Raw genomic sequence first — 226,365 nt, 5'->3', positions numbered from 1 at the left:
GGGTAGCGAAAGGGGGCGGGCGAGGAAAGGGTGCCGGGAAGGGGCTTTGGTAAAAGACTCGGTGGAAGGTCTCGTGGAAGGTCTCGGGGAAAGGGCGCCTTCGACGTTTGCCGCGATTGTGCCGTGACGTCTGGGGTGGTTAGATTCGAAAGCGTTTCAAACAGGCGTTTTTCAGCTGATTCGACAGGCGTTGGCCGACAGATTCGATGTCAGTGAAAAGCCGCCGATATCGACAGTAAAGAGGTAGTCCATGGCCCAGTCCGACACTGTGACCCGCATTCTCGACACCGCCGAGGTGCTGTTCGCCGAGAAAGGGTTCGCCGAGACGTCGCTGCGCAACATCACCACCCGGGCCAAGGTCAACCTGGCGGCGGTCAATTATCACTTCGGTTCCAAAAAGGCGCTGATCCAGGCGGTCTTCGCGCGTTATCTCGATCCCTTCGCCGAGCGCCTCAATCACGCGCTAGACGGGCTCGAGCGCCACTATGGCGGGCAGACCATTCCGCTCGAGGTGCTGCTCGAGCGCCTTGCCGAGAGCGTGCTCGAGGTTCCGGCGGAGCGTCACAGTCTCAAGATATTCATGAAGCTTCTGGGGCTCGCCTATACCCAGGCCCAGGGGCATCTGCGGCGCTACATTCAGGCGCACTACGGCGAAACCTTTCACCGTTTCGTCGCCTGCCTGCGGCTGGCCACGCCGGAATTGCCGGAGGCGGAGCGTTTCTGGCGGCTCCACTTCATGCTCGGTACCGTGGTATTCACGCTATCCGGACTGGATGCGCTGCGCGATATCGCCGACACCGAGTATCACGAGCATGTCACCGTGCGCGACCTGATCCGGCGGCTCAAGCCGGTGGTGGCGGCCGCCATGCTGGCACCGCTGGAGCCGGCGGAGACCGCGGTGAGCTGATGCGGCGGCGCCGACCTCTGTCATGACGCTGGCGGGTCGTCTAGAATCGGGCGCTTCACGGTTTCAGGTAACGGCTATGACACAACCGCTGGGTCCGGTAATGCTGGACGTCGAGGGCACTCGACTGCGTGAGGAAGAGCGGCGGCTGCTGTCGCGCCCCGAGGTCGGGGGCGTCATTCTGTTTGCGCGCAACACCCCGGATGCGGGAACCACCCAGACGCTGATCGGCGAGATTCGCGCCTGCCGGCCGGACCTGCTGGTGGCCATCGACCAGGAGGGCGGGCGCGTGCAGCGGCTCAAGCAGGGTGTGACCCGGCTACCGCCGATGGCGACCCTGGGGCGGCAGTTCGCCGAGTCGCCGGAAGCCGCGCTGGCCCTGGCCCTGGATACCGGTTGGCTGCTGGGCATGGAGATGGCCGCGTGCGGTTTCGACCTGACTTTCGCCCCGGTGCTCGACCTCGACGACGACCAGTCGCCGGCGATCGGTTCGCGCAGCTTCTCGCCCGACCCGGAGGTGGTCGCGGCGCTGGCCGGCGCCTTCATCGATGGCCTGCACGATGCTGGGATGGTCGCCATCGGCAAGCACTTTCCCGGCCATGGCGGGGCGCGGCAGGATTCCCACCACTCGGTGGCCCGTGATCCACGCTCGCTGGAGGCGCTGCGCGCGCACGATTTGGTGCCTTTCGCGCGGCTGGCGAGCAAGCTCGATGCGGTGATGCCGGCGCATGTGATCTTTCCCGCCTTCGACGAGCGCCCCGCGGGCTTCTCGCCCAGCTGGCTGGGGCTGCTGCGCGAAGAGCTCGGCTTCAAGGGCGCGATCTTCTCCGACGACCTGACCATGGCGGCTGCCCACGCCGCCGGAACGCCGGCGGCGCGCGCCGAGGCGGCCTGGGCCGCCGGCTGCGATATGGCGGTGATCTGCAACGACCCCGCGGCGGCGCGGGAGGTGGTGGATGCCTGCAGCGGACGCCAGGCGCCGCGGATCGCCAAGCTGCGTTACGCCCGCGCCCGGCCGAGCCTCGAGTCGCTGGCGGTGATCTCGCGCTGGCGGCGTACCCACGCCCGTTTGGAAGCCCTCAACGAGGCGGAGTGATCCGCCCTCTATCCCCAGGCGGCGCCGGCCCTGCCGGTTGCCGCCGACTGCTATTGATACGGTATACGATGACTCAATCTACGCTCCCCGACGCGCTGAACTCGATGCAGGAGGTCATGGATAACGCCGACTGTCTGATCGACCAGGCCCAGGTAGAGCAGGCCCTCGACCGGATGGCCGCGGCGATCACCCGCGATCTCGGCGACAAGCTGCCGGTGTTCTACTGCGTGATGAACGGCGGCCTGATCACCACCGGGCACCTGTTGACCCGGCTGGGGTTCCCGCTCGAGGTCGACTATCTCCATGCTACGCGCTATCGCGGCGGGCTCCGTGGCGGTGAGCTGTTCTGGCGGGTCTCGCCGGAAATCCCCATGGCCGGGCGCCATGTGGTGATCGTCGACGACATTCTCGATGAGGGCGCGACCCTGGCGGCGATTCTCGACTACTGCCGTGAGGCGGGCGCGGCGAGCCTCTCCACCGCGGTGCTGGTCGACAAGCAGCACGACCGCAAGGCCTCCCCGGATCTCAAGGCGACCTACTGCGGTCTGGAAGTGGTCGATCGCTACGTGTTCGGTTTCGGCATGGACTACAAGGGCTACTGGCGCAACGCCCCCGGCATCTTCGCGCCCAAGAACCTGTAAGCCTGGAGGCAGTGCGTCCGCCGCTGAGGCTTTCCATCGCGGCCCGCCGCCTCTCCCGCCTGTGTCCCGCGCTCTGCTCCGCGTCCCGCCGTTGCCGCTAGCGCGGGCTGAAGCGCCGCTGTAAGCCCGTCTCGTTCATCATGCGCGTGGAGATCTCTTCGATCGAGAAGCGCGTGGTATCGATGAACGGGATGTTCTGACGTCGGTAGAGCGCTTCGGCCTGCTCGATCTCCTGCATGCACTGGTCCATTGAACAGTAGCGGCTGTTGGGGCGGCGTTCGGTACGGATCGCGGCCAGGCGCCTGACATCGATGGTCAGCCCGAACAGCTTGTGGCGGTGCTTGGCCAGCGATGCCGGCAGCGCCAGAATGCCGTTCTCGTCGAGGTCGTCCTCGGTCAGCGGATAGTTGGCGGCGCGGATACCGAACTGCAGCGCCAGATAGAGCGACGTGGGCGTCTTGCCGCAGCGCGACACCCCGACCAGGATGATGTCCGCCTCCTCGTACTGATGGGTACGTGCCCCGTCGTCGTTATCGAGGGCGAAGTTCACCGCGTCGATACGGTGCATGTAGACATCGTCGCGTCCCATGGCATGGGCGCGGCCGACGGTATAGGTGGAGTGGGTCGCCAGCTCCTCCTCCAGCGGGGCGAGAAAGGTCGAGAAGATATCGACCATGAACGCCGGCGCCTCGGCAACGATCGCGCGCACCGACTGGTCGACGATGGTGTCGATGACGATCGGGCGCACGCCGTCGCGCTCGGCGGTGAGCTCGATCATGCCGACCAGCGAGCGCGCCTTGTCCAGGGTGTCGATGTACGGCTTGGTGACCAGGTGGAAATCGGTATTCTCGAACTGCGACAGCAGGCTGCGTCCCAGTGTCTCGGCGGTGATCCCGGTGCCATCCGAAATGAAGAAGGCGGTGCGTGTCATGGTGGGCATTCCTCGGCGTGGATAGGCCATTGTCGACCCGGATTTCCTGTTCAGGCAACCACTTGTGACCACGTCGGCGCGAATCCCCCGGCTGACTACAAGAACCGTGGAAAAGGCCGGATTCTTGTAGAAATACTCCAAACCCTACGCCCTTAAACTGCTGGCGCCGCCCGGGGGCGACTGTTAGCTTCTGGCTCCAGCGAGGCGCAGAGGACGTGCCGCAACGTCAGCCGAAACGAGCAGGAGAGGACCTTGGAACCCTTCATCATCACTTTCGATCAGCTGGGTATGGGCGATGTCGAACGGGTGGGCGGCAAGAACGCCTCCCTCGGCGAGATGATTTCGAATCTGGCCGATGCCGGCGTCACCGTGCCGGGCGGCTTTGCCACCACGGCACATGCCTACCGCGAATTCCTCAAGCACGAAGGGCTCAACGACCGTATCAATGCCGAACTCGCCACGCTGGACGTCGACGACACCGAGACACTGGCCAAGGTGGGCGAAAAGATTCGCGGCTGGGTGATCGATACGCCGTTGCCGCCGGCTTTCGAAGCGGCGCTGGCGGATGCCTACCAGACTCTGCAGGCGCGCTACCCGCAGCTCAAGGTGGCGGTGCGCTCCTCGGCCACCGCCGAGGATCTGCCCGATGCCTCCTTCGCCGGGCAGCAGGAGACCTTCCTCAACATCGACGGCTTCGACAACGTCAAGCGCGCGGTGCACGAAGTGTTCGCCTCGCTGTTCAACGATCGTGCCATCTCCTACCGCGTGCACCGGGGCTACGCCCACGAGAACGTGGCGCTCTCCGCCGGGGTGCAGAAGATGGTGCGCTCCGAGACCGCCGCCAGCGGTGTGATGTTCACCCTGGATACCGAGTCCGGCTATCGCGACGCGGTTTTCGTGACCGGCGCCTGGGGGCTGGGCGAAACCGTGGTGCAGGGCGCGGTCAACCCCGACGAATTCTATGTGCACAAGCCGACCCTGGCCGCCGGCCGGCCGGCGGTGCTGCGGCGTACTCTGGGTTCCAAGCGGATCAAGATGGTCTACACCGAGGATGCCGCCGCCGGGCGCTCGGTCAAGACCGTGGATGTCGCGCATGCCGACCGCCAGCGCTTCTGTCTGAGTGATGACGACGTCATGGCGCTGGCACGCCAGGCGGTGACCATCGAGCAGCATTACGGCCGCCCGATGGACATCGAGTGGGCGCGCGACGGCGACGATGGCCGGCTCTATATCGTCCAGGCGCGGCCCGAGACCGTGGTCTCCAATCAGGATGCCGGCACCCTCGAGCGCTTCACCCTCAAGGAGAAGGGTCGCGTGCTGGTCGACGGCCGCGCCATCGGTCAGCGTATCGGCCAGGGTAAGGTCCGGCTGGTGGCATCGCCGGAGGAGATGCACAAGGTGCAGAACGGCGATGTGCTGGTGACCGACATGACCGATCCCGACTGGGAGCCGATCATGAAGCGCGCCTCGGCGATCGTCACCAACCGTGGCGGACGCACCTGCCATGCGGCGATCATCGCCCGCGAGCTGGGCATCCCCGCGGTGGTGGGCTGCGGCGACGCCACCGAGCTGCTCGAAGACGGTCTCGAGGTCACCGTCTCCTGTGCCGAGGGCGATACCGGGCATGTCTACAACGGCAAGCTCGAGTTCGAGTGCCGCGCCACCAGCGTCGACAGCATGCCCGATATCCCGTTCAAGATCATGATGAACGTGGGCAACCCCGATCGCGCCTTCGCCTTCGCCGGGCTGCCCAATGCGGGCGTGGGGCTGGCGCGGCTGGAGTTCATCATCAATCGCATGATCGGGGTGCACCCGCGGGCGCTGATGGATTACGACAAGCTCTCCAGCGACCTCAAGCAGACCATCGATCTGCGTACCGCCGGCTACACCGATCCGGTCAGCTTCTACGTCGACCGTCTGGTCGAGGGCATCTCGACCCTGGCGGCGTCGTTCTACCCCAAGCGGGTGATCGTGCGGCTGTCGGACTTCAAGTCCAACGAGTACGAGAACCTGATCGGCGGCAAGCTCTACGAGCCGGGCGAAGAGAACCCGATGCTCGGCTTCCGCGGCGCTTCACGCTATCTCTCCGACGACTTCCGCCCCTGTTTCGAGCTGGAGTGTCAGGCACTCAAGCGCGTGCGCGACGAGATGGGCATGGACAACGTCGAGATCATGGTGCCTTTCGTGCGTACCCCGGCGGAGGCCAAGGGGGTGGTCGAGCTGCTCGAGGCCAACGGGCTCAAGCGCGGCGAGAATCATCTCAAAGTGATCATGATGTGCGAGCTGCCGGCCAATGCGCTGCTGGCGGATGAGTTCCTCGAATACTTCGACGGCTTCTCGATCGGCTCCAACGACCTGACCCAGCTCACCCTCGGGCTCGACCGCGATTCGGGTATCATCGCTCACCTCTTCGACGAGCGTGACCCGGCAGTGAAGAAGCTGCTGTCGATGGCGATCCAGGCGTGCAAGGCCCAGGGCAAGTACGTCGGTATCTGCGGCCAGGGCCCCTCGGATCATCCCGAACTGGCCAAGTGGCTGATGGAGCAGGGTATCGACTCCGTCTCCCTCAACCCGGACGCGGTGCTCGAGACCTGGTTCATGCTGGCCGGCGAAACCCTCGGCTGATTGCCAGCCAGGCCTCGCCGCGCGAGGCAGCGTCATCCAAGCCGGTGCGAGCGATCGCACCGGCTTTTTATGTTCTCGGGTGCTCCGTTTGCATGGGTGTCGTGGTGTCATGAGCGGGTGTCATGAGCGTAGCCAATTGCGCAGCTTGACCAGCAGCAGCTCGCCGTCGGACATGTCGCGGCGCTCGGCGAGCAGGGCACTGAGCGCTTCGGGACGGTCGGTGATGATGTTGTCGACGCCCATGTCGATATAGCGCGACATGGCGCCGGGACTGTTCACCGTCCACACCGCCACCCCACGGCCGCTGCCGTGCAGTGTGCGCAGCAGGCTCGGGTTGGCCTGGGTATGGCGCAGGCCGATGATGTCGGCGGGTGTCTCCGCCAGCGCCCCGGGCAGGATGAACTGCATGAACAGGGTGGTGCGAATGTCCGGCGCCAGCTGCTTGACCCGCGCCACCACTGACGGCGAGAGCGACGCGATCACGACGTGGTCGGCCATGCCGCTGGCGCGTATCTGGGCGATTACCTGGCGGGCCAGGCGGTCGGCGCTCAGCGGCGCCGGCTTGAGTTCGACGTACAGATCGATCCGCCCGCGGGCGCGCGCCAGCAGCGCGGCAAAGGTGGGGATGCGCTCGCCGACGAAGGCATCGCCGAACCAGGCCCCGGCGTCGACCTGGGCGATCTCGTCCAGGGTCATCTCGCTCAAGCGGCGATCGATACCGGTGAGCCGGCGCAGGTTGTCGTCATGGGCGACGATCACTTGGCCATCACCGCTCAGGCGCACGTCCAGCTCCATGTAGTCGGCCCCGGCGTCGATGGCGCCTTCCAGCGCCGCCAGGGTGTTCTCCGGCGCCTGGTGCGAGGCGCCGCGGTGGGCGGTGATGGTGACCGTGTCGTTGATCTCGAACCCTTGGAGAATCCAGCCCGCCTGGAGCAGCGCGAACGCCAGCACTAGAATCTCCGCACCCCAGGCGATCACCCCCGAGCGGCGCGGTGCGGGCTCGCTGTCGAGCACCGGCGCGCGTCCGCTGGCGCGCTGGAACAGGGTAGTGACCAGCAGGCTGTTAGCGCTGACGCCGAGGAAGGTCAGCGCGATGGTGGCCAGGATATAGAGTGCCAGATACGCGAGCATGGCCGGAATCAGCACGCTCGCGCGCTCGGGTAGATGCCCCAGCAGCGGCCCGCCGAGGGCGTTGAAGAGCAGGCTGAAGAGGATCGGGATCGCCGCCACCGACAGCGCCGTGCCCAGCACCAGCAGGGCCATGCGCCAGCGTCGCCGGCGGGTCAATCGATGGCTGCGGGCCAGCGCCGCGAGCGGCCCCAGTCCCTCCAGCACCAGCGCCGGCAGGGCGAGAAACCAGCGCAGATAGAGCGTGCCGGCGAGCACCGCCCAGACCAGCAGCAGCGGCAGTGCCAAGGCGAGAAACTGCCACAGCGCCGCAGGTAGTACGCGAATCAGTACATAGGGTTCGGTGTCTCCCAGCAGCCAGGCATAGAGATGGGCTACGCCGAGGGCGAAGGGCGCCGCCAGCAGCAGATGCGCGCCGACCTGGAGAAAGGCCAGCGCGGCCAGCGCCGGAAAGCGCCGCAGCACATGCCACAGGGCGCCCATGGCGATCCGATAGCGCCCGCCATCGCGGCTGGAGACCACGCGCATCATGCCCGCCTGCTGCAGAAAGATCACCAGGAAGCTCAGCCCCAAGGCCGCCAGTAGCCACAGTAGCCCCCAGGCGGATAGGGCGACATCGACGATCTGGCCGTTGCTGAGCACCGGCTGGCCGATACGCTGCAGCAGCCCGGCCAGGGTGCCTGCGGAGAGTGGCACCCAGATTGCTGTGGCCAGTAGGGTGAAGAAGAGATGAAAGGCGATGAGCGCGCGCCAGTGTACGGCGATCTGGCGCGTGATGTCCTTGATCAGCGGGCGTGGGGCAAGCATGTAGCGGTCGTCGACGTCCTGGTCAGTGTGGGGTCATCTTCCGTGTGACCCTGTCAGTCTTGTCTTCAAAGTGTCATCGGCGCAAGTCGCACAGGTGATCCCCCTGTTCGAGAGGCATTCTCGTCCGCTGCAAACGCCAAGGCCGCCCGCAGGCGGCCTGGGTCGCGCGATGACCGAATATCAGAACTGCCAGCCCACCGACGCGGTGTAGGCATCGACCTTGTAGTCGCTGTCGAAGTCGTAGCGCTCGTACTCGGTGCGCAGCAGCAGATGCTGGTAGCGGTACTGAACGCCGGCGCCGTAGACCGGGTCGATGCCGTCGTTGTCGTCGAGGTTCGAGCCCGCGCCGAGATCGCCCCGGGCGTCGACGTCCCACTTCGCCATACCGGCCTTGGCGAACACCTCGAAGCCGGCGACCAGCGGATACTTGCCGATCAGGTTGAGGCCATAGGCGCGGGTCTTCAAATCGACCACGTTGCCGCCGCGGATGATATTGGGCTTGCCCAGGTCGGCGTAGAACGCCTCGGTGGCGAAGTAGGGGTTGTACTCGTAGCCCACGAAGGCCTTGTAGACGCTGTCGTCGTCATCCACGTGGTAGCCGCCGCCACTGGCACCGGCGAAGCGGCCGACATCACTGTCGCTGCTGGTGACCTTGCCGTAGCCGCCGCCGAGGCCGACATACAGGCCATCGGCGTTGGCCGCCTGGGCGGCGGGTGCCAGCAGCAGCGGCGACAGCGCCAGCGGGAGTGCCAGCCAGGTGTTGATCTTCATATTTTCCATCTCCATCCCGTTGATGAACGCTGTTCTTTTATCTAAAAACTCTAATTTGCTAACCGCCCCGGCGCAACCCTGGCCTGGCCAGGCTTGGCGTCGACACGGGGGCGCGCGACAATGGGCCAACCCACTATCCCGCCACGAGGCGCTGCCGTTATCGACTTCTTTCGCCCCCTCGACGCGCTGCGACGCCTGACTGCTGGCCGTCCCATGGGCCGCCGCCGTTCACCACGTGTCGTGCTTTGCGGCTGCGACGCGCGCCACTACGGTTGGTTGCGTGACCTCAGCGCGACCCACGAGGTGATCGCCATGGTCACCGAAGCGCCTTGGCAGCACGCCACCCGGGTCGAGAACGTGCGGCTCTACTACCCCAGCGAGGTGTTCTCGCTGTGCCGCCGCTTCGAGGTCGACTACCTCGTCTACGCCACGCCGGCGGAGCGCGATGCGATCGAGCGCGCGGCACCCGCCGGGGCGGTCTTCGCGGCGCACTGGTGCCTCGGCATCAAGGGGCTGGCGGCACGCTGACGCAGCCTCTAGCGCCATTGGTCCGGCGGCCCTCGTGCATAAAAAACGCCCCGCGCGGTGCGGGGCGTTTCGGTAGCCTCTTCATGAAGCTGCGAGCATCGGAAGAGTCGTATCAGGCTTCCTGGGCGACCGGAATGACGGTGGAGGCCGCTTTCTGGAAGTCCTCGATCTCATGGAAGTTCAGATAGCGGTAGATCTCGCCCGCCATCGCATCGAACTCGCCCATGGTCGCTTTGTACTCCTCGACCGTCGGCAGGCGGCCCTCTACGGCAGCGATGGCCGCGAGCTCTGCCGATGCCAGATAGACATCGGCGCCGTCACCGAGACGGTTGGGGAAGTTACGGGTCGAGGTGGATACCACGGTCGACTTCGGTGCCACACGTGCCTGGTTACCCATGCACAGCGAACAGCCCGGCATCTCCATACGAGCACCGGCCTTGCCGTAGATGCCGTAGTAGCCCTCCTCGGTCAACTGATGTTGGTCCATCTTGGTGGGCGGCGCAAGCCACAGGCGCGTCTTCAGGCTGCCCGCGGGCTGCTTCTCGAGCAGCTTGCCGGCGGCACGGAAGTGGCCGATGTTGGTCATGCACGAGCCGATGAAGACCTCGTCGATCTTCTCGCCGGCGACCTCGGAGAGCAGGCGCGCATCGTCCGGATCGTTGGGGGCGCAGAGTACCGGCTGGTCGAGTTCGCTCATGTCGATCTCGATCACCGCGGCGTACTCGGCGTCGGCGTCGGCGCGCATCAGGCTGGGGTTGGCCAGCCACGCTTCCATGCCCTGAATGCGACGCTCCAGGGTGCGGGCGTCGCCGTAGCCTGCGCTGATCATCCACTTGAGCAGGGTGACGTTGGAGGTCAGGTACTCGGTCACGCTCTCCTCGGAGAGGGTGATGGTGCAGCCCGCGGCGCTGCGCTCGGCGGAGGCGTCGGAGAGTTCGAACGCCTGCTCGGCGGTGAGATCCTCGAGACCTTCGATCTCCAGGATGCGCCCGGAGAAGATGTTCTTCTTGCCTGACTTGGCGACCGTCAGGTGCCCCTGCTGGATGGCGTAGTAGGGGATCGCATGGACCAGATCGCGCAGGGTGATTCCCGGCTGGCGCTTGCCCTTGAAGCGCACCAGTACCGATTCCGGCATATCCAGCGGCATGACGCCGGTGGCGGCGGCGAAGGCGACCAGACCGGAGCCCGCCGGGAAGGAGACGCCCAGCGGGAAGCGGGTGTGCGAGTCGCCACCGGTGCCCACGGTGTCGGGCAGCAGCATGCGGTTGAGCCAGGAGTGGATGATGCCATCACCCGGACGCAGCGAGACGCCGCCGCGGTTCTGGATGAAGTCCGGCAGCGTGTGGTGGGTCTCGACGTCGACCGGCTTGGGATAGGCGGCGGTGTGGCAGAAGGACTGCATCACCAGGTCGGCCTGGAAGCCGAGGCACGCCAGGTCCTTGAGCTCGTCGCGGGTCATCGGGCCAGTGGTATCCTGGGAGCCGACCGTGGTCATCTTCGGCTCGCAGTACATGCCCGGGCGCACGCCCTCGAGGTTGCACGCCTTGCCGACCATCTTCTGTGCCAGGGTGAAGCCCTTGCCGGTATCGGCTGGCTGCTCCGGCTTGCGGAACACGTCGGAGGCGGGCAGGCCGAGCTCGTCGCGGGCCTTCTCGGTGAGGCCACGACCGATGATCAGCGGAATACGGCCACCGGCGCGCACTTCGTCGAGAATCACCTGGGTCTTGAGCGCGAAGGTGGAGATCACCTCGTCACTGTCGTGACGGGTCACCTTGCCCTCGTAGGGGTAGACATCGATGACGTCGCCCATCTCGAGCTTGTCGACATCCATCTCGATCGGCAGGGCGCCAGCATCTTCCATAGTGTTGAAGAAGATCGGTGCGATCTTGCCGCCGAAGCAGAAGCCGCCGGCGCGCTTGTTGGGGACGTGGGGGATGTCGTCACCGAAGAACCACAGCACCGAGTTGGTCGCTGATTTACGCGAGGAGCCCGTGCCTACCACATCGCCCACGTAGGCGACCGGAAAGCCCTTGGCCTTGACTGCCTCGATCTGCGCCAGCGGGCCCTTGCTGCCCGGCACTTCCGGCTCGATGCCGTCGCGCGGGTTCTTGAGCATGGCGTTGGCGTGCAGCGGGATGTCGGGGCGCGACCAGGCATCCGGCGCCGGCGACAGGTCGTCGGTGTTGGTCTCACCGGGCACCTTGAACACCGCGATGCTGATCTTGTCGGCCAGCGCCGGCTTGGCCAGGAACCACTCGGCCTCGGCCCACGACTCGAGTACGCCCTGGGCCACGGCGTTGCCGTTCTTGGCCCGCTCGGCGACATCGTGGAAGGCGTCGAACATCAGCAGGGTGTGCTTGAGCTGTTCGCCGACCTCCTGAGCCAGCTCGCTGTCGTCGAGCAGCTCGACCAGGGTGGCGATGTTGTAGCCGCCCTGCATGGTGCCCAGCAGCTTGACCGCGTGGATCTTGTCGATCAGCGGCGAGGTCGCCTCGCCCTTGGCGATGGCAGTGAGGAAACCGGCCTTGACGTAGGCGGCTTCGTCGACACCGGGCGGCACGCGATCGGTGATCAGTTCGAGGAGAAAGGCCTCTTCACCAGCGGGCGGCTGCTTGAGCAGTTCGACCAGCTGGGCGGTCATTTCGGCGGTCAACGGTTTCGGCGGCACGCCTTCCTGGGCGCGCTCCTCGACGTGTTGGCGGTAAGCTTCGAGCACGGTTGAACCCTCATCTAATGTCAGAGCCCGCAGCGAGAGCGGCGGCGCCGGCGCGCGATGACTCCGCCGTGAACGGCGGGGTGAAGCGGCGGCAGACGACCGGCTGCGGTGGGTGCTGCGCAGTCTACGTGAAACTGTCGACAATGTTAAGGCGAGGCGTGCAGGCCCCATCATGAAGGCGTTCGATGGGTGTCGTGGGGCCTCCTTACGGGGCTCGCCGCGTCGCCTGAGGTGCGCGTGGAGACATTTGCACGGGCTTTCCCTAACATGAGGCCGCCCGAGATCGACCACGGACGACATCGCCATGACCGCTTATACCGCTACCGAGACCGACGCCACGCTGCCACGGGAGTTGCTCGAGTTCCTGCCCTGCGCGACCCCCGAGAGCTGGATCGAGGCGGCGCTCGCCAATCCGGCGCTGCTGCTGATCGACCACGCCCAGTGCGAGAAGAAGGCGGCCTCCACCGCCATGAGCCTGATGTTCCGCTATGTCGACCGCCCGGAACTGCTGGCCAAGATGTCGCAGCTGGCGCGGGAGGAGCTTCTGCACTTTGAACAGGTGGTGGAGATCATGCAGGAGCGCGGGGTCGACTACAGCCATTTGCAGGCGTCGCGCTACGCGGAAGGGTTGCGACGCCATGTGGCGCGTGACGAGCCGCAGCGCCTGATCGACATCCTGATCGTCGGTGCCTTCATCGAGGCGCGTTCGTGCGAGCGCTTCGCGCGGCTGATCCCGCGGCTCGATGCGCAGCTGGCCAAGTTCTACCGCTCGCTGGTGCGCTCGGAAGGGCGCCATTTCGAAGACTATATCGGTCTCGCCCAGCGCTATGCCGGTGCCGCCGCGGTCGACGAGCGGATCGCCTTCTTCGCCGCCCACGAGCGGGCCCTGATCGAGGAGACGGACACTCACTTTCGCTTCCACAGTGGGGTGCCGGCCGCGGTATGACGGCGGCTGACGCCGCTGTAGGCGCTTCTGGGCGTATTCGAGGAGACGCATGACGCAGCCATCCGCTAGCGCGACCCTGATCCTGTTCGGGCAGTTCGGCCTGCACCGGGGTGCTACCACGCTGACCCAGTTCAGCTACGACAAGGTCAAGGCACTGCTGGTCTATCTACTGCTGCAGCGCGAGCCGGTCAGCCGGGCCCAACTGGCGGCGCTGCTATGGCCGGAGCAGCGCCTCGACGCCGCGCGCACCAATCTGCGCCATGCGCTGCATTCACTGCGTCACGCCCTGGGCGCGTGCGCCGAGGATGCGCTGACGGTCACCCGCCAGACCATCGCCTGCCTGCCGCCGGCATCGGTGACATGGGACCTGCGCGAGATCGAGCGCGAGCTCGCGCTGACGCCGGACCTGGCAGGGCTCGAGAGGCTGCTCAGCCACTATCACGGTGCGCTGGTGGCGGAGCTGGCGCTGCCCCACTGCGAGGCCTTTAGCCACTGGCTTGTGCAAGCGCGTGGTCACTGGCGCCGCCGGGTGACCGACTACGCCGAACGAGCCCTGAGCCAGGCGCAGACGCTGCCCGAGGCGCTATTGCGGACGCTGGTGACACGCTTCCCCGAGCATGCGGCGTTCCAGGAACAGTTGATCCGCTGTCTCGCCGGCCACGGCCAGTTGGCCGCCGCGCGCGAGCGCTTTCATGCCCTGCTGCGTCAACTGGCGCTTTCCGGTGAGCAGCCCAGCGCGGATTTCCTGCAGTTCGCCGGTGACTGGCCGGATACTATCCCGGCGGCGGAGGTCGCGCTGCCGGCACCGGCATCTCCCGCCCCGGCCGAGGGCTACTCGGCGGCGGAGATCGACTTTCGCCAGGTGGCGATCATGGCGATCGCGCTCAAACCGCCGGAAAGCGGCAACGATATCGGTCAGGCGCTGGCCTGTCTGAATCTGCAGGAGCGGCTGTTCCGCTGGCTGGAAACCCAGTGCCATCAGCTCGGCGGCTTCTGGCAGGCAGCGGTGGGCAGCGGGGTAGGGATGGCCTGCTTCGCCACTCACGGCCCGACGCATCAACTGGCTGAGCTGGTGGCGCTCTACGACCACTGCCAGCAGGGGCTGTCGGCCCAGGTGGCTGCGTGCTGGCAAGAGCCCACGCCGCCACCCGCCTTTAGGCTCTGCGCGGGATTGGACAGTGGCCGGGTGATCTGGCTGCCGGAGCGCCGCACCATCGACCCGCTCGGCGATGTCACCCAGGTGGCGCTGGGGATGCTGGCCATGGCTGAGCCGGGTGAGCTGATGATTTCGCTCAATGCCAGCCAGCATCTGCCCCCGGCCTTCGATTTGCAGGCGCGGCTGACACCGCGGCTGTTGAGCTCCGAGGGGCGGGTCGCGCGGCGCGCCCTGGCGCTGGCATCTGGCGACGGCAATCGGGTGGCTCGGGTGCCAAGTCTGCTGGGTCGGGATGCCGAGCTGCGTCAGCTGCGCGACGCCCTGGCTCGGGCTGCGCTGGGGCTGAGGCAGAGCCTTCTGGTGCTGGGCGATACCGGCATCGGCAAGTCGGCGCTGATGATTCGGTTTCGCGAGTGCCTGCAGCACGAGGATGTCGCGCTGTTCTGGCGCCAGACCACGCGGCTGTCGAGTCAGACGCCTTATGCATTGGTGCAGTCGCTGCTGCGCTGGCATCTCGGCGCGGAGCCGGCGCTCGCCAGTCTTGAGGCGCTGATCGACGCCACGCCGACACTGGCCAAGGTCGGCGTCGAACGGCGCCGCCTGCTGCTCGACGTGCTGATGCGTGAAGTCACCAACCGCGAGGCGGCCGAGGAGGCGGTAGAGCTGGTCAGCCATCTGACCCAGTCGTTGATCCTGCAACTGACCGCGATGCGCCGGCCGCTGGTGATGATCATCGACGATCTACAGTGGCTCGACGAGCCTTCGCTCAAGGTGTTGCACAACTTGCAGGTGCGTCTGCCGATCCACTCCTCGCTGCTGCTGCTGGCCTCGCACCAGAACCGCGAGATGCCCTCGATCCGGCTCAACTGGGACCAGCAGATCGCGCTCGGGCGTCTGGGGTCCGAGCAGTCGGCGGAGATGCTCGACGTGCTCGCCCGGCGTCACTGTCTGACGCTGGACCCGGGCCTGCGCGAGCAGCTGATCGCACGCTGTGAGGGCGTGCCGCTCTATTTGCAGGAGATTTGCCGCTGGCTCGAGATCGACCGCCGGGAGGGGCGCACCCTCGATGCCGCCGCCTTGCCGCGTGGGCTGCTGGGTCTGCTCGCCAGCCGCATCGATCAGCTGCACCAGGATCGCAGCGTGGCGCACATGGCGGCGGTGTGCGGGCGCCAGTTCGAGACCGCACTGCTCAGGGCGTGTCTCGATACCACCGATGCGGCGCTGCGGGGGGCGCTCGAACAGATGCGCCGACTCGAGATCATCGAGCCGTGCGAGAGCGCGCCGTTCGATTTCCAGTTCACTCATCCGCTGCTGCACGAGGCCGCCTATCTCTCCTGCCCCCAGGATGTGCGCGTGACCCTGCACGGCCGTCTGGTCGGGCTGATCGAGTCCCAGCGCCCAGCCTGGATCAGCCGGCATCCCGGCGATTTCGCCGAGCATCTGCAGCGCAGCGGTGACCCGGGGCGCGGCGCCCGCTACTTCGAGATGGCGGCGCGTGGCGCCCTGCGCGCCAGCGCCAATCGCACCGCACTGCGTCTGGCCGAGGCTGGTCTTGCCTGTCTGGCGCGCGTACCGGGCGGGGCGGTGGAACGGCGAATCAGCCTGCTGACGGTACAGGGGCAGGCCTACTACGCCCTGGAAGGGCACGGCTCGCGCCCGGCCCAGGCGTGCTTTATCGAGGCGCAGCAGCTGTGGCGTGACGGCCCCGCCCAGGAAGAGGACGCCGAGGATCAGGCCTTCCTGGTCACCTGGGGGCTATGGGTCGGCGCCAGCCAGCGCTATGCCAACCGCGATGCCGATGCCCTGGCCGAGCACCTGCGCGAGCTGGCACAGCGCATCGACGACCCGCGCTACCGTCGCCTGGCGCTCTATGCCCGCGCCTACGGCGAGTACTGGAGCGGTGAGGTGGGGCGGGCCTTCGAGCATCTGGAGCAGATCGATCCCCTGCGTCAGCCGATGGTGCTCGAGTGGCTACCTTATTCGGATCATCCGCAGGTGGCGGCCAGCTGCTATCAGAGCTGGGCGCTGTGCCTGCGCGGCGACTATCGGCGCGCCGAGCAGCAGATGGAGGCGGCGATCCGGCTGGCGGAGGGCATCGGCCATCCGGCATCACTGGCCATGGCGCTGATCTTTGCCGCCTCGCTCTACCGTCAGCTGGGGCATGTCCACCTGGCCCTGGAGCGCGGCCAGCGTGCCTTCGAGATGACCCGTTCACAGGATCTGCAGCGCTGGCATCTGGAAGCGCTCTGCGTGCTCGGCTGGGGGCAGGCGCTGGCTGGCGATACGGCCGGTCTGGATCAGGTCGAGTCGGGGGTCGAGCAGTTGATCGAGCTCACCGGTCGGGCCCGCCACCAGCGCGCCTCGCTCTGGTACGGCGATGCCTGTCTGGCGCTCGATCAGCTCGAGCGCGCGGCGCACTACCTGATGCCGTGTCTGGCGCAGGCGCGTGACAATCGCTCGACCATGCTGCCGCAGCTACTGCTGCAGATGGCCCGGATCCAGCATCGTCAGGGCCGGCCAATGGCCGAGATCGAAACGCTGATCGCCGAGGCGCGGGCGTGGGCGGAGGAGGCCGGCTGTGCCCATCTCGAGCTTCACAGCCTGGCGCTGTGGCTGACCCTGGTGGATCCCGCCGATGCCGAGAGCCAGCGCGCGCTGCGCTACCGCCTGGGCGAGGTCGCACTCTCCGATGCGCCGGTGCTGACTCGCTGGCGTACGCTGCTCGACAACCTCAGCGGCGAGGCGCGCCCGCCGCAGCGCCCTCGGCGGACCGCCACGACTCGGGCGCGGCATGGCTGACTAAAGGCACGCCACCCGTCACGGATGGGGCGACGAGCGTTGGGCAGTGACATCAGTGGATGGGTGGTAGCACCGCCGGCCACGCCGTTGTGCGTAGACTCAGGCGGGGCCGGCGGCGGAAAAGGCCGGTTCAGGCGAGGGCGAAAGACTCCAGCGTAATGTCGTCGCCTTCGACTCTCAGCTGCCAGCCCTGGTTGGGCCGCCAGTCGCCGATGACATAGCGCTCGGCGCGCTCGCCGTCGACCGCCAGCTCGTGCACCGCCGGGCGGTGGGTATGGCCATGGATCAGCAGGCGTGATTCATGCGCGCGCAGCGTATCGACCACCGCCGCCGGTGTCACATCCATGATGTCCTCGGCCTTGTTGGAGTTGGCCTCGCCGGACTGCTGGCGCAGCTTGCGCGCCAGCGCCAGGCGCTCCTCCACCGGCAGCGCCAGGATCTGTGCCTGCCATGCCGGATCGCGAGCCTGACGGCGGAACGCCATATAGGCGGTGTCACCGGTGCACAGGCTGTCGCCGTGCATCAGCAGGGCGCGCCGTCCGCCCAGCTCGACCACGGTGGGGTCCTCGAGCAGGGCGCAGCCGCTGTCGGCGGCGAAGGCCTCGCCGATCAGGAAGTCACGATTGCCGTGCATGAAGGCGAGCCGCGTGCCGGCGTCATGGCAGGCGCGCAGCTCGGCGATGATGCGCTGCTCGAACTCGCCGCGGTAGTCATCGCCGATCCAGGCTTCGAACAGGTCGCCGAGAATGGTCAGTGCCGAGGCCTCGCGGGCGGGTCCGCGCAGGTAGTCGATGAAACCCTGGGCGATCTCGGGCTGGTCGGGTTGTAGATGCAGGTCGGCGATCAGCAGTTGCATGGCGGACTCGATGGCAGTGGCGGTCGGTGGGAGAGGCGAAGGGGGCCGTTCAGACGACTTCGGCGCGTTCGATGATCACATCCTCGACCGGCACGTCGCTGTGCATGCCGCGGCGCCCGGTGGCGACCTGGCGGATACGGTCGACCACGTCCATGCCCTCGACGACGTTGCCGAACACGCAGTAGCCCCAGCCCGGCAGGCTCTTGTCGCGGTGGTTGAGGAAGTCGTTGTCGGAGACGTTGATGAAGAACTGCGCGCTGGCCGAATGCGGGTCCTGGGTGCGCGCCATGGCGACGCTGCCCTTCTGGTTGGTGAGACCGTTGTCGGCTTCGTTCTCGATCGGCGCCCGCGTCGCTCTCTGCTCGAAGTCGGTGTCGAAGCCGCCGCCCTGCACCATGAAGCCGTCGATCACGCGGTGGAACAGGGTGCCGTCATAGTGGCCGTCGCGGACGTACTGCTCGAAATTGGCGGCCGTCTTGGGTGCCTTGTCGGCGTTCAGCTCGAGTTTGATGATGCCGTAATTGGTGTGCAGAACGATCATGGGATTTCCTGAGCGAAAGGGCGTGTTCCGGGCCGGCGCCGGCTTGGCGCCGAGACCGCGCGTCGCGCTATAATAGCCGCTTTGCGCGGGTGGGAGAAACCGCCCGGCACGCGTGTTAACCTGCCTTCACCAGCGCCGTCATTGCACGGTCCGACGAATTACAGAGGTTGTCTGCATTCCATGAGCGTCGAGAGTCGCGTCGAGAACGACGATACCCAGCACGGAGCCCCGAATTTCCTGCGCAATCAGATTCGTGACGAGATCGAATCGGGGCAGACCCAGACGATCGTGACCCGTTTCCCGCCGGAGCCCAACGGCTTTCTGCACATCGGTCACGCCAAGTCTATCTGGGTCAATTTCGGTCTGGCGGAACAGTTCGGCGGTCGCTGTCATCTGCGCTTCGACGACACCAATCCAGCCAAGGAAGAGCAGGCCTATATCGATGCCATTCGCGAGGATATCGAGTGGCTCGGCTATCGCTGGAGCGGTGAGGTGCGCTACGCCTCGAGCTACTTCGATCAGCTCTACGCCTGGGCCCAGCATCTGGTGCGCGAAGGTCTGGCCTATGTCGATGACCTTTCGCCGGAAGAGATTCGTGAATACCGCGGCACCCTGACCGAGCCGGGCCGGCCGAGCCCCTACCGCGAGCGCGGCGTGGAGGAGAACCTCGACCTGCTGGAGCGCATGCGCGTGGGTGAGTTCGCCGAGGGGGCCAAGGTGCTGCGGGCCAAGATCGACATGGCCGCGCCGAACATCAATCTGCGCGACCCGATCCTCTATCGGATTCGCCACGCCCATCACCATCAGACCGGCGATGCCTGGAAGATCTATCCCTCCTATGACTTCGCGCATGGCCAGTCGGATGCGATCGAGGGCATCACCCATTCGCTGTGCACGCTCGAGTTCGAGGATCACCGCCCGCTCTACGAGTGGTTCCTTGCGCATCTGCCGGTGCCGTCGCAGCCGCGTCAGACCGAGTTCGCGCGGATGAACGTCAACTACACCGTGACCTCCAAGCGCAAGCTCAAGCTGCTGGTCGACGAGCAGGTGGTGGACGGCTGGGACGATCCGCGCATGCCCACCATCTCGGGGCTGCGCCGGCGCGGTTACACCCCAGCCTCGCTGCGCAAGTTCTGCGACATGACCGGGGTCAGCCGGGCGGCCAACGTGGTCGATATCGCCATGCTGCACTTTGCGATTCGCTCCGATCTGGAAGACAACGCGCCGCGCGCGATGTGCGTGCTCAATCCGCTCAAGGTGGTGCTGACCAATGTCACCGCCGACCACGGCGAAGTGTTCGAGGTACCGGGGCACCCGGCGCGTGAAGACATGGGTACCCGACGCCTGCCGCTGACCCGCGAAATCTGGATCGATCGCGACGACTTCATGGAGGAGCCGCCGAAGAAGTTCTTCCGTCTGGCGCCGGGCAAGGAGGTGCGCCTGCGCAACGGCTACGTGATCCGCTGCGACGAGGTGATCAAGGATGCCAGCGGCGAGATCACGGCGCTGCACTGCTCGGTCGACTTCGAGACCCTGGGCAAGAACCCCGAAGGGCGCAAGGTGAAGGGGGTGATCCACTGGGTCAGCGCCGAGCACGGCGTGCCGGTGGAAGTGCGCCTCTATGACAACCTGTTCCTCGATGAGGCGCCGGATCGCGACAAGGACGCCGACTTCCTCGATCATCTCAACCCCGAGTCGCTGGTCACCGTGCACGGCATCGCCGAGCCGGCGCTGGCGGATGTGGCGCCCGAGGCGCGCTATCAGTTCGAGCGGGTGGGCTACTTCTGCGCCGACCGCCATGCCTGTCGCGAGGGCAAGCTGGTGTTCAATCGCACGGTCGGGCTCAAGGACTCCTGGGCCAAGATTCAGCAGAAGCAGCAGGGGACGGCATGAGCGAGCTGCAGGTCTATAACACGCTGACGCGGCGCAAGGCGCCGCTGCAACCGATCGAGCCCGGCAAGCTGCGCATGTACGTCTGCGGCATGACGGTCTACGACTACTGTCACCTGGGGCATGCCCGGGTGATGGTGGCGTTCGACGTGATCACCCGCTGGCTGCGCCAGACCGGTCTCGACGTCACCTATGTGCGCAATATCACCGATATCGATGACAAGATCCTCAGGCGTGCCGAGGAGAACGGTGAGCCGATCTCGGCGCTGACCGAGCGCATGATCGCGGCAATGCACGAAGACGAGGCGCGCCTGGGTGTACTGCGCCCGGATCAGGAGCCGCGTGCCACTGGGCATATCCGCGAGATCGTGGCGATGATCCAGCGCCTGATCGACAACGGCTACGCCTATGCCGCGGACAACGGTGACGTCTACTATCGCGTGCGCCGGTTCGCCGCCTACGGCAAGCTCAACAATCGCAATCTGGACGAGATGCGAGCCGGGGCACGGGTCGAGGTCGACTCCCATAAGGAGGACCCGCTCGACTTCGTGCTGTGGAAGGCGGCTAAGCCGAATGAGGCGAGTTGGCCTTCGCCCTGGAGTGAGGGGCGTCCGGGCTGGCATATCGAGTGCTCGGCGATGTCGACCTGCTGCCTGGGCGAGACGTTCGATATTCACGGTGGCGGGCCGGATCTGACCTTTCCCCACCACGAGAACGAAATCGCCCAGAGCGAGGCTGCCACCGGCAAGCCCTACGTCAATGTGTGGATGCACGCTGGGGCGGTGCGCGTCGATCAGGAGAAGATGTCCAAGTCGCTGGGCAACTTCTTCACCATTCGTGAAGTGCTCGAGAGTCATGATCCGGAGGTGGTGCGCTATCTGCTGGTGGCCAGCCACTACCGCAGCCCGATCAACTATGCGCCGGCCTCCCTCGGTGAGGCGCGGCGCTCGCTGGAGCGCTTCTATCACGCGCTGGATGGCGTCAAGCCGTGTCAGGGCGAGGTCGAGCCGGACTACGCGGCCCGTTTCAGTGCGGCAATGAACGACGACTTCAATACACCCGAAGCGCTGTCGGTACTGTTCGAGCTGGTGCGTGAGGTCAATCGCTTGCGCGATACCGATGCCCCGAGGGCCGCGGCGCTGGCGTTCGAGCTCAAGCGCCTGGCCGGGGTGTTGGGTCTGCTCGAGCGCGAGCCGGCGGACTTTCTCAAAGCCGGCGCCCAGGCGCTGCCGCTGGCGGAAGCCGAGATCGAAGCGCGCATCGAGGCGCGCGCTCAGGCCAAGCGCGAGCGCGATTTTGCCGCCGCCGACCGGATTCGCGACGAGCTGGCGGCGCTGGGTATCGTGCTCAAGGATTCCCGCGAGGGTACCCGTTGGAGCCTGGAGGCGGCTGGCGACTGATCTGAAGGCGGCCGCGATCGAGCGCGAAAGCTGCGTCGGTGACTGTCGCCGTGTCTTTACCTGTGACGAATACCCGGCCAGTGACGAATAGGCCCCGCCGATCCGGCGGGGCCTATTCGTTTTCAGAGGCGGTCGTTTGCAGAACCGTCGCTTCCGGGCACCTGAGGTTGGATGGGTTAGCGCTCGGCCAGGCGCGCGACGATGGCGTCGACCATGCGTGCCGAGTGGGTGGCTGCACGCTCCAGGAAGGCGTCGAAGGAGAGGTGCGATGACTTGCCGGCGATATCCGACAGCGCGCGAATGACCACGAACGGGCAGTCGAAGAGGTGGCAGGTCTGAGCGATCGCCGCCGCTTCCATCTCGATCGCCAGCATCTCGGGGAAGTGTGCCCGCAGCCCCTCGACCCTGGTCGGATCGGACATGAAGCTGTCGCCGGTGCAGATCAGGCCCTCGAACACGCGCAGCTCGCCGAGACTCTCGATGCTCGCGCGTGCGGCGCTGACCAGCTCGGGTGCGGGGGTGAACGCCGCCGGCATGCCCGGCACCTGGCCCAGGGCGTAGCCGAAGGCGGTGACGTCGACGTCGTGGTGGCGCACTTCGCTGGAGATGACCACGTCGCCGACCTCGAGCTCGGCGCCGAAACCGCCCGCCGAGCCGGTGTTGATCACCGCATCGGGGCGGAAGCGATTCATCATCTGGGTGGTGCCGACGGCGGCATTGACCTTGCCGATGCCCGACTGCAGCAGCACGATCTCGACGCCGTGGCGACGACCGCAGTGGAAGGTGGCGCCGGCGTGGCGCTCGACGCGGGCGTCTTCCAGCTGCGAGGCGAGCAGGGTGACTTCCTGCTCCATGGCACCGATGAGGCCGATGGTTTGCATCACGAAGTTCCTTGAGTGGCAGCGAGGGTCAATGGGCGTCGTGGAGTTCGGCGGCCTGCAGGGTGTTCTGCAACAGGGTCGCGACCGTCATCGGGCCGACCCCGCCGGGTACTGGGGTGATGAAGCTGGCACGCTCGGCGGCACTGGCGAAGTCGACATCGCCGACCAGGGTGCCGTCATCGTTACGGTTCATGCCGACATCGATCACCACGGCGCCCGGCTTGATCCAGTTGCCATCGATGAGGCCCGGCTTGCCCACGGCCACTACCAGTAGATCGGCCTGGCGCACCTTCTCCTCCAGGCTGCGGGTAAAGCGATGGCACACGGTGGTGGTGCAGCCCGCCAGTAGTAGCTCCAGTGACATGGGTCGACCGACGATATTGGAGGCGCCGACCACCGTCGCCTCAAGGCCACGCAGCTCGATACCGCTGTGTTCGAGCAGGGTCATGATGCCCTTGGGCGTGCACGGGCGCAGCAGCGGCATGCGCTGGGCCAGGCGCCCCAGGTTGTAGGGGTGGAAGCCGTCGACGTCCTTGTCCGGGCGGATGCGTTCGAGCAGCGGGTTGGCGTCGAGATGCTCGGGTAGCGGCAGCTGTAGCAGGATGCCGTCGACCGTGTCGTCTGCATTCAGTTCGTCGATGACCGCCTCTAACTCCTGCTGGCTGATGGTGGCATCGAGCCGATGGCTGAACGAGAGAATGCCGGCCTGTTCGCAGGCACGGTGCTTGTGGCTCACGTAGATCTCGGAGGCGGGGTCATGGCCCACCAGAATCACCGCCAGGCCCGGGCGTCGGCGTCCCAGCTGGAGGCGCTCGGCCACCTCGGTGGTCACCTGTTCGCGGATGGCGCCGGCAATGCGTTTGCCGTCGATCAACTGAGCGGTCATCGACTGTCCTTTCTGAGTAGCGGAAATAGCGGCCGGTCTCGCTGGGCGAAGCAGGGCTTCGACCAGGCCGGCGAAGGCGGCAATTTTCGCACGCCAGTCGATCCAGTCAACGCAGGCGTTGAGGATGGCTGTCACTGAGGCGACAGTGGGGCAGGGCAGATGCGACCCGGGGTAGCCTGAAATTCACGTAAGGGCTTGACCTGACAGAAATGATCCGTAGAATACGCAGCGCATCGAGGGGCTCGTAGCGTCATCGATCGCATCGCCCGGCGACGGGGTATAGCGCAGTCTGGTAGCGCGCCTGCTTTGGGAGCAGGATGTCGGGGGTTCAAATCCCTCTACCCCGACCAGTTTGGGTCGGCGATCGATGAACAGGCAGCCGGTATTGGAATGCGCCTATAGCTCAACCGGATAGAGCAACGGCCTTCTAAGCCGTAGGTTGCAGGTTCGAGTCCTGCTGGGCGCGCCAAACTCCCAATGGCTTTGCATCGTCAAGCGTTGGATGGGTTGCGGTGGTCCCAAGCGATGCCAGTGTCGAGATGGTGGATGTAGCTCAGTGGTAGAGCCCCGGATTGTGGCTCCGGTGGTCGTGGGTTCGATCCCCATCATCCACCCCACTTTCGACGCGCACTCAGAAATGGTGGATGTAGCTCAGTGGTAGAGCCCCGGATTGTGGCTCCGGTGGTCGTGGGTTCGATCCCCATCATCCACCCCATTTCTGTCCCTTCGGATGTCCTTCTGGTCCTTCCCCCTATTTCTGTTCGCGCTGCCTCTTGGCTCGTACTGGCACGGGTTCGCACCGAGCTCGGCTCCAGCTGCGTGAGTCTGCCTGGTCGGGTGGCCGATGGCGTGGTCGACGCAGGCTGTGTCGTCTGGTTGGTGGTTGCCCGAGGCGCCGCTTGCCTGTCGATGACGAGCAGTCATCCTTTTATTCTGCCGATTTTTGTCGCTGCCCCTTGGTTTTCGGGCGCTTCAGCCCAATGTAGGCGGCAAGTCTGCTTGCCAGTAGGCATGGGGATTCATAGAATCTCTCCCTTATTTTTTGAAGTTGCAATCACAGAACGCTCCCGTCGGTAGAGGATCATCTATGCAAGTTTCCGTTGAGACGACATCCCAGATCGAACGTCGCATCACCGTCCAGGTGCCGGCGAGCGAGGTCGATCAGGCCGTCGCCGCTCGTCTGCAAGACACCGCCAAGCGCGTTCGTCTGAATGGCTTTCGTCAAGGCAAGATCCCGATGGCCGTCGTGCGTCAGCGTTTCGGTCAGGACGTGCGCAACGAGGTGGTCAGCGAGCTGATGCGTCAGCACTACGTGCGTGCCATCACCGAAGAGAGCCTCAACCCGGCCGGCTACCCCTCGATCGAACCCACCGTCAATCAGGACGGCAAGGATCTCGAGTTCGTGGCCACGCTGGAGGTCTACCCGGAGATCGAGCTTCAGAGCATCGCCGGTACCGAGGTCGAGCGTCCGCAGACCGAGATCACCGAAGCCGACATCGATCAGATGATCGAGACCCTGCGCACCCAGCGCGCCGAGTTCCAGCCGGTCGAGCGTGGCGCCGAGATGGGCGATCAGGTCAAGATCGACTTCCAGGGCTTCCTCGGTGACGAGCCGTTCGAGGGCGGTGCTGCCGAAGGGCACGAGCTGGAGCTGGGCTCCAATCGCTTCATCCCGGGCTTCGAAGAGCAGCTCGTGGGCGCCAGCGCCGGCGACGAGAAGCGTATTCAGGTGACCTTCCCGGAAGATTACCAGGCCGAGCATCTGGCCGGTCAGGAAGCCACCTTCGCGGTCAAGGTGCACGAGGTGTCGGCCAAGACGATGCCGGAAGTGGATGCCGAGTTCATCAAGGCGTTCGGCGTCGATGACGGTGATTTCGACAAGTTCCGCGCCGAGGTTAAGAGCAACATGGAGCGCGAGGTCAAGCAGGCCACGCAGAACCGTGTCAAGCAGCAGGTGCTCGAGGCGCTGCAGGCGGCTAACGAAGTCAGCGTGCCGCAGTCGCTGATCGACCAGGAGACCGATGGTCTCAAGCGTCAGGCAGCGCAGCAGTTCGGCCTGGGCGACGACTTCGACGTCAGCCAGCTGCCCAACGAGCTGTTCGCCGATCAGGCGCGCAACCGGGTCAAGGTCGGCCTGCTGCTGGCCGAAGTGATCAAGCAGAACGAACTCGAAGCGAGCGACGACGAGATCCGTGCCCGCGCCGAGGAGCTGGCGACCCAGTACCAGCAGCCGGAGCAGGTGGTCGAGCAGTACCTCAAGAATGACGAGCTCAAGAACCAGATCAAGTCCGCGGTGCTCGAAGACAAGGCCGTTGACAAGCTGCTGGCGCAGGCCCAGGTTAAAGACGTCAGCATGAGCTACGAAGACGTGCTGCAGGCCGCTCAACAATCGGACGACGCGGCCGATGAAGATGAGAGCGAAGAGAGCGATTCCAAAGCATAAGCGCTGCTTGGTAAGCGACGGACCCCGGCGAGATGCCGGGGTTCGGCGGTGGTCGGTGACGGCAATGTGGGGTCGCGGCCACCGTCTAGAGGAGTGTGACACTCACCAGATGCAAGGAAATCGCGATGCGTAACGAGTTCGACATCAGTAATGCCGGCGGCCTGGTTCCGATGGTCGTGGAGCAGAGTGCGCGCGGCGAGCGGTCTTACGACATCTACTCCCGGCTGCTCAAGGAGCGTGTCATCTTTCTGGTCGGCCAAGTCGAAGACTACATGGCCAATCTGGTGGTGGCGCAGCTGCTCTTCCTGGAGTCGGAGAATCCGGACAAGGATATCCACCTCTACATCAACTCGCCCGGTGGCTCGGTCACCGCGGGCATGTCGATCTACGACACCATGCAGTTCATCAAGCCGGACGTGTCGACCGTGTGTATCGGTCAGGCTGCGAGCATGGGGGCACTCCTGTTGACCGGGGGCGCCAAGGGCAAGCGCTACTGCCTGCCGCACTCGCGCATGATGATCCATCAGCCGCTGGGCGGCTATCAGGGGCAAGCTTCCGACATCGAGATCCACACCCGGGAGATTCTGACGATTCGTCACAAGCTCAACCGGATCCTGGCCGATCACACCGGACAGGACATCGACAAGGTGGCCCAAGACACCGACCGTGACAATTTCATGGATGGCGACCAGGCCGTGGAGTACGGGCTGATCGATGCCAAACTGGATAAGCGCCCGGTATCCTGATAGCGTTTTGAGTCAAGGTTTCACACGGCGATGTTCGGCATCGCCGTCCTGACGAGGTACACGAATGGCCGACGGTAAAGGCAAAGACGACAACGGCAAGCTGCTCTACTGCTCGTTCTGTGGCAAGAATCAGAACGAGGTGCGCAAGCTCATCGCAGGGCCGTCCGTCTACATCTGTGACGAGTGTGTCGATCTGTGCAACGACATCATCCGCGAAGAGGTGCTGGAAGCCGACGCCGAGAGCGATGAGGATCGCCTGCCGGTACCCCGTGAGATCCGTAACACGCTGGATGACTACGTCATCGGCCAGGATCGCGCCAAGATGGTGCTGTCGGTGGCGGTCTACAACCACTACAAGCGGCTGCGTGGCGGCGGCAAGAGTGGTGGCAAGAACGATGACATCGAGCTGGGCAAGTCGAATATCCTGCTGATCGGCCCGACCGGTAGCGGCAAGACGCTGCTGGCGGAGACGCTGGCGCGGCTGCTCAACGTGCCGTTCACCATCGCCGATGCGACCACGCTGACCGAAGCAGGCTATGTCGGTGAGGATGTCGAGAACATCATCCAGAAGCTGCTTCAGAAGTGCGACTACGACGTCGAGAAGGCGCAGCGTGGCATCGTCTACATCGACGAGATCGACAAGATTTCGCGCAAATCGGACAACCCGTCGATCACCCGTGACGTCTCGGGTGAAGGGGTCCAGCAGGCGCTGCTCAAGCTGATCGAGGGCACCACTGCCTCGGTGCCTCCCCAGGGCGGGCGCAAGCACCCGCAGCAGGAGTTCCTGCAGGTCGATACCGGCAATATCCTGTTCATCGTCGGCGGTGCCTTTGCCGGTTTGGACAAGGTGATCCGCGATCGCGCCGAGAAGGGCGGCATCGGGTTCAACGCCACGGTCAAGAGTAAAGAGAGCGACAAGGGCGTCGGTGACGTGCTGGCCAATGTCGAACCCGAAGATCTGGTCAAGTTCGGCCTGATCCCCGAGTTCGTCGGTCGTCTTCCGGTGATCGCTACGCTCACGGAGCTGACTGAAGAGGCGCTGATCCAGATTCTCGTCGAGCCCAAGAACTCGCTGGTCAAGCAGTACTCACGCCTGTTCGAGATGGAAAACGTCGAGCTCGACTTCCGTGAGGACGCGCTGCGCGCCGTGGCGCACAAGGCGATGGAGCGCAAGACCGGTGCTCGTGGTCTGCGCTCGATTCTGGAATCGGTGCTGCTGGAGACGATGTACGACGTGCCGTCTCTCGAAGGTGTGACCAAGGTGGTAATCGATGGGTCCGTCATTTCGGGTGATAGCGAGCCGCTGCTGATCTACTCCAAGCAGGAAGAGAGCCGGGTCGCCAACAAGGACGGCTGACGCCTCCGCGTTGACGTCTCGACTCAGGGAAGGGGCCCTCAGGGGCCCCTTTTTGCATGTCGGGACCGCTTGCCTGCCGGGACCGCGATGCCCTCGGCCGTGCAGCGGCGTTGACGTGTCCCTTTGATGTCGGGGGCATGACATCATCGTGTCAGGTCAAGGTCGCTTCCCCCTTGGAACCCGGCGGACTCGCCCCCACGTACCCCGCTATTGCCGCTCTGGTGGCTCACCCATCCGAACGTTTGTCGAGGAAATGCTGTAATGGCGCAGAGCTCAGACCAGACACTCAAACTTCCGCTGCTGCCGCTGCGCGACGTGGTGGTGTATCCGCAGATGGTCATCCCGCTGTTCGTCGGACGCGAGAAGTCGATCCGTGCGCTCGAGACGGCCATGGAGAGCGACAAGCGCGTCCTGCTGGTCGCCCAGCGTGAAGCGGCGCATGACGACCCGGGTGCCGATGACCTGTTCGGCGTCGGTACCGTCGCCGATATCAAACAGCTGCTGAAGCTGCCCGATGGTACGGTGAAGGTGCTGATCGAAGGCGCCTTCCGCGTCGACGTGCAGCGCGTGGTCGAGGAAGAGGGTGGCTATATCGCTGCCGATGCCACGCCGCGCGACAGCGAGCCGCTCAGCGAGCGCGAGCAGGAGTCGCTGGTTCGGGTGCTGCTCAATCAGTTCGAGCAGTATGTGAAGCTGTCCAAGAAGGTGCCCAGCGAGGTGCTCTCCTCACTGCAGGAGATCGAGGATCCCAGCCGTCTCGTCGACACCATCTGCGCACATCTGTCATTGAAGATCGATGACAAGCAGGAGCTGTTGGAGATGGATCGCGTGCGCGATCGCATCGAGCACCTGATGGCACTGATCGAGTCCGAAATCGACCTGCTGCAGGTCGAGAAGCGGATCCGGTCGCGGGTCAAGGACCAGATGGAGAAGTCCCAGCGCGAGTACTATCTCAACGAGCAGATGAAGGCCATCCAGAAGGAGATGGGCGAGCTCGAGAACGTGCCTAACGAGGCCGAGAAGTACGAGCAGCGCATCCAGGAAGCGGGCATGCCGCAGGAGGCCGTGGACAAGGCGACTCAGGAGCTCAACAAGCTCAAGATGATGTCGCCGACCTCTGCCGAGGCCACGGTGGTGCGCTCCTATCTCGACTGGGTGCTCTCGGTACCGTGGAAGAAGCGCACCCGGGTCAAGCATGATCTGCCGTTGGCGGCCAAGGTGCTCGACGAGGATCATCATGGCCTCGAAGAGGTCAAGGAGCGCATCCTCGAGTATCTCGCCGTGCAGAAGCGGGTCAAGAAGCTCAAGGGCCCGGTGCTGTGTCTGGTCGGTCCGCCGGGCGTGGGCAAGACGTCGTTGGGGCAGTCGATTGCGCGTGCGACCAATCGTCGCTACGTGCGTCTGGCCTTGGGCGGCGTGCGTGACGAATCCGAGATTCGCGGCCATCGGCGTACCTATATCGGGTCGCTTCCGGGCAAGCTGATTCAGCGCATGAGCAAGGCCGGGGTGCGCAATCCGCTGTTCCTGCTCGATGAGGTCGACAAGATCGGTATGGATCACCGTGGCGACCCTGCCTCGGCGCTGCTCGAGGTGCTCGATCCGGAGCAGAACGACAAGTTCAACGATCACTATCTGGAGCTCGACTACGATCTCTCCGATGTGATGTTCATCTGCACTGCCAACTCGATGAATATCCCTGGGCCGCTGCTCGATCGCATGGAGGTGATCCGGCTGCCGGGCTACACCGAAGACGAGAAGCTGGCCATCGCCAAGCGCTACCTGATTCCCAAGCAGCTCAAGGCCAACGGGCTCAAGGACCAGGAGCTGACTTTCGGTGACGAGGCGGTACTCGAGCTGATTCGCTACTACACTCGTGAAGCGGGCGTGCGTGAACTCGAGCGCCAGATCGCCAAGGTGTGCCGCAAGGTGCTGCGCGAACGCCTGGAGGCCGAGAAGGGCCAGGGTGCCCAGGCGGGTCAGACTCTGGCAGCAGCAGATATTGATCGCTACGCCGGCGTGCGCCGCTACAGCTACGGTCTGGCCGACCAGGACGATCAGGTGGGGCGCGTCACCGGCCTGGCATGGACCTCGGTGGGCGGCGAACTCCTCTATATCGAGTCCGTGGTGACCCCGGGCAAGGGCCGTCTCAACAAGACCGGCTCGCTGGGTGATGTAATGAAAGAGTCGGTCAGCGCTGCCCATACGGTGGTGCGCGCGCGGGCTCCGCAGCTAGGTATCGACCCAGAGCGCTTCGAGAAGGAAGACCTGCATATCCACGTGCCTGAGGGCGCCACCCCCAAGGATGGCCCCAGTGCCGGTATCGGCATGGTCACCGCGATGATCTCGGCTTACAGCGGGCGCGCCGTTCGCTGCGATGTCGCCATGACCGGCGAAGTCAATTTGCGCGGCGAAGTGATGCCGATCGGTGGCCTGAAGGAGAAATTGCTGGCTGCACGGCGCGGTGGTATAAAGACCGTGCTCATTCCCGAAGAGAATCGTCGGGACCTCAAAGAGGTGCCTGACAACATCAAGAGCGCTTTGGATATCCGCCCCGTGAAATGGATCGATGAAGTGCTGGCCGTGGCCTTGACGAACCCGCTGGAAGCCGATGAAAAGCGTGCCGACGATGCCGCTTCATCGCAGGCCAATGTCAGCACACATTGATCGAATTCCGGCGAGAATTCGAGGCGTGAAGTCAGACGTGACGCGGTTTTTCTCAAGATCTTGATTGACAGCATAATTGGAGCATTGCTATAAAATGCCCACTTGTTGTGATCGCTATCGCAGTTAGAGATTGCGCGTCGATTTCCTCTCAATTTTGTACACAGTCAAGGGGTGAAGTGTGAATAAATCCGAGCTGATCGAAGCCATTGCCGCGTCTGCCGACATTCCCAAGGCAGCTGCGACGCGTGCACTCGACGCCATGATCGAGTCCGTGTCCGACAGCCTGAAGAACGGCGACTCCGTGGCACTGGTTGGGTTCGGGACTTTCTCGGTCAAGGAGCGTGCTGCACGCACCGGCCGTAACCCGCAGACTGGCAAGCCGATCAACATCAGTGCTGCCAAGGTGCCCAGCTTCAAGGCGGGCAAGGCGCTCAAGGACGCTGTCAACTAAGTTTGCCGCGTGATACGGGCCCTGTTCCCGCGGGTGACTTAGCTGCGGCTGTTACGCACGGTCAGGTCCGTAACCATGTAAGCGCATCGCCTCAGCGATGCGCTTTTTTTATGACCGCCTTTCAGGGCGTGACGGCGTACGACGACCACGGACGCTGCCCTTGCCATAGCGGCTTGAGGCTCGCGCGATAGGGATGCATTGGTCGTGTGCGGCGGTGTACGATTCGCCCCGAAGATAGGGTTACCGACATGCGAGGACAGCATGCTGCAGAAAATTCGTGAAGGCTCCCAAGGCTGGGTGGCGAAGGTCATCGTGGGGGCCATCATCGTGACCTTTGCGCTGTTTGGCGCTGAGTCACTGGTCAGTTATTTCCAGTCGGGCAGCAACGACGTGGCCAAGGTCAACGGCGAGGCGATCAGTCGCCAGGCGGTGGAGACCCAGGTGCAGCGGGGCATTCGCTCGGGCCAGGTGCCGCCGGAGCAGGAGCGCCAGTATCGTGCCCAGGTGCTCGACCAGCTGATTAGTCAGAAGACGCTGGACCAGTACGCCGAGGCGGGTGGTCTGTTCGTCTCCGATACCCAGCTCGACCAGATCATCGTGTCGCTGCCCGAGTTCCAGGATCAACAGGGTCGCTTCTCTGACCAGCTGTTCACCACTCGCTTGGCCCAGGCTGGCTATACGCCGGCGGCGTTTCGTCGCGAGCTGCGCGCTGACACCCTGCGGCGCCAGATCCAGCAGGGCCTGGCGGTGTCGGCCTTCGTGCTGCCCGGCGAGCAGCAGCGTCTCGCCGCGCTGCAGCAGCAGCAGCGTAGCTTCCGCTATGCGCGGCTGACGCCTGACGCTCTGGCCGAGCCGGTGACGCCGAGCGACGCCGAGATCCAGCAGTATTATCAAGCGCACCAGGACGATTTCCGGCGGCCGGAGCAGGTCAAGGTCAACTATCTGGTGCTCAATCAGCAGGACTTGGCGCACAACGTCGAGGTGACCGATGCCGAGCTGCGCCAGGCCTACGAGCAGGATCGCAAGGCTGCGCCGCGTCGGGTTTCGCACATCCTGGTCACCTACGGTGATGGCGACCGCACCGAGCAGCAGGCACGCGCGCGGCTCGAGGAGGTAAAGGCCAAGCTGGACAAAGGCGAAGATTTCGCCAAGCTGGCCAAGACCTACTCGGATGACAGCTCCTCCGCGGCCAAGGGCGGTGACATTGGTGTCATTCAAAAGGGCTTTTTCGGTGAGGCCTTCGACGACGCTGCCTTCGCGCTGGATCAAGGGCAGGTCTCTCAGATCGTCAAGTCGGACTACGGTCTGCACCTGATCAAGGTGACCGACATCGAGATCCCCAGCTTCGAGCAGGACCGGGCGGCGCTGGTCAAGGAGGTTCAGTTGGCGCAGTCGCAGGATGCCTTCAACGAGGCGGTCCAGAAACTGACCAATGATGCCTATGAAGCCGACGATCTCGCCAGCGTGGCCAAGCAGATGGGGCTGACGCTCAAGAGCAGTGACTGGTTCTCGCGCGATGGCGGCGGTGAAGGCGTGCTCTCCAACCCCGACGTGATCGCCGCCGCGTTCTCGCCGGACGTGCTCGAGGATGGCTACAACAGCGAGGCCATCGAGACCGACGCCCAGCAGCGCGTGGTACTGCGGGTGGTCGACCATCGCGATGCCAGCGTGCTGCCGCTCGACCAGGTGCGCGACAGAGTCACCGCAGCGGTCAAGGCTGAGATGACGCGCCAGCGCTTGAAGGCCCAGGCCGAGCAGGCGGTGGCCAGCCTGAAGCAAGGCGAGACGGTGTCCGGCCTCGACTGGCAGCGTGTCGAGGCGGTCACTCGCGATGGCGCCGACGGCGTGCCCCAGCCGGTACTGGAAGCGGCCTTCGGCCTGCCGCGCCCGGCGGCCGAGGGGGCCAGCTACACCAGCGTCGAGCTGCCCGACGCCGTCGCCGTCGTCGCACTCGACAAGGTAGCGGCCGGCAAGCCCGATGCCCAGAGCGCCGACTTCACCCGGCGTCTGGCCCAGCGCATCAAGGCGCAGAATGCCATTCAGGGTTTGAGCGAGTCACTGCAGAGCGAGGCGAAGATCGAGAAGCAATGAGCTGTGTCTGCGAGCGCCGGGTGCCCGCACCCGACGCTCGCTTTCCGGCAAGCGCATGGCTTGCCGGAAAGCGTATGCCCTCCTAGGCTAGATCGATGTATCTATCTGCCAGGAGGGCTTTTTCGTTTATGGCTACCAGTCGTTATATCGCACTCACCGAGATCCCCCAGGGCCTGCCGCGTGAAGATCAGTTCGCGCTGCGTGAACAGCCGTTGGCGCCCCTGGCCGAAGGCGAGGTGAGGGTGCGCAATCTGTGGCTGTCGGTCGACCCCTACATGCGCGGGCGCATGAGTGGCGTCACCACCTACGTCGAGCCCTACGCCCTCGATGCGCCAATGGACGGCGGGGCCGTCGGTGAGGTCGTGGCATCCAAGGATTCGCGCTATGCGACGGGCGATCTCGTGCGCCATATGGCGGGGTGGCGCGATGTGGCCCAGCTGTCGGGCGATCAGGTCGAACCGCTGCCCGAGCACGATGTGCCGCCTCAGGCCTATCTCGGGGTGCTCGGCATGCCCGGCATGACCGCCTGGACCGGGCTCAATCGGATTGCGCAGATGCAGCCGGGAGAGCGGGTGCTGGTCAGCGCGGCTTCCGGCGCGGTGGGCTCGCTGGCGGTGCAGCTGGCGCTCGCCGCAGGGTGCCAGGTGGTCGGCGTCGCCGGCAGCGATGCCAAGTGCGAATGGCTCGAGGGGCTTGGCGCGCGGGCGGTGAACTACCGCGGCAAGGATGTCGAGGCGCTGACCCAGGCACTGGCCGAGGCGGCGCCGGAGGGTATCGACGTCTACTACGAGAACGTCGGCGGGCCGCTCTTGGACGCGGCGCTGGCCAATCTGCGTGACCACGCGCGGATTGCGGTTTGCGGGCTGATCGACCGCTACAACGACGCTCAGGCGGGCGACGGGCCGCGCAATCTCAACCGGTTGCTGTTCCGCAAGGCGCGCATGGAGGGCTTCATTGTCGCCGAGCATTGGGCCCACTACCCGACGTTCCTGGCCGAGGTGGCACCGCAGGTTGCCGCCGGCAAGATGCGCTATCGCGAGACTGTGGTCGAGGGACTCGAACGGACGCCGGAAGCGTTTCTGAAGCTCTTCTCCGGTGACAACGAGGGCAAGATGCTGGTACGACTCGACGCCAGTGCCGCTGACGTCTGAAGTTATACCGTTATCTTTCAGTTACCACCATGCGGTGAAAGTCCTCGGCTGCTATCTGCGGCCGAGGTCTTTTGCATGGCAAAGGTCTTTTGCATGGCAAAGGTCTCTCACGGCGTGCGTGCACGTATTACGACTGCTGGCGCCGTGCGGATCGCCGGCGCCATACGGCGCGCCGGGCTCTCTGCCATACCTGGCTACTGCGTGGCGTGCTCCCACCGTGCGATCAGCTGCAGCGCCTGCTCGCGACTGTCACCGCACAGCTCGATGTCGAAGTCGAAGCGGGCGCAGACCTCAGGACGGCTGGGGTCGCCAAACAGTCGGCAGAGATTGTCGTCATCGAGCTGGACGCAGCGCACTCCCGCCGGCTTGCCCTGTGGCATACCGGGGATGGGCGAGGTGATCGACGGGGCGATGCAGCAGGCGCCGCAGCCGGGACGACAGGCGCTCATGCCGGGCTCGGCTCGCCGCGGTGCTGGGCCAGAGCGCCCTTATCGATACCTTCGAATGCCTGCACCCGGATATGCGCGCCGCTGGCCTGGGCGATCTGCCGGGCGAGCCAGGCGGCAATATGCTCCACCGTGGTGGGTGCGGGCAGGATATGACAGCGCTCCCGCGGCAAGCGCAGCTGGAACTGCCCCTGGGCACTGCGATAGCGCACCTTGAGCGGCCCGCTTTCGCGTGGATTGAGCGCGTCCTCTTCGTCGACCAGGTAGCTGTGGTCGAGCTGTCGCGACCAGTGAGCCTCGAGCTCCGGGTCGCGCTGGCCGTCACGCCAGATGCGCAGATGCGAGCGGTGGCCGTGGGCGATGCGCTGGCAATTCCCGGCGTGGTGCTTCAGGCCATGGCTGTAGGTATAGATGGCGCCGTCGGGAAGCTCCTCGCGCAGGCGTACGCGGATCGCTTCCACCCGCGGCGGCGGGCGCTTGCTCAGTTCCTGGCTGAGATAGGCGCCGAGACGTTCGGCGTTGATCTCGCCCCAGGGCAGTATGGTGAAGGCTTGGCGCGGTGCGCGCACTTCGAACGAGTACGGGAGTTCGGCACTCACATGCAGCCCTTCCAGGCACTCCTCGACCTTGACGCCGGTAGCCTGGGCGGGCACCAGCAGGGTATGGTCGAGGCCGGCGTCCAGACGCGACTTGATCCACGGCTTGACCTCGCCGAAGTCGAACAGCATGCCATCCTCGCCGAGCTCGCCATCGAGTTCGACGTCGACGTGCCAGCTCGCCCCCATCAGGCCGAGCTGCGGTGACCAGATCGAGGCGTCGATATTGGTCAGGTTGTTCACGAACAGGGTCATCAATCGATTCCAGCGATTTTGTGCGTCTGCAGCGACAGGCGCCACTGGGGGTGGCGCAGGCAGTAGTCGACCACGCTGGCCATGGGAGCGCGGTCTGTCGCGATGCGCCCGGGTTCAGGGTCGATCGGCTGCAGGAAGAAGTGAGTGAAGTCGAGTCCGCTGAAGCGCTCGGGGTCGACGCCCGGCTGGGGGTGGACCAGTTTGAGCTCGTCGCCGCGGATCTGGACCAACGCATTGTCGCCCTTGGGGCTGACGCAGATCCAGTCGACGCCAGGCGGTACTGGCAGGGTGCCGTTGGTCTCCACGGCGATCTCGAAGCCGTGCGCGTGCATCGCCTCGAGCAGCGCCGGGTCGAGCTGCAGCAGCGGTTCGCCGCCGGTGAACACGACGTAGCGGCGTGCTCCGGGGCTATTCGAGGAGCTGTTCGAAGAGCTGTCCGGACGGCTATCCGCAGGGCCGCCTTGCCAGAGTGCCGCGAGGTGGGTGGCCAGCGCCTCGGCATCGGCGAAGCGGCCGCCGTTCTGGCCGTCGGTGCCGATGAAGTCGGTATCGCAGAACGTGCACTGGGCGCGGGCGCGATCGGTCTCGCGCCCGGACCACAGATTGCAGCCGGTGAAACGGCAGAAAACGCTGGCGCGTCCCGATTGGGCGCCTTCGCCCTGGAGCGTATAGAAGGCTTCCTTGACGCTATACATGAGGCGGGTGTCTCGATCTGGCGATGGTCAGGAGGTGGCGTAGGGCAGCGGGTCCGTCATCCCTAGGCTCTCGAACGCGCCCAGACGTTCGCGGCAGCTACCGCACTCGCCGCAGGCCTGAGCCTGGCCCAGATAGCAGGTCCAGGTGTCGGCATAGTCAAGGCCCATGGCGAGTCCGTCGGCGAGGATGCGCGTCTTGTCGGCGTGCAGATAGGGGGCGACGATCTCGACCGCTTCGAAGTTGGCAATCGCGGCGACATCATTCATGCGCTCGACGAATGCCGGACGGCAGTCCGGATAGAGCACGTGATCGCCACCATGGGCACCGTAGAAGCACTTGCTAGCACCGATGTTGACGGCGTGCCCGATCGCCAGCGAGAGCAGGATCATGTTGCGGTTGGGCACCACCGTGGCGGTGAGGTTCTCCTCGCCGTAATCACCCTTGGGCAGCTCACGGCTGGTGTCGGTCAGCGCCGAGTTGCCGATCAGCTGGTGGATGGCGCGGATGTCGACCACGCGGTGGGGTACGTCGAGCGATTGGCAGACATGGCGTGCGACTTCCAGCTCACGGGCGTGGCGCTGGCCATAGTCGAACGACAGCGCGTGGACCGCGTAGCCTTCGCGCAGCGCGCGATGCAGCACGGTGAACGAGTCCATGCCGCCGGAGTAGATCACCACGGCGGGTTCGGCCGAGGCGGGCGTCGAAGGAGGCGTCATGCGTTATCAACCTGTGGCGTGAATGCGCCGCGCTCGCCGGCCAGCGGGGTGAGGAAGCGGCGTCTGAGCTCTTCCTGGGGCAGGCCCTGGGCGAGCAGGTGCGTCAGTTTGCTGCAGGCGGCCTCGACGGTCATGTCATCACCCGACATGACGCCGATGTCGTTGAGAATCTGGCCGCTGGCGTAGGTGCCGGGAGCGGCGCCGCCGACCGGGCACTGGCTGAGGGCGACCAGCGGCTTGCCCTCGGCGACGGCGCGCGCGAGCACGCCGATCAGCGCGGGGTCGTCAGGCAGGTTGCCGCTACCCCAGCACTCCAGTACCGCACCGTCTACTTGAGGTGCCTCGAGCCAACGTTCGACCAGTGTGGCATCGATACCGGGCCACAGCGTCACGCGAACCACCTGGGGCGCCGGGTCCCGTGCCGATAGTTCGAAGCGTGGCGCGCCTTCGTCGCGCCAGGCGCGCGCGGGATAGAGGGCAGCGATACCATCCACCAGCTCTCCAAGCAGCGGCCAGTTGGGGCTTTCGAAGCCGGTGTCGTCACGCGTATACCACTTGCGCGCACGGCAGCCGCGCAGCAGCCGGTCATGAAAGCACAGGCCGACTTCGCGCCATCCCGGAGCGGCGGCGAAAGCCAGTGACGCTTCGAGATTGTCCAGCGCATCGCTGTCGGGCTGGCCCAGCGGGCGCTGCGAGCCTGTCACCACCACCGGTTTGGTCAGCCCTTGCAAGTGAAAGGCCAGCGCCGAGGCGCACCAGGCGAGGGTGTCGGTGCCGTGGAGGATGACGAAACCGGCATAGTCTTCGTACTGCGCCGCGATCAGCGCAGCGAGCGCCGACCAGTCGGCAAAGGTCGCGCTGCTGGAGTCGATCGGCTCGGGCGATTCCCATAGCGCGTAGGCTGGCAGCGCACGCCGCCGCAGCGGCGGCAGCGTCGCCAGCGCCGCCTCCAGCCGTGCCGCCATGTCGCCGGCGGGGACCAGCCCGCGGCTAGACGCCTGCATGCCGATGGTGCCGCCTGCGTAGATGACGAGCAGCGGCCGCGACGCTGTGTCAGAGGTCGTAACCACGGATCACCTTGCAGATCGAGGCGAAGGTGCGCGCTTCCGGCGGATGGTTGAGATCGACACTCAGCGCCCGACTGATATCGGAGGCGGAGATCATGCCGCGAATGCGCTCACCGCCCTGGCCGTCCGGTTCGGTGACCAGAACGTGCTGATCGCCGGAGGATTTCAGCGTCTCGACCAGGTCACCGACACTGGCGTGGGAGACCCGGCTGTAGGAGAGAGCGTGCAGCTCGCTGCGCGGTGTCTGGATCATTTCCGCCGTTACCTCGTCGCGGCCGATCTGATGCTGCTGCATGGCCAGCGTGACGCGACGGCCGCCGATCAGCTCGCGCGCATTGACCACGCCGGTGAAACGGCCTTCGGGATTGATCAGCATCAGCAGCCGCACACCGGCTTGCTTCATGGTCTCCAGCGCCTGATCGACGGAGCTCGAAGTCGGCAGCGTGTGCGGTCGGCTGATACTGAAGTCGGTAACCAGCAGCACTGCCGGGCTCTCCAGCGTGACGCTGTGCGTTGGCGCTTCGGGCTGTACGATACCACTGACACCATCGAGGCTAGCCAGCGGTAGCGCGGTGAAGTGGACCTTGGAGGGGTGGGGTGTCTTGTCCATCGAAAATCTCCCGGCAAGTGTTTGAATCGAGAAGTATCTAAGTGTCTGAATCGAGATGTATCTTAATAAAGGAAGAGCGCTGCCGGCCTGCCGCGGTGACGTCGCTCACACGGCGGCAGATCGGTCGATAAGGGAGCGGCGTGATATCAGCCGCGCTGCTGTAGGTCGCCACGTACGCTATCCAGGAAGGTGATGAAGCGCGTATCGCGTGCGTCGTCGTGGCGATCGGTACGACAGCCGAGCTTGAGGCTGTTCTGCATCAGCAGTTCGTCATAGATGTCCAGCGTGATCTTGACGCCCGTATCTGGGGAGGGCGTCAGCGTCCCTTGCTCGAGCGTGAACCCCTCGAACAGGGTGGCGCGGATACGTGTGGTGCCGCCTTCTGTGAGTACTCGGCGCACGAAAAGCCAGCCCTCGCAGGCCAGATTGTCGCCATTCTCACGCTGGCGCTGGAACAGGGTGCGATAGCTTGCGCCCTCCTTGGCGCCGCGGTCCGCCATGCTGCGGTAAGCCTCGGTGACACGAGACGCCATGGCTCCGGTCTCTGCCAGCTTGCGCACAGCTGCCTGATGCTCGCGCGACAGCTGATCCTGGCGCTGGAAGCGCTGCCACAGGCGGTAGTCGGCGTAGAGGGAGTTCGCGTCCATGTCTTCTCCATTAATGACGAATCGTCAGCCGCCTATGATCGCCTATTCGGCCATCCTCTGGCCACCCGCGCGTTACGCAAAGGCGCCACCGCGCCTTTCGCTCGTGACGGTATCGTCTCCTGCCGGCGAGACCTCGTGGTGACATGAAGACGTTGCAGTAAATGCTAAAGTTTTGTGTGTCGTCGGCCGATCATGTGATAAGACGACCCGAATCGCGCCTGTTCAGCCGCTGTAAGCGAGCCCGGCGTGGTAGAAATGGCATCCAGAACGAGAGAGGCATCATGGCTAGCATAGCGTCCCTGGGTATCGGCTCCGGCCTGGATCTGAACGGGCTGCTGAGCGATCTCGAGAAGGCCGAAAACAAGCGGCTCGAACCGATCGCTGCGCAGCAGAGCAGCTACAAGACCAAGCTGTCGGCTTTCGGCAAGCTGGAAAGCTCGCTCAGTGCGCTGCGCGACGCCGCCAGCAAGCTCGGCGATCCTGCCACCTTCACCGCCGTCGGCAGCGAGGTCACCGGTAGTGCAGTGAGCGTTTCCACCAGTGAGGGGGCAGAGGCTGGGCGCTACAAGATCGAGGTGTCGCAGCTGGCCCAGGCGCAGTCCTCTGCCACGAAGGGCTTCGATAGCAAGTCCGACAATCTTGGCCTTAGCGGCACCCTGAGCTTCACCGTCGGCAGTGGCGACCAGGTCGATGTCGACTACGCCGACGGCGATTCGCTCAGCGATATCCGTGATGCCATCAATGCCAAGGATGCCGGTGCGCGTGCTTCCATCATCAATGATGGTAACGGCTATCGCCTGGTGATGACCTCCGACGAGACCGGCACTGATTCGAGCATCTCCTTTTCCAGCGACGATGATTTCAGCTTCGAGACCAAGGTGGATGCGCAGAACGCCAAGCTCACGGTCAACGGCATCGACATCGAGAGTCAGACGAATACCGTCGAGGAGGCCGTTCAGGGGGTGACGCTCAAGCTCGACGCTACCACTGACAGTCCGGCGACGCTGACAGTGTCCAAGGATACCGAGGCGATGAACGCGTCGGTGAAGGCGTTCGTCGATGCTTACAACGCGGTGCAGAAGACCGCCGATACGCTCACCGCTTACAACGCGGATACCGATACGGCAGGCCTGCTGCTGGGCGACTCCACCATGCGCACGATCGAGTCGCGGCTGCGTGGTGCCCTGAGTACGCCGAACGATGACGGAGGCAGCTATAGCCTGCTGTCCAATCTGGGCATCGAACGCCAGCTCGACGGCACGCTCAAGATCGATAGCGACAAGCTCGACCAGGCGCTGACTGATAACACCGATGGCGTCAGCCAGTTCTTTGCCGGGGCCGACGGTGAGAGCGGCTTCGCCGCCAGCTTCGACAAGACCATGGGGACGATTCTCGACAGCGGCGGCTCGCTGGAGGCGGCGACCGATGGTATCGACTCGACGCTGGAGAGTCTCAGCGACCGCTATTCGCGCATGCAGGATTCGATCTCCAGCACCATCGATCGCTATCGCAAGCAGTTCAGCCAGCTTGATTCTCTGGTATCGCAGATGAACTCCATGAGCAGCTACCTGACCCAACAGTTCAGCGCGCTCAGTGCACAAACCCAGTAGTGATAGGTGCCTAGCATGATGATGACCAATCGACGGGGCGCAGGTGCCTACGCGAGAGTAGGAGTGGAGTCGGCGGTGATGTCTGCCGATCCGCATCAGCTCATCGTGATGTTGTTCGATGGTGCCCAGGCGGCCATCAGCAGTGCCCAGTTGCACCTGCAGGATGGTAATCGTGCGGCCAAGGGCGCGGCGATCTCCAAGGCGATCGACATCGTCAACAACGGCCTGTCCGCAGCCCTTGACCATGAGAAGGGCGGCGAGATCGCGACCAATCTGGCGCGTCTTTACGATTACGTATCGCGTCTACTGCTGCAGGCGAACCTGCGGGACGACGCTGCGCCGTTGGTTCAGGCTGCGGCTATCCTCGATGATCTCGGTTCGGGCTGGCGCGAACTGCGCGCTGCCGGAGCTACCTCGTGAGCGTAGGAGGTCGAATGGCGGAGCATGAGTCCGTGGTGGTGCGTTACCGCGAGCTGTTGGAAGTCTCCAGCGTCATGTTGGGCTATGCCCGGTCTCAGGATTGGGAAGCGTTGATCCAGCAGGAGGCCCGCTATGCGGTGGAGCTGGATCGGGTGCGCGTGATTGGCGCCTCGGGCTCTCTGAGCGAGAGTGAGCGCCAGGATCAGCTTCAATTGCTCGAGCAGATCCTGACCCAGGACGCCGAAACGCGGCGTCTGCTCGACGCCCGCCGTGAGGAGTTGTCGCAGATGATCGGTAACTCGCGACGCCAGCAAGCGCTGGGGCAGGCTTATCAAGGCGGGCGTGGCAGTGTATCCACGCGCCTTCGCTTCAACGCGCCCGACGGCAGCATGTGAGCGGTATTACCCCGATTCTGGACACCCTGCTGCACCAGGTGCTGGGCAAGCGGGTGGATATTCCCGTGCTCCGGGATCAGCCGGCGCCGGTCTCGCCCAAGGCCTCTTCCGATGCGATACAACCTGCCCGCAGCGACTCGCGCCTGCATGGCCAGAGTCAGCCGAGGCTGATCGCGCCCGAGGGTGACCTGGCGCGCTCGGCCACGGGCCGTCAGGCGCCACTCACATCGGAAAGAGCGGCGCCGCTGGCCTCGGCGCAAACCTCATTGAGCCGCGCCGCGGTGGAGATATCTCAACTGCTGGCACGCCACCCGGTGGCACAAAGCTCGACCATCACTGCTGCCTCTGCGCTGTTGTCGGCGCGTAACCCAAGTGTGGAGTCAGTAGCCAGTACTCTGGCCAACAGTATCAGCGGGAGCGGGGTCTTCTATGAGTCCCATCTCTCGCGCTGGCTGCAGGGTAGTTACCCGATGGCCAAGCTCTGGCAAGAGCCTCAGGCTTGGATGGGGCTCAGTTTTCGTCCCACGCCGCAGCCCCAGGCTGCCTTTTCGCCACTGCTGGCGGCATGGCGCTCCCTGCTGCTGGAGCGCCCGGGGGCGTCGTCTTCCGGGTCTGCTCCTCGCGGTGATGGACACGCAGGTGGCCCCTCTTCAATGGCCTCCGCGGCAGCGCGCGGTGGTGTGAGCACGACTCCAGCAAGTGCTTCTCCGGCCGGTACTTCGCCCAGTGGTGGGATTGGGGCGTACCGGGCAGATGGCACTCAGGTCGCAGCGCGGCCGGCTGCCGGCGTTACGGCTTCGTCGCCGCTGGGCGGCGGCACACAAGTCGCCGCGGGTGACGACTCTGTGTTGCCGAGGCATCTGCATCAGTTGTCGCAGCAGCCGCCCGAGCATCTACAGTCGTTGGTGCGTCATCAGCTCGAGCTGATGGCGTCGCCGACACTGCGCTGGGAAGGGCAACTGCTGCCGGGCATGCCGATGTTCTTCATGCTCACGGAGATGCCCTACCATGAATCGCATGAGCAATCGGAGGGCTCCGGCGAACGTGAACAGTCTCAGCGTCAATGGCGTGGCGAGATCCGTCTGACGCTGCCGCGGTTGGGCGAGATCGAGGTCGAGCTGGAGAGCGTTGCCGCAGATCACTGGCGCATCGTGATTGCCGCGGGCGATGCGCAGGCGCAGCAGCGCATCGTCGAGGCGTTGCCGGCGCTACGCGAGCAGCTCAACGCAAGGCAGCTGCGCGTCGATCTCGACATGGCCGAGGAGAAGCGGGCATGAGCGACAGCGATGCGCGTAAACGTGCCGTAGCCCTGGCCTACTCTGGCGAGCGTCACGATGCGCCGAGGGTGGTCGCCAAGGGGTATGGCGACGTGGCCGAACGCATCATCGCCTCGGCCAGCGCTTCAGGCATCTTCGTGCACGATGCGCCCGAGCTGGTTGCCCTGCTGATGCAGGTCGACCTCGACGAGCGCATCCCGGAGTCGCTCTACCAGGTGGTCGCAGAGCTCTTGGTGTGGATTGCCCAGGTCGATGACGCCGCGCTGGCGGCGGAAGTCCGTTAGATCTAGGTGTATTCGCGGGCTTGGTACCCGATTGGCGGCTCATCATTTTGTAACGTGAGAGCGCTAACCTCTTCTAAACATCTAGAACAATCAGTCACTTCCAGCATGAAGAAGGGTGCTTGCACCACAAAAAACGTTACTCTAAGAAAAATTTAGTAACAAAGGTTGATTTTTTTCATCCAAAAGTTGCACACTATATCCATCACAAAGATCTGATGTAAGCATGAATGGCTTACGAGCAGGCGGAGCGTCCGGCAGCACGGGCGCCGACAAAAACCCATACGCAGGGATCCCAGAAATGCACAAGAATGGCTACCTCGAAGACATACAGGACCTCAATCTGTCCTATCTGCTGCTGGTTCAGCGGCTGCTCAATGAAGACCGCGAAACGGCCATGTTTCGCTTGAATCTCGATGCCGAGATGGCAGACGCCATCGCGGGCCTTTCGATCAAGCAGCTGACCCAACTGTCGCGCACCAATCAGCTGCTTTGTCATCTGCGCTTCTCCGACGCGCGTCAGCTCGATCTGTTGCTCAACAATCCGCGCGCTCAGGGGCTCAGCCAGACTCACGCCGCGCTGCTGATGGCGGGGGCCAATCGTATTGCGCTGCCGTCATCCCAGGAGGGTTGAGTCATGAGTGACAAGAGCCTGGTGGGGGAGATGCTGCAGGTTCAGCTGGCTATCGAGCTGATCGAGCTGGGGGCTCGTCTGCAGGTACTCGAGACCGAGACCGCGCTGAGCCGTGGCCGGCTCATCAAGCTGTACAAGGAAGTCAAGGGTATGTCGCCGCCGAAGGGCATGCTGCCGTTCTCGGCGGATTGGTTCGTCACTTGGCTGCCCAATATCCATTCTTCGTTGTTCTACAACATTTATCGTCGTCTCAACGATGAGCTCGGCTGCGAGCGCATGAGCGCCTTCGTCAAGGCTTACCGGCTCTACCTGGAGCAGGTCCAGTTGGATCAGGCGGAGCCCACGCTCGGACTGACCCGCGCCTGGACCCTGGTGCGCTTCTTCGAGAGCGATCTATTGCAGCTCTCACGCTGCCAGGGATGCGGTGGGGATTTCGTCGCTCACGCCCACAGCCCGACACGCGACTATATCTGTGGCATTTGCCAGCCGCCTTCCCGGGCCGGCAAGACGCGCAAGGCCAAGCGTAGTGTCGGCGAGGAGTCTGGGGGCGACACTGAACAACTGCCGCCGCTGCGGCGTGCCGCCTCACGCTGAAACGCGTGCTGCGATCCCGACGGGCCCTTTCGAGGGCCCGTTTTGCGTTTGATGGTTGGGGTCGGTCATAGGTAGGAATACGCAAGGGTTGTCGGCTTTCTGTACCGGTCGCCCTCAAGTGGGGCCTGGCATCTGCCGATAGAAAGGTCAGATTCGCCATGTATCATCCCCAGGAGCATGCCTCGTGTTGATTTTAATCGGTTACATCGTCGTCATCGGTAGCGTCTTCGGAGGTTATGCGGCGATCGGCGGCCACCTGGGAGCGCTGATACAGCCCTGGGAGTTCGTGATGATCGGGGGCGCCGCGGTCGGTGCCTTCATCTGTGCCAACAACGGCAAGGCGATCAAGGCGACGCTGAAATCGTTTTCCAAGCTCAAGCGCACCAAGCGCTACAACAAGATGATGTACATGGAGCTGATGGCGCTCCAGTACCGCCTGCTGACCAAGGCGCGTCGCGACGGCATGCTGGCGATCGAGCGCGATATCGACTCGCCCCAGGAGAGCGCGATCTTCGCCGACTATCCCAAGATTCTCTCCGACCCCATGATCATGGCATTTCTGACCGACTATCTGCGGCTGATGGTCAGCGGCAACATGGACCCGTTCGAGATCGACGCGCTGATGGAGCACGAGATCGAGACTTTCCAGCACGAGGCCGAGGTGCCGGCGCATTCGCTATCCGCGGTCGGCGATGGCCTACCCGCGTTCGGCATCGTGGCCGCGGTCATGGGTGTGGTGCACGCCCTGGGTGCTGCAGATCAGGGGGCGGCAATGATGGGGCAGATGATCGCCCAGGCACTGGTGGGTACCTTTGCCGGCATTCTGATGGCCTACGGTTTCGTTACCCCGGTGGCTCACCATCTCAATCTCCAAGTGAGTGAAGCGACCAAGATGCTGCAGTGCATCCGGGTGACGCTGATGGCCAGCCTCAACGGTCTTGCGCCTCAGCTGGCGGTGGAATTCGGGCGCAAGGCGCTGTTTACGGCGGTGAGGCCGTCGTTCAGTGAACTGGAAGAGCACGTGCGCTCCAGCGGCCAGACTCTGAGAGGCACAGGGACGGACAACTCATGAGTGCAGGGGGTGAGCGGCGCCCGATCATCGTCAAGCGCAAGCGTGTACAGAAGGCGGGTCATCATGGTGGCTCCTGGAAGATCGCTTACGCCGACTTCATGACCGCGCTGATGGCGCTATTCCTGGTGCTATGGATCCTCTCGACCGTCAGTGAGAACGAACTCGAGAGTATTGCCGAGTACTTCCGCACCCCGCTGGCGGTGGCGCTGACGGGGGGCGACAAGAATACCGCCAGTAGCAGTGCCATCCCCGGTGGCGGCGCCGACCCCACTGCCAGTAAGGGAGAGGTGCGTCGGATCGACGTGCGTCAGCAGACCCGCCCCAGCGACGAGCAGCGCATGCTACGTGCCCTGCGTGATCGCCTGAGCAGTGTGATTCGTAATGACCCCCAGTTGCGTCAGCTGCAGTCGCAGCTGCGTATGGACTTCTCCCCTGAAGGACTGCGCGTGCAGATCGTCGATAGCGATCAGCGGCCGATGTTCGAGCTCGGCAGCGATCGGCTGGAGCCCTACATGGTCAAGATCCTGCACAAGATCGCGCCTGTGCTCAACGAGATGCCCAACCTGATCAGTATCAGCGGACATACCGATGCGCTGCCCTATGCCGGGGGCGAAAAAGGCTACAGCAACTGGGAGCTCTCCGCCGACCGCGCCAACGCCTCGCGACGCGAGCTGATCGCCGGCGGGCTGTCGCCCGACAAGTTGCTGCGCGTTGCCGGCATGGGCTCGCGCGTCACCCTGCCGGGCACCGACCCGACTGACGCCGTCAACCGTCGCATCAGCATCGTCGTACTCGATAACCGTGCCTCACGGGCGATCGAGCAGCGCGACGAGTCGGCGTTGCCCAACCCGCTCGATGGGCAGGGACAGTCTGACGGTGGCGGCGAGATTCCGACGCCGGCAATCGCCGTGCCGGGTAATGACGCGACTCCCGCAGTGCCGGCTACCACCGGCGTGCCGGGTAGCGATGCGGCACCTGCGGTGCCAACACCGTCAGTTGGCCAGGCCGCCACGCCGGGGGGCAGACGCCCGCCGCACCGGCTGCTACCGCCACGCCGGCAGGTGGCGCCCAGTCCAGATAGGCGGCCTTGGTTTCTGTGCGTGAGCGGCTATCGGGCCTGGCCCGAGACATCCTGGTGAGGGCGTCGAGAGGGCCCGCGGGTCCCGATGTTGGACTCGCTGCTGGCCGATCGGTCGCTTGGCGGGCGCCATGTCTGACTCCATTCCCTCCCGTGCCGGGTCTTTCGCCCGCCGGGTGACCCGCAGAGACGGGTATTTAACGCCAACACCTAAACAATCCGCATGCGCTGCCGATAGTGGCAGGTAACGACGCTTTTCAGCGCACGGGTTGCCATGAACGGGCGTTGGTGCAAGCGGTTAGGCCGTGCCGAGTTCGCTATCGTGCCAGCATTATCAATGGCTTGGGTGCTTCATAATGGACATAAGTGATTTTTACGACACGTTCTTCGAAGAGGCCGAGGAGCTTCTTGCGGACATGGAACGCCTGCTGCTCGAGCTGGACGTGGACGATCCCGATGTCGAGGATCTCAACGCCATCTTTCGCGCAGCGCACTCCATCAAGGGCGGTGCTGGGACGTTCGGCTTCACGGTGCTCCAGGAGACGACGCACATCCTGGAGAATCTTCTCGACTATACCCGGCGTGGCGAATTGACCCTGCGGCGCGACATCGTCGACACGTTCCTGGAAACCAAAGACATGCTTCACGATCAACTGGATGCTTATCGCAACGGCAATGAACCCGATGCCGAAGCGTTCGAGCGCATCTGTCGCATCCTCCAGCAGATCGCACAGGACGAGCTGGGTCTGCGTAATGCCGTCTCTGCGGCGGCGGAAACGCCGGCTGCCGCGCCGGCGCCTGTTGCGGAACCCGAGCCCGAGCCCGAGACCAAGTCTGCAGCCCCCGAAGCCAGTGAGTCGGCGGCTTCTGGGGCGCGTCAGCTCACCATCACGCTGCTTGGGGTGAGTGCCAAGGATCGTGAGCTGCTGGTCGATGAGCTCAAGCACTTCGGTGACATCGGTGCCCAATCCGGTGACGAGACGCGCTTTCAGGTCACTCTCGAGAGTTCTGAATCCCAGAGCGATATCGAGGCGGTACTGTGCTTCATCATCGAGCCCGAGCAACTGCAGATCGAGGCATCTTCTGCCACTGCTGAGGTGCCCCCGGCCGGCACGAGCGCGCCGGCTTCCAGCTCGGCCGATGTCGAGCCTGCCGCTGCCGAGCCGAGCCAGGCCAGTGCGCCTTCGGCCGGGGCGAGTGCTGGAGAGAGTGCGGCGGCGCCCAAGCCGCCTGCATCGGGTGGCGCCAAGGCGAAGGCGGCGCCCAAGGCCAAGGCCAAGGGCGGTGAATCCGGCACCATTCGGGTGCCCGTAGACAAGGTCGACCAGATCATCAATCTGGTGGGCGAGTTGATCATTACTCAGTCGATGCTCGAACAGACCGCCAGCGACATGGATATCGTCTCCCACGGTCCGCTGGTCAATGGCATGAACCTGCTCCAGCGCAACGCGCGCGACCTGCAGGAGGCGGTCATGTCGGTGCGCATGATGCCGATGGACTACGTCTTCAGCCGCTTTCCGCGGCTGGTGCGCGACTTGGCCGACAAGCTGGGCAAGGAAGTCGAGCTGGTCACCGAGGGTAAATCGACCGAGCTCGACAAAAGCCTGATCGAGCGCATCATCGATCCGCTCACGCACCTGGTGCGCAACAGTCTCGACCATGGTCTCGAATCGCCGGACAAGCGCGAGGCCGCAGGTAAGTCGCGTACGGGGCGGCTGACGCTCTCGGCCCAGCATCAGGGCGGCAATATCCTGATCGAGGTTATCGACGACGGTGCCGGGCTCAGCCGCGACCGGATCCTGGCCAAGGCGCGCGCCAACGGCCTGACCATTCCGGATAACATCAGTGACGATGATGTCTGGCAGATGATCTTCGCGCCGGGCTTCTCCACCGCCGAGCAGGTCAGTGACGTCTCCGGTCGCGGTGTGGGCATGGATGTGGTCAAGCGCAACATCCAGGAAATGGGCGGCCACGTCGAGATCATGAGCCAGCCGGGCAAAGGGACCAATACGCGAATCGTGCTGCCGCTGACGCTCGCCATCCTCGACGGTATGTCGATCCGCTGTGGCGAGGAGACCTTTTTGCTGCCGCTCAACGCCGTGCTCGAATCGCTGCAGCCGCTGGACGAGGATATCTACTCGATGGCCGGCGATGACCAGGTGCTGAAGGTACGCGACGAGTACCTGCCCATCATCACGCTGCACCATGCGCTCGACATTCCGGGTGCCAAGACCACGGTAACCGAAGCGATCGCCGTGATCGTCCAGGGTGAGGGCCGCCGCTATGCGCTGCTGGTCGATGACCTGATCGGTCAGCAGCAGGTCGTGGTGAAGAACCTGGAAACCAACTATCGCCGGGTGCCGGGTATCTCCGCGGCGACCATTCTGGGTGACGGCAGCGTCGCCCTGATTCTCGACATCGCCGACTTGCATCGCCTCGATCGGCGCAAGTCCCAGCAGCGCCATCAGGCGAAACACCATCATTCAGTGGAGGTACAGCCAGCATGACAGCACAAGCGAGCGTGGCGGCCATCGTCAGCGAGGCAGCCAGCAACGAATATCTGGTCTTCTCCCTGGGCGACGAGGAGTATGCGGTCGACATCCTCAAGGTCCAGGAGATCCGCGGCTATGAGAACGTCACTCGGATCGCCAACGTGCCCGAGTTCATCAAGGGCGTGACCAACCTGCGCGGCGTGATCGTGCCGATCATCGACCTGCGCCTGAAATTCCATCTCGAAAACGTCGAGTATGGCGGTCAGACCGTGGTCATCGTGGTCAACGTGGCTGATCGCATCGTGGGTATCGTGGTCGACGGCGTCTCCGACGTCATGAGCCTCACGCCGGATCAGATCAAGCCGGCCCCCGAGTTCGGCGTCACGCTCTCTTCCGACTACTTGAACGGTATCGGCAGCCTCGACGATCGGATGCTGGTCCTGGTGGACATCGAGAAGTTGCTGACTCACGAAGAGATGCAACTGGTCGACCGCACCGCCACGCAGGGTTGAGCTCTCGCCAGCGCCATGCAGATCAAGACCGCAGCCTCGGCTGCGGTCTTGTGTTTGATGCCCACGTTCTCGGCTTTCAGGGGTCCATGTCAATCAGGCGATCGGGGCATCTGCGGTGATGGGCCAGGGAGGGGTCGATTCACGGCTGGTCGATACCCAGGCGTGGTTCGAGACGTCGCTTTAATGGATCAAGACATCGCTTTAGTGGTTTAAGACATTGCTTTATTAGCCGATATACGCGATAGCCCCGGTGTGTGCGGGCGTCATGCTATCGACGGCTCACATCTCGAGCAGTGGTACTCGTCAACCTTCAGGAATATAAGCACATGTTGAATCTTCGTGAGTGGACCATGCGTCGCAAACTCTGGGCGACCCTGATTCTGATGTGGATCGGGCTGATCTTCGTGGCTGGATGGTCGCTCTACTCCATGCGCGCCAATCTCTTCGAGCAGCGCATCCAGAGTCTCGAGTACTTCATCGGTAGCGCCACGAAGCTGGTCGACAGCTACGTCAATCAGGCGCAGCAGGGCAAGTTGAGCGAGCAGGAAGCCAAGCAGCGTGCCATTGCCGATCTCTCTCATCTCAGTTTCGGTGCCGATGGCTATCTGTTCGTCTTCGATTCCAATCTCGATATCGTCTATCACCCGCGCCGCGACGTCGGCAGCAGTATGCGCGACTATCAGGATCCCAATGGCAACTACCTCTATCGCGACATGCTCGCGGCAGGGCAGCAGTCAGGCGGTGGGCTGGTGCGCTATGTATCGCGGCGTAGCGGCGGGGACAAGATGTTCGACAAGCTGAGCTATGTCATGCGCATCCCGGCGTGGGACTGGCAGATCGCCACCGGGGTTTACGTCGATGACATCGACGCCATCATCATGCGTGGTCTGATGGTCTATCTGGGGCTGTTCCTGGCCATCGGCGGTGTGCTGTCGCTGGTCGTGGCTTGGGTGATTCGCAATGTGCTGTCGCGTCTGGGCGGCGACCCTGGCCACGCGCGCGAGCGTGTCCAGCGCATTGCCGGGGGTGATTTCACGCAGCCCCTGATGCTCAAGGCTGGTGACGACAGTAGCCTGCTGCACGCCATCGAGGGCATGCGCCGGCGGCTCAACGACACCTTTGCCGATGTCCGTGCCAGCGCCGAGTGGGTCAACGTGGGGGCCGGTCAAATTGCCAGCGGTAACCAAGATCTCGCGGTGCGCACTGACCAGCAGTCGGCGGCCATCGTCGAGACCGCGTCGAGCATGGAGCAGTTGACCCAGACCGTACGCCACAACGCCGACAACGCAGATGCTGCCACTCAGGCTGCGGCGCAGACGCGACAGCGGGCGGAACAGGGTGGCGCCATGATGCACGATGTCGAAGCGACCATGGCCAAGATCCAAGAGAGTTCGCGCCGGATGGCCGAGATCGTCGACATGATCGACAACATCGCCTTTCAGACCAATATTCTGGCGCTCAACGCCTCGGTCGAGGCCGCGCGCGCGGGTACCGCCGGTCGCGGCTTTGCCGTGGTCGCCGAAGAGGTGCGCAATTTGGCCAGCCGTAGTGCCGATGCCTCACGCGAGATTCGTGGACTGATCGGCACTGCCGGTGAGCAGGTGGATACCGGTGTCGATCTGGTCGGCAAGGTCGGGACGGCGATGGAGGAGATCGTAGCCTCGGTATCCAGCGTCAGCGGCCTGATGGACGAGATCGCGGGCGCCTCGCGCGAGCAGCGTGGAGGCATCGAGCAGGTCAATCAGGCGATTTCCGAACTCGACCAGGTCACCGGTCAGAACGCCAGTCTGGTACAGCAGACCGCCAGTGCATCGCAGTCCCTGGTCGAGCAGGCCAAGCGTCTCGAGGCAGCGCTGGAACTCTATCGTGTGCAGGCTGCCGACGGTGCCAGCGGTGACGCGCGTATCGGGCAACAGCCCGCGGCGCGGACGCGTCTGGCGGCATCTCCGGCCATGGCCTGAGGCCGTTTGCCGGCGGGGCATTCGCTAAAGTTTGGCACGGCTGAGCCGATAGCTAGTACGACTAATAAAGCGGGTCCGGGAGGCGCTAACCGCGCATCACCGGATCCGAAACAATACCGGGAAAACTGTCATGCGAAACAATCAACCCGTGATCGATCGGGAAGTCCCGCTGGACGACGACGCTTATTTGATTTCGCGCACCGACCTCGATAGCCGGATCACCTATGCCAACCCGGCCTTCGTGCGCGTCAGTGGTTTCGCTTATGAAGAGCTGCTCGGGGCGCCTCACAACATCGTGCGTCATCCCGACATGCCGCCGGCGGCCTTCGCCGATCTCTGGCAGACCCTCAAACAGGGCAAGGCCTGGACCGGGGTGATCAAGAACCGCTGCAAGGATGGCAGTTTCTACTGGGTGCAGTCGACGGTGACGCCGATCATCGACGGCGATGAGGTGGTTGGTTATACCTCGGTACGGGTCAAGCCCAGCGACGAAGAGCGCAAGCTCGCCGAGGCCGTCTATCCGCGCATGCTCGCCGGTCGCGGCCGTGGCTACCGCTTGCAGCAGGGACGTCTACAGCGGCGTGGCGCGGTGGCGGCCGTCAGACGTTTCAATCTGAGATCGCTCAAGGGTCGTCTGATCGCAATGATGGTATTTGCGCTCTTGATCCTGGGGGCCAGCGGGGGGCTTGCGGTATACGCGCTGAATGCCAGCGGCGAGCGTCTGCAGACCCTCGCCGAGCAGGGCATGGGCGATCTGGCGCGTCTGCAGAAGATCGATCAGTTGATGTCGAAGGGACGCGATCTGGTGTCGAAGCCGGTCAGCAACCCCATGGCCGCCGATCTGGCACCGATCAAGACCCAGGTCGATGCCTTGACCGGCGAATTGCAATCCACCTGGCAAGCCTACTATGAAGGTCGCCCGGAGAATCAGTCAGCCGCTGCCGAGACGTTCGCCGCCGACCTTCAGCGCTATCAGGAGCAGGGGTTGGGCGCGGTGATGAAGGCACTGGAGAGCGGCGACTTCTATCAGTCCTACGTGGCCTTCAACGACGTACTGCAGGCGGACAGCGACAAGACCAGCGCCGATCTCAACGCGCTGGTGGAGGCCAAGCGGCGCAGCGGTACAGAGATGGTGGCGGCCGCTGAATCGGCTCAGCACCAAGCCTTGATGGTGTTGATCGGGCTGTTGCTGGCCGGCGCCCTGGTGCTGCTGTTGATCGGGGTGACCACGATCCGGGCGGCGCTCAGGCCGGTGCGCGAGGCGCTCGACTTCACCCGTCAGATCGCCTCGGGCAACCTCGGCGCCGAGCTCAACCAGCGGAGCAAGGATGAACTGGGGCAGTTGATCATTGCGCTCAATGGCATGCGCCAGAGCCTGGGAACCATCGTCGGGGATGTCGATGCCAACGTGGCGGTGGTGCGTCCGGCGACCCAAGACATCGCCCAGGGTAACGAGGATCTCTCTACGCGGACCGAGCAGCAGGCCGCCTCCCTGGCGCAGACCGCGAGCAGCATGGAGCAGATGACCGCGACGGTGAAGCAGAACGCTGACAACGCGCGCCAGGCGAGCCAACTGGCGGGTGGCGCTACCGACACGGTCCGACGCAGCGGCGAGGTCATGGGGCAGGTGGTCGACACCATGGGACGCATCACCGACAGTTCGCGTAAGGTCGGGGACATCGTCGGGGTGATCGACTCGATCGCCTTCCAGACCAATATTCTGGCGCTCAACGCTTCGGTCGAGGCGGCGCGAGCCGGAGAACAGGGCCGCGGGTTTGCGGTGGTGGCAGGTGAAGTGCGCAGTCTGGCGAGTCGCAGTGCCGAAGCTGCCAAGGAGATTCGTAAACTGATCGATAGCTCGACCCATGAAGTGGGGCACGGCGCGGATCTGGTACGTGAGGCCGAAGGTGCGATCGGCGAGGTCGTCGATGCGGTGACTCGGGTCAATGACATCATCAGTGAAATATCGGCAGCTTCCGAGGAGCAGACCAGCGGTATTCAGCAGATCAGCCAGGCGGTGGCGCAGATGGACGAAGTCACACAGCAGAACGCCCAGCGTGTGCAGACCAGTGCGGCGTCCGCGGCCGAGCTGCGCACCAGCGTCGACAGCCTGGCGCGCTCCATCTCGGTTTTCCGGCTTGCCGGTAGTGGTAAAGAACGTGTGCCCGGCGGTGGCCAAGAGCCGCGTCTGGCGCCTAACCCGACAGCGTCGAAACGTGCTGCCCCGGCGTTGGTGTCGAGCGACAAGCCCCGGGCTCGCCCGGCCAGCGGTAACGATACAGGGGAGTGGGAGGCATTTTGAAAAACGATCAGACCATGTTTGCTGCTGCCAATTCGGAAGCAGCCGATGCCCCGGCGAGCTTCTCTCGCGATCTCGATTTCACCGTGCGCGACTTCGAGCGGGTGCGGGCGTTGATCTACCGGCGCGCTGGTATCGTCATGGCCGATAACAAGCGCGAGATGGTCTATAGCCGTCTGGCCAAGCGCCTGCGGCTACACGGCATGACTCGCTTCGGCGACTACCTGGCGCACCTCGATGCGCGCCCGGAATCCGACGAGTGGGAGGCGTTCACCAACGCCTTGACCACCAATCTCACCGCTTTCTTTCGTGAGGCCCACCATTTCCCGGTGCTGGCGGAAGAGATCAAGCGCCGCGGTCCGAGTATCAAGATCTGGTGTGCCGGTGCCTCTACCGGTGAAGAGCCCTACTCGCTGGCGATGACCGTGCAGGAGGCGCTGGGTTCGGCGGCCTCCCAGGTCAAGATTCTGGCCACTGACATCGATACCGAAGCGCTCAATACCGCGCGCCAGGGGATCTACCCGCTGGAAGCGGTCGAGAAACTCGGTGAGACGCGTTGCCGGCGTTTTTTCCAGCGCGGCAGCGGCGCGCGCGCGGGCAAGGCGCGGGTGCGGCCGGAGCTGGCGTCGATGATCGATTTCCGCACGCTCAACCTGGTCACCGACAAGTGGTCGTTGAATGCCCCGTTCGACATCATTTTCTGTCGTAACGTCATGATCTATTTCGACAAGGAGACGCAGTCGGCGATCCTGCGCCGCTTCGCCTCGCAGATGAAACCTGATGGCCTGCTGTTTGCCGGTCACTCCGAGAACTTTTCGTTTCTGAATCAGACATTCCGCCTGCGCGGTCAGACCATTTACACGCTGGCGGCGAATGCCGTCGCCGGCGCCGCGCGAGGAGGGCGCCCGGCATGAAACCTCGGATCAAGGTACTGTGCGTCGACGACTCGGCGCTGATTCGCGACCTGATGACCAAGATCATCGAGTCGCAGCCGGACATGGAGGTCGTGGCCACTGCGCCCGATCCGCTGGTGGCGCGTGATCTGATCAAGCGCCACAACCCGGATGTGCTGACCCTGGACGTCGAGATGCCGCGCATGGATGGGCTCGACTTCCTCGAACGTCTCATGCGTCTGCGCCCCATGCCGGTACTGATGGTTTCCTCGCTGACCCAGCGCGGCTCCGAGATCACCCTGCGTGCGCTAGAGCTGGGGGCGGTCGATTTCGTCGCCAAGCCAGAGGTGGGCATTCGTGAAGGAATGCTCGAATATGCCGACATGATCGCCGACAAGATCCGTGCCGCGGCGCAGTCGCGGCCGCGTCGTCAGCCCGAGGCTGCGGCACCGTCGGTGTCCCGCGAAGCGCTCAAAGCGCCGATGCTGTCGAGCGAGAAGCTGATCATCATCGGCGCCTCGACCGGCGGTACCGAAGCGATTCGCCAGGTGCTCGAACCGCTGCCCGCCAACAGTCCGGCGATTCTGGTGACTCAGCACATGCCCAGCGGTTTCACCCGCTCTTTTGCCGAGCGCCTCGATCGCCTGTGTCGGGTCACGGTCAAGGAGGCCGAACAAGGCGAGCGGGTGCTGCCCGGGCATGTCTACATTGCCCCCGGCGACTGGCACATGCGCCTGGCGCGTTCCGGGGCCAACTACGTGATCGCACTGGACGATACCGCGCCGGTCAATCGCCATCGGCCCTCGGTCGACGTCCTGTTCGACTCGGCGGCCAACTGCGCCGGCCGCAACGCGCTCGGGGTGATCCTCACCGGTATGGGCAAGGACGGCGCCGCGGGGCTGCTCAAGATGCGTCAGGCCGGGTCGCACACCGTAGCTCAGGACGAGGCCAGCTGCGTGGTGTTCGGCATGCCCAAGGAGGCGATAGCCCTTGGGGGCGCCGAAGAAATTGTGTCGCTGCCGGAGATCGCGCGCCACCTGGTACAGCAGATGCACGCCTCCGGTCGCGCACAGCGGGTTTAAAGCTGACGGCGCGGTTGCCGATAATCAGGGCAACCGCCCGCGTATTGAAAAGGATTGAGGAAAGACGATGGCTGACAAGAACATGAGCATTCTGGTCGTGGATGACTTCCCGACCATGCGCCGAATCGTGCGCAGCCTGCTCAAGGAACTCGGGTTCGAGAACGTCGAAGAGGCGGAAGATGGCCAGGAAGCGCTGACCAAACTGCGCGCTGGTGGCTTCGAGTTCGTGGTCTCGGACTGGAACATGCCCAATCTGGACGGCCTCGAGATGCTCAAGGAGATCCGTCAGGATCCGGCGCTGTCGTCACTGCCGGTGCTGATGGTCACGGCAGAAGCCAAGAAAGAGAACATCATCGCCGCGGCCCAGGCCGGCGCCAACGGCTACGTCGTCAAGCCGTTCACGGCTGCCACGCTGGAAGAGAAGCTCAACAAAATTTTCGAAAAACTGGGCAAATGACGCCACAGGAGGGTAGATCATGAGCGGTGCCAACCCTCAGGAGACGGCGGCTCCCGACGATCTTATTCGTCGCATCGGCCATCTCACGCGCATGTTGCGGGACAACATGCGCGAGCTGGGCCTGGACAAGGAGGTCGAGCGCGCGGCCCAGGCGATTCCCGATGCCCGCGATCGCCTGAGCTACGTCGCGTCGATGACCGAGCAGGCCGCCGAACGAGCGCTCAATGCCATCGACCAGGCGCAGCCGATCCAGAACTCGCTGGAGAGCGAAGCGCTGGCGCTCGACAAGCGCTGGGATGCCTGGTTCGCCGAGCCCAAGGAGCTCGACGAGGCCAAGGCGCTGGTCACCGACACCCGTAGCTACCTGCAGGCGGTACCCAAGCAGACCAGCGCGACCAATGCGCAACTGCTCGAGATCATGATGGCCCAGGACTTCCAGGATCTCACCGGCCAGGTGATCAAGAAGATGATGGACGTCATCCGCGAGATCGAACAGCAACTGCTGCAGGTGCTGATCGACAACGCGCCGGAAAGCGCCGAACGGCGCGAGCTCTCGGCGTCCGTCGCGGCCAAGCAGTCGAATTCGCTGCTCAACGGCCCTCAGATCAACCCTCAGGCCGCGGATGTGGTGAGCAACCAGGATCAGGTCGACGACCTGTTGGACAGCCTAGGCTTCTGAACCGACGCCGCGGCCCCATTGGGGGGCGCGGCAGCTTCCCTCGGCAGGCCGTTCTATAGATAGCGTTTCGCCGGCCTGCATCTCGCAGCTGAAATCTCGCAACTGACATTTCGCAGCTGAAATCTCATCGCTGACCTCCCACGCCGCGGCGTTGGACAAGGGCGCGGTCGTTCAGCGCTGCTCGCACGAGAAATAGCCGCCACTTGGCCGTGCTATTTCTGCCTTTGACTTTCCACGCCGCCACGCAAAATGTCGTCCACGCGATGATGCGCCTCACCATGGCGGAGTCCGCTTGGCCGAGCAGAACGACAGCGATCAGGAAAAGACCGAACCAGCGACACCTCGACGCCTGCAGAAGGCGCGCGAGGAAGGGCAGGTCGCGCGCTCGCGTGAGCTCGCCACCTTTTTGTTGCTGGTCTGTGGTGTCGGCGGGCTGTGGCTCATGGGGCACAACCTGTACGACGACCTGGGCATGGTGATGGAACAGTCGTTCATATTCGATCGCGGCATGATCTTCGACACTTCGCGCACGCTCAGCCATGTCTGGACCCTGGGCCAGAGTACGCTGATCGTGCTGCTGCCGCTGTTCCTGCTGTTCGCGGTGGCGGCGGTACTCGGGCACACGTTGCTCGGGGGCTGGCTGCTGTCGGCCAAGTCGATGGCGCCGCAGCTCAGCAAGCTCAATCCGCTAAAGGGGTTGAAGCGCATGTTCTCGACCCAGGCGCTGGCCGAGCTGGCCAAGGCGATTGCCAAGTCGGCGCTGGTCGGTGGGGTCGGCGTCTACTATCTGTGGTCGCATAAGGGCAACCTGCTCGGGCTGATGGAGCTGCCGATACAGCAGGCGCTGGCCACGGCGATGCGCATGGCGGCGATAGGCTGCGGGCTGATCGTGGCCTCGATGATCGTGGTGATCCTGATCGATGTCCCCTACCAGATCTGGAGTCACCACAAGAAGCTGCGCATGAGTCGTGAAGACATCCGGCAGGAACACAAGGAGAGCGAGGGCGACCCCCACGTCAAGGGGCGCATTCGTTCGCAGCAGCAGGCAATGGCACGGCGGCGCATGATGAGCAAGGTGCCCAGTGCCGACGTGATCGTGACCAACCCGACCCACTATGCCGTGGCGCTGAGCTATGAACAGACCTCGATGGCGGCGCCTCGCGTAGTGGCGAAAGGTGCTGACGAGGTCGCTGCGCGCATTCGCGAACTGGGCGATGAGCACGGTATTCCGCGACTGGAGGCACCACCGCTGGCGCGGGCGCTCTACCGGCACGTCGATCTCGACCACGAGATTCCGGCCGATCTGTACACCGCGGTCGCCGAGGTACTGGCCTGGGCGTTCCGACTCAAACAGGTAGCGAGCGAGGGTGGCGAGACGCCACCGACGCCGCACGATCTTCCCGTCCCGCCGAGTCTAGACGATCGCGGCGACGGAACGGATGCCCCCAAGGAGGGTGAATGAACGCGCTGACCCAGTGGTTCGGCCGGCAGCAGATGGCCGGCAACTCACAGTTGAAGCTGCTGGCCGGCCCGGTGCTGATCATCATGATTCTGAGCATGATGATCCTGCCGCTGCCGCCGTTCGCGCTCGATCTCTTCTTCACCTTCAATATCGCGCTCTCGATCATGGTGCTGCTGGTCAGCATGTTCACCGAGAAGCCGCTCGATTTCGCTGCCTTCCCGGCGGTGCTGCTGTTCTCGACCCTGCTGCGGCTGTCACTCAACGTGGCCTCGACCCGTGTAGTCCTCATGGATGGGCATGAGGGGGGGGACGCCGCGGGCAAGGTGATCGAAGCCTTCGGCGAGTTCCTGATCGGCGGTAATTTCGCCGTGGGATTGGTGGTGTTCCTGATTCTGGTGGTGATCAACTTCATGGTCATCACCAAGGGGGCTGGGCGTATCGCCGAGGTCGGCGCGCGCTTCACCCTGGATTCCATGCCGGGCAAGCAGATGGCCATCGACGCCGATCTCAACGCCGGTCTGATCGGTGAAGAGGACGCGCGTCGGCGGCGCAGCGAACTCAACCAGGAGTCCGAGTTCTACGGCTCCATGGATGGTGCCAGCAAGTTCGTGCGTGGTGACGCCATGGCGGGGCTCCTGATCATGGTGATCAACCTGATCGGCGGGCTGATGATCGGGATCGGCCAGCATGGCATGCCGTTCGCCGAAGCGGCCAAGACCTATACGCTGCTCACCGTGGGTGACGGCCTGGTGGCGCAGATTCCGGCACTGGTCATCTCCACTGCGGCGGGTGTCACGGTTTCCCGCGTCAACACCGACCAGGACGTCGGCCAGCAGCTGCTCAGCCAGCTGTTCAACAATCCGCGGGTGATGTATCTCGCCGCCGGCGTGATGACGCTGCTCGGGGTCATCCCCGGCATGCCCAACCTGGTGTTCTTGCTGTTCGCGATCGCCCTCGGCAGTCTCGGCTGGTGGCTGTCGCGCCAGAATCAGCAGCAGGCGGCGCAGCGCGTGGAGGAGAAGGCGCCCGCCGCGGTGCAGGAAACCCCGGAGGCGAGCTGGGACGATGTGCAGCTGGTCGACACCCTGGGGCTCGAGGTCGGGCACCGGTTGATCCCGCTGGTCGATCAGCGCCAGCAGGGCGAGCTGCTGGGGCGGATCAAGAGCGTACGCAAGAAGTTCGCCCAGGACGTCGGCTTTCTGCCCTCGGTGGTGCATATCCGTGACAACCTCGAGCTCAGCCCCAATACCTACGTGATCACCCTCAAGGGGGTCGAAATCGGGCGTGCCGAGGCGTTCCCCGGGCGCTGGCTGGCGATCGACCCGGGCCAGGTTTCCGGGGCGATCGAAGGCGTCGAGACCGAGGACCCGGCATTCGGTCTCAAGGCTTACTGGATCGACACCGCCCAGCGCGAGCGCGCACAGATCTATGGCTATACGGTGGTCGACGCCAGCACCGTGGTGGCGACCCATCTCAACCATCTGCTGCACGAGCACGCCGATGACATGCTGGGCCGTGCCGAGGTGCAGCAGCTGCTGGACAAGGTCTCCGAGCAGCAGAAATCGCTGGTCGAGGACGTGGTGCCCAAGCTCGTTCCGCTCACCACGGTACAGCGTATCCTGCAGAACCTGCTCGCCGAAGACGTGCCGATCCGCGACATGCACACCATCCTCGACGTGCTGGCCGAGTTCGCGCCGCAGCAGACCGACGCCAACGAGCTCACCGCAATCGTTCGCGTGGCGCTGGGTCGTGCCATCACTCAGCAGTGGTTCCCCGGGCACGAGCCGATGCACGTCATCGGTCTCGAGCCGCGTCTCGAACAGGTGCTGACCCAGGCGCTCAACAACGGTGGGGCGCTCGAACCGGGCTTGGCCGACACTCTGATGAAGCAGTCTGCCGCCGCGGTCGAGCGCCAGCAGAGCCGTGACGAGCCCGCGGTGCTGGTGGTTCAGCACGGCCTGCGGGCGCTACTGGCGCGTTTCCTGCGGCGCCAGATCAAGTCTTTGGTGGTGCTCTCCCAGGCCGAGATACCCGATGATCGCTCGCTGCGAGTCACCGCTACCATCGGTGGCAACGGCTGATGCCTCGCGCGGCGCTGATGTCTCTGGCGCTTACGCTGTGCGCTACGCTGGGAACGAGTGAAGCGGTGGCCGCGGCAGCGGGCTCCTGGGTCGGCGCGCTGCCACGACAGGTGGTGGTGGCCAGTCAACGCGCGCTGAGCAGTGATCAGGTCATGCCTCCGGCGCATCTCGGCCAGGCCAGTGTGACCCGCGTGTCCTGGCGTTTCGACGTCGAGGGTCCGGTGCAGGGGCTGGAGGCCAAGTTGTGCCAGGCAGAGCTCTGTGTGGCGCTGGACACGACCCATGGCAGCACCCGGCGCTTCGCCGGCCGTGATGCTGCGCAGCCGCTGCGGTTCGAGTTTCGTCTGCGTCCGCGCAGTGGGACGCGCGCGGTGATCAGCCACGGCCAGATCATGGTGGATTTCGCGCGTGGGGCACCCTTAACGGGCGGTAAAAAGGCAAAATAGCGTCTCCGAGCCCGGGAATTTGACGGCTAGCGCTGGCCCCGGCGACGCATAATGGATCGACTGGCACCGCTTTTGCGTCGGGCCGGACGGGTTAATCACGAGGCGATGCGATGTATACCGTACAGGGCAAAATCGATCAGCGGGCAATGATCGAACAGTACATGCCGATGGTGAGACGACACGCTCTCTCGCTGCAGGTCCGGCTGCCCGCGAGTGTCGAACTCGATGACCTGATCCAGGCCGGCATGGTGGGGCTGCTCGACGCCATGGGGCGCTATGACAACGCCCATGGCGCCAGCTTCTCCACCTACGCCAATCAGCGTATTCGCGGGGCGATGATCGACGAACTGCGCAGCCGTGACTGGATGCCGCGCAGCGTGCGGCGTAACGCTCGGGCCCTCGATCAGGCGGTCGGACGTCTGGAGCAGCGGCTCGGGCGCACGCCCGAAGAGCGCGAGATCGCTCAGGAGATGGGCATCTCCCAGAGCGAGTACCACCAGCTGCTGACAGACGCCAACAACGGCTTCCTGCTCGCCTACGATGAGAGCGACAGCGAGAATGGGGTGGGCGCGGTCAGCGAAGGCGGGCCGCCTTCGCCCTTCGAGGCGCTGCTCGATGGCGACAACCGCGAGCGCCTGATGGCGGCGATCGATGCACTGCCGGAGCGCGAAAAGCTGCTGCTGGGGCTCTACTATCAGGAGGAGCTCAATCTCAAGGAGATTGGCGCGGTGCTGGGTGTGAGTGAATCCCGCGTGTGTCAGTTGCATAGCCAGGCGGTCGCTCGTCTGCGCAGCCGCCTGGTCAACTAGGCTCTATACGAAAACGACTTGCGCTCGCTGACTTTTCGTCCAAACCCTGGCCGTTTCCCGGCGGTGGCCGCGCTGGCGGCCGACCATACGCATCCCGCGACCCGGGCGAAGTCTCTCTTCGCCCGGGTCGCTGCTTTTCTGGTGCGGTGTCTTTTCAGTCGAGCTCAGAGGGTGGAGTCGAACTCAGGGGGCCTCGCCGCTGTGCTGGCCGGTGCTGCTCGGGTGCGCTAGTTCGCTGGCAATGCGCTCACCGACCGCCTGCCAGGCCTCGCCCAGGGTGCGCACCAGCGCCGGATAGCCATCGGCGGTGAGCGGCCGGGTGACGTTGAAGGGCGCCTGGCGCACCACGCGGTTGCCCTCGCGTAACTGCCACTCGCCCGATACCACCGCCTGACCGTCGTAGCGCCCCTGGAAGCGATCCACCTCGACGCTGAGACGTGCGTCACTGCTGCTGCCCGTCCCCAGTACCAGGGTCTGCGGCAGCGCTTGAGTCAGGGTCTGGCGCAGGTTACGGGTCAACTGACTGCCCAGGCTATCGGCCCACAGGTTCTGATTGGCGCTATTGAGCTCGATATCGCTCAACTGCATCACGATGCCTTCCTGATCCAGATAGCTCGAGATCGCCACCGGCTGCACCACCAGCGTCGGCGTGCTGACGCCGGTCACCGGTGTCACGTCGCCGGCCGCCGGCAGGACATAGCGGCTGGGAGTGCTGGGCGTGCCGGCACAGCCGGCCAGGGTGAACAGACCGGCGACCAGCAGCAGGCCGAGGGCGCTGCGGCCTGGATGCAGTTTTCGTATCTGCGCCCAGCGCGGCATCTTGCGCGTCGATGTGGTGGACGGTGTCTCAGGAGACGATCTCATGGTGCGGCCCTCGGCGTGGGATCGGCCTGAACCTCACGATCGAAGATCAGGGCATTGGGTTTCTCGCTCAGCGTGCGCGCCACCGGCTGCAGGTCGCGCATCAGCTGCTCCAGCTGCTTGAGCGTGTCATTGAGCTGGCGGTAGCCGGACGATCCGGAGGAGAAGCCGTTCAAGGTGTTCTGCAGCTCCTCGAGAGTATCGTTGACGCTGCCCGGCAGCTGTTGGGTGGCCGGGTCGGAGACGATCGCATTGACCGACTCGGCGATCTGCTGCACCTGTTCGAGGGTCTTCTGCGAGGTCTGCATGGTCTTGTCGAGGCTCGACAGGATCGGCTCGACTTTAAGATTGTTGAGCTTGTCGAGCAGGTTGGAGACTTTCTGCTCGATCTGCGCAAAGCCGCCGGAGACCGTCGGGAAGACCGGCTTGCCGTCGAATGTCATCGGCTTGTAGGCAGGCGCATCGTCGCTGAAGTTGAGGTCGACGAAGAGCGCGCCGGTGAGCAGATTGCCGGCCTTGAGCGTGGCGCGCAGACCGAGATCCTTGAACATCTTCTCGAAGCGCTCGCGCACCTCCTTGTCGTCGATCTGCTTGTTGATGTCCTCGCCGCTCTCCAGCCGCTGCGGTTCGATCCGGATCAGCACCGGAATCGCGAACTGGCTGAGGCTATCCGGCTGCGGCGCGGTGAAGTGCCAGGGTACCGAGACCACGGTACCGACACGCACGCCGCGATACTCCACCGGGGCGCCGCGGCTCAGGCCGCGCACGGTGTCATCGACCAGCAGCACGTAGTCGACGTACTGATCGTAAGTGCCTTCGCGGGCGCTCTCTTCGCTGTTGTAGAGGGTGTAAGTGGCGTTCTGCTTGGCCGGATTGCCCTGGGTCACGTCCTCGGGCACACCGAAGGTGACTCCGCCGCTGATCAGGGTTTCGAACGAGTCCAGGTTGACGCTGACGCCTTCGGAGTTGAGCTGAACGTCGATGCCCGAAGCGCTCCAGAAGCGGGTGGTGTCCGTCACCAGCGAATCGTAGGGTGCCTGAATGAACAGACGGTGGCGCATCTCGCGTTTCTCGGGATCGAAGTCGGTGCTCTCCACCCGACCCACGGTGTAGCCCTGATAGGTGACCGGGTCGCCGGCGCTGAGCGAGTTACCCACCTGGCTGACCAGATTGATGCGCAGCCCCGGTGCATCGGGCGGAGCTACCGGCGGCTGATCGAGCACGTCGAAGTGATCCTGGTATTTGTCGCTCTTGCCCGGTGCCAGTTGGATGTAGGCACCCGAGAGCACCGTACCCAACCCGCTGATCCCCTCGCGGCCGATACGCGGTTTGACCACCCAGAAGCGGGTATCACTGTTGAGCATGCGTCCGGCGTCGCTGGACATGCGCGCGGTCACCACGGTGTGGGAGAGATCGTCGGAGAGGCGCACGCTCTCGACGTGTCCGACCTCGACGTTGCGCGTCTTGATCAGCGTCTTGCCGGCCTCGATGCCTTCGGCATTCTCCATGTCCAGGGTCACCAGCGGGCCACGGCTGGAGAAGTTGTCCCAGACCATCCAGGCACCGATCAGCGCCGCCAGCAGTGGCACGATCCAGATCGGCGACAGGCGCGACTGGGACAAGCGCTTGGCGCGCTGCAGCGAATCAGACATCGTCGGCTTCCTTGACCGGAGAGTAGGGGGACTGGCGCTTGAGCGCCGCTGGCATGTGGGGCTGAACGTCGCGCGTATCCCATATCAGGCGTGCATCGAAGGTGATCGCCGCCAGCATGGTGATGATCACCACCGAGGCGAAGGCGAGCGCCGCCGGCCCTGGGGTGATGGCCAGTAGCGAGCCTGCATGCACCAGTGAGACCAGGATGGCCACCACGAACACGTCGATCATCGACCAGCGGCCGATGAACTCGGTGATGCGATAGAGCTTGAGCCGCTTGTGCCGGTAGCTGAGCTGGCCACGTTTGCGGACCACGATGCACAGCCACGCCATGGCCAGAATCTTGCCGATGGGTACCACCACGCTGGCGGTGAAGATGATCAGCGCGATCGGCCAGTCGCCATGGGAGAGAAAGATCAGCACCCCGCCAATGATGGTGGACGGGGTCTCGCTGCCCAGCGAGGTGGTGGTCATGATCGGATAGAGGTTGGCCGGTATATAGAGGATCACCGCTGCCATCAGCAGGGCCCAGGTGCGCTGCAGGCTGTGTGCGTTGCGAAAGCGCAGCCGCTCGCCACAGCGCGTGCAGCGTCCGCGGCCGAAGTGGCTCAATCGATTGACCAGGCCGCAGGTGGGGCAACCGGTCACACCCTGCGCCGCCGCTGGCTCACCGAGCCGGCAGTTCTCCGGTGCAGGCGGCTCGCCGGCAAGCGAGAACCACATCCAGTCGATATCCAGCGAGCGCGAGGTCCACAGCAGCAGCAGGGCGAAGGCGCAGAACGACCAGAACGACAGCCCCAGATCGACCGAGGCCATGCCCGCGATCTTGATCAGGCTGACCAGGGCGCCGATCACGAAGACATCCGCCATCATCCAGGGCGACAGCTGCACTAGAGCGCGGGCGATGCGCCTGCTGCGCGGTAGTGGTCGGCGGCGCAGCAGGCCGATCTGCAACCAGATCACGCTGAGCAGGTAGAACACCGGCAGCACCACGACGGTGAGAAGTACCAGAATACCCACGAAGGGTTCGTGGAAGTCGACCAGGCTGATCGCGGTATCGGTCAACTGAATGGCGTTGCTGACACCGCGTGCCTCGAAGCGAATGAAGGGAAAGCTCAGCGCCGCGACGAGCGCGATCAGCGCGGTGATCGCCAGCGCCAGACTGCGCTGGGCCGGCCGCGCGTGGCGGTGACTCAGGGTATGGCCACAGCGCGGACAGTTGGCGCGCTGATGGGGACGCAGTGGTGGTAGTGCCACCAGCAGGTCGCACTCGTGGCAGGCACGCAGCCGCCGGCGTCGCATGGCAGGGCGCCACGGCGCGGTGTCCTTGGCGACGGGGTGGTCGATACGCAGAGAGGCCAATCAAGCTTCCTTCGAGTCGCGGTCTTGCCGGATCGTCATGTTACCGGAATACATACATTCATGCATGTTTGCTGGGTTGTCGGAGCGCTGGTGAAAGCAGCGCAGATGCGCTCCCGCTGGGCATGAGCCGTGCTGGGTTACTGTGTCTTTCGAGACGGCCGCACTTCGATACCGTTGAGCTCCGATACTATAGTAGGTCAAGGCGTTAGTGCCCTAGAAGAACAAACGTTTACACGGCGATCGTTTTACACGGCGTCGATGAGAGAAGTGCGCACCCCCGGGTGCGCTCGAGTGGATCGCTAAGGAGAAGGATAGCCATGCTGGCTCTAGGGGCAATCATCATTGGACTGGCGCTGCTCGTATGGAGTGCCGATCGTTTCGTCGAGGGTGCCGCCTCCACCGCGGCCCATCTGGGGCTGCCACCGCTGCTGATCGGCATGCTGGTGATCGGCTTCGGCACCTCGGCGCCGGAGCTGATGGTCTCGGCACTGGCGGCGAGCCAGGGCAATCCGGGTTTGGCCCTGGGCAATGCCTATGGTTCCAATATCGCCAATATCGGCCTGATCGTCGGGCTGGTGGCGCTGATCAGTCCGCTGACGGTGAACTCGCAGGTCATCCGCCAGGAGTTGCCGCTGCTCGGCGTGGCGACCCTGGTCTCGCTCTGGTGTCTGCACGATGGTGATATCTCGCGCGGCGACGGCGTGCTGATGCTGGGGTTGCTGGCACTCTACCTGATCTACAGCGTGCTGCGCGCGCGGCGTCAGGATGACGATACCTTGGCAGTCGACGTCGAGAGTCACGCCGCAGCGCACGCCATGAGCTTAAAGCGCGGCCTGTTCTGGACCCTTGCCGGGCTTGTGCTGCTGATCGCCAGCTCGCGGCTGCTGGTATGGGGGGCGGTGAGCATTGCCCAGGCGCTGGGGGTCAGCGATCTGGTCATCGGCCTCACCGTGGTGGCGATCGGTACCTCGCTGCCGGAGCTCGCCTCGTCGCTGGTGGCGGTGCGCAAGGGTGAGCACGATCTGGTGCTCGGTAACGTGGTGGGCTCCAACTTCTTCAACACGCTGGCGGTGGTGGGGCTGGCAGGGATCATCCACCCGATTGACGTCGACACCGTGGTGGTGACCCGGGACTGGCCGGTGATGGCGGGGCTGACCCTGGCGCTGCTGGTCTTTGGCATCGGTCTGCGTGGCCGCCAGGGTAGGATCAATCGCCTCGAAGGCGGGGCGCTGCTGGCCAGCTTCATCGCCTACACCGTCTGGCTGGTCTCCACCGTACTGGTGTGAGGCCGAGGGTTCTCCAGCCAGGGCCGACAAAGGCAAGCGCCAGGACTTGGCATTTTGTCGCACCCCAAGGGGTATGCGGGACGCGCTGACCTTGGGGTGGTCGGCGCCAGGCCGCGTGGTTGGCGGCTTTTAGCAGAATTGCCTAATGTTTGCTCAGGACCTGCGGCAGGGCTGCGACATTGCGACATCGTGTGAGCGGCTGTCAGCGCTCGTATCATCGTTGCCAAGACCTGCAAGGGTCGATCTCCGCCGACCTCGACGGCCGGTCACTATAGAGGGAGCGCGCCCGGCGGCGCGGATGGCCCCATCCGTCAAGCCGCTTCGCGACGCTCTCACGCATCCGAGGAGCCAGCCATGGCACTAGATCCCATCCTACTCTCACGATTGCAGTTCGCTTTCGTGGTCTCCTTCCACGCCATCTTTCCGGTGTTCACCATCGGCCTGGCCTCCTATGTCGCCGTGCTGCAGGGGCTCTATGTCGCTACCGGCAACGCGGTGTGGGATCGCCTGGGCTACTTCTGGACCAAGATCTTCGCCGTGGTGTTCGGTATCGGCGTGGTCTCGGGCATCGTGATGGCGTTTCAGTTCGGTACCAACTGGAGCAACTTCGTACGCTTCGCGGCCAACATCATCGGGCCGCTGCTCAGCTACGAGGTGATCACGGCCTTCTTCCTCGAGGCGGGCTTTCTCGGCGTGCTGCTGTTCGGCCGCCACCGGGTGTCGCCTTCGGTGCACTTCTTCGCCGCGCTGATGGTGGCGGTGGGCACCTTCATCTCGGCCTTCTGGATTCTGGTCTCCAACAGCTGGATGCAGACTCCGCAGGGCTTCGAGATTCGTGAGGGCGTGGCCCACGTGACCTCGTGGATGGAGGCGATGTTCACGCCATCCTTCCCTTATCGCTTCGCGCACATGGCGCTGGCGGCCTTCCTTACCGGCGGTTTCGTGGTGTGCGGTGTCAGCGCCTGGTTCCTGATCCGCGGGCGTGACGTCGAGGCTCACCGCCGGGCGCTGTCGATGACACTGTGGCTGCTGCTGATCCTGGCGCCGCTGCAGGCCTTCGTCGGCGACGAGCACGGTCTCAACACGCTCGAGCACCAGCCGATGAAGGTGGCGGCGATGGAGGGCAACTGGGATACCCAGTCCAACGTGCCGCTGCTGCTGTTCGCGCTGCCGGATCGCGAGCTGCAGGCCAACCGCATGGAGATCGGCATCCCCAACGGCGCCAGCCTGATCCTGCGACACGATCCCAACGGCGTGGTGCCGGGGCTCAAGGAGATTCCCGAGTCGCAGCAGCCGCCGGTGTGGATGGTGTTCTACAGCTTCCGGGTGATGGTGGCGATGGGGCTTCTGATGATCGCCTTCGCGCTGGCCGGGCTGTTCCTGCGTAAGGGCGGGCGCCTCTACACCTCGCGGTTCTATTTGCGCGGGCTGCAGTTCATGAGCCTGGCGCCGTTCCTGGCGGTGCTCTCGGGCTGGTTCGTCACCGAGATCGGACGTTCGCCGTGGCTGGTCTACAACGTGCTCTCCTACAAGGATGCGGTGACGCCGTCGCTCTCCGGCTGGATGGTGCTGGTGACGCTGATCGGCTACATCACGGTCTACGCGGTGATCTTCGTCTCCGGGGTCTACTACCTGTTCAAGGTGATTCGCCAGGGGCTCGACGAGCTCGATCCGGACGAGGAGATTCACGACGCGGATCGCCCGGCGCGGCCGCTCTCCGCCACCCACGTGCCGTTCGACGGCCATACTTCGGCCTCCAGGAGCTAAGCGCATGCAAATGTTCGATCTCTCTCTGATCTGGGCGGTCATCATCGCGGTCGGCGTGATCATGTACGTGCTCATGGATGGCTTCGACCTGGGCTTGGGTATTCTCTTCCCGTTCGCGCCGGACGAGGATGCCCGCGATGTGATGATGAACTCGGTGGCGCCGGTATGGGACGGCAACGAGACCTGGCTGATCCTCGGCGGCGCCGGGCTGATCGGCGCCTTCCCGCTGGTCTACACCATTTTGCTGCCGGCGCTTTACCTGGGCGTGTTCCTGATGCTGGCGGGGCTGATCTTCCGCGGCGTGGCGTTCGAGTTCCGCTTCAAGTCGCACCGCTCCAAGCGCTACTGGAGTCTCTCCTTCGCCGGCGGCTCGTTCCTCGCGGCCTTTGCCCAGGGCTGCGTCGTCGGCGCCTATATCCAGGGCTTCGAGACCGCCAATGGGGTCTATGTCGGTGGTGCCCTCGACTGGCTGACGCCGTTCACCATCCTCACCGGCTTCGGCCTGGTGGTCGGCTATGCGCTGCTGGGGGCGACCTGGCTGGTGCTCAAGTCCGAAGGCCACGTGCGTGACTGGGCGCGGGCGCTGGTGCCCAAGCTGCTGCTGGGTGTACTCGCGGTGTTCGCTATCGTCAGCCTGTGGACGCCGTGGATCGACCGCGGTGTGTTCGAGCGCTGGTTCGATCACCTGCAGGTGATCTGGCTGCTGCCCGCTGGGGCGCTGCTGTGCGCGCTGGGGATCTTCCTGTGCAACCGCCACGGCCGTGAAGGCGGTGCCTTCCTGCTCACCCTCGGGCTGTTCGTGTGCACCTATCTGGGGTTGATCGTCAGCCGCTGGCCCTATGTGGTGCCGCCGCAGATAACCCTGTGGGATGCCGCCTCGGCGCCGGAGTCGCAGTTCTTCCTGCTGATCGGGGTGCTCTTCGTTCTGCCGATCGTGCTGGTCTACACCGCCTGGTCCTACTGGGTATTCCGCGGCAAGGTGCGCGTCGGCGAGGGCTACCATTGAGCCGAGCGTCGCGTTCAGGTGCCAGCTCGCGTCCGCGCAATCCGTCGCGGGCGTGGCTGGAGGCCCAGGCCACGGCCATTCGGCCGTGGCACCGGCGTGCGCTGGGCTGTGGTTTGCTAGCCGCCCTGGCCACGCTGGTTCAGTTGGGCGGGCTGGCCTGGATCGTCGCCCAGGCGGTGATCGCCAAGCAGGGCATCGCCGAGCTGTGGCCGGCACTGCTGGTGGTGGGGCTGGCGTTGACGCTGCGCGCCGCCGCCCAGTGGGGGCAGGAGGTGAGCGGCCAGGCCTGCGGGTTAGCAGTGAAGCGCACCGTGCGTGCGCAGCTGTTGGCCAAGCTCCACGCGCTCGGCCCGGTGCGCCTGGCCTCCCGGCACAGTGCCGGTCTGGCCAGCCAGCTGGTCGACCAGGTCGAGTCGCTGGAGGGCTACTACGCGCGTTTTCGTCCTCAGGTGATGCTGGCGCTGGCGGTGCCGCTGCTCTATCTGGCGGTGGTGGCGTGGCTCAACTGGCTGGCCGCGGTCTGGCTGCTGATCGCCGCACCGCTGATTCCGCTGTTCATGGCGCTGATCGGCATGGGCGCGCAACGCTTGAACGAGGCGCAGTTTCGCGCCGTGACGCGGCTTTCCGGCCACTTTCTCGACCGCGTGCGCGGGATCACCACGCTGCAGCTGTTCGGCCTTGGCGAGCGCGCCACCGCCGAAGTGAGCGACGTCGCCCATGACTATCGGCGGCGCAGCATGCGCACCCTGCGCGTGGCGTTTCTCTCCTCGGCGGTGCTCGAGTTCTTCGCCGCCGTCTCCGTCGCCGTGGTGGCGATCTATATCGGTCTCGGCCTGCTGGGCTATATCGACTACGGCCCGGCCGGCGAGCTGGATCTGTTCAGCGGCCTGTTCATCCTGTTGCTGGCGCCGGAGTTCTTTCAGCCGCTGCGCACGCTGTCGCAGCACTACCACGATCGTGCCTCGGCGCTGGGGGCGGCGGAAGGGCTGATGGCGCTGCTCGACGAGCCGGTGCCAGAGTCGGGCTCGGCAGCGGCGCCAACGTCGAGTGCGCCAGTGACGGCGGTGGTGGAGCTGGAGGCTGTCGAACTCAGTCATGTCGGCCGCCAGCGGGTGCTGGGGCCGCTTTCACTGCGTGTGGAAACCGGCGAGGTGGTGGCCCTGATTGGCCCCTCCGGCAGCGGCAAGTCTAGCCTGCTGCAACTGATCGCCGGCTTCGTCGCCGCCGACTGCGGCCGGGTCGCAGTGGCACCCGGGCCGGCGATCGCGTGGCTCGACCAGCGTCCGCTGATCATCCAGGGCACACTCGCCGAGAATCTGCGTCTGGTGGCGCCGACGGCAAGCGACACCGCGCTGCATGAGGCGTTGGAAGAGGCCGGGCTGAGTGACTGGCTGCGCGCCGCCGCGCACGGCCTCGAGACGCCACTGGGCGAGCGGGGTGTGGGGCTTTCCGGGGGCGAGGGGCAGCGTCTGGCGCTGGCGCGGATCTTCCTGTCGCCGGCACGCCTGGTGCTGCTCGACGAGCCTACCGCCGCCCTCGATCCAGAGACCGAGCGCGTGGTCGTGGCCGCGCTCCAGCGGCTCGCCGCCAGCGGTCGCACACTGCTGGTGGCGACCCATCATCCGGCGCTCATGGCCATGGCCGATCGTGTGTTCGCCCTCGATGGCGGCCGCCTGGTCAGTGCACCCGGCACTCTTCGGCAGGAGGTCTCGCATTCATGAGTTCGTTGGCAACTGGCGTGACGCATCTCTACCGTAGCCTGCGCCCATGGCTCGGCGTGCTCGGTGCACGGCGTGGTCGGCTGTGGCTCGGTGCCGCGCTGATGCTGGCCACACTGGTGAGCGCGCTGGGCCTTTTGTCGCTCTCAGGCTGGTTCATCACCGCCACCGCGGTGGCGGCACTCTCCGCACCGGTGTTCTTCGATGTCTTCGCGCCGGGCAGTGGGGTGCGCGCCTTCGCGGTTGCGCGTACCGCGAGTCGCTATCTCGAGCGGCTTTACAACCACGACACCGTTCTACGCCTGCTGGCGGATCTGCGTGGTGGGGTGTTCGCGCGGCTGGTGCGGCTGGACGCGCGCACGCTCTCCCGCGCCCGCGCCGCGCAGTGGCTCAATCGTCTCACTGCGGATATCGACACCCTCGATAACCTCTATCTGCGCCTGCTGGCACCGCCGCTGGTGGCGCTGGCGGCGATTCTCGGTTTCGCCCTGTTCTCCATGCTGTTCCTGCCCGTGGCGGGTTGGCTACTGCTGGGGCTGTTGGTGCCCTTGTGGTTGGTGCTGACGGTGGGCTGCGCGGCTTGGGGCTGGCGTGCCAGCCATCGCCGGGTGGATCGCCAGGAGGCGCTACGGGTGCGTGCGGTGGAGCAGGTGGAAGGGCTGGCCGAACTCACCGCCTATGGTGCGCTGGAAACGCATCTGGGCCACTGGCGGGCTGAAGAGCAGGGCCTGCTCGACGATCAGCGCCAACTGGGCAAGCGCACCGCAGCAGCCAACGCGCTGACCACGCTGGTGATCCAGCTGGCTGCCGTGAGTGTACTCGCACTCGGCCTGGCGGCGCTGTCGAGCGCTGCGCTGAGTGGCGCCCAGATGGTGATGTTGACTCTGGGCACGCTGGCGGTGGCGGAGGGCCTCGGCGGTTTGCCGATGGCGTTCACCCAGCTCGGCGCGACCCAGCGCGCGGCGGAGCGCCTCAATGCCCAGACCGCGCTGGCGCCCGAGCAGGCGGGCATGACGCTGCAGGGCGGTGGTGCCGCGCCGAGTCTGGTCTATCGCGATGTCGGGTTGTGCCAGGGCGGGCGCTGGGTTCTGCGCGGGGTCGATCTTGCCCTGGCGCCGGGGCAGCAGGTCGCGGTGATCGGCGCCTCCGGCAGCGGCAAGTCGACGCTGGCGCAACTGGCGGTGCGCGCCTTCGACCCGGATATCGGCGAACTGCGCTTCGATGACCATGAGATCGCCGAACTGGCGCCGGAGTCGCTGCGCGCGCGCATCGGCTATCTCACCCAGCGCAGCGAGCTGTTCCATGACACCCTGGCGGCCAATCTGCGCATGGGCGACCCCGCCGCCAGCGACGCCCAGCTCTGGGCGGTGCTCGAGCAGGTAGACCTGCGCGAGTGGGCCGAGGCGCTGCCGCAGGGGCTAGAGACCTGGGTCGGCGAGCAAGGGCGTCAGCTCTCCGGTGGTCAGGCACGGCGGGTGGCGCTGGCGCGGGTGATGCTGCGCAACTCGCCGCTGGTGATTCTTGACGAGCCGCTGAGTGGGTTGGATGCGCAAACCGCACAGCTGGTGAAGGCGGCGCTGTCGCACTGGCTGGCCGGGCGCACCGCGCTGCTGCTGGCGCATGAACCGGCAGCTCTCCCGGCGTGCGATAGCTGCTGGCGACTGGTACCCGGCGCTCAGGGGGCCGCGTTGCAGCCGATGTCTTGAATGCCACGCAGTCTCGGTGACCCGATGAAAACGTCGATATTTCATATGGAATATCGACGTTTTTCGCATATCCCTTCTGTCAGCCCTGGCGTAGGCTTTTGCCAAGGCGCTGTCTTCATGCGCCATTCTCTCCTTTCGACATAGCGCCAGGAGGCGTGTGCCATGCCCGATTTTCAGTGGGACGATCCGCTGCTCTTCGACCAGCAGCTCGACGATGAAGAGCGTCAGATCCAGCAGGTGGCGCGGGACTACTGCCAGACACGGTTGCAGCCCAGGGTGCTGGAGGCGTTCGAGTCGGAGCGCTTCGAGCGCGAGATTCTCTTCGAGATGGGCGAGCTGGGCCTGCTCGGCGCGACCGTGAGTGAAGCCTATGGTGGCGCCGGGGCCAGTCACGTGGCCTATGGACTGATCGCGCGCGAAGTGGAACGGGTCGATTCCGGCTACCGCTCGGCCATGAGCGTGCAGTCGTCGCTGGTGATGTATCCGATCGAGACCTATGGCAGTGAGGCGCAGAAGCAGCGCTGGCTGCCGGGGCTGGCGCGCGGTGAGCTGGTCGGCTGCTTCGGGCTGACCGAGCCCAACGCCGGTTCCGACCCGGGCAGCCTGCAGACCCGGGCGCGCAAGGTCGACGGCGGCTACCGGCTCAGCGGCCAGAAGATGTGGATCACGAATAGCCCGATCGCCGATGTGGCGGTGGTTTGGGCCAAATCCGATGCCCATGAGGGGCGCATCAAAGGCTTTCTGGTCGAGCGCGGCGCACCGGGTTTCTCAACGCCTACCATCCAGGCCAAGGCGTCGTTGCGGGCGTCGGTCACCGGCGAGATCGTGCTCGACGATGTCTTCGTCGACGAGGAGGCGCTGCTGCCCGGTGCCGCTGGTCTGAGCGGGCCGTTCGGCTGTCTCAACAAGGCGCGCTTCGGTATCGCCTGGGGCACGCTGGGCGCCGCCGAGTTCTGCTGGCACGCGGCGCGTCAGTACACCCTGGACCGCCAGCAGTTCGGCCGGCCGCTGGCGGCCAACCAGCTTATCCAGCTCAAACTGGCCGACATGCAGACCGAAATCGCGCTGGGCCTGCAGGCGTGTCTGCGTGTCGCGCAGCTGCTCGATGCCGGCAAGGCGACGCCGGAGATGATCTCGCTGATCAAGCGCAACCACAGCGGCAAGGCGCTGAACATCGCGCGCACCGCCCGCGACATGCACGGCGGCAACGGTATCTCGCTGGAGTTCGGGGTGATCCGCCACATGCTCAACCTGGAGACGGTCAACACCTACGAAGGTACTCACGATATCCATGCGCTGATCCTGGGGCGTGCCCAGACCGGCATTCAGGCGTTCGGGTGAGACCATGAGTGACGCCCAACCGCCGCTCGCCGGCCTGCGCGTGCTCGACCTGTCGCGGGTGCTGGCAGGCCCCTGGTGTACCCAGCAACTGGCCGACCTGGGCGCCGAGGTGATCAAGATTGAGCGCCCCGGGCGGGGTGACGATACCCGCGGCTGGGGGCCGCCCTGGCTGCCGGGGACCCGGGAGTCCGCCTACTTCCTGAGTGCCAACCGCGGCAAGCGCTCGGTGGCGATCGATCTCGCCGACCCCGAGGGCCAGGCGTTGGTGCGCCAGCTGGCGGCTCACGCCGACGTGCTGATCGAGAACTTCAAGGTGGGCGGGCTGGCGGCCTACGGGCTCGATCACGCCAGCCTCCAGGCGGACAACCCCGGCCTGGTCTACTGCTCGATCACCGGTTTCGGTCAGGATGGCCCCTATGCCGCGCGAGCGGGTTACGACTTCCTGATCCAGGGCATGGGCGGGCTGATGAGCCTCACCGGGCAGCCCGATGCGGCCGGCGGCGAGCCGACCAAGGTGGGCGTGGCCCTCACCGATATCTTTACCGGGCTGTATGCCGCCAACGCCATCCTGGCGGCACTGCGCCGGCGTGAACACGATGGCAAGGGTGCCTATATCGACATGGCGCTGCTCGACGTCCAGGTTGGGGTGCTGGCCAATCAGGCGCTCAACTATCTCACCAGCGCTGATGTGCCCCAGCGCCTGGGCAACGCTCATCCCAATATCGTGCCCTATCAGGCGTTCGCCGCCGCCGATGGCCATCTGATCATCACCGTGGGCAACGACGCCCAGTTCCGGCGCCTGTGCGAGGTGCTTTCGTTGGCGGCGCTGGCGGACGACCCGCGCTTTGCCACCAACGCCGCCCGGGTGGCGCACCGCGAGCTGCTGGTGGCGCAATTGGCGGCGCGCCTGGTCGAGCGCCGCCGCGACGACTGGTTATTGGCGCTGGAACGGGCGGGGGTGCCGAGCGGGCCGATCAATACCCTGGACCAGGTCTTCGACGACCCGCAGGTGCGCCATCGCGGGATGCAGATCGAACGCCGTGGCGACGATGGCCGCGTCGCGCGTCTGGTTGGCAACCCCATCAAGCTGGATGGCGAGCGCCTGGGTGCGTCGGGGATGCCGCCACGGTTGGGCGAGCATACCCTCGCCGTGCTCGAAGGGTGGCTGGGCCCTGGCGCCGCGGACTGGGAAGCGCTGCGCGAGCGTGGCGTGATCGGCTGATGCCGTCTACGCCCAGCCACGCTCCGTCAGCCGCCGCTGAATGATCGCCACCGGGGTCAGCAGATGGTCACGCAGTGCGCCCGCGGCACCCTCGGCGTCGCGTGCCAGAACGCGCTCGATCAGTGCCGCGTGTTCGACTCGCTTGGCGGCCAGCGCCTCGGCCGAGAAGACCGTCTGGTGCAGCCACAGGTGGCGATAGCGCTGGGCCTGATCGAACAGCGCCGCGCGTGCCTGCAGTAGCGGTGGGCAGCCGCAGCCGTCGACGATTGCCGCATGCAGCGCCTGATGGCGGGCATCCCAAAGATCGAGCATGTCATCACCCGAGTGCAGCTCGCTGACCCGAGACAGGCGATGCGCTGCGGCCAGGATCGCCGCCTCCCAGGCGTCATCGCCGCGTTCGATGGCCAGCCGGGTAAGCAGGCCCTCGAGTTCGGCACGCGCATCGTAGAGCGCTTCGAGCTCGCTCAGCGACATCGGCGCGACGCGGTAGCCGCGCTGGTTGACACTGGTCACCAGGCGCTCGCCCACCAGGCGGGTCAGCGCTTCGCGCAGTGGCCCCACACCGATGGCGTAGCGCGCCTTGAGTTCGTTCATCAGCAGCTTCTCCGTCGGGGCGTAGTGGCCCCGGACGAGATCGCGCTTGAGGGCGGCGTAGGCGGCTTCGGCACTCTGAGGCGCGGCGCTGATAGCGCCCTGGGGTGTGTCGGATGGCATGGCGAGTCGGCCGAGACGATGAGTGAAGATGAGATATCGATATTGAACGAAAATATCGACGTCTTGAGAAGCACGACCAGAGGCGCATTGCATCGCACGGGCCGGCAGGCTAAACCAGACGGAGCGATCCTAAGGATGCTTTGCCCATGCCGTTGACCTCAGCCTCACAAGTCGCTCATCACATCGATAGTCTGATGGGGTTCTATCACCCGCGGTGCATCGATACCCAGGCAGGCTTCTTCCACGCCTTCACCGATAGTGGCGAACGGCTTCAGCCCCAGCGTCGCCATCTGCTCTCCAGCGCCGGCTTCGTGATCAACTATGCGCGCTACGCGGTGTATCGCGGCGAGCCGGAGTATCTGCACTGGGCGCGCCACGGTCTGCGTTTTCTCGAAGAGCATCACTACCAGACGCGAACCCAGGGCTACGCCTGGCTGCTCGACGGCGCCACGCCGGAAGACGAGACCCAGCGCTGTCTGGGGCTGGCGCGGGTGCTCGAGGCCTACGCGGTAGCCCTGGACGCCGGCATCGGCGAGGCGGCAGCGGGGCTTGCGCGGGTGCGGGCACTGATCGACAAACATCTCTACGAAACCGGCAGCGCACGCTACGCCGACTCGGCGGATGCGCGCTGGCGGCTCGCGACCTATCGCAGTCAACTTGCCAACCTGGAGATGTGTGAGGCACTGCTGGCCTGCCAGGCGGTGAGCAGCCATGACGAGCCTCTGGCGCGGGCGCTGAGCGTGACCCGCAGCGTCTGGCAGCAGTTGGCACCGCTCGCCGGCGGCTGGCTGTGGGAGCACTTCGATCGCGACTGGCGGGTGGATTTCGAGCTGCACCGTGACCGCCCCGATGATCGCTACCGCCCCTGGGGCTTCCAGGTCGGCCATCTCGCCCAGTGGGCCAAGCTGATGACGCGACTCGCGGCGTGGGCGCCGAGTGCGCGCGGCTGGCTGCTGGACACCGCCGGATCGCTATTTGTCGGCGCGATGGAGGCGGGTTGGGATAGCCTGCATGGCGGGCTGGTCAGCGGCGTGGACATGCGCCGGGAGGTGGTCAATCGGGACAAGCAGCACTGGGTCCAGGCGGAGAGCCTGGCGGCCGCGGCGCTGCTCGCCGATGCCACCGGGCAGCCGCGCTACTGGCGCTGGTACGATCGCATCGCCGACTACTGCGGCCAGCATATGATCGACGGCGCTCGTGGCGGCTGGTATGCCACGCTGACCGCGGACAATCGCCCCTACTCGCGTGAGAAGAGCCCACTGGGCAAGACCGACCGCCGTCCGCTGGCGACCTGTTATCTGCTGCTGCCGATCCTGCGTCGTCGCGAAGGGCTGGAGAGACCGGGGCATGTTATCGGCAGCGGGTTCGCCGATGCCTAAGAGGGTGTTTACAAAATGTCTGCGCTCGACGATACGGCGTTGAAGTCGACCTCAAAGTACTCATTTACACCCCGTAAACTCCGTCTTTTCGGCCGATTTCGCCTTGTCTCGCCTTCGCTCGTCGAATTTGTAAACACCCTTTAAGACCTCACCTGGTGGCGTCCGGTGATTCGGCGCCGGCTCGGGCCTCGTCGTCCAGGCGGTGGCGCAGCTCGGTCCAGGCGGCGTAGGTGCTGAGGTAGACCTCGCCGCTCAGATGGTCGAGAAAGTCGCTCTTCTTGAGCCGGTCCATCACCGGACCCTTGACCTCGGCCAGATTGAGCGCGATCTGGGAGTCGGCCAGGCGCGCGTTGATCGCTTCCAGGCTCTCCAGCGCCGAGGCGTCGATCATGTTGACCGCCGAGCAGATGAGCACCAGATGGCGCATGGCCGGGCGATCGGCGATCAGCGCGTAGACGGTATCCTCGAGATAGCGCGCATTGGCGAAATAGAGACTTTCGTCGATCCGCAGCAGCGCTATCTCGGCATCGATCTCGGCCTCGTGGCGGCGCACGTTGCGAAAGTGTTCGGTGCCCGGCAACCGGCCCACCACCGCGGTGTGCGGACGGCTGGTGCGATACAGATAGAGCGCCAGCGACACGCCCACCCCGGCCATCACACCAGCCTCGACGCCCTCCAGGAAGGTGAGCACGATGGTGATCAGCATGGCGGCGAAGTCGCTTTGTGAGTAGCGCCAGGTTCGCTTGAGCCCGGGCAGGTCGACCAGGGTCATCGCTGAGACGATGATGCTGGCGGCCAGGGTGGCGATCGGCAGATAGGCGATCAGCGGCGTCAGGCACAGGATCACCAGGCCCACGCCGAGCGCCGCCAGCGCGCCGGCGGCGGGGGTCCGCGCACCGGCATCGAAGTTGATCACGGTCCGCGACAGGCTGCCGGTGACCGGCATGCCCGAGGTGAAGGCGGCGGCGAGGTTGGCGCTGCCCAGGCCGATCAGCTCCTGATCGGGCGAGATGCGCTCGCGCCGCCGCGCGGCCAGCATCTGCGCCAGCGACACCGACTCGATGAATCCCACTACGCTGATCAGAAAGGCCGGCAGCAGCAGCTCGCGCCACACTGACGGGTCGAGCGAGGGCAGGCTGAGCGGCGGCAGGTGGGCGGGAATCTCGCCGACCACGGCCACGCCCAGGGCGGGCAGGTCGAGCGTCCACGAGAGTAGCGTGGTGATGGCCACCGCCATCACCGGTCCCAGGCGCACGATGAAGGTGGCGGTGCCGGCGGCAAGCCCCAGGCGGCGCAGTAACGGTGCGGCGCGGCGCATCAGCAGCAGAAACAGCAGCGCGCTCAGCCCCAGGCCCAGCGTGGGCCAGTGCAACTGGTCGAGATGGCGCAGGATGTGCAGGAGCTGGTCGAGCAGCGTGAAGCCTGAGCCGCCGATCCCCATGAGGCTGGCGATCTGGCTGGCGGCGATCAGCACGCCCGAGGCGGTCAGCAGGCCCGAGACCACCGGGTGACTCAGGAAGTTGGCGAAGAAACCCAGCCGCAGCAGCCCCATGAGTGCCAGAATCAGCCCCGAGAGCAGCGCCAGGGTGACCGCCCCCTGGCTGTAGGCGACGCTGCCGGGCACGAACAGCGGTGACAGCGCCGCGGCGGTCATCAGCGAGACGATCGCCATGGGGCCGACGGCGAGGGTGCGGCTGGTGCCGAACAGGGTATAGGCGATCAGCGGCAGCATACTGGCATAGAGCCCGGTGACCGCCGGCAACCCGGCGAGAATGGCATAGGCCAGCGCCTGCGGTATCACCATCAGGGTCACGATGACCGCCGCGATCAGATCCTCGCCGAGCAGATGACGATTGTAGTAAGGCAGCCAGGTGGTGATGGGAAAATAGCCGGCGATGCGCGCGCGCAGCCGAATCCGTTCGCGGGGCTCGCTAGCGAGCCATCGGCGCCATCGGCTCATCGTGTTTTCGGCCTCTGTTCATAAGCTTATCGTTGGAAGCGATAATGGTGCGCGCTCGCCGGAGTGCATGCAAGCGGGCCGCCGCTGAACGTACTCAATTGGCCGGCATCTCGCGGGCGAGAAAATCGAGCGCCGCCGCTTCGGCATCGCCACGCAGCAGGAAGGCGGTAATATGGCCGCGCCAGCGCATCCAGTAGAGCTCGGCGTGGACGCCGTGTGATTGCAGGGCGCTGAACAGCACCCGGGCGTGCTCGGGCGGCACCAGGTCGTCCCAGGTGCCATGGAACAAAAAGAAGGGCGGGGCACCAGCGTGGACATGGGCCAGCGGCGATGCGGCGGCATAGGCTTCAGGGAGTTCCTCCTTGGTGCCACCCAGCAACTGGATCAGCAATCGGCCGCTGTCCCAGAGCCGTAGATCTGCCGGGGTGCCTCCGGAGACCACCGCGGCGAAGCCGGTGTCTTGGCCACCGTAGGGGCGATCGAGCGGGCTGTCGGTGCCGGCCACCAGGGCGAGCAGGCTGACCAGGTGGGCGCCGGAGGAGTAGCCCAGACCGGCGATGCGATCCGGGTCGATTCGCCACTCGCTGGCGTGGGCGTCGATCCAGTGACGCGCCAGCTGCAGATCGTGCAACTGCGCCGGAAAGCGGAACTCTGGGGCGAAACGGTAGCTGACGTTGATCACCACGTAGCCCTGGCGGACGAAGCGCTTGGCGATCGGGGTCATGTCGTCTTTCGAGCGCCCCTCCCAACCACCGCCGTGAACCATCATCACTGCCGGGCGCAGCTCGGTGCCAGGGGTATCGGGTAGATAGACATCCGCCATCAGCGCCTGCGGCCAGTCCGTCGGGGTGAAGCGCTGGTCATGCAGAACCTGGTAGTCGAGCCCCTGTGGTGTGCGGGCTGCCGCGGCGCCGGCATCGTCGGGCGCGTTGACATAGGTCGAGCAGCCGCCCAGCGCCAGGCTCAGCAGTAGCCAGGCTCCTGCTCCCCTCAAGCTTCGCAGGGCACGCAGCGAGCGCGCCATCGATGGCGTTCTCCGTTTCCCTACCCATGTCATCATGCATGTCACCACCCATCGCGCCATCATCTCGCCGCTCCCTCGGCCATCAGTCGTGACCTCAGCGTAAGCGCTGTTGCGCGATTCGACGAGTTCGGGACCTTGCGCCGCGGGTTCTATCCCGTGCCCCACGATATCGTGTCGTCTCAGCGAGCCAGCCAGTGACGGGGCTGAACCTGACGTCAGGCCGAGGCGTCTACCAGGCGTCCCTGATCGTCGGCGAAAGCCTGGGCGATGCGCAGCATCTCTTCCGAGGGGATCTGACGGATGACCTCACCGGTGGCTCGGTCGACGACCTGTGTGATCACTTGGCTGTCGAAGTCACTCAGCTCGAAGCGCAGGCCGTACTGATACATCACGGCGTTGAGCTCGTTGATCTGGTCGCTCAAGTAGCCCTTGCCCTTGCGCTCCTCATCGTTAGCGGCTGCACTGGCCTCCTGAGCGAAGGGCAGATTCTGCCGCGCCTGCTGCATCAGGGTATCGAGGCGCTGCTGCGGCGAGCTCCCGGTTCCCAGGTTGAGCGATAGTGTGTTGAGATCGATGGGGCTGGGCATGGCTTGTCACTCCGTTGCGATACTTGGATCAGAGGCCTCTGCTGCCAGCATTCAGCCGCTGTCAGCCATTTTTGTTGAGTGATCGCTTCAATGCCGCGGGTCGCCCAAGCGATGGTCGCCGACATTGATGTTCCCTGACAGGGTCGCGCCCTCGTCACATTGCAAGCGATGCGCCGTGAGCGTGCCTTGCACTCGTGCGCCAGAGACGATCATCGCCGTACCCCGCACACGCTGCTCACCCGATACCTGACCGGCAATGTGCAGCGTGCCAGCACTCAACTGCGGGCCGACCTCGGCCTGTGCGCCGACGACGACGTGGTGTTCATCGGCGGCCAATATGCCGTCGAGCCGGCCCTCGATATGGATCGGTTCGGCGCAGTCGATATCGCCGATCACAGTCATGCTGGACCCGATCAACGTCGCTGCGGCGTGACTCTCGAGGCTGGATGACGAGCCGGCCGGCGCTGGAGACGGGGCGGGCGAAGGGGCAGAGGGCGCTTCCGCTAGGGTCGGCGCTCGATCAGGCTCGGCACGCCCGCTTTCGATCTGGCGCGTCGGTAGCGCTGACGATGTTGCCGCTGACAGCACGTGCCCACGCCGTCGGCGAGCTCGACGGTAGCCATCGACCAGCAGCAGTAAGCAGCAGCTCAGGCCGCCCAGTAGAAGCCACTCTCCCAAATCCATGCTGTCCTCTTCCTGTGCTCGAGACGCGCCTTTATTCGTGTTCGTTCTATAAGCCAAGAGCCGCGACCGTTCGGGCGCCCTCGTCGGCCCCCCGGCGATGGCAAAGTGCAGGGTGGGTTCCGCCCACCATCTTGATCGGAGTACTTGAACCTTGTATCGGCGCTGATAGGCAAATCTGAAGGTGTCCGCGGCGTTCCGGTGGCATGCCGAGACGTTAACCATTGCGCCTGTCGAATCATCAACGTCAGGGTAGTGGCGATCCTCGAAAGGAGTGAGTAGCGCGTCGGGCGGAGCGGGTGATTGAGGTTACCCGTAATCAAGATATCTACACGATCGCCGATGAAGTATTGATTCAGCGTTCGGGCGGCATGCGCCCGGATATCGCCAACCCCTGATCGAGAGCTGTCCGATGTTTCCGAAATCCAGCCAAGCGCTCCGCCAGACCAACTCGAGTGACGCAGCCAGCGCCCCGGTTCGTGGTAACGAGCCTACCCAAACGCTACACGGCATGTCGCGAATTGGCGCCAAGACTACGATTCGTGGCGATGTCAACGGCGACGAGGACCTGCTGATCGAAGGCCGAATCGTCGGTGATGTCAGCTTTCCTCATCATGCGGTGACGGTTGGCAGTGATGGCCAGATAGAGGGTCGCCTGATTGCCCGAGAAATCACGGTGAAAGGGCGAGTCGAAGGGCAGTTGATCGCTGCCGAGCGGATCACCTTGAAAGCCACGGCCGAGGTGCAGGGCGAGCTCTACGCGCCCGGACTGATCCTCGAGGATGGCGCTGCCTTCCACGGCAACATCGATATGAACGCCGAGCACGCCGTGCTGCGCGAGGCGTTTGGCACCGAGCGCCGGGATAGCTCGGCGGTTCCGACAGCTACGGCGCAGAGCGACGAAGAGATTGAGGAGGTCAACGCTGACCGGGCGGCCGAATGAAATCAGGGCACGTATCGAGGCGGCCTGCCCGATGTGGCTGTCGCTCATCATCCGCTTGCCTCTGAAGCCCGCGTATTGAGCGAAACTCTCTGCTCCCCGATAAGCGACGAACTGGAGCGCATAGAGGCACTTATTCGCCGTAACGCTCGTCGCCGATGCGGGCATGCTGTTCTGGTCGAGAGTGTGCCGGCCGGGTTCCATCCCAAGGTGACGTGACGGGCTGTCTCGACCCGAAAGGAACGCCCGACCAAGTTGAGTATCGCTTGGCCTGTTCACGTCATCGGCATTCAGCGGCGATAGGCCCACCATCGTCTACCTTGATGGGTAATCTCAGAAGGTCATCCATGAACGACAAACCCATCTATGTCACCGAGCCCTACCTGCCACCGCTTGACGAGTTCATTCCCTATCTCGAACAGATATGGGCGAGCAAGAAGCTGACCAACAACGGGCCCATGCACCGGCAGCTCGAAGCAGAACTCCGTGATTACCTGGGCGTGCCGGAGATCGCGCTGTTCAACAACGGCACCATTGCGCTGCTTACCGCGCTGCAAGCGCTCAGAATCAGTGGCGAGGTGATCACTACGCCGTTTTCGTTCGTGGCTACCGGACATTCTCTGCTCTGGAACGGCATCACGCCGGTCTTCGTCGATATCGATCCGCAGACGTTCAATCTCGACCCCGAGAAGGTCGAGGCGGCCATCACGCCGCGAACGACCGCGATCATGCCCGTGCACTGTTACGGCAACCCCTGCGATGTCGCAGCGATCCAGGAGATTGCCGATACCTACAACCTCAAGGTGATCTACGACGCCGCGCATGCCTTCGGTGTCGAGGACGAAGGCGGCAGCATTCTGCGTCATGGTGATCTGAGCGCGATCAGCTTCCACGCCACCAAGGTCTTCAACACTTTCGAGGGCGGCGCCATAGTCTGTCCTGATGCCAAGACCAAGCGACATATCGATAACCTCAAGAATTTCGGTATCGTCAACGAGACGACGGTGGTGGCATCGGGCATCAATGGCAAAATGAGCGAGATCAACGCCGCTTTTGGTCTGCTGCAGCTAAAGCATATTCATCAGGCCATAGAAAAACGCAGACTAATTGATGGCCGTTATCGCACAGGTCTGGATAGAATAAAAGGTATTCGGCTGCCAAAGCCTGTGGGGCAGTGTGTTGAAAACTATGCTTATTTTCCCGTGATTATCGAGGATGACTATCCCCTATCAAGAGATGCGCTATACCATATCTTGAAGCAAGCGGATATCCACGCGCGGCGGTATTTTTATCCTCTCATTAATGATCACAGCGTTTACCGAGGAGTTTCACGCAGCGACGGCGTGGAAAATGCAAAAGCAATATCCGAAAGGGTCTTGTGTCTTCCTGTTTTTACTGAACTGCCTTTGGAAGCTGTTGATTTCATTGTCTCTGTTATCGGTATGGGTGCTCGATGAATGTTCGAAACGCCAACGATAGCTTGGCTATTATGCAGCCTTATTTTTTCCCTTATCTTGGTTATTACAGCTTAGCAATGGTGGCGAAAGAGTTCGTCTTCTTTGATGACGTACAGTATATAAAGAAAGGCTGGATAAATAAGAACGTGCTTGACAATGGTGCTTCTATCATTGTTCCTCTGCAAAAAGCGTCTATCAACAAAAAAATTTGCGACATCAAACTGCTTGACGACATTCGATGGAAGCAGAAGTTGCTGAATAGTGTATGGCATTGTTATAGGGGGGCGCCCTATTTTGATAGAGCTTACTCACTTGTCAGCGAAGTGCTGGAGCAGCCCCACGAAACGGCGGCCGACATCGCTATAGATTCTATCGTGCGTACGTGTCAATACCTGAATATGAATTTGGATTGGGAAAAGTCTTCAGAGTCGTTCTCAGCCACTTGTACATTGCGAAAAGAGCATCGTATTCAAGCTATTTTGGAAGCTAAGGGAATGTCTCGCTATTATAATCTTATGGGTGGGCAAGCTATTTACAGTAAGGCTGATTTCAAAGTTCAGGGCTATGATTTGTATTTTGTCAACAACCCGAGTGCATTAAAGGTTTCCATCATAGACTACTTAATGAAATTGCCTCCCGATGATATTTTGTGCGTAATTAATGATTTCGAGTTGGTCTAAAGGGTACACTATGAGCGATAAATGGGAGCCCGTAAAGCGAATTCTTTTGTTGGGTGGAAACCACCTGATGACGTCGCTCGTTGAAGAATGTCGGTCCATCGGCCTAGAAGTTCACGTTACTGATAATGCTGTTGACTCTCCAGCGAAAAAAGCTTCCGATCAAGGTCATGATATCAGTGTGTTTGACGTTCCTGCAATATTGAAGCTAATTCGCGAACATAAAATTAATGGTGTTCTCTGCGGTTTTGTGGATTCTCTGTTGCCTAGTTACTATGAGATCTGCAGGTATGCGAATTTACCGTGCTATATTTCGGATGCCCGGCAAATAGCCATCACAACCAATAAGACCAAGTTGAAAAAAGAGTTATCCAATTTTTCAATACCTGTCTTGAAAAGTTATGATGATGCCGTTCCGGCAGAAGAGTTTCCTGTGATCGTCAAGCCTACCGATAACAGTGGCAGTCGGGGCATAAAGATCTGTGAGTGTCAGGATCAACTTGCGTCCTTGAAAGAATCGGCAAGGCAATATTCAAGCTCTGGCGAAGTGTTGGTCGAAAGAATGTTAACAGCGCCTGAAGCAACAGCTTTTTACTACGTCCGGGATGGCGAAATATCGTTTCTTGGGGTTGCTGACAGAGAGGTAAAGCCAATGGCGCAAGGAGAACTTCCCTTACCCGTGCTGTACCGTTTTCCTTCGCAGAATGAATCAGCGTATGTCTGTCAACTCGATGAAAAAGTCAGAAGGCTAATCAAGCATTTAGACATCGGCAATGGTTTGGTCTACATGCAAATGTTCTTTGCTTCTGACATATTTTGGGTTTATGAGTTTTCATTCAGGTTAACCGGTAGTCTTGAGTATAAAATTTTCGAGAAAAAGAAAGGGTTGAATGCTGCTAAAGAGCTGGCTGCATTTGCGGTAGGGTTGAGCAGCCAAGAAATGAGCCCCTCTCACTCACATTCAACAGGCTATAATCTAACGATCTCTTGTGCACAAAAAGACAGTATTGCTAGATTGGAAGGTGTTGATAGGATTGCTAATCACTCAGATGTCATTTATTGCCATGTAAGCCATGGAGAAAAGGGGAGAAAAGTGACCGAGCCTGCCACGCTGGGGTTGGTTGTATGCCGTGTGTTTTTCTTTGCCCAGTCTAAAAGGCAGTTTAAGGAGATCGTTTCATATGTGAAGAGAAACTTTAAAATTATTGCCAATGACGGTTCGGAAGTGCCATTTCATACTGTTTAAACGTAATTAGATAAAATGCTTATGGGGAATAGGTATGGTTTTTCTTATAACGGGAGCCTCTGGCATCTTGGCTCAAGCATTGATTCAACGTCTGAGCGGCTTGGGTCATGTGGTACATTCTTTTTCTCGTTCTCCAGATCTAATCAATGGAATGGAAGAAGACGGAGGTATCGAGAATAGCCGACTTGAGGATTTTCAAGAGGTTGTAGATTGTGTCATACATTGTGCGTTTACGAGAAGCGAATCGCTCGTGGCGCTTACGGAGTCGCTGGCTTGGACCCAAGAAGTGGCATCGTTCTGCGAGAAGCACTCTGTTCCCAAAGTAATCAATATATCGTCGCAAAGTGTTTATCCAAATAATCTGCATGGCCAACTGATTAGCGAAAAAACACCAGTTTCACCATCTACTCGTTACGGCTTGGCAAAATACGCATCTGAGTTAATATTCAATCGCCTCAGCCACCTGACAGTCGTGAATATACGTCTAGCAAGTTTGGTTGGCAAGGGGATGGAAGCGCGTGCTCTGTATAAAATGACATTGAGCGCATTGCAAGAAGGCAAGTTGCAGATCAGCGGCGGTAAACAATATGTAAGTCTATTGTCAGTAAATGATGCGGCCCAAGGTGTTTTGAATATTGCACTGTCGGAAAAGTCGACGGGGAAAGATACAGTAAATTTGGCCAGCCAAGAGTCACTAACATTGCTGGAAGTTGCTGGTCTTATCGATTCGCAAGTCCAGGCAATTGGCCGAGCACCGGTTGCGATAGAGACCAAAGCGATTGAAGAAGATGGTTTGCCGTCGCTGAAGCTTAGTTGTTTTAAACTCGAGGCAGTTTACGGTCTCAAGATTTCTGATAGTGTCGACAATGCTATTGCAGATATTGTGGCGAACTTCAAGGCGGCTAGCGAAGCGTCAGCATGATTATAAAGAGAAAGAAGCAGCCGTTTTCAAACGGCGTCTACGTGCGCGTTTGTAATGATCTTTTTACCACGGTGACCGAGCGTCAAATTGAGAGAGTCGTGGCCGTTGTGGCGCAGGACTTAGATAAGGGGCGTCGCGTGACCGTCGCTTCTTATGATTGGCGTATAGTACTGACACTGAAATTGCGATGTCCGATAGTTTTTACTATTCTGCTCTTGCCAGATTTGGTTTTCTACTCGCCTCGAAAATTAGTAGTTGATAAATTTTATAAAAAATATGCTAGGAAATATTTTTTCCACCAGAGCTTCTACGGAAAAGACTGTGATTGGTTTTTTACGTACAATCCCAAAAAATATTTTTTGAATTTGAGTTTATTGCGAAAGGCGACTGGGGCCGATTGGGTAAAGGTAACGAAAAGTACTAGAAAGACCGTTTTAGGTAAAAGCTTTCATGATATGGGGTGTCTGTTTCACAGTTATGCGCAGTATTCTTTGCTTTCAAAAACGCGCAAGTGGCCAACGTGGAATTATAAGTTTAAAAGCCACATAGTGAGCTTAGCTGATTATTTCCAGATAGCCGACAAGGTAAACAATCTAGACGGTCAGCGCTACTTGCTAGCCATCGAAAATTTAGCATTACGCGCAGAGATGGAGTGCTCAAACGATCATCGTAAGGGTATCGAGTTTTTTTACGATGGAGTGACGGAGTTAGGGGAGCCTCCGGGACTAGCCAGCTTTAAGTCACTCTGGCATCTTCCTGTGGCTTTGAATAAGTTGTCAGATATTTACGCCGCTACCGGCAGAGTAAAAGACTATCTCGTCTGTAAGAAAATGCAGCTTGGACAGCAGCTAGGCATCCCCTCTACCAGTGCCAAGATTTTATCGGACGGAGAACTCCTGGACGCTTTCTCCTCTTATCTTCAACGAGAGATATCGAGCTTCAAGAAGCGTAACCAAAAGGATCAAGAATTCTCGGATCTTGTCAAAGACTCATCTGTGGCCATAGTCGGTCCTGCTCCGGCTACACATGAAAACGGTGAGGAAATAGATGCTCACGATAATGTCGTTCGCTTCCGTTTCCCAGATATTGCTGCTGACGAAGTTCCTTATATTGGTAGTAAAACGACTATTTTAAATACTTCTCTGGCATTTTCTAGAAAAGCTTCTGGTCGGATTGGCTATAACGAGGATTTTTTTGTTACCTACCAGTCGGCGCTGCCTCATTGTAACGTCAATGAAAGATCGCGGGTTCTGTTTGAAGTGGGTAATAATTTGTTGACAATGCCGCCGGCAGTGCCGCGTGTATTGATCGATATTCTCTATTTTTCCCCAGCCAAAATAAAGATTTACAGTTCCACAATGATGATGGACGTTTCAGGTTCTTCGCATAGGGAAAGCTATCTGAGGAGCGTGGTCAATTCAAGTAGTATTGCCTACGAGTCCTCATTCAAGCAGAAACGCCTGGCAGGCTTTTATCATGACCATGTGGTGCATTTTTTTATGATGAAGTCAATGTTTTTGAGTGGCTTCTTCGAAGTGGACGACAACCTTTTGGAAGTGATTTCGATGGATGCAGAAAGCTATCTTCATCATCTGCTAGGGAGCACGATTATTAAGTAAGAGGCGTAGGATGATAGAAGATGCCCCACATGCTTATGTGGGGCATATGATACTCAAGTTAAAATCACTTTTAGAAATTGGAAAGATAGTCGGCGTAGCTCTTTAGTGTCTTGTTGATGGCGGTGTCAGTTGATATCAGAGACTCCTGAAGGCGTTTGCGCAGGGCAAGACCGACACTTTCGCTCACATCAGGATTTTTGTTATAAATTTCATCGATTGTCTTGCCCTCGTAAATTAGAATATTTTCGCCGTCCACGAGAAGTTCTTGTGTGCGTTGGTTGACGTTGGAAATTACTGCGCAACCTGCGGCTCCGGCCGTGCGTAGACGTTCATGTAATAAGTCATGATACGTTGGGAAGACGCTCAGCACGTAACGAGCCCGAGCGTAGAGTCCTTTGAGCTGATCAAATGGCTGTGTGCCAATGAACTGCCAGTGAGCAGTTCTATTGCGCCCCACACAAGATTCAAGCAGGCTTCTCTCTCTTTCACTGGCAAGAACGACAATGTTTATGTCGGTCTGGGTGTGGGCGAGGAATCGTAGTGCTTCTCGCCGCTTATTTCCTCTGATTACATTGTCAATTTGGCCTAGCAGCTGGATCAACTTGTAATCTTCTGGGCGCCAAGGAAACTCTACGTTCCAAGAGTACCCAAAAATTTGCTGATATGTCTCTCGAAATGTCGATAGCAGAGATTGCGAGAAGTCGGAAAATCTCTCCATGACCTCTTCCACGAGCCTGATATAGTTAGCGCCATAGTTTTTCGCTGTCTCTAGCAATTGATCATAATTTTCCTCTGCCTGAACAGCATAGGCAAAATTCATAGGGACCAGAATGTCTATATCGCGCTGATGGTGGGGACGCTCGCAGCCTGGGTATTCCTGACTTGCGGATTCCAGGCGTTCACGATTGATGAACTGTAGATCGGGGCGTAAAAATGAGAGCTCCTCTCCCAGAGAACCGCGTGCCAAAAACAGTCCCTTAGAAAATGCGTTCTGTACTCTGTCTAGCATGAAATCGGCGTAGGGATGATCACTTATGGTTCCGATGATTGGACATTCAAAAGTTTGGAATAAATTGGATTTTCCGTAGCCGCTAGCACTGATCGACGTATCGTAAAAACGGTTGCCACCTAACATTACATGGGTTCTTGAAGCGGCAGTTTCGATCAATGTTTTTGGAGTGGCTTCATTAGAAGCTAGCCATCGAACTTTGCAACCACCGGTCTCTAAAATGCGGTAAATATTGTAAAGTCCGCTGCGGATCAAGCCGTGATTAGCCGCGTTTCCCGTATCTACAAAGCATATTGTCTTGCTGGAAAGACTTCTTTTTAATTTCTCAATTATGGCGATGCGCGAGTCGCCGAACTCCGCTGTCTCAACCTGCAAGGGTGTAAGTATGTTGCATACGGGTGGCTGCACCCAAACGTGATTAACAAGATAGCTATTAGCCAAGCCATAATTAACTTGCTTTAGCAAGCTGCCGCTCGCATCCTTGAATCCATAGATGACGTGCAGTAGGAAAGCCAGCTTGATTCGCTGGCTATCGCTCAGACTGGTCATGCGTGTATGGTCGGGTAGCAATAGCGCTTGGGCGGACCATAGTTCGGAGGCGACCGCGTCAGCGGTGATCTCATCCATGGGCAGAGCGCTGCGATGTTGCTGATCGTGCAGGTGATAGAGGCGGAAGCCGTGCTCCTTGGCCCAGCGCTGAACTTCGCCGAGGTCGGGCTGGCGCTCGTGGGTCGGCTGGAAGGCGATCTTGACCTGAATCAGCATCGCCGTGGCTAGCGACCGACTGCCATGGCTCAGAATGTCGGCAGCATCACTGGTATCGTCCAGCACCAGCCAGTCCAGAGCCGGCAAGCCCTCAATGCTGTCCAGAGCGAGGGTATCGAACGCGCTGGGCTCGGCTGCTGCCTGCACCTGTCGCTGCTCGCGCTGGCTATCCGCTGGCAATGGGCTCGGCGCATTGGGACTTGGCGTGAACAGTGTTGCCGGTGAGCCCGTGCCCAGGCCATGGCCGGCATAGTAATGTACGTGCTCGGCCCGACTCATGGGGTGATGAGCCGCATCCGCTGACGGATCGAACACGATCAATTCGAGGCGTTCGTCTCGCAGCAGTTTCTCGACGTTCTCATCGTTTAGTAGCTGGCCACCGTTGTCGATGGCGATGATCGGCTCCTCGAGCGGCCAGCCGAAGCCATCATCCGTCTCGAGTATGGGCGGGCGGGGCACTTCCACCGGCTCGTCGCGATCCTCGAAATAAGCGCGTCCATGGCCATCGAAGGTGAGGGCGGCCGGCTCTGCGTTTTCGCAATAGCGCTGCCAGACGGCTCTCAGTGCCTTGCGCAGATGGCGACCGAACTTGGGCGCGTCGCAGATCGGAGAGTGTTCGAGATAAGTTCTCAGCGCCGCGCGGATCACCGCCAGGCTCGGCAGATCGGACGCGAGTTCGACCACTCGCTCGCGGAAAGCTTCCCAGCTATCCGTGACCAGTTCCGGCATACCGGTATTCGACAGGTGCGTGGCGCTGTGCCGTCCGGCAAAGGTCGGCCCGATATGCGTGACTACGGGGACGCCCATCAGCAGGGCTTCACAGGTCGTCAATCCACCTGAGTAGGGCCAAGTATCCAGGGCGATATCTACGCGGTTGTAACTTCCGAGTAGCTCCTTGTGGTCGGAGGGACCTTCTAGCGTTACTCGGTCTCTGTTGATGCCGTGACGCTCAAGGGTCGAAATCACTCGCTCGCAGACTCTATGGCTGCTGTATTGTCCACCCTTCATAAAAAGGCGGCTGCCGGGTACCCGATGCATCACCTTTGCCCATTCGGCCAGCAATACATCGTTGACCTTGGCAGGGTTGTTGAAGCAGCCGAAGGTTACGTAACCGTTGCTGATGGCCGGCAGCGATGTGATCGCGGGGGTATAGGCGGGCGGCGTATAGCAGATGTAGTCGTTGGGCAGCCGGATCAGCTTCTCGGTATAGAGGTGATCTACCCCGGGCGGCGTTTCATAACAGTCGCTCAAGAAATAGTCGAATGCCTCGATGCCCATGCTGCTGATCTGTGAACCGACCCATTTAACGATGATCGGCGCTGGCTTCATATCGATGACGGGTAACCGGCTCTGAGCGCCGTGGCCGGCCATGTCGATCAGAATATCGATATCGTCGGCAAAAATTCTATCGGCAAGCTGTTGGTGATCCAGGTGATAGCAGGGTATCCAGTGACAAACCTGTTTGATTTTCTCTGCAATCGGATCGTGAGAGTCGTTGTCGGTGTACGCGTAAAGTTCGATATCGCTGGGCAAATTCGCTAGCGCGCTACTGCTCATCCAGCCGACAGGGTGAGAGCGAAAATTGCTCGAAAGAAGACCTACCTTGAGATTGCGCGACAGGGTGAGGTCCTTGCCGTCATGTGAGAACTGGGTGTCAGGTTTGAACCTATCGCGCCAGGCTCTGGATTTCTCGAGAATATCCGTGGCGGATGCCGCAGGGTCGTAATGGTCGTTGATCAGATCGTTGGAATAAGCGGTATAGTACTGCGGGCTCAGCCGGAGGGCCTCGCCATAATAATGCCGCGCGCTCTCGAAGTCGGCCATATCCTTGTGATAATTGCCGAGCGTGTTGAGCACCTCGGGGTTTTCTGGCTGGAGCGAATGCAGTTTCTCCAGCATTTCCAGACCTTCTCGAAACCGAAATCGCTCCGAAGCAATGGTAATGCGTATGGTCAGTATTTCAGCAGCGGGGTGCCCAGCCTTTTCGGCCTCGACCAAGCTTTCTTCCGCGAGGTCATAATCGCCACTATTGTAGAGCATGGTTGCCATATTGAAATGTGCCTGGGCGGCTTGGTCGTCCAATTCCAGGCCGAGGCGCTGCAATTCCAATGCTTGCTGCTTTTGCCCCTGGCTGAAGTATGCTCGCGACAGCGCCATCAGCACCAATGGATCGTCGGGAGTCAGCGCCTTAGCTCTCTCCAAGGAGGCGGTCGCGGCCGCGACGTCGCCGAGGTAGAGCTGAGAATTCCCAAGCGCTTTCCAGCCGAAGGCATCCTGCGGGAAGCGCCTTGTCAGGCTTAAGGCATCTTTCTTGGCTTGCTGATAGTCACCGCGCCGATAGAGGTCCATGAATCGCTTTTGTAGTGGGGCGGGGACGTTTTGGCTATGACTCATGAGCAGCAAAGCTCCGACAGAAGGTGAGAAGTCTTTCAAGCTTCTCATGTCTCGAGCAGTGCGAAGCGGCGAATAGTTGGCCTTGGTGGTGCCATTCTCGGTCGCGGGCTCTGGTGTGGCGTATAGGCAACGAAAAAGGCCGGCAAGATGCCGGCCTTCCATCACTCCCTGGGGAGGGATTAACGCAGCAGCGAGAGAACCGTCTGCGGGGTCTGGTTCGCCTGGGACAGAACCGAGGTGCCAGCCTGCTGCAGGATCTGCGCGCGGGTCATGTTCGACACTTCGGTGGCGTAGTCGGCATCTTCGATGCGCGAACGAGCTGCCGACAGGTTGGTCGAGGTGGTGGTGATGTTGTCGATAGCGGTTTCGAAACGGTTCTGGACCGCACCGAGGTTGCTGCGCTCGCTGTCGACGTTGTTGAGCTTGTTGTCGAGAACGGCAAGCGCGTCGTCCGAGAGTACATCGAAGCCGGAGGTCTGGACGGTACGCGCGGAGCCGTTGACGGTAGTCTGGGTAACAGCGGTTGCGCCGTCGGTGGTGTACATGTTCCAGCCGCTACCAGAGGTAGCCGTACCGGATGCTTGTGCGCCACCGATGTTGATGCTGATGGTTTCGTTGTCGTTGGCACCGACCTGAACGCTGAACGAGGTTCCGGTTGTGCCGGCTGCCTCGAAGACGTTGGTGCCGTTGAAAGAGCTTTGGGTGGTGACGCGGTTGATCTCTTCCAGACGCTGGTTGACTTCCTTCTGGATGGAATCGATGTCGTCGGCGCTGTTGGTACCGTTCTGAGCCTGAACGGTCAGTTCACGGATGCGCTGCAGGTTGTCGTTGACCTGGTCAAGGGCGCCTTCGGCAGTCTGCGACAGCGAGATACCGTCGTTGGCGTTACGGCTAGCCTGGTTCAGACCGGTGATCTGGCTGCTCATGCGGTTGGCGATGGCCTGACCGGCGGCGTCGTCCTTGGCACTGTTGATACGCAGGCCGGAGGAGAGACGCTCCATGGCGGTCGAGAGCTGGCTCTGCGACTTGTTCAGGTTGTTCTGACCGATCAGCGCGGTGATGTTGGTATTGATAACTGCCATTGTCGTATTCCTTTCTCATAGTGAGAGGGCGATTTGGGCCTGATCCGCAGAACGTCGAATGGCTGTCGGATCCTGCTGCAACGGCCCCTTGGCCGTTGTCCCATTTATCGGCGCTACTCCGGGGAGCTTTAGAAAAAGATTTGCGGTTTTTGTGAAAAAATGTGTCGAGGCCCATGTGGCGCAGGGTGATGCGGTTCTAGTCGGGGCCTCGTGTGAGTCTCCTGCGAAAACAGTCGCTTGCCAGCAATGCGGCGAGGCAAGCTCCACCGCCGACATCCTTGTTGCGGGGTATTCCGCTGCAAGAGAGGGCATGTTTCGCTGGCGTGGTAGCGCGTGTTTCGCTGGAGGAATAGAAGGGGCAATAGGGGATAAAGACAGGAGTTCGAACGCCACTAGTGAACAGCAAGTGTGACAATGTGCGTGATTCAGAGCGGCTCAAAAGACGAAAGTCATAGGAAATGGGCACCCAGACTGCCGTCAAAAGGAATATGGCAAGCGGCAATAGATCAGGCGTGGGAACTGATACCACTGAAGTTCTTGGGCTTGGCCTGGCCGTTGCGGCCATAGACGCTGCCACCCACGGCACGCTCGAGAAAATCGATCGCGCGCTGGTTGTGCTCCATGCGCTGGGAGATGACAAAGCCATTGAGACGGTTCATCTGCTTCAGGCGATCCGCCTGCTGGCGAATCTGCCCCCAGAGCTGATTGGCGTCGTGAATATCGGCTAGCTGCTCGGCACCGCGGGCGCCATCTCCGAGGCCTTGAGCCTGTTGCGCATCGCGTCGCAGATGCTCGAGCCGCTCCAGTTCGGCAAGTTGAGCTTGCTTGTAGGTAGCGAGCGTGTTGAGAACCTCGCCGTCAGCGCGACCCTCCTTGAGGCACTCCCGTTCTGCCGTCAGCGTCTCGAGAAGCTGTTCGAGCTGATGCAGCTGTTCAGTGAGCAGATCTTTGACGTTCATCTAGGGCTCTCGAAAGGGATATGCCAAATAGGGCGGCTGACTGTTCAGCCGCGCTCGTCGAGCATGTCGCGAACGCTCTGGATCAGACCATCGGCGATCTTGCTGGTATCGAGCTGCAACGAGCCATCGGCGATTGCCTGGCGGATCTCGTCGACCCGGGCTGTGTCGATATCACCGCTGGCGTTCTGGGTGTTGATCTGGCTCAGCGTGGTCTTAGAACCCGCCGGCGTTGCAGCGCTCTCGGCACTCTTGGCGTTGCGCTTCGGGTCGAGGGCGTCGCTCTGCGTCAGGCGCGTCAGCGAGTTTGTCTGGTCGATCTTCATGTTGTCACCTCTGGGCGATGCCCACGGTCATGTGCTGCCGATAGGGTAGGGCCTTGGCCCGCTTGCAAGGATTATCGGCAGCCATGGCCGAAACTGAAAGCCGGCCACGCAGAGTTTTGTCAAAAAAGTTTGCAATTACGTATGCGGATTGTGTCGCCCCAGCCATCGTGCCGCGCTAGAAGTTGACGCGCAGTTGATCGGGACCGATGACCTGGCCCTGCAGGATCTGGTTGCCTTCGGTCTTGAGCCGGATGGTGTTGCCCATGCCGCCATTTTCCAGCGCTTCGACGCTGCGGCTGACGCGGAACCCCGGCCCCTGGGCAACCAGCACCACGGTGTCGCCGCGCTTGACCAGCCAGGGCTGCCTCACCATGGCGTTGGTGAGAGTCGCCCCGGCAGGGATGCGCCGCGTGGCCACTCGCCCGGCCGCGTCGGTCATGGCGCTGAGATAGCCGCGCTGCAGGCGGGTAATATCCGAGGATTGCCATTGCAGTGCCGTGGCGTCGATAGGGTCTCCGGGCTCAAGCGTGCGAGCTGCCACCAGGTGCCTGACGCTCGCCGATACCGTTGCCTGGATGTAACGGGAACGCTCTTCCCCTTGGCAGTTGATCCCGACCGTGACGCGGCCCTGGGGCGTCCCCGGACGCGGCAGGAACGGCTCCGGGGTCGCGCAGGGGCCGAGGCGGGCGGTGTTGTCATGAACTTCGATGCTGACCTGATCACCGAGCGAGCGCGTCTGCGTGAGTAGAAAACGCTTGACGCTGGCAGCCAGCGGGTCGGTGTCCTGCGCCTGCGCAATAGAAGGCAGTGGCAAAAGAGCAAGGCCGAAGAGTGTCAGCAGCAGCATGCCAGCCACGGTCAGCAGCAGTCGACGCAGGCGCGGGCGGCGCGCGAGCCAAGCATCTTTTGGGCCTTCCGATCTAGTCGCTGTCATGGGGTGTATCCCGCTGCAGGCTTGGTGTCGGCATCTGAAAGAACTCGGCCACGAGGTTCGGCTGTCGCACCCGGTCCGTGCGGTTCTTTCCATCATGGAGAGCGATTGTAAAGCGAGGGTGGCGGCGTCATCGGAGGAAATGACGCGCAATTGACGGTCTGTTTACGAGTTTACCATGCGTAACTCACCGCTATTCTCCACCCTGTCCAAGAAAGCAGGCGGCGGCGAGCCCTCATGAGCTCATCTACCGTCCGGCCATATCAGGAGGTCATCGGCATGTTCGACAAGTTGGAGAGTGCGCTGCGTTACCAGCAGGAGGCACTCAACCTGCGCGCCGAGCGACAGAAGGTGCTGGCCAACAACATAGCCAATGCCGACACGCCCAATTTCAAGGCGCGCGACTTCGACTTTCGTGCCGAGCTCGATCGGGTCATGCAGCAGGGGCGTTCGGCAGGCGAGGGCGGTCTCTCGTTGAACCGCACGTCCAGCCGGCATATCGCCGCCGAGGGGCCGCGCTTCTCGGGTGTCGACGACCTGCTTTATCGCGTACCGGACCAGCCTAGCCTCGACGGCAACACCGTCGACATGAACCGCGAGCGTGCCGCTTTCGCCGATAACTCGGTCCGCTACCAGGCGGACGTCACCTTCGTCAGCCGTCGGATCCAGGGGCTGAAGAAAGCGATGCAACCGGAGTAAACCGATGTCGATGTTCAGTGTTTTCGAAATTTCAGGCTCGGCGCTGACGGCCAACTCCCAGCGTATGAACGTGACTGCCAGTAACCTGGCCAATGCAGATAGCGTAGCCGGACCCGACGGTGAGCCTTACCACGCACGCCAGGTCATGTTCCAGGCGCTGGGGCAGTCGGGTGGCAGTCCCGGCGGCGTGCGGGTCAATCGCGTGGTGGAAGATACCACCACACCTTTGCGCCAGGAGTACCGCCCCGGGCATCCGTTGGCAGATGCGCAGGGCTACGTGTCGCTACCCAACGTCGATCCCGTCAACGAGATGGTAGACATGATCTCGGCGTCGCGCTCCTACCAGGCCAACGTCGAGGTGATGAATACCGCCAAGACGTTGATGACCAAGACTCTCACCATCGGCGAAGGCTGAGCCTAAGGCGCAGCCCCAGGTTGCCGCGGCTCCCATCGTGGGGCGGGCGCCAAGGAGAAACGGCATGTCCAGTCCAGTCATCGGCGGCAGCACGCTCGCCAACATCAACGGTACCGCGTCCACGAGTAAGACGGCCGATGCCAATTCGGGCAGCGAGCTCAACGATCGCTTCATGACGCTTCTGGTCACGCAGTTGAAGAATCAGGATCCGACCAATCCGATGGACAACTCGCAGATGACCGCGCAGTTGGCCCAGATCAATACGGTCAGCGGCATCAACAAGCTCAACGACAGCCTCCAGGCGATCACCGAGCAGATCGATGCCGGCAAAGCGCTCCAGGCGACCGCGCTGATCGGCAAGGGTGTCATGGTACCCGGGGATCGGATTCTGGTGGGCAATGCCGATGCCAATAGCGGTGCCGTGGCCACGACGCCGATCGGGGTCGATCTGGATCAGGCCGTCGGTGATCTGCAGATCTCCATCAAAGGCGCCAACGGACAGGTGGTGCGTTCGTTCTCGACCGGCGCGCTGAATGCCGGCGTGCATAGCTTCACCTGGGACGGCAAGCTCGAGGATGGCTCCATGGCCGCCAGCGACAGCACCTATACGGTGGAGATGAAAGTGTTGGATGGCGACAGCAGCACATCGCCCAAGGTTCTCAACTACGCCCTCGTCAACGGTGTGATGCAGGGTGACGACGGCGTGAAGCTGGATCTCGGTTTCAACCGTAGTCCAGTGACGCTGGGCGAAGTCCGTCAGATTCTCTGACCAGCGACGCCAGCACGCTTTTCTCGATACGCATCTCGATCGCCATCCCGGCGATCGGCCCGCAACGCTAACGCAGGGATACGAACATGGGTTTTTCGCAAGCACTCAGCGGTGTCAACGCCGCTTCTCAGCAGTTGGATGTCATCGGCAACAATATTTCGAACTCCCAGACCAAGGGCTTCAAGAGTGGGTCTGTGCAGTTTTCCGACGTCTTTGCCAATAGCGCCGTAGGCTTGGGTACGCGCGTCTCTGGCGTGCTGCAGGATTTTACCACCGGTAGTTTGGAATCCACCGGGCGCAATCTGGATGTCGCGATCAGCGGTGATGGTTTCTTGCGTTTTCAGCAAGAGGGCGAGGTTGGCTACTCACGCAATGGGCAGCTGACTTTGACTGCGGATGGCTATCTGGAAAACGCTCAGGGTGCGCGTCTGATGGGCTATGGTCTGGCTGACGCCACTGACGTCAATTCGGGCGTGGTGACCGGTGGGCAGCCGCAGGTACTCAACGTACCGGCCGCCGACATGCAGGCGAGTGCCACCGGTGCCACTGGCGTGGGCATCCGTATGCTGCTGAATCTGGATGCTTCGACTATCGCTGATGATACGTCGACGTCGGTCCTTTATAACTCACTCGCGGCCAAGCAGGCCGAGGATACGACGCAGCAGACCTCGATCGACTACAACTACTCGACCAGTTTCACCGTTTACGATTCTCAGGGCGCCCAGCACAATGCCACGCTGTACTTCCAGAAGACCGGCGATAATGCCTGGAATGCACGGACTGCACTCGATGGCATTCTGACCGATGAAAATGTAACTATGACGTTCGATCAGGACGGAAAACTGGCCACTATCAATACCGAAGACGCGACGGCCAACCCGGTCAATTGGCCTGACCTCACTTTCGACGCCAATCAGTTGGGTACTGGGGTTAATACGATTACCGCCAATTTCAACCTGGCGGGAAGCACACAGTTCTCGAACGATTCGACTGTCAAGAGTCTGGCTCAGGATGGCTACGCTTCCGGGGCGCTAGTGGGGATCAGCTTTGCCGATGATGGCTCTGTCGTGGGGAGTTACTCCAACGAGAAGACCGTCAATCTGGGTCAGATCGCATTGGCCACATTCCGTAATCCCGAAGGGCTGACACCTGCCGGTGGCAACCTGTTCTCTGCCACCGTGGACTCGGGTAACGAACTGCTGGGCACAGCTGGAACCGGCACGCTGGGGTCGATCGCGTCGGAGACGCTCGAAGCCTCTAACGTCGACCTGACCCAGGAACTGGTCAACCTGATCATTGCGCAGCGCAACTATCAAGCCAATACCAATTCGATCCGGACCCAGTCCGAGGTCATGGATCAGATCGCGCAGCTGCGTTGATAGGCTGTCGTTGCCGGTCTTTATGACCGGCAACGGTGTCGTTCTCCGAGGGCCTCAAGATGGACCGAATTCTCTACACTGCCGGCGGCGGTGCCAGCCAGACCATGGCGCAACAAGCGGTGGTCAACAACAATCTGGCCAACGTGTCGACCCCGGGCTTCCGCGGTGAGCTGATGGCGATGCGCGCCGTCCCGATCGAAGGGGAGGCGCGTCTGCCCACACGCGTTGCGTCGATGATGACCACGCCAGGATCCGACTTCACCCAGGGCAACATCAGCACCACCGGGCGCAGCCTGGACGTGGCGCTGCAAGGTGATGCCTGGCTGGCGGTGCAGCCGCCAGGCGGCGGTGAAGCCTATACCCGACGCGGCGACCTGCAGGTCGATGCCACCGGGCTATTGACCTCGCTCGGCAACCCGGTGATGGGCGATAACGGTCAGGCCATCGTGATCCCGGTCGGCGCCGATGTCACCATCGGCGCGGACGGCTCGATCAGCGTGCTCGAGCCGGGCCAGAACCCTGACTCCATCGCCCCGTTGGCCAAGCTCAAATTGGTGGCACCCGGCAATGAGAATCTGGTCCGTGGCGAAGATGGACTGTTTCGTATGACCCCACCGCCGGGGCAGCAGAACGCCAACCCGGTGCCAGCGGACGATACCCTCAGGCTGATCCCTGGCGCACTCGAGGGCAGCAACGTGACGCCCACCGAGGCGATGATCTCGATGATCGACTCCTCCCGCCGCTACGACATGCACATGAAGATGATCGAGAGCGCGGACGAAAACGAGCAGCGTGCCAATAGCCTGCTGTCGCTGACCTGAGCCCGCTCGGTGCCGAGCTCACGACTATGAGAATGCCATCATGATCAAATCACTCTGGACCGCCAAGACCGGGCTGGAAGCGCAGCAGGTCAAGCTGGACGTCATCTCCAACAACCTGGCCAACGTCTCGACCAACGGCTTCAAGCGCTCGCGCGCAGTGTTCGAGGATCTGCTCTACCAGAACGTGCGCCAGCCCGGCGCTCAGTCGTCGGTCGTCGACACGCTGCCCTCCGGCATGCAGGTGGGTACCGGTGTGCGTCCGGTGGCCACCGAGCGTCTGCACACCCAGGGTGGGCTGCAGAATACCGAGAACTCGCGCGATCTGGCGATCAACGGTAAAGGGTTCTTCGCCGTGCAGATGCCTGACGGCACCACCGGCTACACCCGCGATGGCAGCTTTCAGGTCGACCAGAACGGCCAATTGGTGACCGCCGGCGGCTATCCGGTGGATCCACCGATCACAATCCCGCAGAACGCGCTGTCGATCACCGTGGCCCAGGATGGCACGGTTTCGGTCACCCAGCCGGGGACCTCGCAGAGCAATCAGGTGGGGCAGATCATGGTCTCTACCTTCATCAACCCGACCGGTCTGCAGAGCATTGGCCAGAATCTCTATCTCGAAACCGATGCGTCCGGTCCTAGCACCAGCCTGACCCCGGGTCTGCAAGGCGCTGGCACGGTCTATCAGGGCTACGTGGAGACTTCCAATGTCAACGTGGTCGAGGAGATGGTCAGCATGATCGAGACCCAGCGCGCCTATGAGATCAATAGCAAGGCCGTCGAGACCTCCGATCAGATGCTCGCGCGTCTGAGCCAGCTGTAACCGAGGCCAAGCATTCATGGGATCTTTGCTGTTGCGCACCTGGCGGCTGCTTACCAAGGGCGGCTTTCGCAGCCACCGTGTCGTGCTGCTCTGCCTGCTCGTGGGTCTGAGCGGCTGTGCTCAGATACCACGCCACTCGGTGGTCGAGAATTCGTCGCCGGTCGAGATCCCCTCGACGCCGCCGTCTCAGGCCAACGGCTCGATCTATCAGGCGCGCTTCGGCTTCCAGCCGCTGTTCGAGGATCGGCGCCCGCGCCAGGTCGGCGATATCATCACCATCGTGCTCGACGAGCAGGTGAGCGCGAGCAAGAGCTCTGCAGCGCAGGCATCGCGCGACGGCACCATCGGCTTGACCGTCAACCAAGTACCGAGCCCGCTCAGCGTGCTCGAGGACTACGGCACCGATGTCGAGGGCAGTAATGTCTTCAACGGATCGGGGGGCGCCAACGCCAACAATACCTTTACCGGCACCATCACGGTGACGGTCTACGATCTGCTCGCCAACGGTAACCTCAAGGTGCGAGGCGAGAAGCAGATCGCGATCAATCAGGGCACCGAGTACATCCGCTTCTCCGGGGTGGTCAACCCGCGCTCGATCAGCGGCTCCAACACCGTGCAGTCGACTCAGGTCGCCGATGCCCGTATCGAGTATGTCGGCGACGGCTACATCAACGAGGCGCAGACCATGGGCTGGTTGCAGCGTTTCTTCCTCAACATCGCGCCGTTCTGATGCTTATGACACTGCTCTGCCGCTGCCGTACCCGTCTTTCTCGTTGGCTGCTCCTCGTCGTGACCCTGGCAGCCACTGCCGGCGTCCAGGCTCAGCCGATTCAGGATCTGGCCAACTTCGCCGGTGTGCGCGACAACCCGCTGGTGGGCTACGGCCTGGTGGTCGGTCTCGATGGCACCGGCGACCAGACCACCCAGGCGCCGTTCACCGGGCAGAGTATCGTCAACCTGCTGTCGCAGCTCGGCGTGACTGTCCCGGCTGGCACCAATATGCAGCTGCGCAACGTGGCGGCGGTCATGGTCACCGCCCAGCTACCGCCGTTCTCGCGTCAGGGGCAGGAGATCGATGTCACCGTCTCCTCGGTGGGCAACGCCAACAGTCTGCGCGGCGGCACCCTGCTGATGACCCCGCTGAAAGGGGCAGATGGCCGTGTCTACGCGTTGGCCCAGGGAAACGTCTACGTCGGTGGCGTCGGCGCTCAAGCCGGAGGCAGCAGCGTGGCGATCAATCACCAGGCAGCGGGGCGTATCCCTGGCGGCGGTCTCGTCGAGCAGGAGGTGCCGGTGCGTCTGGGAGCCGCCGATGGTTCTCTAGACATGTTCCTCAAGCGCTCGGATTTCGAGAATGCGCGGCGTGTGGTGACAGCGATCAATCAGGAGTTCGGCGCGCCGGTTGCTGCGGCGCTGGACGGCCGTACCGTGCGGCTGCAGTTACCGGCGGATCCCAATGCTCGAGTCAACTTTCTGGCGCGGGTTCAGGGAGTCGACGTGACTGCCGACCGCGGGCCAGCCAAGGTGATCGTCAATTCGCGTACCGGCTCGGTGGTGCTGTCGGATACGGTGACGCTCAATCGTGCAGCGGTCGCTCACGGCAATCTCTCGGTGGTGATCGACTCCAACCCGCAGGTGAGTCAGCCCAACGCGCTATCCGGAGGCACTACGGCGATCGTACCCAACGCCAATATCAACGTGCAGCAGGAGGGCGGCGCGCTGCAGATGGTGCAGACCAGTGCCGATTTGATGGACGTGGTCAATGCGCTGAATGCGCTGGGCGCTTCACCCCAGGATCTGATGTCGATCCTGCAGGCGCTCAAGGCCGCCGGCTCGCTGAACGCCGAACTGGAGATCATCTGATGACCGGCAACGACCTCTCGTCGCAGTTTGCGCTGGATGTCCAGGGTATCCAGAAGCTCAAGTACAGCGCTGGTCATTCGCCTCAAGGCAGCCTGAAGGAGGCCGCCAAGCAGTTCGAAGCGGTCTTCCTGCAGATGATGCTCAAGAGCATGCGCGAAGCCACCCCCAAGTCGGATCTGCTGCATAGCCAGCAGGGCGATTTGTTGCAGTCGATGCAGGACCAGCAGTGGTCCCAGCAGCTGGCCGGCAAAGGCTTCGGCCTGGCCGAGCAGCTGGTGACGCAGCTCGAGCGCAGCGGCTTGCCCGGCACCCAGCCGGTTCAGTCGCAGCAGGAGGATATCGGCAAGCTGATCGCCGGGATTCCGCGTGGCATCCCCACCCCGCTGACGAACGCACTACGTTCGCCGACGGCCATGGTGCAACAAGAGGGCGACGTGACGTCCGGAGAAGCCGCAGGTCAGCTTGCAACATCGGCGGCCAGTCTTGCCGGCGCGGCGACCCAGTTTGCCGGGCGCGCTGCACATGTTGCCGACTTCCTCGCCAAACTGGCGGCACCGGCCAAGCGCGCCGAGCAGGCTTCCGGCGTGCCCGCCGAGCTGATTCTCGCCCAGGCTGCGCTGGAGACGGGCTGGGGCAAGCGGGAGATTCCCACGGAATCCGGCGACAACAGTCATAACCTGTTCGGGATCAAGGCGGGCAGCGCCTGGCAGGGCAAGACCACCGATATCGCCACCACCGAGTATGTCAATGGCCGGCCGATCCAGACCGTGGATCGCTTCCGCGTCTACGACTCCTACGCCGATGCCTTTGCCGACTACGCGGCGTTGATCGGGGACAACCCGCGTTATAGCAACGTGGTCGCCGCCACCTCGCCGCAGCAGGCAGCCCATGCGATTCAGAGAGCCGGCTACGCCACCGACCCCAACTATGCCGACAAGCTCAATCGGATCATCGGCCAGTTGGGCGATCTGGCGTCGGTATCCGCCGAGCCGACCCTTGCAGCGGTCTCCGATCCCTACTCGCTGGCACGGGCACCGACCACGCTGTTCTGATCTCGATACCGGGCGTCCGGTGGCACCAAGCTCGATTACAAAACATTGCCAAATCAACGCCCGAAACGTTAAAGCGCGCTGCACCGGCGCCGATAAAGATTTCAACGTGATTGCAACTCGCCATGTGGTATGGCGTCTGACAGGGATTCGACATGAGCCTGTTCTCGATTGGATTGAGCGGTCTGGGCGCGGCGCAGTCCGCACTCTCCACCACCAGTAACAACATCACCAACGTCTATACCGATGGCTACAATCGCCAGCTGGTCCAGCTCGGTGAGAGTGCCAGCAGCGGTGAGATGGGCACCGGCGTCAAGGTGAACGGCGTTCAGCGCCAGTACAACGCCTATATCAGTGGTCAGCTCAACCAGGCCAACAGTCGCGAGACGGCGCTCGAAACCTATCAGAAGCAGATCAACCAGGTCGATGACCTGCTGGCGGATGGCGATTCCGGGCTGACGACGCTAGTGCAGAAGTTCTTCTCCAGCCTTGAGGATCTCTCTGGTTCACCGTCGGATGCGGCGGCCCGTGAGGGCGTACTGGGTACGGCACAGAGCATGGTGGCCCAGTTTCGGGCCTTCGATACGTATCTTCAGGACATGCGTGACGGCGTCAACGGCCAGATCGGCAGCGTTGTCTCTCAAGTCAACGATCTCAGTGCTCAGGTGGCCGATCTCAACAAGCAAATATCCCTGGCGCGTGCGAGATCGGGGGAAGAGCCCAATGCGCTGCTCGATCAGCGCGACAAGCTGGTCGGCGATCTGAGCAAGCTGGTGGATGTCGATGTTGCTGTGCAAGATGGCTCGACCTATCAGGTCTCGCTCTCCAACGGCCAGCCGTTGGTCGCAGGCAATAGGAGCTTCCAGCTTCGCGCCATCAATGGCAACGAGGATGGGGCCAACACGACCGTTGGCTATCGAGATTCGTCGGGCGGCGTGCGAGAGCTCAATGCCTCCGTCATCCAGGGCGGTGAACTCGGCGGTCTGCTGCGCTTCCGCAACGACACTCTCGACGGGGCGCAGAACAAGCTCGGTCAACTGGCTGTCGGCCTGGCGGGCAGCTTCAATGCGGTGCAGGAGCAGGGTTTCGATCTCGATGGCGATCCGGGACAGGCGTTTTTCTCGATCGGTTCGCCTAATGTACAAGCCAATGAGCTCAACGATTCTGATGTCGGCATGAGTGCCGTCTACGTTGACTCAGCGTCGGTGAGCGCCGATGACTATCGGCTCACCTATCAGAGCGCCAGCGGCGACTATCAGCTGGAGAATCTGACCAGCGGCGAGACCTCGACCATCGCAACCAACGCCGATGGTGATCTGGTCTTCGGTGGTGTCTCGGTGACGCCAAGCGGTACGCCGGCCGATGGCGATACTTTTCTGGTACAGCCGACGCGCAATGCGGCGGCGGGTTTCGACATCGCCTTCACTGACACCAGCCTCTTTGCGGCAGCTGCCAGTGCCAATGGCGGTAGCGGTGACAACGGCAATGCTCTCGAGCTGCTGGATCTGCAGAACCAGAAGCTGGTGGGGGGGCAGGCCACGTTCAGCGGTGCCTACGCGGCACTGGTTAGCGACGTTGGCAATCAGTCGGCGATCGTCAATGCCAACCTCACCACCCAGCAGGGGCTGGCTGACCAGCTCTATAGCTACCAGCAGGCCGATTCCGGGGTCAACCTGGACGAGGAGTACGCCAACCTGCTGCGCTATCAGCAGTACTACACCGCCAACGCCAAGATCATCGACGCCGGCACCTCGGTGCTCGACACGATTCTCGGCCTGAGAAGTTAAGTCTTTGGCCTTCGCCCTTCCAGGGAGAAGGCCGTGTACCGAATCGACCAAGCGCGTGCCCGCCGCGGGCACCCAGTCAGGAGAGTGTCATGCGCGTCAGCACCGTCATCATGTTCGAGCGCAGCGTCAGTTCGATGAATCGGCAGCAGGGCCAGTTCATGGAGATCGGCGAGAAGATCGCCTCCGGCAAGCGCGTCGTGCGCCCATCGGACGACCCCCAGGCGGCAGCGCGTGCGGTCGGTGTATCGCAGTCGATGGCGACCAACAACCAGCAGTCAGACAGCCGCATCACCGCGCGCAATGCGCTGAGCCAGGAAGAGAGTTCGCTCAACAGTATGACCGACGCGCTGGTCCGGGCCAAGGAGCTGCTGGTGCAGGGCGGTAACGGTACGCTGAACGATGCCGCTCGCCAGTCCATGGCCAGTGAACTGCGCGGCGTCTACGAAGCGCTGGTGGGTCAGGCCAACGCCACCGATGGTAGTGGCAACTATCTCTTCGGTGGCTACAAGGATGGCGCGGCGCCTTTTGTCGAAACCAACGGCAACATCAGCTACCAGGGGGCCGCCGAGGGTCGCGAGCAGAAGGTCGGTCCTTCACGCCTGATGGCGGTGGGCAATACCGGCGACGAAGTGTTTCAGCGCGTGGCCTCCGGTGCCGGTTATCTGGCCCGGGCGGGAGACGCCAATGATGGCTCGCTCACCTTCACTGGGCCTGAAATCATCGACAGCACGGCAAACGGCTATGGCAGCACCTTCGATATCAGCTTCAGTGATAACGGTGATGGCACCTACGATTACAACGTGAGCGGTGGTCCGGGCGGTAGCGGCACCTACGACGGTAAAAGCGGCGCGATTGAGATCGGTGGCGTACGTCTCAAGCTCGAGGGGCGCCCTGCTGACGGTGATACGCTCACCATGGGCCGGGCGCAGGATATGAGTCCCGACGTCTTCGGCGCGCTCGAGAAGATGCTCGGTGTGCTGGAGACCCCGATCGATTCCGATCAGGCGCAGGCGGCCTTCACCAATACGCTCTCTACGACCAGCCGCGAGATGGACAACGCACTGGATAACGTGCTGACCGTGCGTGCTTCGGTAGGGGCGCGTCTCAACGAGCTCGACGTGCTGGATACCGTGGGTAACGATCGCAATGTCGCCTATACCCAGACCAAGAGCGATCTGATCGATCTCGACTACAACTCGGCCGTCTCCGAATATGTGCTGCGTCAGGTCGGACTGCAGGCGGCGCAGAAGTCGTTCATGAACCTCCAGGGCACCTCGCTGTTCGACTTGGTTTGACGAACGCGGATCGTGACGTCATTTGGGAGAACGCCATCTGAGTCACGCCATCAGGTTCGGTGGGCTCGACACGACGCCCGGCTGCAAAGCGCTTCGCTTCGCAGCCGGGCGTCGTCGTATTCGGTCGATGTTCTGGAGTCATGCCGAAGGCGGCAGGTAGATCAGCCAGTGCCGGCCATCTGTTCGATCATGCCCTGCATGAACTGCAGCTGGTGCTCGAACAGGTCGCTCAGAAAGCCACCCAGGTTGGGGGTCAGCGCCAGAATCATCGCCAGACCGGCGGTGAGGGTCATGGGGAAGCCGATGGAGAAGATCGTCAGCTGCGGTGAGGCACGGTTGAGAATCCCCAGCGATAGATTGATCAGCAGCAGCGATGCGACCACAGGCAGGGCCAGCAGCAGTCCCGAGGTGAAGATGGTGCCGCCCCAGCGGGCCAGCGTCTCGGCAAAGCTCAAGTCGATCGAGGTCGCACCCACCGGCAGCACCTCGAAGGTCCAGGCCAGGATCTCGAGGGTGATCAGATGGCCGTTCAGGGCCAGGAACATCAGCAGCGTGATCATCTCCAGAAAGCGCGACAGCACCATGGTGTTGGTGCCTGAATCTGGCGAGAAGAAGGTCGCGAAGCCCAGGCCCATCTGCATGCTGATGTATTCGCCGGCGTTGATCACCACCGCGATCATGATCCGCAGTACCAGGCCCATGGCGGCCCCGATCAGAATCTGCTGTAGCATGATGCCGACGCTCTCCAGCGAGAACAGCGGCACATTGGGCATCGGCGGCAGCGACGGCGCGATGGCAAAGGCCATGGCCACACCGAACAGCAGCTTGAACTGGCGCGGCACGCTCGACCAGCTCCAGATCGGCGAGGCGGCCAGGAATGCCAGGATACGCACGCTGGGCCAGCCGAACAGCTGCAGCCAGGCCTGCCACTGGGCGCTGGTGATATCGATCATGCGAGACGGCTTAGTTGACCATCTGCGGAATGTTCGTCAGCAGTTCGATGGTGAAATTGCTCAGCAGTTGGATCAACCACGAGCCGGAGATGATCAGGGCGGTAAAGACGCCGAGGATCTTGGGGATGAACGACAGCGTCATTTCGTTGATCTGGGTCGCGGCCTGGAACAGGCTCACCAGCAGGCCGATCAGCAGTGCCGTGAGCAGCAGGGGGCCGGCCATCATCAGCGTCAGCTTCATTCCCTGGTAGGCCAGGCTCATTACCATTTCGGGCGTCATTGCACACCTCCGGGCCGGCCACCGCGGTGGCCATGCGTGTCAACTCATATAGAAGCTCTGGGTCAGCGAACCGATCAGCAGCTGCCAGCCATCCACCAGCACGAACAGCATCAGCTTGAACGGCAGCGAGATCGTCGCCGGTGGCACCATCATCATCCCCAGTGACATCAGCACGCTGGCCACCACCAGATCGATGATCAGAAACGGAATGAAAATCGTGAAGCCGATCTGAAACGCCGTCTTGAGCTCGCTGGTGGCGTAGGCGGGTACCAGAATGCGCATCGGCACATCCTCTGGCCCCTGCATGTCGCCGATCTTGGCGATTCGCGCGAACATCGCCAGATCGCTCTTGCGGGTCTGCGCCAGCATGAATTCACGGATCGGCTGGCTGCCCCGATCGAGCGCCTGTTCCAGCGAGATCTGCTCCGCCGCATAGGGCTGCCAGGCGTCCTGGTAGACGCGGTCGAGCACCGGCGACATGACGAAGAAGGTCAAGAACAGGGCCAGGCCGATCAGCACCTGGGTCGGCGGTGACGACTGCGTGCTCATGGCGGTACGCAGCAGCCCCAGCACGATGATGATGCGGGTAAAGCAGGTCATCATCAGCAACAGGGCGGGCAAGAACGCCAGCGATGACAGGAACAGCAGCGTCTGCAGGCTGAGCGACCAGCGCTGCCCGCCGTCGCTCAGCGGCTCGCTGACGATACCCGGAAGGGCCTGGGCCAGCGCTTGCGTCGCTGGCGTCAGCAGCAGGGCGATAGCAAGCAGCGCGAGGGAGACGCCAGGGAGGCGGGAGCGTGCACTCACGACTCGTCCTCCCGGGGTTGGCGCGGCTTGAGGGATTGGCGCAGGTTGTGCTGCATCGCCTGGCGCAGGCGGCTGGCGAAGCTACCCGTGAGCGGCGGGACTGCCGGTGCCTCGGGCGCGGATGGCGGTACGGGCGGCGAGTCCAGGGTGTCGAGTTTGGTGACCTGGCCGCCGCCCACGCCGAGCACCAGCCAGCGATTCTCGACCTCGACGATGACCACGCGCTCGCGCTGGCCTACCGAGGTGCTGGCGACCACGCGCAGGTGCCCGCCGCCGCCGCGGCGCTGCGTGCCGAGGCGCTTCAGCAGCCAAGTGCAGAGCAGGATGATGGCAATGACCACCAGCAGTGAGACGGCGGTCTTGCCCATCATCAGCAGGCCGATGTCGTTGCCGGTGCCACCGACCAGCGGCTCGGCCTGGCGGGCAAGGTCTTCCTTCATCGATTGAGTTTCTGCACGCGCTCGGAGGGGGTGATGATCTCGGTGATACGGATGCCGTACTTGTCCTCGACCACCACGACCTCGCCCTGGGCGATCAGATAGCCGTTGATCAGGATGTCCATCGGCTCTCCGGCCAGGCCGTCGAGCTCCACCACCGAGCCCTGGGCGAGTTCCAGCAGCTGCTTGATGGTGATGCGCGTGCGCCCGAGCTCGACCGAGAGCTTCACCGGGATGTCCATGATGATGTTCAGATCACGGGTCGGGTGCGACGGACCGCCCTCGTCGAACGACTGGAACATCGTGCGCTCGTCGGCGGCGCTGACGAAGGACGCATCGTTGCTGTCTTTGCTCTGCTTGGCCGGTTTGGGCTCCGGCCGTGGTGCCGGCCTGGGGGCAGGCTGCGGCTCGGGTTCCGGCTCGGGCTCTGGCTCGACGCCCTGTTCGGCCATGGCGGCAGCCCAGAGATCTTCGGCGTCTTCCTGTGTCGCCGCCTGGGATTGCTCATCCTTTGGCTTGGCGTCGTCGGCCGGGGAGCCGGGCTTGTTGTCGTCACTCATTGTCGAAATCCTTCATGGCGGAATAGGTACCATGGTCGATCAGATGCTTGACGCGCAGAGCGCGTTGGCCCTGACGCGTGCCATATTCGCAGGCCATGACCGGCACGCCGTCGACCCTCACGTCGAGAACCTGCGGCAGGTCGATAGGCAGGACGTCACCGACTTCCAGCGCCATGACCTCGCCCAGGGTGGCGTCGATATCGGCGAAGTCGGCGATCAGCTCGACCTCCGTCTGACGAATCTCGCCGGCCATGCGCGACTCCCACTGGGCGTCGTTGCTGCCGTAGACGCCGATCGGACTCGATAGGACGTCGCGGATCGGCTCGATCATCGAGAACGGAATGCAGATGTTGAAGTCGCTGGCCAGGTTGCCCACTTCGAGATGGAAGGTACTGTTGACCACGATCTCGTTGGGTGAGTTGGTGATGTTGGCGAAACGCACCTGCATCTCCGAGCGCATGTACTCGACCTCCAGCGGGTAGACCGACTTCCATGCGTCGCCGTAACCGTCCAGCGCCAGCGACATCAGGCGCTGGATGATGCGCTGCTCGGTGGCGGTGAACTCGCGCCCGTCCGATTTGGTGGGGAAGCGGCCGTCGCCACCGAACAGGTTGTCGACCACCATGAATACCAGACTGGGCGGAAACACCAGTAGCGCGGTGCCCTTCAGCGGCTTGAGGCTGATCAGGTTGAGGTTGGTCGGCACCGGCAGGTTGCGTGCGAACTGGCTGTAGCTCTGATAGCGCACGCCGGACACCGTGATATCGGCGCTACGCCGGATCAGGTTGAACAGCGCGACGCGGAACAGGCGTGCGAAGCGTTCGTTGATGATGTCCAGCGACTGCAGCCGCTCGCGGATGACCCGGTGCTGATTGGCCGGGTCGAACGGACGGGTGCGCTTCTCGCCGGGCGTCTCTTCGGCTTGCTTGTCGTCGTCGCCGCTGACGCCGTTGAGGAGGGCGTCGATCTCTTCCTGCGACAGCAAATCGTCTTGGGACATGGGTAACCTGGCGCCGCCTACTGCACGATGAAATCGGAGAACAGCACGTCGTCGATCGACAGCTCGGGCTGCGGCGTGGTGATCGGCTTGTCGAACAGGCCGAGAATCTCTTGCTTCAGCTCGACCTTGCCCTGCGGCTTGATCAGCTCCTCAGCGCTCTTGCCTGACAGCAGCATCAGCAGCCGGCTGCGGATTTCGGGCATGTGCTGGACCAGGAAATCGCTGGTGGCTTGATCACCGACCCGCAGCGACAGCCCCACATACAGCAGACGGTCGCCATAGTCGCTCTGTAGATTGACGGTGAACGGAGCGATGGTGACGAAGATCGGTGTCGGCGGTTCGACCGGTTTCTCCTCGACAGCGGCAACGTCTTCCGCACCGCTTTTCGAGGTGAGGAAAAAGTAGACGGCGGCGGAGCTGGCGGCGGCCAGCAGCACGATCAACAGACCGATGATCAGGCGCGAGCGTTTCTTGCGTGGCGCGGCTTGAGGTGCAGCCATTGCATCTGCCATGAATAGGAATCCTGGAAAGTTGCAGCGCATTATGCGCTGTCGCGGTGTCCGGTCATCGCTGGAAAAGGGCCCCATCCCCTGCGCTAACTGCGCCTTTCAGACAGGGCGGCCCCTTATGACTCGCACGACAGCAAGGTTGGCGCCGGCGAGTGCCGGCACCCGTGTTATCGGCAGCGCGGATCAGGCATAAAGGTTGATATTGCCGCGGGCGCCGAGCAGCGTGTTCAGTGTTGCGGTGGCGGCGTCGGCCGGTTCGTCGAGGGCGGCCAGCCCACTGGCATTGAGCGTACCGCCCGGGGTAGCGCGGCCATCGTTTTCCTGCTGTTCACGCTGGAATTGACCGTGGTCGCCGACCATCGCTTCGCCGAGGGCAATACCGCTCTGGGCCAGCGCTTCACGCAGCTGGGGCAGGGCGGCTTCGACGGCTGCCCGTACCGGCGCGTGTGCGGAGAGAATCTGCAGCTGGGCCTGATTGTCCTGGACATTCAGGCTGACGCTCAGGGCGCCGAGCTCGCGGGGGTGCAGCTTCAGTTGCATCTGGTTGTCGCCACGCTGCTGCATCTGCAGCACCTGCTGTCCCAGCGAGGCTGGCCACTGGGGTGACTGAACCGCGACCGGCAGAGTGTGACTCGGTACGGCCGCGGGCGCTCCGCTGGGTGGCATCGTCATCGGTGAGCCGCTCTGCTGCTGCAACTGGCCGGCGAAGCCCGCGGTGGCCTCGGTAGATGTACCGTGACCGCGGCTCAGCGCGGACAGCTCTACCCCCTGGGGCGCAGTTTGGGCGCGCGCGGCCAGTTGCTCCGCGGTCAAAGGTGCGTCCGTACCAGCGGCTGCTTGTGCCTGTTGCCCTGCCGCCGTGCGCGTGAGCAGGGCGGCGAGTGGCGACTCGCCACGAGCGTTCGTGTCGCGCTGGGCCAGGGTGTCGCCATGGCGCTGAGCCGCCGCTGAATCCAGCGCGGACGACAGCGCGCGGGCACTGGTAAGTGCTGCTTCGCCGTCGTCGGCGGGCGCTCGACCTGTGAGGTCGCGGGTAGCGAGCCCGATGGCAGAGGCCAGCATGTTAGTCGAACCTGCGAGGCCCTTCGCTGTGGAGGTGCTCGAGGAAACAGACGTCAGGAGCTGCCCGGCACGGGCTTCCGCCGGCAGGCGTGCATCGCTACTGGCGCCCAGTGGCTGCAGGCCGGCGAACAGCGCGGCCAGTGCCAGTGCGTCGGTTTGTCCGTTGTCCGCCCCCGGTTGACCGTCTGCGCCGGTCAGCGCCTGGGTAATGGCGTCGTCGGTGGCACCAGCGCCTTTCTCGAGGAGTGCGCTCAGCGCGTCGGCGATGTCGTTGCCGCTAGCCTGCGAACCTACCGCGCTCAGTTCCTCGGCAATGTCACCGCCATGAGTGCCGGCAGCTTTTGTACGCAGTGCGCTCAGTGCCTCGGCGATGTCGTCGCCGCTGGCATTGGCCGTGTCCGCGAGTGTCAGCTTGGCGAGGGTGTCGGCCTGATCGGCGGACAGCCGAGCGTTGGTGTCGCCAGGCAGTTGGGCGGTATCGGGGCGCGCCTCGCGGCCGCCAGTGGCATCGGCGACGCTAGCGCCCGAGGCGGTGCTAGCGTCCGACGGCGAGCGCGGCTGAGCGCCGGCCTGGGTCAGCGCTGCCGCGAAGCTCGTCGATGACGACGCCTCGCCGCTCGACTTGGCACTCGCTGCCTTATCGCCTGCAGCGGTCATACGGGGAATCGGTGTCACGTCCATGCGCGTCGTCATCTCGCTGTGAGTGTCGGGGTCTGTGCCCCGCTACCGCCTGACTGCCGCCAACTACTGACCGGCTAGTAGGTGCGGCCGTTATCCTGCTGACGTCGACGCAGCTGGGCTGCCATCTCGTCGCTATGTCGTTGTTCTGCGCGTGCGTGGTGCTGTAGCTGATCACGCTCGCCGCGGGCGTAGAGCGTGTCGTAGGCGTTGAGCTTGCGCTGCTCCCCGCGCCAGCGGGTCACGCCGCTCTCGACCCTGGACTCCTGCTCGCTGAGCACCCGGCGCTGCTGGGCGATGGCGCTATCGAGCGAACCCAGAAACTGCTGGAAGTCCCGCCACTGGGTCGAGGAGACGCCCTCGGTCAGGCTGGCGTGGAGCTTGTGCTGATACTCTTCGCGATACTGCAAGAGCTGTTCCAGGCGCGTCTCGGCCTCCTGGCGCTGGCGCTGCAGCTGCCCTAGATCCTTGACCGCCTTGTCGCTGCTGTCTCGCGCGAGATCGCGCAGCATCGCCATGGCTTGCATATTGGCCAAAATCGTACCTCCGTGATCCGGACGTCACGCGATGAGAGAGCCGTGACCGAATGCCATTGTCGGTCACGCCTGGCCACAGCAAAGCGTCGATTAGCGTGTGTCGAGGGGGGTTATTCAGCAGGCGAGGAGGGTGGTTCGGCTCCGGCAGGGTCCTTTGCCGGTGCCTAGTCGGTCTCGGGTAGCAGACGGTCCAGCTCTGCCAGCGTATGCGCCATGTCGGAAATCTCGTCCATCCGCTGCTGAAGAAAAGCCTCCAGGCGCGGGTAGAGCGTGACCGCGCGATCGAGCTGCGGGTCCTGGCCGCTGACGTAGGCGCCGACATTGATCAGGTCGCGGTTACGCTGATACCGCGAGATCAATTGCTTGAAGCGCTGCGCCTGGCGCAGCCGCTTGCCGCTGACCACCGCCGGCATGGCACGACTGATCGAAGCTTCGATGTCGATCGCCGGATAGTGGCCGCTCTCGGCCAGGGCCCGCGAGAGCACGATATGGCCGTCCAGGATCGCACGCGCCGAGTCGGCGATGGGGTCCTGCTGATCGTCGCCTTCGGTGAGCACGGTATAGAAAGCCGTGATGGAGCCGCCGCCGCGCTTGCCGTTACCGGCACGTTCGACCAGCCCCGGCAGCTTGGCGAACACCGATGGCGGATAGCCCTTGGTCGCCGGCGGCTCGCCGATCGCCAGTGCGATCTCACGCGCGGCCATGGCGTAGCGGGTGAGGGAGTCCATGATCAGCAGTACGTTGCGCCCCTGGTCTCGGAAGTCCTCGGCCAGACGGGTGGCGTAGGCGGCCCCCTGCATACGCTGCAACGGGGAAGTGTCCGCCGGCGCAGCCACCACCACCGCGCGTGCCAGCCCCTCTTCACCGAGGATGTTCTCGATGAAATCCTGCACCTCGCGGCCACGCTCGCCGATCAGGCCGACCACGATGACGTCGGCGTTGGTGAAGCGTGCCATCATGCCCAGCAGGACACTCTTACCCACGCCGGAGCCGGCGAACAGACCCATGCGTTGGCCGCGTCCGATGGTCAACAGGCCATTGATGGCGCGGATGCCGACATCGATGGCGGACTCTATGGGGGCGCGGGCCAGAGGGTTGATCGGCGGCGTCTCCAAAGGCGCGTGCGGGGTGAGGTCGAGCGGACCACGGGCGTCGAGCGGGCGCCCGTTGCCATCGACGATCCGCCCCAATAGCCCTTCGCCGAGGGGAAAGCGGCGTGCACTGGCGATATCCAGGCGGTTGCCGCTCAGCGCCAGCACCCGCGCCCCGGGCAGCAGTCCGCTGGTGTCTGCCAAGGGCATTAAGAACAGCTTGTCGCCGGCAAAGCCGACCACCTCGGCTTCGGCGAAACGTTCGTCACCCTGGTTCGATAGCTCGATCAGGCAGGCGCTGCCCAGCGGCAGGCGCAGGCCCACCGCCTCGAGAACCAGCCCGGTGGCGCGGGTGATACGTCCTTCGTGGCGATAGTGCGACAGCGCCTCGATGCGGTGACGCACCTTCTCCAGTGTCTGCCGCCAGTGGTGCTGGTGACGCGCGGCGTCGGGAGTGGTGGTGTCGGCCTCACTCATCGTGATCTGCGGCATCGGGTGCGTCGGATGTGTCGGGTTCTGCCCCGGTATCCGGTGCGGATGATTGGCGTCGCCGGCGCTGGTCGAGAATCGCCTTCCACTGGGTGCCCAGGCTGGCGTCCAGCCCGCCGTTGGCGCTGGTCACGCGGCAGCCGCCGCGCTCGAGCGAATGATCGGCACAGCACTCCCAGCCACTGGCTTCGAGGGTGTCGCCGATCGCCGCACTGACCAGGGTAAGATCGTCCGGGTGCAACCACAGGCGCGATTTGCCATTGAGGCTATGATCCGCCTCCAGCAGCTCACGCACCACGCTCAGGATATGCTCGGGATTGGCGGCCAGCGACTCCCCGGCTAGTTGGCGGCCGGTAATCAGCGCCAGTTCCACCAGCTGGTTAGCGGTTTCGTCATCGAGTTGGGCGAGGGCCTCGCGGAAACTCTGGGCCAAGCCGGCAAGCGGCGTCAGGTGCAACGATACGCGCTTGTGGAATTCGAGTTCGGCGGCGGCGTTGGCGGCCGCGAGACCCTCGGCGTAGCCGTCGCGGTAGCCTTCCGCATGCCCCTCGGCGTGACCCGCCTCGTAGCCCTGATTGCGTGCCAGCTCGGCCTCGGCGCGCAGTGCTGCCGCCTTGGCGCTCTGCTGCTGGGCGGCGGCCGCCTCGGCGTGCTCGCCTTCGGTATGGCCGGCCGGCGCTGGGTGCTGGCGCTCGAGTTCGCCCATCTGCCAGCGGTGCCAGCGCTCGCCGTCGGCGTACGAGTTCGCACCGCGGCGCCGATCAGACGTAGCCATCGTCGCCACCGCTCAGGGCGATCTCGCCGGAATCGGCCAGGCGCCGCACCACGCCGAGAATCGCCTTCTGTTCGTTCTCCACCTGGGACAGGCGTACGGGCCCGCGGTTCTCCATATCCTCGCGCATGAGCTGGGCCGCGCGCTGGGACATGTTGCGGGTGAACTTGTCGATGAGCGCCTCTTCCGCCCCGCGCAGGGCGATGACCAGCGAGTTGGTCTCGACCTCGCGCAAGATGAGCTGGATGCCGCGATCGTCGATATCGAGCAGGTTCTCGAACAGGAACATTTCGTCGATGATCTTCTGCGCCAGGTCTTCGCTGTGCGAGCGGACCACGTCGATAGCCTGTTCTTCCTGAGAGGAGTTCATCAGGTTGAGGATCTCGGCAGCGGTTCTCACGCCGCCCATCTTGCTGCGCTTGAGATTGGTGCCGTCGAGCATCGAGCTGAGTACCTCGGTCAGTTCCTGCAGCGCCGCCGGCTGCACACCGCTGAAGGTGGCGATACGCAGCATCACATCGTTGCGCAGCTTGTCATCGAACAGCTCCAGAATGTCCGCCGCCTGGTTGCGATCCAGGTGAACCATGATGGTGGCGATGATCTGCGGATGCTCGTCGCGGATCAGTTCGGCCGCCATCGAGGCCTCCATCAGATTGAGCGAGTCGATCCCGGAGGCGGTGTTGGAGCTCTCCAGGATGTCCTCTATCAGGCTGCTGGCGCGTTCGCTGCCGAGCGCCTTGGTCAACACCGAGCGAATGTGATCATTGGTGTGCAGGTTGATCGCGGTGAACTGCTCGGCCTCGTTGTGGAAGTCGCGCAGCACATCGGCCATGTCCTGGTGCGACACCTGGCCGAGCTGTGCCATCTCCTGACTGATCTCCTGCACCTCGCGGGAAGAGAGATACTTGAACACCTCGGCCGCGCTATCTTCATCTAGCGAGAGCAGGAGGATCGCGCCGCGGCGGGCGCCGGTCATTTGCTTCGTCATGACTTGTCCTCCATCCAGCTTCTGACCACCATCGCCACAAGACGAGGATCTTCCTGCGCGATCTCGCGCGCGTCCTTCAGGTCCTGCTCGTAGCCGGAGGAGCGGCGACGACTGCGCTCACGAGTCGAATTGACGGGAGCGGGCTCGTCATCGCCGTCGGCTTCGCTCACCTGCTGGTAGCTGGCGGCGCCGGCCGCGCCCGAGACACCCGAGGGCGCATTGAAAGCGGCGGGCTGGGCGTCGCGGGTCTGGCGCAGAACCAGCGGCTTGACCACCTTGAACCACAGGAACATTGCGACCAGTGCGACCAGCAGATACTTCAGCACGCTCTGGCCCAGACTCCAGATCTCAGGCGACTGCCACCAGGGTTGTGGGGTAAAGGTGGGTTCGCTGGTCTGGAAGGGGCTGTTGACCACCGCGAGATCATCGCCGCGGGCCTGAGAGTAGCCCATGGCCTGACGCACCAGACCGCGGATCTGATCCATCTCCGCATCGCTCAGGGCGACAGTCTTGGGTTGGCCATCCTCACCAGTGGTCTCGCGGTAGTTGACCACCACGGCGACCGACAGGCGCTCGAGGGCGCCACTGTGCTGCTTGACGTGCTCGACCGTGCGGTCGACCTCGTAGTTGATGGTGCTGTCGCGGCGCATCTGCCCAGTCTGAGCGTTACCATTCTGGGTGGTCTGATCCTGACCGGCATTGTTGTTGCCATTGTTATTGCCGGCATTGTTGCCATTGTTATTGCCGGCATTGTTGTTGGCAGCATTGTTGTTACCAGCGTTGTTATTGCCACCGTTAGCGTTGGCCTGGGTGCCCGGGGCATTGATCGGCGACGCCGCAGTGCCTGGGGGCTGGTTGCTCAGCGCGCCGGGGATGCCCATGGCGAGGTCGGCATCGCTCTGGTAAGAGGCGCTGTTCTGCTCGCTGCGCACCGCAGCCTCGTTGGCACCCTGGTTGGGCCCGTAGCGCTCGGCGGTCTGCTCGCGCTGGGCGAAGTCGACCTGGGCGGTCACCTGGGCCTTGACGTTCTTGGCGCCGACGATGGGGGCGAGGATCGCTTCGATGCGCTCGGCGTAGGTCTTTTCCAGGTTGTGCACGTAGTCGAGCTGGGTGCCATCGAGCCGCGTGCCGTCGCCCTGATCGCGGGTCAGCAGGTCGCCGTTCTGATCGATCACGGTGACCGCATTGGTAGCCAGTTCGGGGACGCTGCTCGAGACCATGTGCACGATGGCGTTGACCTGGCCGGGGCTGAGCACGCGCCCGGGCTGCAGGTCGACCACCACCGAGGCGCTGGCGGGTTCGCTCTCGCGCACGAATACCGAGGGTTTGGCCATGGCCAGATGCACCCGCGCACGCTCGACACTGCCGAGCGTGGCGATGGTGCGGGCCAGTTCACCTTCCAGCGCGCGCTGGTAGTTGACCTGTTCGGCGAACTGGCTGATGCCGAAAGCCTGATTGTCCATCAGCTCGAAGCCGACGCCGCTGGCCTGAGGTAGACCCTGCTCGGCGAGCTTGAGACGCAGCGGGCGCACCTGGTCGGCCGGCACCAGCAGCGCCTGGCCGCCCTCGCTGAAGCGATAGGGTACGCCCATGGCATCGAGCTGGGTAATGATGCGACCGCCGTCGGCGTCGGTGAGCGTCGAATAGAGCACTCGGTAATCGGGCGCGCGCGCCCACAGCAGCAGCGCGACGACGATCGCCAGCGCGGCGGCGCCGGCGACGATCAGAGGGATACGCGGGTTACCCTGCAGCTTGCTCAGCCAGTCGCGACCGGGCTTCTGCGCGGCGCCGGCGCGCGATGACGACTGCGCGCCGGCTGCCTGAGTGTCGTTGGGCGACGTGGCCGTGCTCATGCCGCGCCCCGCTCAGCGACCGTGATTTGACTCGACGACATACGGTTTTTCCGTTCCCTGCATCGCGGACTGCTCGTCCCGCACCGAGACCCGGCTCGCGAGCACGGGATGGCCCCGGTGCGGGGGCATAGGTGTGATGGCAGCCATTATGTGTTTGAACGTAAACCGCGAAGACAGGAAAAGCCGCTGTTTTCGCGCGCATTTAGCGCGATGGCATGGCGACCCTGGCTGCTAGTCTGCGAGCGTCCCATCCATCGCGTGGCGCCATGGCGTTGGCGATCGGGCCTTCGTCATCAGGCAACCCTTTTACAGGAAACCCGCATGAGTGTTCCCGCCATTCAGGCCGCGCTGCAGCAGATGCAGGCGCTGTCCAACCAGGCCGCCGGGCAGAGTGCCGGTGCTGCGGCCGCTCCCGATCAGCCCGGTAGCTTCGCCGGCGAGCTTCAGGCCTCGATCGGACGGATCAACCAGATGCAGCAGAGCGCCAACCAGCAGGCGATGGCGTTCCAGGCCGGTGATCCCGACGTCGCCCTGAACGACGTGATGATCGACATGCAGAAGGCCAGCGTCTCCTTCGAAATGGGCGTGCAGGTGCGCAACCGCCTGGTGACTGCCTATAAAGATGTCATGAGCATGCAGATTTAGCGCTATTCACGCGCTGTCATGGCGCCCGCCGCTGGTTTCAGCGGCGGGCGCTTTGCGTTGGAGGGCCGGCTTGTCGCATATCGTCGTGGCGCGTTCAGGCGTCAGCGCGGGCTTCTTCCCCGCCAGGCGTCGAGCGAATAGCAGGCCAGCCCCACCCAGATCAGCACGAAGGTGATCAACTGAGGCAGCGACAAGGGCTCGTCGAACACCCATAGCGCCAGGGCGAACTGCAGCGTCGGGTTGATATACATCAGAAAGCCCACGGTGGAGAGGCGCAGGCGTCGGGCTGCACCGGCGAAGGCCAGCAGCGGCAGGGTAGTGAGCACGCCGCTGACCACTAGCAGAGTCGTGTTGGTCAGTGCGATGCCGAAGTGGGAGGCATCCTGGCCCACCAGCCAGGCCAGAGCGACGAGGCTGAAGGGCAGCAGTAGGGTGGTCTCGGCAAACAGCCCCGACAAGCCGTCGAGAGGTACCTGCTTGCGCAGCAGCCCGTAAGTGCCGAAAGTAGCCGCCAGCACCAGACTGATCCAGGGCAGGCGGCCCAGCATCACGAGCTGGATCAGGATCGCGATCAGGGCCAGGGCGATCGCCACACCCTGCCAGCGGCTCAGCCGCTCCTTGAGTATCAGCATGCCGAGAGCGACGTTGACCAGCGGGGTGATGAAGTAGCCCAGGCTGGCCTGAAGCACGTGCTGGCTCTCCACCGCATAGATGTAGAGCCCCCAGTTGAGCCCGATCAATAGCGCGCAACCGAGTACCGGCAACAGCCGGCGGGGCTGGTGGAAAGCCGCCCGCACCGGTGCCCAGCGCCGCATCAGGGTGATCACCAGCGCCAGGAACAGGCAAGACCACAGAATGCGGTGGATCAGGATCTCTCCCGCCGGCACGCCGTCGAACAGGGCGAAGAACAGCGGAAAGCAGCCCCAGATACCGTAGGCGGCCAGTCCGAAGCCGACGCCGCGACGCGCCTCGCGACGCTGTGCGGTGGCGCTCTCCGTTGGCGTCGCGGGTGGCGTGGCATGGCGGTTGGCGGCTGGCATGGCGGTGAGTCTCTGGCTGTTCGTGGTGGCGGCTCGGTAATCTATCATGTCCGTGGCACGCTTCGGGTGCGAAAATGGTCCAGAATCCCGGCACGAACAAGGAGATACCCATGAGCGACCTGCGCATCACGCTGATCCAGACGGAGCTCCAGTGGGAAGATCCGGCGGCCAACCGGGCGCTGCTCGAAGCCCGGATGGGGACGCTGGATTCGACGCAGACCGACCTGATCGTGCTGCCCGAGATGTTCGCCACCGGTTTTACCATGAACGCCGAAGCGCTGGCCGAGCCCGCCGGGTCAAGCGCTTCGCTGGCCTGGCTCGAGCAGCAGGCGCGCGAGCGTGGCTGTGCCATCACCGGGAGTCTGGCGATCACCGAGGGTGGGCGAGCCTACAACCGCATGGTCTGGGCCGAGCCCGGCGGCCGCACGCTGACCTACGACAAGCGTCATCTCTTTCGCATGGGGGAGGAGCCGCGCCACTACGCCGCTGGTAGCCGGCGTCGGGTGGTCGAGTATCGTGGTTTGCGGATCCTGCTTGCGGTCTGCTATGACCTGCGCTTTCCGGTCTGGCTGCGCCAGCAGCCACCTCAGGGCGAGGCGTTCGAGTACGATCTGCTGCTGTGCGTAGCCAACTGGCCGGCGCCTCGGCGGCGCCCATGGCGTACACTACTGAAGGCGCGGGCAGTGGAGAACCTGAGCTATGTGGTCGGCGTCAATCGCGTCGGCCAGGATGGCAACGGTCTGGCCTACAGCGGCGACTCGATGGCCGTGGACTTCAAGGGCGACCCGCTGGTGGATCATCCACCCGAGACGCCTTTCGTCGAGACGGTGACCCTGTCGGCCGCGGCACTGTCATCGTTTCGCGATACCTTCCCCGCCTGGAGAGACGCAGATGCCTTTGCGTTGACCGACTTCGACGATGACCTGCAGAGTAAGGATGGGCAATGATCCGAACCTTTCGCCTCGACCAGAACGATTTTCAAGAGCTCAGCGAAGGCCCCATCGCCGAACGCCTGCTGGAGGCCAACTGGATCGATGCCTATGACCTCGATGACGACGATCGCGAGGCGCTGAAGCCATTCCTCGCCGAGGAGCTGCCGGCCAATACCGATATCGAGGAGATCGAATCCTCGGCGCGCTTCTTCACCGATACCGATGGCCTGCACGTGCACTCGCTGTTTCTGTCACGCAACGAGGGCAAGCATCAGACCAATACCGTGGTGTTCATCCTGCAGTCGCAGCGTCTGCTCTCGCTGCGCGAGGACGACCTGGCCGATTTCCGCCTGTTCCGGCTGCGTGCGCGGCGCGGCCAGACCGAGGCGCACTCGCCGCAGTCGCTGATCGTCACGCTGTTCGAGCAGAAGGTCGAGAACCTCGCCGACAGCATCGAAGACATGCACCGCGACCTCGAGCAGGTCAGTCACATGGTGCTGGAGATCGAGGATGCCGATCTGGAAGAGGCTATCGATCGGCTGGCCAAGGTCGAGGATAGCGTGGGCAAGATCCGTCTGTGTCTGATGGATACCCAACGCTCGCTCTACTTCCTCATTCGCCATCTACGCTATCACGCCGAGCTGCAGGAGCAGGCCAAGGAGGCGCTGCAGGACGTCGAGGTGCTGATGTCCCACAGCACCTTCCTGTCCGACAAGGTGAACTTCCTGATGGATACCACCCAGGGCTTCATCAACATCGAGCAGAACCAGATCATCAAGATCTTCTCGATCGCCTCGGTGGTGTTTCTACCGCCGACCATGATCGCCAGTATCTACGGGATGAACTTTCACGTGATGCCCGAACTCGACTGGAGCTTCGGCTACCCGCTGGCGATCGGGCTGATGGCGCTGTCTGGGGTCTCGCCTTATCTCTACTTCAAGTATCGCGGCTGGCTATGAGCCCGCCGCCCCAAGGAATGTTTCGAATTCATGCGGTTGGATAGATTTCTCAGTGAAGCCACCGAGCTGACGCGCAGCCAGGCCAAGCGTGCCCTGCGTCAGTTGGAAGTCAGTGTCGATGGCGAGGTCGTGCGCGACGCTTCGCGTCAGGTCTCGGATACCCAGGACGTTCGTTGGCAGGGAGCGCCGCTGGCGCGGGTCGGCTGGCGCTATCTGATGCTGCACAAGCCGGTCGGAGTAGAGTGCTCGCTGCGCCCGGCGCACTACCCGTCGGTGATGAGCCTGATCGAGATCGAGCAGGTCGAGCGCCTGCACCCGGTAGGGCGGCTGGACGTCGACACTTCGGGGCTCTTGCTGATCAGCGACGATGGCCAATGGACCCACCGGGTGACTTCGCCCAACCGCGCCTGCGTCAAACGCTACCGCGGGGAGATCGCCGAGGCGATGTCGGAGAGCGTCGCCGCCAGGGTGGCGCAGCAGTTCGAGAAGGGCATCACGCTGCAGGGCGAAGAGAAGCCGACCCGACCGGCGACGTTCGAGCGGGTAGGCCCGCACGAGGTGCTGATCGGCGTCACCGAGGGGCGCTATCACCAGGTGCGGCGGATGATGACGGCGGTGGGTTATCCGCTGACGTCGCTGCATCGCGAATCGATCGGCCCGCTCAGCCTCGACCCGATGCTCGAACCCGGTGAGTGCCGGCATTTGCGTCCGGAGGAGATCGCGGCCTTTTAGGCCGCATCTTCCTGCGTCGGCGGGTTGGGCTATGGGTTTATACCGTTATCCTGTCTGTTTGTGTTTCATCCCTCATATGAGCTCCACGGCATACCGCTTTCACGTTAATCGAGAGCGGCCGCGGCGATCAGGGCACGGGTGTAGTCGCTGGTCGGGGCATCGAGTACGTGGGCACACTCGCCGCTCTCCACCACCTGACCCTCCTTGAGTACCAGGATCTGGTGCGCCATGGCGCGCACGACGGCGAGATCGTGGCTGATGAACAGATAGCTGATGCCGTGGCGCGCCTGCACCTGGCGCAGCAGCTCGATCAACTGTTTCTGCACGCTGCGGTCCAGCGCCGAGGTGGGCTCGTCCAGCACCAGCAGGCGTGGCTTGAGAATCAGCGCCCGGGCGATGGCGATGCGCTGGCGTTGACCGCCGGAGAACTCATGCGGATAGCGCTGGGCGCAGTCCGCCGGCAGATGGACCTCGGCCAGCGCTTCGGCGACGCGTGTCGTCAGCGTGGCCTCGTCCAGCTCCGGGTGGTGGAAGCGCAGACCCTCGCTGATGATATCGGCGACCGGCATGCGCGGCGACAGCGAGCCGTAGGGGTCCTGGAACACGATCTGGAACTGCGGGCGGCGTCGGCGCAGGGCGCCGCCCTTGAGGCGGTCGAGACGTTCACCGTCGAACTCGATCTCTCCGTGGGCAGGCAGCAGCCGGATCAGGGCGGCGGCAAGCGTGCTCTTGCCCGAGCCGGATTCGCCCACCAGGCCCAGCGTCTCGCCCTGACGCAGGTTGAGCGAGAGCGGTTCCAGGGCGACGAAGGCCGGCGGCCGCGGCCGCAGCAGGGGTTTCGGGCGCAGGAACTCGACTCCGAGACGGCGCGCTGCCAGCAGCGTGGGGGCATCGGCGGGTAGCGCTGCGGGCATGCCGGCGGGCGTGGCGTCGATCAGCGCGCGGGTATAGTCCGCTCTCGGTGTGTTGAATACCTGTGCCGTCGGGCCACTTTCGACCACTTGGCCACGATGCATGACCACCACCCGATCGGCGTGGCGGCGCACCAGGTTGAGGTCGTGGCTGATCAGCAGGACGCCCATGCCGTGTTCCCGGCGCAGCTCGCCGAGCAGGGCAAGTATCTCTTGCTGCACGGTGACGTCGAGAGCGGTGGTCGGCTCGTCGGCGATCAACAGCTGCGGGTCGTTGGCGATCGCCATGGCGATCATCACCCGCTGACGCTGGCCGCCGGAGAGCTGATGCGGACGTGTCTCAAGGAGCTCCTCGACCCGCGGCAGGCGCACCTGTTCGAGCAGCTGGCGGCAGCGCCGTGTGGCGCGCTCACCGCGTAGGCCCTGATGCAGGCGCAGGCTCTCGCGCAGCTGCTTGCCCACCGTGTGCAGCGGGTTGAGCGAAGTCATCGGCTCCTGGAACACGAAACCGATGCGCCCGCCGCGTAGGGCATTCCACTGCCGTGCGGTGAGGCGTGCCAGATCTTCGCCGGCGAAGTGGCGCCGTCCGCTGACCTCGCTGCCGGGCGGCAGCAGCCCCAGCGCGCCGAGGGCGCTGACCGACTTGCCGGAGCCGGACTCGCCCACCACGGCCACGGTTTCGCCCGGCGCCACCTCCAGGTCGAGCCGGGTCACGGCCTGAAAGCCGCCGACGCGAATCGCCAGAGCTTCGAGTGAGAGCAGCGGTGGATGGCTCATGGCAAGGCCCTCGTACTCTCGGTTGCACCGTGGGTGGCGGCTGGCGTGGCAGCGGTGACGATATGGCGCGGGTCGAAGGCGTCGCGCAGCCCCTCGCCGATGAACACCAGCAGTGACAGCATCACGCTGAGCGAGAGAAAGGCGGTGATGCCGAGCCACGGTGCCTGCAGATTGTTCTTGCCCTGGGCCACCAGCTCGCCCAGCGACGGCGAACCGGGCGGCAGGCCGAAGCCGAGGAAATCCAGCGCGGTCAGGGTGGTGATGGCGCCGGTGAACAGAAACGGGATGAAGGTGAGGGTGGCGACCATGGCGTTGGGCAGCACGTGGCGCCACATGATCAGCCGCGAAGGCAGGCCCAGGGCCCGTGCCGCGCGCACGTACTCCAGGTTGCGCGCACGCAGGAACTCGGCGCGCACGATATCGACCAGCCCCAGCCATGAGAACAGCAGCATGATGCCCAGCAGCCACCAGACGTTGGGCTCGACCAGACTGGCCAGGATGATCAGCAGGAACAGCACCGGTAGACCCGACCAGATTTCGATCAGTCGCTGACCGAGCAGATCGACCTTGCCACCGTAGTAGCCCTGCACACCCCCGATCAGCACCCCGAGCACGATCGAGCCCACGGTGAGAGCGAGAGCGAAGGCGACCGATAGGCGAAAGCCGTAGAGCACGCGGGCGAAGACATCGCGGCCCTGGTCGTCGGTGCCGAGCCAGTGGCGCAGGCTGGGCGGCGAGGGCACCGGGCCCTGAATATCGCGATCCAGGGTCTGGTAGGAGAACGGTACCGGGGGCCACAGCGCCCAGCCGTGACGCTCGATCTGCTGGCGCACGAAGGGATCGCGATAGTCGGTGGTGGTGGGCAGGAAGCCGCCGAACTCGGTCTCTGGATAGTCCACCAGCAGCGGTACATACCAGTGGCCCTGGTACTGCATCACCAGCGGTTTGTCATTGGCGATCAGCTCGGCGCCCAGGCTCACCACGAACAGGAGTGCGAACAACCAGAGCGAAACGTGCGCGCGACGGCTCGCGCGGAAGATCTGCAGACGCCGGCGCGCGATGGGGGAGAGCCGCAAGCGGCGCTGGCGCGACGCCTCGGCATGCACGGGTGGGATCACGTTGTTCCTCATGTCCCTCATCATGCCTCTCGGGTAGCGAAATCGATACGCGGATCCACCCAGACATAGGTGAGATCCGAGATCAGCTTGAGCAGCAGGCCGATCAGGGTATACAGGTAGAGGGTGCCGAAGATCAGCGGATAGTCGCGCTGCATCACGGCCTCGAAGCCCAGCAGCCCTAAGCCGTTGAGCGAGAAGATCACCTCGATCAGCAGAGAGCCGGTGAAGAAGATGCCGATCAGTGCCGCCGGCATCCCGGCAATGATGATCAGCATGGCGTTGCGAAAAACGTGACCGTAGAGCACGCGGCGCTCGGAGGCGCCCTTGGCGCGTGCGGTGAGCACGTACTGCTTGTGGATCTCGTCGAGGAAGCTGTTCTTGGTCAGCATGGTCAGGGTGGCGAAACTGCCGATCGCCGAGGCGGCCACCGGCAGCGTGATGTGCCAGAAGTAGTCCTGTATCTTGCCGAATAGCGAAAGCTCGTCGAAATTGGCCGAGGTCAGCCCGCGCAGGGGGAACCAGTTCAGGTAGCTGCCACCGGCAAATACCACGATCAGCAGGATGGCGAACAGGAAGCCGGGGATGGCGTAGCCGACGATCACCACCCCCGATGACCAGACGTCGAAGGCACTGCCGTGGCGCAGCGCCTTGCGAATCCCCAGTGGGATCGAGATCAAATAGACCAGCAGGGTGGTCCACAGCCCCAGCGAGATCGATACCGGGAGGCGATCGAGAATCAGGTCGAACACCGGTCGTCCGCGGAACAGGCTGTCGCCGAGGTCGAAGGTGGCATAGTCGCGCAGCATCAGCGCGAAACGCTCCCAGGCCGGCTTGTCGAAGCCGAATTCCTGGGTCAACTGCTGGCGCAGCTGTTCGTCGATACCCGCCGCGCGCATACCGCGCTGCCCGCCGACGCTATCCCCTCCGCCGCCTTCCAGGCCGGTGCTGGCGTTACTGCTCAAGCCCTCGAAGCGCGCCATCATCTGGTCGATGGGGCCGCCGGGGGCCGCCTGCACGATCACGAAATTGAGCAGCAGAATCCCCAGTAGCGTGGGGATCATCAGCAGCAGGCGACGCAGAACATAGCTGGCCATGGATGTGTTCACTCCTGCCCGCGCTGACGCGCGGTGATCGCCGGGGCGCGGTCCGGATCGACCCACCATACGCTGAAATCCGGGGTGTAGCGCGGGAACGGCTGCGGGTAACCGAACTTGTTCCACAGCGCCACCCGGGTGCCGTCGAAGTTCCACTGCGGCACCACATAGAAGCCCCAGCGCAGCACCCGGTCGAGGGCGCGGGCGGCGGTATCCAGCGCGCTGCGGCTGTCGGCGCGAATCAGATCGTCGACCAGCGCGTCGACCACCGGATCGCTGACCCCGGAAAGATTGCGGCTCTGCGGGGTCTCGGCATAGGCGCTGGTCCAGAAGTCACGCTGCTCGTTGCCCGGATTGGCCGACTGCGGATAGCTGCCGACGATCAGGTCGAACTGGAACTGGCGCAGCCGGCTCAGGTACTGGTTGACGTCGACCACACGGATGCGGCTCTGGATGCCGAGCCGGGCCAGGTTGTGCACGAAGGGCTGGGTGATGCGCTCGAACTGGCTATCGTAGAGCAAGAACTCCAGCGTCAGCGGACGCCCGCTCTGGCGCTCGACCATGACCCCGTCGCGCACCTCGTAGCCCGCCTCACGCAGCAGCTCCAGGGCCTGGCGCAGGCGCGGGCGCAGTCCCTCGGGCTGGGCCATCGGCAGCGGCTGGTCGAATACCGCCGCAGGGAGCTGGTCGCGGTAGGGTGCCAGCAGCTTCAGCTCCGCCGGGCCGGGCAGGCCGCTGGCGGCCATCTCGGAGTTCTGGAAATAGCTCTGGGTGCGGCGATAGGCACCGTAGAAGATGTGCTGGTTGAGCCAGTCGAAGTCGAAGGCCAGGTTGAGCGCATGGCGCACGCGGGGGTCGGAAAGTGTCGGGCGGCGGGTATTGATGATATAGCCCTGCATACCGGCGGGCTGCCCGTCGGGGACGATCACCCGGCGGATCGCACCGTCCGCCACTGCCGGGGTGTCGTAGGCGGTGGCCCAGTTCTTGGCACTGCTCTCCAGGCGCAGATCGAGCGCGCCGGCCAGAAAGGCTTCCAGCGCCACTGACTGGTCGCGGAAGTAGTCATAGACCAGTCGATCGATGTTGTAGCGGCCGCGGTTGATCGGTAGATCGCGCCCCCAGTAGTCGTCGACCCGGCGATAGACGATACGCCTGCCTGGGTCGACATCGGCGATGGCGTAGGGGCCGGAGCCGAGCAGCTTGTCGAGGGTCGGGCGGGTGAAGTCGCGCCCCTGCCAGTAGTGCTTGGGCAGCACCGGCAGCTGGCCCAGGATCAGCGGCAGCTCGCGGGAGTCGTTGGTGGGGAAGTCGAAGCGCACGCGGTGGGTGTCGAGCGCGGTGACCGAGTCGACGGCGGCATAGTAGGCGCGATAGAAGGGCGAGCCCTTGTCGCGCAGCAGGCGAAAGCTGAACACCACGTCCGCGGCGGTGACCGGGGTGCCGTCGTGGAAGCGTGCCTCCGGGCGCAGGTCGAACTCGATCCAGTGGCGGTCGGGGTCGAGCCGCACTCCGGCGGCGAGCAGACCGTACATGGTGAAGGGCTCGTCGGCGCTGGAGGCCATCAGGGTGTCGTAGATCTGCTCGAGCCCGCTGGCGGGGGTGCCCTGGATGATGAACGGGTTGGTCGAGTCGAAGCTGCCGCTGGCGGCCCGGCGCAGGGTGCCACCCTTGGGGGCATCGGGGTTGGCGTAGGGCAAGTGGTCGAAGTTCGCTGGCAGCGCCGGATCGTCGTAGAGCGCCAGCGCATGCACCGTAGGCACTGGGAGGGTGTCGGCAACGCCGCTGGTCGCCATCAGCATCAGCAGCGCGCCCAGCGCCAGGGCGCTTCTCCAGCTAGCATCTTGTAGCCGCTTCCCTCGCATGCGTGCTCCCGTACTCGTCGTTGTCTGGCCGTGATTTATACCCGAATCCCAGACCTTTGTACGCAAACGGCATGTGCGCGTCGATGCCCCTGGCAGCCCCCGATCCGCGCTACGGGCTGGCCAGCGATCTCAGCGCGAATTGCTGGCGAGCGCGCGGGCCGGTACCGAAAGGGTCTGGCCGACGCGAATGGTACTCCCGTGGAGCCCATTCTCGTGCCGGATTTCGCCGACACTGGTGGCGAAATGCGCAGCGATACCGGAAAGGGTATCGCCACGCTTGACCACATAGCGCTCGAGCACCGTGCGTTGGGAAGCCGGCAGATTGGCGAGATTGGCCAGGAAGCGTTTTTTGGCCGTCACCGGCACCAGGATGCTGGCATCCTCGCGTGGCCGGGTCGAGGCGCGCTTGAAGCCGGGATTGAGCTCGCGCAGGGTGTGTGGATCGACTCCGGATAGTTCGGCCGCCAGCGACAGCGTCAGCGGTCCGTCGGTGGGCACCTTGACGAACGGCGTGCGGTCGGGAATCGACGGCAGTGCGACATCGTAGTCAGCGGGCTTGGCGATTACCTCCGAGAGTGCCAGCAGTCGTGGAATGTAATCCATGGTCTCGCTGGGCAGGCGCAGGTGCCAGTAGTCGATCGGCTCGCCGCGGTTGGCGGCGGCGTCGCGCGCTGCGTTGACGGTGCCGGCGCCGGCGTTGTAGGCGGCTAGTGCCAGCAGCAGGTCGCCGTCATACCAGCGGTCGGCAAGCTGTCGCAGATAGCGCATGGCGGCGTCGGTGGCAGCGACCACGTCGCGCCGGCCATCGTACCAGGCGGTACGCGACAGCCCCATGGCATCACCGGTGGCGGGCATGAACTGCCACAGCCCGGTGGCACCGCCGGGATTGGTGGCGGTCGGGTCGTAGCCGCTCTCGATAAATGGCAGCAGGGCGATCTCGGTGGGCAGGTGATTGGCGGCGAGCCGCTGGGTGACCCAGTGTAACCAGGGGCGGGCCTGCTCGGCGATCAGCTCGACGTGGTGCGGGTGCTCACGGTACCACTCGAGCCAGTGGGCAACACGCGGGTTATCGGTCTCGTGGGAGAGCGCGAAGCCGCGGCGCAGGGTGTCCCAGGCATCGGCCGAGTGTTTCTCGGTCAGACGCAGTGCCGACCAAAAGGTGGCTGGGCGTGGCTGGGCGGACTGACGCTGGCCGGCGTCGGCCCAGGCCGCTACCGGTAGTACCGAGCAGAGCAGGCTACCGGTCAGGCCGATGACCAGATAGCGGCGTCGCGATCGGGCATTCATGCAGCAGACATCCTTGGGTATCAATCGCCGCCCGCGTCGCCGGTCGAGACGCCGTGTCGGCGGGCAGCGTTCAAAAACGATCTTTCCAGCCACGCAGGGTGGCGAAGGCTTCCGCCGCGCTGGCGCAGGGGCCCTGCTCGCTCAGCGTCTGGCGCAGCGAGGGCTGGTCGAGGCGCAAAAACGGGTTGACCTGGCGTTCGCGACCCAGCGTGGTTGGCAGCGTTGGCCGGTCGAGGCGACGCGCCTGCTCGCACTCCTGACGATAAGCGTCGCGGGCCGCATTGTCCGGCTCGGCGGCGCTGGCGAAGGCGAGATTGGCCAGCGTGTACTCATGCGCCGGAAACACCAGGGTGTCGTCCGGCAGGGCATCGAACTTGGCCAGGGAGTGACGCATCTGTTCCGGTGAACCTTCGAACAGACGACCGCAGCCGGCGGAAAACAGGGTGTCACCGGCGAATAGCAGCCCAGGTGTGCCTGGGGCATAGAAGGCGATATGGTCGAGGGTGTGTCCGGGAACGCTCGAGACCTCGAAGCGACGTCCCAGTACGCGGCACTCGTCGCCCTCGCCGAGGCGCTGATCGATACCTTCGATGCGCGAATTCTCGGGCCCGTAGACCCGCGGAGCATAGCGCTCGATCAGTTCACCCAGACCACCGGTGTGATCATGATGGTGATGGGTGATCAAGATGCTCTCGAGGCGCAGCTGTTCGCGCTCGAGCCATTCGATCACCGGCGTCGCGTCGCCCGGGTCGACCACGGCGACGGCATCGGTGGTGTCCTGACGCAGGAGCCAGATATAGTTGTCGTCCAGCGCGGGAATCGGCTTCACGCTCAGCATGTGTCATCCTCTTGCGACGATGGAGCGGTTGTCGGCGAAAGGCGGTTGTCGATGACAAAGCATTCATCAATGGTGAAGGCATTGTCGACGGGGTGGCGTCGAAGGGTTCGGTCCGCTCGACCTCGCTGAGACACGGATCGATCCGGCCGGTTCCACCGCGTACCGCTCAAAAAAGCGATAACCTTGGGGAGTTAAGGCGCCCGTGTCAATCACGTCTACGCAGCAACGGCTCGCCGAAGCGGTCCGGCGCGGCCGCCAATTCTGGGCTTCCGGGCCCGGTAACGCGCTGTGGCAGGCCGAGCGTGCCTGTCTCGGCCCCCACTGCGAGCAGCGCCATGGCGTGCTTAGTCTCCAGCTCGGGATGGCGCCACTGATCAGCGACATGAGCCCGATCCGCCACGCGCTGGAGTGGGCGCCCAGCGCGGCGCTGGCGCGCCAGCCCAATACCCTGATCTGCGCGCCGGATCGCCTGCCGCTGGCCGATGACAGCCTCGACCTGACCGTGGTCCATCATCTGCTCGAGGCGGTCGAGCGCCCCCATCAGGTACTACAGGAAGCCGCTCGGGTGACCCGCGCCGATGGTCGGCTCGTGGTCTTCGGTTGGCACCCCTACGCCCCGACGGTTGGCTCCCCGCGCCGGCATCAGCCGCCGTGGCAACACGCCTGGCGCAGCCCTCGGCGGCTGCGCGACTGGCTCGAGTTTGTCGACTTCGAGATCGAGCGAGTAGACTACTGCGGCTTCCGACTGCCCTGGCGTTCGGTATGTAGCCGTCGGCTGGAGGTATTCGGCCGGCGCTATAACGTGCCGCTGGGTCAGGCTTATCTGCTGGTCGCTCGGCGCTGGGCGCTGCCTGTGCAGCCAATCGCGCTGCGCGAGCCGACCCTGGTAGGGGCCAAGTCCGGTGCCTGGCTGGGGTTGGCGCGCCACCAACCGCCGGCTCGGGACGCTGCCAGCACCCCCAGCTCCCCCTCAGCGTCGCCGCTGCAAGACGCCGCCGTGCGACGCCTGGAGACGTCGCACGGCGCTTGATCCGAGAGTGCCGGGGGCGCTGCAAGCCGCCGATAGCCGATCGCCCGACGCCGATGTTGCGGTCGAACTACTCATCGATGCATGTCGCCGGTGGGTCAATACGCCAGAGAGAATTCACGTTTTGCCAGCTTCTTCTTCATCTGACTCCGCCGTTGGCGCCACGTCTCAGGCCAATCCGCCTCAGGTCACCATCTACACCGACGGCGGTTGCCGCGGTAACCCCGGTCCCGGCGGCTGGGGGGCACTGTTGGTCTCGGGCCAGCACCAGAAGTCACTCAAGGGCGGCGAGCGCCATACGACCAACAATCGCATGGAGCTGATGGCGGCGATCCAGGCGCTGAGGGCCCTCGATCGCCCCTGTCAGGTGGCGCTGTGGACCGACTCCCAGTATCTGCGCAAGGGGATCACCGAGTGGATTCACGGCTGGCAGAAGCGTGGCTGGAAGACCGCCTCCAAAGAGCCAGTGAAGAATGCCGAGCTGTGGCGTGAGTTGCTGGCGGAGACCCAGCGTCATCGCATCGAGTGGCACTGGGTCAAGGGCCACAGCGGTCACCCCGGTAACGAGGCGGCTGACCGGCTGGTCAACGAGGCGATCGACGCGGTGATCGCTGGCGACTGACCCGCGCCAACCCAAGGCCCCAGCGTGTGAGCGCTGGTGCTACTGCAGATATAGCTACTTACAGATATAGCTACTTACAGATATAGCTACTACAGATCGAGCGCTTGAGAGCGAGGAGAGCCACATGCGCCAAATCGTCATGGATACGGAAACTACCGGGATCGACCCGCGCGAAGGGCACCGTATCATCGAGATCGGTGGGATCGAGCTCATCAACCGCCGCTTCACCGGACGTACCTATCATCAGTACGTCAATCCCGAGCGTCACATCGAGGCCGAGGCGATCGAGATCCACGGGATCACCAACGAGCGGGTGGCCAACGAACCTGTGTTCGCGCAGATCGCCGACGAGCTGTGGGAATTCATGCGCGGCGCCCAGCTGGTGATCCACAACGCGCCGTTCGATGTCGGCTTCTTCGACCACGAGTTCCGCCTGCTCAAGGCCGCCCGGGGCGAGCCGGTGCTGGGTCCGGTGGCCGAGCACTGCAGCGTGCTCGACACCCTCAAGATGGCGCGGCAGATGCACCCGGGGCAGCGCAACAGCCTGGATGCGTTGTGCAAGCGCTACGACATCGACAATGGCCAGCGCGTGCTGCACGGCGCCTTGCTCGACTCGGAGATTCTGGCTGAGGTATACCTGGCCATGACCGGGGGTCAGACGGCGCTGTCGCTGGCCGGTAGCGAAGAGAACGAGAGCCGCAACGAGAGCGGCGCCGGTACCCATCTCCAGCTCGATCGGGCGGCCACGCCGCTGATCGTGGCGCAGCCTAGCGAGGCCGAGTGGGAGGCGCACCGCGAGCGTCTGGCGCAGATCCGTCAAGCCGCCGGCCAGTGCCGCTGGGATGCGCTGAACGGTGACGGGGCCGCCTCCTGATGCTGCGTCGCGAGCTGCCTCCCGCGGATGTGCGACGGGGCTGGCTTATCCGTATGAATACCCAGGGCGTGGCGCCGGGCAGCGACGGCCAGAGCGTGCTCGAACGCGACGTAGCCTGGCCGCCGCAGGCTCTGCGCCTGGGCTTCTGGCACGACGAGCCGGTGGCGCTGTCGATCGAGACCGGCGACGAGACATGGCCCGCGGCGCGGGATTGGCTGGCGCAGATATCGCCGGCCGAGAGCGAACTGCTGGCGACCGCGTTGCAGGTCAGCCACTGGGAGCGCGACCACCGCTTCTGTGGGCGCTGCGGCCACCCGACCCAGCGTCTGGCGCACGAATTTGCGATGAGCTGCGAGCAGTGCGGTCTGCGTGCCTATCCGCGTATCTCGCCCTGTATCATCACCCTGGTGACCTTTGGCCGCGATATGCTGCTGGCGCGTAGCCCGCGTTTTCCACCGCGACGCTACTCGACGCTTGCAGGCTTCATTGAGCCCGGGGAGGCGGTGGAGGCGGCGGTGCGCCGCGAGGTGATGGAGGAGGTCGGCGTCGAGGTGGGGCGGGTCAGTTTCTTCAAGAGCCAGTCATGGCCTTTCCCGCACTCGCTGATGATGGGCTTCTTCGCCGAGGCGACCAGTCGACGTATTCGCATCGACGGCCACGAGATTGCCGATGCGGCCTGGTTCACGCCGGAGCGCCCGCCGGAGCTGCCACCCAGCTACTCGATCTCGCGCCAGTTGATCGAGACTCATCGGCGCGCGGTGGCGACCCGCTGAGAGACTGTCGGTGTCAAACGCCGACCACGGGCTGGCCGAGCAGTCGGCGAGCGCCGTTGGCGCCGAGGGCTCTTGTCAAAGAGCGCCTAGTCGTTGCGCTTGCCGAACAGCTTGGGCAGCCGCGCAGCCAGGCCGATATCGCCCTTGACCTTGACCCGACCGCCGAGCAGCGCCTGCATGGCATTGAGCTCTTTCTTGATCAGGGCGATCAGGGTTGCGGTGTCACTCTCGATGGTCACATCGGGGGCCGTGTGGTGACCGGCGTGGACGTTGAGGTTGCCACCTTCGATCACCAGGTGGTGATCGTCGGCGTCGTGCAGCAGAAACTGATAGGTTGCGTTGAGGTCGCCGGCGGCCGCGGGGTCGAAGCGGCGTTGCAGCTTGGCGATCAGCTGGTCGTCATCCATGATGGCCCTCCATTAGCGTTGGGACAAGCAAACCACTGCGCCTGACGTTATGCAAGTTACGGTTTCTCAAGCCGATTCCCGGCTGCTCGTGGGAGGTGTCGGCGTTTGCCTGGCGCGGAGGGCCGTGTACAAGGCGTGGGTCGGACAGGTTTTGAATTAGTGTTAGGTCATATAAGGAGCGGGACGTGATCGGATGGCTGGCGGAGTACGGTATGTTTCTGGCCAAGACGGCGACACTCGTCGTCGCGCTGGCGCTGGTCCTGGCACTCGTGGCGCGCGGCAGACGCCGCGGCGATGGCGATAGCGGCGGCCAGCTGCGGGTGACCTCGCTGGATGCACGATTCTCCCGACGTCGGCGTCAGCTGCAGCTGGCGGCGACGCCCAAGTCAGGACAGCGCCAACTGGCCAAGCGACTCAAGCGTGAAGAGAAGCAGGCCGCCAAGGCGGTTGTGGACGATCGGATCTGGGTACTGGATTTCGAGGGCGACCTCAAGGCCTCGGCGACGCCTGCGCTGTCCGAACTGGTGTCGCTGCTGATCGCCCAGCTGGAATCGGGCGACGAAGTGGTGCTGCGGCTGACCTCGGGCGGTGGGCTGGTGCACAGCTACGGCCTGGCGGCGGCGCAGCTCGACCGCCTGCGCGACGCTGGCGCGCGACTCACGGTATGCGTGGACAAGGTCGCGGCCAGCGGCGGTTACATGATGGCGTGCTGTGCCCATCATCTGATCGCGGCGCCCTTCGCGGTGATCGGTTCGATCGGGGTGGTGGCGCAGATTCCCAACGTGCATCGGCTGCTCAAGAAGCATGACGTCGACGTCGAGCTGCTGACCGCGGGACGCTACAAGCGCACCCTGACCGTGCTGGGCGAGAACAGCGAGGAGGGGCGGGCCAAGTTTCTCGAGGATCTGCAGTCGACCCACGACCTGTTCAAGCGCTATGTCGGCGAGCGGCGTCCGCAGCTCGACCTCGAGCAGGTGGCGACCGGTGAGATCTGGTACGGTAGCGAGGCGCAATCCAAGGGGTTGGTGGATGCCGTCGGCACCAGTGACGCCTACCTGCTGGAGAAGATATCCAGAAAGGCACGCGTGCTGCATGTCTCGTTGGCAAGTCGTCGTGGCCTCGCCGGTCGTCTGACCAAGGGCGTGGAATCAGGCGCTGAGCGCACGCTGGATCGGATACTGGAGCGGCTAGGTCGCCTGGGTTGGGAGCGCCACTGAGCGCTGGGGGTGAACTTGACCCGCCGCGCTTTACGCGAAACAGATTGGCACGCGAGTCGAGGCGTTGAAGCCATCGCCCCGCAGTGCCTGCCTGTGGTCGTTCCCGAGTGGCTAGCCCATGCCGAGATCGGCGAGGGTAGCGATCAACCGGCCTGCGGTATCACCGTTGAGTGAATAGTAGATGATCTGCGAGCTGCGCCGTGTGGTGACCAGTCTCTCCTGGCGCAGCACGGCGAGGTGTTGCGACAGTGCCGACTGGCTCAGCGCCATCTGCTGGTTGATCTGGGTCACCGAGCGTTCCCCGGCCATCAGCAGGCACAGAATGCGTAGCCGACTTTCGTTGGCCATCGCCTTCAGGGTCGCGGTGGCGGGCCCGAACTGAGTTTCCGAGAGTGTCTGTTCCGTCATATGTGAAGTCCGAAGTCGCAGGGCCGGCGCTGAACAATCTGTTACATTCATTTCTTATATTAACCTTTGTAACGTTAAGTTACAAAGTTTTTTTCGTGGTCCATCTGGTCTGGTATCAAGAGGGTCCCTATAATGCCGCCCCCGCCGATGCCGCCCGAAGCCGCGACAGGCGGCAACGATGTCACTGAGGGTTCCCTTACCCCTCGGCCGACCGGCAGACGAAAAAGGTTCTTTCATGCTCAAACTCGACGAAAGTCAGATTCGCCAGACGCTTTTGTGGCTGGTCTCGTTTCATGTCGCGGTGATCACCGCCAGCAACTATCTGGTGCAGCTGCCGTTCACGCTGTGGGGGCTGCATACTACCTGGGGGGCGTTCAGTTTCCCGTTCATCTTCCTGGCGACGGATCTCACCGTGCGGCTGTTCGGCAAGTCGGCGGCGCGGCGCATCATCGCTGGGGTGATGGTGCCGGCGCTGATGGTTTCTTACGCGGTATCGGTGCTGTTCCAGCAGGGCCGCTTCCAGGGCTTCGAAGCGCTGGGGCATTGGAATCTGTTCGTCGGGCGTATCGCCTTGGCCAGCTTCATGGCCTACGTGCTGGGGCAGCTGCTCGACATCCATGTCTTCGATCGCCTGCGCCGACTGCGCGCCTGGTGGGTGGCGCCGACCCTTTCGACCATTCTCGGCAACCTGGCCGACACCTTCGCGTTTTTCGCGATCGCCTTCTGGCACGGTCCCGACGCCTTCATGCGCGAGCATTGGGTGGATATCGCCTGGTTCGACTACGCGGTGAAGCTGACCATCAGCCTGCTGTTCTTCCTGCCGCTCTACGGTGTACTGCTGGCCTGGCTGGGGCGGGTCGTGCTCAGTGGCCGCGATGAATCACTGCCGGGCCTGCCGCGACGCTGAGGTTGGAAGCTGGCAGGCCGAGGCACGACCTGCCTGGCGCTCTGTTATTCTTGCGATTCGCGTCGAAAAACGCCCAGTCGGTGCTCGCAAGGCTGGCAGAGAGACGAGTCAGCGGCTGAAAGCCAGTGAGTAGTGGAAAGCCGGCGAGTGATAGCAAGCCGGCAGTGGTGGAAAAAGAGGAGAGCCAGATTGCAACTGCACTGTATCGATACCGGCACCGTCGATGCCGATGACCCCACACGTCCTCTGGTCGTGTTGCATGGCCTGTTCGGGAGCGCCGACAACTGGCGCTCGCATATCAAGCAGTGGCAGCAGACGCGCCGCGTGGTGGCACTCGATCTGCGCAATCACGGGCGGTCGCCGCATGTGCCGGGGATGCGCTACGCGCAGATGGCAGAGGATGTCGCCGAGTCGCTCGACGCGCTCGAGATCGCGCAGTTCGATCTGCTGGGGCATTCCATGGGTGGCAAGGTGGCGATCACCCTCGCTCGGCAGCGGCCCCGAGCGGTGGCCAGCCTGATCGTCGCCGATATCGCCCCGGTACCCTATGAGCATGGTCACGACGAGATCTTTGCCGCCATGCGCCGGGTTGTCGAGGGCCGGCCCGAATCGCGCCGTGAGGCCGACGCGCTGATGGCCGAAAGCGTGGATGTCGCTGCCACGCGCCAGTTTCTGGCTACCAACCTGGTGCGCGACGACGAGGGTATTCTGCGCTGGCGGGTGGGGCTGGATGAGATTGCCGACGGCTATGCCGACATCATCGCCGCGCCGGATGGCGAGGGCGCTTACCCTGGGCCTGCGCTGCTGCTGCGCGGCGGTAACTCCCCCTATGTGCGCGATGCTTACCGTGAGGCGGTGGCAGCGGTGATGCCCGAGGCGACCTGGGAGACGCTGGAAGGCGCGGGGCACTGGCTACATGCCGAGCAGCCGGAAGCGTTTCAGCAGGCGCTATCACGCTTTTTCGCCATTATCTGAGTCGGCACTGGCGCGCCACCCTGTAAAAGCGCCTTTCACAGCCGCTAGGCGACGTGGGCTCCTCCGGCGGCAGGGCGTCGCGAGGGCGCTGTGAACCCCTCCCTGGGCGCTACCTTTGCCATCCCTGGCAAAGGACCCTCGCTTTGTCCTGCCCCCGGCGCCCATCGTCAGAGGGTTTGGAAGTGAGCTCTAAGCCGGTGGCGCTCAATCGCTGTCGTTGGCCTCTCCCTCCACCGGAATGATATCGAGATTGTCGGGTTGGGCGGCGAGGAAGCGGTTGAGGATCCGGTAGGTATCGATATCGAAACCTCGATTGTCGGGTAGTGCCTCGAGCTGGTCGAGATCGCTGACGCTGCCTTGATAGTGCCAGTGGTCGACCACGTGCAGCCCGATCTCGCCACTGTCACTGCGTTCGCGAAACGCCACCCGGCCGGGCCACGGCCAGTTCTCGATGCGTAGCCGCTCCATTGCCGCCCTGGCGCGCCGGGTATGGTTCTCCAGGCTCTCTTCGCCGCAGCAGGCACCGCGACAGCGCCCCAGCTGATAGCCGAAACAGCGCCCGCGCCCGGTCTCCAGCCCCAGCACCCGCAGGCACAGGCCCTGCTCTGTGGCGATGTCCTTGAGCGTGGCGCGGGCTGTATGGCGATTGCGGAACAGCCCGTAGAAGCGTGAGCGCGCGGTGACCACCCACTGGCCATCGCTCAGTTCGGGACGCGCTTCACCCTCCGGCCAGTCCCAACTGATCAGCCGGACCCGGCGACGCAGCTGGCGATTGTAGAGCGGCACCCAGCGCTTGATCAGGTCGGCTTCGAGCAGCTGTGCGCCTAGGTCGCCGCTGGTCAGAATCCAGGCGATACGCTGGGTCTGCTCGAGCATATGGCGGTGACGCCCGGAAGCGGGATCGCGCAGGTGGGTACGTACGCGTGTACGAATGTCGAGACTCTTGCCCACGTAGAGCGGCAGGTCGTTGTGACCGAAGAAAACGTAGACGCCGGTGCGTGACGGCAGGGCATCGAGGGTATCGATACCGGTGCTGGGCAGCGATTCTGCGGGATCGCGGCGAGGATCGTAGAGGGGCATGGGGGAGATCATGCTCCCCACTTTAGCCGATTCCGTTCATCTTGGCCGGCGCCGCTCGCCTCGGCCGACCTTGCATCAGGGCGCGTTGAGATCGACCGCTAAGCGCGAGATCGGGCTCTGGCTCTTGATCTGGCCGCGCTCGAGCAGGAAGGCTTCGAAGTCGCGGTAGCGCTTGACGTCCAGCGCCGCCGGGCGCAGTGCAAAGCGCGGCAGGGTGGCGTTCCAGGCCGCTTTGTTGAGCGGGGTGTCCAGCGACGGGTCGTAGGCGATGAAGCGCTGCCAGCCCTCATCCGGATGATTGATGATCCAGGCGGTGGCTTCGCCGATCGCGTCCATGAAGCGGCGATAGGCGTCGCGATGCTGATTCAGGGTGTCGCGGTTGGCGACGAAGATCAGCTCGTCGTAAGTGGGAACGCCTTCCTCCTCGATATAGAACGGTTTGCCCTCGACGCCTTCCTGCTTCATCTGTGCCAGCTCGAAGTTGCGGAAGGCTCCGGTGACCGCGTCGACCTTCTGGCTGATCAGCGCCGGTGTCAGCGAGAAGTTGACGTTGACCATCTCGACGTCGTCCAGAGTCAGCCCGTGGTGCTCGAGCATCGCCGCCAGCAGCACTTCCTCGACCCCGCCTACCGAGTAGCCGATCTTCTTGCCGGCAAGCTGGGAGAGATCGTCGATACCGCTGTCGGCGCGCACCAGCAGGGCGTTCAGCGGGGTCGCGATCAGCGTGCCGATGCGCACCACCGGCAACCCCTGGTCGACCTGCAGGTGCAGCTGCGGCTGGTAGCTGAGTGCCAGGTCGATGCGCCCGGCGGCGACCAGCTTGGGCGGCACGCTGGGGTCCGCCGGCGACTGGATGTCCACATCCAGTCCGCGCTTGGCGAACAGCCCAAGCTGCTTGGCCACCAGGATCGGCGCATGCACCGGGTTGGGGTACCAGTCGAGCATCACGCTCAGCGGAATCATCTTGGGGGGCACCAACGCGTCGTCATCGGCCTGGGCGTGAAGTGGCAGCAGCGTAGCCAGCATCATCAGGATCAGGCCGAGCAGCGCCGGGCGGCGCGGTTCGCGTGTGGCGGGGATGGTTCGAGATAGCGTGGGCATACGCAGGTTCCCTCTGGTTGGGGTTATTGTCGATGTGTGATCGCATGGTTTCGGGGCGGGTTTCATACGTTGGCCTCCAGGCGATCGCGGTGCCAGGGCATCGCCGCACGGATCGCCGCGTCGACGCCGAAATAGAGCGCCAGCGCGAACGCCACCAGCACCACCAGGGCGGCGAACATCACGTCGATCTGCAGGCGCGCATTGGCGTTGAGCATCAGATAGCCCAGGCCCTGGCTGGCGCCGACCCACTCACCGATCACCGCGCCGATCGGTGCCGCGCTGGCGGCCATGCGCAGCCCCGAGGCGAGGGATGGCAGCGCCGCCGGCAGCTGGACCCGCAGCAGCGTCTGACGGCGTGACAGACCGAAGGTGGTGGCCAGGTCGAGCCACCCCTGCGGGGTCTGGCGCAGGCCGTCGTAGCCGGTGGAGGCGATCGGGAAATAGATGATCAGCATGGCCATCAGGATCTTGGGCCACAGCCCATAGCCGAGCCACAGCATCAGGATCGGCGCCAGCGCGAAAAGCGGTATCGCCTGGCTGATCAGCAGCAATGGCAGCAGGGTGCGCCGCAGCGGCCGAAAGCGTGCCAGTAGTAGTGCCGTGGCCAACCCCAGCAGCACGCCACCAATGAAGCCGCCCAAGATCTCGGTCGCGGTGACCAGGGCGTGATGGGCCAGCAGCGCGCGCTGATCGAGCAGCGCCCGCACCACCGCCAGCGGCGACGGCAAAATGTAGCGTGGCACGCCGGTGAGGCTGACGACCGCCTGCCAGGCGGCGAGCAGTAGCGCCAGCGCCAGTAGCGCCCGCGCAGAGGCGTGGAGTTGACGCGCCAGACCGGGCCGTATTCTCTGGATCGAAGTCGATTCAGGCATGCGCTGGCTCCTGCAGTAGCGCCACCAGCTCGGCTTGATGCGTCAGCAACTGCGGATCATCCAGCGCCCGCGGCCGCTGGCCTATCGGCGCCGCCAGCGGTACCGCCTGGGCCGGCTCGCCCTGCAGCACCAGCAGGCGGTCGGCGAGCCGCAGCGCCTCCAGCGGGTCATGGGTGACCATGATCACGGTGCGGGTGGCAAGCAGTTCGCTGGCCAGATCGTGGAGCTCGAGTCGGGTAATCGCGTCGACCGCGGAGAAGGGCTCATCCATCAGGACCACCCCGGCATCCTCGTACAGCGTGCGCGCCAGTGCCACACGCTGGCGCTGACCGCCGGAGAGTGCCGCCGGCCAGGCATCGGCCTTGTCCGCCAGGCCCACGCGGGCCAGCAGCGCCAGTGCGCGCTCACGCGCCTCCGGGGCTGTCGGCCCCGCTCGCCGGCCGCGCCATTTGGTGCCCAGCATCACGTTGCCGATGACCCGCAGCCAAGGCACCAGCAGATCCTGCTGCGACATCCACGCCAAGCGCCCCCGCAGCGGCTGGCCGTCGCTGGTCGTGCACTCGATGTGATGGCGGTCGGGCAGGGCGAGGCCGGCGATCATGCGTAACAGCGAACTCTTGCCGCAGCCGCTGCGCCCGAGCAGGCAGGTCCAGCTGCCGGCGTCGAATTCGACGGCGAGATCGTGGAACAATGGCCGGGCGCCGAAGGTGAGCGAGGCGCGGCGAATGTCCAGCCCGGGTGGTGACATGACCACTCCCATGACGGGGCTGCAACGGCGGGGGCATCATGCGCGGGCAGGCTGGCCTTTCCTCCGCCGGTGCTAACCGGTTCAGGTTCCAGGGTTGTGCGCTGCACTCTCAGCCCGTCCGGCGGGCACCCCTATCCAGTGAGCGCCGATTGTACGCCGCCCGGAAGCCGCTGCCCACCTTCGCCCCTGATGCACCGAACTCGAGAGGAGTCGCGATCTTGTCAGATGTTCTGCCCATGGCCGACGCCGAACTCACGCGCCGGGTCTCGCTTTATGCCGGGGTGGCGCTGACGCCGCTGCCGCTGCGCTTCGCCGACAGCGCCAACTGGCTGTGGCGCAGTGAAGAGCTCTCGCCCAAGCTCTACAAGCTGGCCCGTACCGATGCCGAAGGCGATCCGTTCTGGCACGGCATGCGTGAGCTGTTCGGTGTCGATCGCTGGCGCCATGCCCATGAGCTGCCGGCGCTGGCAGGCTCGCTGCCGCAGCATCTGCCGCTGGCACCGCTGCCGTTGACCTGGCTGGGACGGCTACAGGGTGCGCCGCTATGGAGCCTGCCCTGGCGTCAGGCGCCGGCAGCGCGGATGGATGCCGCCTTCGCGGGCCAGTTGGGGCGGCAATTGCGGCGACTCCACCATGACGCGCTGCCAGGGTGGGGGCATCCGGCGAGCGGCGTTTATGCGCTCGACGCTTGGCCGCGGGCGGCGCGAGCCTTCGTCGCCAGCCGCGGTGCGCTCGATCCCTTAGAGCTAGCCAGTCTGGACTTGCCGCGGCCGAGCCGTGCGGTCTGGAGCCTGCCCGACCTGCGTCCCGACCAGTTCCTGCTCGGCGGACTGGATGGCTACTGGGCCGATTGGGAGGCGCTGGTATGGGCACCGCTGGAGTTCGATCTGTGCCTGCTCGAGCTGATGCTCGAGAACGCGGCGCAGCGTGAGGCCTTCGTCGAGGCTTACGGCGCCGAGCACTTGCCGTCGCTCGATGCCTATCGAGATGGCATGCGCGCGGTCATCCTGACCCTCGGCGTGCTGGGGCCTCTGAGCCTATCCCTGAAGGAGTTTCCCCATTGGCTCTAGGCATATGAAAAAGATAAAAAAATCGGCGTTACTCCCGGCGCAATCGGGTGGCGGCATGGCATACTGAATTTTTCTTGACGGATATCGACGATAGTCTCGTGGACTCGATCAATAGCTTGTTTCTCGTTTGCGGCGCGCTGATCGCGCTGAGCATCCTCGCCAGCCGTGTCTCCTCACGGATCGGCGTGCCGCTGCTGGTACTCTTCCTCGGGCTGGGCATGCTCGCGGGCGAGGAGGGCGTGCTCGGCCTGCAGTTCGATGACTACTCGCAAGCCTTCTTGATCGGCCACCTGGCGCTCGCCATGATCCTGCTGGACGGCGGCCTGCGCACCCGCTTCCAGACCTTCCGCGTGGGGCTCAAGCCGGCGCTGTCGCTGGCCACCATCGGTGTCTTTCTCACCAGCGGTATCGTCGGCCTGCTGGCGATGTGGCTGCTCGATCTCAGTCTTATCGAGGGGCTGCTCGTGGGGGCGATCGTCGGCTCCACCGACGCTGCGGCGGTCTTCTCGATGCTCAAGGGGCAGGGCGTCAATCTCAACGAGCGTGTCGGTGCCACCCTGGAGATCGAGTCGGGTACCAACGACCCGATGGCGATCTTTCTTACCATCACGCTGGCGGAAATGCTCACCGGTGGCGTAGGCGGGCTGAGCGACACCCTGATGCGCTTTGTGCTGCAGTTCGGGGTGGGGCTGGCGATCGGTCTCGGCGGTGGCTGGATCTCGGCCAAGATGCTGCGCTGGCTCGATCTGGCGCCGGGGCTCTACTCGCTGCTCGCTCTGGCGCTGGGGTTCTGCATTTTCGGCGCTACCAGCGCCATCGGCGGCAGTGGCTTCCTTGCGATCTATCTCACCGGGCTGATGATCGGCAATCAGCCCGGGCGTCACCTGACGCATATTTTGCCGGTCCACGACGGCCTGGCATGGCTGAGTCAGATCGGGCTGTTCCTGGTGCTGGGCATGTTGGTCACCCCGTCCGAGATGATCGACTACGCCGTGCCCAGCGTGATCCTGGGGGTGGCTTTGATCCTGGTGGCGCGGCCGCTGGCGGTGCTCGCTTCGCTGCTGCCGTTTTTCAACTTCCGCTGGCGCGAGCTGTGTTTCATCTCCTGGGTCGGGCTGCGCGGCGCGGTGCCCATCGTGCTGGCGATCTTCCCGGTGATCAGTGGGGTCGAAAACTCGGCGCTCTATTTCAACGTGGCCTTCTTCGTGGTCCTGATCTCGCTGCTGCTGCAGGGGTCGACCCTGGCGCGATTCGCCCACTGGATGCGCGTGGCACTACCCGAGAGCACCACGCCTGACCGCCGCGGCCAGCTCGGCGTACTGCCCGAGAACGACTACGAAATGTTCGTCTACAAGGTCGAGAACGAGTCGCTCGACGACGTGCCCATTCGCCTGTTGCGGCTACCCTCGGGCACCTTGATCTCGGCCATCTTTCGCCAGCACGCCATGCTCCACCCCAAGGGCAGCACCCGGCTGCGCCTGGAAGACGTGATCTGCCTGATCGGGCGCACCGGCGATCTGCCGTCGCTCAACCGGCTGTTCAACGGTGAAGCCAAGCTCAAGCGCGAGCGCGCCTTCTTCGGCACCTTCTCGCTCGACGGCGAAGCGCTGATGCAGGACGTGGCCAACGCCTACGGTCTCACCCTCAGCCCGGGAGAGCAGGAGATGACGCTGGGCGAGTTCGTGGCGCTACGTGTCGGTGGCCATCCGGTAGTGGGCGACGACGTCGACTGGCACGGCTTCCACTGGGTGGTCAGCGAGATGGAAGGCAACCGGGTGACGCGGGTCGGTCTCAGGCTCTATCACTGACAGCAAGGCCGTGTCGGCAAGCCCTGCTCGCTTGAGAACCAAAGTCTCTCGAAAAGCAGAGCCCCTCGAAAACCAGAGCCTCTCTAAAACCGAGCTATCTCGGAAGGACCGGCGGACAAAGACCCGGGCAGGAGATGGCCCGGGTTCGAGTGGAAAGCGCTTATGGCGAAAAGTGCTTACTGAAACGAGTACTTACTGAAAGAACTGCTGGCTGAAAGAAGCGCTGGTTGAAAGAACCAAGGACTGGCGGCGGCCTACTCGACCTCGGCATCCAACGACGGGCGGCTCAGCTGTTTGCCCGTCTCGCGCTCGATCATGCCGTTCATGCGCGCCGCGCGGTGCTGGGCCTGTGACTCCTCGTCGAAATAGCCGAGGCTACCGCCGGTATCGCCGTCGAAGACTTCGTAGCAGACCTGATTGTGGCTGCCCGGCTTGAGGGTCTTTCGCACTTCGATGAAAGGCTCTGCCATGCTGGAATCCTCGCGCAAGAGATGAACGTTGAGCGTAGCTCACTCGATGCCACTGTATAGAGTGCGATGGCACGGAGTGTAACGTCGCGGTATGGGGCGGTAATGCCCGCGTCAGGCGTGTCTGCCCCAAATCAGCCTAACGCCCGCCTGTGACCGTTTGGCGTCATGCTCGGTTAGGGCACACCTCATGGCGCTAGTCGGGATCGAGATCCCACTGCAACCCAAACTGTAACCCGTTGACCGCCTCGTTGAGCAAGTCCTGGTCGCGATTGGCGCTGCTGGCGTCGTTCTGAATCCGTGCGCTCTGACTCTGCGGGTCCGGCCAGCCCAGCCGGCCCATGCACGCCTGATACTCCGGCTCGCCGGCGATCTGATGCGTCTGGCGCTCACAGGTACGGCTGTCTCTGAGGAAATTCGTCGCACTCAGGCGCGGCACCGCCGAGACACAGCCGGCCAGCAGACAGCAGATCAGAATGAGAAGTAGCAGACGACACATGGAGGCTTCACCGGGGACTGCCCGGAAGCGTAGCACTCCTGACGCGTTTTGTTACCAGAATTCATGCTTCAAGTGCTTGTTCGTAAAGCGACTCGCCGTCGCGGCAGGGCCATGCCAGACTGCGTGGGCTACTGACTCACGCCTCGCTACGCAGCTGTGGCACCACGGAGCCCTACGATGCACCGAGACGACCTTGCCGATCTCTACCACGGCTATATCGACTGCCTGAACCGTCAGACCTGGGACACGCTGGGGCGATTCGTCCACGAAGCCGTGACTCATAACGGCCGTCAGTTGGGGCTCGCCGGCTATCGTGAAATGCTGGAGCAGGATTTCGCGGCCATCCCGGATCTGCATTTCATCATCGAGCTGCTGGTGGTCGAACCACCGCGCATCGCTGCCCGGTTGGCGTTCGACTGCACGCCACGGGGCACCTTCCTCGGCCTGGGGGTCAATGGCCGCCGGGTTCACTTCGCCGAGAACGTTTTCTACACCTTCCGCGATGGCAAGATCGTCAGTGTTCAATCGGTGGTCGACAAGAGCGTGATCGAAGCGCAACTGGGGTAGGGGAAAGTCATCCGTCGCAGGCACAGCCCGGTGGTCGATGGCAGGTGTAGTTCCTGCTGATGCAGCTGTTGCCACAGGCCTTGCCCTTACGACAGACTTTGCAGCAGCCTTGGGCCAGCAGTTGTCCATCGTCCGCGGTGAGTGTGGAGAACTCCGGGGCGACGGCCGGGCACTCGCCTTCAAAGGCGATCTCTTGAATGAATACTTGGGATGGCTGGGGCTCGGCACGGTTTTCTGCGGCCAAAGCCGTGGCGGCCACGACCATGCTGATCAGCACGGTGATCATTAGCGGTTTCATGTTGCTTCCCTGCGTGTAGGTTTTATAGCGCTTCTTCTGGGCGCTATTAGAGCATTACACTGGGATTTTACGATGCCAATAGCACATTGGTCTTTTGCCGCGCCTCACGTGCTGGTCCTTGATGCGGTACGTCTTGGCGGCATCGGCGCTGGTAATTCTTGGCATCTTTGCTCTGTTATCAGGCCTCAGCGGATCAGGCACCACCCACTACGGTCGGATAGTCTGGCGGATATTCAGAGACGGTGGGCCGTTCGCCACCATGATCGGGCGGATCTAATCTACTCGAGGGAGGAAGCACTGCTATCTGCTCGATCCCGATGGCCAAATTGAAAAATCGATGTAGGAGCTCTCTGAAGCCGCCTCGTGCGGCTTTATTTTTGGCTGCAAATGGCGATATAGGTAGATGGCAGACACACAGGGGGACAAGAATGAAATATAAAATAGCAATGGCGGCGATCTTTGCCATGGCTGCCGCGTGGGGCGCTCAAGCTCAGGCGGCTTCTGACTGCGTTGATATCTCCGATGATGACCAGCGGCTTCGCTGCTACGACATGGAGAACCGGCCAGCTACTACGCAGACGACAGTAAGTCAGTGGAGCGTGAACGAAAGCACGTCGGAGTTCGATGACAGCAAGACCGTTTCTGTCGTGCTGTACTCGTCAGACTCGATAGCAAAGCGCTTTGGAGGCCGTGACAGCGCGACGCTGGCTCTGTGGTGCACCGAGAACACCACCAAGGCTTATTTCACTTTTGCCGGAAACTTCATGGCTGATATACAAGGCTATGGCCGTGTGCGGTATCGCATCGATGATGAAGCGGCAGTCACTAAGTCTATGGACGTATCGACCGATAATGAGTCTCTGGGACTGTGGTACGGCGGCTCATCGATACCGTTCATCAAGAGCATGTTTGGCCACGATTCTATGGTTGTCAGAGTCACCCCATTCAATCAGTCGCCGATCACGATGAAATTCCCCATCTCTGGTTTGGAAGATGCGGTAAAACCATTGCGTGAAGCCTGCCACTGGTGAGCAGCCAAGCAACTTGAGGATTCGAGATGAGAAGCGCAGTAGCAATCGCGGTGACCGTTATGGCACTGCTGGCCGGCTGCGCGTCGGTGGGTAACGAGCGACTTACCGGTGAAGACGAGCATACGATCGGGAAGAAGATTGAGATCGGCGAAACTACCGAGGCTGACGTGATACAGATGCTTGGGGCGCCGACGAGCAACATGTTCGATGCCAAGGGACAAGAGCATGGATGTATATGCACTCACGCGCCTCTGCCGATGCCGTCAGCTTCACCCCGTTCGCCGCGCTATTCGGCACGTCCACCTCTGGTGAGACCAAACAGCTAACCGTGATTTTCGATGATAACGATGTGGTCAGCAACTACCTGATGAATGCCACTGACTCTGGCATCAAAACAGGCGTATACAGCAACCAATTGGGGAGATTTGACTCGGACGTTGGGCGAAATTTTGCGCTGGTTGCCGATGCGTAGTTCGTCGCAACGCACCTACGCCATCAAGCGCCGCAAGGAGCTGTGGGTAATGCGGCCTGAAGAAGAGGAAAGTGAGATGGAGCAATTTTTCCACCTCAGTCTGAGGAGCAGTCTTTCAAGGGCCAGCTAGGCTGGTGCTCGACTCTAGAGAAAAGAATTCGCTGCCAATACCGCCGCACGCACCAGACAGGGCAAGTAAGACATCGACCGACATGTCTCCCGCGCCGACGCCTTGGGGTGACGACCTTGACGCGATTACTGGCACCTTGCTCGTCAAAGGCGTGGAGCTGGACGCGCTGGTGACGATGCTATTGTAGTAGCATTGAGCATCGTTGCAGCGAGGATTGCATCGGTAGAAAGGAAATAACCGCCATCCAGAAAGGCTTTTGCTTTGGATGGTTAGGTGGATGGTTGCGCCTGGGAATGTGGCGTAAACCGTTGAAAGATAAGTGTAAGTGGCGGAGGGACAGGGATTCGAACCCTGGAAGGGCGTTAACCCTTGCCGGTTTTCAAGACCGGTGCATTCAACCGCTCTGCCATCCCTCCGGCTTACGGCGGGAGATAGTACCAGCTCTCCCTCGGTCGTCAACAGGTTCTTTAGCTTTCAAAGGGTTATTTCACTTCCGGCGGTGCCGTTTACGCTTGTCAGGGGAACTTTGCAAGGGCATTCTGGTCCATGGGTGTAATCGACATAACCGAGGGGATACGTATGGACTACCGCACATCGCACGACGTCACCGAGCGTCGATCGAGCGTGGCCAGCACCAACAAGGTGTTACGCAACACCTACATGCTGCTGGCCATGACCCTGATGTTCTCTGCCGTGACCGCGGGCGTCGCGATGGCGCTGGGCGTCACACAGATCAACATCTTCATCTTCTTCATCGGTGCCTATGGCCTGATGTTCCTGGTGCACAAGACCGCCAACTCGTCTGCCGGCATTCTGGCGACCTTTGCGTTCACCGGGTTCATGGGCTTCACGCTGGGGCCGATCATCGATCTCTACCTCTCCATCCCCAATGGCGCGCAGCTGGTGATGACCGCGCTGGGCATGACCGCGGCCACTTTCCTGGGGCTGTCGGCGGTGGCGTTGATCACGCGCAAGGACTTCAGCTTCCTGGGCAACTTCATGGTGGCGGGTGCCATCGTGCTGGTGCTGGCGATGGTCGCGGCGCTGATCTTCAACATCCCGGGTCTGGCGCTGGCGGTGTCGGCGGGCTTCGTGCTGTTCTCGTCGGCGGCGATCCTGTTCCAGACCAGTGAGATCATTCATCGCGCGGGCGAGACCAACTACATTCTCGCCACCATCACGCTCTACGTGTCGATCTACAATCTGTTCATCAGCCTGCTGTCGATTCTGGGTGTGATGTCCGACGATTGATCCGCACGCCGGGCAATGACCGGTACAATCGCTGAATGAAAACCCCACTTCGGTGGGGTTTTCTGCGTTTGGGGTTGAGGTTTGGTGGTGGGGGCGGCTTTGGTAAGATGCGGCTTTTCTCCTGATCGATAGGCCCTACGACGTGTTGAGCTATGCGCTGCTGGTACACGCCGCGCCCTACAGCGAACAGGGTGCGCTCTCGGCGCTGCGTTTCGCCCAGGCGGCGGTGGCACAGGGTCACCGGGTGTCGAGCGTGTTCTTCTACCGCGATGGCGTGCACAACGCCTCGACGCTGATGGCGCCGCCGCAGGACGAGGTGCACCTGGCCGAGGGCTGGCGCGCGCTGGCCCAGGAACATGGCACTGAGCTGCTAGTGTGCATTGCGGCGGGCCTGCGTCGTGGCCTGATGAACGCCGAGGAGGGCCAGCGCCACGGTCGCGAGGCGCATAACCTCGAGCCACCCTTCGTATTGACCGGGCTGGGGCAGCTGGTCGATGCGATGCAGGCCAACGACCGCGTGATCACCTTTGCCCCCTGAGCGCCGACCGACGAGTGACTGTCACAGATTGAGTGTCCGAGATTGAGTGTCAGAGTACGTGCCATGCAAGACGATGAGGCGGCGCTGGCCGCCGCCACCCCGATAACGCCGCTCGATCTGCTGGTGATCCTGCGCCATCCGCCCCACGGCAGCAGCTGGCTGCGCGAGGGCGTCGATGTCGCGCTGGTGGCGGCGGCCTTCGGCCAGTCAGTGGGGCTGCTGTTCCAGGGTGACGGTGTCTTTGCGCTGGTCGAGGGTCAGCGTGCCGGGCCGCTGGGCCAGAAGGGCACCCATGCGCAGCTGGCCATGCTGGAGATGTACGATATCGAGCGGCTCTGGGTCAGCGCGAGCGCTCTGCGCGCCCGCGGGCTCACGCCGGCGGATCTCATGCTGCCGGTGCAGCTGCTCGAGGCCGATGCGCTCGACCGTTTGATCCACGCGCAGCCACGCACGCTGCTCTTCTGAGCGAGGAGATTTCGATGATGCTGCACCTGCTCAACCGCTCGCCCCAGTTCGACGGTCTCTACTGGGACTTGAGCGAGGCGTTCGGTGCTGACGACCACCTGCTGCTGATCGAAGATGCCTGCTACGCCGCACTGCCCGCTGCCGCAGCCAGCCTGGCGGCTTTCGGCGGGCGCGTCTCGGTGCTCTCGGAAGACGCTGAATCACGCGGCCTTCTGGGGCGTCTGAGTGACGATGTGGCGCTGGTCGATATGGCAGGCTTCGTCGCGTTGACGGCGACCTTCCCCCATAGCTTGAGCTGGTTCTGATGACGACGATGGCACGCACGATAACGGTCGAGGGGCGCGAGATCGCTCTCGACCCCGAAGGGTATCTGGTTTCGCTTGCCGACTGGACGCCGGCGGTGGCGGAGGCACTGGCGAGTGAGGAGGGGCGCGCGTTGAGCGCCGCGCACTGGGAGGTGCTGACGGTGCTGCGCGACTTCTACCAGCGCTACGAGGCGGCGCCGGCGATGCGCCCGCTGGTCAAGGCGGTGCGCCAGGCACTGGGCGAGGAGAAGGGCAGCTCGATCTATCTGATGCGGCTTTTCCCGGAGAGCCCGGCCAAGGTCGGCGCACGTCTGGCCGGGTTGCCCAAGCCGACCAACTGCCTGTGACCCCGCATGAGCGATCGTACATGAGCGTAAAGCGATGAACTTTCTCGCCCATGCCGAGCTCGCTCGCCACGGCAGTGACGATTTCCTGCTGGGCAATCTGATCGCCGATGGCGTCAAGGGGCAGCAGCTGGCGGCGTGGCCGGCAGCGGTGGCGGCAGGTATCCGTCACCATCGCCAGGTGGATGCCGCCATCGACTGCCACCCCGAGGTGGTTGCGCTGCGTGCCAGCGCCCCGGCCGCACAGCGGCGCTTCGTGGGTATTGCGCTGGATCTGGTGTGGGATCACTTCCTCGCCGCCTGCCATCCCGATCGTCAGCTGGTCATCCGCTGTTATCGCGTGCTCGGCAGCACCCCAGCGCCGGATCGATTGGGCCGCCTGGTACCAGCGATGATCGAGGGTGACTGGCTGGCGCGCTATGCCGATTTCGCCTTCACCTGCCGCGCGATTGCCGGTATCGGCAGCCGGCTCCGCGGCCCCAATCGGCTGGCCGAACTGACGCCTTGGCTGGATGACGAGTATCCACGGCTCGAGTCGGCATTCGCGCGATTGTGGCCGGATATGCGGGCGCGTTTTGCCGGCTGATCGTTGATCGTCGAGCCGGGCGCTGTCACCGCTGAGTGAGTAGGGGCCATTGGCCAGCGCCGGCGAGCCCAGCGGCTCGCCGGCGGTCTTGGAGCGGCTTCTGTTTCTGCGCCTGGGTCAGGCTTCGAGCCAGAGGCATTCGACCCGATCGCCGGGAGAGATGTCGCTGTGCGGCGGAATCACCGCGAAGGCGTTGGTGGCCGCGCAGGAGGTGAGCACGGCGGAGCTCTGTTCCGGATAGGCCCGCGCCACGATGCGCTCGCCCTCGAATGCCAGGGTGGCGCGCAGATAGTGGCGGCGGCCCTCGGTGCGAATGCTGAAATCCGCCTCGGCGGGGACCCGGGGCAGCTCCAGTTGATCCGTGCATCCCATCAGCGCGCCCAGCAGCGGGCGCAGATAGAGCCAGGCGCCGACATAGCTGGATACCGGGTTGCCCGGCAGGCCGACCACCCGCGTGGCGCCGATGGTCCCCAGTGCCAGCGGTTTGCCCGGGCGCATGGCCAGGCGCCACAGCGTTAGCTCACCGAGCTGCTCCAGCGCCGGTTTGACGTGATCCTCCTCGCCGACACTGACCCCGCCGGTAGTGACGATCACATCGGCCAGTGCCGCCGCCTCGGCGAGCCGGGCGCGGGTGGTATCGAAACTGTCGGCGACCCGCACCTGGGCCACCAGCTCGCCGCCGAAGCGCGCGATCAGGCTCGCCAGCATCGCCCCGTTGCTGTTATAGATCTGCCCCGGCGCCAGCGGCTGTCCCGGTTCGACGATCTCATCCCCGGTCAGCAGCAGCGCCACCCGTGGGCGCCTCACCACCTCGACAGTCTCTAGCCCTTGGCCTGCAAGCAGACCCAGGGCGGCGGCGCCCAGGCGGGTGCCGGCACTGAGCAAGCGGCTGCCCACACTGACGTCGAGCCCGCGGCGGCGCACGTTCTGGCCCGGCTGGGTGGGGGGTATGCGTGCCAGCCCATCCTCGAGGGTAACGTTTTCCTGGATCGCCACGCAGTCGGCGCCGGGCGGTATCTCGCTGCCGGTGAACAGGCGTGCGCAGGTGCCAGGTGCCAGCGGCTGCGGCGCCTGGCCGGCGGCGATGCGCTGCGAGATCGGCAGGGCGCCGCCGGAGTCGCCGCTGGCCAGGGCGTAGCCGTCCATGGCGCTGTTGTCGGCAGGCGGCACGTCAAGCGCCGCGGCCACCTCCCGCGCCAGCACGCGGCCGGCCGCTTCGGCACAGGCGATGCGCTCGGCGCCCAATGGGGTCACGCCGTCGAGCAGGGCTTCCCGGGCGCGCTCTACGCTCTCCAGCGGGGGTGTCGTTTCAGCCATGCGTGTGGGTGCCTCGTTCCGGAATCACCAGATTGGCGAAGTTGCACGGGCGGTGGCGGCTGTCGAGCTGCTCGCCGAGGATGCGGTCCCATCCGGTGCGACAGGCGCCGGTGGAGCCGGGCAGGGCAAAGATCACGGTGCGATTGGCCAGGCCGCCGAGGCAGCGGCTCTGCACCGTGGAGCTGCCGATCTCCTCGAACGAGACCTGGCGGAACAGCTCGCCGAAGCCCTCGATATGTTTGTCGAGCAGCGGTGCGATCGCCTCCGGGGTCGAATCGCGTCCGGTGAAGCCGGTGCCACCGGTGGTCAGGATTACCTGCACCTCGGGGTCGGCGATCCAGGTGGCGACGACCGCGCGGATACGATAGACGTCATCCGGCACGATGCGCTTTTCGGCCAGCCGGTGGCCGGCTCCTTCGAGCCGCTCGACCAGGGTCTGGCCGGAGCGGTCGCTCTGCTCATCGCGGGTGTCAGAGACGGTCAGCACCGCGATCGACAGCGGAATCAGCGCCTCGCTCATGCGTCCGCTCCGCCGTTGGCCTTGCGCTGCTGGCGCGCTTCCAGCGCGGCCAGCTGCGCATCGCTGGCCGGCGCCTGATGGTTGGCCTTCCACTCTGAGTAAGGCATGCCGTAGACGTATTCGCGCGCGGCTTCATAGTCGAGCGTCTCGCCACGCTCTTCGGCGGCGTTCACTAGCCACTTGGAGAGGCAGTTGCGGCAGAAGTCGGCGAGGATCATCAGATCGATGTTCTGCACGTCCTTGTTGGCGTCGAGATGGCGCAGCAGGCGGCGGAAAGCGGCCGCCTCGAGTTCGGTACGCGTGGCGTCGTCGAGATGTTGCATCGGTAGGGGCTCCTCGGGTCGGGAAGACAGAGCTTGGAACGTGGCATGCGAAGACGAGAAGGCGTGTCCAGGCCAGGGTCGTCGCCTGACTAGTCACCTTCACCCGGCGTGCAGACCGACAGCACCACGGCATCGGTGTCGCTGGTGGAGACCAGCGCATGCCCCATGTCGCTGTCGAAGTAGAGCGAATCGCCGGTGGCCATGGCGAGCGGTTCGTAGAACTCGGTGTAGATCAGGATCTCGCCCTCCAGCACCATCAGGAACTCTTCGCCGGCGTGGCGCACCCACTCCTGGAATTCGTCGAAGCGGCGTGCCCGCACGATGGTCTTGAACGGCACCATGCGTTTCTGCGCCAGTTGCCAAGAGAGTAGTTCATGTTCGTAGGTGGGGGTGGGGTGCTGCTTGCCATCGCCGCTGGGAGTGAGATCGCGCCGCCCGCGGGAGTGGGAGCGCGACTTCGCCGGGGTCAGCAGTTGCGGTAGATCGATGCCCAGCCCGGTGATCAGCTTCTGAACCGCACTGAAGGTGGGCGAGATCTGGTCGTTCTCGATCTTGGACAGGGTCGAACGCGCCAGCCCCGTGCGTGCGCTGACGTCGCCCAGGGTCCACTGGTTGGAGAGGCGAATCTGCTTGAGCCGTTCACCCAGGCGCAGGGGCTCGACGAAGGGCTTGCGGCCCGAGGCGATGCGCAGCGCGGCATCCTGATCGTTGCTGGCGGCCATGAAAATCTCTGTCTGGGTCGGTTTGGGCCCAGAATATCACAGCGCCCTGGGCCGGCTCTGCCACATGACGACGTTGCGCGTGACGAGAGCGTCGCCGTGCTGCCTGTCTGTCTCGCCGAGCCAGGCGACCTCATCGAGACAAACGTGCCAATCGAGATAGACGCGCTAACCCGGGTAGGGCTGGCCGAGCAGCGCGGTGAGGTGCGCCTCGACACTCAGCGGCAGCGCCTTGGGGTGATAGCCGCCCTCGAGTACCGACACCAGCTTGCCCCCGGCGTAGCGGCGCGCGATGTCCATCGCCAGATGCGTGATCCAGTAGAAATCGCCGTGTTCCAGCGCCAGTTCTCCCAGCGGGTCGTCGCGGTGGGCATCGAAGCCGCTGGAGAGCAGCACCAGCTGCGGGCGGTGGTGCTCCAGTGCCGGCAGCCAGTCACGCTCGATTGCCAGGCGGAAGTCACGGCTGGCGGTGCCGGCGGGCAGCGGGGTGTTGACCACGTTGGGCCAGTCGCCTTCGAGATAGCGCCAGGGATAGAACGCCTCCTGATAGCTGCTGCAGATCAGCACGCTCGGGTCGTCGTGAAAGATGTCCAGGGTGCCGTTGCCCTGGTGGACATCGAAATCGAGGATGGCGATACGCTCCAGGCCATGCACGGCACGCGCGTGCGCCGCGGCGACGGCGACGTTGTTGTAGAAGCAGAAGCCCATCGCCAGCGCGCGTTCGGCGTGATGCCCGGGGGGCGCACGGCGCAGAAGACGTTGTCGGCGCGATTACCGCAGACCAGGTCGACACCCTTGATCGCGGCACCGGCGGCAAGCGCCGCCGCTTCGAGCGTCCACGGGCCCATGCGCGTGTCGTTATCCAGCGTCTGCAAGCCGTTTTGGGGACGCTGGCACGCGAGTGTTTCCAGGTAGTCTGGGGCGTGAACGCGCGCCAGAGCGAGCGGTTTCGCCGGCGGCGCCTCCGACTGCATGGTCTGTTGCAGCAGGCCGCTGAGCATCAGGCGCTTGCGAATCACCTCCAGGCGCACGGGCGCTTCCGGGTGCGAGCCGCCCATGTCGTGCCGAGCGAAGTCGGGGTGAGTGAGGTACGACGTGATCATCGGCGGTTTCGACCCTCCGGGGCGCTGGCATGCTGGGGTACCGACCCCATGGGTTCGGGCGGTATGGCTAAATCCAGACCAGGGCTCAACGCGGGAGCGCTGAGCGTGTAGGGTTGAAATAACCATAACCCGAGCCGTGAGGTCCACCGTGGCCACGCAATTCCTGCGTCGATTTTTCGCGCCCCAGTCACTGGTCGTGATCGGAGCGTCCCCCAAGCCCGAGTCGCTGGGAGGAGTGGTATTGCGCAACCTGCTGGAAGGGCAGTTCGACAAGCCGCTCTGGGCGGTCAATCCGCGTGGCTACGACGACGTACACGGTGTCGAGTGCCTGCGCCGCATTGCCGATCTGCCACGCCCGCCCGATCTGGCCGTGATCTGTTCGCCGCTACGCAGCCTGCCCAAGGTGATCGACGACTTGAGTGCGATCGGGGTGCGTGCGGCACTCATTCTATCCGGAGGCGCCTCGCTCGAACGCGAGGCGTCTTTGCGTGCGCGCTTGCAAAAGGCGGCCCGACGTTCGGGCATGCGTGTGCTGGGGCCGGAGTGCCTGGGAGTGGCGGTACCCTCCTGGCGGCTCAATGCCACCTATGCCGCGCAACCGATCGCCGACGGCAGCGTCGCCTACCTGGGGCAGTCGGGCATGCTCGGCAATGCCATGATCGACTGGGCGGCGGGGCGCGAAGTGGGGTTCTCGCACCTGGTCACCCTCGGCGACAGCCTCGATGTACGCCTGCCCGATGTCATCGACTATCTCAATCTCTCCAGCAAGTGCCGGGCGTTGCTGCTGCACCTGGAGAGCATCCGCAATGCGCGCCACTTCATGACCGCCCTGCGTGACGCCTCGCGCAACCGTCTGGTACTGGCGATCAAGAGCGGGCGTACGCCCCAGGCCACTCTGGACCAGCTACCGGAAACGCCTGGTATCGAACGCCGCGACGCGGTGATCGAGGCCGCCCTGGCGCGGGCCGGCGTGGTGCGGGTGGAGGACTCCGACGAGCTGTTCGACGCGCTGGAGACGCTCTCCCGACTCAAGCCGCCGCGCGGTGACCGGCTGGCGATCGTCTCCAACGGCGTGGGGCCGGCGCTGCTGGCGATCGACAAGCTGATCGACGGCGGGGGCCAGCTGGCGGAGTTCGGCGAGACCACGGTGGCTGCATTGCTCGAGGCGGGGCTTGATGTCAGCCGGCCGGGGCGCAACCCGATCGATCTCGGCGGCTCGGCGACCCCCGCGGACTATCTGGCGGCGCTGGATATCGTCACCCGTGACCCCCAGGTGGATGCGGTGCTGGTGCTCCATGCGCCGACCCGGCTGGCACCGGCGCAAGCCACCGCCGAGGCGCTGATCGCGGCCCGGCAACGTTATCGTCATCGGCTGCTGGTGAGCTGGATGGGCCTCAAGGAGGCGCTGGCGGCCCGGGCGGCCTTCAATCGCGCCGGGATTCCCAGCTACCTGTCGCCGGAGAAAGCGGTACGTGCCTTCCTGCACCTGGTGCGCTATCGCCGGGTCCAGGCGCTGCTCCACGAGACGCCGCCCTCGCTGCCGTTCGCCTCCAGCCCCGAGATCCGCCAACGCTGCCATGCGCTGATCGACGCGTCGCTGAGCCGCGGGCGCGACCGCCTGACCCATGAAGAGACCGCCCAGGTGCTCGCCGCCTACGGCATCGAGAGTGCGCCCAGTCGCTATGTGGCGGATTTCGAGGAGGCAGAGCGCGCCACCCAGACGCTGCCGGGCCCATGGGCGGTCAAGGTGGTGCATCGCGACAACTGCGAGCCGTTTCGCTACTGGCGGGAGGCCTCGCGTCAGACCAGCGCGCTGGCCCAGGACCTGGAGCAGCCCGGCAGCGTGGTCGATGCGGTGGTGCGGCTGGGAGAGCGGATCGCCGAGACGCTGCCGCAGAGTCCCATCTACAGCTACTGCCTGCAGACCATGCAGCGCGGCAAGGGCTCCTGGCAGCTGAGCGCCGGGATCACCCGCGACCCCGAGCTGGGTCCGGTGATCGTCTTCGGCGGCGGCGGCTACAAGATCGACGTGATGGCGGATCGCCAGATCGCGTTACCCCCGCTCAATATGCGCCTGGCCGAGGAGCTGATCGATCGTACCCGCGCCGGGCGGCTGATTCGCGCCCACAGCGAGGATGCGGCGGCGGAGATCACCCAGGTCGCCCAACTGCTGGTCAAGCTGTCGCAGATGGCGTCGGATCTGCCACGGCTCAAGGGACTCGAACTCAACCCCTTGCTGCTCAATCGCGACGGGCTCACTGCGGTCGACTTCGCCCTCGATCTGGGCGAGCGCGCGGTGCAGGCGATCATGCCTTACCCCGAAGAGCTGCGTGAGACGGTGACGCTGGCGGGTGGCGAGGTCGAGGTGCGGCCGATCCGCGGTGAAGATGCGCCCTTGATCACCCAGTTCCATACCCGGCTTTCGGAGCAGAGCATTCGCTACCGCTATTTCCATCACAAGGCGGTGCTGTCGATGCGCGAGCTGGCCCAGCTCAGCCAGATCAATTACGACCGCCAGATGGCATTCATTGCCGTTCGCCGTCTGCCACTCGCGGAGGCTGACGAGGGGCAGGCGATGGCGCCGGAAAAGAGAGGCCGTGAAGAGATGCTCGGCGTGGTCCGAGTGTGGAACGATCCCGACAACATCCGTACCGAATTCTCGATCATCGTGCGTGATGACCTCCACGGGATCGGACTCGGGCGGCTACTGATGGAGAAGATGATTCGCTACAGCCGGCAGGTGGGCACCCTGGTCATGGTCGGTACCGTGATGACCGATAACCAGCCCATGCGACGGCTGCTCAAGCAGCTGGGATTCACGCTCGTCACCAATCTGGAGGAGGGTGTGATCGAGGCGACGCTGAAACTTAATGCGCCGCAGAGTGAATGGCAGCGCCACCGTCTGGAGGCGGCGCTGGATTGATGCCGGCCGAGATGCGATGCGTCGACGCCGGCGATGTTGCCATCCAGGGTTGTGACGAAAAGCCGGCGAGCGCAGGCGGCTTTCGTACGGAACCTGGGCGGGCTAGCGCAAACGAGGAGGGACCGAGCGCCACGCTATCGTGCGCCAGCAGAAATGACGCCTTGAATGAGTTTCCAATTACAAATCATCGTCGTTTGAAGGGTTTTTCATAATTTCGTATGATGCGACCGGGCCGAGCGCGTGTAAGCCATCAGAAACACTGCGTATCCAAAGCAACACAGTGTGTCTTCGGCGGCCTTTTGGTGACACTCGCGCGGGACCTTTTTGCTCAGCCAAACCAGGCCACAAAATGACAAACGCACAGCAAGCCAAGATTCAAGTTCGTAACTTGAGCAAGGTGTTTGGTAGCGACACCAAGAAAGCGCTCCAACTACGTGACCAGGGACTCAACCGGTCCCAGATTCTGGAGCAAACAGGGCAGACACTCGGCCTTTCCAATATCGATTTCGACGTCCATGAGGGCGAGCTCCTGGTCATCATGGGGCTCTCGGGGTCAGGCAAGTCCACCCTCATCCGCTGTCTCAACCGTCTCATCGAGCCCACCGAGGGCGATATCATCATCGACGGGGAGAACATCCCCCAACTGAGCGAGAAGGCGCTGCTTCAGTGTCGTCGCAAGCACTTCTCGATGGTGTTCCAGAACTTCGCGCTGTTTCCCCACCGTACCGTGCGCATGAATGCCGAGTATGGACTCGAGATTCGCGGCATTCCCAAGGAAGAGCGGGCCAAGAAAGCGGCCGATGCGCTCAAGCAGGTCGGGCTCGAAGGCTGGGAGGACTCCTACCCCAATCAGCTCTCCGGCGGCATGCAGCAGCGCGTCGGCCTGGCCCGCGCGTTGGCCAACGACTCCAGCGTGCTGCTGATGGACGAAGCCTTCTCAGCGCTGGACCCGCTGATTCGGCGTGACATGCAGCAGGAGCTGATCGAGCTCCAGCACCGCATGCAGAAGACCACCATCTTCATCACCCATGACCTCGACGAGGCGCTCAATATCGGCGACCGCATCATCCTCTTGCGCGATGGCGAGGTAGTGCAGATCGGTACGCCTGAGGAGATTCTCACCTCTCCGGCCGACGACTACGTGGCGCGCTTCACCCAGGGGGTCGACAGATCGCGTGTGGTGACGGCACGTCGGGCCATGCGCCCGGTACGGGCGACTGCCCGCATCGAAGACGGTCCGCGTACCGTGCTGCGCAAGATGGTCGAGAGCAGTCTCGACTCGATCTATGTGATCGACCGCGAACGCAAGCTGCTGGGCGTCGTCGATGCCGAGAAGGCCGATGAAGCGGCCAAGGCTGGCTCGGACTCGATTCGTGATCTGATCGATGACGACTATCCCAGCGTCGGGCCGGACGAATCGCTCTCCCGGCTCTACTCCATGTTTACCAAGCGCCACTGTCCGATTGCCGTGGTCGATGAGGAGCAGCGGCTGCTCGGTGTAGTGGTCAAGGGCGCAGTACTCGAACAACTGGCGACGGCGGGAGAGGCATAAATGGACTTCGAGATTCCAAGAATCCCGCTCGGTAGCTGGATCGAGAGCGGCCTGAACTTTCTGACCACCGAGTTCTCCGGGGTGACGCGGGCCATCTCGCGCACCACCCAGGCGGGCATCAATCTGCTCAACGACGGCCTGATGTGGCTGCCGGAGTGGGCCTTGCTGGGGCTGATCGTGCTGCTGTGCTGGCGGCTCAGCGGACATCGGCTCGCCATCGGGGCGGCCCTGGGTCTGGCGCTGATCTGGAACCTGGGGCTGTGGAACCCGATGATCCAGACGCTCACCCTGGTGGTGATCGCCACCCTGGTGGCGGTTGTGATCGCCTTGCCGCTGGGTATTCTGGCTGCGGTCTCCGATCGCTTCTATCGTGTCATCATGCCGGTGCTGGATTTCATGCAGACGATGCCGGCCTTCGTCTATCTGATTCCGGCAATTCCGTTCTTCGGTATCGGTTCGGTCTCCGGCATCTTCGCCACGGTCATCTTCGCGATGCCGCCGGCGATCCGCTTCACCACCCTGGGGATTCGTCAGGTGCCCACGGAGCTGGTCGAGGCCGCCGACGCCTTCGGTTCGACACGGACCCAGAAGCTGGTCAAGGTGCAGTTGCCGCTGTCGCTGCCGACGCTGATGGGCGGTATCAACCAGACCATCATGCTGTCGCTGTCGATGGTGGTGATCGCCGCCATGATCGGTGCCAACGGTCTGGGCAGCGAAGTGTGGCGGGCGATCCAGCGCCTGCGCCCGGGTGACGGCTTCGAGGCGGGTCTCGCGGTGGTCATCATGGCCATGCTGCTGGACCGTCTGACCCAGTCCTTCCGCGGCCGCAAGCGGGCCAAGTGATGCTACGCCGCCAGTGCACTGCTGGCGGTGTGGCCAGCCGAGTTCGGCGCGTCGGCTGCGGCCGCCGCGAGCGCTGCTGCCGGCAGCTCCGGGTCACGGCCCAGCCGCGACCCGGATCAGTACCGAGCGTTAGTGCGTCAAGCAAGTCAGTACGTCAAGCCAAACCAAGCACAAGAAGGGAAAGTCGATGACACGCAATCTACTGTCGCAATCGGTTCGTTACACCATGCTCGCCATGGCCGCGGGGATCAGTCTCAGTGCGGGTGCCGCCCAGGCCCAGGAGAACAAGGGCACGATCAATCTCGCCTATGTGGAGTGGGCTTCCGAAGTCGCTTCCACCAACGTGGTGCGCGCGGTGCTCGAGCAGGAGGGCTACAAGGTCAACATGGATTCGCTTTCCGCCGCGGTGATGTGGCAAGCGGTGGGCACCGGCGATGCCGATGCCATTGTCGCCGCCTGGTTGCCGACCACCCACGGCGACTATCTGGCCAAGGTGAAGGACAAGGTCGAAGACCTCGGTCCGAATCTCGATGGCACCAAGCTGGGGCTGGTAGTGCCCGAGTACACCTACGAGAAGGTCTCTTCGATCGCCGATCTCAACGCCAATGCCGATCTCTTCGATGACAAGATCGTGGGGATCGATCCGGGTGCCGGCCTGATGTCGATGACCGAAAAAGCGATGAAAGATTACGGCATCGACGACCTCTCGCTGCAGTCGAGCAGCGGCGCGGCGATGACCTCGGCGCTGGGCAATGCGATCAAGAACCATGAGGACATCGTGGTCACCGGTTGGACCCCGCACTGGATGTTCGCGCGCTGGGACCTGAAGTATCTCGAAGATCCCAAGAAAGCCTATGGTGACGCCGAGCACATCGACACTGTCGTTCACAAGGGGCTCAAGGAGCGCATGCCGCAGGCTTACGCGATCCTCGACAACTTCTACTGGACGCCGGAGCAGATGAGCGAGGTGATGCTGATGAACCAGGAGCCGGGTAGCGACCCGTACGCGAACGCCAAGAAGTGGGTCAGCGAGCATCCTGAGCTGGTCAAGAAGTGGACCGAAGGCACTGCCGAGTAAGCTGGCGCCCGAGTCCGAACGAGAACGCCCGGTCATGACGACCGGGCGTTTTCTTTTCTGACTGGCGCTATCGGCCCAGTGGGGCGCTCCCGGTGACGCCTGCCTCAGGGCGCTAGGCGAGTGCGGTGCCAGGTGGCGTCGTGCTCGTCGTGGCGTGAGTAGCGCACGCGGTCGTGCAGGCGGCTGCGCTGCCCCTGCCAGAACTCCATCGCCTGCGGCACCACACGGTATCCACCCCAGTGCGGCGGGCGCTCGACGTCCTTGTCCGCATACACCTGCTCGAAGCGCGCCAGGCGCTCCTTGAGCCAGTCACGCCCGGGAATCTCCACGCTCTGCTGGGAGACCCAGGCCGCCAGCTGACTCTTGCGCGGGCGGCTGGCGAAATAGTCGTCCGAGCGTTCGAGCGTGACCTTCTCCACGCGCCCCTCGACCCGCACCTGACGCTGTAGGCCGGGCCACCAGAACACCAGCGCGGCCTGAGCGACGTGGGCCAGCTCGTTGCCTTTCTGACTCTGGTAGTTGGTGTAGAACAGCAGACCGTCGGGATCGACCCCTTTGAGCAGCACGATACGCGCATGCGGATAGCCGGCGCCGTCGACCGTGGCCAGGGTCATGGCATTGGCGTCGAGCCCCTCACTGGCAATCGCCTGCTCGAGCCAGTGGTCGAACAGCGCCATCGGATCGTCAGGGGTATGCTCGGGTGCCAGGGACTCGCCCTCGTAATCGCGGCGCAGGCCGGCCAGGTCGCTCATGATGGTTCTCCGTTGGCGTGTCTTTGACTGTCATCATTGCAGCCCGGTGGCCGACGTCAAGGCGTTCCTCATCCGGGCGGCATCATGCCGCGGCTGCGTGCAGCGCAAACACCCCACCACAGGCCAGCCAGCCGCCCAACGCATAGGCCAGGTTCCAGCGCAGCATGTGGCGCGCCTTGATACCGTAGCGCACGCAGATCGCCAGGTTGCTGCCAGAGAGCGGGCTGCTGCCGGTGCCCAGCGCCCAGCTCATCAGAAACAGCATGCCGAGCAGCGTCGGGTCCGGGTGCAGCGGTGCCACCAGTGGCGCCAGGGTGGCGATACCGATCAGCGGATGCACGCCGGTGAAGGCGATGACCACGATCAATCCCAAGGCAAACCACGCCTGCCAGTGGCCGAAGTGCGATAGCGGCAGGTCGAGCCCCTGGGGCAGGCTTGCCAGCAGCGCGCTCAATCCGGTGGAGATGACCCCAGCGGCGAGAAACAAGGCGAACTGTGGCGCCAACCCCTGCAGGCCTTGGGTGAAATGGTGTCGCAGCCGCGTGCGGCGGTCGTCACGCGGCATCAGCAGTAAAGCGAAGGGCGGTGCCACCAGGGCAATGATCAGCGGAATCGAGAGTGCCGGCCACAGCAGGTGAAGTGAGATCACCGCGAGCGCCAGCAGGCAGGGCAGCAGCAGGGCGCTGCGCTCGATCGGGTAGCCCTGAAAGGGCTCGTCCAGACGCGCCACGTCGGCCAGGTTGACCAGCAGCAGTGCCGCACCGGCCAGCAGGCCCCACGGCAGCAGTGCCAGATAATCGAGCCCGGGCGCGTAGGTCAGCGCCACGCCCATGGCGACGAAGAAGGGCGACCAGGTCGCGGCGGCGGCGAAGCTGCGCCCCAGGATCGATGCCTGGGTGCGGTTGAGGCGACCGTCGCGCTGCATGCGCTCGCCGAACAGAAACACCACCGAAAGATTGATCGCGGCGCCGAACAAATGCGCGCCAAGAAGCGTCCCCAGACGGCTGCCGCTGCGCGCTTCACCGCTACGCACTGCCGGGGTCGCCAGAGTCAGGAAGCTGACCCCGGCGAACATCATCAGCAAGGTCTGGTTGGTGGTGAAGGCGTGCCATAGCGGGTACGGCGTACCTCGCGCCAGCGCGATTCCCCACAGTAGGATACCCGCGCCCAGCAGCAGCCCGGCCTGCCGGCGTGAGGCACGCGGTAGACCGCGCAGCAGGCGCAGGGTCGCCAGCCAGGCGAGAATCGCCGCCGGCCATAGCGGCCAGTCGAGCAGGCTGGCGATCACGCTGAGCGCCAGCATGGCCAGGATCAGCGCACCGGATGGCCTCATGAGGCAGGGCGTTGGCGTGAACTCTGGCTGCGAAAATAGCGCAAGGCACAGACCGCGAGCGCCGCCGCGGCCAGCATCTCGGCGATCACCAGCGCTGACACGCCGCCGTTGGCCATGATCAACCCGCCCTGGGCCAGGTAGAGCAGACCTACCGCGGTCAGCCACAGATGGCCACGCCGGCGGCGCAGCAGCAGGGTCGGCAGGAACAGCACCAGCGGCAGCGCCCGGACCACCAGGGCCGCGGCTTCGGCGTGAGCCTGTGAGTAGCGCCAGACGCCGCCGAGGATCAGCAGCGCCAGCAGCACCAGATAGGCGATCCACACGCCACGGCGTGCCTTGATCGAGGCGTCTGACGAGGCATCGGCAGAAACGTCGGCTGCGGGTCGCTCACTCATCCGCGCGCCTCCCGCATCCGCTTCAGGCCCAGCGACAGCTCGGCGATGCGCCGGCCCTGGGCGCGGGCCAGGTGGCGTTCGTCGTCGTCGACTTCACGCGAACCATCGGCGCCGGCGACATGGCTGGTGCCGTAGGGCGTGCCGCCGCTGCGGGTATGAATCAGACGGGTTTCGCTGTAGGGCACGCCGGCATAGACCATGCCGTGGTGCAGCAGTGGAATCAGCATGGTCAGCAGGGTGCTCTCCTGACCGCCGTGCAGGCTCGCGGTGGAGGTGAAGGCGGTGGCCGGGCGATCCACCAGGACACCGTTCATCCACAGACCGCTGGTGGTATCCAGAAAGTACTTGAGCGGCGCGGCCATGTTGCCGAAGCGGGTGGGGCTGCCGAGGGCCAGACCGGCGCACTGGCGCAGATCGTCCTCCTCGACGTAGATCGCCCCCTCCTCGGGAATCGCCGGCGCAGTCGCCTCGCTGACCGGGGAGACCGCCGGCACGGTGCGCAGACGCGCCTCGATGCCGGCCACGCTGTCGACGCCCTTGGCCAACTCATCGGCCAGGGTCCGGGTCGCGCCGTGGCGCGAATAGTAGAGCACCAGCACGTAGGGCAGGTCGGTGCCTCGGGTAGCGCTGTCAGAGCTCATTGGATCTCCTCGGGAGTCGGTGGCGTAGTGGGGGTGGCCCTTTTTGGGACAAGCCTTGTCGGAGAGGCGTCGAGCGGTATTCAGATCAGCTGCAGCACGGCCTGCGGCGGCCGCCCGATGACCGCGTACTCGCCATCATCGGCGATAGGACGCTGCAGCAGACGGGGGTGTTCGGCAATGGCATCGAGGATCTGCGCCAGGGTTGGGTCATCGATGCCCAACTGGCGCCACTCCGACTCGTCGCGGCGCAGCATCAGCGGGGCGTCGTCACCCAGGCGGTGGGCCAGCGCTGCGAGCTGTTCGCGGTCGAGCGGATCGTCCAGATAGCGGTGCAGGGTGACATCGATACGTCTCGATTCCAGCAGCGACAGGGCTTCGCGTGACTTGGAGCAGCGCGGGTTGTGGTAGAGCGTGAGCGTGGCCATGGCGCCTGCAGGTCCGATCGGGGAAGAAACGGTATTGTACGTTCGCCCCGGATCGGGCTCAAACCGGAGCCCTGTGAGACGTTCTGTCTTGCCTGATTTATACCGTTATCTTGATTTTGTTGTTAAATATCACTTATCGATGAGTCGGTAGATCCACACGATGCTGCCGTCCTCGAGTTTGACGCTTTCACGCTGGTAACGGACGCCAACGCGTTCGTAGCGATCGAGCGCGCGTAACTCCTCCGGCGTGACGCTAATGATCTCACCGTCGACCTGACCATCGTCATCCGCGATGACGTCGAGATCCTGTTTGCGGTAGCCAGCCAGCGTAGCGGGGCGGCTATCTCCGGCGCGACCGGTGACCAGCCAGCGAATCCAGCCTTGGCGCAAAGTGCCATAGACAAAGACATCCTGGCGCGGAATGCGTGTATCCACCATCGCCGGCTCGACGGGGTGATAGCCGTAGGGGCTCTTGTAGGTGTACCAGAACCAGCCGGCTGCCGTGGCCAGCAGCACCAGGAGCGCGACGAAAATCCATTTCAGCGTACGTAGCATGGGTGTATCGGGGTTCCTGAGCGTGAGTTTGGGTTGGTCGATACGATGACCGGGGCGGCATACCCCTGGAGCATAGCGGTGCCCGCGCGATGGCGGGAGTCTACGCCCACGGATTGAGGCAGGCGTCGATCCTCGTGCTAGCATTCGAAGAGGCTGATGCGCTTGTCAGCCATGTGCCACCACGCCGTATGTCAGTCATCACGTGGTGCCACCCCATCGCCCGCGGTGCGGGGTGCCCGAGCCGATTACAGGAGGAGCGCCACCATGAGTCATGCCACCAACGAGCATCAGGCCTTCCGACAAGCTTTGGGCAATGACGTTCGCCCGCTGACCAAGGGGGGCGACAAGGCCCGGGTCGAGCGACGCCGCGCAGCGCCCTCGGAAGCGCAGCTGGCCCGCCGCGAAAGTGCACAGCAGGGGCTCGCCGACGAGCGCGATTTTCTCTCCGACGAGTTCGTCGACCTGGTCGGCGCCCACGATCCGATCGAGTACCGCCGCGACGGTATCCAGATCGGCGTGCTCGAACGCCTGCGCCATGGTGGCTACGCCGCCGAGGCGCGTCTGCACATCATGCGCATGCCGGTACTCGAGTGTCGGCGCGCGCTGTTTGGCTTTCTCAAGGACGCCTACGCCCACGATCTGCGCAGTGTGCTGGTCGTGCACGGGCGTTCCAGCGAGGACAACGGGCGTGCCAACGTCGTGCGCTCCTATCTCCATCACTGGCTGCAGCAGTTCGAGGAGGTGCAGGCATTTGCCTCGGCGCCACCGCAGCAGGGCGGGCTCGGCGCGACTTTCGTGATGCTGCGCAAGTCGGAGCGCGCCCGCGCCGCCAACCGCGAGCGCCAGCAGAAGCGCCGCGGCTAGAGGGCGCGCGAGGCAGCGCAAGACCATAAAAAACCCCGGTTTGTACCGGGGTTTTTGCGTTGCCGAGCCAGGCTCAGCCGGCTCGATGCTCGCGCAGACGGCGGGCGAACAGCGGCTCGTGGAGATCCACCGCCGGCTGATAGCTGACGCTGAACGCGGTGAGCGCGCGCAGCGCCGCTTCGATATCCTGATCTTCGCGCAGAGCCAGGGCATCGAAGCCGCAGCGGCTCATGTAGTAGAGCTGATCGATGAGCACATCGCCGATGGCGCGAATCTCGCCGGCGTAGCCGAAACGCTCGCGCAGCAGCCGGGCCAGCGTATAGCCGCGGCCATCGGTGAAAGCGGGGAAGTCGATCGCGACCAGCGCCGCCTGCTCGAGGGTGGCGGCCAGCGCCGGCGTCAGCTCGGTATCGCTGGGCAGCCAGGGCGCCAGCTCGCCGTCTTCACTGTGCGCCTGCCACAGCGCCAACGGCACGATCGCCGGACGGCTATCGGGTAGCGTCTCGGTATCGCGCGACAGCACCCAGGTGTCCTCGACCTGCTGACCCAGCTTGATCAGTGGCGCGCGAGTCGTGACGACTTCGCGTGCTTCGAGTGAGGTATCCGATTCAGGCATAGACCCGCTCCTTGAAAGCCTGGTGACCGACACGGCGATAGGTATCCAGGAAGCGCTCATCGTCGAGACGCTTCTCGACATAGACCTGGAGCACCTTGTCGATGACCCCGGGCACGTCTTCGCGATAGAACGACGGGCCGAGGATCTTGCCCAGCGAAACGTCGTCATCGGCGTTGCCACCCAGCGAGATCTGATAGTACTCCTCGCCCTTCTTGTCGACGCCGAGAATGCCGATATTGCCCACATGGTGGTGACCGCAGGCGTTCATGCAGCCGGAGATGTTGAGGTCGATCGGCCCCAGGTCGTAGAGATAGTCGAGGTCCTCGAAGCGCTCCTGGATCGCCTGGGCAATCGGGATCGATACCGCGTTGGCCAGCGAGCAGAAATCACCGCCGGGGCAGCAGATGATGTCGTTGAGCGTGCCTACCGTGGGGTTGGCCATGCCCAGGGCATCGAGCTTTTGCCACAGGGTCTCGATCTCGTCCACCGGCACGTCGGAGAGCACCAGGTTCTGCTCGTGGGTGACGCGCAGTTCACCGAAGCCGTAACGCTCGGCGAGCTCTGCCACCGCGTCCATCTGATCGGCGGTAATATCGCCCGGGGCCGCCTCGCGGCGTTTCAACGACAGCGTGACTGCCTTGTAGCCCGGTACCTTGTGATCCATCACGTTGTTGGTGACGAAGCGCGCGAAGGCGCGGTTGTCCTGTCGGAGCCGTTCGTACTCGGCGATGGCGGCTTCGTCGACCGGGCGGCGGGCCGGCTCGGGGAAGTGGACCCGAGCAGCTTCGACGGCGGCCTCGTTGAGGGTCTGCGAGCCATCCTTGAGATGCGCCCATTCGGCATCGACGCGCCGGGTGAACTCCTCAATGCCCAGCGCCTTGACCAGAATCTTGATGCGCGCCTTGAACTTGTTGTCGCGGCGGCCGAACTGGTTGTAGACGCGCACGATCGCTTCGAGATAGGTGAGCAGGTGCTGCCACGGCAGATCCTCGCGCACCACTTCACCGATCATCGGCGTGCGCCCCATGCCACCGCCGGCCAGCACGCGTACACGCAGCTCGCCGGCATCGTCGAGCCACAGCCGCAGGCCGATGTCGTGAACATGGATCGCCGCGCGGTCGTCGGTAGCGCCGGTCACCGCGATTTTGAACTTGCGCGGCAGATAGGCGAACTCCGGGTGGAGGGTGGACCACTGTCGGATCAGCTCGCACCAGGGCCGTGGATCGACCACTTCGTCCTTGGCGATACCCGCGAACTGGTCGCTGGTGGTGTTGCGGATACAGTTGCCGCTGGTCTGGATGGCATGCATCTGCACCTTGGCCAGGTCGGCCAGGATCTCGGGCACGTCTTCCAGCGCCGGCCAGTTGAGCTGCAGGTTCTGGCGCGTGGTGAAGTGGCCGTAGCCGCGGTCGTAGCGGCGGGTGATCGCCGCCAGCGCGCGCAGCTGCTCGCTGCTGAGCATGCCGTAGGGGATGGCGATACGCAGCATCGGCGCATGGCGTTGAATATAGAGACCGTTCTGAAGGCGAACGGGACGGAATTCTTCCTCACCCAGCTTACCGGCGAGGTAGCGATCCATCTGGTCGCGAAACTGGTTCACGCGCTCGTCGACGAGCGTCTGGTCATAGGCATCGTAGCGATACATCGGGCCGAATCCTGCTAGTCATGGATTGCCAACAAGGGCACCTTAGCGCCTCTGCTTTATTCTACAAAAGAATAAATGATCATAATTTGTTGCTTAAGCGTTATTAGCCGCCGAGTTCCACTCATGACGCCTGGGCGGCCGGCGCTACCGCGTCGTCCGGATCATAGGAGAGCACCGGCGCCAGCCAGCGCTCCATCTCGGGCAGAGTGAGCCCCTTGCGCGCGGCTAGCACCTCGACCTGATCGCGGCCGATCTTGCCGGTGGAGAAGTACTTCGACGCCGGATGCGCGAAGTACCAGCCGGAGACCGCCGCCGCGGGCCACATGGCGAAGCTGTCGGTCAGGGTGAGGCCACTGTGCTCGGTGGCATCCAGCAGCCGGAACAGCGTCGCCTTCTCGGTATGATCGGGGCACGCCGGGTAGCCCGGGGCAGGGCGGATCCCCTGATATTTCTCCGCGATCAGGGCGTCGTTGTCCAGCGTCTCTTCGGGCACGTAGCCCCAGAACTCCTTGCGCACGCGCTCGTGCAGGCGCTCGGCAAAGGCCTCGGCTAGACGGTCGGCCAGGGCCTGGACCAGAATCGCGTTGTAGTCGTCGCCGGCCGCCTCATAGTGCTTGGCCAGCTCGTCCGCGCCGTGTCCGGTGGTGACGGCGAAGCCGCCGATCCAGTCGAGCTGATCGCGCTCGCGGCCATCCGCGGCGTGGCGCGGGGCGATGAAGTCGGCCAGGCTGTAGCAGAGCCCGTCGCGCCCCTTGGTGCTCTGTTGACGCACGTGGTGAAGGCGCTCGATGACCCGCGAGCGCTGCGGGTCGGCATAGACCTCGATGACGTCGTCGTCGACGCTGTTGGCCGGCCACAGCCCGATCACGCCGCGCGCGCGCAGATGCTTTTCGTCGATCAGCCGGCGCAGCATCGCCTGGGCGTCGCGAAACAGGTTGCGCGCGGCTTCACCGACTACTTCGTCGTCGAGAATGCGCGGATACTTGCCCGCCAGCTGCCAGGTCATGAAGAAGGGGGTCCAGTCGATGCGCGGGACCAGCTCTTCGAGATCGTAGTCGTCGAACACCGTCAGACCGGGCTGTGCCGGCGTTATCGGGGTGAAGTTCTGCCAATCCGCCTGGAATCGACGCTGGCGCGCCTCGGCGTAGCCCAGGTCGGCCGCCTTGGGTCGGCGCTTGGCGTTGCGTTCACGCACCTGATCGTACTCGCGCCGGATCTCGGCGACATAATCCGGCTTGAGCGTGGGCGAGAGCAGGCGGCTGGCCACGCCCACGGCGCGCGAGGCGTCGCTGACGTAGATCACCGGCTCGGCGTACTGCGGGGCGATCTTCACCGCGGTGTGGGCCTTGGAGGTAGTGGCGCCGCCGATCAGCAGCGGCAGGGTGAAGCCCTGGCGCTGCATCTCCTTGGCCACGTGAACCATCTCGTCGAGCGAGGGTGTGATCAACCCCGAGAGGCCGATGATGTCGGCACCCTCGTCGCGGGCGGTCTTGAGGATCTTCTCCGCGGGGACCATCACGCCGAGATCGATCACCTCGTAGTTGTTGCACTGCAGGACCACGCCGACGATGTTCTTGCCGATATCGTGGACGTCGCCCTTGACCGTGGCCATCACTATCTTGCCCTTGGACTGGCTCTCGCCGGACTTCTCCGCCTCGATGTAGGGGATCAGATAGGCCACCGCCTGCTTCATCACCCGGGCCGACTTGACCACTTGAGGCAGGAACATCTTGCCCGCGCCGAAGAGGTCACCGACCACGTTCATGCCGTCCATCAGTGGGCCTTCGATCACCTCGATGGGGCGCTCGGCCGCCGCCCGCGCGACTTCCGTGTCCTCTTCGATATAGGCCGTGATGCCCTTGACCAGGGCGTGCTCGATGCGCTTGTCGACCGCCCAGCCGCGCCATTCGAGATCCTCCTTCTTCGGCCCGCCGGCGGCACCGCCACTTTCGCTCTGACGATAGCGCTCGGCGATCTCGAGCAGCCGCTCGGTGCCATCGCTGCGGCGATTGAGAACGACGTCCTCGACCGCCTCGCGCAGGGCCGCGGGAAGGTCGTCGTATACCGCCAGCTGGCCGGCGTTGACGATGCCCATGGTCAGGCCGGCCTTGACCGCGTGATAGAGGAAGACCGAGTGGATCGCCTCGCGCACGGTATTGTTGCCGCGGAACGAGAACGACACGTTGGACACCCCGCCCGAGATCATCGCATGGGGCAGGTGCTCATGAATCCAGCGGGTGGCTTCGATGAAATCAACGGCGTAGTTGTCGTGCTCCTCGATCCCGGTGGCAATGGCGAATATATTGGGGTCGAAGATGATGTCCTCGGCGGGGAAGCCGATATCATCCACCAGTAGCCGATAGGCGCGCTCGCAGATCTCGGTCTTGCGCGCGAAAGTGTCGGCCTGGCCCTGCTCGTCGAACGCCATGACCACGATGGCGGCACCATGGCGTCGACACTCGGTGGCCTGGTGGCGGAACGACGCTTCGCCCTCCTTGAGCGAGATCGAGTTGACGATCGCCTTGCCCTGGATGCACTTGAGACCGGCTTCGATGATCTCCCACTTGGAGGAGTCGACCATGATCGGCACCCGGGCGATATCGGGCTCGCCGGCAATCAGGTTGAGGAAGCGCACCATCGCCTCCTGCGACTCCAGCATGCCCTCATCCATGTTGATGTCGATCACCTGGGCACCGTTCTCGACCTGCTCCAGCGCCACTTCCAGGGCGGTGGTGTAGTCCTCCTCCTGAATCAGGCGCTTGAAGCGCGCCGAGCCGGTGACGTTGGTGCGCTCGCCGACGTTGACGAACAGCGACTGCGCCTCGATGTTGAACGGCTCGAGCCCCGAGAGGCGGCAGGCCGCGGGGCGCTCGGGGATGCGCCGCGGCGCCAGGCCGTCGACCGCGCGCCGGACCGCGGCGATATGCTCGGGCGTGGTGCCGCAGCAGCCGCCGATCACGTTGAGCATGCCGCTCTCGGCGAACTCGCGCACGATCGCCGCCATTTCCTCGGGGCTCTGGTCGTACTCGCCGAACTCGTTGGGCAGGCCGGCATTGGGGTGCGCGGAGACGAAGGTATCGGCCTTGAGCGAGAGTTCCTCAAGGTAAGGGCGCAGCTCCTCCGCGCCCAGGGCGCAATTGAGCCCCACCGCCAGCGGTCGCGCATGGCGCACCGCGTTCCAGAACGCCTCGGTGGTCTGTCCCGAGAGGGTGCGTCCGGAGGCATCGGTGATGGTGCCGGAGATCATCACCGGCAGCCGCTCGCCGCGGGCTTCGAACAGCGCCTCTAAAGCGTAGATCGCCGCCTTGGCGTTGAGGGTGTCGAAAATGGTCTCGATCAGGATCAGGTCGGCGCCGCCTTCGATCAGCGCGCTCGCGGCTTCGGTATAGTTGTCGCGCAGGGCGTCGAAGGTGACGTTGCGCTTGGCCGGATCGTTGACATCGGGGGAGAGTGACGCCGTACGCGAGGTGGGGCCGAGGACCCCGGCCACGTAGCGCGGCACGCCGCTCTCGGCGGCTACCGCATCGCAGGCCTCACGGGCCAGGCGGGCGGCCTCGCGATTGAGCTCGGGTACCAGTTCCTCCATGCCGTAGTCCGACTGCGACAGCCGCGTGGCGTTGAAGGTGTTGGTCTCGACGATATCGGCGCCCGCTTCCAGATAGGCGCGGTGAATCGCACCGACCACCGCCGGCTGGGTCAGGGTCAGCAGGTCGTTGTTGCCCTTGAGTTCACTGGGCCAGTCGGCGAAGCGTTCGCCGCGGAAATCGGCCTCGTCGAGGCGGTATTCCTGAAGCATGGTGCCCATGCCGCCGTCGAGAATCACGATGCGTGCTGCGAGGGTCTGACTCAGCGCCTCGAACGACGGTCTGCGGTGAACGGCCATGCGGATCTCCTGCGGCAAAACGGCTCGTAAAAGAGGGAGTGGATGCGCGCTCGCGCGCCCCTGGCTCAGTCGAGCACGGCGGGGGCCACAGGGTAGCAGAAAGCGCGGGCGGGCGAGACTCGCCGGGACTGTCGGTAGCGTACCGATACTTTCCTGACTAAATCACTCGGGATTGTCTTGGTGCCCACTTTTTTCTACCATGGTCACCATCCACGAGATCGAAGCCCAGCGTCACGCCATCTCGTTCCACTACGTCTCAAGCAGAGTTCGCAGCGACATGAGCCAACCGATTCAGATCACCGAAAGCGGGCAGGAGTACCTGGCCGAACTGCTGGCCAAGCAGAACGTCGAGGGCATCGCGGTGCGGGTATTCATCACCCAGCCGGGCACGCCCTATGCCGAGACCTGCCTGGCCTACTGCCGCCCGGGCGAAGAAGAGCCCAGCGACGAGCGCCTCACGCTGGAGAAGTTCGATGTCTTCCTGGACAAGAACAGCGTGCCGTTCCTGGAAGAGGCCGTGGTCGATTTCAATCCGGACCGCATGGGCGGGCAGCTGACGATCAAGGCGCCCAACGCCAAGATGCCCAAGGTCAACGCCGACAGTCCGCTGGAGGATCGCGTCAATTACATCCTCTACAGTGAGATCAATCCCGGGCTCGCGGCGCACGGCGGCGAGATTCGTCTGATCCAGCTCACCGAAGAGCAGGTGGCCGTGCTGCAGTTCGGCGGCGGCTGTCAGGGCTGCGCTGCAGTCGACCTGACGCTGAAGGAGGGGGTCGAGCGCACGCTGATGGAGCGGATTCCCGAGCTCGCCGGCATCCGTGACGTCACCGACCATACCGATACCACCAACGCCTACTACTGATAACGCCTACGACTGATCAGGCCAGGTCCGGCGGTTACCGCCGGACCGCCAAGGCTGTCTCGAAAAGCGCTCGCCAGAGCGCTTTTTTCATGTGCTTTCGAGCGGGTTATTGGCGAAAGCCCCTGGGCGCCAGGCCAGCGCTCAAACGGCGGTCGGGGGCAGGGCGGCGCGGGAGAGGCGCTCATGCAGCTCGCGGTTGGCCGCGCGCAGGTTCTTGAGTTCGGCCTCCAGGCGCTGCTTCTCCTGCTGCAGCGTCTGCTGTCGGTCGTCGCTCAGACGGCGCTCGCTCTCGAGCTGCTCGGTGTGCACCTTGTCCGCGCGCAGTGATTCCTGCAGCTGAGTGTACTGGCGCCGCTGCTCGGAGAGATCGATCTGTAGCCGCTCGCTGCGCTGGTCCAGCGTCGCTAGACGCTGTTCGTACTGCTTCTCTTGCTTGAGCCGCTCTTGGCGCGCCTCGTCGAGCAGCGTCATCAGGCGACTCTCGGCGGCTTCGTGGCGTTTCTCTTCCTGGGCCAGCTTGGTCTGGTGCGTCTGCTGCTGCTTGGCCAAGGCTTCGCGATGCTGGCGCTCGGCCTGTTCCAGCGCCTGCTGGTGGCGCTGGCAGGTCTGCTCCAGCTGGTTCAGCCGTTTCTGTTGCTGCTGTTGCTGGGCCTGCAGTGCCTGTAGTTCCGCCTGCAGATGGGCGGCTTCGTTAGTCTTGTTCTCGAGCCGCTCCTGGACGATGAGCATGTGCTCGTTGAGCGCAGCGAGACGCTGTTCGGCATCCTCGCACTGGCGCTGTGCGGCCTGGCTGGCCTCGTTGGCGTCGAGAATCTGCTCGTCGGCCTGCTGACGATAGACCGCGAGCTTCTCATAGGCGGCCTGCTGCGCCTTGTCCCAGATGTCGGCGACCCAGCTTTCGAGCAGCTCCGGGCGCTCGTGGTTACGCGGAATGCTGTTGACCGCGCCGGTATCCTGGCGCAGGCGCCATTCGCGCAGGTGATCGCTGATGGTGGTGTAGCTGCCGGTGCCGAGGAAGTCGCGAATCTTCTGCACGCTGACCGTCTCACCGCGATGTTTCAACGTCTCGATCGCGCGACAGACATCGTCGTAGCGGATGCCGTTACGGGCCATGGTGTGCTCCCTGTCTTGATGATTTCGTATCTTCGATAGCGTCTTGGAAGCGCTTCTGCGGCGCCTTCACGCTTGCCACCGGCAGGGCGCTGGGCCACTGACGATGGTCTTGCTCACAGCATAGGCCATTTACGTAAAAACGATACGTAAAATCGAGTCATAACGCGCGGGCTGCAGGTGTGGCTGGGGTCGGCCGGTCACAGCCTCTATAATGGCGCGATCGACAACCAAGGAGAGCCCATGAGCATCGCACAGGCCCAGGCCGAACTGCTCGAAGAATTCTCGATGTTCGACAACTGGATGGATCGCTACCAGTACATCATCGACATGGGGCGCCAATTGCCGGCGTTCCCGGAAGCGGACCGTACCCCGGCGCACAAGATAGAAGGATGTCAGTCCAACGTGTGGATGACCGCGACACCGGAAGCAGGGCGGTTACGTTTCCGCGCCACTTCGGATGCGGCCATCGTCAGCGGGCTGATCGCGATTCTGCTGCGCATCTACGACGCACGTGAACCGCAGGAGATTCTCGACAGTCAGCCGACCTTCCTCGCCGAGCTGGGGCTGGACAAGCATCTGTCACCCACCCGCAGCAACGGGCTGCATGCGATGCTCGAGCGTATTCATGCCACTGCGCGTGAGGCTCAGGCCGCCTGAGCCGCCGCGCCGCGACATCGCCTGCACTCGTCAGCGCGCGTCGCGGTCTTTGTCGTGTTCGGAGGCTGCCGTGGCGTCAGCTGTTCTCTGGCAACTGCCGTCGCGTGTGCCATCGTGGGTGTCATGGACCGGAGTGTCTTGGATAGCGCCGTCGCGGAACGGCTCGCGAGCCGCGCAGCTGCAGCGACGACGCGGCTCGGGCACCGGGTCGACGCCTCCCGGATGGAACGGGTGACACTTGCCCAACCGCTTTAGGGTCAACCAGCCGCCACGCCAAGGCCCGTGCAGCTTGATCGCCTCCAGCGCATAGCTGGAACAGGTCGGCCAGAAGCGGCAGCGGGGGCCGAGCAGGGGGCTGATCAGGTAGCGATAGCCCTGGATCATTCCGGTCATCAGGGCAGCGGCCAGGCGGCGCAGCATATTATCAGCGTGGCTTGCCGTAGAGCGCCTCGGGGGCGATCAGCGGTTCACGATCGACCTCGCCGTTCTCTTCCGAGAGCCGAATGTAGAAGCAGTCACGCCGCCCGGTGTGGCAGGCAGGGCCGGTCTGCTCCACCTTGAGCAGCAGGGTGTCGCCATCACAGTCGAGTCGCGCCTCGACCAGCCGCTGGCGCTGACCCGAGGTCTCGCCCTTGCGCCAGAAAGTCTGGCGTGAGCGCGACCAATAGCAGACCTGACCGGTTTGCAGGGTTTCGCGCAGAGCGGCCGCATTCATCCACGCCATCATCAGCACTTCGCCGCTATCGTGCTGCTGGGCGATCGCCGGCATCAGGCCGTCGGCGTTCCAGCGGGCGTTCTCGATCAGCTCGTCCAGCGCCACCCGAGTGCCGGGGGCTGCAGTCTCCAGATCGTCAAACAGGCGTGACATGGCGTCTCTCGTCGAGTGAGGAAAATCGGCTTTTGCCGTACAGGCTCAAAGGGATGGGTTTGCTGACTGTTGGCGAAATATCACGCGCGCTCGGCGCCGTCGCGACAGGCATCGCAGGTACCCAGCAGTTCGATGGTCTGGCGCTGAATGGTAAAACCGCGCTCCCGTGCCGTACTCGCCAGTATTTCGCCAACCGCTTCCTGATGCAGCTCCTCGACACGACCACAGTGGCGACAGATCAATAGCTGGAAGCGATGCACGTGTTCCGGACACGGGCAGGCAATATAGGCATTGAGCGATTCGATGCGATGCACCAGACCCTGCTCGATGAGAAAGTCGAGCGCGCGGTAGACGGTCGGCGGACGCGCCGCAGCGTGTTCGTCGGAGAGCCGGTCGAGCAGATCGTAAGCCTTGAGCCCGCCGGGCGTGGCGGATATCAGTTCGAGCACGCGGCGCCGGATCGGCGTGAAGCGCACGCCGCGTTCCTGGCACTGTTGGTCTGCCTGTCTGAGCAGGGCATCCGAGTCGATCATCGACAATCCCGAGCCGTTGTACAAAGAATTCATCATTCTACGCGCTCACCTTGAGCAGAGCCACCGAGCACCTGGCCAGAGGCTTCGCGCGCGCGAGGGTAAGCATTGAATGCTCGCAAGGGTGCTGATCTGAAGGGCGACGGCGGGAATCAAAAAGACGACGCCAGCCGCTGTCAGGAGCAGTCGGGAAAACCTTCGCATGGTGTATTTAACATAATATATATTATGCGAAATACAGGCCGCGCGGGGTGAGGGTGGCCAATGTCCAGTCACCGGAACAGCTAATCAACAGCCCACTACGGCGCACACGGGTCTGATCCGAGTGTTGGCATCTCGACACCATGGGCGCCGTTTTTCCTCTGCGTCTAATGCCGCGGGTGCAACCTGTCGACTGCGCTGGCCTTCAGGGCGCACGTCGCGTGCCGATGGACTAGTCTGAGTGGCACCGCCACACAGCCTGCGTCGCCCGATGTCGACGGCTGCTACAGGTGGTGCGACAGATAGTAAGAAAAACAGTGCGACAAATCGCCACACACGCGGCACTTTGCCGCCACCGGCCTGCTGGGCAAGGTTTTTTTAGGTACAATGTCGTCCGCGAAATCCCTACTTCGTTGGCGACTTGTCGAGGCCGATGGCAACGGCGGTTCTCGTCATTCGAGTTGTCAGCCCTGGCGAGCGGCGTATGATGCAGGCCGCTAGCCGATGTTGCAGGGCCAAAAGCTTTCCTCCACTGGGGTCGTGAGATGAGAAAAAGGAACTCCCTCAAGTATTTGAGTGTGATGACGTGGCTGACCGTGCCACTGCTGTTGAGCGGTTGCGGTTCGGCACTGATGGACCCGAGTGGTCCTGTTGGTCAGGGGCTCAAGTCACTGATCATCACCGCTTTCGGTTTGATGCTGATCGTGGTCATTCCGGTCATCGTGATGACCATCCTGTTCGCCTGGAAGTATCGTGGCACCAACCTGGCGGCCAAGTACACGCCGAACTGGGAGCACTCCAACGTCATCGAGCTGTTCGTATGGGCCATCCCATGCGTCATCATCCTCTTCCTGGGGATCCTCACCTGGCAGACGTCGCACTCCTACGATCCGCACAAGCCGATCGCCAGTGAAGACGAAACCATGACCATCGATGCGATCTCGCTCGACTGGAAATGGCTGTTCATCTATCCCGAGCAAGGTATCGCCACGGTCAACGAGCTGGCCATGCCGGTGAATACGCCGGTGCACTTCCGGGTCACCTCGGGCACGGTGATGAACTCGTTCATGATTCCCAACCTCGGCAGCCAGATCTACGCCATGGCCGGGATGAACAACGACGTCTATCTCGAAGGCAGCGAGATCGGCACCTTCCGTGGTCGTTCGACCCACTACAGCGGCGAAGGTTTCTCGGAAATGCTGTTCGACGCCCACGTGACGTCGCAAGCCGATTTCCAGGCCTGGGTCGACAAGGTCAAGCAGTCGCCAAACACGATGATGTTCCCGGACGACTACAACAAGCTGGCACAGCCGACCATCGGCGCGCCGGTGCAGTATTTCTCGCAGGTTTCGCCCGACTTCTACGGCGACCTGATCAGAAGCTACAAGTCTGGTCACGGTGGTACGCAGAGCCATGGCGAGCACAACCAAGCACAGGAGCCTTCAATGCCCATGAGTGCGCAGGCAGCGGAGTAACGTCATGTTCGGAAAACTCAGCTTAGATTCGATTCCCTACCATGAGCCGATCATCATGGTCACGGCGACGGTCATCGGAATCGTCGGCGCCCTGGTCGTCGGGCTCGTTACCTACTATCGCAAGTGGGGCTATCTGTGGCGTGAATGGATCACCTCCATCGACCACAAGAAGATCGGGATCATGTACTTCCTGGTCGCCCTGGTGATGCTGATCCGCGGCTTTGCCGACGCGATCATGATGCGTACTCAGCAGGCCATCGCGGCCGGGGGTGCCGAGGGCTATCTACCGCCCCACCACTACGATCAGATCTTCACCGCCCACGGTGTGATCATGATCTTCTTCGTCGCCATGCCCATGGTCATCGGTCTGATGAACCTGGTGGTGCCGCTGCAGATCGGCGCCCGCGACGTTGCCTTCCCGTTCATGAACAACGTCAGCTTCTGGCTGTTCGCTGCCGGCGTCATTCTGGTCAACGTCTCGCTGGTCATCGGTGAGTTCGCCAAGACCGGCTGGCTCGCCTACGCGCCACTATCGGAGTTGCAGTACAGTCCGGACGTCGGGGTCGACTACTGGATATGGTCACTGCAGATATCGGGTATCGGGACGACCCTGACCGGTATCAACTTCTTCGTCACCATCCTGAAGATGCGCACCAAGGGCATGACCCTGTTCCGCATGCCGATCTTCACCTGGACGGCGCTGTGCACCAACGTCCTGATCATCCTGTCGTTCCCGATCCTGACCGCGACCATCGCCCTGCTCACGCTGGATCGCTATCTGGGGATGCACTTCTTCACCAATGACATGGGCGGCAGCCAGATGATGTACGTCAACCTCATCTGGGCCTGGGGCCACCCCGAGGTGTACATCCTGATCCTGCCGGCGTTCGGTGTCTTCTCCGAGGTCATCTCGACCTTCACCAAGAAGCGTCTGTTCGGCTACAAGACCATGGTCTGGGCCACGGTGGCGATCACCTTCCTGTCGTTCATCGTCTGGCTGCACCACTTCTTCACCATGGGTGCCGGTGCCAACGTCAACGCCTTCTTCGGCATCACGACGATGATCATCGCAATACCCACGGGTGTGAAGATCTTCAACTGGCTGTTCACCATGTACCGCGGGCGTCTCGAGTTCACCGCGCCGGTACTGTGGACCATCGGTTTCATCATCACCTTCACCCTGGGTGGCATGACCGGTGTCATGCTGGCCGTGCCGGGCGCCAACTTCGTGCTGCACAACAGCCTGTTCGTCATCGCCCACTTCCACAACGTCATCATCGGCGGCGTGGTCTTCGGCATGCTGGCTGGCTTCACTTACTGGTTCCCGAAAGCGTTCGGTTTCACCCTGAGCGAGAAATGGGGCAAGCGCTCCTTCTGGTGCTGGCTGGTCGGCTTCTACATGGCCTTCATGCCGCTCTACGCGCTGAGCTTCTTCGGTGCCATGCGTCGCATGCAGTCTTACGAGCAGACCGAGTGGCAGCCGCTGATGATCGTCGCCTGGGTGGGCGCCGTGATCATCGCCCTGGGTATCGCCTGCATCGTGATCCAGCTCGTGGTGAGTATCCGCGACCGCGAGAAGAACCGCGACGTCACCGGCGACCCGTGGGATGCCCGCACCCTGGAGTGGTCCACCTCCTCGCCGCCCCCGAACTACAACTTCGCCCATCTGCCGGAGGTTCACTCCATCGACAGCTACTGGGAGATGAAGCAGCAGCCGGGTGGCTTCAAGCGTGAGCTGTCGACCCACTTCGAAGACGTGCACATGCCCAAGAACACCAACGAAGGTCCGATCCTGGGGCTGTTCAGCCTGATCTTCGGCTTCGCCCTGGTGTGGCACATCTGGTGGCTGGTCGCCGTCGGCGCCATCGGCATGTTCGTGACCTTCATGGTGCGTATCCACAACGATGACGTGGACTATCACATCCCCGCTGCCGAGGTCGAAAAGACCGAGCGTGAATACCACAAACGGTTGGAGATGCAGGCGTAACCATGGCAACCGATACCCTGACTAACCACGACGCTCATGCCCACGACGGGCATGAGCACCACGATGCCGGCGCAATGAAGGTGTTCGGCTTCTGGATCTACCTGATGAGCGACCTGGTGATCTTCGGATCGCTGTTCGCCACCTACGGGGTTCTGGGCACCGCCACCGCCGGCGGCCCGACCTCACAGGAGATCTTCGAGCTGCCCTTCGTGCTGGTCGAGACCTTCCTGCTGCTGGTGAGTAGTTTCACCTTCGGCCTCGCCGTACTGGCGCAGAACGCCGGTGATCGCGGTGCCGTGCTCAAGTGGCTGGCCGTGACCTTCCTGCTCGGCTTCGGCTTCGTCGCGATGGAGGTGTACGAGTTCCATCACCTCATCGTCGCAGGCCACGGGCCGGATCGCAGCGCCTTCCTGTCGTCCTTCTTCACCCTGGTCGGCACCCACGGTCTGCACGTGACCTTCGGCCTGATCTGGATCGCGACCATGTTCATCCAGATCTCGCGCCGCGGTCTCGACAGCGTCACCAAGCCGCGCATGCTGTGCCTGAGCCTGTTCTGGCACTTCCTGGACATCGTCTGGATCTGCGTCTTCTCCTTCGTCTACCTGTTTGGAGCCATGTAACCATGAGCGATATCCATACCTCTCATGACGGCGCCAGCCATGGCAGCTACAAGTCGTACTTCATCGGCTTGGTCCTCTCGATCGTACTGACGCTGATCGCGTTCGGTGTGGTCATGGCCGGAGGCTTCAGCGTACCGGTGATGATGGTGACCGTGGTGGTCACCGCCATCGCGCAGGTGCTGGTGCAGCTGGTCCTATTCATGCACCTGAATACCAAGGCCGAAGGCGGCTGGAACTTCATCGCCATCGTCTTCACGATCGGTATCCTGGGGCTGATCATTGGTGGTTCCCTATGGATCATGCACAACATCCACGTCAACATGATGCTGAACTAAGCACGCAAATGGCCCTCAAGCCCTACTTGCTGCTGACCAAGCCCGGCATCATCTTCGGTAACCTCGTAACAGTCATCGGCGGCTATTTTTTGGCCGCCGGTGGCCGTTTCGATCCCCTGCTGTTCTTTGCTGCGGTGATCGGCACCTCGTTGGTCGTGGCCTCCGGCTGCGTTTTCAACAACGTGATCGATCGAGACATCGACCAGCACATGGCGCGCACACGGTCGCGCGCCATGGTCACCGGTCAGATCTCGATTCCGGTCGCACTGTTGATGGGTGGCGTACTGGGTGTGCTCGGTTTCGGTCTACTGGCGTGGCAGACCACGGCACTGGCCACCGGCTTCGCTGCCTTCGGGTTCGCGATCTACGTTGGTGCCTACAGCCTCTATCTGAAACGCCATTCGGTCTACGGCACGCTGGTGGGGAGTCTTTCCGGGGCCTCGCCACCGGTGATCGGCTACTGCGCCGTCAGCGGTCAGTTCGACTTGGGCGCCCTGCTGCTGCTGATCATTTTCAGTATCTGGCAGATGCCCCACTCTTACGCGATCGCGATTTTCCGCTTCAACGACTACGCCTCGGCGTCGATTCCCGTGCTGCCAGTCAAGTGCGGCATCGGGGTGGCCAAGCGGCATATCGTGATCTATACCGCACTCTTCGTGGTGGCGTCGGTGATGCTGAGCGTGGCCGGCTACACCGGCTGGATCTACGCGATCGTGGCCGTCGCAGTGGGTCTCTACTGGCTAGTGATCACCCTGCGCGGTTACCGCGCGGAGGATGATCAGGCCTGGGCCCGCAAGGTGTTCGGCTTTTCGATCATGGTGGTCACCGCGCTGAGCGTGATGATGTCGGTCGACAGCCGCCTGCCGATGGCGGAGTCGATCGTGTCGCTGGCGTTGGGTTGAGGCGCGCTCTCGCACCAGCCCTTCGTTGGCGAGCAGTAACGTGCTAGTAGGTGGTAATAGATAGGTGGTAATAGAAAGACGGGCAGCCCCAGGGCTGCCCGTCTTTTTTGGTACTGCTTTTTCGTTACGTCCGTCAGGCGCGCAGATCACGCTTCCGGCGGCGCGTAGGAGCCATCTTCGCGGTGGACCTCGCGGCCCGTCAGCGCCGGCAGGAAGACACAGGCCACGGTCATGCCCTTCTCCTTGCCGCGCAGCCAGTGCTCATCGTGCTGATCGAGCAGGTACATATCACCGGCCTTGATGGTGTGGATCTTGCCATCGGCGATGGTCTCGACTTCACCCTCGCCCTCGTAGCAGAACACCGCCTCGATATGGTTCTTGTAGTGGATATGGGTTTCCGTGCCCGGGTGGATCCGGGTGATGTTGAAGGAGAAACCGCAGTTGTCGTCGGCCAGCATCAGACGGGTGCTGTCCCAGTTGCCATTCTCGGCTTCGACGAAACGCTCGGTCTTACGGCACTCTTCCAGGTTACGTACGATCATCGATTCTGCTCCTTGGGGATGAACTCGGGGTCTGCCTGCGCGAGACAGGCCCCGGGGTGACACTTACCCGGCGCGGCATCCGTGAACCCGGCGCCCGCGCCGGCCAGAGACGTCATGTCTCAACCAATGGCTTCTTCCACGCTGCGCTCGAGAATATCCAGCCCTTCGAGCAGATCTTCGTCACTGATCACCAGCGGGCACAGGCACTTGATCACCTGGCCGTCATGGCCGGCTGTCTCGATGATCAGGCCGTTCTCGAACGCCTTGGCGGTGATCTTGTCGGCGATCTCGCCCTTGCGCACGTCGATACCGCGCATCAGACCACGGCCGCGCTCACTTGCTTCATGGCCGCGCTCGGTCAGCCAAGCCGCGATCTTGGTGAAGCGCTCCTCGACGATACGGCCCTTGCGCTGGACGTCGCGCTCGAGCTTGTCATCACTCCAGAAGTGCTTGAACGCGGCAGCGGCGGTGACGAAAGCCATGTTGAAGCCGCGGAAGGTGCCGTTGTATTGGCCCGGTTTCCACTTGTCCAGCTCGGGGCGCATCAGCACATGGGCAAACGGCAGACCGTAAGCCGAGAGCGACTTCGAGTTGGTCACGATGTCGGGCACGATACCGGCGTGCTCGAAGCTGAAGAACTTGCCGGTACGCCCGCAGCCGGCTTGGATATCATCGACGATCAGCAGAATGTCGTGGGCCCGGCAAATGCTCTCCAGGCGTTTCAGCCAGTCGAGGCCGGCGGGATTGATACCGCCCTCGCCCTGCACGGTCTCGACGATGACACCGGCGGGCACGTCGAGGCCGCCGGAGTTGTCGCCCAGCAGTTTCTCGAAGTAGTCGAGGGTGTCGTTGCCATCACCCAGATAGCCATCGAACGGCATGAAGCTGGCGCCCTGGGTGGGGATGCCGCCGGTGGCTTCGCGGAACTTGCGGTTACCGGTGGTCGCCAGTGCCCCCATGGTCACGCCGTGGAAGCCGTTGGTGAAGGTGACAATGTTGTGGCGACCCTTGGCGACTCGCGCCAGGCGGATCGCCGCCTCGACCGCGTTGGTGCCGGTCGGCCCCGGCAGATGCACCTTGTAGTCGAGACCGCGCGGCTTGAGGATCACCTCTTCCAGGGTTTCCAGATAGTCGCGCTTGGCCTGGGACCACATGTCGAGCCCGTGGGTGATGCCGTTACTGGTGATGTAGTCGACCAGCGCTTCCTGCAGCTTGGGGTGATTGTGGCCGTAGTTGAGCGTACCGGCACCGGCGAGAAAGTCGATGTACTCGCGCCCGGCCTCGTCGGTCAGACGCGCGCCCTTGGCTTTGGTGAAGACGGTCGGGAAAGAGCGCGAATAAGTCCGTACCTCGGACTCCATACGTTCGAGAATCTGGGTCTGCATGCAACCTCCCTGGCTGATGATATGCAAGTGATGAAGCTTGGAGACGGCCCGGCAGCGTGGAATGACCGGCTGCCGGCGCCGGAAGTCAGATGTGCTGCGGATCGAACGGACCGATACGGACCAAATTTTCCGGGTCGTGTTCGCCGCCGAGCTGATCGGTGGAGAAGTATTCGCGGCTGATCAGCGGTGCCTGCCAGCGGTCCGCCAGCCGCTTGAACAGCCCCCAGGACGCCTGGTTGTCCGGGGTGATGGTGGTCTCGAGATGATTGACGCCGGCAAGCTCCGGGCGGCTCAGCACCGCCTCCACCAAGCGGCGGGCCAGCCCCGTACCGCGCGCCTTCTCGCCTACCGCGACCTGCCACAGAAAGTAGATGTCGGGTGCAGCAGCCTTGACGTAGCCGGAGACGAAACCAACGATCTCGCCCTCCTCGGTGGTCGCCACGGCGCAGCTGTCGCGGAACTGCGTTGCCAGCAGCAGGTAGGCGTAGCCGGAGTTCACATCGAGCGGCGGACACGCCTTGACCAGCTCGTAGATGCCCCAGCCGTCCTCCGTGGTCGGCTTGCGGATGAACAGCGGCATGTCGGGCTTGCCGACCACCGCGTCTGCCACCGTGGGTCTGGCCAGATCCGCCGAAGGGGTGAATGCCGGGTTGGGATTGGTCATCTTGTCCATCGCCATGACTAATGTCTTAACAGGATAACAAGGTGTTGCGCCTGCTTCAAACGGCAGGTTATCCACCCATCCGATTTCAATAAACAATGGTTATGTGATATTGACGAGCGTCTTGGAGACACCGTCAATCGCAGCTTCCAGTCTAGACCAGCAGGGAAAAAACGCCCGGGGCAGGATCACGGAGGAGACGGCGGACGACCGTCCGCCAACGCAAACGGCCACCCGTGGGTGGCCGTCGATGTGCACTGTGCTGGGAGGTTCAGCGGCGGGTGACGCTGCGCATGGTGACGAACTCTTCCGCCGCGGTCGGGTGGATACCCACGGTGGCGTCGAAGTCGCGTTTGGTCAGCCGAGCGCGGACAGCGATGGCCAGACCCTGGATGATCTCGCCGGCTTCTTCACCGACCATGTGGGCGCCTACCACGCGATCGCTCTCGTCATCGACGATCAGCTTCATCAGGCAGCGCTCGTCACTGCCGGAGAGGGTGTGCTTCATCGGTCGGAAGTCAGCGCTGTAGACCCGGATCGCCGCATAGCGCTCGCGCGCGGCCTCTTCGGAGAGCCCCACGGTACCGATATTGGGGTGGCAGAAGACGGCGGTGGCGATGTCATCGTAATCGAGCGCCCCCGGGGTGCTGCCATCCTGGTGATCGACGAAGTGATGCGCTACCAGATGCATCGCCTCCGCCAGCGCGACGGGCGTCAGTTCCGGCCCGCCGGTGACATCGCCAATCGCCAGGATCGACGGAATCGATGTCTCGAAACGCTCGTTGACCTTGAGCGTACCATCGTCGTTCAGCGCCACGCCGAGGGTATCGAGACCCAGCCCTTCCAGATGCGGGCGGCGGCCGGTAGCCGCGAGTACCGCATCGACCTCGAGGCTCTCGCCATTGGTCAGGGTCACTTCCAGCCCGCTATCGAGCTGGCGAATTCGCTCGATGTTGGCCTCGAAGTGAAGATTGACGCCCTTCTTGGCCATCTCGTCGCGGGTGAACTCGCGCACTTCCTGATCGAATCCACGCAGGAACAGGTCACCGCGATAGATCAGATGAGTCTCGGCCCCCAGGCCATTGAAGATACTGGCGAACTCTACCGCGATATAACCACCGCCCAGCACCAGGAAGCGCTCGGGGAAGCGTTCGAGATCGAACACCTGGTTGGAGCTGATGGCGAGCTCGCTGCCTTCGAACGGCGGCACCCAGGGCCAGCCTCCCACTGCCACCAGGATCTTCTCGGCGCTGATACGCTCGCCGTCGATCTCCACGCTATGGGCATCCACGACCTTCGCGCGACCGTTGATTAGGGTCACGCCGGCGTTGTCGAGCAGCCGCCCGTAGATCCCGTTGAGACGCGTGATCTCAGCGACTTTGTTGTCGCGCAGCGTGGCCCAATCGAAGCTGGGCGCCTGCGGCAGGGTCCAGCCGAACCCGGCACTATCCTCGAAGGCGTCATGGAAGTGAGCGGCGTAGGAGTAGAGCTTCTTCGGCACGCAACCGACATTGACGCAGGTACCGCCGAGGTAGCGATCTTCGGCCACCCCCACGCGCGCCCCATTTGCCGCCGCGGTTCTCGCGGCACGCACGCCGCCGGAACCGGCGCCGATGACGAACAGGTCGTAATCGTAACTCGCCACTGTCTGACTCCTTGAAAAATGTTGTCGCGATCATACCAGCCCAGTTCGGGGGGCGGGAAAGACCTTGCCTATCAGGGCCATATATCCAGCCAATGCGACCCGCCCGCCGGCCCGGTCATCGCTCCAGCATAGTCGGCTCACGCGCGCGCTCCCCGGGTATCTCATCTGCGCTTCTCGACATGGCCCAATTCCCCTTCCCGGGTATCTCACTACGCATACCGATCGGAATAGCCTAGAATTCTTCCCTTCGTGCGGCGTCCAGCGTCCGTCTCCCTTCAGGTTTCAGGTGACCTCCATGAGCATCGACACGCTCCTCAAGCAGAACCGTCAATGGGCGGACAGCATCCAGCAGCAGGATCCCGATTTCTTCACGCGCCTTTCCCAGCAGCAGAACCCCGATTATCTGTGGATCGGCTGCTCCGATAGCCGCGTACCCGCCAACCAGATCGTCGATCTGCCGCCGGGCGAGGTCTTCGTTCACCGCAATGTCGCCAATCTGATCTATCACAACGACATGAACGCCCTCTCGGTGGTGCAGTTCGCCGTCGACGTGCTCAAGGTCAAGCACATCATGGTGGTCGGCCACTACGGCTGCGGTGGGGTCAAGGCGTCGATCACCGGCGGCGAGCACGGTATCGTCGACTACTGGCTGCACAGCGTCAGTGAGCTGTACCAGCAGCACAAGCGCGAACTCGAGGCGTTGCCGTTGGATGAGCAGGTGGACCGCCTGTGTGAGCACAACGTCCGCCTGCAGGTCGCCAATCTGTGCCGGACCAAGATCATCCAGCGCGCCTGGGAGCGCGAACAGCCGCTGTCGGTGCACGGTTGGGTCTACGGGCTCAAGGATGGCCGCGTCAACGATCTCGGCTGCACCGTATCGCGTGCCGACCAGACCGGCACCATCCGCATCATGCCAGGCGCCTGCTGAGCGACTGGAGCGATCACCACGTCGCCGATCGATGACAATAGACAAGCACTTCGATGAGGCACGCATGCGCAACAGCAACCGGTTCGAAGCCCGGCAAGCCGCTCTTTTCAAGGCGCGACGATGGCGGCTCCTGAGCGCGCTCCTGCTCTGCGTCTGCGCGCTCTCGGCGACGGCCCGTGCCGACGATGTCACCCTCGACGTGGCCTACGACACCCTGCCGGTATCGCTGGATATTCATGAGCAGCTCACGGTGGGCGTGCTCAGATTGGCGCACCTGGTGTTCGACCCATTGGTACGCTGGGACCGCCACCTGGGGCTAGAACCGCGCCTCGCCACGTCCTGGGAGCGTCTGGACGACACCACCCTGCGCCTGCACCTGCGCCGTGGGGTGCATTTTCACAGCGGCAACCTTTTCACCGCCCGCGATGTTGCCTGGACCGTGGCGCGGCTCAAGCGCAGCCCCGACTTCAAGGCGATCTTCGCCCCCATCGTCGACGTCACGGTGGTCGACGATGCCACCGTCGACCTGCATACGCGACGCCCCTTTCCGCTGCTGCTCAACCTGGCGACCTACATCTTTCCCATGGATAGCCGCTTCTACAGTGGCGAGCGCCCGGCGACTACCGCTGACGGCCAGAGTCAGAACAAGGCGGCGATCGTCAAGGGTGGCGATACCTTCGCCTCGCGCCATATGTCGGGTACCGGGCCGTTCGAGGTCACCCGCTTTCAACCCGGCGCGCGGATCGAGCTGACACGTTTCCCCGACTATTGGGATCACGCCTCGCCGGGCAATGTCGAGCACCTCTCGGAGGTGGCGATCGGTGAGAGTGCGACTCGGGTGGCGGCCCTGCTGGCCGGCGATGTCGATTTCATCGCGCCGGTGCCGGCCACCGCCCTGAGCCGCCTCGATCACGCCCCCGGGATCGATCTGGTCACCATGCCCGGGGTACGCATCACCCTGCTGCAACTCAATCAGCGCCGGGTGCCGGCTTTCCGCGATCGCCGCGTGCGCCTGGCGATGAATTACGCCGTCGATCAGCGCGCGATCGCCAAGCACCTACTCGAGGGATTCGTCACCCCGGCGGCGCAGATGTCCCCTGAGGGGTATGCCGGGCACGACGATCAGCTCACACCGCGCTACGATCTGGCCAAGGCCCGACGCCTGATGCGCGAGGCCGGTTATCCGGATGGCTTCGAAGTCACCCTGATGGCGCCCAACAACCGCTATGTCAACGACGCCCAGACCGCGCAGGTAGCGCTGGCCGTGGCAGCGATGCTGGCCAAGATCCATATCCGGGTCGATTTCAAGACGCTGCCGAAGAATCAGTACTGGACGGAATACGACCGCCGCGCCGCCGATATCATGATGATGGGGTGGTACTCGGACACCGGCGACTCGGCCAACTTCTTCGAATACCTCACCTTCTGCCCCGATAGCCGCAGCGGCACCGGCCAGTACAATGCCAGCGAGTACTGCAACCCGGAGCTCGACTCGCTGGTCGCGCTGGCCAACAGCGAGACCGACATGCGCCGGCGCACCAGCATGCTGCGCCAGGCCGAAGCGATGGTCTATGCCGACGCCCCGTTCATCCCGCTCTACTGGCAGAATCTGGCCTGGGCGGCGTCAGATCGGGTCGCCATCGAGCCGGTGCTCAACGTCATGAACATGCCCTACCTGGGTGATGTGGTGGTGACACCGCGCGCCACAGAGACCCACAGCCGCTGAGCGTACGCGCTGGGGAAAGGAGAGACGCTGGATGTCGATGACGCGCTTTCTGTTCAAGCGCTTGCTACAGGCGGTAGGGGTACTGCTGGCGATCAGCCTGATCGCTTTCTTGCTGCGCGACGCCCTGCCCGGCGCGGATGCGAACGGCAGCGGCGTAGCCTGGCGTCGCTATCTGCAGTTCCTGGGACAGCTGTTGCGACTCGACTTCGGCACCTCGAGCTTTTTCCATCGCCCGGCGCTCGAGGTGGTGCTCGGCTACCTGCCGGCGACCCTGGAGCTGGTGATCGCGGGCGGGCTGCTCACCGCCCTGTTCGCCGCGCCGCTGGGAATCTACAGCGCGATCAAGCCACACGCCGCCGGGGCGCGCCTGATCCTGCGCTTGGCGGCACTGGGCGTCTCGCTGCCGGTGTTCCTGACGGCCATTCTACTGATCCAGGTATTCTCACTGGGCCTTTCCAGCGCTGCGTCCGGCGACTCCGCGGGCTGGCTGGCCAGCCTCGGTGGCATGCCCGCCTATGGGCGCGGCAATCCGGTAGCGCTGTGGGGCGGCTGGGCGACCAACTTCGCCTCGTGGCAGGGGCTCGCCTATCTCGCCCTGCCGGCGCTGTCGCTGGCCGCGGGCATGCTGCCGCTATTCGTGCGTCTGATCCATACCGAGATGCGCCGCGTGCTGGCGAGCGACTATATCCGCTTCGCCCGCGCCCGCGGGTTGTCACCATGGCGGATCTACGCCCGCCATGCACTCAAGAATGCGCTGCTGCCGGTGGTGACCCTGGGTGGCATCCAGCTCGGTTCACTGATGGCTTATACCCTGCTGGTCGAGAGCGTGTTCCAGTGGCCCGGGGTGGGGCTGATGTTCCTCGATGCGGTGGAGCGCGGCGACCGCCCGCTGATCGTGACCTATCTGCTGGTGGCCGGCGTGCTGTTTCTACTGATCAACACTCTGGTCGATCTCTGCTGCCGGCTGCTCGATCCTCGGGTCGTGGCGCCAGGAGGTATCCAGTGAATCCGGCCTCCTCGAGGGTGTCGTCGGGTCCGCTGGCGAGCGCGCTGCGCAGCCTCGCGCGGCGTCGCCGGCTATGGCTGTGCCTGGGCCTATTCCTGCTTCTCGCGGGCGCGGCGCTGATGGCCCCCTGGCTCGCGCCCAGTGACCCCTACGATCTCTCCCAGGTCGAGCTGCGCGACTCCCTGCGCCCGCCGTGGTGGCTCGCCGACAGCCTGCCCGGCCACCCGCTGGGCACCGATATCCAGGGCCGCGACCTGCTCTCGCTGATGCTCTACGGCGCGCGGGTGTCGCTGGCGATCGGCCTCGGCGCGGTGCTGCTGCAGCTGCTGCTGGGAGTGACCCTGGGGCTGCTCTCCGGCTATCGCGGTGGGCGCCTCGACGCCCTGCTGATGCGCTGGGCGGACGTCCAGTTGGCGTTTTCCACCCTGATGATGGCGATCGTGATCGGGGCCGTGGTCAAGGCCGCTTTCGGCGGCGCCTTCTACGGCCACTACGGGATCTGGCTGCTGATCCTGATCATTGGTCTCAGCGAGTGGCCGCTCTATGCGCGTACGGTGCGCGCCAGCGTGATGGCGGAAAAGCGCAAGGAGTACATCGAAGCGGCGCGGGTACTGGGCTTCTCGGCACCGCGCATCGTGCTGCGCCACCTGCTGCCCAATACCCTGCCGGCGCTGCTGGTGATCTCGGGGGCCCAGATCGGCCAGGCGATCATGGCCGAAGCGGCACTCTCCTTTCTCGGCCTGGGCCTGCCCGAGACCCAGCCATCGCTGGGGTCGCTGATCAAGTCCGGGTTCGACTATCTGCAGTCCGGGGCCTGGTGGATCACCCTGCTGCCCGGGGCCTATCTGGTTCTCACGGTGCTGGCGGTCAATCTGCTGGGTGACGCCTGGCGCGAGCATCTCGACCCGTATCGGGTACCCGTCGCCCTCAGATCGAGGGGAGGATAGCGCGCATGGCACTGCTGGAAGTCGACGATCTCAGCGTGCACTTCACGCTGCCCGGGACGGTGCTGAAGGCCGTGGCCGGGGTGAGCTTTCACCTGGGGCGCGGCGAGTGCCTGGGCATCGTCGGTGAGTCCGGTGCGGGCAAGTCGGTACTCGGTTTCAGTCTGGTCAATCTGCTGGCGCCACCGGGTCGCATCGCCAGCGGCCGCATCCGCCTCGAAGGGCGCGAATTGACCACACTCTCCGAGCGGCGCTGGCGCGCCATTCGAGGCCGGCGCATGGCGATGGTGTTCCAGGACCCCCGCACGACGCTCGATCCGCTGTTCACCGTGGGCCAGCAGATGCACGAGACCCTACGCGCCCATCGGCGTCTTTCCCGACGTCTGGCGCGCAGGATGGTCCTGCATCGGCTGCACCAGGTGGGCCTCGAAGCGCCGGAGAGTCAGCTTTCACGCTATCCGCACCAGCTCTCCGGTGGCCAGTGTCAGCGGGTGGTGATCGCCATGGCGCTGCTGCTCGACCCGGACATCATCATCGCCGACGAGCCCACGACCGCGCTGGATGTCACCACCCAGGCCGAACTCGTCGCCCTGCTCACCTCACTCTGCCGGACTCTCGACCTGAGCCTGATCGTGATCTCCCACGATCTCGCGGTGATCCAGCAGCTGACCCAGCGCGTGCTGGTGATGTACGCCGGTCGGGTGGTCGAGAGCGGCCCGACGCGTGAAGTGATCAACGACCCCCAGCATCCCTATACCCAGGCGCTGATCGATGCGCTGCCGCAGATGTATCCGCCGCGGGCACCGCTGCGCCCGATCCCCGGCAGCCCGCCCGCGCCTGGCGCAGCGCCCACCGGCTGCACCTTTCATCCACGCTGCCGTTACCGTCATGCAGGGGACTACGATTTGCGCCGGCGCTGCGAGGGGATATCCCCCGGGCTCATCCCCAGCAGCGGCAGCGAAGTCGCCTGCCACTGGGTGGCGCAGCTGATCGCCCATGAAATGATCGACCACGAGGCGGTCGATTCAGCGGAGGTGCACGATGAATCGCTCGGCTGACGCGCGTGCCACGCCAGCATCCGCCGCGGACTCCTCGCTCGCTGCCCTCGGCGAGCCCGCGGATATCGCGCCGCCGCTGCTCGAGGTGCGCGCGCTGAGCCACCGCTATCGCTTGCCGCGGGGCGTGTTCGGCCGGCGCCGGCCTATGGATATCCAGGCTCTGAACGCGGTCAGCCTGACACTCTGGCGCGGCGATGCGCTCTGCGTGGTGGGCGAGTCGGGCAGCGGCAAGTCGACCCTGGCACGCCTGATCATGGGGCTGCTGACCTCAGAGGCAGGCGAGGTGCACTATGCCGGGACGCGCATCGACCATCTCGAGGCACGTCAGCGCCAGCGCTATCGCCGGCGCATGCAGATGATCTTTCAGGACCCCTATGCCTCGCTCAATCCGCGTCTGCGTATCGCCCAGGCACTGGAAGAGCCGATCCATGTGCACTTCCCGGAGGCATCACGCCAGCAGGTGCGCGAGCGGGTAGAAGCCCTGATGAGCGACGTCGGGCTCGATCGCGGCTGGGGCGAGCGCTACCCCCACGAACTCTCCGGCGGACAGCGCCAGCGCGTGGCCATCGCCCGGGCGCTGAGCGTCTCACCGGAGCTGATCGTCGCCGACGAGCCGCTGTCTGCGCTGGATCTTTCGGTCCAGGCTCAGGTGCTCAACCTGCTCGTCGACACCCAGCTCGCCCGCCGCCTGACCTATCTGTTCATCAGCCATGATCTCGCCGTGGTCGAGTATCTGGCGACCCATGTCGCCGTGCTCTACCGCGGCACGCTGTGCGAGGTCGGGCCGGCAGCACAGATCTTCGGCGCACCGCGCCACCCTTACACCCGAGCGCTGCTGGCAGCGCGGCCGCGTTTCGACGAGGCTGGCGCCCAGGGCACCGCCGCCAGCACCGATACACCCGCTGACATAGCGGCCACCGTGGGCTGCGTCTACAGCCACCACTGCCCCCTGGCCACGCCGCGCTGCGCGCGGGAGCCACCACGCCTGCAGGCACTCGGTGACGGGCACGCGGTCGCCTGCCATGCCCTCGACGCAGGCGCCGTGCAGAGGGACGCGCAGGCGCACCCGCGACCGTGATCATGACGGCACCACGTCCTTGAATTCGGTCCACCACAATTCGATTCACCACAGTTCGATTCATCACAGAGAGCCGCATGGAACTACGCTGGCTGGAAGACTTCATCGTCTTGGCCGAAACCCGCCACTTCTCCCGGGCTGCCGAACAGCAGAACGTGACGCAGCCGACCTTCTCGCGCCGCATCAAGCTGCTCGAGGAGGCGATGGACGCGACCCTGGTCAACCGCCAGACGATGCCGCTCAGCCTGACCCCGGCGGGTGAAGAGTTCCTGACGCTGTGCAAGCAGATCACCGAGCGGGTGCGGGTGACCCGCGAGCGCTTGCAGCATCTGCATCACGACGCCACCCGGCGCCTCAGACTGGCGGCACCGCAGAGCCTGCTCACCCACTTCGTGCCCGGGTGGCTCGAGCAGCACGCACTCCACGCCCGGATCGAGCCCTATCTGCGCGCCACCAGCTGGCTGATCGGCGACTATGTCGAAGCGCTCGAACGCGGCGAGGTGGATCTGGCGCTCTGCTACTGGCCCGAGGGGCGCATGGCCCTGGACCTGGATCTGAGCGGCCTGCGCTACCTGACACTGGGCGAGGAGCTGCTGGTACCGGTGAGCGCCGCCGATGGCGCCGGCATGCCACGCTTCAGCCTGCCCGGTGACAAGCGCCGCCCGCTGCCGCATATCGCCTATCATGCCAGTGGACTGATCGCCGCCGCGCTCAGGGCACACTGGGACCGTTCGCGCCAGGAGGTCCATCTGAGTACCCTCAACGAGAGCGTGCAGACCTCCAATATCCGCGAGCTGGTGCTGCAGGGCTATGGCCTGGGCTGGCTGCCCTTCCGCACCGTGCGCCAGGCGCTGGCCCAGGGCGAACTGACCCGCGCCGGCGACCGTCGCTGGGACGTGCCGCTGTCGATCCGTCTCTATTTCCGTCACGATGGCCGCCATCCGGCACTTCACGACACGCTGGCCCAACTTCAGGAAGGACTCGATGACCTCCACCGATCGCGATAGCGCCCACCGGGCTCACCTCGACCGCCTGCAGCAAGCCTACGCCGAGCTGCTCGAACACAGCGGTTTCGATGCCGTGCTGATCTACAGCGGCCACGCTCGCCCTCAGTATGGCGATGACCAGGAGTGCAGCTTCAGCGCCTTCGGGCATTTCGTTCACTGGACCGGCGCCCCTCACCACCAGCATGAGTGGCTGTGGATCGCCCCCGGCACCACGCCGCGCTGGTTCTACTACGCACCGACCGATTTCTGGCACCTGCCGACACCCCCGCCACAGGGGGTGCGCGCCGCGTGTCTCGACCCGACGCCGCTCTCCCAGCCGACCACGGCAGCAGCGCTGATCGGCGCCCAGCCGCGTGTGGCAGTGCTCGGCGACGTGCCCGCGGATGCCGTGCCCGCTACCGCCACGCTCAATCCGCCCAGCCTGCTGCACGCGCTCGATGAACTGCGGCTCTACAAGGACGACTACGAGAGCGACTGCCTGCGCCTGGCTAATCGGCAGGCCCTCGCCGGCCACGCCGCGGCTCGCGAGGCGTTCGCCGCCGGCGCCAGCGAGCTGGATATCCAGCTCGCCTATCTCGCGGCCACGCGTCAGCGCTAAAGCGAACTGGCCTATCAGAACATCGTCGGCATCAATGCCCACGCCGGTACTCTGCACTATCAGCACTACGCCACCCATGCGCCGGATACCCTGCGTTCGCTGCTGGTGGATGCCGGACACCGCCACGCCGGCTACTGCGCCGACATCACGCGTACCTGGGCGGCACTCGACGCCGACCCGCTGTTCGCGCCGCTGATCGAAGGAGTCACCGCGTTTCAGCAGCGCCTGATCGCCGAACTGGCGCCGGGGGTCGACTTCGTCGCCCTGCACCAGCGCATGCACCACTACCTGGGCGATTTGCTGGCTGATACCGGGATCGTCCGGGGCAGCGCCGAGGCCGCGGTGGCCAGCGGCCTGACGCGGGCTTTCTGCCCCCACGGCCTGGGTCACAGCCTGGGCGTGCAGGTGCACGATGTCGGTGGTCTTCAGCGTGATGCCAGCGGCACCCCGTTGCCACCGCCGACGGCTGACCCGGCACTGCGCCTGACGCGGACACTGGCGCCCGGCATGGTGGTGACGATCGAGCCCGGGCTCTACATCATTCCGTTCCTGCTCGCCCCCTTCCGCGAGGGTAGCGAGCGCCAGACGGTCGACTGGGATCGGGTCGACCGGCTCACCGATCACGGCGGTATTCGCATCGAGGACAACGTTCTGATCACCGCCGAGGGGCATGCCAACCTGACCCCGGCCTCGGCGCTCGACGCGCGGTGATGGCGACCGACAGGCAGCCGTGGGCGTTCTCCGCGGCCTTCGATCCGCCCGCCGCCCTGCGCAATCGCCATCTGCAGACCCTGCTGCCGCGCCTGCTGCCCAAACGGGCGCTGGCCCGGCGCACTGAAGTGGTCAATCTCCCCGATGGCGATTTCGTCGAGCTGGCCTGGGCGGAACCGGCCCCGCGCGACCCGCGGGCACCGATCTTCCTGCTGTTCCATGGCCTGGAAGGGTCGTTCGACTCACCCTATGCGCGTGAACTGCTCTACCAGGCCAGCACGCTCGGCTTTCGGCCGCTACTGATGCACTTTCGCGGCTGCGGGGCGGCGCCCAACCGCCTGCCCCGCGCCTATCACTCCGGCGATACCGCCGACGCCTACTGGCTCATCGGCCAGCTCGCCCAGCGCTATCCGCATGCGGAGATGGTCGCCGCCGGGGTCTCGCTGGGGGCCAACATGCTGCTCAAGCTGGTCGCCGAGCAGGGCCGCGATGACCTGGGGTTGAGTGGCGCCATCGCCATCAACGCCCCGCTCGACCTGGCCGCCTGTGCCGACGCCCTGGATCGTGGTGCCGCACGGCTTTACCAGCGCTATCTGCTGGGCCAGCTCAAGCGCAAGGTCGCGATGCGCATGGCCAGCGCCCCCTTCCCGCTGGCGCTGACGCCCAAACGGCTCGCCGCCCTGCGCACCTTCTGGGACTACGACGATGCGGTGACCGCCCCGCTGCACGGCTTCACCTCGGCCAGCGACTACTATCGCCGCGCCTCGGCCGGCCCGCTGCTGGGCGAGATCGAGGTACCCACGCTGATCCTGCATGCCAGTGACGACCCGTTCATGCCCAGCGATCTGCTGGCGCGAATTGCCGTGCCTTCGGCGAGCACGCGTGTGGAAGTGGCGCGCCATGGCGGCCACGTAGGCTATGTCGAGCGACGTGACGGGCGCTTGTGCTCATGGCTGTCGCGTCGCGTAGGCCAGCAACTGCTGGCGTGGATACCACAGCGGGAAACGACGATGCGGACGGCAATGCACTCGACACTCGAGGGTCGCTGAGCAGCGCGAGGGGTGAACGCAGCTCAAAGAAGTGCAGAAAGACGTGTGCAGAGTGCAGAGAGATGAGTGCGGAGAGAGTCGTGCATCGCTGAGCGGGGCCGGTCGAACCGGCCCCGTGCATGGGGAGGCGTTGAGCGGTGCTTGATCGGCCTCGGATAGAGAAGTCCCTCAGGCCGAGATCGGGCAGCTCACGCCGGTGCCTTTCAGCCCGCAGTAGCCGTTGGGATTCTTGGCCAGGTACTGCTGGTGATACTCCTCGGCATAATAGAAGGTCTCCAGCGGAGCGATCTCGGTGGTGATCGGCCCCAGGCCGCGCGCGGCCAGCGCTTCGGCGTAGTCATCGCGGCTCGCCTCGGCGATCTCGCGCTGGTCGTCGTCGAGGGTATAGATCGCCGAACGATACTGGGTGCCGAGATCGTTGCCCTGGCGCATGCCCTGGGTCGGATCGTGGGCCTCCCAGAACACCGCCAGCAGCTGCTCGAGCGACAGCCGCTGGGGATCGAACACCACCCGCACCACCTCGGCGTGGCCGGTCATTCCGGTGCAGGTCTCGTCGTAGGTCGGGTTGGGGGTGACGCCACCGGCGTAGCCCACCGCCGTGACCAGTACGCCATCGAGCTCCCAGAACAGCCGCTCGGCGCCCCAGAAGCAGCCGAGACCCAGCACGATCTCCTGACTGCCGGCGGGAAACGGCGGCAGCATCGAGGCGCCGCTGACGCGGTGCACGCCGCTGATGGCCAGCGGCGTGTCGCGGCCCGGCAGAGCCTGGCTGGCATCGGGGAGCGTAGCGGGACGTTGCTTGAACATGGTGTGTCTCCTGGTGGTCGCGGGTGAGCGGCATGTCCAGCCTGCCCACCCGCGCCGGCGCGTGGCCGCGATCCTCAGGGGCCGCCGCTGCGGCCCAGACTGAAGGTGTAGATGAGATCCAGCGCCTGCGCCGCCCCCGATACCGCCTGCAGGTAGAGGTTCTGGATCAGGCGATAGCGCAGGGTCAGCTCGGCGATGGGAGAGAATATGCCGACGCCATAGCTCACCTTCAAGTCATCGAAGACATAGCCGCTGACCACGACCTGGCTATCGTCGCCGGAGCCGGAGGCATCGAGGCTCAGATCCTGCACCCCGAAGCTCTCGCCCACCTTGCCGACGGCACTGCCGGTCTGCGACAACGACAGCCCGATCAGCGCCGAGGTCAAGGCGTCGTCACCCCCGCCGCTGTCGTCCGGCGCACGTCCGCGCAGGATATAGGAGAGCGCGCGGCTCTCGCTCATCGCCGGCTCGGAGAAGATGGTCAGACGCGGCGCCGAGGCCGGGCCGGTCACCCGCAGCCCGGCGATCACGTCGTCTTCGGTGGTGTCGGGGTTACGGATCGCCTCGAACTGCAGGTTGGGCTGCGAAGCCGGCCCGCTGAAGATCACCTGCCCCTGGCGAATGATCAGATCCTGACCGAAGGAGGTATAGGTGCCACCGATCAGATTGACATCGCCGTAGAGCTGTACGGGCCCGGTGCCCTGGCGAATCTCCAGCTCGCCGCGCAGCCCGGACTTCAGTCCGTAGGCCTCGAGCTTCATATCCGGCCCCAGGTGGAGCTTGACGCGGATATCGAGCTGCATGCCGGCCTCGGCCAGAGCCTGGGCAGTGCCCGCCCCCTCGTCATTGGCGCGCGCGGCGGCCGCTGCCTGCTGCTGGCGATCCTGCTCTTCGGTGATGATCACGGTATCGCTGCTGGGTACCTGCGCCGAGGCCGGTAGCTGGCCGATCTCGAGGCGCGCCCAGGGCACGCTGACATCGCCGCGCACCTGCAGCCGCTGCGGCGTGGCACGGATCTGTAGGTCCGGCGCGATGCGCAGGCGGCCGTAGGCCGGCATGGCGACCAGAATCGGCTGCTCCTTGCCGTCGATATTGACGTTGGCGCGCCAATCGGCGGGGTCCTGCCAGTCGGCATCACCACTTAGCGCCAAGCGCCCATCCTCACTCTGCACGTAGCCGTCGAGGGTCGAGGACTGGCCGGCCAGCGCCAGCGTCAGCCGGGCATCGGTCACCGCCACCGGTGAGACGCCCCCCTTGACCTTGACCCCGTCGATCACCAGGTTGCCGTTCAGCGCCGGCTCGGCGATGCTGCCGCCGAGCGCCACGTCACCATTGATGGCCCCTTCCAGCTGGCTGATGCCAGCGACCAGCGGGCGGTAAGGCGAGAAACGCAGATCATCGACGGCGAGCCGGCCCTGCAGGCGCCCCTCACCGGCTGGGTCGTCGATCTGCGCCTGCAGCTGCACCTGGCCGGCATCGGCGAGATTCAGGGTGACATCGGTTCGCGCACGCTGCTGATCGGCATCGAGGGTCAACGCCACCCGTGCCGCCGGTACCTGCCACGGCGCCCCGCGGGCATCGACCCCCGAGACCTGAGCCTGGGCATCGATATCGGCCTTGGCGGTCCAGGCCTGACCACCGCGGGACCAACTGGCGATGAGCTTGCCGGCGGTGCTGCCGGCGACCCGCCAGCCCTCGGGCATGAAGTCATCCAGCAGCGCCATCGGAATCTCGTCCAGCGCCAGCGCCGCCCGTCCCTGGTCGGCCGAGGCGGTCATGCGTTCGGTCAGACAGAGCGCGCCGCCCTGGCGGCGATCGAGACAGAATGGTGCCAGCGTCACACTGGAGGCCTGGAGGTCGGCGCTAAAATCGAGCGCGTCGCGCAGCGCGAGATCGCCATAGTCGGTGGCCGCCGATAGCGACGCCAGGGCGCCACGATAGTGGCGATGCGCGTCGTCCAGGCCGCCACGCAGGCGCAATGCCAGTTGCGATGCCGGCAGCCCCTCGCCACCGGCCACATCGAGCGACAGCTTATGCTGCGACAGCCGCCCGCCGAGGCCCAGCTCGAGGCGGCGAATCTGCTGATTGGCGGCGGCGATATCCGCCGCTTGCAGATCGACGTCGAACTGCGGATCCGCGGTGCCGGTGCTATTGGCCTTCAGCGTCAGTCGCCCCACGCGATTGTCGCCATAGGCGACGCCGCTGCCGTTGAGGTCGAGCGTCACGCTCGGCTTGTCGAGCGTGCCACGACCCTGGAACTGGCCGCGCAGCGCGCCGGCCAGCTGAGGCAGAATCGTGCCCAGTGCGGGGGCATCGATACGCCCGTCGATGTTCAATGCACGGTCGATGCTGCCGGTCGCCGTCACCCGGTTACGCCCCTGACGCAGGTCGAGCTGGCGAATGTGCCAGGCCATGTCGCTGTTGCCGTCGAGGCTCGCCGCCAGGCGCAGCTCGCGCTGCTGCAGGCGACCGTCGATGTCGAGCTGCGGCAGTGCCAGCTGCCAGCCGCCGTCGTGGCCCATGGCGAAGGCGGCCCGGGCCTGACCATTGAGCTGCCCGGTGACGGCCTGGGTGAAGGCTTCCAGCGGCAGCCGGCTGAGGTCGAGGCTCAGGTTGGCCGAGAGCAGCGGTGTCCAGCGCACGCTACCCTGGCTGCGCAGTTCACCGCCGTCGCTGGCGACCTCGAGCGGCTGCCAGTGGAACGCCTGCAGGTCGCCCTCGCCACGCACGCCGAGGGTGACCGGCGGCAGGCCCTGGCCCTGCCCGGCGAGATCGAGCCGCGCCTGGTAGGCCGCCAGCGACCCCGACAGCGACAGTGCCAGCCTGTCGAGCCGATACTGCGGCGTCGACGCCGGCGCTGGCGCTGGCGCGACGCCGGCGAGATCGCGGGCACTACGAATGGCACTGGCATCGAGGCCCCCGGGGAGCGCGCGGAACGTGGCGAAGGGCTGCGGCGCGAGCGGCCAGCGCAGGTCCTGACCGTTCAGCTCGAGGGTGAACGGTAGCCCCGGGGCAAAGGCTTGCAGCCGCGCCTTCAACGTAGCCTCGGCGACGCCGTGGGTGTGCAGCGTCAGATCCAGGTCGGCCAGCGTGCCGGAGACATCGAGGGTGGTCTGCTGGCCATAGAGAGGCGCACGAGTGATACGGCTACGCAGCGATAGCGCGATCGGCACCTCGCCGCTGAGCTCGACCCGGGCGCTGAGTTCGGCCTGGCCATCCGGCGCCTCGAGGGTCAGGCGACGAATCTCCAGCTGGCGATCGACCGCCGCCAGCGACAGCGTCAGGCGATCGAGCCGCTGCGGCGTAGGCCCGTTCAGGCTGACGTCGCGGATCGTCACACTGGGCACCTCCAGCTGTAGCGGCAGCGCAAAGTCGGGCAACTGCCGGCGCAGCGCCTGGAGCTGCTCCTCGATTGCCGCGACCTGCGGATCGGCGGCGTCCGTCGTCGCCGCCACGTTGGCCGCCGCGGCCAGCGTCAGCGGCGACAGCACCAGCGGGGGCAGCGTCTGCGATGGTGTGGCGCTAGACGGCGTCTGATCGGCGGTTACCTTGCCGCCGGTCATCGCTGGCGTACGCCCGTCGGGTGCCTCGCTCGCACTGGCTGATGCCGGGGATGTCGATGGGTAGAGGCTCTCGGCCGCCGCCAGCGCCGCGGGGCTGATCACACCCTCGCCCAGCGAGGCCTGCGCCAGCGTCTGCGACAGACCGTCATCGGTGGCCGCGGGCAGCGTGATATCGACACCCGCAAGGGTCGTCGGCGACAGCGTCAGCCGGTTGCCCTGCATACTGGCGCCGGTCTGGAAGTGATCCCAGTGCAGCGCGGTGCCGTCGGCGAGTTCGACCCCCACGTCGTTCAGGCGTACCTGACGGATCTCGATCGGCAGCGGCACCGCGATCGGACCCAGCGCCCCACCGCTGTCCTCTTGCGGCGGCGGCGCCTGGTTCTCGCTGGCCGCCAGGCGAATGCGCGCACCGGAAAGCGTGAGGTCGTCGAGGCACAGCTGCCCTTTCCACAGGCAGTCGTCCCCCCAGGCGAGGTGCAGGTGCGCCACCCGCAGCGACAGCGGGCCGGCGTCGAGCGCCAGGTCGTCGATGGTCAGCTCGTCGAGCGGCGCGCCCTCGAAGCGCGTTGCCTGAACCCAGCCGCGCGACTGCGCCTGCTCGAACAGCCACTGCGAGCCCCACGACGACAGCGCCACGCCCGCGAGCAGCAGTACCAGTCCCAGCAGCCACAGTAGCAGCCAGAACGCGAGCCGAATCAGAACTCCGGTCCGATGGAGAAATGGAGACGCCAAGAGTCCTCCTCGTCGTCAAACGGATGGGCGATATCGAAGCGAATCGGCCCCACGGGTGATATCCAGCGAATGCCCAGACCGGCACCGGTCTTGAGCGTATTCGGCCACCAGTCGTCGAAGGCGTTGCCGCTGTCGATGAAGCTCGCGCCCCAGAAGTTGCCACTGAGGTGGCGCTGGTACTCGAGGCTGCCGGTGAGCATCTGCTGGCCGCCGAGCAGCTCGCCGTCGGCGTTCTCCGGTGACAGGCTCTCATAGCCGTAGCCGCGGATGCTCTGATCGCCACCGGCGAAGAAGCGCAGCGATGGCGGCACCTTGTCGAAGGTATCGGTAGCCATGGCGCCGCCGCCGAGGCGCCACAAAAAGCGGTTCTCGCTGCCCAGCATACGGATCCACTGGGTGCTGAAGGTGGTCCGCACGAAGCGCGCGTCCGAGCCCCAGGCGGGGTCCGACCACTCCAGCGTGAGCTGCTGCCGGTCCCCCCAACTGGGGAAGGTCGGATTGCGCTTGCGTGTGCGTGACCAGCTGATCCCGGGATAGAGCAGCAGTACCGCGTCGTCCTGATCGGCCTGGGTGAAGTCTTCGTAGGTGGTCTGCCAGTAGAGATCCTGGCTCCAGCCGTTGGCGAACTCCCAGTGCCGCGCCAGCTGCACCGAGCTCTCGAAGCTCTTGGTGTCCTCGTTGTCGACGCTCTCCAGGCCGTAGCGCAGGTGGTAGCTGTCGCGCAGCGGGTTGGCCAGGGGAATGGTGTACTCGCCCGAGAAGCGCTGCTCCGGCGAAGAGAGATAGAGCGAGTTGGTCAGGCTGTGGCCGTAGCGGTTGAGCCACGGCATGGTCCACGAGAACTGGGTACGCGGGCCCACGTCGGTGGCATAGCCGATACCCACCTCGAACTGATGGCGATCGGCCGGGGTCACTTCGACATCCACCGGCACTATCTTGGGCTGGCTATCGGTCAGCTCGCGCGCGGCGCGCAGCCCCGGTCCGCCGAGCACGCGGGAGGTGTCCGCGGTGGTATCGCGCCCGGTCGCCTCCTGCCACCACAGGCTGGGCGCGAACGAGGGCGTGTCCTCGTTGACCCGCGGGCGCACCGCGACACCACGGAACCAGTCGGTCTGGCCGAGATTCTGATTGAGCGTGGCGAGGTCGCCGGCGATATACGGGTCGCCCGGGGCGAACGGCACCAGGTTGCGCAGCCGCTCGGGCTCGATCTGGCTGCCGCGGAAGTGCACGTGTCCGAAGCGGTAGCGGGTGCCGCTGTCGAGCTCCAGATAGATGCGCGCACTCTCCTCCCACGGGCGCACTTCGATACGCTGCTGGCTGAATCGCGCATCGAAATAGCCGCGTTCCAGCGCCAGCGTCGAGAGCCGGCTCTTGAAGCCATCGTAGCGCGAGTGCACCAGCGGATCGCCGACCTTGAGCGGGTTGTCCGCCATCACCTTGGTGAAGGCGTCGTCCTGGCGGGCATCGCCCTCGAGTTCGGCATCGACCTTGGTGATGCGGGTGCGCTCGCCGGGCTTGACGTCGATCACCACCCGCGCGTTGTCCTTGTCCGGGTAGTGCGTGGCCAGGGTCGCGCCGTAGTAGCCGAACGCCTGCAGCGCCTGCTCGGCGCGCTGACGTACCACGCCGTCGAGGCGCTCGCGGGTGGCCTGGCTGTCAGGCTCCAGTTCGGAGAGGATATCGACGATGTTGTCGGCCGGCGCGCCGCTGATGCCTTTCACCTCCACATCCAGCGCCCAGGCCTGACTAGCAAGGGGTAGTGTGACGATGGGTAGCGTGAGTAGCGTCAGTCCCGTCCGTAGGACCTTGAGCTGGGGCATGCATCAGCCTCCGCGGCGCTGCAGTTGAGAAACGTCGGTGATCAGACCGGTGACGCGCCGCGTCAGCTGGGCACGGCTCGCCTCCAGGGAGGCGATGCGCTCGTTCAAGGTCTTTATCTGCGCGCTGCTGACCCCCTTGGGCAGATTGGCAAGACGTGACTGCAGCGATTCGATCCCTGCACTAAGAGCGGTCTGACCCTGGCGAAGTTCCGCCACGGCGCTACGCAGCTGCTCGATCGACTGCGCCGAGGGCACCTTGCGCGCGGCGACATCGTCGACCCGCTGGTCGATGTCGGCCAGCTGAGTGCTCAATTGATCGACGCGCTTTGACAGATCTGCACCGGGCGCCGCCTCGAGTGCCTCGGCCTGCGCCTTCTGAGTCTGGGCCAGCGTGTCCACTCGCGCCACCAGCGCCTGATCCGACTTGGCGTTCTCGTCCAAGGTCTGATCCTGTTCGGCAAGCCGTGTCGCCTGCTGCTGCTGGGTATCGCTCAGCGTCTGCAGGCGGGTGGCCAGCGTCGCACGGGCGTCCTTGGCGGTACTCTCCAGCGCCGAGAGCGAGGTCTGCAGCGCCGCGATGACGCCTTGCTGGTCGTCCAGGCCGCTTTTCAGCGCGGCCAGGCGCGTCTCGAGATCGTCGCTGGTCCCCTGGGCGACCCGGGTCTCGAGGCTGCCGACGGCGGCGCGGGTGGCCTCGAGCTGACCGCGCAGGCGGTCGAACTCGCCGCGCAGGCTCTCGCCCGAGGCGTCCAAGGTATTGCCCGTGGCGTCGAGGCGCTGATTGAGCTTGGCGAGTCGCGCCTCGAAGGTTTGCCGGTCCTGCCAGTACTGCCAGCCGCCGGCGGCGAGCGCGCCGCCGAGCAGCAGCGTCAGGCACCACAAGGGCCAGACCCGCGGTGGCCGGCGCCCGGCAGACGCACCAGCGCCATGGCTGCCACGCGGGCCAGCGCGGCGTCCGCTCATATCGCCGCGGTCGGGAACGATCGTCTGCGCGGTGCGCGCCTCGTCGGAATTGGGGGGCATTGCCGTCTTGTACCTTAACGATGAAGATGCAGACTTGGGAGACGCTGCATGCTGGATTCAGCGTCTCCCTTGAGATCTGAGGTGAGCGCCGCGCAGCCGACGCGGGCGACCCCGGCGCTCACTGCGTCACGTTACGTGAAAGCGCCCCGCAAGCCTAGGCTTGGCAGCGCTTGCCAGGCATGCTAGCCGGCGCGCAATCGCGTTTCACTGCCACATGTCACAGCGGCACGTCACAGCTACACGACTGCCCACCCACACGCTTCAACGCGACCAGGAGCCCCATGCCGACGACAGCGACGCCAGACGTCCGATTCGAACTCCCCGCGCTCCCCTTCGAGCGCCACTCGCTGGAACCGGCGCTGTCACGGGCCCAGATCGATCTGCTCTATAGCCACTACCACCGTCAGCAGTTGACGACGCTGAATGCGGCCCTGGCCGCCGATGACCCGCGCTCGTTGGCGACGCTTGCCGCCGAAGGCCCCGCGCAGCTGCGCCCGGCGGCGGTCCAGGCCTGGGGGATGACGCTGTTCTGGCACGGCTTGGCGGCGCGCCCGGCAGCACCCGAGGCGGTATTGAAGGCCCGCCTGGCACACGATTTCGGTGACTGGGAACGGTTCGAGTCGACCTGGAGAGAGCGCGTGGTCGCGTCCGCGCCAGGAGGCTTCAGTTGGCTGGGGTTGGCCTCGGACGAAACCCTGACACTGAGGGAGACGCCTGCGGGGGACATGCCCTCGGGGATCAAGCCGCTGCTGGCCATCGCCCTGTGTGAGGAGGCGTATCGCATCGACTTCGGCGACGACCGCAGCGCCTACTTCACGGCGCTGTGGTCGCGGCTCAACTGGGAGACGGTCACGCTGCTGCTCGATCTGTAGCGCGTGAGCGCGCAGGCCAAGCCATACGTCGAATGAGACCACCGCCATCGGCGGTGGTCGGGGTGGTCAGGCGCGGCGGCCGATACCGCGATAGACGAAACCGCGGGAAGCCACGTAGGTGGGATCGAAGATATTGCGCCCATCGAGGATCAGCGGCGTCTTCAGCGCCTGCAGCAGCCGGCGCCAGTCCGGGTTCCAGTAGCACTTCCACTCGGTGACCAGCATCAGCGCGTCGGCGCCTTCGCAGGCGGCGTAGAAGTCGCCCTCGACGAGTTCGAGCTGCGGATGCGCCGGATAGAGCTCCGCCAGCGCGTGGAGTGCCGCCGGATCGTGGAGCTTGACCTTGACGCCCTGGGCCCACAGCGCCTCGAGGATGGTCAGCACCGGTGCCTGGTCGATGCGCGCCGTGCCCGGCTTGAAGGCCGCGCCCCAGATGGCGATCGTGCGCCCTTCCAGCTCGCCCTGGAAGTGATTCCACAGCTTGCGGAACAGCGTTTCCTTCTTGCTCTCGTTGATGTCGAGCACGTGCTCGAGCAGATGCGACTCGCGTCCGGTGGAGTGCTGCACATCGGCCAGCCGCATCAGGTCGCGGGAGAAGTTGGGGCCGCCGAAACCACAGCCGGGATAGAGATACTCGAAACCGATACGGGTATCCGCGCCCATGCCCTGGCGCACATACTCGACGTCGACCCCGAGGGAGTCGGCGAGCCCCGCCAGCTCGTTCATGAAGCTGATGCGTGTGGCCAGCATGCCGTTGATCGCCAGCTTGGTCAGCTCGGCGGCCTTGCGCGGCATCAGCTGATAGACCTCGTGACGCCGGCTGAAGGCACGCAGCAGCTCACGGATCTGCTGGGTCGCCCACTCGTCCTCGCTACCCAGCAGCCAGTGTGCCGGGCGAGTGAAGGTGTCCCAGGCGCGCCCCTCCTCGAGTCGATCCGGCAGCGCCACGGCGATCTGGCTGGCGTGGCCCAGCTGTGCCTCCAGCTTCTCGGTCTGCCCCACGGGGAAGGTCGAGTTGTTGACGATCACCAAGGGCGTCGTCTGCCGCCCTGGCACCTCCTCGACATAGCGCTCGGCGGCCTCGCGCTGATCCGGCGACAGCGCCAGCCAGTGCACCTCGGCATCGCTCTCCGGACCCACCCGATCGACAATGGTGAGCTGCCCCGAGGCCTCGCCGGCGAGAATCTGATCCTTCAGGCCCGGCTCGCTGACCAGCCAGTCCGCCCGGGAAAGGCTCTCCCAGGGAAACTCGGCGTGGGGCATCCAGGTCACCTGGTGCCCTACCGAACAGAGCGCCGCAGCGGCGGTGGCCGCTGCCAGTTCGCTACCGTGTACGACCACCCGCATGGCGTTATTCCTCGGCTGCGTATTGCTTGACCAACTCGCGGAAACCCTCGCCCAGCGTCGGATGCTTGCGCCCCAGCGCCAGGGTGGCTTCCAGATAGCCCAGTTGACTGCCGCAGTCGTAGGTCTGGCCCTGCATGCGGTAGGCCTCGGCACCGGACTCACGGCGCAGCGCCTCGATGGCGTCGGTCAACTGGATCTCGTTGCCCGCACCCGGCCGGGTCTCGGCCAGCAGCGGAAAGATGTCGCCAGGCAGCAGATAGCGGCCGATCACCGCCAGCGTCGACGGCGCCTCCTCGACCTTGGGCTTCTCGACCACGCCGGTCAGCGGCGCGCTCTGCCCGGCAACCGGTTCGTCGCCCTCGAGGGCGACGATGCCGTACTTGTAGGTCAGCTCGTGGGGCACGGTCTCGACCATGATCTGCGCCTTGCCGCTGGCTTCATAGGCCGCGATCATCCCGGCCAGATCGTTCTGCGGCGCATTGTCGTCGTCGATCAGCACGTCCGGCAGCAGCACCGCGAAAGGCTCGTCGCCGACCACCGGGCGGGCGCACAGGATGGCGTGGCCCAGGCCGAGCGCCTCCGGCTGACGCACGCTGATGATGTTGACGTCGTCGGGGATGATGTTGCGCAGCTCGTCGAGCAGCGCCTGCTTGCCCTTGGCCTCGAGCTGGGTCTCGAGCTCGAAATGCTTGTCGAAGTGGTTCTCGATGGCGCTCTTGGACGAATGGGTGACGAGCACGATCTCCTTGATCCCCGCCTTGACCGCCTCGCTCACCACGTACTGGATCACCGGCTTGTCGACGATGGTGATCATCTCCTTGGGGATCGCCTTGGACGCCGGCAGACAGCGGGTGCCGAAGCCGGCAACGGGCAATACAGCCTTGCGAATCATCGTGTTATTCCTTCCCTTCCTGGGTGTGATAGTTCATACGAACCCTGGCTTCGCGCCGCGTGCATAAGCGTGACAATCGATATTGGGTCGTCTGACCCCTGTCGCCGTAGCTTAACGGCGCAGGCGCCGAAAGCACAGTCGCAGAATGTCGACACCCGGTGTCGCATCACCGCGTCTTCAAGCGAACGCCCCGGGGTTTTATCCCCGCATGGCGCCCAGCAACGTCTGCGTCCATAGTAGACTATGCCTCCAATTCGCCAGGCGCCGCCGCCAGGATCGCGGCGACGCCCATGCTGCCCCGGCCCGGGGCACTGTCAGTCTCTCGAGTGCAAGGAATCTCTGCATGGCACAATCGCAACACGACAACGTCGATCACGCCGAAATCGCCAAGTTCGACGCGCTGGCGAGCCGGTGGTGGGATCGAGAAGGCGACTTCAAGCCGCTGCACGATATCAACCCGCTGCGTCTGGGCTTCATCGATCGCCACGTGGCACTGGCCGGCAAGCGCGTGCTGGATGTCGGCTGCGGCGGCGGCATTCTCAGCGAGGCCATGGCCCAGCGCGGTGCCGATGTCGTCGGCATCGATCTCGGCGAAGCGCCGCTGGCGGTGGCCCGCCTGCATCAGCAGGAGTCCGGGGTCGAGGTCGACTACCGCCACGCCAGCGTGGAGTCGATGGCCGAGGCCCATGCGGGCGAGTTCGACGTCGTCACCTGCCTCGAAATGCTCGAGCACGTGCCCGACCCGGGCGCAGTGGTGGAAGCCTGCGCCAAGCTGGTGAAGCCCGGCGGCCACCTCTTCTTCTCGACCATCAACCGCAATCCCAAGTCCTACGTCTTCGCGATCATCGGCGCCGAATACGTGCTCAGGCTGCTGCCGCGAGGCACCCACGATTACCACAAGCTGATCCGGCCCTCCGAACTCTCGGCCTGGTGCCGCGAGCACGGGCTGCGCCTGCGCGACCAGACCGGGCTCACCTACAACCCCTTCACCCGCCACTATCGCCTCGACCCGCACGACGTGTCGGTCAACTACATGGTCCACGTCACCCCCCAGTGGAGCGGCGGCGAGGCCGGAGAAAACGACGAGCCGTACCGTGCGGAGACGTCGGCATGAGCCAGCCGGCACCGCCCGCCGGCCTGCTGTTCGATCTCGACGGCACCCTGGTCGACACCGCGCCGGATCTGGCGGCGGCGACCAACCGCCTACGAGATCACCACGGCCTGGCTCCCCTGCCCTATGAGACCCTGCGTGCCCAGGTCTCCAACGGCGGCAGCGCCCTGGTCACCCTGGCTTTGGGGCTAGCGCTGGATCACCCCGATCACGCCGCAGCGCGCGGCTACCTGCTTGCACGCTACGGTGAGGCGGTGGCCGAGCACAGCCGCGTGTTCGACGGGCTGATGCCGCTGCTCGAAACGTGGCAGGCGAACGGGCGCCCCTGGGGGATCGTTACCAACAAGCCGCGCCGCTATGCCGCGCCGCTGGTGGAAGCGTTGGCGCTGAGCCCCGGTGTCCTGGTCTGCGCCGATGATCTGCCGGTGCGCAAGCCCGATCCGGAGCCGCTGTGGTTCGCGGCCCGCGAGCTGGGCGTCGCCCCGGCGGATTGCTGGTATATCGGCGATCATCGTCGTGACATGGAAGCGGCACGCCGCGCCGGCATGACCGCGGTTGCCGTGCGCTACGGCTATATCCCCGAAGACGAGCCTACCGCCGACTGGCCGACTGATCGCTGGTTCGAGAGCGGCTCGGCGCTGGCCGCCGCCCTCGTCGAGGTATAGTTACTAGCGGCACGCCGGCCACCCGCGATGCGGGGAGCCGGCGTTTTGCACTCATCTCGGCTCCGCGAGCCGACCTCAGCTCTGGGTCTCTGCGTCAGACTGTGCCTGGCCGGAGGCCTGCTGAATGGCGTCGATCATCGCCTCGCCGTGCGCTTCGATGAACTTGTCCCACACCGGCTTCACCGCCTTCTGGAAGGCCGCGGTATCGACGTCCCGGTTCACCTGCATGCCCTTCTGCTCGAGCTCGCGGACCATCGATTCGCTGCGCTGGATGTTCATCTCCCGCTGCATGCGGGTGGCGTCTGCCGCCGCCTTGCGCACGATCTGCTGCTGCGCCGGGGTCAGGCCGTCGAACCGCCGCTTGTTCATAACCAGCGTCAGCGCGGCATAGGCGTGATTGGTGAGTGATAGATACTTCTGCACCTCATTGAAGTTGAACGACACCACGATCCCCAGCGGGTGATCCTGGGCGTCGACCACACCGGTTTCGAGCGCGGTGTAGAGCTCGTTGACCGGAATCTGCTGCGGGTTGGCGCCGAGCAGCTCGAACATGTCGTTGAGCGCGATGGAGTTGTTGACGCGCATGCGCAGACCCTCGAGATCCTTGGGTTCACGGATCGGACCACGGTTGTTGGTCATTTCGCGAAACCCGTTCTCGGGGAACGCCAGCCCCTCGAGACCGAACTCGCCGAGCTTGGCCATCACCTGCTGCCCCGGCTTGCCATCCAGCGCGCGGTAGGCGGCCTCATGATCCGGGAACATGAACGGCAGCGTAAAAGCCGCCGCTTCCGGCACCAGGCCGGTGAAGTTGTTGAGCCCCGATAGCGTGATATCGATGATCCCCGAACGGGTGCCGTCGATCATCTGGGCATCGTTGCCGAGCTGGCCGTTGGGAAATATCTGTACCTGAAGCTCGCCGTCGCTCTCGCGCTCCACCTCTTTCTTGAAGGCTTCGGCCAGCACCTGTTGCAGGTCGCTCTGCGGCGCGGGGTGAGCAAAACGCAACGTGGTGGCTGCGGTGGCGGTGGTCGACAGCAGCGCCAGACCGCACAGCATGGATGCCATTCCCAGCAGTTTCTTGTTCATTGTCATCGTCTCCTTGCTCTTGCCTAGCCGATCAGCCAATGCATCGGCACCGTGATGATCTGCGGCACCAGCACGAACAGCGCCAGCAGACCGATATAGACCAGTACGAAGGGGTATACGCCGCGCACGGCTTCGCTCATCGAGGTGTTGCCCACTCCGCAGACCACGTTGAGCACGGTGCCCACGGGTGGCGTGATCAAGCCGATGCAGCAGTTGATCACGAACATCAGGCCGAAATAGATCGGATCGATCCCGGCCTGGATCACCAGCGGCATGAACAAAGGCACCAGAATCAGGATCGCCGGGGCCAGATCCATGACCATGCCCACCAGCAGTACCACCAGCATGATCGCCGCCATCAGCAGGATCGGATGCTCGACCAGCGGGCCGAGCATGGCGGCAAGCTGCTGCGGCAGCTGGGCGATGGTGATCACCCAGGAGGCGGCCATAGCCGCGCCTACCAGAAACATCACCAGCGCCGTCGAACGCCCCGCCCGGATCAGCACGCCGAGCAGCTTGCGTGGGCTCAGCTCGCGGTAGACCAGCGCCGAGACCAGGATGGCGTAGACCGCCGCGACCACCGCGGCCTCGGTCGGGGTGAACACGCCGAAACGAATACCGACGATGATGATCAACGGCAGCAGCAGCGCCCACACGCTCTCGCGCAGCGCCTTGAGACGCTCGCCGCGGCTGGCACGGGGCTGTGGGGCCAGGTCCGAGCGGCGCATCATCACCCGCCAGGTGATCATCAGCGCCAGCCCCATGAACAGACCCGGCACGATGCCGCCGATGAACAGCTTGGCGATCGACAGGTTGCCCGCCACGCCGAGAATGATCAGCGGCAGCGACGGCGGGATGACCGGGGCGATGATGCCGCCTGCGGCCAGCAGCCCCACCGAGCGCGACGCGGGATAGCCACTCTTGCGCATCATCGGATAGAGGATGCTGACCAGCGCCGCGGCATCCGCCACCGCCGAGCCGGAAAGCCCCGCCAGCAGCAGCGAGGTGAGGATGGCGACATAGCCGAGACCGCCGCGCCAGTGGCCGACCAGCGTCATCGCCAGGCGCACGATGCGGTCGGAGAGCCCGCCGACCGCCATCACCTCGCCGGCGACCATGAAGAACGGAATCGCCAGCAGGGCGAAGTTATCGACGCCGTTGATCAGCGACTGGGCCAGGATATCGGCGCTGAACAGCCCCATGTGCAGCATCAGCGCCACCGCCGCCGCGAGCAGCGCGAACGCCACCGGCAGGCGCAGCAGGATGGTGCCGATCAGCACTGCCAGAAAAAGCCCCAGCGTCATGGCCGTGTCTCCTCGGCGGTGTCAGCGTGATGAGATGTCTCCGGCCCACCCGGCGCCTCCGGCGCGCCGGGCCCCCGGGCAATACCGCGCCGAGGGCCGCGGTCACGCTCATCAGTGCCCCCGAGACCACGCCGGCGAGATAGAACAGCGCCGTGGGCAGCCCGGTGAGCGGCGAGATGTTGTGCCAGTTGGCCAGGGTCTGGCGCCAGCAGCCGACCAGCAGCATCAGCGAGGCGACCAGGATCGCCAGCCACGCAAGCCGCCCGACGATTCTGCGCAGCCCCCGCGGCAGACGGTCGAACAGCTCCGACACCGCCAGATGCTCGCCCTCCTTGAGGCACAGCGAGGCGCCGAGCATCACGATCCAGACGAAGCCCAGTCGCGACAGCTCGATCCCCGAGCGCAGCCCCGAGGCAAAGCCGTAGCGCAGCACCACGTTGACGAAGACCAGCACCATGGTGAGTAACATCAACAGCGCGATGATCCATTCGATACCGCGCCAGAACGCCTTCAGTGTCGTCATCTCGGCTCCTCCCGCCGCGCCCGGGCGCGGCGCTCGCGTTCAGGGCAGGCGATCCAGTTCAGCGATGTAGCGCTGGGTAACGCACAGATCCTGGTCACCCAGCCCGCGCGCGCCAAGGTCGTCGAACAGCCGCGAGAGCGCCGCCAGCTGTGGCGTCACTACCCCGCCGCGCTCCGCCTCGTCACGCGCGAAGGCAAGATCCTTGATCATGTAGCGGGCCACCCCCGTGGGGGTGTAATCCTTGTCGATCAGGCGCTGCTTGCGCGCTTCCAGCAGGCGCCCGCCGGCATAGCCACCGCCCAGGCACTCGAGCAGCGACGCGACATCGAGCCCGGCGCGCTCGGCGATCACCGTCGCCTCCGACAGGGCCACCATGGTCGAGGCCACCACCATCTGGTTGCACGCCTTGGCCACCTCGCCCGCTCCCAGCGGCCCCAGATGCAGAGGCGTACCCATGCTCGCCAGCAGCGGCCGCGCCGCTTCGAAGAGCGGTACCTCGCCGCCGACCATGATCGACAACCGCCCGGCGTCGGCGCCATCGGTGCCCCCGGAGAGCGGCGCGTCGAGCAGGCGGATACGCCCCGCGCTCGCCGACTCGAGTTCGGCGGCCAGCTCGCGTACGCCCTGGGGTGACGAGGTGGAGCAGATCACGATCAGCAGCGCCTCGCCGGCACCGGCGACGATGCCCTGTTCACCCCACAGCAGCTCGCGCAGCGGGTCGAGATCGGGCAGCACCGTGATCAGTACCTCGCTGGCGGCAGCCAGTGCCCGCGGCGTCTCCGCCAGTTGGGCGCCGGCAGTGATCAGCGGTGCCAGTTTGTCGGGCGAGCGCCCATATACGCTCACCTGCGCTGCCACCCCGGCGGCCAGCAGATTGCGCGCCATGGGCATACCCATGTTGCCCAGACCGAGCATGCCGACCCGGCGCTTGCCGGGGCGGGCGAAGGCGGCCTCGAAGCTCGCCGCGGTGTCACTGAGCGCATCGGCGGCAGCGGAATCGGTGGAAGACGGCATGGTGTTGACTCCTCGAACAGTGAATGGCTCGACCCAGCGACGACTGCTCAGCGCCCGGCGTCGCGGGCACCGCGCATGGCCGTGTCGTGGGGGTCGGCGGCTAGGTTCATGGGGTTGGCGATACGCCGCGCCATGGCATCCAGCGCCGCCACGGCGTCCGCCTCCAGCGCATCGTCACAGCGCTCCTCCATCAGCGAGGTGCCCAGCGCATAGGCCTGCTCGCCGCTATACTGCGGCGCCACCACCAGCGCCAGCCCGCGTACGCCGGGAAAGACCTCGCCCAGGTCACGGCCATAGCCGCGTTCGCGCACGCTGGCGATCTTGGCCACCAGCGCTTCGAGGTCGGTGACCGAGCGCTCGGTCCAGCCCGGGCGAGTCGCCGGGTCGGCGAAGCGCCGCCGAATCTCGGCATCGTCGAGACGCGCCAGCAGCGCGTTGCCCACCGCGGTGATCGAGGCCGGGAAACGGCTGCCGATGCTCGCGGTCATGCGCAGTGGCATGCGCCCGGCGTGGGCGGCGAGATAGAGCACCTCGGTGCCGTCGAGCACTGCCAGCTGGCAGATCTCGTCGTGCAGCAGTGGGGTCTCGTTGCACGCCTGATAGAACGCCTGGACCGGGTCGACACCGCGTAGATAGGCCCCGCCAAGCTCGACCAGGCGCCGTCCCAGGCGGTAGCCGCCGGCGCTGCGTGCGATCATCCCCTCGGCCTCCAGCGCCAGGCAGATGTTGAACAGCGACGAACGCGCCACCGACAGTTGCCGCGCCATCTCGCTGACCCCCAGCGCGGTGTCACCCGCCTGCTCCAGCAGCGCCAGCACGCGGATCGCCCGGGTCACCGCCGGGCTGCGCTCGGCCTCCCCCGCCATCAGTAGAACTCCACCGTATCGACGCGGTTGCGCAGCGGCTGGCCGTCGAGATAGCACCGCGCGTTGTCGACGAACAGCTCGGCAATAAGGCGATCCTCGGCAGCGTTGAGCGCAGCGGTATGCGGTGTCAGTAGCACATTGGGCAGATCCCATAGCGGCGAGTCGGCGGTCAGCGGTTCGCTGGCGGTGACATCGAGTACCGCCAGGCCTAGATGCTCGGCGCGCAGGGCCTCGATCAGCGCCGGCTCGTCGACCACCGTGCCGCGGCCGACGTTGACGAAGGTGGCGCCCGGGGGCAGCGCGGCGAGGAAGTCCGCATCCACCAGCTTGTCGGTGGCGGCGGTGCCCGGCAGCGAGCAGACCACGGCGTCGGCGCGTGCCGCCGCCGCGTGCAGGTCCTCCGGGGCCACGATCTCGTCGACGTGCTCGACCGCCCGGCCATGGCGCGAGACGCCGATCACCCGCGCGCCCAGCAGCGAGAGCTTGCGCGCCACCTCGCGGCCGATCCCGCCGAGCCCCAGCAGCAGCACGGTCTGTTCACTGACCTGCCCCATCGCCCAGCGTCCGCTCCAGTGATGTGCGCGCTGCTGAGCCTGGACCCGTGGCAGCTGCTTGGCCCCGGCGAGCACGCCGAACAGCGCGTACTCGGCCAGCGGCCCGCCGTGCACCCCGGCCGAGGTAGTGAAAGCAACCCGGTCGAGCTGCTCGCGGGAGAGTTGCGCCGCCTTTACCTGGCCACCGCCTCCCGCGGCCATCAGATGGACCCAGCGCAGGCGCGGGTTGGCCGCGACCACACGCGCCAGCGCCGCCGGGTCGAGATCGGGAATGCCGTAGAGCACCTCGGCATCGGCGAGCAACGCCTCGAAGCGCGCCTGGGCCTCGGCGCTGCGCTGAAAGCTGGGGTCGCCGGCGAAATCCGCGGGATGACGCATGGGCGGCAACAGCGCCTGATCACGGATCAGCTCGAGACGCGGCTCGCGGGCTTCGATCATGGCGCACAGCGTTTCGCTCAACGGCGTGGCCACCGCCACTCTCAGCTTGTGGCTCGCCGATGGGTTTGCGTGGCCCCCCGCCGCCGGCGCTGGTGTCTGCTGCATGGCTCGCTCCTCGTGTCGTGTAGGTTCGCGGTCTTGGCTTTACGGTCTTGGCTTTAGGGTCTTCGGCGCGCGGCTCTCGGGCCTCTCTCAGACCTCTCTCGGGCCGCCATTCTGGCTGTCGCGAGCGCGACCATTGTCCAATGAGCTGAACGTCGTTCAGCGGACTGTACAATGCTAGGCTATCGACGTAACCCCGCCTTTGGTCGCGGTCTGGTTCGAGTATCTCGTCTCAGGCAGCCCGCCTCCCGGTGCTTGAAACCGGGGGCGCAATCCGGGTCTGATGGCGGATCACAGGAGATCTGTACATGTCGCTAAACACCGCATCGGGAGACACTGCATGAAGCTTTTCGATATCAGCGGCCGCCTGGCCCTGGTGACCGGTTCGTCGCGGGGGCTGGGATTCACCCTGGCCCAGGGGCTGGCACGCCAGGGAGCGCGTGTGATCGTGCACGGGCGCCAGGCCGAGGCGGTGGCCCGCGCCGCCGAGACGATCCGCGCCGAGACCGGTGCCGACGTCGACAGCGTGACCTTCGATGTCACCGACAGCGCCGCCGTGCGCGAGGCGCTGGATGGGCTGACGGCGCGCCTGGGCACACCGGACATCCTGGTCAACAACGCCGGGCTCCAGCGGCGCGCTCCCTTTGCCGAGTTCGACCCCGCCGACTGGGATGCGGTACTCGCGACCAACCTCTCCAGCGCCTTCTATGTCTCGCGTGCGCTGGCTGAGCGCATGTCGCAGCGCGGGTCGGGCAAGATCGTCAATATCGGTTCGGTGCAGTCGCAGCTGGCACGCCAGACCATCGCCCCCTATGCCGCCTCCAAGGGCGGCGTGGTGATGCTGACCAAGGGCATGGCCGCCGACCTCGCGCGCTTCGATATCCAGGTCAACTGCATCTCGCCGGGCTACTTCAAGACCGACATGAACACCGCCCTGTGGCAGGACGAGGCCTTCAACAGCTGGGTGGAATCGCGCACGCCGGCCCAGCGCTGGGGTAACGTCGAAGAGCTCGTGGGCACCCTGGTCTATCTCTGCTCGGACGCCTCGGCCTTCGTCTCGGGCCAGAACATCTTCGTCGACGGCGGCATGACCTCGGTGGTCTGAGCCTCGACGGCCTGGCACCGACGAGCCAACCGCCGACGATCTGGCTGTCGACAGCCTGATTCATTCATCACCGCCGGGCGCCGGGCATCGTGCCCGTGGCCGGCGGCGTCATACAGGAGCGACAAGGGCATGAAAGCGCTGGTGATACACGGCAAGCAGGATCTGCGAGCAGAGACCTGGGACACCCCGGAACCGGGGGATGACGAGGTGCGCGTGCGCATCGCCTGGGGCGGTATCTGCGGCTCCGATCTGCACTACTATCACGAGGGCGCCAACGGTGCTTTCGTGGTGCGTGAGCCGCTGATTCCGGGGCATGAGCTCTCCGGCACGGTGGATCTCGACCCCAGCGGAGCGCTGGCTGCGGGCACCCCGGTGACCTTCCACCCGGCCACCTTCGGTGAATGCCAGCCCGGGCTGGAGCAGCATCCGCACCTGTGGCCACGCGGCGGCTATCTGGGGTCGGCCTCGACCACGCCTCACACCCAGGGCGGCATGAGCGAGTATCTGGTGGTCAAGCGGCGCATGATCCGCACCCTGCCGGCGACGCTGCCGCTCAAGCGCGCGGCACTGACCGAGCCACTGGCGGTGGCGCTGCACGGGATTCGTATTGCCGGCGGCGTCGAGGGCAAGCGCGTGCTGGTCTGCGGTTCAGGGCCGATCGGCCTGCTGGTGGCCGCCGCGGCGCTGGCCAAGGGCGCGAGCGAGGTCACCGCCACGGATGTCTGCGAGGGGCCGCTGGCCCGGGCGCGGGCACTCGGCGTGCACGCCACCGTGCGCATCGGCGAGGCGGAGCCTGCGGCAGAGGCATTCGATGTGGCGTTGGAGTGCTCGGGCGTGCCCGCGTCGATCGATGTCGCCATTCGCGCCGTGCGGCGTGCCGGCGTGATCGCCCAGATCGGCATGATGGGTGCCGGCCCCCAGCCGCTGGAGCTGGCGACACTGATCGCTAAGGAAATTCAGCTACGGGGCTGCTTCCGCTTCAACGACGAGGTCGACGAAGCGATCGAACTGCTCGACCGGGATGCGCGTTTCGATCAGGTGATTACGCATGAACTCGCCGCCGATGACGCGGTCGAGGCGTTCACCATCGCCAAGGATGCCCAGACCTCGGGCAAAGTGCTGGTGCGGTTGTGGCCAGAGTGAGTAGTCGAAGTGATTGGTTAGAGTGAGCGGCTAGCGTGGGAATGGCCAGGCAGCGTGGCCGGCGTGACACTAGATCTGGTCAGCGCCGCGGCTCACTGCCGCGGCGGCTGGGCGTCGAAAGCTTCGCCGGTGGTGCCGCGACTCTCGCCGCCCATCAACCAGAGATAGGTGGGCATGATCGATTCCGGCGTGGGCACGCGCTGCGGGTCTTCCTGGGGGTAGGCCGCACGGCGCATGGCGGTGCGCGTACCGCCGGGGTTGATCGAGTTGAAGCGTAGCGCCGAGTCGCGATACTCGTCGGCGAGAATCTGCATCAGGCCTTCGGTGGCGAACTTTGACGTCGAGTAGGCGCCCCACTCGGCACGCCCGCGCCGTCCCACGCTGGATGACGTGAATACCACCGAGGCGTCAGTGGACGCCTCGAGCAGCGGCAGCAAGGCCTGGGTCAAACCGAGGCTGGCAGTGAAGTTGACCTGCATCACCTGTGCCCAGACCTCGAGATCGGAGTCAGCGACCGACTTGCGCTCCCCCAGCAGGCTGGCGTTGTGCAACAGACCGTCGAGCCGCCCGAAGGCCTGCTCGAGCTTGGCCGCGACGACCCCGAAATCCTGCGCAGTGGCGCTCTCGAGATTGAGCGGGAAGATCGCCGGCTGCGGCGCCTTGGCCGCCTCGATGGCGTCATACACCGTTTCCAGCCGACTCAGGCTACGCCCGAGCAGCACCACAGTGGCACCGTGCCGGGCATAGGCCATGGCCGCCGCCCGTCCGATGCCGGCGCTCGCCCCGGTCACCAGAATCACCTTACCCGCGAGCAAATCCGCGGGCGCCTGATAGTCGCTATGACAAGGCATGGTTCATCTCCTCCTGGTTCTGGTGATAGGCGATCGCATTCGCTGACACCGGGGCGCGTGGGGGCGGCAAGTCACCGAGTCGCTGACCAGCGGTCCGGCTGACTCGCGCCTCTGGCCGGCGTGAATCTACGTCAGTTGCCCAGCTGGTTGAGAAAATCCCCTGCCATCTGCGCGGCGCTACTCTTGGGATAGTCGCTCTGCACGCGCTTGAGCAGTTCACGGCTGCCCATGGTATCACCCTGGCGTGCCTTCAACAGACCCAGCTTGTAGAGCGCATCGGGTACCTTGCTGCTCTGCGGGTAGTCGTCGATGACGGTGTTGAAGGCCGTGGCAGCAGCGTCGAGCTGCGACTGCGCCGAGTAGAGTTCGCCGAGCCAATAGTGAGCATTGGGGATCAGACTCGACTGCGGATAATCGGCGATGAAGCGTTTGAACGAGCTGATGGCAGCGTCGAACTGGCGCGCCTGTACCTGCTGGAAGGCGGCCTGGTAGGCATCACGCCCATCGCCGCTGCCACCTGCTGCCGGTGCGCTGGCACCACTGTCAGCGGTCGTGGCGCTGGCTGCTCCGGCGCTGCTGCCTGCCGTCCCACTGTTTTCGGTGACCTGGCTCGCCGCGCCGGTGTCGATGCTACTGCCCGACATGTCACCACCATTGCCGCTCCCGCTACCCGAGAGACGGTCATCGAGATCGAGATACTGCTGCTGAGTCTGCTGCTTCAGCTGATCGAGCTGATAGCGCAGCTCCTCGACCTGCCCGCGCAGCTGCTGGATCTGCTGGCGGTTGTCCTGTAATTCGTTGAGGATCGTCAGGGTGCCGCCGCCGCTTTCGCGCGCCTGCGTCTGACTGTAGAAACCGCCGGACGACTGACCGGTGAGGTCATCCACGACCGGCTGCTGAGCCCATACGGACAGCGGGAGCACCAGGGCTCCCGCGCCGCACAGTCTTTTCAGACCGTGTTTCATGCTGATCTCCGTCGACTATTACTTGTAGTCGAACACGACGCGACGGTTCTTCGCGTAGGCTTCTTCGGTGTGGCCCTGAACGGCAGGACGCTCTTCACCGTAGCTGACGATGGAGATCTGCGACGGGGACACGCCCTGGACGGTCAGGTACTGCTCGACCGACTGCGCACGACGCTCGCCGAGGCCCAGGTTGTATTCACGCGTGCCGCGCTCGTCGGCATAGCCTTCCAGCGTCACGTTGACGCTCGGGTTGGCCATCAGGTACTGAGCGTGGCCGCGCAGAACGGATTCGAACTCCGGGCGGATTTCGTCGCTGTCGAACGCGAAGTAGATCGTGTCGACGCTGGGACGCTGCTGGTTGGCGTTCATCTGCGAACCGTTTGCGCCTTGACCGGAGGTCATGCCCTGGCCGGACATGTTGCCGGAGGTGCCATCCATGTTCCCTTCCTGGGTGCCGCCGCTGCTGGAACAGCCCGCAACCACTGCCAGTGACAGCGCGACCGCTAGCGTCTTGGCGTAAGTCTTGAATTGCATTGTCATCTCCTTGCTCGGATGTCGAATGACACAGTCGACTTTCGTCGTTTAGTTCAAATATGGTGACCATGCGGGTTCCCGCACGTCACCTTGTTGTGAGGGCAGCCGGAAGGACGCGCGTCCATCGGAAGAGACTGCCCCCAACACCCCTTGCGACCCTTGTTGCGTCGCGAAGATTACCATGGTGCCGTTCGGTGCGACACTAGGTGATTCATCCCAACGTGTATCAGTCAAGACTGTTACACGGCTGGTGTCCAGGTCCTGTTTTGCGACATGAAAACCGTTTTCGTCGCGAGTGATCATGAACAGCGCCTTGCCGTCCGGCGAGAAGCGCCCATCGGAGTTGTAGCTGCCGGTGAACGTGACGCGCTGAGCCTCGCCGCCGCTGGCCGGCATGCGATAGAGCTGGGGCGCGCCGCTACGGTCGGAGGTGAAGATCAGCGAGCGCCCGTCCGGCGACCAGTCGGGCTCGGTTTCGATGGCGCGGTTGTTGGTCAAGCGGGTGAGCTGACGCGAGGCCAGATCCATCACGTAGATCTCCGGCTGGCCATCCTTGGACAGCGACATCGCCATCTTGCGCCCGTCCGGCGACCACGCCGGCGCACCGTTGATACCCGGGAAAGAGGTCAGGCGCAGGCGCTCACCGGTGGCCACGTTCTGCACGTAAATGGCGGAGTTGCCGGACTCGAAGGAGACGTAGGCGAGTTTGCTGCCGTCAGGCGACCAGGCCGGCGACAGGATCGGGTCGTCGGATGAAAGCACCTGCTGGGCATTGTAACCATCGGCATCGGCGACGTAGAGCGCATAGCGCGCGTTGTCACCGCTGCCCGAGGCTGCCACGTAGGCGATACGGGTCGAGAAGGCACCGCGAATACCGGTGATCGCTTCGAAGATCTGGTCGCTGATGTAGTGGGCGCTGGCGCGCAGGTCGCTGGCGCTGGAAGTCACCGTTTCGCCGAGCATGCGCTTGCCGCCGGCGATATCCATCAGTTCGTACTGGATACGATAGTCGCTGCCCTGGGGCTCGATCTTGCCGACCACCAGATAGCGCGCGTTGACCCGCTTCCAGTCATCGTAGAACACGTCCTTGCTGCTGCTCGGCAGCGAGATCAGCGCACTGCGGCTGAGCGGCTCGAACTGACCGCTGTGCTCGAGGTCATCGCTGACGATCTGCGCCACATCCTGAGGCAGACCGCCCGCCGCCTGGGACTCGAACGGCACGATGGCGATCGGAATCGCCTGGTCGCTGCCGCGGGTGATCTCGATGGTGAGATTCTGGGCCTGGGCGTTCGCCGCCAGGCACAGCGCGACGAGCGATGCCAGCCAGGCAGCCGCCAGTCGTCGCAAGCTTTGAGACATCCGTTGTTTCATCACTGTATATCCCCGGGTGTGAACTTGAGATTGAAATCGCGGAACCGTCGCTGCAGTCCGGCATCCAGCTGCTGCAGCTCACGGAACGGTGCCGCCGCCTCTACCGCCTGCGTCGCCGAGCGGTCGAAACTGGGATTGCCACTGCTGCGGGTCACGGTCGCCGCGAGCAGCTCCCCTGACGGCCCCAGCCGCACTCTGACCTGCGTCACCAGCGAACCATCGGCGTTGGGCGGCAAGTGCCACTGATCCTCGACCGCACGCTTGACCAGATTGATGAAGCTGTTGGAGGCCTGATTCGACTGCTGCGCATTGGCAATACGCTCCTCTTCGTTGGCAATCGAGTCATTGAGCGCGTTCTGGCTCGCCGCCTTGGCTGCGGCCTCGGCCTTTTTCTTGGCCTCCGCTGCGGCCTTCTTCTTGGCCTCTTCCGCCTGACGTTTCTTCTCGGCCTCGGCCTTTTTCTTGGCTTCCTCGGCCTGACGCTTCTTCTCCGCCTCGGCTTTCTTCTTGGCCTCTTCTGCCTCGCGTTTTTTCTCGGCCTCGGCTTGTTTCTTGGCCTCTTCTGCCTCGCGCTGCTTCTCGGCCTCGGCCTGCTTCTTAGCTTCTTCCGCCTGGCGCTGCTTCTCGGCCTCGGCTTTCTTCTTGGCCTCTTCGGCCTGGCGCTGCTTCTCGGCTTCGGCCTGCTTCTTGGCCGCTTCGGCCTTCTGCTTCTGGATCTGCACCTGCCGCTGCTGCTCGGCTTCCGCAGCCTTTTGCTGACGTGCCGCTTCGGCGCGCTCCGCGGCTGCCTGTTCGGCCGCCTGTTGACGCCGCTGAGCCTCGGCACGAGCAGCATCGGCCGCTGCCTGCTGTTCGGCTTGCGCCTGTGCCGCCTGCTGTTCGGCCTGCTCACGGGCGGCTTCCTGGGCCTGCTGCTCGGCAGCCTGCTGCGCGGCCTCCTCGGCCTGGCGCTTGGCCGCACGCGCTTTGGCCTCCTTGGCATATTGAGCCTTGTCGGTCGCGGTCACATCACTGACCAGCGTCGCCTGCACCACCGAAGAGGAGCTGGGGATCGGCTCGCTCTCCGGCAGTCGCAACATCGTCAACAGCAGGGCCACAATGTGCACCCCGATCGCCAGGACGACGGGCAAGCCGTAGCCGACACGGCGCGTTCGCTTCGCCATGCTGACTCCTTACCCCTTGTTGTCACCCGAGGGCGGTTCGGAAATCAACCCGACGTTCGCCACGCCGGCCATCTGCAACGTGCTCATCAACGTCACCACCTGACCGTAGGAGGCGTTCTTGTCGCCCCGGACCATGACCGGCGTGTTGGGCTTGCGCTCGAGAATCGCTACTACCTGATCACCCACGGTCTGCAGGGTCACCGGCTTGTCCTTGTCACCCAGCGAGATGTAGTACTCGCCTTTATTGTCGACCGAGACGATGATCGGCTCCTGCTCCTGGGTATCGATGGGTTCCGAGGTGACCTGCGGCAGGTCGACCTTGACGCCCTGAGTCAGCATGGGTGCGGTGATCATGAAGATCACCAGCAGCACCAGCATGACGTCGATGAAGGGGACGACGTTGATTTCGCCCATCGGCTTGCGCCGGTGGTGTCGGCTATAGGGTCCACCCATGACTCACCTCCGGCTCAGGCCGACTGACTGCTGCCGCGACCCTGCAGATTGCGGTGCAGGATCGAGTGGAACTCTTCGGCGAAATCTTCGTACTCGCCGAGCAGACGGCTGGCGATGGAAGAGAGACGGTTGTAGAAGATCACCGCGGGGATGGCCGCGAACAGGCCCATGGCGGTCGCCACCAGCGCCTCGGCGATCCACGGCGCGACCGTGGAGAGCGTGGCTTGCTGGGCCATGGAGAGGCTCTGGAACGACCCCATGATGCCCCATACGGTACCGAACAGGCCGATGTAGGGGCTTGCCGAGGCCACCGTGGCCAGCAGCGTCAGGTTGGCGTTGAGACGATCCTCTTCGCGTGACAGTGCCACGCGCTGCGAGCGCTGCACGCCATCGAGCACCGCCTCGCTGCTGCGGGTCTTGGGCATCAGCCGATTGAACTCGCGAAAGCCGGCGCGGAAGACATGCTCGGCACCCTGGGCTTCATGGTTCTCCGGCACGTCCTGATAGAGCTCGTTGAGATCGATGCCGGACCAGAAGCGCTCGTCGAACTCGCGCTGCGCCTTCTTGGCCCGCGCCAGCGCAAAGCTGCGCTGGAAGATCACCACCCAGGAGGCGACCGAAGCGGCCAGCAGCAGCAGCATGACCACCTGGACGACCAGGCTGGCGTTCATGATCAGATGGGGGATGGACATGGAGTCGTTCACGTGAATCCTCGAATCACTGGCTATGAATGTCTGGCGTCAGCACCGCGCGAAGCGCCTGTGGCCACCGCCTGGGTTTCAGGCTCTGCGTGTCGACGCATGCTATATCGACCACCGCCTCGCATAATGTATCCCCGCGATACCGCACCGCCTGGGTGAATCGCACCGAGCAGGCGGCGAGCTGCTCGACGACGGCACTCACTTCCAGCCGATCGTCGAGCCGCGCCGGGCGTGCGTAGCGACAGCTGAGGTTATGCACCACCAGCTGTACGCCCTGTTCTAGCAGCTCGCGCTGGGCAAAGCCCTGGGCATTCAGCCACTCGCTGCGGGCACGCTCCATGAATTTCAGATAGTTAACGTAGTACACGATGCCGCCGGCGTCGGTGTCTTCGATGTACACCTTGAGCGGCAGGAGAAATTCGCTCACCCGCTCTCGCCCCCTTCGGGTGCCTGATCGTGCGGCGCCAGGCCAAAGTGGGTGTACGCCGAACGGGTCACCACCCGCCCCCGCGTGGTACGCATCATGAACCCCTGCTGGATAAGATAGGGCTCGATCACGTCCTCGATGGTATCGCGCTCCTCGCTGATCGCCGCCGCCAGACTGTCGACCCCTACCGGCCCGCCGTCGAACTTCTCGATCATCGCCAGCAGCAGCCGGCGATCCATGTGATCGAGCCCGTGGCTATCGACGTTGAGCATGTTCAGCGCCTGATCGGCGATCTGCGCGCTCAGGGTGCCGTCGCCCTTCACCTCGGCGAAGTCGCGCACGCGCCGCAGCAGGCGGTTGGCGATACGCGGCGTGCCGCGGGCGCGGCGCGCGATCTCACGCGCCCCGGCGGCGTCGGCGGGCACCCCGAGCAGCCGCGCCGAACGCGCGACGATCTCGCTCAGCTCGTCGATGGCGTAGAACTCCAGACGCTGGACAATGCCGAAGCGATCGCGCAGCGGTGAGGTCAAGAGCCCTGCACGGGTGGTGGCACCGACCAGCGTGAACGGCGGCAGATCGAGCTTGATCGACCGCGCCGCGGGGCCATCGCCGATCATGATGTCGAGCTGAAAATCCTCCATCGCCGGATAGAGCACCTCCTCGACCGCCGCCGACAGCCGATGAATCTCGTCGATGAAGAGGACATCGCCCGGCTGCAGATTGGTGAGCATGGCGGCGAGGTCGCCGGCCCGCTCCAGCACCGGGCCCGAGGTCGATTTGATATCGACCTCCATTTCGGTGGCGATGATATTGGCCAGCGTGGTCTTGCCCAGCCCCGGGGGCCGAAGACCAGGGTGTGATCGAGCGAGTCGCCGCGATTGCGCGCCGCCGAGATGAAGATATCCATCTGCTCGCGCACCCGTGGCTGACCGATGTAGTCACCCAGCCGGCGCGGGCGAATGGCGTGATCGGCCTGCTGCTCACCCTGTCGCGGCGAGGCTTCGATAAGACGATCGGGTTCGATCATGTCGGCTTACCCG

Annotated in this window: 210 protein-coding genes, 5 tRNA genes and 2 pseudogenes (1 of these 217 only partly in view); 115 read left to right on the top strand and 102 right to left on the bottom strand. The window is 64.2% G+C overall.

Annotation, left to right across the window (positions count from 1 at the left end; translation table 11 throughout):
* Window positions 1-250 precede the first annotated feature (250 nt).
* The 3 genes from QO259_RS09385 to QO259_RS09375 all read left to right on the top strand — a co-directional run bounded on the left by QO259_RS09385 (window position 251) and on the right by QO259_RS09375 (window position 2,641).
* Complete coding sequence (locus tag QO259_RS09385; protein ID WP_285952600.1) at window positions 251-907, top strand: TetR/AcrR family transcriptional regulator; 657 nt, start codon at window positions 251-253, stop codon at window positions 905-907.
* Window positions 908-983: 76 nt separating this feature from the next.
* A complete protein-coding gene (gene nagZ, locus QO259_RS09380; protein ID WP_285952599.1) occupies window positions 984-2,000 on the top strand; it encodes a beta-N-acetylhexosaminidase in 1,017 nt (338 codons plus the stop codon).
* Window positions 2,001-2,068: 68 nt separating this feature from the next.
* The gene (locus tag QO259_RS09375) at window positions 2,069-2,641 is read left to right on the top strand and encodes a hypoxanthine-guanine phosphoribosyltransferase (RefSeq protein WP_233076436.1); all 573 of its coding nucleotides are present in this window, start codon (window positions 2,069-2,071) and stop codon (window positions 2,639-2,641) included.
* A gap of 97 nt (window positions 2,642-2,738) precedes the next feature.
* On the opposite strand, the gene ppsR is transcribed toward QO259_RS09375, so the two are convergent.
* Window positions 2,739-3,572: a posphoenolpyruvate synthetase regulatory kinase/phosphorylase PpsR gene (gene ppsR, locus QO259_RS09370; protein ID WP_106420082.1), complete on the bottom strand. Its 834-nt coding sequence runs from the start codon at window positions 3,570-3,572 to the stop codon at window positions 2,739-2,741.
* 252 nt (window positions 3,573-3,824) lie between these two features.
* Between ppsR and ppsA the strand changes: the two genes are divergently transcribed.
* Complete coding sequence (ppsA, locus tag QO259_RS09365; protein WP_285952598.1) at window positions 3,825-6,197, top strand: phosphoenolpyruvate synthase; 2,373 nt, start codon at window positions 3,825-3,827, stop codon at window positions 6,195-6,197.
* A 120-nt stretch (window positions 6,198-6,317) separates the two neighbouring features.
* On the opposite strand, the gene QO259_RS09360 is transcribed toward ppsA, so the two are convergent.
* Both QO259_RS09360 and QO259_RS09355 read right to left on the bottom strand, forming a co-directional pair.
* Entirely contained in the window at window positions 6,318-8,132 is a 1,815-nt protein-coding gene (locus QO259_RS09360; RefSeq protein WP_285952597.1) for a glycerophosphodiester phosphodiesterase, read from the bottom strand.
* Between the two features lie 180 nt (window positions 8,133-8,312).
* A complete protein-coding gene (locus QO259_RS09355) occupies window positions 8,313-8,903 on the bottom strand; it encodes an outer membrane beta-barrel protein (RefSeq protein WP_285952596.1) in 591 nt (196 codons plus the stop codon).
* A 120-nt stretch (window positions 8,904-9,023) separates the two neighbouring features.
* Between QO259_RS09355 and QO259_RS09350 the strand changes: the two genes are divergently transcribed.
* Complete coding sequence (locus tag QO259_RS09350; RefSeq protein WP_285952595.1) at window positions 9,024-9,431, top strand: hypothetical protein; 408 nt, start codon at window positions 9,024-9,026, stop codon at window positions 9,429-9,431.
* Window positions 9,432-9,543: 112 nt separating this feature from the next.
* On the opposite strand, the gene acnB is transcribed toward QO259_RS09350, so the two are convergent.
* Window positions 9,544-12,147, bottom strand: coding sequence for a bifunctional aconitate hydratase 2/2-methylisocitrate dehydratase (gene acnB, locus QO259_RS09345; RefSeq protein ID WP_285952594.1), 2,604 nt, complete (start codon window positions 12,145-12,147; stop codon window positions 9,544-9,546).
* Between the two features lie 304 nt (window positions 12,148-12,451).
* Here acnB and QO259_RS09340 point away from each other — a divergent pair, with 304 nt between their 5' ends.
* Both QO259_RS09340 and QO259_RS09335 read left to right on the top strand, forming a co-directional pair.
* Window positions 12,452-13,093 carry a MiaE family protein gene (locus QO259_RS09340; protein WP_285952593.1) on the top strand — a complete coding sequence of 214 codons (642 nt, stop codon included), beginning with the start codon at window positions 12,452-12,454 and terminating at the stop codon, window positions 13,091-13,093.
* Between the two features lie 49 nt (window positions 13,094-13,142).
* Window positions 13,143-17,048 (top strand): ATP-binding protein, encoded by a 3,906-nt coding sequence (locus tag QO259_RS09335; RefSeq protein WP_285952592.1) that lies wholly within the window; start codon window positions 13,143-13,145, stop codon window positions 17,046-17,048.
* Window positions 17,049-17,178: 130 nt separating this feature from the next.
* On the opposite strand, the gene QO259_RS09330 is transcribed toward QO259_RS09335, so the two are convergent.
* Both QO259_RS09330 and QO259_RS09325 read right to left on the bottom strand, forming a co-directional pair.
* Window positions 17,179-17,904 carry a UDP-2,3-diacylglucosamine diphosphatase gene (locus QO259_RS09330; protein WP_285952591.1) on the bottom strand — a complete coding sequence of 242 codons (726 nt, stop codon included), beginning with the start codon at window positions 17,902-17,904 and terminating at the stop codon, window positions 17,179-17,181.
* 49 nt (window positions 17,905-17,953) lie between these two features.
* Window positions 17,954-18,445 carry a peptidylprolyl isomerase gene (locus QO259_RS09325; RefSeq protein WP_285952590.1) on the bottom strand — a complete coding sequence of 164 codons (492 nt, stop codon included), beginning with the start codon at window positions 18,443-18,445 and terminating at the stop codon, window positions 17,954-17,956.
* 180 nt (window positions 18,446-18,625) lie between these two features.
* Here QO259_RS09325 and QO259_RS09320 point away from each other — a divergent pair, with 180 nt between their 5' ends.
* Together QO259_RS09320 and cysS are read left to right on the top strand one after the other, a co-directional pair.
* Complete coding sequence (locus QO259_RS09320; protein WP_285952589.1) at window positions 18,626-20,338, top strand: glutamine--tRNA ligase/YqeY domain fusion protein; 1,713 nt, start codon at window positions 18,626-18,628, stop codon at window positions 20,336-20,338.
* A gap of 5 nt (window positions 20,339-20,343) precedes the next feature.
* On the top strand, window positions 20,344-21,735 hold the full coding sequence (gene cysS, locus QO259_RS09315) for a cysteine--tRNA ligase (protein ID WP_285952762.1): 1,392 nt from the start codon (window positions 20,344-20,346) through the stop codon (window positions 21,733-21,735).
* Window positions 21,736-21,911: 176 nt separating this feature from the next.
* On the opposite strand, the gene mtnN is transcribed toward cysS, so the two are convergent.
* Window positions 21,912-22,616 carry a 5'-methylthioadenosine/S-adenosylhomocysteine nucleosidase gene (gene mtnN, locus QO259_RS09310; RefSeq protein WP_285952588.1) on the bottom strand — a complete coding sequence of 235 codons (705 nt, stop codon included), beginning with the start codon at window positions 22,614-22,616 and terminating at the stop codon, window positions 21,912-21,914.
* A 28-nt stretch (window positions 22,617-22,644) separates the two neighbouring features.
* Window positions 22,645-23,502, bottom strand: a complete 858-nt coding sequence (folD, locus tag QO259_RS09305) for a bifunctional methylenetetrahydrofolate dehydrogenase/methenyltetrahydrofolate cyclohydrolase FolD (RefSeq protein ID WP_207035922.1) — start codon at window positions 23,500-23,502, stop codon at window positions 22,645-22,647.
* Between the two features lie 273 nt (window positions 23,503-23,775).
* Here folD and QO259_RS09300 point away from each other — a divergent pair.
* The 11 genes from QO259_RS09300 (at window position 23,776) to QO259_RS09250 (ending at window position 34,405) form a co-directional block, all read left to right on the top strand.
* Window positions 23,776-23,852: transfer RNA gene (locus tag QO259_RS09300), tRNA-Pro, on the top strand.
* 42 nt (window positions 23,853-23,894) lie between these two features.
* A tRNA-Arg gene (locus tag QO259_RS09295) sits at window positions 23,895-23,971 on the top strand.
* A gap of 73 nt (window positions 23,972-24,044) precedes the next feature.
* Window positions 24,045-24,119: transfer RNA gene (locus tag QO259_RS09290), tRNA-His, on the top strand.
* Between the two features lie 23 nt (window positions 24,120-24,142).
* Window positions 24,143-24,217, top strand: a tRNA-His gene (locus QO259_RS09285).
* Window positions 24,218-24,589: 372 nt separating this feature from the next.
* Window positions 24,590-25,945 (top strand): trigger factor, encoded by a 1,356-nt coding sequence (tig, locus tag QO259_RS09280; protein WP_035471681.1) that lies wholly within the window; start codon window positions 24,590-24,592, stop codon window positions 25,943-25,945.
* 125 nt (window positions 25,946-26,070) lie between these two features.
* The gene (clpP, locus tag QO259_RS09275) at window positions 26,071-26,691 is read left to right on the top strand and encodes an ATP-dependent Clp endopeptidase proteolytic subunit ClpP (RefSeq protein WP_035471683.1); all 621 of its coding nucleotides are present in this window, start codon (window positions 26,071-26,073) and stop codon (window positions 26,689-26,691) included.
* Window positions 26,692-26,755: 64 nt separating this feature from the next.
* Entirely contained in the window at window positions 26,756-28,048 is a 1,293-nt protein-coding gene (gene clpX / locus QO259_RS09270; protein ID WP_207035918.1) for an ATP-dependent Clp protease ATP-binding subunit ClpX, read from the top strand.
* 261 nt (window positions 28,049-28,309) lie between these two features.
* Window positions 28,310-30,712, top strand: a complete 2,403-nt coding sequence (lon, locus tag QO259_RS09265) for an endopeptidase La (protein ID WP_207035916.1) — start codon at window positions 28,310-28,312, stop codon at window positions 30,710-30,712.
* A 178-nt stretch (window positions 30,713-30,890) separates the two neighbouring features.
* Complete coding sequence (gene hupB, locus QO259_RS09260; protein WP_035471690.1) at window positions 30,891-31,163, top strand: nucleoid-associated protein HU-beta; 273 nt, start codon at window positions 30,891-30,893, stop codon at window positions 31,161-31,163.
* Between the two features lie 261 nt (window positions 31,164-31,424).
* Window positions 31,425-33,254: a SurA N-terminal domain-containing protein gene (locus QO259_RS09255; RefSeq protein ID WP_285952587.1), complete on the top strand. Its 1,830-nt coding sequence runs from the start codon at window positions 31,425-31,427 to the stop codon at window positions 33,252-33,254.
* A 128-nt stretch (window positions 33,255-33,382) separates the two neighbouring features.
* The gene (locus tag QO259_RS09250; protein WP_285952586.1) at window positions 33,383-34,405 is read left to right on the top strand and encodes an NADP-dependent oxidoreductase; all 1,023 of its coding nucleotides are present in this window, start codon (window positions 33,383-33,385) and stop codon (window positions 34,403-34,405) included.
* Between the two features lie 194 nt (window positions 34,406-34,599).
* On the opposite strand, the gene QO259_RS09245 is transcribed toward QO259_RS09250, so the two are convergent.
* The 7 genes from QO259_RS09245 to QO259_RS09215 form a co-directional block, all read right to left on the bottom strand.
* On the bottom strand, window positions 34,600-34,854 hold the full coding sequence (locus QO259_RS09245) for a YkgJ family cysteine cluster protein (RefSeq protein WP_285952585.1): 255 nt from the start codon (window positions 34,852-34,854) through the stop codon (window positions 34,600-34,602).
* Window positions 34,851-35,702, bottom strand: coding sequence for a 6-carboxytetrahydropterin synthase (locus tag QO259_RS09240; protein WP_285952584.1), 852 nt, complete (start codon window positions 35,700-35,702; stop codon window positions 34,851-34,853). The genes QO259_RS09245 and QO259_RS09240 overlap by 4 nt, the downstream gene beginning before the upstream one ends.
* Window positions 35,702-36,397, bottom strand: coding sequence for a 7-carboxy-7-deazaguanine synthase (queE, locus tag QO259_RS09235; protein ID WP_285952583.1), 696 nt, complete (start codon window positions 36,395-36,397; stop codon window positions 35,702-35,704). Before queE ends, QO259_RS09240 begins: the two co-directional genes overlap by 1 nt.
* A 27-nt stretch (window positions 36,398-36,424) precedes the next feature.
* Window positions 36,425-37,114 (bottom strand): 7-cyano-7-deazaguanine synthase QueC, encoded by a 690-nt coding sequence (gene queC / locus QO259_RS09230; RefSeq protein ID WP_285952582.1) that lies wholly within the window; start codon window positions 37,112-37,114, stop codon window positions 36,425-36,427.
* Window positions 37,111-38,184 carry an asparaginase gene (locus tag QO259_RS09225; protein ID WP_285952581.1) on the bottom strand — a complete coding sequence of 358 codons (1,074 nt, stop codon included), beginning with the start codon at window positions 38,182-38,184 and terminating at the stop codon, window positions 37,111-37,113. The genes queC and QO259_RS09225 overlap by 4 nt, the downstream gene beginning before the upstream one ends.
* Window positions 38,168-38,791 (bottom strand): CBS domain-containing protein, encoded by a 624-nt coding sequence (locus QO259_RS09220; RefSeq protein WP_106420101.1) that lies wholly within the window; start codon window positions 38,789-38,791, stop codon window positions 38,168-38,170. Before QO259_RS09220 ends, QO259_RS09225 begins: the two co-directional genes overlap by 17 nt.
* Window positions 38,792-38,937: 146 nt before the next feature.
* Window positions 38,938-39,438: a hypothetical protein gene (locus QO259_RS09215; protein WP_207035901.1), complete on the bottom strand. Its 501-nt coding sequence runs from the start codon at window positions 39,436-39,438 to the stop codon at window positions 38,938-38,940.
* Window positions 39,439-39,719: 281 nt separating this feature from the next.
* Between QO259_RS09215 and fliD the strand changes: the two genes are divergently transcribed.
* The 21 genes from fliD to QO259_RS09110 all read left to right on the top strand — a co-directional run bounded on the left by fliD (window position 39,720) and on the right by QO259_RS09110 (window position 61,972).
* Window positions 39,720-41,048, top strand: coding sequence for a flagellar filament capping protein FliD (gene fliD / locus QO259_RS09210; RefSeq protein WP_285952580.1), 1,329 nt, complete (start codon window positions 39,720-39,722; stop codon window positions 41,046-41,048).
* Window positions 41,049-41,069: 21 nt separating this feature from the next.
* On the top strand, window positions 41,070-41,468 hold the full coding sequence (gene fliS, locus QO259_RS09205) for a flagellar export chaperone FliS (protein WP_285952761.1): 399 nt from the start codon (window positions 41,070-41,072) through the stop codon (window positions 41,466-41,468).
* Between the two features lie 14 nt (window positions 41,469-41,482).
* Window positions 41,483-41,863, top strand: a complete 381-nt coding sequence (locus QO259_RS09200; protein ID WP_285952579.1) for a flagellar protein FliT — start codon at window positions 41,483-41,485, stop codon at window positions 41,861-41,863.
* On the top strand, window positions 41,860-43,140 hold the full coding sequence (gene fliK, locus QO259_RS20360) for a flagellar hook-length control protein FliK (RefSeq protein ID WP_502949142.1): 1,281 nt from the start codon (window positions 41,860-41,862) through the stop codon (window positions 43,138-43,140). Before QO259_RS09200 ends, fliK begins: the two co-directional genes overlap by 4 nt.
* A complete protein-coding gene (locus QO259_RS09190) occupies window positions 43,137-43,424 on the top strand; it encodes an EscU/YscU/HrcU family type III secretion system export apparatus switch protein (RefSeq protein ID WP_502949141.1) in 288 nt (95 codons plus the stop codon). Before fliK ends, QO259_RS09190 begins: the two co-directional genes overlap by 4 nt.
* Window positions 43,425-43,722: 298 nt before the next feature.
* The gene (gene flhD / locus QO259_RS09185) at window positions 43,723-44,055 is read left to right on the top strand and encodes a flagellar transcriptional regulator FlhD (RefSeq protein ID WP_035471716.1); all 333 of its coding nucleotides are present in this window, start codon (window positions 43,723-43,725) and stop codon (window positions 44,053-44,055) included.
* A 3-nt stretch (window positions 44,056-44,058) separates the two neighbouring features.
* Window positions 44,059-44,649 (top strand): flagellar transcriptional regulator FlhC, encoded by a 591-nt coding sequence (gene flhC / locus QO259_RS09180; protein ID WP_207035889.1) that lies wholly within the window; start codon window positions 44,059-44,061, stop codon window positions 44,647-44,649.
* 184 nt (window positions 44,650-44,833) lie between these two features.
* Entirely contained in the window at window positions 44,834-45,721 is an 888-nt protein-coding gene (gene motA, locus QO259_RS09175) for a flagellar motor stator protein MotA (protein ID WP_207035887.1), read from the top strand.
* Entirely contained in the window at window positions 45,718-46,860 is a 1,143-nt protein-coding gene (motB, locus tag QO259_RS09170; protein ID WP_353057324.1) for a flagellar motor protein MotB, read from the top strand. The genes motA and motB overlap by 4 nt, the downstream gene beginning before the upstream one ends.
* Window positions 46,861-47,155: 295 nt before the next feature.
* A complete protein-coding gene (cheA, locus tag QO259_RS09165) occupies window positions 47,156-49,306 on the top strand; it encodes a chemotaxis protein CheA (protein ID WP_285952578.1) in 2,151 nt (716 codons plus the stop codon).
* A complete protein-coding gene (cheW, locus tag QO259_RS09160; protein ID WP_035471726.1) occupies window positions 49,303-49,803 on the top strand; it encodes a chemotaxis protein CheW in 501 nt (166 codons plus the stop codon). Before cheA ends, cheW begins: the two co-directional genes overlap by 4 nt.
* 326 nt (window positions 49,804-50,129) lie before the next feature.
* Window positions 50,130-51,764 carry a methyl-accepting chemotaxis protein gene (locus tag QO259_RS09155; RefSeq protein ID WP_285952577.1) on the top strand — a complete coding sequence of 545 codons (1,635 nt, stop codon included), beginning with the start codon at window positions 50,130-50,132 and terminating at the stop codon, window positions 51,762-51,764.
* A 130-nt stretch (window positions 51,765-51,894) separates the two neighbouring features.
* A complete protein-coding gene (locus QO259_RS09150; RefSeq protein WP_207035881.1) occupies window positions 51,895-54,066 on the top strand; it encodes a methyl-accepting chemotaxis protein in 2,172 nt (723 codons plus the stop codon).
* Window positions 54,067-54,080: 14 nt separating this feature from the next.
* Entirely contained in the window at window positions 54,081-54,977 is an 897-nt protein-coding gene (locus tag QO259_RS09145; RefSeq protein WP_051895780.1) for a CheR family methyltransferase, read from the top strand.
* The gene (locus tag QO259_RS09140) at window positions 54,974-56,038 is read left to right on the top strand and encodes a protein-glutamate methylesterase/protein-glutamine glutaminase (protein WP_207035879.1); all 1,065 of its coding nucleotides are present in this window, start codon (window positions 54,974-54,976) and stop codon (window positions 56,036-56,038) included. Before QO259_RS09145 ends, QO259_RS09140 begins: the two co-directional genes overlap by 4 nt.
* Window positions 56,039-56,105: 67 nt before the next feature.
* Complete coding sequence (gene cheY / locus QO259_RS09135; protein WP_035471732.1) at window positions 56,106-56,495, top strand: chemotaxis response regulator CheY; 390 nt, start codon at window positions 56,106-56,108, stop codon at window positions 56,493-56,495.
* A gap of 19 nt (window positions 56,496-56,514) precedes the next feature.
* Window positions 56,515-57,174: a protein phosphatase CheZ gene (gene cheZ / locus QO259_RS09130; protein WP_285952576.1), complete on the top strand. Its 660-nt coding sequence runs from the start codon at window positions 56,515-56,517 to the stop codon at window positions 57,172-57,174.
* A 292-nt stretch (window positions 57,175-57,466) separates the two neighbouring features.
* Window positions 57,467-58,636 carry a flagellar biosynthesis protein FlhB gene (gene flhB, locus QO259_RS09125; protein ID WP_207035875.1) on the top strand — a complete coding sequence of 390 codons (1,170 nt, stop codon included), beginning with the start codon at window positions 57,467-57,469 and terminating at the stop codon, window positions 58,634-58,636.
* A complete protein-coding gene (gene flhA, locus QO259_RS09120; RefSeq protein ID WP_285952575.1) occupies window positions 58,633-60,717 on the top strand; it encodes a flagellar biosynthesis protein FlhA in 2,085 nt (694 codons plus the stop codon). The genes flhB and flhA overlap by 4 nt, the downstream gene beginning before the upstream one ends.
* A 17-nt stretch (window positions 60,718-60,734) precedes the next feature.
* On the top strand, window positions 60,735-61,163 hold the full coding sequence (locus QO259_RS09115) for a flagellar protein FlhE (protein ID WP_285952574.1): 429 nt from the start codon (window positions 60,735-60,737) through the stop codon (window positions 61,161-61,163).
* 110 nt (window positions 61,164-61,273) lie between these two features.
* Window positions 61,274-61,972, top strand: coding sequence for an RNA polymerase sigma factor FliA (locus tag QO259_RS09110; protein ID WP_207035869.1), 699 nt, complete (start codon window positions 61,274-61,276; stop codon window positions 61,970-61,972).
* A 183-nt stretch (window positions 61,973-62,155) separates the two neighbouring features.
* Here the strand turns inward: QO259_RS09110 and QO259_RS09105 are convergent, their stop codons facing one another.
* From QO259_RS09105 to QO259_RS09095, 3 genes are read right to left on the bottom strand one after another with little or no spacing between them, the layout of a single operon-like run.
* The gene (locus QO259_RS09105; protein ID WP_207035867.1) at window positions 62,156-62,836 is read right to left on the bottom strand and encodes a PqiC family protein; all 681 of its coding nucleotides are present in this window, start codon (window positions 62,834-62,836) and stop codon (window positions 62,156-62,158) included.
* Window positions 62,833-64,485 carry an intermembrane transport protein PqiB gene (gene pqiB, locus QO259_RS09100; RefSeq protein ID WP_285952573.1) on the bottom strand — a complete coding sequence of 551 codons (1,653 nt, stop codon included), beginning with the start codon at window positions 64,483-64,485 and terminating at the stop codon, window positions 62,833-62,835. Before pqiB ends, QO259_RS09105 begins: the two co-directional genes overlap by 4 nt.
* On the bottom strand, window positions 64,478-65,788 hold the full coding sequence (locus tag QO259_RS09095; RefSeq protein WP_285952759.1) for a paraquat-inducible protein A: 1,311 nt from the start codon (window positions 65,786-65,788) through the stop codon (window positions 64,478-64,480). The genes pqiB and QO259_RS09095 overlap by 8 nt, the downstream gene beginning before the upstream one ends.
* 377 nt (window positions 65,789-66,165) lie before the next feature.
* Between QO259_RS09095 and QO259_RS09090 the strand changes: the two genes are divergently transcribed.
* From QO259_RS09090 to QO259_RS09060, 7 genes are all read left to right on the top strand, one after another.
* On the top strand, window positions 66,166-67,134 hold the full coding sequence (locus QO259_RS09090; RefSeq protein WP_285952572.1) for a calcium/sodium antiporter: 969 nt from the start codon (window positions 66,166-66,168) through the stop codon (window positions 67,132-67,134).
* 354 nt (window positions 67,135-67,488) lie between these two features.
* Entirely contained in the window at window positions 67,489-68,901 is a 1,413-nt protein-coding gene (locus tag QO259_RS09085) for a cytochrome ubiquinol oxidase subunit I (RefSeq protein WP_035471750.1), read from the top strand.
* Window positions 68,902-68,905: 4 nt separating this feature from the next.
* Window positions 68,906-69,907, top strand: coding sequence for a cytochrome d ubiquinol oxidase subunit II (gene cydB / locus QO259_RS09080; protein ID WP_035471752.1), 1,002 nt, complete (start codon window positions 68,906-68,908; stop codon window positions 69,905-69,907).
* The gene (cydD, locus tag QO259_RS09075) at window positions 69,904-71,628 is read left to right on the top strand and encodes a thiol reductant ABC exporter subunit CydD (RefSeq protein WP_285952571.1); all 1,725 of its coding nucleotides are present in this window, start codon (window positions 69,904-69,906) and stop codon (window positions 71,626-71,628) included. Before cydB ends, cydD begins: the two co-directional genes overlap by 4 nt.
* Window positions 71,625-73,331: a thiol reductant ABC exporter subunit CydC gene (gene cydC, locus QO259_RS09070; RefSeq protein WP_285952570.1), complete on the top strand. Its 1,707-nt coding sequence runs from the start codon at window positions 71,625-71,627 to the stop codon at window positions 73,329-73,331. Before cydD ends, cydC begins: the two co-directional genes overlap by 4 nt.
* 162 nt (window positions 73,332-73,493) lie before the next feature.
* Complete coding sequence (locus QO259_RS09065; RefSeq protein WP_285952569.1) at window positions 73,494-74,672, top strand: acyl-CoA dehydrogenase; 1,179 nt, start codon at window positions 73,494-73,496, stop codon at window positions 74,670-74,672.
* A 4-nt stretch (window positions 74,673-74,676) separates the two neighbouring features.
* On the top strand, window positions 74,677-75,894 hold the full coding sequence (locus tag QO259_RS09060; RefSeq protein ID WP_285952568.1) for a CaiB/BaiF CoA transferase family protein: 1,218 nt from the start codon (window positions 74,677-74,679) through the stop codon (window positions 75,892-75,894).
* A gap of 6 nt (window positions 75,895-75,900) precedes the next feature.
* Here QO259_RS09060 and csiR read toward each other — a convergent pair whose 3' ends face one another.
* Window positions 75,901-76,608 (bottom strand): DNA-binding transcriptional regulator CsiR, encoded by a 708-nt coding sequence (csiR, locus tag QO259_RS09055; RefSeq protein WP_285952567.1) that lies wholly within the window; start codon window positions 76,606-76,608, stop codon window positions 75,901-75,903.
* A gap of 146 nt (window positions 76,609-76,754) precedes the next feature.
* Here csiR and QO259_RS09050 point away from each other — a divergent pair, with 146 nt between their 5' ends.
* Window positions 76,755-77,987 carry an AGE family epimerase/isomerase gene (locus QO259_RS09050; protein WP_285952566.1) on the top strand — a complete coding sequence of 411 codons (1,233 nt, stop codon included), beginning with the start codon at window positions 76,755-76,757 and terminating at the stop codon, window positions 77,985-77,987.
* Between the two features lie 148 nt (window positions 77,988-78,135).
* On the opposite strand, the gene QO259_RS09045 is transcribed toward QO259_RS09050, so the two are convergent.
* The 4 genes from QO259_RS09045 to QO259_RS09030 form a co-directional block, all read right to left on the bottom strand.
* Entirely contained in the window at window positions 78,136-79,947 is a 1,812-nt protein-coding gene (locus QO259_RS09045; protein WP_285952565.1) for a SulP family inorganic anion transporter, read from the bottom strand.
* A 94-nt stretch (window positions 79,948-80,041) separates the two neighbouring features.
* On the bottom strand, window positions 80,042-80,971 hold the full coding sequence (locus tag QO259_RS09040; protein WP_285952564.1) for an alpha/beta hydrolase: 930 nt from the start codon (window positions 80,969-80,971) through the stop codon (window positions 80,042-80,044).
* A 215-nt stretch (window positions 80,972-81,186) separates the two neighbouring features.
* Window positions 81,187-81,558: a flagellar protein FlaG gene (locus QO259_RS09035; RefSeq protein ID WP_207035843.1), complete on the bottom strand. Its 372-nt coding sequence runs from the start codon at window positions 81,556-81,558 to the stop codon at window positions 81,187-81,189.
* 87 nt (window positions 81,559-81,645) lie between these two features.
* Entirely contained in the window at window positions 81,646-82,242 is a 597-nt protein-coding gene (locus QO259_RS09030; RefSeq protein ID WP_285952563.1) for a bactofilin family protein, read from the bottom strand.
* Between the two features lie 409 nt (window positions 82,243-82,651).
* On the opposite strand from QO259_RS09030, the gene QO259_RS09025 reads away from it, so the two are divergent.
* From QO259_RS09025 to QO259_RS09000, 6 genes are all read left to right on the top strand, one after another.
* Entirely contained in the window at window positions 82,652-83,182 is a 531-nt protein-coding gene (locus QO259_RS09025; protein WP_285952562.1) for a bactofilin family protein, read from the top strand.
* Window positions 83,183-83,526: 344 nt separating this feature from the next.
* Window positions 83,527-84,636 (top strand): DegT/DnrJ/EryC1/StrS family aminotransferase, encoded by a 1,110-nt coding sequence (locus QO259_RS09020; RefSeq protein WP_285952561.1) that lies wholly within the window; start codon window positions 83,527-83,529, stop codon window positions 84,634-84,636.
* Window positions 84,633-85,316 (top strand): WbqC family protein, encoded by a 684-nt coding sequence (locus QO259_RS09015; protein ID WP_285952560.1) that lies wholly within the window; start codon window positions 84,633-84,635, stop codon window positions 85,314-85,316. Before QO259_RS09020 ends, QO259_RS09015 begins: the two co-directional genes overlap by 4 nt.
* 67 nt (window positions 85,317-85,383) lie before the next feature.
* On the top strand, window positions 85,384-86,559 hold the full coding sequence (locus tag QO259_RS09010; RefSeq protein ID WP_285952559.1) for an ATP-grasp domain-containing protein: 1,176 nt from the start codon (window positions 85,384-85,386) through the stop codon (window positions 86,557-86,559).
* Between the two features lie 34 nt (window positions 86,560-86,593).
* Window positions 86,594-87,481, top strand: a complete 888-nt coding sequence (locus tag QO259_RS09005; protein WP_285952558.1) for an NAD-dependent epimerase/dehydratase family protein — start codon at window positions 86,594-86,596, stop codon at window positions 87,479-87,481.
* A complete protein-coding gene (locus QO259_RS09000; RefSeq protein WP_285952557.1) occupies window positions 87,478-89,100 on the top strand; it encodes a glycosyltransferase family 29 protein in 1,623 nt (540 codons plus the stop codon). Before QO259_RS09005 ends, QO259_RS09000 begins: the two co-directional genes overlap by 4 nt.
* A 70-nt stretch (window positions 89,101-89,170) precedes the next feature.
* Here the strand turns inward: QO259_RS09000 and QO259_RS08995 are convergent, their stop codons facing one another.
* The 5 genes from QO259_RS08995 to flgA form a co-directional block, all read right to left on the bottom strand.
* Window positions 89,171-93,268, bottom strand: coding sequence for an O-linked N-acetylglucosamine transferase, SPINDLY family protein (locus QO259_RS08995; protein ID WP_285952556.1), 4,098 nt, complete (start codon window positions 93,266-93,268; stop codon window positions 89,171-89,173).
* A gap of 179 nt (window positions 93,269-93,447) precedes the next feature.
* Window positions 93,448-94,350 (bottom strand): flagellin N-terminal helical domain-containing protein, encoded by a 903-nt coding sequence (locus tag QO259_RS08990; protein WP_285952555.1) that lies wholly within the window; start codon window positions 94,348-94,350, stop codon window positions 93,448-93,450.
* Window positions 94,351-94,856: 506 nt separating this feature from the next.
* A complete protein-coding gene (locus QO259_RS08985; RefSeq protein WP_285952554.1) occupies window positions 94,857-95,309 on the bottom strand; it encodes a flagella synthesis protein FlgN in 453 nt (150 codons plus the stop codon).
* A gap of 44 nt (window positions 95,310-95,353) precedes the next feature.
* Complete coding sequence (gene flgM, locus QO259_RS08980; protein WP_285952553.1) at window positions 95,354-95,632, bottom strand: flagellar biosynthesis anti-sigma factor FlgM; 279 nt, start codon at window positions 95,630-95,632, stop codon at window positions 95,354-95,356.
* Between the two features lie 175 nt (window positions 95,633-95,807).
* Window positions 95,808-96,479 (bottom strand): flagellar basal body P-ring formation chaperone FlgA, encoded by a 672-nt coding sequence (flgA, locus tag QO259_RS08975; protein ID WP_285952552.1) that lies wholly within the window; start codon window positions 96,477-96,479, stop codon window positions 95,808-95,810.
* Between the two features lie 363 nt (window positions 96,480-96,842).
* Between flgA and flgB the strand changes: the two genes are divergently transcribed.
* The 11 genes from flgB (at window position 96,843) to flgL (ending at window position 107,463) form a co-directional block, all read left to right on the top strand.
* Entirely contained in the window at window positions 96,843-97,262 is a 420-nt protein-coding gene (gene flgB, locus QO259_RS08970) for a flagellar basal body rod protein FlgB (RefSeq protein WP_207035818.1), read from the top strand.
* Between the two features lie 4 nt (window positions 97,263-97,266).
* Complete coding sequence (gene flgC / locus QO259_RS08965) at window positions 97,267-97,677, top strand: flagellar basal body rod protein FlgC (protein WP_285952551.1); 411 nt, start codon at window positions 97,267-97,269, stop codon at window positions 97,675-97,677.
* A 64-nt stretch (window positions 97,678-97,741) separates the two neighbouring features.
* Window positions 97,742-98,446 (top strand): flagellar hook assembly protein FlgD, encoded by a 705-nt coding sequence (locus tag QO259_RS08960; RefSeq protein ID WP_285952550.1) that lies wholly within the window; start codon window positions 97,742-97,744, stop codon window positions 98,444-98,446.
* A gap of 86 nt (window positions 98,447-98,532) precedes the next feature.
* Window positions 98,533-99,825, top strand: a complete 1,293-nt coding sequence (gene flgE, locus QO259_RS08955; protein WP_285952549.1) for a flagellar hook protein FlgE — start codon at window positions 98,533-98,535, stop codon at window positions 99,823-99,825.
* A 59-nt stretch (window positions 99,826-99,884) separates the two neighbouring features.
* Window positions 99,885-100,646, top strand: coding sequence for a flagellar basal body rod protein FlgF (locus tag QO259_RS08950; protein ID WP_285952548.1), 762 nt, complete (start codon window positions 99,885-99,887; stop codon window positions 100,644-100,646).
* Between the two features lie 40 nt (window positions 100,647-100,686).
* Entirely contained in the window at window positions 100,687-101,469 is a 783-nt protein-coding gene (gene flgG, locus QO259_RS08945) for a flagellar basal-body rod protein FlgG (RefSeq protein ID WP_035473254.1), read from the top strand.
* Between the two features lie 16 nt (window positions 101,470-101,485).
* The gene (locus QO259_RS08940; protein WP_285952547.1) at window positions 101,486-102,199 is read left to right on the top strand and encodes a flagellar basal body L-ring protein FlgH; all 714 of its coding nucleotides are present in this window, start codon (window positions 101,486-101,488) and stop codon (window positions 102,197-102,199) included.
* Window positions 102,200-102,204: 5 nt separating this feature from the next.
* Window positions 102,205-103,332: a flagellar basal body P-ring protein FlgI gene (locus QO259_RS08935; RefSeq protein WP_502949150.1), complete on the top strand. Its 1,128-nt coding sequence runs from the start codon at window positions 102,205-102,207 to the stop codon at window positions 103,330-103,332.
* Window positions 103,332-104,384 carry a flagellar assembly peptidoglycan hydrolase FlgJ gene (flgJ, locus tag QO259_RS08930; RefSeq protein WP_285952545.1) on the top strand — a complete coding sequence of 351 codons (1,053 nt, stop codon included), beginning with the start codon at window positions 103,332-103,334 and terminating at the stop codon, window positions 104,382-104,384. Before QO259_RS08935 ends, flgJ begins: the two co-directional genes overlap by 1 nt.
* Window positions 104,385-104,536: 152 nt before the next feature.
* Window positions 104,537-106,168, top strand: a complete 1,632-nt coding sequence (gene flgK, locus QO259_RS08925; protein ID WP_285952544.1) for a flagellar hook-associated protein FlgK — start codon at window positions 104,537-104,539, stop codon at window positions 106,166-106,168.
* An 89-nt stretch (window positions 106,169-106,257) separates the two neighbouring features.
* Window positions 106,258-107,463, top strand: a complete 1,206-nt coding sequence (gene flgL, locus QO259_RS08920; protein WP_285952543.1) for a flagellar hook-associated protein FlgL — start codon at window positions 106,258-106,260, stop codon at window positions 107,461-107,463.
* Window positions 107,464-107,624: 161 nt separating this feature from the next.
* Here the strand turns inward: flgL and fliR are convergent, their stop codons facing one another.
* The 13 genes from fliR to fliF all read right to left on the bottom strand — a co-directional run bounded on the left by fliR (window position 107,625) and on the right by fliF (window position 119,478).
* The gene (gene fliR / locus QO259_RS08915) at window positions 107,625-108,416 is read right to left on the bottom strand and encodes a flagellar biosynthetic protein FliR (RefSeq protein WP_207035804.1); all 792 of its coding nucleotides are present in this window, start codon (window positions 108,414-108,416) and stop codon (window positions 107,625-107,627) included.
* 10 nt (window positions 108,417-108,426) lie between these two features.
* Complete coding sequence (gene fliQ, locus QO259_RS08910) at window positions 108,427-108,696, bottom strand: flagellar biosynthesis protein FliQ (protein WP_035473267.1); 270 nt, start codon at window positions 108,694-108,696, stop codon at window positions 108,427-108,429.
* A 39-nt stretch (window positions 108,697-108,735) separates the two neighbouring features.
* A complete protein-coding gene (gene fliP / locus QO259_RS08905) occupies window positions 108,736-109,449 on the bottom strand; it encodes a flagellar type III secretion system pore protein FliP (protein WP_502949149.1) in 714 nt (237 codons plus the stop codon).
* A gap of 50 nt (window positions 109,450-109,499) precedes the next feature.
* The gene (gene fliO, locus QO259_RS08900; RefSeq protein ID WP_285952542.1) at window positions 109,500-109,943 is read right to left on the bottom strand and encodes a flagellar biosynthetic protein FliO; all 444 of its coding nucleotides are present in this window, start codon (window positions 109,941-109,943) and stop codon (window positions 109,500-109,502) included.
* Window positions 109,940-110,500 (bottom strand): flagellar motor switch protein FliN, encoded by a 561-nt coding sequence (gene fliN / locus QO259_RS08895; protein ID WP_285952541.1) that lies wholly within the window; start codon window positions 110,498-110,500, stop codon window positions 109,940-109,942. Before fliN ends, fliO begins: the two co-directional genes overlap by 4 nt.
* Entirely contained in the window at window positions 110,493-111,500 is a 1,008-nt protein-coding gene (gene fliM / locus QO259_RS08890; protein WP_207035798.1) for a flagellar motor switch protein FliM, read from the bottom strand. The genes fliN and fliM overlap by 8 nt, the downstream gene beginning before the upstream one ends.
* 17 nt (window positions 111,501-111,517) lie before the next feature.
* Window positions 111,518-112,012: a flagellar basal body-associated protein FliL gene (gene fliL / locus QO259_RS08885; protein WP_285952540.1), complete on the bottom strand. Its 495-nt coding sequence runs from the start codon at window positions 112,010-112,012 to the stop codon at window positions 111,518-111,520.
* A 180-nt stretch (window positions 112,013-112,192) separates the two neighbouring features.
* Entirely contained in the window at window positions 112,193-113,728 is a 1,536-nt protein-coding gene (locus tag QO259_RS08880; RefSeq protein WP_285952539.1) for a flagellar hook-length control protein FliK, read from the bottom strand.
* 98 nt (window positions 113,729-113,826) lie between these two features.
* Window positions 113,827-114,276 carry a flagellar export protein FliJ gene (gene fliJ, locus QO259_RS08875; RefSeq protein WP_035473275.1) on the bottom strand — a complete coding sequence of 150 codons (450 nt, stop codon included), beginning with the start codon at window positions 114,274-114,276 and terminating at the stop codon, window positions 113,827-113,829.
* A 173-nt stretch (window positions 114,277-114,449) separates the two neighbouring features.
* On the bottom strand, window positions 114,450-115,868 hold the full coding sequence (fliI, locus tag QO259_RS08870; RefSeq protein ID WP_502949140.1) for a flagellar protein export ATPase FliI: 1,419 nt from the start codon (window positions 115,866-115,868) through the stop codon (window positions 114,450-114,452).
* Complete coding sequence (locus QO259_RS08865) at window positions 115,846-116,640, bottom strand: flagellar assembly protein FliH (protein WP_285952538.1); 795 nt, start codon at window positions 116,638-116,640, stop codon at window positions 115,846-115,848. The genes fliI and QO259_RS08865 overlap by 23 nt, the downstream gene beginning before the upstream one ends.
* Window positions 116,627-117,625 (bottom strand): flagellar motor switch protein FliG, encoded by a 999-nt coding sequence (gene fliG, locus QO259_RS08860; protein WP_285952537.1) that lies wholly within the window; start codon window positions 117,623-117,625, stop codon window positions 116,627-116,629. Before fliG ends, QO259_RS08865 begins: the two co-directional genes overlap by 14 nt.
* Entirely contained in the window at window positions 117,622-119,478 is a 1,857-nt protein-coding gene (gene fliF, locus QO259_RS08855) for a flagellar basal-body MS-ring/collar protein FliF (protein WP_285952536.1), read from the bottom strand. The genes fliG and fliF overlap by 4 nt, the downstream gene beginning before the upstream one ends.
* Before the next feature lie 321 nt (window positions 119,479-119,799).
* On the opposite strand from fliF, the gene fliE reads away from it, so the two are divergent.
* Window positions 119,800-120,123 (top strand): flagellar hook-basal body complex protein FliE, encoded by a 324-nt coding sequence (gene fliE / locus QO259_RS08850; protein ID WP_285952535.1) that lies wholly within the window; start codon window positions 119,800-119,802, stop codon window positions 120,121-120,123.
* A gap of 101 nt (window positions 120,124-120,224) precedes the next feature.
* On the opposite strand, the gene rarD is transcribed toward fliE, so the two are convergent.
* Complete coding sequence (gene rarD, locus QO259_RS08845) at window positions 120,225-121,163, bottom strand: EamA family transporter RarD (RefSeq protein ID WP_285952534.1); 939 nt, start codon at window positions 121,161-121,163, stop codon at window positions 120,225-120,227.
* Between the two features lie 110 nt (window positions 121,164-121,273).
* On the opposite strand from rarD, the gene QO259_RS08840 reads away from it, so the two are divergent.
* From QO259_RS08840 to QO259_RS08830, 3 genes are read left to right on the top strand one after another with little or no spacing between them, the layout of a single operon-like run.
* Window positions 121,274-122,110, top strand: coding sequence for an amidohydrolase (locus tag QO259_RS08840; RefSeq protein WP_285952533.1), 837 nt, complete (start codon window positions 121,274-121,276; stop codon window positions 122,108-122,110).
* Complete coding sequence (gene corA / locus QO259_RS08835) at window positions 122,107-123,054, top strand: magnesium/cobalt transporter CorA (protein ID WP_035473287.1); 948 nt, start codon at window positions 122,107-122,109, stop codon at window positions 123,052-123,054. Before QO259_RS08840 ends, corA begins: the two co-directional genes overlap by 4 nt.
* A 30-nt stretch (window positions 123,055-123,084) precedes the next feature.
* The gene (locus tag QO259_RS08830; protein ID WP_285952532.1) at window positions 123,085-123,786 is read left to right on the top strand and encodes a pseudouridine synthase; all 702 of its coding nucleotides are present in this window, start codon (window positions 123,085-123,087) and stop codon (window positions 123,784-123,786) included.
* A gap of 104 nt (window positions 123,787-123,890) precedes the next feature.
* Here QO259_RS08830 and QO259_RS08825 read toward each other — a convergent pair whose 3' ends face one another.
* The 6 genes from QO259_RS08825 to gloB form a co-directional block, all read right to left on the bottom strand.
* Window positions 123,891-125,474, bottom strand: a complete 1,584-nt coding sequence (locus QO259_RS08825; RefSeq protein ID WP_285952531.1) for an ABC transporter ATP-binding protein — start codon at window positions 125,472-125,474, stop codon at window positions 123,891-123,893.
* On the bottom strand, window positions 125,471-126,592 hold the full coding sequence (locus tag QO259_RS08820; protein ID WP_285952530.1) for an ABC transporter permease: 1,122 nt from the start codon (window positions 126,590-126,592) through the stop codon (window positions 125,471-125,473). Before QO259_RS08820 ends, QO259_RS08825 begins: the two co-directional genes overlap by 4 nt.
* A gap of 20 nt (window positions 126,593-126,612) precedes the next feature.
* Entirely contained in the window at window positions 126,613-127,686 is a 1,074-nt protein-coding gene (locus tag QO259_RS08815) for a microcin C ABC transporter permease YejB (protein WP_285952529.1), read from the bottom strand.
* Between the two features lie 8 nt (window positions 127,687-127,694).
* Window positions 127,695-129,548, bottom strand: a complete 1,854-nt coding sequence (locus QO259_RS08810; RefSeq protein WP_502949139.1) for an extracellular solute-binding protein — start codon at window positions 129,546-129,548, stop codon at window positions 127,695-127,697.
* Between the two features lie 129 nt (window positions 129,549-129,677).
* The gene (locus QO259_RS08805; RefSeq protein WP_207035770.1) at window positions 129,678-130,835 is read right to left on the bottom strand and encodes a transglycosylase SLT domain-containing protein; all 1,158 of its coding nucleotides are present in this window, start codon (window positions 130,833-130,835) and stop codon (window positions 129,678-129,680) included.
* A 70-nt stretch (window positions 130,836-130,905) separates the two neighbouring features.
* Complete coding sequence (gloB, locus tag QO259_RS08800; RefSeq protein WP_207035768.1) at window positions 130,906-131,673, bottom strand: hydroxyacylglutathione hydrolase; 768 nt, start codon at window positions 131,671-131,673, stop codon at window positions 130,906-130,908.
* A gap of 202 nt (window positions 131,674-131,875) precedes the next feature.
* Between gloB and QO259_RS08795 the strand changes: the two genes are divergently transcribed.
* The 4 genes from QO259_RS08795 (at window position 131,876) to nudC (ending at window position 134,969) form a co-directional block, all read left to right on the top strand.
* Window positions 131,876-132,703 carry a methyltransferase domain-containing protein gene (locus QO259_RS08795; protein ID WP_285952528.1) on the top strand — a complete coding sequence of 276 codons (828 nt, stop codon included), beginning with the start codon at window positions 131,876-131,878 and terminating at the stop codon, window positions 132,701-132,703.
* Window positions 132,704-132,824: 121 nt separating this feature from the next.
* Window positions 132,825-133,322 carry a ribonuclease HI gene (gene rnhA / locus QO259_RS08790; RefSeq protein ID WP_285952527.1) on the top strand — a complete coding sequence of 166 codons (498 nt, stop codon included), beginning with the start codon at window positions 132,825-132,827 and terminating at the stop codon, window positions 133,320-133,322.
* Window positions 133,323-133,446: 124 nt separating this feature from the next.
* Complete coding sequence (gene dnaQ / locus QO259_RS08785; protein ID WP_285952526.1) at window positions 133,447-134,196, top strand: DNA polymerase III subunit epsilon; 750 nt, start codon at window positions 133,447-133,449, stop codon at window positions 134,194-134,196.
* Window positions 134,196-134,969 carry an NAD(+) diphosphatase gene (gene nudC / locus QO259_RS08780; RefSeq protein ID WP_207035760.1) on the top strand — a complete coding sequence of 258 codons (774 nt, stop codon included), beginning with the start codon at window positions 134,196-134,198 and terminating at the stop codon, window positions 134,967-134,969. The genes dnaQ and nudC overlap by 1 nt, the downstream gene beginning before the upstream one ends.
* 86 nt (window positions 134,970-135,055) lie before the next feature.
* Here nudC and QO259_RS08775 read toward each other — a convergent pair whose 3' ends face one another.
* On the bottom strand, window positions 135,056-135,376 hold the full coding sequence (locus QO259_RS08775; protein ID WP_207035758.1) for an SCP2 sterol-binding domain-containing protein: 321 nt from the start codon (window positions 135,374-135,376) through the stop codon (window positions 135,056-135,058).
* A 185-nt stretch (window positions 135,377-135,561) separates the two neighbouring features.
* Here QO259_RS08775 and sohB point away from each other — a divergent pair, with 185 nt between their 5' ends.
* On the top strand, window positions 135,562-136,593 hold the full coding sequence (sohB, locus tag QO259_RS08770) for a protease SohB (protein WP_285952525.1): 1,032 nt from the start codon (window positions 135,562-135,564) through the stop codon (window positions 136,591-136,593).
* A 111-nt stretch (window positions 136,594-136,704) separates the two neighbouring features.
* Here the strand turns inward: sohB and QO259_RS08765 are convergent, their stop codons facing one another.
* Complete coding sequence (locus tag QO259_RS08765) at window positions 136,705-137,001, bottom strand: ArsR/SmtB family transcription factor (protein ID WP_207035754.1); 297 nt, start codon at window positions 136,999-137,001, stop codon at window positions 136,705-136,707.
* Between the two features lie 235 nt (window positions 137,002-137,236).
* Here QO259_RS08765 and QO259_RS08760 point away from each other — a divergent pair, with 235 nt between their 5' ends.
* Together QO259_RS08760 and QO259_RS08755 are read left to right on the top strand one after the other, a co-directional pair.
* On the top strand, window positions 137,237-137,908 hold the full coding sequence (locus tag QO259_RS08760; protein WP_285952524.1) for a 7-cyano-7-deazaguanine/7-aminomethyl-7-deazaguanine transporter: 672 nt from the start codon (window positions 137,237-137,239) through the stop codon (window positions 137,906-137,908).
* A gap of 189 nt (window positions 137,909-138,097) precedes the next feature.
* Window positions 138,098-138,883 (top strand): alpha/beta fold hydrolase, encoded by a 786-nt coding sequence (locus tag QO259_RS08755; protein ID WP_285952523.1) that lies wholly within the window; start codon window positions 138,098-138,100, stop codon window positions 138,881-138,883.
* A 204-nt stretch (window positions 138,884-139,087) separates the two neighbouring features.
* Here QO259_RS08755 and QO259_RS08750 read toward each other — a convergent pair whose 3' ends face one another.
* The 4 genes from QO259_RS08750 to QO259_RS08735 all read right to left on the bottom strand — a co-directional run bounded on the left by QO259_RS08750 (window position 139,088) and on the right by QO259_RS08735 (window position 142,684).
* On the bottom strand, window positions 139,088-139,963 hold the full coding sequence (locus QO259_RS08750) for a GIY-YIG nuclease family protein (RefSeq protein ID WP_285952522.1): 876 nt from the start codon (window positions 139,961-139,963) through the stop codon (window positions 139,088-139,090).
* Between the two features lie 75 nt (window positions 139,964-140,038).
* On the bottom strand, window positions 140,039-141,064 hold the full coding sequence (locus QO259_RS08745) for an ABC transporter substrate-binding protein (protein WP_285952521.1): 1,026 nt from the start codon (window positions 141,062-141,064) through the stop codon (window positions 140,039-140,041).
* Window positions 141,065-141,126: 62 nt separating this feature from the next.
* A complete protein-coding gene (locus tag QO259_RS08740; RefSeq protein ID WP_285952520.1) occupies window positions 141,127-141,936 on the bottom strand; it encodes an ABC transporter permease in 810 nt (269 codons plus the stop codon).
* Window positions 141,929-142,684 carry an ABC transporter ATP-binding protein gene (locus tag QO259_RS08735; protein WP_285952519.1) on the bottom strand — a complete coding sequence of 252 codons (756 nt, stop codon included), beginning with the start codon at window positions 142,682-142,684 and terminating at the stop codon, window positions 141,929-141,931. The genes QO259_RS08740 and QO259_RS08735 overlap by 8 nt, the downstream gene beginning before the upstream one ends.
* A gap of 218 nt (window positions 142,685-142,902) precedes the next feature.
* Here QO259_RS08735 and QO259_RS08730 point away from each other — a divergent pair, with 218 nt between their 5' ends.
* Window positions 142,903-143,754, top strand: a complete 852-nt coding sequence (locus QO259_RS08730) for a phosphotransferase family protein (RefSeq protein ID WP_285952518.1) — start codon at window positions 142,903-142,905, stop codon at window positions 143,752-143,754.
* 98 nt (window positions 143,755-143,852) lie between these two features.
* Window positions 143,853-145,562, top strand: a complete 1,710-nt coding sequence (locus tag QO259_RS08725) for a potassium/proton antiporter (RefSeq protein WP_035473314.1) — start codon at window positions 143,853-143,855, stop codon at window positions 145,560-145,562.
* 254 nt (window positions 145,563-145,816) lie between these two features.
* Here the strand turns inward: QO259_RS08725 and QO259_RS08720 are convergent, their stop codons facing one another.
* The gene (locus tag QO259_RS08720; RefSeq protein ID WP_035473317.1) at window positions 145,817-146,032 is read right to left on the bottom strand and encodes a hypothetical protein; all 216 of its coding nucleotides are present in this window, start codon (window positions 146,030-146,032) and stop codon (window positions 145,817-145,819) included.
* Between the two features lie 193 nt (window positions 146,033-146,225).
* Entirely contained in the window at window positions 146,226-146,528 is a 303-nt protein-coding gene (locus QO259_RS08715) for a hypothetical protein (RefSeq protein WP_285952517.1), read from the bottom strand.
* Between the two features lie 177 nt (window positions 146,529-146,705).
* On the opposite strand from QO259_RS08715, the gene QO259_RS08710 reads away from it, so the two are divergent.
* Entirely contained in the window at window positions 146,706-147,095 is a 390-nt protein-coding gene (locus QO259_RS08710; protein WP_285952516.1) for an ester cyclase, read from the top strand.
* A gap of 7 nt (window positions 147,096-147,102) precedes the next feature.
* On the opposite strand, the gene QO259_RS08705 is transcribed toward QO259_RS08710, so the two are convergent.
* Window positions 147,103-147,393: a hypothetical protein gene (locus tag QO259_RS08705; protein ID WP_285952515.1), complete on the bottom strand. Its 291-nt coding sequence runs from the start codon at window positions 147,391-147,393 to the stop codon at window positions 147,103-147,105.
* A gap of 428 nt (window positions 147,394-147,821) precedes the next feature.
* Here QO259_RS08705 and QO259_RS08700 point away from each other — a divergent pair, with 428 nt between their 5' ends.
* Both QO259_RS08700 and QO259_RS08695 read left to right on the top strand, forming a co-directional pair.
* Window positions 147,822-148,424 carry a type VI secretion system-associated protein TagO gene (locus QO259_RS08700; RefSeq protein WP_285952514.1) on the top strand — a complete coding sequence of 201 codons (603 nt, stop codon included), beginning with the start codon at window positions 147,822-147,824 and terminating at the stop codon, window positions 148,422-148,424.
* Between the two features lie 235 nt (window positions 148,425-148,659).
* Window positions 148,660-148,896 carry a hypothetical protein gene (locus tag QO259_RS08695; RefSeq protein WP_285952513.1) on the top strand — a complete coding sequence of 79 codons (237 nt, stop codon included), beginning with the start codon at window positions 148,660-148,662 and terminating at the stop codon, window positions 148,894-148,896.
* Window positions 148,897-149,352: 456 nt separating this feature from the next.
* Here QO259_RS08695 and QO259_RS08690 read toward each other — a convergent pair.
* Window positions 149,353-149,442, bottom strand: a tRNA-Ser gene (locus QO259_RS08690).
* Between the two features lie 163 nt (window positions 149,443-149,605).
* Between QO259_RS08690 and QO259_RS08685 the strand changes: the two genes are divergently transcribed.
* The 6 genes from QO259_RS08685 to QO259_RS08660 all read left to right on the top strand — a co-directional run bounded on the left by QO259_RS08685 (window position 149,606) and on the right by QO259_RS08660 (window position 152,515).
* Window positions 149,606-150,277 (top strand): Bax inhibitor-1/YccA family protein, encoded by a 672-nt coding sequence (locus QO259_RS08685; RefSeq protein WP_207035610.1) that lies wholly within the window; start codon window positions 149,606-149,608, stop codon window positions 150,275-150,277.
* Window positions 150,278-150,419: 142 nt separating this feature from the next.
* Entirely contained in the window at window positions 150,420-150,815 is a 396-nt protein-coding gene (tusD, locus tag QO259_RS08680) for a sulfurtransferase complex subunit TusD (protein ID WP_353057322.1), read from the top strand.
* A 63-nt stretch (window positions 150,816-150,878) separates the two neighbouring features.
* Window positions 150,879-151,280, top strand: coding sequence for a sulfurtransferase complex subunit TusC (gene tusC, locus QO259_RS08675; protein WP_285952512.1), 402 nt, complete (start codon window positions 150,879-150,881; stop codon window positions 151,278-151,280).
* A gap of 14 nt (window positions 151,281-151,294) precedes the next feature.
* Window positions 151,295-151,585: a sulfurtransferase complex subunit TusB gene (gene tusB / locus QO259_RS08670; RefSeq protein ID WP_035473330.1), complete on the top strand. Its 291-nt coding sequence runs from the start codon at window positions 151,295-151,297 to the stop codon at window positions 151,583-151,585.
* An 8-nt stretch (window positions 151,586-151,593) separates the two neighbouring features.
* Window positions 151,594-151,932 (top strand): TusE/DsrC/DsvC family sulfur relay protein, encoded by a 339-nt coding sequence (locus tag QO259_RS08665; RefSeq protein ID WP_502949138.1) that lies wholly within the window; start codon window positions 151,594-151,596, stop codon window positions 151,930-151,932.
* A gap of 34 nt (window positions 151,933-151,966) precedes the next feature.
* Window positions 151,967-152,515, top strand: coding sequence for an acyl carrier protein phosphodiesterase (locus QO259_RS08660; RefSeq protein WP_285952511.1), 549 nt, complete (start codon window positions 151,967-151,969; stop codon window positions 152,513-152,515).
* A gap of 117 nt (window positions 152,516-152,632) precedes the next feature.
* On the opposite strand, the gene QO259_RS08655 is transcribed toward QO259_RS08660, so the two are convergent.
* The 5 genes and pseudogenes from QO259_RS08655 to QO259_RS08635 all read right to left on the bottom strand — a co-directional run bounded on the left by QO259_RS08655 (window position 152,633) and on the right by QO259_RS08635 (window position 156,497).
* Window positions 152,633-153,832 carry a molybdopterin molybdotransferase MoeA gene (locus tag QO259_RS08655; RefSeq protein ID WP_285952510.1) on the bottom strand — a complete coding sequence of 400 codons (1,200 nt, stop codon included), beginning with the start codon at window positions 153,830-153,832 and terminating at the stop codon, window positions 152,633-152,635.
* A complete protein-coding gene (gene moaB, locus QO259_RS08650) occupies window positions 153,825-154,352 on the bottom strand; it encodes a molybdenum cofactor biosynthesis protein B (RefSeq protein WP_285952509.1) in 528 nt (175 codons plus the stop codon). The genes QO259_RS08655 and moaB overlap by 8 nt, the downstream gene beginning before the upstream one ends.
* Window positions 154,349-154,675, bottom strand: a complete 327-nt coding sequence (locus QO259_RS08645; protein WP_285952508.1) for a DUF1244 domain-containing protein — start codon at window positions 154,673-154,675, stop codon at window positions 154,349-154,351. Before QO259_RS08645 ends, moaB begins: the two co-directional genes overlap by 4 nt.
* Before the next feature lie 89 nt (window positions 154,676-154,764).
* A complete protein-coding gene (locus QO259_RS08640) occupies window positions 154,765-155,397 on the bottom strand; it encodes a helix-turn-helix domain-containing protein (protein WP_106420174.1) in 633 nt (210 codons plus the stop codon).
* 165 nt (window positions 155,398-155,562) lie between these two features.
* Window positions 155,563-156,497, bottom strand: a pseudogene (locus QO259_RS08635) (histone deacetylase family protein).
* Between the two features lie 148 nt (window positions 156,498-156,645).
* On the opposite strand from QO259_RS08635, the gene QO259_RS08630 reads away from it, so the two are divergent.
* The 4 genes from QO259_RS08630 (at window position 156,646) to QO259_RS08615 (ending at window position 162,893) form a co-directional block, all read left to right on the top strand.
* Window positions 156,646-159,420: a bifunctional acetate--CoA ligase family protein/GNAT family N-acetyltransferase gene (locus QO259_RS08630; protein ID WP_285952507.1), complete on the top strand. Its 2,775-nt coding sequence runs from the start codon at window positions 156,646-156,648 to the stop codon at window positions 159,418-159,420.
* A gap of 349 nt (window positions 159,421-159,769) precedes the next feature.
* Entirely contained in the window at window positions 159,770-160,972 is a 1,203-nt protein-coding gene (locus QO259_RS08625) for a quaternary amine ABC transporter ATP-binding protein (RefSeq protein WP_207035592.1), read from the top strand.
* A complete protein-coding gene (locus QO259_RS08620; protein WP_207035590.1) occupies window positions 160,973-161,815 on the top strand; it encodes an ABC transporter permease in 843 nt (280 codons plus the stop codon).
* A 187-nt stretch (window positions 161,816-162,002) separates the two neighbouring features.
* Window positions 162,003-162,893 carry a glycine betaine ABC transporter substrate-binding protein gene (locus QO259_RS08615; protein ID WP_207035588.1) on the top strand — a complete coding sequence of 297 codons (891 nt, stop codon included), beginning with the start codon at window positions 162,003-162,005 and terminating at the stop codon, window positions 162,891-162,893.
* A gap of 104 nt (window positions 162,894-162,997) precedes the next feature.
* On the opposite strand, the gene pdxH is transcribed toward QO259_RS08615, so the two are convergent.
* From pdxH to QO259_RS08585, 6 genes are all read right to left on the bottom strand, one after another.
* Window positions 162,998-163,648: a pyridoxamine 5'-phosphate oxidase gene (pdxH, locus tag QO259_RS08610; RefSeq protein WP_207036122.1), complete on the bottom strand. Its 651-nt coding sequence runs from the start codon at window positions 163,646-163,648 to the stop codon at window positions 162,998-163,000.
* 79 nt (window positions 163,649-163,727) lie between these two features.
* Entirely contained in the window at window positions 163,728-164,978 is a 1,251-nt protein-coding gene (locus QO259_RS08605; protein ID WP_285952506.1) for a hypothetical protein, read from the bottom strand.
* The gene (locus tag QO259_RS08600) at window positions 164,975-165,373 is read right to left on the bottom strand and encodes a DUF2069 domain-containing protein (RefSeq protein WP_285952505.1); all 399 of its coding nucleotides are present in this window, start codon (window positions 165,371-165,373) and stop codon (window positions 164,975-164,977) included. The genes QO259_RS08605 and QO259_RS08600 overlap by 4 nt, the downstream gene beginning before the upstream one ends.
* The gene (gene wrbA / locus QO259_RS08595) at window positions 165,370-166,014 is read right to left on the bottom strand and encodes an NAD(P)H:quinone oxidoreductase (RefSeq protein ID WP_285952504.1); all 645 of its coding nucleotides are present in this window, start codon (window positions 166,012-166,014) and stop codon (window positions 165,370-165,372) included. The genes QO259_RS08600 and wrbA overlap by 4 nt, the downstream gene beginning before the upstream one ends.
* Window positions 166,015-166,094: 80 nt before the next feature.
* Window positions 166,095-166,439 carry an arsenate reductase (glutaredoxin) gene (arsC, locus tag QO259_RS08590; RefSeq protein WP_285952503.1) on the bottom strand — a complete coding sequence of 115 codons (345 nt, stop codon included), beginning with the start codon at window positions 166,437-166,439 and terminating at the stop codon, window positions 166,095-166,097.
* A 129-nt stretch (window positions 166,440-166,568) separates the two neighbouring features.
* Window positions 166,569-166,994 (bottom strand): gamma-glutamylcyclotransferase family protein, encoded by a 426-nt coding sequence (locus QO259_RS08585; RefSeq protein ID WP_285952502.1) that lies wholly within the window; start codon window positions 166,992-166,994, stop codon window positions 166,569-166,571.
* A 264-nt stretch (window positions 166,995-167,258) separates the two neighbouring features.
* On the opposite strand from QO259_RS08585, the gene smrA reads away from it, so the two are divergent.
* Window positions 167,259-167,858, top strand: a complete 600-nt coding sequence (gene smrA, locus QO259_RS08580) for a DNA endonuclease SmrA (RefSeq protein ID WP_285952501.1) — start codon at window positions 167,259-167,261, stop codon at window positions 167,856-167,858.
* 73 nt (window positions 167,859-167,931) lie between these two features.
* On the opposite strand, the gene QO259_RS08575 is transcribed toward smrA, so the two are convergent.
* The 3 genes from QO259_RS08575 to metH form a co-directional block, all read right to left on the bottom strand.
* Window positions 167,932-168,474, bottom strand: coding sequence for a DUF934 domain-containing protein (locus tag QO259_RS08575; RefSeq protein ID WP_207035576.1), 543 nt, complete (start codon window positions 168,472-168,474; stop codon window positions 167,932-167,934).
* Window positions 168,467-170,119, bottom strand: a complete 1,653-nt coding sequence (locus QO259_RS08570; protein WP_285952500.1) for a nitrite/sulfite reductase — start codon at window positions 170,117-170,119, stop codon at window positions 168,467-168,469. The genes QO259_RS08575 and QO259_RS08570 overlap by 8 nt, the downstream gene beginning before the upstream one ends.
* 121 nt (window positions 170,120-170,240) lie before the next feature.
* Window positions 170,241-174,002 carry a methionine synthase gene (metH, locus tag QO259_RS08565; RefSeq protein WP_285952499.1) on the bottom strand — a complete coding sequence of 1,254 codons (3,762 nt, stop codon included), beginning with the start codon at window positions 174,000-174,002 and terminating at the stop codon, window positions 170,241-170,243.
* 277 nt (window positions 174,003-174,279) lie between these two features.
* Here metH and nfuA point away from each other — a divergent pair, with 277 nt between their 5' ends.
* On the top strand, window positions 174,280-174,867 hold the full coding sequence (nfuA, locus tag QO259_RS08560; RefSeq protein WP_035473477.1) for a Fe-S biogenesis protein NfuA: 588 nt from the start codon (window positions 174,280-174,282) through the stop codon (window positions 174,865-174,867).
* Window positions 174,868-175,008: 141 nt separating this feature from the next.
* Here nfuA and QO259_RS08555 read toward each other — a convergent pair whose 3' ends face one another.
* Window positions 175,009-175,980 carry a DNA-binding protein gene (locus QO259_RS08555; RefSeq protein ID WP_207035570.1) on the bottom strand — a complete coding sequence of 324 codons (972 nt, stop codon included), beginning with the start codon at window positions 175,978-175,980 and terminating at the stop codon, window positions 175,009-175,011.
* A 240-nt stretch (window positions 175,981-176,220) separates the two neighbouring features.
* Between QO259_RS08555 and QO259_RS08550 the strand changes: the two genes are divergently transcribed.
* Window positions 176,221-176,637 (top strand): SufE family protein, encoded by a 417-nt coding sequence (locus tag QO259_RS08550; RefSeq protein ID WP_035473480.1) that lies wholly within the window; start codon window positions 176,221-176,223, stop codon window positions 176,635-176,637.
* A 30-nt stretch (window positions 176,638-176,667) separates the two neighbouring features.
* Here the strand turns inward: QO259_RS08550 and yidD are convergent, their stop codons facing one another.
* The 3 genes from yidD to QO259_RS08535 form a co-directional block, all read right to left on the bottom strand.
* Window positions 176,668-177,057, bottom strand: a complete 390-nt coding sequence (yidD, locus tag QO259_RS20355; protein ID WP_502949137.1) for a membrane protein insertion efficiency factor YidD — start codon at window positions 177,055-177,057, stop codon at window positions 176,668-176,670.
* A 4-nt stretch (window positions 177,058-177,061) separates the two neighbouring features.
* Window positions 177,062-177,505 (bottom strand): phosphoribosyl-AMP cyclohydrolase, encoded by a 444-nt coding sequence (hisI, locus tag QO259_RS08540; RefSeq protein ID WP_285952498.1) that lies wholly within the window; start codon window positions 177,503-177,505, stop codon window positions 177,062-177,064.
* Window positions 177,506-177,585: 80 nt separating this feature from the next.
* Entirely contained in the window at window positions 177,586-178,038 is a 453-nt protein-coding gene (locus tag QO259_RS08535; RefSeq protein ID WP_035473375.1) for a transcriptional repressor, read from the bottom strand.
* Window positions 178,039-178,817: 779 nt separating this feature from the next.
* On the opposite strand from QO259_RS08535, the gene cyoA reads away from it, so the two are divergent.
* From cyoA to cyoE, 5 genes are read left to right on the top strand one after another with little or no spacing between them, the layout of a single operon-like run.
* Window positions 178,818-179,711 carry a ubiquinol oxidase subunit II gene (cyoA, locus tag QO259_RS08530; protein WP_285952755.1) on the top strand — a complete coding sequence of 298 codons (894 nt, stop codon included), beginning with the start codon at window positions 178,818-178,820 and terminating at the stop codon, window positions 179,709-179,711.
* A gap of 4 nt (window positions 179,712-179,715) precedes the next feature.
* On the top strand, window positions 179,716-181,698 hold the full coding sequence (gene cyoB, locus QO259_RS08525) for a cytochrome o ubiquinol oxidase subunit I (protein ID WP_035473379.1): 1,983 nt from the start codon (window positions 179,716-179,718) through the stop codon (window positions 181,696-181,698).
* Between the two features lie 2 nt (window positions 181,699-181,700).
* Window positions 181,701-182,318 (top strand): cytochrome o ubiquinol oxidase subunit III, encoded by a 618-nt coding sequence (gene cyoC / locus QO259_RS08520; RefSeq protein ID WP_207035561.1) that lies wholly within the window; start codon window positions 181,701-181,703, stop codon window positions 182,316-182,318.
* A gap of 2 nt (window positions 182,319-182,320) precedes the next feature.
* Window positions 182,321-182,653 carry a cytochrome o ubiquinol oxidase subunit IV gene (gene cyoD, locus QO259_RS08515; protein ID WP_285952497.1) on the top strand — a complete coding sequence of 111 codons (333 nt, stop codon included), beginning with the start codon at window positions 182,321-182,323 and terminating at the stop codon, window positions 182,651-182,653.
* 8 nt (window positions 182,654-182,661) lie between these two features.
* Window positions 182,662-183,555: a heme o synthase gene (cyoE, locus tag QO259_RS08510; protein WP_207035559.1), complete on the top strand. Its 894-nt coding sequence runs from the start codon at window positions 182,662-182,664 to the stop codon at window positions 183,553-183,555.
* 146 nt (window positions 183,556-183,701) lie between these two features.
* On the opposite strand, the gene QO259_RS08505 is transcribed toward cyoE, so the two are convergent.
* From QO259_RS08505 to gorA, 4 genes are all read right to left on the bottom strand, one after another.
* The gene (locus tag QO259_RS08505) at window positions 183,702-184,097 is read right to left on the bottom strand and encodes an ectoine synthase (protein WP_035473384.1); all 396 of its coding nucleotides are present in this window, start codon (window positions 184,095-184,097) and stop codon (window positions 183,702-183,704) included.
* A gap of 119 nt (window positions 184,098-184,216) precedes the next feature.
* A complete protein-coding gene (ectB, locus tag QO259_RS08500) occupies window positions 184,217-185,482 on the bottom strand; it encodes a diaminobutyrate--2-oxoglutarate transaminase (protein WP_285952496.1) in 1,266 nt (421 codons plus the stop codon).
* A gap of 85 nt (window positions 185,483-185,567) precedes the next feature.
* The gene (ectA, locus tag QO259_RS08495) at window positions 185,568-186,146 is read right to left on the bottom strand and encodes a diaminobutyrate acetyltransferase (protein ID WP_106420690.1); all 579 of its coding nucleotides are present in this window, start codon (window positions 186,144-186,146) and stop codon (window positions 185,568-185,570) included.
* A gap of 268 nt (window positions 186,147-186,414) precedes the next feature.
* Window positions 186,415-187,788, bottom strand: a complete 1,374-nt coding sequence (gene gorA, locus QO259_RS08490) for a glutathione-disulfide reductase (RefSeq protein WP_285952495.1) — start codon at window positions 187,786-187,788, stop codon at window positions 186,415-186,417.
* 295 nt (window positions 187,789-188,083) lie between these two features.
* On the opposite strand from gorA, the gene can reads away from it, so the two are divergent.
* The 10 genes from can (at window position 188,084) to QO259_RS08445 (ending at window position 197,893) form a co-directional block, all read left to right on the top strand.
* Window positions 188,084-188,716, top strand: coding sequence for a carbonate dehydratase (gene can, locus QO259_RS08485; protein WP_035473387.1), 633 nt, complete (start codon window positions 188,084-188,086; stop codon window positions 188,714-188,716).
* A gap of 64 nt (window positions 188,717-188,780) precedes the next feature.
* The gene (locus QO259_RS08480) at window positions 188,781-190,442 is read left to right on the top strand and encodes an ABC transporter substrate-binding protein (RefSeq protein ID WP_285952494.1); all 1,662 of its coding nucleotides are present in this window, start codon (window positions 188,781-188,783) and stop codon (window positions 190,440-190,442) included.
* 31 nt (window positions 190,443-190,473) lie between these two features.
* Complete coding sequence (locus QO259_RS08475) at window positions 190,474-191,448, top strand: ABC transporter permease (RefSeq protein ID WP_502949136.1); 975 nt, start codon at window positions 190,474-190,476, stop codon at window positions 191,446-191,448.
* Between the two features lie 32 nt (window positions 191,449-191,480).
* Window positions 191,481-192,395, top strand: coding sequence for an ABC transporter permease (locus QO259_RS08470; RefSeq protein ID WP_285952753.1), 915 nt, complete (start codon window positions 191,481-191,483; stop codon window positions 192,393-192,395).
* A gap of 5 nt (window positions 192,396-192,400) precedes the next feature.
* Window positions 192,401-193,450, top strand: coding sequence for an ABC transporter ATP-binding protein (locus tag QO259_RS08465; protein ID WP_285952493.1), 1,050 nt, complete (start codon window positions 192,401-192,403; stop codon window positions 193,448-193,450).
* Complete coding sequence (locus QO259_RS08460; RefSeq protein ID WP_285952492.1) at window positions 193,434-194,528, top strand: oligopeptide/dipeptide ABC transporter ATP-binding protein; 1,095 nt, start codon at window positions 193,434-193,436, stop codon at window positions 194,526-194,528. Before QO259_RS08465 ends, QO259_RS08460 begins: the two co-directional genes overlap by 17 nt.
* 77 nt (window positions 194,529-194,605) lie before the next feature.
* Window positions 194,606-195,535: a LysR family transcriptional regulator gene (locus QO259_RS08455; protein ID WP_285952491.1), complete on the top strand. Its 930-nt coding sequence runs from the start codon at window positions 194,606-194,608 to the stop codon at window positions 195,533-195,535.
* Window positions 195,513-196,133, top strand: a complete 621-nt coding sequence (locus QO259_RS20260; RefSeq protein WP_353057321.1) for a hypothetical protein — start codon at window positions 195,513-195,515, stop codon at window positions 196,131-196,133. Before QO259_RS08455 ends, QO259_RS20260 begins: the two co-directional genes overlap by 23 nt.
* A gap of 6 nt (window positions 196,134-196,139) precedes the next feature.
* On the top strand, window positions 196,140-196,844 hold the full coding sequence (locus QO259_RS20255) for a M24 family metallopeptidase (protein ID WP_353057328.1): 705 nt from the start codon (window positions 196,140-196,142) through the stop codon (window positions 196,842-196,844).
* On the top strand, window positions 196,844-197,893 hold the full coding sequence (locus QO259_RS08445; RefSeq protein WP_285952490.1) for a hydrolase: 1,050 nt from the start codon (window positions 196,844-196,846) through the stop codon (window positions 197,891-197,893). The genes QO259_RS20255 and QO259_RS08445 overlap by 1 nt, the downstream gene beginning before the upstream one ends.
* Before the next feature lie 168 nt (window positions 197,894-198,061).
* Here the strand turns inward: QO259_RS08445 and msrA are convergent, their stop codons facing one another.
* From msrA to QO259_RS08425, 4 genes are all read right to left on the bottom strand, one after another.
* Entirely contained in the window at window positions 198,062-198,700 is a 639-nt protein-coding gene (gene msrA / locus QO259_RS08440) for a peptide-methionine (S)-S-oxide reductase MsrA (protein WP_285952489.1), read from the bottom strand.
* 74 nt (window positions 198,701-198,774) lie between these two features.
* Entirely contained in the window at window positions 198,775-202,995 is a 4,221-nt protein-coding gene (gene tamB, locus QO259_RS08435; RefSeq protein WP_285952488.1) for an autotransporter assembly complex protein TamB, read from the bottom strand.
* The gene (gene tamA, locus QO259_RS08430) at window positions 202,959-204,815 is read right to left on the bottom strand and encodes an autotransporter assembly complex protein TamA (protein WP_285952487.1); all 1,857 of its coding nucleotides are present in this window, start codon (window positions 204,813-204,815) and stop codon (window positions 202,959-202,961) included. Before tamA ends, tamB begins: the two co-directional genes overlap by 37 nt.
* Window positions 204,816-204,818: 3 nt before the next feature.
* On the bottom strand, window positions 204,819-205,838 hold the full coding sequence (locus tag QO259_RS08425) for a hypothetical protein (protein ID WP_285952486.1): 1,020 nt from the start codon (window positions 205,836-205,838) through the stop codon (window positions 204,819-204,821).
* Window positions 205,839-206,119: 281 nt separating this feature from the next.
* Here QO259_RS08425 and QO259_RS08420 point away from each other — a divergent pair, with 281 nt between their 5' ends.
* On the top strand, window positions 206,120-206,710 hold the full coding sequence (locus tag QO259_RS08420) for a superoxide dismutase (protein ID WP_285952485.1): 591 nt from the start codon (window positions 206,120-206,122) through the stop codon (window positions 206,708-206,710).
* Between the two features lie 66 nt (window positions 206,711-206,776).
* Here the strand turns inward: QO259_RS08420 and QO259_RS08415 are convergent, their stop codons facing one another.
* Entirely contained in the window at window positions 206,777-208,057 is a 1,281-nt protein-coding gene (locus QO259_RS08415) for a nucleotide sugar dehydrogenase (protein WP_285952484.1), read from the bottom strand.
* A 4-nt stretch (window positions 208,058-208,061) separates the two neighbouring features.
* The gene (galU, locus tag QO259_RS08410; protein WP_285952483.1) at window positions 208,062-208,949 is read right to left on the bottom strand and encodes a UTP--glucose-1-phosphate uridylyltransferase GalU; all 888 of its coding nucleotides are present in this window, start codon (window positions 208,947-208,949) and stop codon (window positions 208,062-208,064) included.
* 343 nt (window positions 208,950-209,292) lie between these two features.
* Here galU and ubiG point away from each other — a divergent pair, with 343 nt between their 5' ends.
* Window positions 209,293-210,063, top strand: a complete 771-nt coding sequence (gene ubiG / locus QO259_RS08405) for a bifunctional 2-polyprenyl-6-hydroxyphenol methylase/3-demethylubiquinol 3-O-methyltransferase UbiG (protein WP_285952482.1) — start codon at window positions 209,293-209,295, stop codon at window positions 210,061-210,063.
* Window positions 210,060-210,725 carry an HAD-IA family hydrolase gene (locus QO259_RS08400; protein ID WP_285952481.1) on the top strand — a complete coding sequence of 222 codons (666 nt, stop codon included), beginning with the start codon at window positions 210,060-210,062 and terminating at the stop codon, window positions 210,723-210,725. The genes ubiG and QO259_RS08400 overlap by 4 nt, the downstream gene beginning before the upstream one ends.
* 75 nt (window positions 210,726-210,800) lie before the next feature.
* Here the strand turns inward: QO259_RS08400 and QO259_RS08395 are convergent, their stop codons facing one another.
* From QO259_RS08395 to QO259_RS08370, 6 genes are read right to left on the bottom strand one after another with little or no spacing between them, the layout of a single operon-like run.
* Window positions 210,801-211,811 (bottom strand): DctP family TRAP transporter solute-binding subunit, encoded by a 1,011-nt coding sequence (locus tag QO259_RS08395; protein WP_285952480.1) that lies wholly within the window; start codon window positions 211,809-211,811, stop codon window positions 210,801-210,803.
* Between the two features lie 23 nt (window positions 211,812-211,834).
* Window positions 211,835-213,058: a TRAP transporter large permease gene (locus QO259_RS08390; RefSeq protein WP_285952752.1), complete on the bottom strand. Its 1,224-nt coding sequence runs from the start codon at window positions 213,056-213,058 to the stop codon at window positions 211,835-211,837.
* Complete coding sequence (locus QO259_RS08385; RefSeq protein ID WP_285952479.1) at window positions 212,958-213,638, bottom strand: TRAP transporter small permease; 681 nt, start codon at window positions 213,636-213,638, stop codon at window positions 212,958-212,960. Before QO259_RS08385 ends, QO259_RS08390 begins: the two co-directional genes overlap by 101 nt.
* Window positions 213,639-213,677: 39 nt before the next feature.
* Window positions 213,678-214,652, bottom strand: a complete 975-nt coding sequence (locus QO259_RS08380) for an NAD(P)-dependent oxidoreductase (protein WP_285952478.1) — start codon at window positions 214,650-214,652, stop codon at window positions 213,678-213,680.
* Between the two features lie 47 nt (window positions 214,653-214,699).
* A complete protein-coding gene (locus QO259_RS08375) occupies window positions 214,700-215,518 on the bottom strand; it encodes an IclR family transcriptional regulator (RefSeq protein WP_285952477.1) in 819 nt (272 codons plus the stop codon).
* Window positions 215,518-216,615: a D-2-hydroxyacid dehydrogenase gene (locus QO259_RS08370; protein WP_285952476.1), complete on the bottom strand. Its 1,098-nt coding sequence runs from the start codon at window positions 216,613-216,615 to the stop codon at window positions 215,518-215,520. The genes QO259_RS08375 and QO259_RS08370 overlap by 1 nt, the downstream gene beginning before the upstream one ends.
* A 337-nt stretch (window positions 216,616-216,952) precedes the next feature.
* Between QO259_RS08370 and QO259_RS08365 the strand changes: the two genes are divergently transcribed.
* Together QO259_RS08365 and QO259_RS08360 are read left to right on the top strand one after the other, a co-directional pair.
* A complete protein-coding gene (locus QO259_RS08365) occupies window positions 216,953-217,717 on the top strand; it encodes a glucose 1-dehydrogenase (RefSeq protein WP_285952475.1) in 765 nt (254 codons plus the stop codon).
* A gap of 129 nt (window positions 217,718-217,846) precedes the next feature.
* Window positions 217,847-218,860, top strand: a complete 1,014-nt coding sequence (locus tag QO259_RS08360) for an L-idonate 5-dehydrogenase (protein ID WP_285952474.1) — start codon at window positions 217,847-217,849, stop codon at window positions 218,858-218,860.
* A 92-nt stretch (window positions 218,861-218,952) separates the two neighbouring features.
* Here the strand turns inward: QO259_RS08360 and QO259_RS08355 are convergent, their stop codons facing one another.
* The 10 genes and pseudogenes from QO259_RS08355 to ruvA form a co-directional block, all read right to left on the bottom strand.
* The gene (locus QO259_RS08355) at window positions 218,953-219,711 is read right to left on the bottom strand and encodes a YciK family oxidoreductase (protein ID WP_285952473.1); all 759 of its coding nucleotides are present in this window, start codon (window positions 219,709-219,711) and stop codon (window positions 218,953-218,955) included.
* Window positions 219,712-219,842: 131 nt separating this feature from the next.
* Window positions 219,843-220,676 (bottom strand): tol-pal system protein YbgF, encoded by an 834-nt coding sequence (ybgF, locus tag QO259_RS08350; protein WP_285952472.1) that lies wholly within the window; start codon window positions 220,674-220,676, stop codon window positions 219,843-219,845.
* An 18-nt stretch (window positions 220,677-220,694) separates the two neighbouring features.
* The gene (gene pal / locus QO259_RS08345; RefSeq protein WP_106420215.1) at window positions 220,695-221,210 is read right to left on the bottom strand and encodes a peptidoglycan-associated lipoprotein Pal; all 516 of its coding nucleotides are present in this window, start codon (window positions 221,208-221,210) and stop codon (window positions 220,695-220,697) included.
* Window positions 221,211-221,258: 48 nt separating this feature from the next.
* Window positions 221,259-222,557: a Tol-Pal system beta propeller repeat protein TolB gene (gene tolB, locus QO259_RS08340; protein ID WP_502949148.1), complete on the bottom strand. Its 1,299-nt coding sequence runs from the start codon at window positions 222,555-222,557 to the stop codon at window positions 221,259-221,261.
* Between the two features lie 23 nt (window positions 222,558-222,580).
* On the bottom strand, window positions 222,581-223,744 hold the full coding sequence (tolA, locus tag QO259_RS08335) for a cell envelope integrity protein TolA (protein WP_207035505.1): 1,164 nt from the start codon (window positions 223,742-223,744) through the stop codon (window positions 222,581-222,583).
* A 9-nt stretch (window positions 223,745-223,753) separates the two neighbouring features.
* A complete protein-coding gene (gene tolR / locus QO259_RS08330; RefSeq protein WP_035473426.1) occupies window positions 223,754-224,197 on the bottom strand; it encodes a protein TolR in 444 nt (147 codons plus the stop codon).
* A 14-nt stretch (window positions 224,198-224,211) separates the two neighbouring features.
* Window positions 224,212-224,889: a protein TolQ gene (gene tolQ / locus QO259_RS08325; RefSeq protein WP_207035503.1), complete on the bottom strand. Its 678-nt coding sequence runs from the start codon at window positions 224,887-224,889 to the stop codon at window positions 224,212-224,214.
* Window positions 224,890-224,914: 25 nt separating this feature from the next.
* Window positions 224,915-225,325, bottom strand: coding sequence for a tol-pal system-associated acyl-CoA thioesterase (gene ybgC / locus QO259_RS08320; RefSeq protein ID WP_035473430.1), 411 nt, complete (start codon window positions 225,323-225,325; stop codon window positions 224,915-224,917).
* Window positions 225,322-226,352: pseudogene (ruvB, locus tag QO259_RS08315) on the bottom strand (Holliday junction branch migration DNA helicase RuvB). The gene ybgC and the pseudogene ruvB overlap by 4 nt, the downstream one beginning before the upstream one ends.
* Before the next feature lie 6 nt (window positions 226,353-226,358).
* On the bottom strand, window positions 226,359-226,365 hold the end of the coding sequence (gene ruvA / locus QO259_RS08310; protein WP_285952751.1) for a Holliday junction branch migration protein RuvA. 599 nt of this gene lie beyond the right edge of the window; 7 of the gene's 606 nt are visible here — the last part of the coding sequence; its start codon lies beyond the right edge, outside the window — the gene reads right to left on this strand; its stop codon occupies window positions 226,359-226,361.

This window comes from Salinicola sp. JS01, from assembly GCF_030284585.1.
GTDB lineage: Bacteria > Pseudomonadota > Gammaproteobacteria > Pseudomonadales > Halomonadaceae > Salinicola.
This window is presented reverse-complemented; position numbering and strand designations above follow the sequence as displayed.

Excerpts from the sequence above, each read along its gene's own strand:
- QO259_RS09385 (WP_285952600.1), top strand. The coding sequence starts at position 251 with ATGGCCCAGTCCGACACTGTGACCCGCATTCTCGACACCGCCGAGGTG.
- nagZ (WP_285952599.1), top strand. The coding sequence starts at position 984 with ATGACACAACCGCTGGGTCCGGTAATGCTGGACGTCGAGGGCACTCGA.
- QO259_RS09375 (WP_233076436.1), top strand. The coding sequence starts at position 2,069 with ATGACTCAATCTACGCTCCCCGACGCGCTGAACTCGATGCAGGAGGTC.
- ppsR (WP_106420082.1), bottom strand. The coding sequence starts at position 3,572 with ATGACACGCACCGCCTTCTTCATTTCGGATGGCACCGGGATCACCGCC.
- QO259_RS09360 (WP_285952597.1), bottom strand. The coding sequence starts at position 8,132 with ATGCTTGCCCCACGCCCGCTGATCAAGGACATCACGCGCCAGATCGCC.
- QO259_RS09355 (WP_285952596.1), bottom strand. The coding sequence starts at position 8,903 with ATGAAGATCAACACCTGGCTGGCACTCCCGCTGGCGCTGTCGCCGCTG.
- QO259_RS09350 (WP_285952595.1), top strand. The coding sequence starts at position 9,024 with ATGGGCCAACCCACTATCCCGCCACGAGGCGCTGCCGTTATCGACTTC.
- QO259_RS09340 (WP_285952593.1), top strand. The coding sequence starts at position 12,452 with ATGACCGCTTATACCGCTACCGAGACCGACGCCACGCTGCCACGGGAG.
- QO259_RS09335 (WP_285952592.1), top strand. The coding sequence starts at position 13,143 with ATGACGCAGCCATCCGCTAGCGCGACCCTGATCCTGTTCGGGCAGTTC.
- QO259_RS09330 (WP_285952591.1), bottom strand. The coding sequence starts at position 17,904 with ATGCAACTGCTGATCGCCGACCTGCATCTACAACCCGACCAGCCCGAG.
- QO259_RS09325 (WP_285952590.1), bottom strand. The coding sequence starts at position 18,445 with ATGATCGTTCTGCACACCAATTACGGCATCATCAAACTCGAGCTGAAC.
- QO259_RS09320 (WP_285952589.1), top strand. The coding sequence starts at position 18,626 with ATGAGCGTCGAGAGTCGCGTCGAGAACGACGATACCCAGCACGGAGCC.
- mtnN (WP_285952588.1), bottom strand. The coding sequence starts at position 22,616 with ATGCAAACCATCGGCCTCATCGGTGCCATGGAGCAGGAAGTCACCCTG.
- folD (WP_207035922.1), bottom strand. The coding sequence starts at position 23,502 with ATGACCGCTCAGTTGATCGACGGCAAACGCATTGCCGGCGCCATCCGC.
- tig (WP_035471681.1), top strand. The coding sequence starts at position 24,590 with ATGCAAGTTTCCGTTGAGACGACATCCCAGATCGAACGTCGCATCACC.
- clpP (WP_035471683.1), top strand. The coding sequence starts at position 26,071 with ATGCGTAACGAGTTCGACATCAGTAATGCCGGCGGCCTGGTTCCGATG.
- clpX (WP_207035918.1), top strand. The coding sequence starts at position 26,756 with ATGGCCGACGGTAAAGGCAAAGACGACAACGGCAAGCTGCTCTACTGC.
- lon (WP_207035916.1), top strand. The coding sequence starts at position 28,310 with ATGGCGCAGAGCTCAGACCAGACACTCAAACTTCCGCTGCTGCCGCTG.
- QO259_RS09255 (WP_285952587.1), top strand. The coding sequence starts at position 31,425 with ATGCTGCAGAAAATTCGTGAAGGCTCCCAAGGCTGGGTGGCGAAGGTC.
- QO259_RS09250 (WP_285952586.1), top strand. The coding sequence starts at position 33,383 with ATGGCTACCAGTCGTTATATCGCACTCACCGAGATCCCCCAGGGCCTG.
- QO259_RS09245 (WP_285952585.1), bottom strand. The coding sequence starts at position 34,854 with ATGAGCGCCTGTCGTCCCGGCTGCGGCGCCTGCTGCATCGCCCCGTCG.
- QO259_RS09240 (WP_285952584.1), bottom strand. The coding sequence starts at position 35,702 with ATGACCCTGTTCGTGAACAACCTGACCAATATCGACGCCTCGATCTGG.
- queE (WP_285952583.1), bottom strand. The coding sequence starts at position 36,397 with ATGTATAGCGTCAAGGAAGCCTTCTATACGCTCCAGGGCGAAGGCGCC.
- queC (WP_285952582.1), bottom strand. The coding sequence starts at position 37,114 with ATGACGCCTCCTTCGACGCCCGCCTCGGCCGAACCCGCCGTGGTGATC.
- QO259_RS09220 (WP_106420101.1), bottom strand. The coding sequence starts at position 38,791 with ATGGACAAGACACCCCACCCCTCCAAGGTCCACTTCACCGCGCTACCG.
- QO259_RS09215 (WP_207035901.1), bottom strand. The coding sequence starts at position 39,438 with ATGGACGCGAACTCCCTCTACGCCGACTACCGCCTGTGGCAGCGCTTC.
- fliD (WP_285952580.1), top strand. The coding sequence starts at position 39,720 with ATGGCTAGCATAGCGTCCCTGGGTATCGGCTCCGGCCTGGATCTGAAC.
- fliS (WP_285952761.1), top strand. The coding sequence starts at position 41,070 with ATGACCAATCGACGGGGCGCAGGTGCCTACGCGAGAGTAGGAGTGGAG.
- QO259_RS09200 (WP_285952579.1), top strand. The coding sequence starts at position 41,483 with ATGGCGGAGCATGAGTCCGTGGTGGTGCGTTACCGCGAGCTGTTGGAA.
- QO259_RS09190 (WP_502949141.1), top strand. The coding sequence starts at position 43,137 with ATGAGCGACAGCGATGCGCGTAAACGTGCCGTAGCCCTGGCCTACTCT.
- flhD (WP_035471716.1), top strand. The coding sequence starts at position 43,723 with ATGCACAAGAATGGCTACCTCGAAGACATACAGGACCTCAATCTGTCC.
- flhC (WP_207035889.1), top strand. The coding sequence starts at position 44,059 with ATGAGTGACAAGAGCCTGGTGGGGGAGATGCTGCAGGTTCAGCTGGCT.
- motB (WP_353057324.1), top strand. The coding sequence starts at position 45,718 with ATGAGTGCAGGGGGTGAGCGGCGCCCGATCATCGTCAAGCGCAAGCGT.
- cheA (WP_285952578.1), top strand. The coding sequence starts at position 47,156 with ATGGACATAAGTGATTTTTACGACACGTTCTTCGAAGAGGCCGAGGAG.
- cheW (WP_035471726.1), top strand. The coding sequence starts at position 49,303 with ATGACAGCACAAGCGAGCGTGGCGGCCATCGTCAGCGAGGCAGCCAGC.
- QO259_RS09155 (WP_285952577.1), top strand. The coding sequence starts at position 50,130 with ATGTTGAATCTTCGTGAGTGGACCATGCGTCGCAAACTCTGGGCGACC.
- QO259_RS09150 (WP_207035881.1), top strand. The coding sequence starts at position 51,895 with ATGCGAAACAATCAACCCGTGATCGATCGGGAAGTCCCGCTGGACGAC.
- QO259_RS09145 (WP_051895780.1), top strand. The coding sequence starts at position 54,081 with ATGTTTGCTGCTGCCAATTCGGAAGCAGCCGATGCCCCGGCGAGCTTC.
- QO259_RS09140 (WP_207035879.1), top strand. The coding sequence starts at position 54,974 with ATGAAACCTCGGATCAAGGTACTGTGCGTCGACGACTCGGCGCTGATT.
- cheY (WP_035471732.1), top strand. The coding sequence starts at position 56,106 with ATGGCTGACAAGAACATGAGCATTCTGGTCGTGGATGACTTCCCGACC.
- cheZ (WP_285952576.1), top strand. The coding sequence starts at position 56,515 with ATGAGCGGTGCCAACCCTCAGGAGACGGCGGCTCCCGACGATCTTATT.
- flhA (WP_285952575.1), top strand. The coding sequence starts at position 58,633 with ATGAACGCGCTGACCCAGTGGTTCGGCCGGCAGCAGATGGCCGGCAAC.
- QO259_RS09115 (WP_285952574.1), top strand. The coding sequence starts at position 60,735 with ATGTCTCTGGCGCTTACGCTGTGCGCTACGCTGGGAACGAGTGAAGCG.
- QO259_RS09110 (WP_207035869.1), top strand. The coding sequence starts at position 61,274 with ATGTATACCGTACAGGGCAAAATCGATCAGCGGGCAATGATCGAACAG.
- QO259_RS09105 (WP_207035867.1), bottom strand. The coding sequence starts at position 62,836 with ATGAGATCGTCTCCTGAGACACCGTCCACCACATCGACGCGCAAGATG.
- pqiB (WP_285952573.1), bottom strand. The coding sequence starts at position 64,485 with ATGTCTGATTCGCTGCAGCGCGCCAAGCGCTTGTCCCAGTCGCGCCTG.
- QO259_RS09095 (WP_285952759.1), bottom strand. The coding sequence starts at position 65,788 with ATGCGACGCCGGCGGCTGCGTGCCTGCCACGAGTGCGACCTGCTGGTG.
- QO259_RS09090 (WP_285952572.1), top strand. The coding sequence starts at position 66,166 with ATGCTGGCTCTAGGGGCAATCATCATTGGACTGGCGCTGCTCGTATGG.
- QO259_RS09085 (WP_035471750.1), top strand. The coding sequence starts at position 67,489 with ATGGCACTAGATCCCATCCTACTCTCACGATTGCAGTTCGCTTTCGTG.
- cydB (WP_035471752.1), top strand. The coding sequence starts at position 68,906 with ATGCAAATGTTCGATCTCTCTCTGATCTGGGCGGTCATCATCGCGGTC.
- cydC (WP_285952570.1), top strand. The coding sequence starts at position 71,625 with ATGAGTTCGTTGGCAACTGGCGTGACGCATCTCTACCGTAGCCTGCGC.
- QO259_RS09065 (WP_285952569.1), top strand. The coding sequence starts at position 73,494 with ATGCCCGATTTTCAGTGGGACGATCCGCTGCTCTTCGACCAGCAGCTC.
- QO259_RS09060 (WP_285952568.1), top strand. The coding sequence starts at position 74,677 with ATGAGTGACGCCCAACCGCCGCTCGCCGGCCTGCGCGTGCTCGACCTG.
- csiR (WP_285952567.1), bottom strand. The coding sequence starts at position 76,608 with ATGCCATCCGACACACCCCAGGGCGCTATCAGCGCCGCGCCTCAGAGT.
- QO259_RS09050 (WP_285952566.1), top strand. The coding sequence starts at position 76,755 with ATGCCGTTGACCTCAGCCTCACAAGTCGCTCATCACATCGATAGTCTG.
- QO259_RS09045 (WP_285952565.1), bottom strand. The coding sequence starts at position 79,947 with ATGAGCCGATGGCGCCGATGGCTCGCTAGCGAGCCCCGCGAACGGATT.
- QO259_RS09040 (WP_285952564.1), bottom strand. The coding sequence starts at position 80,971 with ATGGCGCGCTCGCTGCGTGCCCTGCGAAGCTTGAGGGGAGCAGGAGCC.
- QO259_RS09035 (WP_207035843.1), bottom strand. The coding sequence starts at position 81,558 with ATGCCCAGCCCCATCGATCTCAACACACTATCGCTCAACCTGGGAACC.
- QO259_RS09030 (WP_285952563.1), bottom strand. The coding sequence starts at position 82,242 with ATGGATTTGGGAGAGTGGCTTCTACTGGGCGGCCTGAGCTGCTGCTTA.
- QO259_RS09025 (WP_285952562.1), top strand. The coding sequence starts at position 82,652 with ATGTTTCCGAAATCCAGCCAAGCGCTCCGCCAGACCAACTCGAGTGAC.
- QO259_RS09020 (WP_285952561.1), top strand. The coding sequence starts at position 83,527 with ATGAACGACAAACCCATCTATGTCACCGAGCCCTACCTGCCACCGCTT.
- QO259_RS09015 (WP_285952560.1), top strand. The coding sequence starts at position 84,633 with ATGAATGTTCGAAACGCCAACGATAGCTTGGCTATTATGCAGCCTTAT.
- QO259_RS09010 (WP_285952559.1), top strand. The coding sequence starts at position 85,384 with ATGACGTCGCTCGTTGAAGAATGTCGGTCCATCGGCCTAGAAGTTCAC.
- QO259_RS09005 (WP_285952558.1), top strand. The coding sequence starts at position 86,594 with ATGGTTTTTCTTATAACGGGAGCCTCTGGCATCTTGGCTCAAGCATTG.
- QO259_RS09000 (WP_285952557.1), top strand. The coding sequence starts at position 87,478 with ATGATTATAAAGAGAAAGAAGCAGCCGTTTTCAAACGGCGTCTACGTG.
- QO259_RS08995 (WP_285952556.1), bottom strand. The coding sequence starts at position 93,268 with ATGAGTCATAGCCAAAACGTCCCCGCCCCACTACAAAAGCGATTCATG.
- QO259_RS08990 (WP_285952555.1), bottom strand. The coding sequence starts at position 94,350 with ATGGCAGTTATCAATACCAACATCACCGCGCTGATCGGTCAGAACAAC.
- QO259_RS08985 (WP_285952554.1), bottom strand. The coding sequence starts at position 95,309 with ATGAACGTCAAAGATCTGCTCACTGAACAGCTGCATCAGCTCGAACAG.
- flgM (WP_285952553.1), bottom strand. The coding sequence starts at position 95,632 with ATGAAGATCGACCAGACAAACTCGCTGACGCGCCTGACGCAGAGCGAC.
- flgA (WP_285952552.1), bottom strand. The coding sequence starts at position 96,479 with ATGCTGCTGCTGACACTCTTCGGCCTTGCTCTTTTGCCACTGCCTTCT.
- flgB (WP_207035818.1), top strand. The coding sequence starts at position 96,843 with ATGTTCGACAAGTTGGAGAGTGCGCTGCGTTACCAGCAGGAGGCACTC.
- flgC (WP_285952551.1), top strand. The coding sequence starts at position 97,267 with ATGTCGATGTTCAGTGTTTTCGAAATTTCAGGCTCGGCGCTGACGGCC.
- QO259_RS08960 (WP_285952550.1), top strand. The coding sequence starts at position 97,742 with ATGTCCAGTCCAGTCATCGGCGGCAGCACGCTCGCCAACATCAACGGT.
- flgE (WP_285952549.1), top strand. The coding sequence starts at position 98,533 with ATGGGTTTTTCGCAAGCACTCAGCGGTGTCAACGCCGCTTCTCAGCAG.
- QO259_RS08950 (WP_285952548.1), top strand. The coding sequence starts at position 99,885 with ATGGACCGAATTCTCTACACTGCCGGCGGCGGTGCCAGCCAGACCATG.
- flgG (WP_035473254.1), top strand. The coding sequence starts at position 100,687 with ATGATCAAATCACTCTGGACCGCCAAGACCGGGCTGGAAGCGCAGCAG.
- QO259_RS08940 (WP_285952547.1), top strand. The coding sequence starts at position 101,486 with ATGGGATCTTTGCTGTTGCGCACCTGGCGGCTGCTTACCAAGGGCGGC.
- QO259_RS08935 (WP_502949150.1), top strand. The coding sequence starts at position 102,205 with ATGACACTGCTCTGCCGCTGCCGTACCCGTCTTTCTCGTTGGCTGCTC.
- flgJ (WP_285952545.1), top strand. The coding sequence starts at position 103,332 with ATGACCGGCAACGACCTCTCGTCGCAGTTTGCGCTGGATGTCCAGGGT.
- flgK (WP_285952544.1), top strand. The coding sequence starts at position 104,537 with ATGAGCCTGTTCTCGATTGGATTGAGCGGTCTGGGCGCGGCGCAGTCC.
- flgL (WP_285952543.1), top strand. The coding sequence starts at position 106,258 with ATGCGCGTCAGCACCGTCATCATGTTCGAGCGCAGCGTCAGTTCGATG.
- fliR (WP_207035804.1), bottom strand. The coding sequence starts at position 108,416 with ATGATCGATATCACCAGCGCCCAGTGGCAGGCCTGGCTGCAGCTGTTC.
- fliQ (WP_035473267.1), bottom strand. The coding sequence starts at position 108,696 with ATGACGCCCGAAATGGTAATGAGCCTGGCCTACCAGGGAATGAAGCTG.
- fliO (WP_285952542.1), bottom strand. The coding sequence starts at position 109,943 with ATGAAGGAAGACCTTGCCCGCCAGGCCGAGCCGCTGGTCGGTGGCACC.
- fliN (WP_285952541.1), bottom strand. The coding sequence starts at position 110,500 with ATGAGTGACGACAACAAGCCCGGCTCCCCGGCCGACGACGCCAAGCCA.
- fliM (WP_207035798.1), bottom strand. The coding sequence starts at position 111,500 with ATGTCCCAAGACGATTTGCTGTCGCAGGAAGAGATCGACGCCCTCCTC.
- fliL (WP_285952540.1), bottom strand. The coding sequence starts at position 112,012 with ATGGCAGATGCAATGGCTGCACCTCAAGCCGCGCCACGCAAGAAACGC.
- QO259_RS08880 (WP_285952539.1), bottom strand. The coding sequence starts at position 113,728 with ATGACCGCTGCAGGCGATAAGGCAGCGAGTGCCAAGTCGAGCGGCGAG.
- fliJ (WP_035473275.1), bottom strand. The coding sequence starts at position 114,276 with ATGCAAGCCATGGCGATGCTGCGCGATCTCGCGCGAGACAGCAGCGAC.
- fliI (WP_502949140.1), bottom strand. The coding sequence starts at position 115,868 with ATGCCGCAGATCACGATGAGTGAGGCCGACACCACCACTCCCGACGCC.
- QO259_RS08865 (WP_285952538.1), bottom strand. The coding sequence starts at position 116,640 with ATGGCTACGTCTGATCGGCGCCGCGGTGCGAACTCGTACGCCGACGGC.
- fliG (WP_285952537.1), bottom strand. The coding sequence starts at position 117,625 with ATGACGAAGCAAATGACCGGCGCCCGCCGCGGCGCGATCCTCCTGCTC.
- fliF (WP_285952536.1), bottom strand. The coding sequence starts at position 119,478 with ATGAGCACGGCCACGTCGCCCAACGACACTCAGGCAGCCGGCGCGCAG.
- fliE (WP_285952535.1), top strand. The coding sequence starts at position 119,800 with ATGAGTGTTCCCGCCATTCAGGCCGCGCTGCAGCAGATGCAGGCGCTG.
- rarD (WP_285952534.1), bottom strand. The coding sequence starts at position 121,163 with ATGCCAGCCGCCAACCGCCATGCCACGCCACCCGCGACGCCAACGGAG.
- QO259_RS08840 (WP_285952533.1), top strand. The coding sequence starts at position 121,274 with ATGAGCGACCTGCGCATCACGCTGATCCAGACGGAGCTCCAGTGGGAA.
- corA (WP_035473287.1), top strand. The coding sequence starts at position 122,107 with ATGATCCGAACCTTTCGCCTCGACCAGAACGATTTTCAAGAGCTCAGC.
- QO259_RS08830 (WP_285952532.1), top strand. The coding sequence starts at position 123,085 with ATGCGGTTGGATAGATTTCTCAGTGAAGCCACCGAGCTGACGCGCAGC.
- QO259_RS08825 (WP_285952531.1), bottom strand. The coding sequence starts at position 125,474 with ATGAGCCATCCACCGCTGCTCTCACTCGAAGCTCTGGCGATTCGCGTC.
- QO259_RS08815 (WP_285952529.1), bottom strand. The coding sequence starts at position 127,686 with ATGGCCAGCTATGTTCTGCGTCGCCTGCTGCTGATGATCCCCACGCTA.
- QO259_RS08810 (WP_502949139.1), bottom strand. The coding sequence starts at position 129,548 with ATGCGAGGGAAGCGGCTACAAGATGCTAGCTGGAGAAGCGCCCTGGCG.
- QO259_RS08805 (WP_207035770.1), bottom strand. The coding sequence starts at position 130,835 with ATGAATGCCCGATCGCGACGCCGCTATCTGGTCATCGGCCTGACCGGT.
- gloB (WP_207035768.1), bottom strand. The coding sequence starts at position 131,673 with ATGCTGAGCGTGAAGCCGATTCCCGCGCTGGACGACAACTATATCTGG.
- dnaQ (WP_285952526.1), top strand. The coding sequence starts at position 133,447 with ATGCGCCAAATCGTCATGGATACGGAAACTACCGGGATCGACCCGCGC.
- nudC (WP_207035760.1), top strand. The coding sequence starts at position 134,196 with ATGCTGCGTCGCGAGCTGCCTCCCGCGGATGTGCGACGGGGCTGGCTT.
- QO259_RS08775 (WP_207035758.1), bottom strand. The coding sequence starts at position 135,376 with ATGGATGACGACCAGCTGATCGCCAAGCTGCAACGCCGCTTCGACCCC.
- QO259_RS08765 (WP_207035754.1), bottom strand. The coding sequence starts at position 137,001 with ATGACGGAACAGACACTCTCGGAAACTCAGTTCGGGCCCGCCACCGCG.
- QO259_RS08760 (WP_285952524.1), top strand. The coding sequence starts at position 137,237 with ATGCTCAAACTCGACGAAAGTCAGATTCGCCAGACGCTTTTGTGGCTG.
- QO259_RS08750 (WP_285952522.1), bottom strand. The coding sequence starts at position 139,963 with ATGCCCCTCTACGATCCTCGCCGCGATCCCGCAGAATCGCTGCCCAGC.
- QO259_RS08745 (WP_285952521.1), bottom strand. The coding sequence starts at position 141,064 with ATGCCCACGCTATCTCGAACCATCCCCGCCACACGCGAACCGCGCCGC.
- QO259_RS08740 (WP_285952520.1), bottom strand. The coding sequence starts at position 141,936 with ATGCCTGAATCGACTTCGATCCAGAGAATACGGCCCGGTCTGGCGCGT.
- QO259_RS08735 (WP_285952519.1), bottom strand. The coding sequence starts at position 142,684 with ATGTCACCACCCGGGCTGGACATTCGCCGCGCCTCGCTCACCTTCGGC.
- QO259_RS08720 (WP_035473317.1), bottom strand. The coding sequence starts at position 146,032 with ATGGCAGAGCCTTTCATCGAAGTGCGAAAGACCCTCAAGCCGGGCAGC.
- QO259_RS08715 (WP_285952517.1), bottom strand. The coding sequence starts at position 146,528 with ATGTGTCGTCTGCTACTTCTCATTCTGATCTGCTGTCTGCTGGCCGGC.
- QO259_RS08710 (WP_285952516.1), top strand. The coding sequence starts at position 146,706 with ATGCACCGAGACGACCTTGCCGATCTCTACCACGGCTATATCGACTGC.
- QO259_RS08705 (WP_285952515.1), bottom strand. The coding sequence starts at position 147,393 with ATGAAACCGCTAATGATCACCGTGCTGATCAGCATGGTCGTGGCCGCC.
- QO259_RS08700 (WP_285952514.1), top strand. The coding sequence starts at position 147,822 with ATGAAATATAAAATAGCAATGGCGGCGATCTTTGCCATGGCTGCCGCG.
- QO259_RS08695 (WP_285952513.1), top strand. The coding sequence starts at position 148,660 with ATGCACTCACGCGCCTCTGCCGATGCCGTCAGCTTCACCCCGTTCGCC.
- QO259_RS08685 (WP_207035610.1), top strand. The coding sequence starts at position 149,606 with ATGGACTACCGCACATCGCACGACGTCACCGAGCGTCGATCGAGCGTG.
- tusC (WP_285952512.1), top strand. The coding sequence starts at position 150,879 with ATGCAAGACGATGAGGCGGCGCTGGCCGCCGCCACCCCGATAACGCCG.
- tusB (WP_035473330.1), top strand. The coding sequence starts at position 151,295 with ATGATGCTGCACCTGCTCAACCGCTCGCCCCAGTTCGACGGTCTCTAC.
- QO259_RS08665 (WP_502949138.1), top strand. The coding sequence starts at position 151,594 with ATGGCACGCACGATAACGGTCGAGGGGCGCGAGATCGCTCTCGACCCC.
- QO259_RS08660 (WP_285952511.1), top strand. The coding sequence starts at position 151,967 with ATGAACTTTCTCGCCCATGCCGAGCTCGCTCGCCACGGCAGTGACGAT.
- QO259_RS08655 (WP_285952510.1), bottom strand. The coding sequence starts at position 153,832 with ATGGCTGAAACGACACCCCCGCTGGAGAGCGTAGAGCGCGCCCGGGAA.
- moaB (WP_285952509.1), bottom strand. The coding sequence starts at position 154,352 with ATGAGCGAGGCGCTGATTCCGCTGTCGATCGCGGTGCTGACCGTCTCT.
- QO259_RS08645 (WP_285952508.1), bottom strand. The coding sequence starts at position 154,675 with ATGCAACATCTCGACGACGCCACGCGTACCGAACTCGAGGCGGCCGCT.
- QO259_RS08640 (WP_106420174.1), bottom strand. The coding sequence starts at position 155,397 with ATGGCCGCCAGCAACGATCAGGATGCCGCGCTGCGCATCGCCTCGGGC.
- QO259_RS08625 (WP_207035592.1), top strand. The coding sequence starts at position 159,770 with ATGACAAACGCACAGCAAGCCAAGATTCAAGTTCGTAACTTGAGCAAG.
- QO259_RS08620 (WP_207035590.1), top strand. The coding sequence starts at position 160,973 with ATGGACTTCGAGATTCCAAGAATCCCGCTCGGTAGCTGGATCGAGAGC.
- QO259_RS08615 (WP_207035588.1), top strand. The coding sequence starts at position 162,003 with ATGACACGCAATCTACTGTCGCAATCGGTTCGTTACACCATGCTCGCC.
- QO259_RS08605 (WP_285952506.1), bottom strand. The coding sequence starts at position 164,978 with ATGAGGCCATCCGGTGCGCTGATCCTGGCCATGCTGGCGCTCAGCGTG.
- QO259_RS08600 (WP_285952505.1), bottom strand. The coding sequence starts at position 165,373 with ATGAGTGAGCGACCCGCAGCCGACGTTTCTGCCGATGCCTCGTCAGAC.
- wrbA (WP_285952504.1), bottom strand. The coding sequence starts at position 166,014 with ATGAGCTCTGACAGCGCTACCCGAGGCACCGACCTGCCCTACGTGCTG.
- arsC (WP_285952503.1), bottom strand. The coding sequence starts at position 166,439 with ATGGCCACGCTCACGCTCTACCACAACCCGCGCTGCTCCAAGTCACGC.
- QO259_RS08585 (WP_285952502.1), bottom strand. The coding sequence starts at position 166,994 with ATGCTACGTACGCTGAAATGGATTTTCGTCGCGCTCCTGGTGCTGCTG.
- smrA (WP_285952501.1), top strand. The coding sequence starts at position 167,259 with ATGAGTCATGCCACCAACGAGCATCAGGCCTTCCGACAAGCTTTGGGC.
- QO259_RS08575 (WP_207035576.1), bottom strand. The coding sequence starts at position 168,474 with ATGCCTGAATCGGATACCTCACTCGAAGCACGCGAAGTCGTCACGACT.
- QO259_RS08570 (WP_285952500.1), bottom strand. The coding sequence starts at position 170,119 with ATGTATCGCTACGATGCCTATGACCAGACGCTCGTCGACGAGCGCGTG.
- metH (WP_285952499.1), bottom strand. The coding sequence starts at position 174,002 with ATGGCCGTTCACCGCAGACCGTCGTTCGAGGCGCTGAGTCAGACCCTC.
- nfuA (WP_035473477.1), top strand. The coding sequence starts at position 174,280 with ATGAGCCAACCGATTCAGATCACCGAAAGCGGGCAGGAGTACCTGGCC.
- QO259_RS08555 (WP_207035570.1), bottom strand. The coding sequence starts at position 175,980 with ATGGCCCGTAACGGCATCCGCTACGACGATGTCTGTCGCGCGATCGAG.
- QO259_RS08550 (WP_035473480.1), top strand. The coding sequence starts at position 176,221 with ATGAGCATCGCACAGGCCCAGGCCGAACTGCTCGAAGAATTCTCGATG.
- yidD (WP_502949137.1), bottom strand. The coding sequence starts at position 177,057 with ATGCTGCGCCGCCTGGCCGCTGCCCTGATGACCGGAATGATCCAGGGC.
- hisI (WP_285952498.1), bottom strand. The coding sequence starts at position 177,505 with ATGTCACGCCTGTTTGACGATCTGGAGACTGCAGCCCCCGGCACTCGG.
- QO259_RS08535 (WP_035473375.1), bottom strand. The coding sequence starts at position 178,038 with ATGATCGACTCGGATGCCCTGCTCAGACAGGCAGACCAACAGTGCCAG.
- cyoA (WP_285952755.1), top strand. The coding sequence starts at position 178,818 with ATGACGTGGCTGACCGTGCCACTGCTGTTGAGCGGTTGCGGTTCGGCA.
- cyoB (WP_035473379.1), top strand. The coding sequence starts at position 179,716 with ATGTTCGGAAAACTCAGCTTAGATTCGATTCCCTACCATGAGCCGATC.
- cyoC (WP_207035561.1), top strand. The coding sequence starts at position 181,701 with ATGGCAACCGATACCCTGACTAACCACGACGCTCATGCCCACGACGGG.
- cyoD (WP_285952497.1), top strand. The coding sequence starts at position 182,321 with ATGAGCGATATCCATACCTCTCATGACGGCGCCAGCCATGGCAGCTAC.
- cyoE (WP_207035559.1), top strand. The coding sequence starts at position 182,662 with ATGGCCCTCAAGCCCTACTTGCTGCTGACCAAGCCCGGCATCATCTTC.
- QO259_RS08505 (WP_035473384.1), bottom strand. The coding sequence starts at position 184,097 with ATGATCGTACGTAACCTGGAAGAGTGCCGTAAGACCGAGCGTTTCGTC.
- ectB (WP_285952496.1), bottom strand. The coding sequence starts at position 185,482 with ATGCAGACCCAGATTCTCGAACGTATGGAGTCCGAGGTACGGACTTAT.
- ectA (WP_106420690.1), bottom strand. The coding sequence starts at position 186,146 with ATGACCAATCCCAACCCGGCATTCACCCCTTCGGCGGATCTGGCCAGA.
- can (WP_035473387.1), top strand. The coding sequence starts at position 188,084 with ATGAGCATCGACACGCTCCTCAAGCAGAACCGTCAATGGGCGGACAGC.
- QO259_RS08480 (WP_285952494.1), top strand. The coding sequence starts at position 188,781 with ATGCGCAACAGCAACCGGTTCGAAGCCCGGCAAGCCGCTCTTTTCAAG.
- QO259_RS08475 (WP_502949136.1), top strand. The coding sequence starts at position 190,474 with ATGTCGATGACGCGCTTTCTGTTCAAGCGCTTGCTACAGGCGGTAGGG.
- QO259_RS08465 (WP_285952493.1), top strand. The coding sequence starts at position 192,401 with ATGGCACTGCTGGAAGTCGACGATCTCAGCGTGCACTTCACGCTGCCC.
- QO259_RS08460 (WP_285952492.1), top strand. The coding sequence starts at position 193,434 with ATGAATCGCTCGGCTGACGCGCGTGCCACGCCAGCATCCGCCGCGGAC.
- QO259_RS08455 (WP_285952491.1), top strand. The coding sequence starts at position 194,606 with ATGGAACTACGCTGGCTGGAAGACTTCATCGTCTTGGCCGAAACCCGC.
- QO259_RS20260 (WP_353057321.1), top strand. The coding sequence starts at position 195,513 with ATGACCTCCACCGATCGCGATAGCGCCCACCGGGCTCACCTCGACCGC.
- QO259_RS08445 (WP_285952490.1), top strand. The coding sequence starts at position 196,844 with ATGGCGACCGACAGGCAGCCGTGGGCGTTCTCCGCGGCCTTCGATCCG.
- msrA (WP_285952489.1), bottom strand. The coding sequence starts at position 198,700 with ATGTTCAAGCAACGTCCCGCTACGCTCCCCGATGCCAGCCAGGCTCTG.
- tamA (WP_285952487.1), bottom strand. The coding sequence starts at position 204,815 with ATGCCCCAGCTCAAGGTCCTACGGACGGGACTGACGCTACTCACGCTA.
- QO259_RS08425 (WP_285952486.1), bottom strand. The coding sequence starts at position 205,838 with ATGCCCCCCAATTCCGACGAGGCGCGCACCGCGCAGACGATCGTTCCC.
- QO259_RS08420 (WP_285952485.1), top strand. The coding sequence starts at position 206,120 with ATGCCGACGACAGCGACGCCAGACGTCCGATTCGAACTCCCCGCGCTC.
- QO259_RS08415 (WP_285952484.1), bottom strand. The coding sequence starts at position 208,057 with ATGCGGGTGGTCGTACACGGTAGCGAACTGGCAGCGGCCACCGCCGCT.
- galU (WP_285952483.1), bottom strand. The coding sequence starts at position 208,949 with ATGATTCGCAAGGCTGTATTGCCCGTTGCCGGCTTCGGCACCCGCTGT.
- ubiG (WP_285952482.1), top strand. The coding sequence starts at position 209,293 with ATGGCACAATCGCAACACGACAACGTCGATCACGCCGAAATCGCCAAG.
- QO259_RS08400 (WP_285952481.1), top strand. The coding sequence starts at position 210,060 with ATGAGCCAGCCGGCACCGCCCGCCGGCCTGCTGTTCGATCTCGACGGC.
- QO259_RS08395 (WP_285952480.1), bottom strand. The coding sequence starts at position 211,811 with ATGAACAAGAAACTGCTGGGAATGGCATCCATGCTGTGCGGTCTGGCG.
- QO259_RS08385 (WP_285952479.1), bottom strand. The coding sequence starts at position 213,638 with ATGACGACACTGAAGGCGTTCTGGCGCGGTATCGAATGGATCATCGCG.
- QO259_RS08380 (WP_285952478.1), bottom strand. The coding sequence starts at position 214,652 with ATGCCGTCTTCCACCGATTCCGCTGCCGCCGATGCGCTCAGTGACACC.
- QO259_RS08375 (WP_285952477.1), bottom strand. The coding sequence starts at position 215,518 with ATGGCGGGGGAGGCCGAGCGCAGCCCGGCGGTGACCCGGGCGATCCGC.
- QO259_RS08370 (WP_285952476.1), bottom strand. The coding sequence starts at position 216,615 with ATGCAGCAGACACCAGCGCCGGCGGCGGGGGGCCACGCAAACCCATCG.
- QO259_RS08365 (WP_285952475.1), top strand. The coding sequence starts at position 216,953 with ATGAAGCTTTTCGATATCAGCGGCCGCCTGGCCCTGGTGACCGGTTCG.
- QO259_RS08360 (WP_285952474.1), top strand. The coding sequence starts at position 217,847 with ATGAAAGCGCTGGTGATACACGGCAAGCAGGATCTGCGAGCAGAGACC.
- QO259_RS08355 (WP_285952473.1), bottom strand. The coding sequence starts at position 219,711 with ATGCCTTGTCATAGCGACTATCAGGCGCCCGCGGATTTGCTCGCGGGT.
- ybgF (WP_285952472.1), bottom strand. The coding sequence starts at position 220,676 with ATGAAACACGGTCTGAAAAGACTGTGCGGCGCGGGAGCCCTGGTGCTC.
- pal (WP_106420215.1), bottom strand. The coding sequence starts at position 221,210 with ATGCAATTCAAGACTTACGCCAAGACGCTAGCGGTCGCGCTGTCACTG.
- tolA (WP_207035505.1), bottom strand. The coding sequence starts at position 223,744 with ATGGCGAAGCGAACGCGCCGTGTCGGCTACGGCTTGCCCGTCGTCCTG.
- tolR (WP_035473426.1), bottom strand. The coding sequence starts at position 224,197 with ATGGGTGGACCCTATAGCCGACACCACCGGCGCAAGCCGATGGGCGAA.
- tolQ (WP_207035503.1), bottom strand. The coding sequence starts at position 224,889 with ATGTCCATCCCCCATCTGATCATGAACGCCAGCCTGGTCGTCCAGGTG.